General features: G+C 42.0%; 184 protein-coding genes, 1 pseudogene and 1 riboswitch (2 of these 186 only partly in view). Of the genes and pseudogenes, 153 read left to right on the forward strand and 32 right to left on the reverse strand.

Going from position 1 to position 230,686, the window contains the following annotated elements; genetic code table 11:
• The 14 genes from purF to IEW05_RS00595 all read left to right on the forward strand — a co-directional run.
• A protein-coding gene (gene purF, locus IEW05_RS00530; RefSeq protein ID WP_188534787.1) for an amidophosphoribosyltransferase crosses the window boundary here: on the forward strand, positions 1–909 show its 3' portion. Its footprint begins 567 nt before the window's first position; the window shows 909 of its 1,476 coding nt (coding positions 568–1,476); its start codon lies beyond the left edge, outside the window; the stop codon is at positions 907–909.
• 62 nt (positions 910–971) lie between these two features.
• Positions 972–2,015, forward strand: coding sequence for a phosphoribosylformylglycinamidine cyclo-ligase (purM, locus tag IEW05_RS00535; RefSeq protein ID WP_188534789.1), 1,044 nt, complete (start codon positions 972–974; stop codon positions 2,013–2,015).
• Entirely contained in the window at positions 2,015–2,632 is a 618-nt protein-coding gene (purN, locus tag IEW05_RS00540) for a phosphoribosylglycinamide formyltransferase (protein ID WP_188534791.1), read from the forward strand. The genes purM and purN overlap by 1 nt, the downstream gene beginning before the upstream one ends.
• A 190-nt stretch (positions 2,633–2,822) precedes the next feature.
• Positions 2,823–4,370 carry a bifunctional phosphoribosylaminoimidazolecarboxamide formyltransferase/IMP cyclohydrolase gene (purH, locus tag IEW05_RS00545; protein WP_188534793.1) on the forward strand — a complete coding sequence of 516 codons (1,548 nt, stop codon included), beginning with the start codon at positions 2,823–2,825 and terminating at the stop codon, positions 4,368–4,370.
• A gap of 130 nt (positions 4,371–4,500) precedes the next feature.
• Positions 4,501–5,772, forward strand: a complete 1,272-nt coding sequence (gene purD, locus IEW05_RS00550; RefSeq protein ID WP_188534795.1) for a phosphoribosylamine--glycine ligase — start codon at positions 4,501–4,503, stop codon at positions 5,770–5,772.
• A gap of 330 nt (positions 5,773–6,102) precedes the next feature.
• Positions 6,103–6,324 (forward strand): transposase, encoded by a 222-nt coding sequence (locus IEW05_RS00555; RefSeq protein ID WP_188534797.1) that lies wholly within the window; start codon positions 6,103–6,105, stop codon positions 6,322–6,324.
• A gap of 196 nt (positions 6,325–6,520) precedes the next feature.
• Positions 6,521–7,456 (forward strand): VOC family protein, encoded by a 936-nt coding sequence (locus IEW05_RS00560; protein ID WP_188534799.1) that lies wholly within the window; start codon positions 6,521–6,523, stop codon positions 7,454–7,456.
• Positions 7,457–7,507: 51 nt separating this feature from the next.
• Positions 7,508–8,770, forward strand: a complete 1,263-nt coding sequence (gene ilvA / locus IEW05_RS00565; RefSeq protein ID WP_188534801.1) for a threonine ammonia-lyase IlvA — start codon at positions 7,508–7,510, stop codon at positions 8,768–8,770.
• A 460-nt stretch (positions 8,771–9,230) separates the two neighbouring features.
• On the forward strand, positions 9,231–10,181 hold the full coding sequence (locus IEW05_RS00570; protein ID WP_188534803.1) for an ABC transporter ATP-binding protein: 951 nt from the start codon (positions 9,231–9,233) through the stop codon (positions 10,179–10,181).
• Positions 10,174–10,938: an ABC transporter permease gene (locus IEW05_RS00575; RefSeq protein WP_188534805.1), complete on the forward strand. Its 765-nt coding sequence runs from the start codon at positions 10,174–10,176 to the stop codon at positions 10,936–10,938. Before IEW05_RS00570 ends, IEW05_RS00575 begins: the two co-directional genes overlap by 8 nt.
• A 48-nt stretch (positions 10,939–10,986) precedes the next feature.
• The gene (locus tag IEW05_RS00580; RefSeq protein ID WP_188534807.1) at positions 10,987–11,361 is read left to right on the forward strand and encodes a GntR family transcriptional regulator; all 375 of its coding nucleotides are present in this window, start codon (positions 10,987–10,989) and stop codon (positions 11,359–11,361) included.
• A gap of 38 nt (positions 11,362–11,399) precedes the next feature.
• The gene (locus IEW05_RS00585) at positions 11,400–12,101 is read left to right on the forward strand and encodes an ABC transporter ATP-binding protein (protein WP_188534809.1); all 702 of its coding nucleotides are present in this window, start codon (positions 11,400–11,402) and stop codon (positions 12,099–12,101) included.
• Positions 12,098–12,868 carry a hypothetical protein gene (locus IEW05_RS00590; protein WP_188534812.1) on the forward strand — a complete coding sequence of 257 codons (771 nt, stop codon included), beginning with the start codon at positions 12,098–12,100 and terminating at the stop codon, positions 12,866–12,868. Before IEW05_RS00585 ends, IEW05_RS00590 begins: the two co-directional genes overlap by 4 nt.
• A 68-nt stretch (positions 12,869–12,936) precedes the next feature.
• A complete protein-coding gene (locus IEW05_RS00595; RefSeq protein ID WP_188540621.1) occupies positions 12,937–14,346 on the forward strand; it encodes an erythromycin esterase family protein in 1,410 nt (469 codons plus the stop codon).
• A gap of 52 nt (positions 14,347–14,398) precedes the next feature.
• Here the strand turns inward: IEW05_RS00595 and IEW05_RS00600 are convergent, their stop codons facing one another.
• Positions 14,399–15,085 (reverse strand): DUF1129 family protein, encoded by a 687-nt coding sequence (locus IEW05_RS00600; RefSeq protein WP_188534814.1) that lies wholly within the window; start codon positions 15,083–15,085, stop codon positions 14,399–14,401.
• A gap of 219 nt (positions 15,086–15,304) precedes the next feature.
• On the opposite strand from IEW05_RS00600, the gene IEW05_RS00605 reads away from it, so the two are divergent.
• The 7 genes from IEW05_RS00605 to corA all read left to right on the forward strand — a co-directional run bounded on the left by IEW05_RS00605 (position 15,305) and on the right by corA (position 21,843).
• Positions 15,305–15,520: a hypothetical protein gene (locus IEW05_RS00605; protein ID WP_188534816.1), complete on the forward strand. Its 216-nt coding sequence runs from the start codon at positions 15,305–15,307 to the stop codon at positions 15,518–15,520.
• A gap of 132 nt (positions 15,521–15,652) precedes the next feature.
• A complete protein-coding gene (locus tag IEW05_RS00610) occupies positions 15,653–16,483 on the forward strand; it encodes an alpha/beta hydrolase (protein WP_188534818.1) in 831 nt (276 codons plus the stop codon).
• A gap of 411 nt (positions 16,484–16,894) precedes the next feature.
• Positions 16,895–17,695 (forward strand): DODA-type extradiol aromatic ring-opening family dioxygenase, encoded by an 801-nt coding sequence (locus IEW05_RS00615; protein ID WP_188534820.1) that lies wholly within the window; start codon positions 16,895–16,897, stop codon positions 17,693–17,695.
• Positions 17,696–17,814: 119 nt separating this feature from the next.
• On the forward strand, positions 17,815–18,879 hold the full coding sequence (locus tag IEW05_RS00620; protein ID WP_229753206.1) for a DUF3048 domain-containing protein: 1,065 nt from the start codon (positions 17,815–17,817) through the stop codon (positions 18,877–18,879).
• Between the two features lie 212 nt (positions 18,880–19,091).
• Positions 19,092–19,706, forward strand: coding sequence for a DUF47 domain-containing protein (locus IEW05_RS00625; protein ID WP_188534822.1), 615 nt, complete (start codon positions 19,092–19,094; stop codon positions 19,704–19,706).
• 88 nt (positions 19,707–19,794) lie between these two features.
• Positions 19,795–20,784 (forward strand): inorganic phosphate transporter, encoded by a 990-nt coding sequence (locus IEW05_RS00630; protein WP_188534824.1) that lies wholly within the window; start codon positions 19,795–19,797, stop codon positions 20,782–20,784.
• Between the two features lie 90 nt (positions 20,785–20,874).
• Positions 20,875–21,843 (forward strand): magnesium/cobalt transporter CorA, encoded by a 969-nt coding sequence (corA, locus tag IEW05_RS00635; protein WP_188534826.1) that lies wholly within the window; start codon positions 20,875–20,877, stop codon positions 21,841–21,843.
• Positions 21,844–21,882: 39 nt separating this feature from the next.
• On the opposite strand, the gene IEW05_RS00640 is transcribed toward corA, so the two are convergent.
• Entirely contained in the window at positions 21,883–22,392 is a 510-nt protein-coding gene (locus tag IEW05_RS00640; RefSeq protein ID WP_188534828.1) for a hypothetical protein, read from the reverse strand.
• A gap of 215 nt (positions 22,393–22,607) precedes the next feature.
• Here IEW05_RS00640 and IEW05_RS00645 point away from each other — a divergent pair, with 215 nt between their 5' ends.
• The 4 genes from IEW05_RS00645 to rlmD all read left to right on the forward strand — a co-directional run bounded on the left by IEW05_RS00645 (position 22,608) and on the right by rlmD (position 26,482).
• Positions 22,608–22,898: a YerC/YecD family TrpR-related protein gene (locus IEW05_RS00645; RefSeq protein WP_127192975.1), complete on the forward strand. Its 291-nt coding sequence runs from the start codon at positions 22,608–22,610 to the stop codon at positions 22,896–22,898.
• Positions 22,899–22,964: 66 nt separating this feature from the next.
• Entirely contained in the window at positions 22,965–23,747 is a 783-nt protein-coding gene (locus IEW05_RS00650) for a sirohydrochlorin chelatase (RefSeq protein WP_188540625.1), read from the forward strand.
• A gap of 22 nt (positions 23,748–23,769) precedes the next feature.
• Positions 23,770–24,651, forward strand: a complete 882-nt coding sequence (locus IEW05_RS00655; RefSeq protein ID WP_188534830.1) for a diacylglycerol kinase — start codon at positions 23,770–23,772, stop codon at positions 24,649–24,651.
• Between the two features lie 292 nt (positions 24,652–24,943).
• A complete protein-coding gene (rlmD, locus tag IEW05_RS00660; RefSeq protein WP_188534832.1) occupies positions 24,944–26,482 on the forward strand; it encodes a 23S rRNA (uracil(1939)-C(5))-methyltransferase RlmD in 1,539 nt (512 codons plus the stop codon).
• A gap of 291 nt (positions 26,483–26,773) precedes the next feature.
• Here rlmD and IEW05_RS26035 read toward each other — a convergent pair.
• Both IEW05_RS26035 and IEW05_RS26040 read right to left on the reverse strand, forming a co-directional pair.
• A pseudogene (locus tag IEW05_RS26035) lies at positions 26,774–26,839 on the reverse strand (hypothetical protein); the annotation flags it as partial.
• Between the two features lie 33 nt (positions 26,840–26,872).
• Positions 26,873–27,160 carry a hypothetical protein gene (locus tag IEW05_RS26040; protein WP_188534836.1) on the reverse strand — a complete coding sequence of 96 codons (288 nt, stop codon included), beginning with the start codon at positions 27,158–27,160 and terminating at the stop codon, positions 26,873–26,875.
• Positions 27,161–28,123: 963 nt separating this feature from the next.
• On the opposite strand from IEW05_RS26040, the gene IEW05_RS00675 reads away from it, so the two are divergent.
• From IEW05_RS00675 to IEW05_RS00705, 8 genes are all read left to right on the forward strand, one after another.
• Positions 28,124–29,281, forward strand: coding sequence for an SIR2 family protein (locus IEW05_RS00675; RefSeq protein ID WP_188534838.1), 1,158 nt, complete (start codon positions 28,124–28,126; stop codon positions 29,279–29,281).
• Positions 29,265–31,067, forward strand: coding sequence for an ATP-binding protein (locus IEW05_RS00680; RefSeq protein ID WP_188534840.1), 1,803 nt, complete (start codon positions 29,265–29,267; stop codon positions 31,065–31,067). The genes IEW05_RS00675 and IEW05_RS00680 overlap by 17 nt, the downstream gene beginning before the upstream one ends.
• 209 nt (positions 31,068–31,276) lie before the next feature.
• Entirely contained in the window at positions 31,277–32,605 is a 1,329-nt protein-coding gene (locus IEW05_RS00685) for an SMEK domain-containing protein (RefSeq protein WP_188534842.1), read from the forward strand.
• Positions 32,595–33,350: a hypothetical protein gene (locus tag IEW05_RS00690; RefSeq protein WP_188534844.1), complete on the forward strand. Its 756-nt coding sequence runs from the start codon at positions 32,595–32,597 to the stop codon at positions 33,348–33,350. The genes IEW05_RS00685 and IEW05_RS00690 overlap by 11 nt, the downstream gene beginning before the upstream one ends.
• A gap of 183 nt (positions 33,351–33,533) precedes the next feature.
• Positions 33,534–33,689: a hypothetical protein gene (locus tag IEW05_RS25545; RefSeq protein ID WP_194434077.1), complete on the forward strand. Its 156-nt coding sequence runs from the start codon at positions 33,534–33,536 to the stop codon at positions 33,687–33,689.
• A 168-nt stretch (positions 33,690–33,857) separates the two neighbouring features.
• Positions 33,858–34,847 carry a tRNA dihydrouridine synthase gene (locus IEW05_RS00695; protein WP_188534846.1) on the forward strand — a complete coding sequence of 330 codons (990 nt, stop codon included), beginning with the start codon at positions 33,858–33,860 and terminating at the stop codon, positions 34,845–34,847.
• 223 nt (positions 34,848–35,070) lie between these two features.
• Positions 35,071–36,357 (forward strand): glycoside hydrolase family 18 protein, encoded by a 1,287-nt coding sequence (locus tag IEW05_RS00700; protein WP_188534848.1) that lies wholly within the window; start codon positions 35,071–35,073, stop codon positions 36,355–36,357.
• A gap of 291 nt (positions 36,358–36,648) precedes the next feature.
• A complete protein-coding gene (locus IEW05_RS00705; RefSeq protein WP_188534851.1) occupies positions 36,649–37,809 on the forward strand; it encodes a cobalamin-independent methionine synthase II family protein in 1,161 nt (386 codons plus the stop codon).
• Positions 37,810–37,901: 92 nt separating this feature from the next.
• On the opposite strand, the gene IEW05_RS00710 is transcribed toward IEW05_RS00705, so the two are convergent.
• The gene (locus tag IEW05_RS00710; RefSeq protein WP_188540627.1) at positions 37,902–39,083 is read right to left on the reverse strand and encodes a YhgE/Pip domain-containing protein; all 1,182 of its coding nucleotides are present in this window, start codon (positions 39,081–39,083) and stop codon (positions 37,902–37,904) included.
• A 79-nt stretch (positions 39,084–39,162) separates the two neighbouring features.
• Positions 39,163–39,801 carry a TetR/AcrR family transcriptional regulator gene (locus IEW05_RS00715; RefSeq protein WP_188534853.1) on the reverse strand — a complete coding sequence of 213 codons (639 nt, stop codon included), beginning with the start codon at positions 39,799–39,801 and terminating at the stop codon, positions 39,163–39,165.
• A 452-nt stretch (positions 39,802–40,253) separates the two neighbouring features.
• Between IEW05_RS00715 and IEW05_RS00720 the strand changes: the two genes are divergently transcribed.
• From IEW05_RS00720 to IEW05_RS00745, 6 genes are all read left to right on the forward strand, one after another.
• Entirely contained in the window at positions 40,254–41,300 is a 1,047-nt protein-coding gene (locus IEW05_RS00720) for a LacI family DNA-binding transcriptional regulator (RefSeq protein ID WP_188534855.1), read from the forward strand.
• A 2-nt stretch (positions 41,301–41,302) separates the two neighbouring features.
• Positions 41,303–42,727 carry an extracellular solute-binding protein gene (locus IEW05_RS00725; protein WP_188540629.1) on the forward strand — a complete coding sequence of 475 codons (1,425 nt, stop codon included), beginning with the start codon at positions 41,303–41,305 and terminating at the stop codon, positions 42,725–42,727.
• Positions 42,728–42,821: 94 nt separating this feature from the next.
• Positions 42,822–43,697, forward strand: a complete 876-nt coding sequence (locus tag IEW05_RS00730; protein ID WP_188534857.1) for an ABC transporter permease subunit — start codon at positions 42,822–42,824, stop codon at positions 43,695–43,697.
• Positions 43,698–43,724: 27 nt separating this feature from the next.
• Complete coding sequence (locus IEW05_RS00735) at positions 43,725–44,573, forward strand: carbohydrate ABC transporter permease (protein WP_188540631.1); 849 nt, start codon at positions 43,725–43,727, stop codon at positions 44,571–44,573.
• Positions 44,574–44,589: 16 nt separating this feature from the next.
• Entirely contained in the window at positions 44,590–45,879 is a 1,290-nt protein-coding gene (locus tag IEW05_RS00740) for a CehA/McbA family metallohydrolase (RefSeq protein WP_188534859.1), read from the forward strand.
• Positions 45,876–47,102, forward strand: coding sequence for an MFS transporter (locus IEW05_RS00745; protein ID WP_188534861.1), 1,227 nt, complete (start codon positions 45,876–45,878; stop codon positions 47,100–47,102). The genes IEW05_RS00740 and IEW05_RS00745 overlap by 4 nt, the downstream gene beginning before the upstream one ends.
• 59 nt (positions 47,103–47,161) lie before the next feature.
• Here IEW05_RS00745 and IEW05_RS00750 read toward each other — a convergent pair whose 3' ends face one another.
• A complete protein-coding gene (locus IEW05_RS00750; RefSeq protein WP_188534863.1) occupies positions 47,162–48,691 on the reverse strand; it encodes a flavocytochrome c in 1,530 nt (509 codons plus the stop codon).
• A 406-nt stretch (positions 48,692–49,097) separates the two neighbouring features.
• On the opposite strand from IEW05_RS00750, the gene IEW05_RS00755 reads away from it, so the two are divergent.
• From IEW05_RS00755 to IEW05_RS00785, 7 genes are all read left to right on the forward strand, one after another.
• The gene (locus IEW05_RS00755) at positions 49,098–49,679 is read left to right on the forward strand and encodes a TetR/AcrR family transcriptional regulator (RefSeq protein ID WP_188534865.1); all 582 of its coding nucleotides are present in this window, start codon (positions 49,098–49,100) and stop codon (positions 49,677–49,679) included.
• A gap of 39 nt (positions 49,680–49,718) precedes the next feature.
• On the forward strand, positions 49,719–51,029 hold the full coding sequence (locus IEW05_RS00760) for a cytosine permease (RefSeq protein WP_188534867.1): 1,311 nt from the start codon (positions 49,719–49,721) through the stop codon (positions 51,027–51,029).
• Positions 51,030–51,033: 4 nt separating this feature from the next.
• Positions 51,034–52,146, forward strand: a complete 1,113-nt coding sequence (locus IEW05_RS00765) for an S-methyl thiohydantoin desulfurase family protein (RefSeq protein WP_188534869.1) — start codon at positions 51,034–51,036, stop codon at positions 52,144–52,146.
• Positions 52,146–53,726 (forward strand): ROK family protein, encoded by a 1,581-nt coding sequence (locus IEW05_RS00770; protein ID WP_229753207.1) that lies wholly within the window; start codon positions 52,146–52,148, stop codon positions 53,724–53,726. The genes IEW05_RS00765 and IEW05_RS00770 overlap by 1 nt, the downstream gene beginning before the upstream one ends.
• A 286-nt stretch (positions 53,727–54,012) precedes the next feature.
• On the forward strand, positions 54,013–55,869 hold the full coding sequence (locus IEW05_RS00775; protein ID WP_188534871.1) for an S-layer homology domain-containing protein: 1,857 nt from the start codon (positions 54,013–54,015) through the stop codon (positions 55,867–55,869).
• Positions 55,870–56,046: 177 nt separating this feature from the next.
• Positions 56,047–59,007, forward strand: a complete 2,961-nt coding sequence (locus tag IEW05_RS00780; protein WP_188534874.1) for an InlB B-repeat-containing protein — start codon at positions 56,047–56,049, stop codon at positions 59,005–59,007.
• A gap of 94 nt (positions 59,008–59,101) precedes the next feature.
• Entirely contained in the window at positions 59,102–60,268 is a 1,167-nt protein-coding gene (locus IEW05_RS00785; RefSeq protein ID WP_188534876.1) for a DUF4317 domain-containing protein, read from the forward strand.
• Between the two features lie 108 nt (positions 60,269–60,376).
• Here the strand turns inward: IEW05_RS00785 and IEW05_RS00790 are convergent, their stop codons facing one another.
• On the reverse strand, positions 60,377–60,931 hold the full coding sequence (locus IEW05_RS00790) for an NAD(P)H-dependent oxidoreductase (protein ID WP_188534878.1): 555 nt from the start codon (positions 60,929–60,931) through the stop codon (positions 60,377–60,379).
• Positions 60,932–61,153: 222 nt separating this feature from the next.
• Here IEW05_RS00790 and IEW05_RS00795 point away from each other — a divergent pair, with 222 nt between their 5' ends.
• The 3 genes from IEW05_RS00795 to IEW05_RS00805 all read left to right on the forward strand — a co-directional run bounded on the left by IEW05_RS00795 (position 61,154) and on the right by IEW05_RS00805 (position 62,910).
• On the forward strand, positions 61,154–61,519 hold the full coding sequence (locus IEW05_RS00795; protein ID WP_188534880.1) for a winged helix-turn-helix transcriptional regulator: 366 nt from the start codon (positions 61,154–61,156) through the stop codon (positions 61,517–61,519).
• Positions 61,501–62,070, forward strand: coding sequence for an SF0329 family protein (locus tag IEW05_RS00800; protein ID WP_188534882.1), 570 nt, complete (start codon positions 61,501–61,503; stop codon positions 62,068–62,070). The genes IEW05_RS00795 and IEW05_RS00800 overlap by 19 nt, the downstream gene beginning before the upstream one ends.
• Positions 62,071–62,187: 117 nt before the next feature.
• A complete protein-coding gene (locus tag IEW05_RS00805; protein WP_188534884.1) occupies positions 62,188–62,910 on the forward strand; it encodes an MBL fold metallo-hydrolase in 723 nt (240 codons plus the stop codon).
• 128 nt (positions 62,911–63,038) lie between these two features.
• On the opposite strand, the gene IEW05_RS00810 is transcribed toward IEW05_RS00805, so the two are convergent.
• A complete protein-coding gene (locus IEW05_RS00810; RefSeq protein WP_188534887.1) occupies positions 63,039–64,391 on the reverse strand; it encodes a uracil-xanthine permease family protein in 1,353 nt (450 codons plus the stop codon).
• A 374-nt stretch (positions 64,392–64,765) separates the two neighbouring features.
• Between IEW05_RS00810 and IEW05_RS00815 the strand changes: the two genes are divergently transcribed.
• The 8 genes from IEW05_RS00815 to IEW05_RS00850 all read left to right on the forward strand — a co-directional run bounded on the left by IEW05_RS00815 (position 64,766) and on the right by IEW05_RS00850 (position 75,826).
• Positions 64,766–66,451 (forward strand): hypothetical protein, encoded by a 1,686-nt coding sequence (locus IEW05_RS00815; RefSeq protein WP_188534890.1) that lies wholly within the window; start codon positions 64,766–64,768, stop codon positions 66,449–66,451.
• A 194-nt stretch (positions 66,452–66,645) separates the two neighbouring features.
• A complete protein-coding gene (locus IEW05_RS00820) occupies positions 66,646–67,476 on the forward strand; it encodes an alpha/beta fold hydrolase (RefSeq protein WP_188534892.1) in 831 nt (276 codons plus the stop codon).
• A gap of 136 nt (positions 67,477–67,612) precedes the next feature.
• Positions 67,613–69,229 (forward strand): response regulator, encoded by a 1,617-nt coding sequence (locus IEW05_RS00825; RefSeq protein ID WP_188534894.1) that lies wholly within the window; start codon positions 67,613–67,615, stop codon positions 69,227–69,229.
• A gap of 71 nt (positions 69,230–69,300) precedes the next feature.
• Positions 69,301–70,995 carry a cache domain-containing sensor histidine kinase gene (locus IEW05_RS00830; protein ID WP_229753208.1) on the forward strand — a complete coding sequence of 565 codons (1,695 nt, stop codon included), beginning with the start codon at positions 69,301–69,303 and terminating at the stop codon, positions 70,993–70,995.
• A 19-nt stretch (positions 70,996–71,014) separates the two neighbouring features.
• On the forward strand, positions 71,015–71,998 hold the full coding sequence (locus IEW05_RS00835) for a substrate-binding domain-containing protein (protein ID WP_229753209.1): 984 nt from the start codon (positions 71,015–71,017) through the stop codon (positions 71,996–71,998).
• A gap of 228 nt (positions 71,999–72,226) precedes the next feature.
• The gene (locus IEW05_RS00840) at positions 72,227–73,735 is read left to right on the forward strand and encodes a sugar ABC transporter ATP-binding protein (protein ID WP_188534898.1); all 1,509 of its coding nucleotides are present in this window, start codon (positions 72,227–72,229) and stop codon (positions 73,733–73,735) included.
• A gap of 26 nt (positions 73,736–73,761) precedes the next feature.
• A complete protein-coding gene (locus tag IEW05_RS00845) occupies positions 73,762–74,757 on the forward strand; it encodes an ABC transporter permease (protein ID WP_188534900.1) in 996 nt (331 codons plus the stop codon).
• Between the two features lie 67 nt (positions 74,758–74,824).
• Positions 74,825–75,826 carry an ABC transporter substrate-binding protein gene (locus IEW05_RS00850; protein WP_188534902.1) on the forward strand — a complete coding sequence of 334 codons (1,002 nt, stop codon included), beginning with the start codon at positions 74,825–74,827 and terminating at the stop codon, positions 75,824–75,826.
• A gap of 154 nt (positions 75,827–75,980) precedes the next feature.
• On the opposite strand, the gene IEW05_RS00855 is transcribed toward IEW05_RS00850, so the two are convergent.
• The 3 genes from IEW05_RS00855 to IEW05_RS00865 form a co-directional block, all read right to left on the reverse strand.
• Positions 75,981–77,387: a tetratricopeptide repeat-containing diguanylate cyclase gene (locus IEW05_RS00855; RefSeq protein ID WP_188534904.1), complete on the reverse strand. Its 1,407-nt coding sequence runs from the start codon at positions 77,385–77,387 to the stop codon at positions 75,981–75,983.
• Positions 77,388–77,590: 203 nt separating this feature from the next.
• Positions 77,591–79,372 carry an ABC transporter ATP-binding protein gene (locus tag IEW05_RS00860; protein ID WP_188534906.1) on the reverse strand — a complete coding sequence of 594 codons (1,782 nt, stop codon included), beginning with the start codon at positions 79,370–79,372 and terminating at the stop codon, positions 77,591–77,593.
• Positions 79,359–81,134, reverse strand: a complete 1,776-nt coding sequence (locus tag IEW05_RS00865; RefSeq protein WP_188534908.1) for an ABC transporter ATP-binding protein — start codon at positions 81,132–81,134, stop codon at positions 79,359–79,361. The genes IEW05_RS00860 and IEW05_RS00865 overlap by 14 nt, the downstream gene beginning before the upstream one ends.
• A gap of 284 nt (positions 81,135–81,418) precedes the next feature.
• Between IEW05_RS00865 and IEW05_RS00870 the strand changes: the two genes are divergently transcribed.
• From IEW05_RS00870 to IEW05_RS00890, 5 genes are all read left to right on the forward strand, one after another.
• Positions 81,419–82,381 (forward strand): M23 family metallopeptidase, encoded by a 963-nt coding sequence (locus IEW05_RS00870; protein ID WP_188534910.1) that lies wholly within the window; start codon positions 81,419–81,421, stop codon positions 82,379–82,381.
• A 35-nt stretch (positions 82,382–82,416) separates the two neighbouring features.
• Complete coding sequence (locus IEW05_RS00875) at positions 82,417–82,776, forward strand: iron chaperone (RefSeq protein WP_188534911.1); 360 nt, start codon at positions 82,417–82,419, stop codon at positions 82,774–82,776.
• Between the two features lie 222 nt (positions 82,777–82,998).
• On the forward strand, positions 82,999–84,210 hold the full coding sequence (locus tag IEW05_RS00880) for a GGDEF domain-containing protein (protein ID WP_229753210.1): 1,212 nt from the start codon (positions 82,999–83,001) through the stop codon (positions 84,208–84,210).
• A gap of 178 nt (positions 84,211–84,388) precedes the next feature.
• Positions 84,389–84,982: a TetR/AcrR family transcriptional regulator gene (locus tag IEW05_RS00885; protein ID WP_188534913.1), complete on the forward strand. Its 594-nt coding sequence runs from the start codon at positions 84,389–84,391 to the stop codon at positions 84,980–84,982.
• An 8-nt stretch (positions 84,983–84,990) separates the two neighbouring features.
• Positions 84,991–86,064 carry an alpha/beta fold hydrolase gene (locus tag IEW05_RS00890; protein ID WP_188534915.1) on the forward strand — a complete coding sequence of 358 codons (1,074 nt, stop codon included), beginning with the start codon at positions 84,991–84,993 and terminating at the stop codon, positions 86,062–86,064.
• Here IEW05_RS00890 and IEW05_RS00895 read toward each other — a convergent pair.
• Entirely contained in the window at positions 86,048–87,274 is a 1,227-nt protein-coding gene (locus IEW05_RS00895) for an MFS transporter (RefSeq protein ID WP_188534917.1), read from the reverse strand. The two genes, IEW05_RS00890 and IEW05_RS00895, sit on opposite strands and share 17 nt — an antisense overlap.
• A 147-nt stretch (positions 87,275–87,421) precedes the next feature.
• On the opposite strand from IEW05_RS00895, the gene IEW05_RS00900 reads away from it, so the two are divergent.
• The 3 genes from IEW05_RS00900 (at position 87,422) to IEW05_RS00910 (ending at position 91,646) form a co-directional block, all read left to right on the forward strand.
• Entirely contained in the window at positions 87,422–88,174 is a 753-nt protein-coding gene (locus tag IEW05_RS00900; protein WP_188534919.1) for a MerR family transcriptional regulator, read from the forward strand.
• A 76-nt stretch (positions 88,175–88,250) separates the two neighbouring features.
• Complete coding sequence (locus tag IEW05_RS00905; RefSeq protein WP_188540640.1) at positions 88,251–88,904, forward strand: M48 family metallopeptidase; 654 nt, start codon at positions 88,251–88,253, stop codon at positions 88,902–88,904.
• 159 nt (positions 88,905–89,063) lie between these two features.
• Positions 89,064–91,646, forward strand: a complete 2,583-nt coding sequence (locus tag IEW05_RS00910; RefSeq protein WP_188534921.1) for a M28 family peptidase — start codon at positions 89,064–89,066, stop codon at positions 91,644–91,646.
• A 52-nt stretch (positions 91,647–91,698) separates the two neighbouring features.
• On the opposite strand, the gene IEW05_RS00915 is transcribed toward IEW05_RS00910, so the two are convergent.
• Positions 91,699–93,048, reverse strand: a complete 1,350-nt coding sequence (locus IEW05_RS00915) for an aminotransferase-like domain-containing protein (RefSeq protein ID WP_188534923.1) — start codon at positions 93,046–93,048, stop codon at positions 91,699–91,701.
• A gap of 141 nt (positions 93,049–93,189) precedes the next feature.
• On the opposite strand from IEW05_RS00915, the gene IEW05_RS00920 reads away from it, so the two are divergent.
• The 3 genes from IEW05_RS00920 to IEW05_RS00930 all read left to right on the forward strand — a co-directional run bounded on the left by IEW05_RS00920 (position 93,190) and on the right by IEW05_RS00930 (position 95,592).
• Entirely contained in the window at positions 93,190–94,122 is a 933-nt protein-coding gene (locus IEW05_RS00920) for a DMT family transporter (RefSeq protein ID WP_188534925.1), read from the forward strand.
• On the forward strand, positions 94,119–94,970 hold the full coding sequence (locus IEW05_RS00925; protein WP_188534927.1) for an NAD-dependent epimerase/dehydratase family protein: 852 nt from the start codon (positions 94,119–94,121) through the stop codon (positions 94,968–94,970). Before IEW05_RS00920 ends, IEW05_RS00925 begins: the two co-directional genes overlap by 4 nt.
• A gap of 97 nt (positions 94,971–95,067) precedes the next feature.
• Positions 95,068–95,592 carry a hypothetical protein gene (locus IEW05_RS00930; RefSeq protein ID WP_188534929.1) on the forward strand — a complete coding sequence of 175 codons (525 nt, stop codon included), beginning with the start codon at positions 95,068–95,070 and terminating at the stop codon, positions 95,590–95,592.
• Positions 95,593–95,711: 119 nt separating this feature from the next.
• Here IEW05_RS00930 and IEW05_RS00935 read toward each other — a convergent pair whose 3' ends face one another.
• Positions 95,712–97,061: an extracellular solute-binding protein gene (locus IEW05_RS00935; protein ID WP_188534931.1), complete on the reverse strand. Its 1,350-nt coding sequence runs from the start codon at positions 97,059–97,061 to the stop codon at positions 95,712–95,714.
• A 350-nt stretch (positions 97,062–97,411) separates the two neighbouring features.
• Between IEW05_RS00935 and IEW05_RS00940 the strand changes: the two genes are divergently transcribed.
• From IEW05_RS00940 to IEW05_RS00950, 3 genes are read left to right on the forward strand one after another with little or no spacing between them, the layout of a single operon-like run.
• Positions 97,412–99,064: an S-layer homology domain-containing protein gene (locus IEW05_RS00940; RefSeq protein ID WP_188534933.1), complete on the forward strand. Its 1,653-nt coding sequence runs from the start codon at positions 97,412–97,414 to the stop codon at positions 99,062–99,064.
• 15 nt (positions 99,065–99,079) lie between these two features.
• Positions 99,080–100,513: a dockerin type I domain-containing protein gene (locus tag IEW05_RS00945; RefSeq protein WP_188534935.1), complete on the forward strand. Its 1,434-nt coding sequence runs from the start codon at positions 99,080–99,082 to the stop codon at positions 100,511–100,513.
• Positions 100,514–100,533: 20 nt separating this feature from the next.
• On the forward strand, positions 100,534–103,737 hold the full coding sequence (locus tag IEW05_RS00950) for a cohesin domain-containing protein (RefSeq protein WP_188534936.1): 3,204 nt from the start codon (positions 100,534–100,536) through the stop codon (positions 103,735–103,737).
• A 75-nt stretch (positions 103,738–103,812) separates the two neighbouring features.
• Here IEW05_RS00950 and IEW05_RS00955 read toward each other — a convergent pair whose 3' ends face one another.
• A complete protein-coding gene (locus IEW05_RS00955; RefSeq protein WP_188534938.1) occupies positions 103,813–104,220 on the reverse strand; it encodes a MerR family transcriptional regulator in 408 nt (135 codons plus the stop codon).
• 119 nt (positions 104,221–104,339) lie between these two features.
• On the opposite strand from IEW05_RS00955, the gene IEW05_RS00960 reads away from it, so the two are divergent.
• From IEW05_RS00960 to IEW05_RS00995, 8 genes are all read left to right on the forward strand, one after another.
• Complete coding sequence (locus tag IEW05_RS00960; RefSeq protein WP_188534941.1) at positions 104,340–105,191, forward strand: aldo/keto reductase; 852 nt, start codon at positions 104,340–104,342, stop codon at positions 105,189–105,191.
• Between the two features lie 64 nt (positions 105,192–105,255).
• A complete protein-coding gene (locus tag IEW05_RS00965; RefSeq protein ID WP_188534943.1) occupies positions 105,256–106,173 on the forward strand; it encodes an aldo/keto reductase in 918 nt (305 codons plus the stop codon).
• A gap of 256 nt (positions 106,174–106,429) precedes the next feature.
• A complete protein-coding gene (locus tag IEW05_RS00970; RefSeq protein ID WP_188534945.1) occupies positions 106,430–108,193 on the forward strand; it encodes a cache domain-containing sensor histidine kinase in 1,764 nt (587 codons plus the stop codon).
• Positions 108,186–109,781 carry a response regulator transcription factor gene (locus tag IEW05_RS00975; protein ID WP_188534947.1) on the forward strand — a complete coding sequence of 532 codons (1,596 nt, stop codon included), beginning with the start codon at positions 108,186–108,188 and terminating at the stop codon, positions 109,779–109,781. Before IEW05_RS00970 ends, IEW05_RS00975 begins: the two co-directional genes overlap by 8 nt.
• A 201-nt stretch (positions 109,782–109,982) precedes the next feature.
• Positions 109,983–111,359, forward strand: a complete 1,377-nt coding sequence (locus IEW05_RS00980) for an ABC transporter substrate-binding protein (protein ID WP_188534949.1) — start codon at positions 109,983–109,985, stop codon at positions 111,357–111,359.
• A gap of 32 nt (positions 111,360–111,391) precedes the next feature.
• Complete coding sequence (locus tag IEW05_RS00985; protein WP_188534951.1) at positions 111,392–112,321, forward strand: carbohydrate ABC transporter permease; 930 nt, start codon at positions 111,392–111,394, stop codon at positions 112,319–112,321.
• Positions 112,321–113,160 (forward strand): carbohydrate ABC transporter permease, encoded by an 840-nt coding sequence (locus tag IEW05_RS00990; RefSeq protein ID WP_194434078.1) that lies wholly within the window; start codon positions 112,321–112,323, stop codon positions 113,158–113,160. The genes IEW05_RS00985 and IEW05_RS00990 overlap by 1 nt, the downstream gene beginning before the upstream one ends.
• 80 nt (positions 113,161–113,240) lie before the next feature.
• Positions 113,241–113,588, forward strand: coding sequence for a hypothetical protein (locus IEW05_RS00995; RefSeq protein ID WP_188534955.1), 348 nt, complete (start codon positions 113,241–113,243; stop codon positions 113,586–113,588).
• A gap of 77 nt (positions 113,589–113,665) precedes the next feature.
• On the opposite strand, the gene IEW05_RS01000 is transcribed toward IEW05_RS00995, so the two are convergent.
• The gene (locus IEW05_RS01000; RefSeq protein WP_188534957.1) at positions 113,666–114,574 is read right to left on the reverse strand and encodes an EamA family transporter; all 909 of its coding nucleotides are present in this window, start codon (positions 114,572–114,574) and stop codon (positions 113,666–113,668) included.
• A gap of 180 nt (positions 114,575–114,754) precedes the next feature.
• Here IEW05_RS01000 and IEW05_RS01005 point away from each other — a divergent pair, with 180 nt between their 5' ends.
• Together IEW05_RS01005 and IEW05_RS01010 are read left to right on the forward strand one after the other, a co-directional pair.
• Positions 114,755–116,251 (forward strand): alpha/beta hydrolase, encoded by a 1,497-nt coding sequence (locus tag IEW05_RS01005; protein ID WP_188534959.1) that lies wholly within the window; start codon positions 114,755–114,757, stop codon positions 116,249–116,251.
• A gap of 129 nt (positions 116,252–116,380) precedes the next feature.
• Positions 116,381–117,754, forward strand: a complete 1,374-nt coding sequence (locus tag IEW05_RS01010) for an MATE family efflux transporter (protein WP_188534962.1) — start codon at positions 116,381–116,383, stop codon at positions 117,752–117,754.
• 100 nt (positions 117,755–117,854) lie between these two features.
• On the opposite strand, the gene IEW05_RS01015 is transcribed toward IEW05_RS01010, so the two are convergent.
• From IEW05_RS01015 to IEW05_RS01025, 3 genes are all read right to left on the reverse strand, one after another.
• Positions 117,855–118,820, reverse strand: coding sequence for a LacI family DNA-binding transcriptional regulator (locus IEW05_RS01015; protein WP_188534964.1), 966 nt, complete (start codon positions 118,818–118,820; stop codon positions 117,855–117,857).
• A gap of 96 nt (positions 118,821–118,916) precedes the next feature.
• Positions 118,917–122,261 carry a GH36-type glycosyl hydrolase domain-containing protein gene (locus tag IEW05_RS01020; protein WP_188534966.1) on the reverse strand — a complete coding sequence of 1,115 codons (3,345 nt, stop codon included), beginning with the start codon at positions 122,259–122,261 and terminating at the stop codon, positions 118,917–118,919.
• 18 nt (positions 122,262–122,279) lie between these two features.
• On the reverse strand, positions 122,280–124,445 hold the full coding sequence (locus tag IEW05_RS01025; RefSeq protein WP_188534968.1) for a glycoside hydrolase family 3 N-terminal domain-containing protein: 2,166 nt from the start codon (positions 124,443–124,445) through the stop codon (positions 122,280–122,282).
• A gap of 440 nt (positions 124,446–124,885) precedes the next feature.
• On the opposite strand from IEW05_RS01025, the gene IEW05_RS01030 reads away from it, so the two are divergent.
• The 3 genes from IEW05_RS01030 to IEW05_RS01040 all read left to right on the forward strand — a co-directional run bounded on the left by IEW05_RS01030 (position 124,886) and on the right by IEW05_RS01040 (position 127,978).
• The gene (locus tag IEW05_RS01030; protein ID WP_229753211.1) at positions 124,886–126,154 is read left to right on the forward strand and encodes a sugar ABC transporter substrate-binding protein; all 1,269 of its coding nucleotides are present in this window, start codon (positions 124,886–124,888) and stop codon (positions 126,152–126,154) included.
• A 90-nt stretch (positions 126,155–126,244) separates the two neighbouring features.
• A complete protein-coding gene (locus IEW05_RS01035; RefSeq protein WP_188534970.1) occupies positions 126,245–127,132 on the forward strand; it encodes a carbohydrate ABC transporter permease in 888 nt (295 codons plus the stop codon).
• 18 nt (positions 127,133–127,150) lie between these two features.
• On the forward strand, positions 127,151–127,978 hold the full coding sequence (locus IEW05_RS01040) for a carbohydrate ABC transporter permease (RefSeq protein WP_188534972.1): 828 nt from the start codon (positions 127,151–127,153) through the stop codon (positions 127,976–127,978).
• A gap of 236 nt (positions 127,979–128,214) precedes the next feature.
• On the opposite strand, the gene IEW05_RS01045 is transcribed toward IEW05_RS01040, so the two are convergent.
• The gene (locus IEW05_RS01045; protein WP_188540644.1) at positions 128,215–129,105 is read right to left on the reverse strand and encodes a LysR family transcriptional regulator; all 891 of its coding nucleotides are present in this window, start codon (positions 129,103–129,105) and stop codon (positions 128,215–128,217) included.
• Positions 129,106–129,294: 189 nt separating this feature from the next.
• Between IEW05_RS01045 and IEW05_RS01050 the strand changes: the two genes are divergently transcribed.
• The 7 genes from IEW05_RS01050 (at position 129,295) to IEW05_RS01080 (ending at position 139,478) form a co-directional block, all read left to right on the forward strand.
• A complete protein-coding gene (locus IEW05_RS01050; protein WP_188534973.1) occupies positions 129,295–130,272 on the forward strand; it encodes an ABC transporter ATP-binding protein in 978 nt (325 codons plus the stop codon).
• Between the two features lie 16 nt (positions 130,273–130,288).
• The gene (locus tag IEW05_RS01055; RefSeq protein ID WP_188534976.1) at positions 130,289–131,362 is read left to right on the forward strand and encodes an ABC transporter substrate-binding protein; all 1,074 of its coding nucleotides are present in this window, start codon (positions 130,289–130,291) and stop codon (positions 131,360–131,362) included.
• 2 nt (positions 131,363–131,364) lie between these two features.
• Positions 131,365–133,041, forward strand: coding sequence for an ABC transporter permease (locus tag IEW05_RS01060; protein ID WP_188534978.1), 1,677 nt, complete (start codon positions 131,365–131,367; stop codon positions 133,039–133,041).
• A complete protein-coding gene (locus tag IEW05_RS01065) occupies positions 133,041–134,315 on the forward strand; it encodes an MBL fold metallo-hydrolase (RefSeq protein WP_188534979.1) in 1,275 nt (424 codons plus the stop codon). Before IEW05_RS01060 ends, IEW05_RS01065 begins: the two co-directional genes overlap by 1 nt.
• 94 nt (positions 134,316–134,409) lie before the next feature.
• Positions 134,410–134,550, forward strand: a complete 141-nt coding sequence (locus IEW05_RS01070) for an S-layer homology domain-containing protein (RefSeq protein WP_194434079.1) — start codon at positions 134,410–134,412, stop codon at positions 134,548–134,550.
• 344 nt (positions 134,551–134,894) lie between these two features.
• A complete protein-coding gene (locus IEW05_RS01075) occupies positions 134,895–138,872 on the forward strand; it encodes a glycosyl hydrolase family 18 protein (protein ID WP_373285767.1) in 3,978 nt (1,325 codons plus the stop codon).
• A gap of 129 nt (positions 138,873–139,001) precedes the next feature.
• Positions 139,002–139,478 (forward strand): GNAT family N-acetyltransferase, encoded by a 477-nt coding sequence (locus IEW05_RS01080; RefSeq protein ID WP_188534985.1) that lies wholly within the window; start codon positions 139,002–139,004, stop codon positions 139,476–139,478.
• An 85-nt stretch (positions 139,479–139,563) separates the two neighbouring features.
• Here IEW05_RS01080 and IEW05_RS01085 read toward each other — a convergent pair whose 3' ends face one another.
• Entirely contained in the window at positions 139,564–140,532 is a 969-nt protein-coding gene (locus IEW05_RS01085) for a metallophosphoesterase family protein (protein WP_188534987.1), read from the reverse strand.
• Complete coding sequence (locus IEW05_RS01090) at positions 140,525–141,385, reverse strand: alkaline phosphatase family protein (protein WP_188534989.1); 861 nt, start codon at positions 141,383–141,385, stop codon at positions 140,525–140,527. The genes IEW05_RS01085 and IEW05_RS01090 overlap by 8 nt, the downstream gene beginning before the upstream one ends.
• Before the next feature lie 253 nt (positions 141,386–141,638).
• Between IEW05_RS01090 and IEW05_RS01095 the strand changes: the two genes are divergently transcribed.
• From IEW05_RS01095 to IEW05_RS01125, 7 genes are all read left to right on the forward strand, one after another.
• Entirely contained in the window at positions 141,639–142,616 is a 978-nt protein-coding gene (locus IEW05_RS01095) for an ABC transporter permease (RefSeq protein ID WP_373285768.1), read from the forward strand.
• A gap of 20 nt (positions 142,617–142,636) precedes the next feature.
• Complete coding sequence (locus IEW05_RS01100; RefSeq protein ID WP_188534991.1) at positions 142,637–143,527, forward strand: carbohydrate ABC transporter permease; 891 nt, start codon at positions 142,637–142,639, stop codon at positions 143,525–143,527.
• A 65-nt stretch (positions 143,528–143,592) separates the two neighbouring features.
• Complete coding sequence (locus IEW05_RS01105; RefSeq protein WP_229753212.1) at positions 143,593–145,101, forward strand: ABC transporter substrate-binding protein; 1,509 nt, start codon at positions 143,593–143,595, stop codon at positions 145,099–145,101.
• Between the two features lie 119 nt (positions 145,102–145,220).
• Entirely contained in the window at positions 145,221–146,966 is a 1,746-nt protein-coding gene (locus tag IEW05_RS01110; RefSeq protein ID WP_188534995.1) for a sensor histidine kinase, read from the forward strand.
• Positions 146,967–147,048: 82 nt separating this feature from the next.
• Positions 147,049–148,653, forward strand: a complete 1,605-nt coding sequence (locus IEW05_RS01115; protein ID WP_229753213.1) for a response regulator transcription factor — start codon at positions 147,049–147,051, stop codon at positions 148,651–148,653.
• Between the two features lie 53 nt (positions 148,654–148,706).
• Positions 148,707–149,954 (forward strand): alpha-L-fucosidase, encoded by a 1,248-nt coding sequence (locus IEW05_RS01120; protein ID WP_188534997.1) that lies wholly within the window; start codon positions 148,707–148,709, stop codon positions 149,952–149,954.
• Between the two features lie 45 nt (positions 149,955–149,999).
• Positions 150,000–151,775 carry a glycoside hydrolase family 35 protein gene (locus IEW05_RS01125; protein ID WP_188534999.1) on the forward strand — a complete coding sequence of 592 codons (1,776 nt, stop codon included), beginning with the start codon at positions 150,000–150,002 and terminating at the stop codon, positions 151,773–151,775.
• A gap of 85 nt (positions 151,776–151,860) precedes the next feature.
• Here IEW05_RS01125 and IEW05_RS01130 read toward each other — a convergent pair whose 3' ends face one another.
• Complete coding sequence (locus tag IEW05_RS01130) at positions 151,861–152,796, reverse strand: ArsR/SmtB family transcription factor (RefSeq protein WP_188535000.1); 936 nt, start codon at positions 152,794–152,796, stop codon at positions 151,861–151,863.
• Positions 152,797–152,940: 144 nt separating this feature from the next.
• Here IEW05_RS01130 and IEW05_RS01135 point away from each other — a divergent pair, with 144 nt between their 5' ends.
• From IEW05_RS01135 to IEW05_RS01195, 13 genes are all read left to right on the forward strand, one after another.
• Positions 152,941–155,694 carry a glycoside hydrolase family 2 protein gene (locus IEW05_RS01135; protein WP_188535001.1) on the forward strand — a complete coding sequence of 918 codons (2,754 nt, stop codon included), beginning with the start codon at positions 152,941–152,943 and terminating at the stop codon, positions 155,692–155,694.
• Between the two features lie 152 nt (positions 155,695–155,846).
• The gene (locus tag IEW05_RS01140) at positions 155,847–156,812 is read left to right on the forward strand and encodes a glycoside hydrolase family 43 protein (RefSeq protein ID WP_188535002.1); all 966 of its coding nucleotides are present in this window, start codon (positions 155,847–155,849) and stop codon (positions 156,810–156,812) included.
• A gap of 460 nt (positions 156,813–157,272) precedes the next feature.
• Positions 157,273–159,012, forward strand: a complete 1,740-nt coding sequence (locus tag IEW05_RS01145; protein WP_188535003.1) for an extracellular solute-binding protein — start codon at positions 157,273–157,275, stop codon at positions 159,010–159,012.
• A 122-nt stretch (positions 159,013–159,134) separates the two neighbouring features.
• Positions 159,135–160,106 carry an ABC transporter permease gene (locus IEW05_RS01150; RefSeq protein WP_188535004.1) on the forward strand — a complete coding sequence of 324 codons (972 nt, stop codon included), beginning with the start codon at positions 159,135–159,137 and terminating at the stop codon, positions 160,104–160,106.
• A gap of 14 nt (positions 160,107–160,120) precedes the next feature.
• Complete coding sequence (locus IEW05_RS01155; protein WP_373285769.1) at positions 160,121–161,053, forward strand: carbohydrate ABC transporter permease; 933 nt, start codon at positions 160,121–160,123, stop codon at positions 161,051–161,053.
• A gap of 26 nt (positions 161,054–161,079) precedes the next feature.
• Entirely contained in the window at positions 161,080–162,828 is a 1,749-nt protein-coding gene (locus tag IEW05_RS01160) for a glycoside hydrolase family 2 protein (protein WP_188535006.1), read from the forward strand.
• 134 nt (positions 162,829–162,962) lie between these two features.
• Complete coding sequence (locus tag IEW05_RS01165) at positions 162,963–164,363, forward strand: family 43 glycosylhydrolase (RefSeq protein ID WP_188535007.1); 1,401 nt, start codon at positions 162,963–162,965, stop codon at positions 164,361–164,363.
• A 103-nt stretch (positions 164,364–164,466) separates the two neighbouring features.
• The gene (locus IEW05_RS01170) at positions 164,467–165,405 is read left to right on the forward strand and encodes an ArsR/SmtB family transcription factor (protein ID WP_188535008.1); all 939 of its coding nucleotides are present in this window, start codon (positions 164,467–164,469) and stop codon (positions 165,403–165,405) included.
• Positions 165,406–165,646: 241 nt separating this feature from the next.
• Positions 165,647–167,407: a glycoside hydrolase family 2 protein gene (locus tag IEW05_RS01175; RefSeq protein WP_188535010.1), complete on the forward strand. Its 1,761-nt coding sequence runs from the start codon at positions 165,647–165,649 to the stop codon at positions 167,405–167,407.
• An 80-nt stretch (positions 167,408–167,487) separates the two neighbouring features.
• Positions 167,488–168,345, forward strand: coding sequence for an MBL fold metallo-hydrolase (locus tag IEW05_RS01180; RefSeq protein ID WP_188535012.1), 858 nt, complete (start codon positions 167,488–167,490; stop codon positions 168,343–168,345).
• 18 nt (positions 168,346–168,363) lie between these two features.
• A complete protein-coding gene (locus IEW05_RS01185) occupies positions 168,364–170,232 on the forward strand; it encodes a beta-L-arabinofuranosidase domain-containing protein (RefSeq protein ID WP_188535014.1) in 1,869 nt (622 codons plus the stop codon).
• 47 nt (positions 170,233–170,279) lie between these two features.
• Entirely contained in the window at positions 170,280–171,275 is a 996-nt protein-coding gene (locus IEW05_RS01190; RefSeq protein ID WP_188535017.1) for an aldose 1-epimerase, read from the forward strand.
• A 161-nt stretch (positions 171,276–171,436) separates the two neighbouring features.
• The gene (locus tag IEW05_RS01195) at positions 171,437–174,082 is read left to right on the forward strand and encodes a cation-translocating P-type ATPase (protein WP_188535019.1); all 2,646 of its coding nucleotides are present in this window, start codon (positions 171,437–171,439) and stop codon (positions 174,080–174,082) included.
• Positions 174,083–174,131: 49 nt separating this feature from the next.
• On the opposite strand, the gene IEW05_RS01200 is transcribed toward IEW05_RS01195, so the two are convergent.
• On the reverse strand, positions 174,132–174,674 hold the full coding sequence (locus IEW05_RS01200; protein WP_188535020.1) for a PadR family transcriptional regulator: 543 nt from the start codon (positions 174,672–174,674) through the stop codon (positions 174,132–174,134).
• A gap of 154 nt (positions 174,675–174,828) precedes the next feature.
• On the opposite strand from IEW05_RS01200, the gene IEW05_RS01205 reads away from it, so the two are divergent.
• On the forward strand, positions 174,829–176,280 hold the full coding sequence (locus tag IEW05_RS01205; RefSeq protein ID WP_188535022.1) for a DHA2 family efflux MFS transporter permease subunit: 1,452 nt from the start codon (positions 174,829–174,831) through the stop codon (positions 176,278–176,280).
• Between the two features lie 189 nt (positions 176,281–176,469).
• Positions 176,470–177,399 (forward strand): EamA family transporter, encoded by a 930-nt coding sequence (locus IEW05_RS01210; protein ID WP_188535025.1) that lies wholly within the window; start codon positions 176,470–176,472, stop codon positions 177,397–177,399.
• Positions 177,400–177,407: 8 nt separating this feature from the next.
• On the opposite strand, the gene IEW05_RS01215 is transcribed toward IEW05_RS01210, so the two are convergent.
• Together IEW05_RS01215 and IEW05_RS01220 are read right to left on the reverse strand one after the other, a co-directional pair.
• The gene (locus tag IEW05_RS01215; RefSeq protein WP_188535026.1) at positions 177,408–179,015 is read right to left on the reverse strand and encodes a response regulator transcription factor; all 1,608 of its coding nucleotides are present in this window, start codon (positions 179,013–179,015) and stop codon (positions 177,408–177,410) included.
• Positions 179,016–179,044: 29 nt separating this feature from the next.
• Positions 179,045–180,808, reverse strand: coding sequence for a sensor histidine kinase (locus IEW05_RS01220; protein WP_188535028.1), 1,764 nt, complete (start codon positions 180,806–180,808; stop codon positions 179,045–179,047).
• Positions 180,809–181,137: 329 nt separating this feature from the next.
• On the opposite strand from IEW05_RS01220, the gene IEW05_RS01225 reads away from it, so the two are divergent.
• The 6 genes from IEW05_RS01225 (at position 181,138) to IEW05_RS01250 (ending at position 189,798) form a co-directional block, all read left to right on the forward strand.
• Complete coding sequence (locus tag IEW05_RS01225) at positions 181,138–182,595, forward strand: carbohydrate ABC transporter substrate-binding protein (RefSeq protein ID WP_188535030.1); 1,458 nt, start codon at positions 181,138–181,140, stop codon at positions 182,593–182,595.
• 97 nt (positions 182,596–182,692) lie between these two features.
• On the forward strand, positions 182,693–183,628 hold the full coding sequence (locus IEW05_RS01230) for a carbohydrate ABC transporter permease (RefSeq protein ID WP_229753214.1): 936 nt from the start codon (positions 182,693–182,695) through the stop codon (positions 183,626–183,628).
• A 9-nt stretch (positions 183,629–183,637) separates the two neighbouring features.
• On the forward strand, positions 183,638–184,492 hold the full coding sequence (locus tag IEW05_RS01235) for a carbohydrate ABC transporter permease (protein WP_229753215.1): 855 nt from the start codon (positions 183,638–183,640) through the stop codon (positions 184,490–184,492).
• 132 nt (positions 184,493–184,624) lie between these two features.
• Positions 184,625–187,144 (forward strand): glycosyl hydrolase family 95 catalytic domain-containing protein, encoded by a 2,520-nt coding sequence (locus IEW05_RS01240; RefSeq protein WP_188535032.1) that lies wholly within the window; start codon positions 184,625–184,627, stop codon positions 187,142–187,144.
• A gap of 32 nt (positions 187,145–187,176) precedes the next feature.
• The gene (locus IEW05_RS01245) at positions 187,177–189,570 is read left to right on the forward strand and encodes a glycoside hydrolase family 95 protein (RefSeq protein WP_188535034.1); all 2,394 of its coding nucleotides are present in this window, start codon (positions 187,177–187,179) and stop codon (positions 189,568–189,570) included.
• 90 nt (positions 189,571–189,660) lie between these two features.
• Positions 189,661–189,798 (forward strand): hypothetical protein, encoded by a 138-nt coding sequence (locus IEW05_RS01250; RefSeq protein ID WP_188535036.1) that lies wholly within the window; start codon positions 189,661–189,663, stop codon positions 189,796–189,798.
• Positions 189,799–189,863: 65 nt separating this feature from the next.
• On the opposite strand, the gene IEW05_RS01255 is transcribed toward IEW05_RS01250, so the two are convergent.
• Complete coding sequence (locus tag IEW05_RS01255) at positions 189,864–191,459, reverse strand: acetate--CoA ligase (RefSeq protein ID WP_188540656.1); 1,596 nt, start codon at positions 191,457–191,459, stop codon at positions 189,864–189,866.
• A gap of 193 nt (positions 191,460–191,652) precedes the next feature.
• Positions 191,653–191,756, forward strand: a riboswitch (TPP riboswitch).
• A 147-nt stretch (positions 191,757–191,903) separates the two neighbouring features.
• Between IEW05_RS01255 and tenA the strand changes: the two genes are divergently transcribed.
• From tenA to thiE, 4 genes are all read left to right on the forward strand, one after another.
• On the forward strand, positions 191,904–192,590 hold the full coding sequence (gene tenA, locus IEW05_RS01260; protein WP_188535038.1) for a thiaminase II: 687 nt from the start codon (positions 191,904–191,906) through the stop codon (positions 192,588–192,590).
• A 352-nt stretch (positions 192,591–192,942) separates the two neighbouring features.
• On the forward strand, positions 192,943–193,812 hold the full coding sequence (gene thiM / locus IEW05_RS01265; protein ID WP_188535040.1) for a hydroxyethylthiazole kinase: 870 nt from the start codon (positions 192,943–192,945) through the stop codon (positions 193,810–193,812).
• Complete coding sequence (gene thiD / locus IEW05_RS01270; protein ID WP_188535042.1) at positions 193,809–194,621, forward strand: bifunctional hydroxymethylpyrimidine kinase/phosphomethylpyrimidine kinase; 813 nt, start codon at positions 193,809–193,811, stop codon at positions 194,619–194,621. Before thiM ends, thiD begins: the two co-directional genes overlap by 4 nt.
• Complete coding sequence (gene thiE / locus IEW05_RS01275; RefSeq protein ID WP_188535044.1) at positions 194,618–195,289, forward strand: thiamine phosphate synthase; 672 nt, start codon at positions 194,618–194,620, stop codon at positions 195,287–195,289. The genes thiD and thiE overlap by 4 nt, the downstream gene beginning before the upstream one ends.
• A 158-nt stretch (positions 195,290–195,447) precedes the next feature.
• On the opposite strand, the gene IEW05_RS26045 is transcribed toward thiE, so the two are convergent.
• On the reverse strand, positions 195,448–195,870 hold the full coding sequence (locus tag IEW05_RS26045; RefSeq protein ID WP_188535046.1) for a prepilin peptidase: 423 nt from the start codon (positions 195,868–195,870) through the stop codon (positions 195,448–195,450).
• 240 nt (positions 195,871–196,110) lie between these two features.
• Between IEW05_RS26045 and IEW05_RS01285 the strand changes: the two genes are divergently transcribed.
• The 27 genes from IEW05_RS01285 (at position 196,111) to IEW05_RS01415 (ending at position 226,533) form a co-directional block, all read left to right on the forward strand.
• Positions 196,111–198,450, forward strand: coding sequence for a nucleotidyltransferase domain-containing protein (locus IEW05_RS01285; RefSeq protein WP_229753216.1), 2,340 nt, complete (start codon positions 196,111–196,113; stop codon positions 198,448–198,450).
• A gap of 15 nt (positions 198,451–198,465) precedes the next feature.
• Positions 198,466–198,843, forward strand: coding sequence for a 1,4-dihydroxy-6-naphthoate synthase (locus tag IEW05_RS01290; protein ID WP_188535048.1), 378 nt, complete (start codon positions 198,466–198,468; stop codon positions 198,841–198,843).
• A gap of 402 nt (positions 198,844–199,245) precedes the next feature.
• Positions 199,246–200,619 (forward strand): CpaE/TadZ family protein, encoded by a 1,374-nt coding sequence (locus IEW05_RS01295; protein ID WP_188535050.1) that lies wholly within the window; start codon positions 199,246–199,248, stop codon positions 200,617–200,619.
• A complete protein-coding gene (locus IEW05_RS01300; RefSeq protein ID WP_188535052.1) occupies positions 200,620–201,498 on the forward strand; it encodes a flagellar biosynthesis protein FlgA in 879 nt (292 codons plus the stop codon). It begins immediately after the preceding gene.
• Positions 201,477–202,304 (forward strand): CpaE/TadZ family protein, encoded by an 828-nt coding sequence (locus tag IEW05_RS01305; RefSeq protein ID WP_188535054.1) that lies wholly within the window; start codon positions 201,477–201,479, stop codon positions 202,302–202,304. The genes IEW05_RS01300 and IEW05_RS01305 overlap by 22 nt, the downstream gene beginning before the upstream one ends.
• A 15-nt stretch (positions 202,305–202,319) precedes the next feature.
• The gene (locus IEW05_RS01310) at positions 202,320–203,792 is read left to right on the forward strand and encodes an ATPase, T2SS/T4P/T4SS family (protein ID WP_188535056.1); all 1,473 of its coding nucleotides are present in this window, start codon (positions 202,320–202,322) and stop codon (positions 203,790–203,792) included.
• A complete protein-coding gene (locus IEW05_RS01315; protein ID WP_188535057.1) occupies positions 203,770–204,753 on the forward strand; it encodes a hypothetical protein in 984 nt (327 codons plus the stop codon). The genes IEW05_RS01310 and IEW05_RS01315 overlap by 23 nt, the downstream gene beginning before the upstream one ends.
• On the forward strand, positions 204,750–205,631 hold the full coding sequence (locus IEW05_RS01320) for a hypothetical protein (protein WP_188535060.1): 882 nt from the start codon (positions 204,750–204,752) through the stop codon (positions 205,629–205,631). The genes IEW05_RS01315 and IEW05_RS01320 overlap by 4 nt, the downstream gene beginning before the upstream one ends.
• Before the next feature lie 23 nt (positions 205,632–205,654).
• Complete coding sequence (locus tag IEW05_RS01325) at positions 205,655–205,864, forward strand: hypothetical protein (RefSeq protein WP_188535062.1); 210 nt, start codon at positions 205,655–205,657, stop codon at positions 205,862–205,864.
• Between the two features lie 11 nt (positions 205,865–205,875).
• Entirely contained in the window at positions 205,876–206,376 is a 501-nt protein-coding gene (locus tag IEW05_RS01330; protein WP_188535064.1) for a hypothetical protein, read from the forward strand.
• Between the two features lie 15 nt (positions 206,377–206,391).
• Positions 206,392–206,886, forward strand: coding sequence for a hypothetical protein (locus IEW05_RS01335; protein ID WP_188535065.1), 495 nt, complete (start codon positions 206,392–206,394; stop codon positions 206,884–206,886).
• A gap of 18 nt (positions 206,887–206,904) precedes the next feature.
• A complete protein-coding gene (locus IEW05_RS01340; RefSeq protein ID WP_188535067.1) occupies positions 206,905–207,135 on the forward strand; it encodes an EsaB/YukD family protein in 231 nt (76 codons plus the stop codon).
• Positions 207,136–207,149: 14 nt separating this feature from the next.
• On the forward strand, positions 207,150–207,971 hold the full coding sequence (locus IEW05_RS01345; protein WP_188535069.1) for a DUF5050 domain-containing protein: 822 nt from the start codon (positions 207,150–207,152) through the stop codon (positions 207,969–207,971).
• A gap of 13 nt (positions 207,972–207,984) precedes the next feature.
• Positions 207,985–211,863: a type VII secretion protein EssC gene (essC, locus tag IEW05_RS01350; protein ID WP_188535071.1), complete on the forward strand. Its 3,879-nt coding sequence runs from the start codon at positions 207,985–207,987 to the stop codon at positions 211,861–211,863.
• A 42-nt stretch (positions 211,864–211,905) separates the two neighbouring features.
• The gene (locus tag IEW05_RS01355; protein ID WP_268238743.1) at positions 211,906–212,220 is read left to right on the forward strand and encodes a WXG100 family type VII secretion target; all 315 of its coding nucleotides are present in this window, start codon (positions 211,906–211,908) and stop codon (positions 212,218–212,220) included.
• A gap of 47 nt (positions 212,221–212,267) precedes the next feature.
• Entirely contained in the window at positions 212,268–212,564 is a 297-nt protein-coding gene (locus IEW05_RS01360; RefSeq protein ID WP_188535076.1) for a WXG100 family type VII secretion target, read from the forward strand.
• Positions 212,565–212,734: 170 nt separating this feature from the next.
• Positions 212,735–213,643 (forward strand): copper amine oxidase N-terminal domain-containing protein, encoded by a 909-nt coding sequence (locus IEW05_RS01365; RefSeq protein ID WP_188535078.1) that lies wholly within the window; start codon positions 212,735–212,737, stop codon positions 213,641–213,643.
• Between the two features lie 58 nt (positions 213,644–213,701).
• Entirely contained in the window at positions 213,702–216,437 is a 2,736-nt protein-coding gene (locus IEW05_RS01370) for a hypothetical protein (protein WP_194434081.1), read from the forward strand.
• Between the two features lie 80 nt (positions 216,438–216,517).
• Positions 216,518–219,058, forward strand: coding sequence for a VgrG-related protein (locus IEW05_RS01375; protein WP_188535082.1), 2,541 nt, complete (start codon positions 216,518–216,520; stop codon positions 219,056–219,058).
• Positions 219,036–220,112, forward strand: a complete 1,077-nt coding sequence (locus IEW05_RS01380) for a hypothetical protein (protein ID WP_188535084.1) — start codon at positions 219,036–219,038, stop codon at positions 220,110–220,112. The genes IEW05_RS01375 and IEW05_RS01380 overlap by 23 nt, the downstream gene beginning before the upstream one ends.
• A gap of 171 nt (positions 220,113–220,283) precedes the next feature.
• A complete protein-coding gene (locus IEW05_RS01385; RefSeq protein WP_188535086.1) occupies positions 220,284–220,835 on the forward strand; it encodes a TcaA NTF2-like domain-containing protein in 552 nt (183 codons plus the stop codon).
• A 213-nt stretch (positions 220,836–221,048) separates the two neighbouring features.
• Complete coding sequence (locus IEW05_RS01390; protein ID WP_373285813.1) at positions 221,049–221,378, forward strand: WXG100 family type VII secretion target; 330 nt, start codon at positions 221,049–221,051, stop codon at positions 221,376–221,378.
• A 63-nt stretch (positions 221,379–221,441) separates the two neighbouring features.
• Positions 221,442–222,605 (forward strand): hypothetical protein, encoded by a 1,164-nt coding sequence (locus IEW05_RS01395; protein WP_188535088.1) that lies wholly within the window; start codon positions 221,442–221,444, stop codon positions 222,603–222,605.
• Between the two features lie 113 nt (positions 222,606–222,718).
• Positions 222,719–223,363 (forward strand): hypothetical protein, encoded by a 645-nt coding sequence (locus tag IEW05_RS01400; RefSeq protein ID WP_188535090.1) that lies wholly within the window; start codon positions 222,719–222,721, stop codon positions 223,361–223,363.
• A 15-nt stretch (positions 223,364–223,378) separates the two neighbouring features.
• A complete protein-coding gene (locus IEW05_RS01405; RefSeq protein WP_188535092.1) occupies positions 223,379–223,810 on the forward strand; it encodes a hypothetical protein in 432 nt (143 codons plus the stop codon).
• 193 nt (positions 223,811–224,003) lie between these two features.
• Positions 224,004–224,672: a hypothetical protein gene (locus tag IEW05_RS01410; RefSeq protein WP_188535095.1), complete on the forward strand. Its 669-nt coding sequence runs from the start codon at positions 224,004–224,006 to the stop codon at positions 224,670–224,672.
• Positions 224,665–226,533 (forward strand): Mbeg1-like protein, encoded by a 1,869-nt coding sequence (locus IEW05_RS01415; protein ID WP_188535097.1) that lies wholly within the window; start codon positions 224,665–224,667, stop codon positions 226,531–226,533. Before IEW05_RS01410 ends, IEW05_RS01415 begins: the two co-directional genes overlap by 8 nt.
• Before the next feature lie 111 nt (positions 226,534–226,644).
• Here the strand turns inward: IEW05_RS01415 and IEW05_RS01420 are convergent, their stop codons facing one another.
• Together IEW05_RS01420 and IEW05_RS01425 are read right to left on the reverse strand one after the other, a co-directional pair.
• Complete coding sequence (locus IEW05_RS01420) at positions 226,645–227,472, reverse strand: methyl-accepting chemotaxis protein (RefSeq protein ID WP_188535098.1); 828 nt, start codon at positions 227,470–227,472, stop codon at positions 226,645–226,647.
• A gap of 384 nt (positions 227,473–227,856) precedes the next feature.
• On the reverse strand, positions 227,857–228,072 hold the full coding sequence (locus IEW05_RS01425) for a hypothetical protein (protein ID WP_188535100.1): 216 nt from the start codon (positions 228,070–228,072) through the stop codon (positions 227,857–227,859).
• Between the two features lie 181 nt (positions 228,073–228,253).
• Between IEW05_RS01425 and IEW05_RS01430 the strand changes: the two genes are divergently transcribed.
• Positions 228,254–228,595: a sigma-70 RNA polymerase sigma factor region 4 domain-containing protein gene (locus IEW05_RS01430; RefSeq protein WP_188535102.1), complete on the forward strand. Its 342-nt coding sequence runs from the start codon at positions 228,254–228,256 to the stop codon at positions 228,593–228,595.
• Positions 228,547–228,765, forward strand: a complete 219-nt coding sequence (locus IEW05_RS01435) for a hypothetical protein (protein ID WP_188535104.1) — start codon at positions 228,547–228,549, stop codon at positions 228,763–228,765. The genes IEW05_RS01430 and IEW05_RS01435 overlap by 49 nt, the downstream gene beginning before the upstream one ends.
• Before the next feature lie 39 nt (positions 228,766–228,804).
• Here IEW05_RS01435 and IEW05_RS01440 read toward each other — a convergent pair whose 3' ends face one another.
• Positions 228,805–229,950 carry a phosphodiester glycosidase family protein gene (locus IEW05_RS01440; protein WP_188535106.1) on the reverse strand — a complete coding sequence of 382 codons (1,146 nt, stop codon included), beginning with the start codon at positions 229,948–229,950 and terminating at the stop codon, positions 228,805–228,807.
• Positions 229,951–230,346: 396 nt separating this feature from the next.
• Between IEW05_RS01440 and IEW05_RS01445 the strand changes: the two genes are divergently transcribed.
• A protein-coding gene (locus tag IEW05_RS01445) for a GNAT family N-acetyltransferase (RefSeq protein WP_188535108.1) crosses the window boundary here: on the forward strand, positions 230,347–230,686 show its 5' portion. It continues 221 nt past the right edge of the window; only the first 340 of its 561 coding nucleotides appear in the window; it begins with the start codon at positions 230,347–230,349; its stop codon lies beyond the right edge, outside the window.

Genomic DNA, 230,686 nt, shown 5'->3' on the forward strand with positions numbered 1-230,686 from the left:
CTGTTGCTCACGAATGATAAATTGATCGTTGCTAGTGATCCCCATGGTCTGCGTCCATTAACAATGGGACGTCTCGGGGATGCATATTTGTTCTCCTCAGAGACATGCGCATTTGAGGTTGTTGGTGCGGAGATGATCCGTGATATTCAGCCAGGTGAAATGCTAGTATTGGATCAAAATGGCTTACGTGAAGAACGTTTTGCTGAACCTCAGCGCAAGGCATTATGTGCAATGGAGTATATTTACTTCTCTCGTCCGGATAGTGACTTGAATGGTTCTAATCTTCATTCCTCCCGCAAACGGATGGGGAAGATTATGGCTCAAGAATCGTTTGTGGATGCTGATGTAGTAACCGGGGTGCCGGATTCCAGTATTTCTGCGGCAATTGGTTACGCTGAGCAGACAGGCATTCCTTATGAGCTGGGTCTAATAAAGAATAAATACACGGGCCGTACTTTCATTCAACCGAGTCAAGAGTTGCGCGAGCAAGGTGTGAAAATGAAGCTAAGCGCGGTTCGCCGTGTGGTCGAAGGAAAGCGTGTTGTCATGATCGACGATTCCATCGTCCGGGGGACGACTTCTCGCCGTATCGTCAATTTATTGCGTGAGGTTGGTGCGACAGAAGTACACGTGCGGATCACTTCACCACCATTTAAGAACCCTTGCTTCTACGGGATTGATACACCTGACAGGGGAGAGTTGATCGCTTCTTATAAGACGATTGAAGAAATATGCCTAGAGATCAATGCAGACTCCTTGCAATTCTTAAGTCCTGAAGGCTTGATTCAAGCCGTTGGCGGCGATAGTAGAAGTGAGTATAAGGGTGGACTGTGTATGGCTTGTTTCGATAATGACTATCCTACACGGACTGATTTTGATGGAGAAGAGAAATTCGGCTGTAACTGTTAGTCAGCTTGGTAGTTCATTAGTTCATGGGATGAAGAAATTAACCTTAAGGAGAGTGTCCTTACGTGTCTGAAGCATATAAAAATGCCGGGGTGGATATTGCGGCGGGTAATGAAGCGGTAGAACGGATGAAAAGTCACGTGAAGCGGACGTTACGTCCAGAAGTGATGACCGATTTAGGCGGCTTCGGCGCTTTGTTCGGATTGAATAAGGATAAATATGAGGAGCCTGTGCTTGTATCGGGAACCGATGGTGTAGGTACGAAGCTTAAAATTGCATTCGCAATGGATAAACATGATACCATCGGTATCGATGCTGTGGCCATGTGCGTGAATGACATTGTTGTACAGGGAGCCGAGCCACTCTTTTTCCTCGATTATCTAGCTTGCGACAAAGTGGTACCTGCCAAGATTGAAGCGATCGTATCCGGTATTGCGGATGGTTGTTCCGAGTCGGGTTGTGCTCTGATCGGCGGAGAGACGGCTGAAATGCCGGGAATGTATGCCGAGGGTGAATACGATATCGCAGGATTTACCGTAGGTGTCGTAGATAAGAGTAAAATCGTGAATGGTAGCACCATCGCTGCTGGAGATACGGTAATCGGACTTGCTGCAAGCGGCGTTCATAGTAACGGCTTCTCGCTTGTACGTAAGACTCTATTAGAGCAGGCTGGTTATGATTTGCATGATAAGTTGCCTGAGTTGGGTGGCGAGGTACTGGGTGAAGTACTGTTAACACCAACTAAATTGTATGTGAAGCCAGTATTGGCCCTACTAGAGAAGGTAAAAGTAAAAGGTATGGCGCATATTACTGGTGGTGGTTTTATCGAAAATATTCCGCGTGCTCTGCCGGAAGGCGTAAATGTGGAGATTGAATATGGCTCATGGCCAATTCTACCGATATTCTCGCTATTGCAGGAGAAGGGTAACGTTAGCAATCGTGATATGTTCACCACATTTAATATGGGGATTGGAATGGTCATTGTTGTTGCTGAAGCTGAAGCCGAATCTGCGTTAAATGCACTGCAAGCTGCCGGTGAAAACCCTTATGTTATTGGCCGGGTTACCGAAGGGGTTCGTGAAGTAACCTTTACGGGGGTTGAAGTGTAATGACGTCTCCATACCGGATTGCTGTTTTTGCTTCCGGCCAGGGAAGTAATTTTCAGAGTCTTGTGGATTCTGCTCATAACGGCAGGTTAGGGGCGGAAATCGCCCTGCTTGTCTGCAACAAACCGCAGGCCCCTGTGGTGGAACGTGCACGTAAAGCGGGGATTGATTGCTTTCTGTTTGAACCGAAAGCCTACGCTTCTAGGGGAGACTACGAAAGGGAGATTGCGGCGGAACTTGCCGAAAGAGGAATTGATCTGATTGTACTTGCTGGGTATATGCTGCTGCTTACACCCGTGCTAGTAGATCTGTATGCAGGTCGAATGATCAACATTCACCCTTCATTGTTGCCGTCTTTTCCAGGGATCAACGCAATAGGTCAGGCTTTAAATTATGGCGTCAAAGTAACGGGAGTAACGGTTCATTTGGTCGATGGTGGGATGGATAGCGGTGCTGTAATCGCTCAGCAAGTTGTTCACATCGACGATGATGACAATATTCACTCTCTTGAAGACAAAATTCATAGAGCAGAGCAAGAGTTATACCCTAGGGTTGTGTCATGGTTCGCCAATGGCTGTGTTCATGTAGAAGGTCGAAGAATTACAGTAAAGCACGACTAGAGTGTACGGCTGTTGTACTCTTTGCTAATTTGCTTACGTATACAGTGTCGAGTGATGATTGCGAAAGTAGTATTATTCGGAAAATACAGGACGTGCTTTCGATATTTCCCGAGAAATATCGGGGGATTGATGTAACTTGTCGCTATGTATTGTAATGACCATTTGCCATAAATAAAGGAGGAACCAATTCGTGAGTATCAAAAGAGCGCTAGTAAGTGTATCAGATAAAACAGGTATCGTGGATTTTTGCCGTGAGCTGTCGCAATTGGGTGTAGAAATCATTTCGACAGGAGGAACGAAAAATCTCTTGGCGAAGGAAGGGGTACCGGTAATCGGTATTTCGGACGTAACAGGATTTCCAGAAATCCTGGATGGTCGTGTTAAGACGCTTCATCCGGCTGTGCATAGTGGATTGTTAGCGGTACGTGACAGTGCGGAGCACCAGGCGCAAATGAAGGAGCTTGGTCTTGATTATATCGATCTCGTCGTTGTTAATCTGTATCCATTCCAAGAGACGATTGCGAAGCCTGATGTAGCTTATGAGGATGCTATCGAGAACATTGATATCGGTGGACCAACGATGCTACGTTCCGCTGCGAAGAATCATGCCTTTGTCAGTGTCGTTGTAGATTCTGACGATTATAGCACCGTTATCGAAGAAATCCGCGGTGCGGGTGATACGACCCTTGAGACGCGTAAACGGCTTGCGGCCAAAGTTTTCCGCCATACGGCGGCTTACGATGCTTTGATCTCTGATTATTTAAGCAATGTGAACGGCGACCCACTTCCTGAGCGCTTCACCGTTACTTACGAGAAACTACAAGATCTTCGTTATGGTGAGAATCCACATCAAAAGGCGGCCTTCTATCGCAAACCGCTTGCGGGTGCAGATACCATAACAACAGCAGAACAATTGCACGGTAAAGAGTTGTCCTATAACAACATTAATGATGCTAATGCGGCGCTGCAAATTGTTAAGGAATTTGAAGAGCCGGCCGTAGTAGCAGTGAAACATATGAATCCTTGCGGTGTGGGTGTAGGCAAGAGCATTTATGAAGCCTATGAAAAAGCATACCAAGCTGATCCCGTCTCCATTTTCGGTGGCATCATTGCGGCTAACCGCATCATTGACGAAGATACAGCGAATCAGCTGAAGGATATTTTCCTTGAGATCATTCTTGCGCCAGGCTTTACACAGGAAGCACTGGATATCCTAACGAAAAAGAAAAATATCCGTTTGCTCAAACTTGGCGGTTTGGAGCTTGGTGGCGATCGCAAGAGTCAATATGTTGTTACTTCGATCGACGGTGGTATGGTCATTCAAGAGAGTGATACGCATTCGGTTACAGAATCCGATCTGAAGGTTGTGACTGACCGCAAACCAACAGAGGAAGAACTGAAGCAATTACTCTTTGGTTGGAAAGTTGTTAAGCATGTGAAGTCTAATGCGATTGTATTGGCTAAAGATGATATGACAATCGGTGTAGGCGCGGGTCAAATGAACCGAGTTGGATCGGCTAAAATTGCGATCGAACAAGCTGGCGACAAGGTACAAGGAAGTGCACTCGCCTCGGATGCGTACTTCCCGATGGGAGATACAGTAGAAGTAGCAGCAAAAGCTGGCGTAACAGCCATTATCCAACCAGGGGGATCGATTAGAGATGAAGAATCGATTCAAATGGCGAATAAGTATGGCATTGCGATGGTATTTACAGGCATAAGACATTTCAAACACTAAGTTAAAACCGGCTAATAGGGCGGCAGGACCGTTAATAAGTAAGGTGAAAGGGACACGGCTTCGATTGTGTCTCATTCATCAATCTTGCGAAGGTCCTGCCGTTTCTTGCTGGGAAGCCAAGGGGGAGACTATGGATATTTTAGTAATCGGTGGCGGAGGCCGCGAGCATGCGATTTGCTGGGCATTAGCCAAGAGCCCACAAGCTGGAGTCATATATTGTGCGCCAGGTAATGCCGGAATTGGTCAGATTGCAGAGATTGTTCCAATTCAGGTGAATGAATTCGACCGTTTGACAGCTTTTGCGCAGGAGAAGCAAGTGGGACTTGTTGTTGTTGGTCCTGACGATCCATTGGTAGATGGCATCGTAGATGCTTTTGAAGCGAAGAATATTCCGGTTTTTGGACCGCGTAAGAATGCGGCGTATATCGAAGGTAGCAAGACATTTATGAAGGATTTACTGAAGAAATATGATATTCCGACAGCAGCTTACGAGAAGTTTGATAATTATGAAGCGGCGCTGAAATATTTACAAAGTCAATCTCTGCCGATTGTTATTAAAGCAGATGGATTGGCTGCTGGTAAGGGTGTTACGGTAGCATTTAGCTCGGATCAAGCTGAAACTGCCCTGAAAGATATCATGATCAATAAGGTGTTTGGTGAATCAGGCACTCAAGTGGTTATTGAGGAATTCCTAGCTGGTCAAGAAATGTCCATTCTCGCATTTGTGGATGGAGAGACGGTTCGACCCATGGCAGCTGCTCAGGATCACAAACAAGTGTATGACAATGATCAAGGTCCGAATACGGGTGGCATGGGGACTTATTCTCCGCTTCCTCACATTGCGGATAGCATTATAGAAGAAGCCATTGAGACGATTATCAAGCCAACAGCCAAAGCTATGGTCGCAGAAGGGCGTCATTTCCGCGGTATTCTGTTTGCAGGACTGATGATTTCTCCGGATGGGAAGCCGAAGACGATTGAATTTAATGCCCGTTTTGGTGACCCTGAGACTCAAGTGGTTCTACCACGTTTAAAGAGTGACTTGCTGGAGATTTTCTTGGCTGCTGTTAACGGTACGTTGGATCAGGTTGAAATTGAGTGGAGTGACGAAGCCGCTGTATGCGTGGTGCTCGCTTCGGGTGGATATCCTGCATCCTATCCAAAAGGATTGCCGATTTCAGGACTGAATGAGGCCAAGGCAAAAGATGCACTAGTCTTCCACGCCGGTACAGCTAAAAATGTCGATGGTGAATGGATCACGAATGGTGGTCGTGTCCTTGGTATTGTGGGATTAGGACAAGATATTGGTGCTGCGCGTGCTAATGCTTATGCAATAGCAGAGGGCATCACATTCGATGGCAAGCACAATCGTAGAGATATTGCCGCTAAAGCGTTAATCTAACCATCGTTTGTCAAGATGACTTGATGGTACCACGTCCTTCATCTAACAGGAAAATCTCCAGTTAATTTATCGAATTTCATCACTATTGCCTCTAGAGGATAGAATTATAGGGAGAATTTCCAGTTAAGTTTCCCTTGGTGCTATACAAGGTGCAATTAACAGGAGGATTTCCCATTATGTGATCCTTAACATTGAGCTAGTTATACGACGTTACACTCAGTGAAGAAACTGGAAGTAGAACGAATTGTCTTCCCAAGGATAACAGAGGTTCTTTTGACGTATGTTAAGGGAGTGTTCTCACCATTTTCTGAATTTGGGAGGTATTATGTGATGAGTAAAAAAGATAAGGAAATGTCTCCAATCTCCCGTGAAATAGTGGATGTCGAGGGTATATATACCGATGAAGCAGGTCACGAGGAACATTTACACAGGGGAGAGGAGTTCCCTGCTGATATGATGCTCGGAACAACGGAATGGGAACTGACGGAGCTGGTGTACGATAATCATCATCAAGGCAACACCGACAAACGGCTTGTTTCCAAGGAAGACTAGAATATTCAGGGCGTCTGCCACGTCAAGGTTGTATAACTTTGATGGGGGGACGCCCTGAATTGTTTTCACATGGAATATAACTTTATTCGCTTAATTTATACGTTAATATCCATTATAATAGGGAGTACAGTGTTATTTTTGGTTTAGATTAAGTAGTGTTTATAATTACGAATATCAATTTTCAGGGGGAAAAGACGTGCCAGTATCAGCGGGGATTCACCATATTACCGCATTTGTCAACGACTTACAGTCGACTGTCGATTTTTATGCGGGTGTTCTCGGACTAAGGCTCGTTAAGCAGAGTGTTAATTTCGATGCTCCGGACGTACATCATTTGTATTTCGGTAACGAGTCGGGAAGTCCAGGCACGATTATCAGCTTTTTCCCACAGGAAGATGCTAGGCAAGGGATGCTTGGTGGTGGACAGGTTGGTATTACGGTATATGCTGTCCCTAAGGGTAGCCTGCTATTTTGGCGAAAAAGACTTACATATTTCCAAATCGAAGTGATGGAAACGACTCGTTTTGATGAGAAGTATATTACGTTTACCGACAATTCTGGACTAATTATTGAATTAGTAGAGCGGGAGCAAGGACCTAATAGCTGGTGGTCATTTAGTTCAGTTCCCGTTGAGTTCGCCATTAAGGGGTTTGCAGGGGCACTTCTTTTTAGTGCTAATAGTAAAAGTACGGAGCGGGTGCTTGTAGATTTACTTGGACTTAGCAGGGTAGCTGAAGAGGAAGGATTGGTTCGCTTTCGTTCCGGCGGTGAGCTTGGTAATGTGATTGATTTGAATGTGGAGAACATCCCGGTTGGCGAGGGTGGTGCGGGAACAGTACATCATATGGCATGGCGTGCAAGCGATCAAGGTGAATTGGAAGAATGGAGTTCACGTATCGAGAGAAGCAATATGCAATCTGGTAGAATTGTAGACCGTCAATATTTCAAGGCTGTGTATTTCCGTGAGCCTGGGGGTATTCTTTTTCAGATAGCAACAGACCTTCCGGGTTTTGAGTGCGACCAGAGAATAGAAGATTTGGGTGGAAGACTTGATCTGCCGGAATTTCTAGAATCGCAGCGTGCTACCATTGAGAAACGGTTGAAGCCTTTTGTAGTGAGGGCACTGGATTAGGACAGTACATGAAGTGAAAATGACGAAGCCATGGAATCGAGGAGAATGAGAATGGGCGAGGAAGAACGACAAACGGTGGGAATGGAAGATATCGTAAGAGCGCATCACGTGCTTAAAGAGGTTGTAAAACGCACCCCACTGCAATTGGATGCAACGTTATCAGCGAGATATGATTGTAAAGTGTATCTAAAGCGTGAAGACCTACAGATTGTACGTTCCTTTAAAATTAGAGGAGCCTATAATATGATTCGTAATCTATGTCCAGAAGATATGGAGAAGGGAATCGTGTGTGCAAGTGCGGGCAATCACGCACAAGGCGTGGCTTATTCTTGCAATGCACTTGGCATTCAAGGGCAAATCTACATGCCGAGCACGACGCCGAATCAAAAGGTTAAGCAAGTGAAACGTTTTGGTGGTTCGCATGTGGATATCATTCTAACTGGCGACACTTATGATGATGCTTATGCAGAAGCTATGAAGGCATGCAGTGAAGGTGGAAAGACCTTTATTCATCCATTTGACGATGCCAAAATCGTAGCCGGAAACGGAACGATCGGGATGGAGATTATGGAGAGTCTTGATGCACCTGCTGATTATATATTTGTTACGATTGGTGGCGGTGGACTAGTATCTGGTGTCGGCACCTATATCAAGACCGTGAGTCCAACCACGAAGGTAATTGGGGTGGAGCCTTCCGGAGCGGCATCGATGACAGAAGCCATGAAGCAAGGACAAGTAGTCCCACTCGAGGCGATAGATAAGTTTGTTGACGGTGCGGCCGTGAAACGGGTTGGTCAGCTAAACTACGAGATTTGTGCCAAGGTACTGGATGATATTATTCAAGTGCCGGAAGGTAAAGCTTGTACGACCATTCTTGAGCTATATAACGATAGTGCTATCGTGGTTGAACCAGCTGGAGCTTTGCCTGTGTCTGCACTAGATATGTACCGGGATCAAATCCGTGGAAAAACGGTTGTATGCGTAATAAGTGGCGGGAATAATGATATCGATCGGATGCAGGAGATGAAGGAGCGTTCGCTCATCTATGAAGGATTGAAGCATTATTTTGTTGTTAACTTCCCGCAACGTAGTGGCGCTCTTCGTGAATTTCTGGAGCAAGTACTTGGTCCAAACGATGACATTGCACGGTTCGAGTATACGAAGAAACACAATAAGGAGAACGGGCCAGCGTTAGTTGGCATCGAGCTGAGTGACAAAGATGATTATAAGAGCTTAATCAAAAGAATGGATAAAAGTGGTATCGAATATACAGAGCTGAATCGTGATCTAAATTTATTTAATTTATTGATCTGAGTGTAGAAGAATTCAAATACAAAGTTTGGCAATATATTAAGGTGCTCCTCAGTTACTGAGAGAGCATCTTTTTGTTATGCTCAGTGCTGTCTTTTCGCTCACCTAATTTACGTAATAAGTGTACAAAGTACAATTATTTGAGTTCTATTTGGGGCTATGGCCCATTTAGTTGCACAATCTTCACTTAAATTCCACAATGTTGATCCAAATTGCCTCAAATTAGAAATTTAGGTGTACATTATGCAGCTATTTTATCTGAATGATCAATGTACCACAAAATAAGTGTACTTTCTGCAACTACGCGATAGGAGGGGCTTCCCTTTCACTTCACTCTCCCTTCACATATGCTGTAAAAACCAACTTAGGTACCCTAAAAGTATTATTTTCCAAAAAAACCTTTACAATATTATATTACTAGTGTACTATTCAACTATAACACTAATACAAAAGAGGTGGCATTATGAACGGACCTAACCAAGAAACTCATCCGGTTGTTCTTTCTGTAAATAAAGTAACGAAGAAAATTGGACAGAAGAAGATCGTTGATAGCCTATCGTTTGATATACGAAAAGGGGAAGTCGTTGGTTTGCTTGGCCCGAATGGTGCAGGTAAAACAACTACGATTCGTATGATCGTTGGCCTGATCGGTATGACAGAAGGAGACGTACTTGTTAGAGGGAAAAGTATTCGAAATGATTTTGCCGGTGCAATCGCTCATATTGGCGGAATTATTGAGAATCCAGAGTTCTATCCTTATATGTCTGGATATGACAATCTGAAGCAATATCAACGAATGACGAAGGGGATAACGGAAGAACGGATCAAGACGGTGACGAAATTGGTCGGTTTGCAAGATGCGATGAATAAGAAAGTAAAGGCCTATTCGCTTGGTATGCGTCAACGTCTTGGTATCGCACAAGCGCTACTGCATGAGCCATCGATCTTGATTCTGGATGAACCCACGAACGGGTTAGATCCTGCGGGTATCCGTGAAATGCGCGATTACTTGAAGCAAATCGCCAGTGAAGAGGGAATTTCCATTCTAGTCTCCAGCCATCTCTTGTCGGAAATAGAGCAGATGTGTAGCCGAGTTGTCGTCATACAGGAAGGTAAGTTGGTTACGGTTAGATCACTAGGTATGACTCCTAATGTGGAAGAAAAGGTGAACATCACGTTCCGCGTAGATGACGCTCAGCAGGCGAAAGAAAGGCTGGAACGTATGGAAGAGATTACGATACTTGATTGTGCTCCTGAATTGAAGCAAGTTAGTGTGTCTGTTCGTGATAGCTATATTCCGCGTGTTGTGAGCGCGTTAGGTGCTGAAGGGATTGCGATTTACCGGATTCAAGAGAATCGTGAGTCGCTGGAAGATGAGTTCTTGAAATGGACGGGAGGAAACCGCATTGCGTAGTTTCGGAAATTTAGTTATTAACGAATGGTTGAAGTTGTCCAAGAAGCGGAGTTTCTTTATCCCCTATGCGGTCTTGATCGCTTTTATCGCATTGTTCGGCTATCTGGCTACAGCATTTGAGTCGTCAGGGGGATTTGTATCTACTGTAGAGTTCGTACAAAGTGTTATGTCCAAGAGTGGTATGGGACAGTTTATCGTCTTTCTTGGCATTATATGCACAGCAGGGATCGTCACCAAAGAATATAGTCTTGGAACGATCAAGCTGCTACTGATTCGATCCCAGAGCAGAAATAGGATTCTTGCCTCAAAGTATGTAACGGCAGTGTTGTATACTGTATCTCTCTTTCTTTGTTCAGCAATTGTTGCTTTCATTACCGGAGGAATTGCCTTTGGCTTCAATGGATCATCTGAAATGGGCTGGAATGATGTTTTTATGACAGTTCTCTATACTCTAGTCTACACACTCGTGTATGTAACGATTACATTTATGGTTGGTGTATTGACAAAATCGACAGGGGCGACGATTGGGATCGGCATGTTCCTAGTATTGCTAGAGGGTCTGGTTACGATGTTGCTGTCTAAGTATGCAATAGTTAAATATTTGATTTTTACAAATGCCGACTTGTCGGTATATAGCCAAGGTGGTGCACCTTTTAAAGGCATGACGCTAAATTTCTCGCTTATTGTGGTTGCTGTGTATATGGTATTATTTCTTGGAACTAGCTTTGTTACGTTTAAAAAACGGGATGTCGCATAGAGCCATGCTCTGAGTCAGGCATCACGGCGGAAAGGAGCATATCACATTGTGAGTATGGAATTCGATAATAACTTACCGATTTATTTGCAGATTATGAATAGAATCAAGAGAGAGATTGTTACCGGTAAATTAAAGGCTGGAGATAAAATCCCCTCCGTTCGTGAGCTCGCAGTAGAATTGCAAATTAATCCAAACACGATTCAACGAACGTTTCAGGAATTGGAACGAGAGGATGTCGTGGAGACGAGACGCGGATTAGGAAGATATGTGACAAGTGAGGAATCGAAAATTATGACCATAAAAAAAGAAATGGCAGGAGATCTACTGGAAAGCTTTATTCATGGCATGCAGGAACTCGGTTTTTCCAATAAGGACATTGCGGCCATTGTTGTTGAAGCAGTAGAAGAAGAGAGCAAAGACTGATCATTGCTTCGCCACACAAAATGATAAGGAGAATGGAAATGGAACAAAGCTTATTGCAGTTTCAAGGAATTTCTAAATCCTATAGCTCCAAAAAGGCGCTGCGCGACGTTACTTTTGGTATTGGGGCAGGTAAAATCGTTGGATTACTCGGAACGAATGGAAGCGGAAAAACAACGTTAATGAAAATTGCTGCCGGTTTGAATCATCCTTCAGAAGGCAGCGTTACTGTGGCAGGTTTACCCGTAGGACTTAACACAAAGTCCATTGTATCCTTCATGCCGGATCGTCCGCTTACAGAATCATGGATGAAAGTGAAGGATGCGATCGGTTTCTATCAAGACTTTTACCAAGATTTTGATGGGAACAAAGCGAAGCGTATGCTTGATTTCATGAATTTAAGTATCAATGATCGGATTAGTTCATTATCCAAAGGGATGAATGAGCGGTTACAGCTTACACTTGCTCTTTCTCGTAACGCCAAGCTGTATTTGCTCGATGAGCCAATAGGTGGTGTTGATCCTGTAGCGCGGACAAAAATTCTCGATGCCATCGTAGAGTTTTATAGCGAAGATAGCAGTCTGGTAATCTCTACCCATCTTGTACGTGATATTGAACGGATCTTTGATGAAGTTATCTTTATTCAGAATGGTGAAATTGTTTTGCAGGATGAAGTTGAGAATATTCGTATCAAGCACGGCAAGAGTGTAGATGACATGTTCAAAGAGGTGTTTGCAGAATGATGAAGCTGCTGAAATATGACTTAAAACGTAATGCCGCTACTTTCCTCAGTGTGGGTACCATATTAATCCTACTTCAATTGATTGTGTCGATTGTCGGCAATGTCAGAGGGTGGGGTCAAGTTGCTATACTAGTCTTATCTTTAGTATTGTATTCCTTCGCGGCAACACTTAGCGTCATTCTAGTCACAATAACATATAGGCATAATATTAAAGCTTATAGCCGGAGACTATTGCCGAAACGGCCCATTGATACAGTCTTGTCGGTTCTGGTTCTAGGGTGGATCACAGGCATTGTACTTCTTGCGATTGCGTTACTGCATGGAGTTATTTATAACTCATTCGTAGGCATTGTGAGTGCTGATGAGATTGCTAATATATTTAATTCATTCTCGGATATCTTAACCGTGCTGTTTCAATTGTTCTGGACTTATACCTTCCTCTTCGTAACGATTATATTATCGAGTACGATTAGTGCATCAATAAAAGGAAAGCTTGGGCGATGGATCGGGATTATTAGTTTCTTTGCCGTTCAAAGCGGCCTTGCCTGGGTAGAGATGAAATTACTGAATGTTTCCGAAAATGGAATGGGCTTGGTTATATCGCGAGGAACGGAAGTTAAGATATCGAATGTAGCTGATGGTGGTCAGCTTACGTTTGATCGCAGTCTACTTTCAATTGAATGGAGCTCCGTTGCAATCGAGTTGGTTTTTATCGCGCTTATCTTATATGCAACAGTACTTTTGTTGAATCGTGCAGAACAGGTATGAGTACAAACTCATTATTAATTAGTGCAGCGATTTAAGTAAAATAAGGAGTTAATATGATTATAAAAAATATGAAAATCTATAAGCGGATAAGCATGTTGATGATGACTGTGATTACAAGTTTCTCGTTGTTGCTTGCACCAGCTCATTCATTTGCTGCTGTGGATCAGAACCAGACAAATTGGCTTAAAAATAATGCTCATGAGATCAAATCATTGGAGTCGGATGATTATACGGACCTAGCCTTTCTGAAGACATTGCTCAAAGACAAGACGGTTGTAAGTCTTGGGGAAAACTTTCATCGAGTAGCGGAATACAGTGAGATCAAGACACGCTTAATTAAATATTTACATGAAGAGCTTGGATTTGACGTTATTGCCTTTGAATCCGGGATGGGCGATGCTGCCGCTGTTTATGAGAATAGGGACTCGCTTAGTCCTGAGGCTATGATGACCTCATCGATCTTTCCAATCTGGCATTCACAGGAAACTCTGGAGTTATTCGATTATATCAAGCAACAGGGGAAAGGCGATAATCCGCTGTATCTAGCGGGATATGATATGCAGTTTACAAGTTCCTATTTGACCCAGTTTATTGCTGGAGGGATCGCACAACTGGATCTAGATCGAGGAAAAGATTTTGTTCAGTTCGAGCTGCAGGCAATTACGGATTTCTACGAAGTTTATAACAAATATGGGATGGACAGTAAGGAACCAGCTTTCAAAACGGAAATGCAAAAGGTAATCGACACGTATGAGCCTCAATATCAAGAAGTGATCAAGTTTATTGAGGAGCATAGAGCAGAGCTAACAGAAAAGTTGGCAGCGTTCTATCCTGATCAACCGCATCTATGTGATATCTACCTGAAGTCATTACATGATCATATTGAATTTTTGAAAAGCGGACTTGATGACGTGACGAATGCATACTCCTCGCGCGACCAACTGATGGCGGATAATCTAGATTGGGTGATGAAGACTCTATATCCGGGGAAAAAAGTCATTTTGTGGGCTCATAATGATCATCTTGCCAAAAATACTTCAAATATTCGGGTCAAGGAAGATGGCAAATGGATATATAGCTTCACCAGCATGGGGGAATTGCTTCATCAGAAGCTGCAAGACAAAATGTACGTGATCGGACTATTCATGAATCAAGGTGAATCTGTTACGATCTCTTCTTACAAACCTTTTACTATCGAATCAGCAACAAAGGGAAGTCTAGAGTACCAAGTCATGCAAAGTGGGTATACAAACACTTTTATCGATTTTACGAAACAGAAGGTGAAAGATAACAATAATGCCTGGATGTTCCGACATATTTACGCTTCTGAAGATGGATTGACGGCGGAGCAGATCAGACCGAATGTAATGAGATTTATTCCGCAGCAGCAATTTGACGGTGTAATTGTTATCGACAAGGTAAAGGCACCTACGCCAATAGATTATTCCAAGATCACATTTGGAAATGAGAAGGAATAATTAAAGAGAGCCTATACGACATGATTCCGTGTCGTATAGGCTCTTTGCTAATTTATTTGCCCCGGCGTCCAAAGATAAATATATGTCCGACAACACCAACAAGAAATAGGATGAGGCTGCCCCAAGGGGAAATGGTGAAGGTAGGCATGAGTTGTCCAAGCATCATGAAAACGGCTATGAGAACAACAGCTACACCGATATAGATGCCTAAGGCTTTGAGATCAAACTTACGAGGAACTTCATTTGATTCTTCTTCCTTAGGACCTGGTCCAAGGAAACGGGTAACCGCCTCGATTAATACAATCGATAAGACAGCTATGAGGAGGAGGGTTGAAGCGTTAATTTCTGTATATTCTAGCTCGCCCTCAAACCATTTACCCATAAATCCCGTGATCATATAAATAAAGAATAACCAGGTCAGAGCGACCCAAGGTATCATCGTATAATATTTGATTTTGTCTTTCAGAGTTCTGGGCTTACGCATCAATACATCTTCAATAAGATCTTTACAATATGCCACGGCATCTTCACCAAATAACTCTTGAGCTTGAATCGCCTTTTTTTGATTTTTAATGATTTTCTTGGCTAAATCGGTCAGGATTTCCTCACGTTTCGCTCGAGATAATGTAGTGGAGTCAGGCGAGATATAATTCAACATTTCCTCGAAATAGACCTGATTGGCTGGATTCATTTGTTGTGATAATTTCTGAAGTTGGTTATCCATATCATGGTTACTCAAGAACTTTTCTCCTTCTGGACTGATAGATGACATGAACTCATCTCTAATTCCCTTTAGTGTAAATGAATCATCGATTTTCTCGAGTAAGTATACTGCAAGATTCGATACTTGTGCAAGAATCCATGGGTGGAGCCACTGGAATCACTGTGGAATAAAAAAAGCCGATAACTCTAAGACTAAACACGGTATTTATATCCTAATGAGTGGAGGTTAAACAGCGTGAAGAACAATGAATCGGAGCTTACCCGGCGATATTTGCTGAATAGTCACTCTAGAGGCAGCCTTGAGGAAGTAGTGTCGGAGGTCGATTCTTTGGAGTTTGGAGATGAAGAAGAGCTTCTATCGGGTGCAGAACCATGGAGTAATCAACAATTTATGCAGGAATGGGATGGGAGAGATACGACACAATCTTTTTTTCTCAAGTCCTATGAATAAAATATGAAGTCATCCGAATGAACCGATTGACACTCCCCCACGGCGATGTTAAGATAAGTTATAATTCATATTAAACTTATCGGATTAATTAATATATAGTCCTGCATCGCGGGATCGGGGAGGTATAGTGAGATGGAACGACAAATTACCATTCATCACGAAGAGCAACAAATTGCCGCAAGTATCCATTATCCAGCACAATGTGCCAAGAAGGAAGGCCGCTGTAAGGACCGGGCACCGCTTGTGGTTATATGTCATGGATTTGTAGGAAACCGGATTGGTGTAGATCGTCTCTTCGTGAAGACAGCGCGTGAGCTTGCCGCTGAAGGAAATATCGTCGTTCGGTTTGATTATATCGGCTGCGGTGAGAGTAGCGGTGATTACGGACGGGAAGATGTTGATTCTTTGATTGCTCAGACACGAGCGGTTCTGGATTACGGGTTGAGTATAGGTGACATCGATCCTACGAAAGTTACTCTACTCGGACATAGCCTGGGCGGTGCGATTGCTATCCTAACGGCAGTACGGGATCGCCGGGTTAAAAATTTAGTGCTCTGGTCATCGGTAGGATATCCGTTTAGCGATATCGTTAAGATTACTGGGCGTAAAGTGTATGATGCTTCCGTTAAGAATGGCAGTGCTGATTATCTCGGATATGGCTTCTCCCCAGCATTTTTTGAATCTCTAGGTACTTATCAACCCTTCCAAGAGGCGATTAAATTCTCTGGGGATGTACTGATCGTACACGGTACTTCGGATGACGATATCCCTGTGGATTATGCCTTCTTGTATCAGAAAGTATTTTGGACACGCCCAGAAGGCCGGTGTGATAAAGAAATTATTTTCCAAGGTAATCATACCTACTCTTCAGGCGAGCACCAGGATCAATTGTTGCAGAAGACGAAAAATTGGCTTGGAGGATTGGAAGCGACCCAGAATGATTGGCTGAATTGGATGATTTAATATAAATTTTACAAAAGTCATACACATCACTCAAAGTCACAACTGGTAAATCACTCCCTACAGCGATACAATATATGTATAGTGTGAGTTCAAAAAGTCAGATATTCAGCACCAGAGTCTATGCTTTCGAAGTTGCGTTTTATCAAAACGCTCCCAGAAGGTTGAACGAAGCTAGGGACCGAGGAGCGGAGCTGCACGTTTTCGAAGAAAACGACTTCGGAAGCAATCGCTAGGCAAAACCTACGTGAGTACCTTAAATGTTTCCAAAGGAAACATACTTCGTAAGCATATGCTTGGTCCGGCTGAATCAAGATTCGATGTCGAATCCGCTTCCTGGTATGTTTTTTGATCAATAGGTGGCTTTTTGAACAACTTCTATATAATCAATTTGGCGTAGGGAGGTTTACTCAGATGACTCAACCTGCACTGTTTATTGCACATGGATCTCCGACACTCGCGATCGAAGACAATGCGTACACTAAATTTCTGAAGCAATTAGGACAAGAGATACTGAGGAAGCCACGAGCGATTGTGATCTTCTCCGCACACTGGGATTCGCCAGATCAATACGTGACGGAGGATACTCATCATCAGACATTACATGATTTCTACGGATTTCCCGATGAAATGTATAATATTAACTATCCTGTACCAGGTGATCCCGAACTGAGCAGAGAGATTGGCTCTATCTTTAAGAATAATAATTTGCCATTCCTGATGTCTTCAGGAAGAGGACTTGATCATGGGGCATGGGTTGTCCTAAGAGCGATGTTCCCTAACGGAGATGTTCCGGTAGTGGCACTATCTGTTGATTCCAGACGATCCCCTGAAGAACAATATGCCATTGGAAGAATGATATCTGGGCTAAGAGAGCAAAATGTGCTCGTGATTGGCAGCGGCGGATTGGTTCACAATTTGCGTCTTCTAGGTGATAACAAGTCCATTCCGGCGGATTGGGCTGTGGAATTCGACGATTGGGTTGGAGAACAGCTCGTGAATTGGGATTTGCGTTCGTTATTACAATATGAGAAGAAAGCCCCACACGTAAGGGATGCTGTTCCAGCCTATGCTAAGGAGCATATCGTCCCACTTCTATATGCGATGGGAGCAGGAGATAATGACCGCATTGCCCGCAAGCTGTTTCAAGAATACCAATATGGTAGCCTAAGCTTAAATTGCTGGATGTTCGGCGGACAAGATATCAAGATTTGAGTAGAAAATGAAGACATTTGTAAACAATATGAACATTCCACAACATCCTTGTCTTTCCGAGAGGATGTTATTTGTCGTATACTGTAAGAAAAATGTGGAATTACGGAGGAATAATAATATTGAAATTATCTAATCAAGTAGTTCTCCTGCTCCTGTTTCTTTGTCTCCTTATTATCCCCGCATGTGGTTCACCTAAGGAAGCTCCATCTCCCAATGCTGAAGAAGGTCCAACGGTTACGGAAGAACAAGTGGAGGAAATCATTCCAACACCATCTATTCCAGCCTATACAGCTCCTCTGACCGGTCTTCCTTTGGAAGAACCGGTTGTACGTCGTCCGTTGGCCGTCATGATTAACAATGCTCCGGCTGCTCGTCCACAATCGGGCTTAAACGGGGCGGATATCGTCTATGAAGTGCTGGCGGAGGGAGGAGTCACCCGTCTGGTAGCGATTTTCCAAACAGGAGAAGAAGTCGCACGAATTGGCCCTATCCGTAGTATTCGACCTTATATGATCGATTTAGGGGAGAGTTATCATGGTGTTCTCGTACATGCTGGTGCAAGTAATGATGCTTATGCGATTCTGCAACGTCAACATAAAGAAGATCTCGACGAGATAACGAATGCGGGAGCTTACTTCTGGCGGGACAAGTCTCGAAAGGCGCCGCATAATTTATACTCTAATCTGGAGAAACTGATGGAAGGCGCAACTAAAAGGAAATATGCAATCGAAGATACAGAAGTTCCTAGTTACACTTTCCGTAATGAGGATGACCCGGGAGAGGGAAATCCCGTCAGTAAGGTGGAAATTAAGTTTCTATTAAATAATTATCAAGTCGCCTTTGAATATGATCCTGAGACTAAGCTTTATAATCGATTAGTAAATGGTGAGCTATATAAGGATCGGGACTCGGATGAGGTAATAACCGCAACAAATGTAGTGGTTATGGGTGCAGATCACCAAGTGCTGGATGATGTAGGAAGGCTGAGCGTTAATCTGGAGTTAGGTGGAGAAGCATTGCTATTCCAACGGGGTAAGGTGATCGAAGGACGATGGATCCGCAACTCGAACGACGTTATTCGATTTGTAAAAGATAATGTCGAGGTTCCTTTTTATCCTGGAACGACATATTTCAACATCGTACCGAATAGTCCCGAATTTAGCAGCCATGTCGTCATGCAATAGATCGAATAAGTAGGAAATTATTCAATTTATGGTACAAGTTATGCATATAGAGGGTTCTGAATTCCAAATCCTAGGTGGAAAAAGAAAATTTCTCGTGACATGTTTGTAACAGCGTTTCCTAGCGTTAATTAGATGTGTTAAGATAATCAAGGTTATGTTAACGCGATGTTAACGCAATGTAAATAAACATACTTATGGATAGGAGATTTCAGATGCGAGTGAAAAAAAAGGACATCTTTTTTCAAACGTTGGAGAATATGGCGGATACGATCGTTGAATCGGCTGATTATTTCGCCCAGCAGGTAATGGAGTTCAAAGATGTGGGTCAGTTTGTTAAGAAAATGAAGGAATTTGAGTCGAAATGTGATGGATACACCCACACGATTATTGTCGAATTAAACAAAACGTTTATTACGCCAATTGAACGTGAAGACATCATGGATCTAACGACAACTTTGGATGATGTTATTGATGGACTAGAGGCAACGACGGCACGTTTCTTCATGTATCATCTCGATCAGCCGGACGAGTATATTGTTAAATTTGCTGAAATCTTACGCATCTCTGCTTATGAAATTCAAAAAGCGATTCATTTGTTATCCCAGAAGAAGTTACTTGCGATCCGTGAACATACAATTCGTCTGAATGATCTAGAGAACCAAGGCGATGATTTGCTCAGAATTTGTATTAATGAATTGTTTGCAAAAGTAACCGATCCGATTATGTTGATTAAGAAAAAAGAAATTTACGAACGTCTTGAAACGACAACGGATGCCTGCGAGCATGTTGCTAATATGCTGGAATCCATAATCATGCGTAATTCGTAATAATTATTTCGCGTTATAATCGATATTCGGGAGGATGGAATTGCGCGGATACATATAAAGAGAGAGATTCATCTGTGCAAAAAATGATATGGACACTAGTATGCTAATTATATTAATTGTTATTGTGTTGGCGCTCGCTTTTGATTTCATCAATGGGTTTCACGATACGGCTAATGCCATCGCAACAGCTGTATCTACGAGGGCTTTGAAACCTCGTACGGCAATTATGATGGCTGCATTTATGAACTTTCTTGGAGCGATCATGTTCACGGGTGTTGCAAAGACCATCGGTGGGAGTGTCGCGGACCCCGCCACGCTCGATAATGGGCTCGAGATTCTTGTTGCGACATTGCTTGCGGCAATTATTTGGAATTTGATCACATGGTGGTTTGGAATTCCATCGTCTTCGTCCCATGCTTTGATTGGTGCTTTGGCAGGAGCGGTATTAGTCGGTGCTGGTTCGGAAAAGTTAAATTGGAGTGGGTTCACGACAATTATTGAAGCTTTACTCCTCTCCCCGTTACTTGCTTTTGCAATAGGTTATATTGTTATGACCATATTGAAGTATGTTTTTGCTAAACGTAGTCCACATAACGTGAATAAAGGCTTTCGGAGTATGCAGATTATAACGGCTGCAATCCAGTCCTTTACTCATGGTACAAACGATGCGCAGAAAGCGATGGGGATTATCACCTTCGCTTTGGTGACGGCAAAATATCAGGACCATATGGAAGTTCCACTTTGGGTTAAATTAGCGGCTGCAACAGCTATGGCATTGGGTACTTCTATCGGTGGTTGGAAGATCATCAAAACGATGGGAACGAAGATATTCAAGATCGAGCCAATTAATGGATTTGCGGCGGATATTACCTCTGCTTCCATCATTTTTGGAGCGACACTGATCCACTTGCCAGTTAGTACAACTCACGCAATTACTTCCGCTATTCTCGGCGTAGGATCAGCGAAGCGTTTCTCGGCAGTAAAGTGGTCGCTTGCGGGAAGAATTGTGATCTCTTGGGTAATTACGATTCCAATTGCGGGTTTGCTTGCCGGAGGCATATACAAACTGTTATTCTAAGCAGTGTTTCGAAAGCCAATCATTTGGAGATTGGCTTTTTTTGGTGGGTCTAGATATAATTTTTGCAGGATGAGTGGAGAGGTGAGGCAAGTGATTCGGATATTGGGGATTACGCATGATCACAAGGTAGAGTCTAACATTTCGCTTGAACAACTAAACAATATGTCGACGTCGCAATACTTATGGAGCTGGATTGATTTCGACGAACCGACGAAAGAGGAAGCGGAAGAGCTGGGCAACTATTTCCACTTCCACCCGCTCGCTATCGAGGATTGCCTTATGGTTCTTCAAAGACCTAAAGTCGATTATTACGAAGACTACGAATTTCTAGTTCTGCACGCCATTGACCCAGATACTCTCTCTACAGTGGAGGTCAATCTGTTTATTGGGAGTACCTACCTTGTTTCCTTTCATCATCGCTCATTAACAGAACTAGATGAAGCATGGGAAGCCATAGTGAAACGTCCCCATGACAAGAAGAGTTGGCTTAAGGGTCCTTTTGCTGCCGCATATATGGTGATCGATAAATTAGTTGATCAGTATTTTCCTTGCGTATATGCGATCGAGGACGAACTGGATGAGCTCGAGAAAAGAGGAGCAAGGGAATCTGTTGAACTATTGATGAATCAGGTGTTTGATCTGCGGGGGCGGTTGCTCAAATTAAGGAGAACCATCGTACCAATGCGGGATATGATGTATCGTATTCTAAATTCCCAGCATATCCAGGGAGAGAAGGAGCATCGTGTTCATTTCTCTGATATTTATGATCATTTGCTTAAGTTGTCCGAGATGATTGAAAGTGATCGTGAAATGACCGCAGATCTACGAGACTCTTATATATCTCTTAACTCTAATCGGATGAACGGTATTATGAAGACGTTAACGGTTATTACAACGGTATTTATGCCACTTACGTTGATTGCAGGTATCTATGGTATGAACTTTATCAATATGCCAGAGTTGGATTGGAAATATGGGTATTTTATCGTACTTATTGTGATGTTAGGACTGAGCATTTGGATGATCCTCTGGTTCAAAAAGCGTGGCTGGTTTAAATAATGAGGTTCCTGTTTGTTTATGTAGGAAGGAGCCCCCGTGTTAACGGCGGCTCTTCCCGGATTTAGAGCGGCTCTTTGAAGAAGTGGAGCGACGCTGGCTATTACTTCGTTTGGTTCCTTTTTTTCGGCGTCGGCGGGGTTTGAATTCATCAAGTCCTCCCGATCTACCTTTCGATGCCGCGCCTTTACCTCCAGGGAGAAGACCTGCGACCAGTTTGGCCATTGGTGCGAATTGTTGAAAGGTTTGCATCATCTTCTGTACTTTTCCCATGGTCGCAAGAATACCTTCGATACCACCAAATCGATCCACGATTCCTTTGATATCGCCAAGATTTGGTATGGAGAAACCTCCGCCCGCTTTTGCAGCTCCACTTGCAGCTGATGTAAAGGAGTCATTTACCCCACTAGAGGGTGCGGAATAAGGCATGATTGCCGATGATTCTGCAGTTAGCGGTAGCTCTGTTTCATACGGATTGATTCCCGGGTAATATTGCGAATATGGATATGAAGGAGGCGTCGCACTCCGCCGTGGAGCATTATAATGAGGCATAGTATCACTTTCCTTTTCCTATTTTATAGGCGTTTATTACTATACTGTATGTGCCCGGAGCTTAGTGCGTATGGACGAATGTCCCGACTTTTATGGGCGAATGCGGATTTTAACGTTCTTTCTGTAATGCGTGAAATCGTTAATGCTTGAAAAGGGGGACGTTGCTCGGGTACAATGAATGTGTGTTTATAGTAATAGTAGGGGATGATTATTCAGTGCAACTCAAGAAGTTAAATGATAAAAGTATCGATCAATTATTTGAAGCCATTCTTACGCTGAAAGATATCGAGGAATGTTATGTCTTCTTCGATGATTTATGTACGGTAAATGAAATCCAATCCCTCTCTCAGCGTTTAGAAGTAGCGCGTATGCTTGGTAAGGGAAATACGTACAACCAGATTGAAGCTGAGACAGGAGCTAGTACGGCAACAATCTCACGTGTGAAACGTTGTCTTAATTATGGCAACGATGGCTATAAAATGGCGCTGGATCGTTTGGATCGCTAAGTAGTGAATCCGTGGACTAAGAAGGCGCCGTTAGAAGTACTAACGGATCGGAATTCGCGGGCAACGTTGGAGAAGCTTCCTCAGCTAGGGGTACTTGTGATTAGTCATGGATCTCCAGATAAGGAATGGGTAGCATCAGTAGACTCTGCCGTGTTGGAAGCTGCGGCAGAGTTGCCAGCGGGGCTGCTGATGGAGACATCTTTTCTTGAAATAGTGGAAGGGCGTCTTATTCAGGATGGTATTGATCGACTGGAATCACAGGGAGTGACAGACCTTATTGTTATTCCTTTGTTTGTGTCTTCCGGGAGCACGCATGTTGATGAGATAGCTTATGCGTTCGGTGTGAAGAACACGCCGGAGAAGGAGACTGATCTTGAACGTTTCCGTCTTTGTGCCCGCGTGTTATTTGGCGATCCTATTGACGATGATCCGGTAATTGCTGAGATGATCTGGGATAAAATAAAGACGTTGTCAGCTGATCCAGCACATGAGGTGCTGCTTCTGGTGGGTCATGGTAGCAAACATGATGGCTTCCTCCAGCGTTGGGAGCGGGGAATCTCCTCATTGTCCAAACGCGTTCAAGAGGTAAGTGGGATTGCTTATTCCGATTATGCATTACTTAATCCAGACAATGTGCGGCGTAAAGTGATATACTGGCAAGAGAGGCGCGGTTGCGATGTTATGATTGCACCGTTATTTCTAAGTGCGGGTTATTTTACGAAGTCGGCGATTCCTTCGCGACTTAGCGGCTTGCGATATCGTTATTCGGGAGAAGCATTGCTACCACATCATTTGTTATCCCGCTGGATATCTCGGCAAATATTAAATATAATGAGATTGAAATTATGATAAAACGGGTGGCGTTCATGGAATGAAAAAAGCTAGGTTGATCTATAACCCAACCTCTGGGCGAGAGGAGATGCGGCGGTTACTTCCGCACGTACTGGAACGACTTGATCGTGCTGGTATCGAGACGTCTTGTCATGCAACACAAGGTGAAGGTGACGCAACGCTTGAGGCGGCTGACGCTGTCGACCGGGGCTATGATATTATTATCGCTGCTGGTGGGGATGGCACGCTAAACGAAGTTGTTAACGGGATGGCAGGGAAGAATAATTTACCGCCACTTGGTGTGTTTCCTTTGGGAACAACGAATGACTTCGCTAGAGCCATGGGCATTCCGAAGCGTTGGGAGGACTATTGCGATTTAGTTATTGAGAATAAGACGAGACCCATTGATATCGGTAAGGCGAATGATCGTCATTTTATCAATATCGCAGGTGGCGGTTCTTTGACGCAATTAACTTATGAAGTGCCTAGTCGTCTAAAGACACTGATTGGCCAGCTTGCTTATTACATGAAGGGCATCGAGAAAATGGCGAGTCTGTCACCAACAAATTTGACGATTCGCGCTGAAGGATACGACGTACTGGAAGGCGAGTTTATGCTCTTCCTTATTGCGAATAGTAATTCGGTTGGCGGCTTTGAGAAGCTGGCTCCAGATGCACGGATCGATGATGGACTGCTTGATGTTATCGCAGTTAAGAAATGCAACCTGGCAGAGTTTATTCGACTTGTATCGATGGCACTACGCGGTGACCACTTCAATGATCCACATGTTGTTTATCTCAAGACGAGACGAATGGAAGTAACTTCGCCAGACCATGTGTTACTCAATCTTGATGGCGAATTGGGCGGCGAGCTGCCGGGGGTCTTTGAGATTTTACCACGACATTTGCAAATTTTTGCTTAAGTGAGATGTGGTTCCAATCAGTGACCTAAGTGCAAAAACTACAGTTAATTCGGGTATGTTTTGAAATTAAAAATTGTGTTGGGCTGATTAAGTGTATGGTTTGCAGTTACAATATTGGTCAGTGAGTATTTACGGATAATAGATGTAGAAAATGCAGTTAAAGTAATGACAATTCTGGTCAGAATTTAGAATCCCCTGCCCGTATCGGCGGGGGATTTGTGCGGATATAAGCGGACAAGTAGCGTATGATACGTAAAATAATAACTTTCAGGAAAGAAGTGGAGCAATCGTCATGAATAGACACCGGAATGCACGGACAGGAAGCGGAAAAGACCTCAGTAGCGCAGGACAGCAAGGGCGCGGGGGTAAAGGAAGCGGGAGAGCAGGGAGAGGCGTGAACACTCCTGCCGAAACGCAGATTGCCGGCTTACCGGTAGCGAAGAATGATGAAGCTGTCATCGACATCATCGGTATGAATCATGACGGTGAAGGTGTGGGCAGAGTAGAGGGCTACACGTTATTTGTTCAGGGAGGAGCTTTGCCGGGGGAGCAAGTCCGGGTAAAAGTGCTAAAAACGAAGAAACAGTTCGGTTATGCTAAATTGCTGGAGGTTATTGAAACTAGTCCAGACCGTGTGGCCGCACCTTGCTTGATCTATGATAAGTGCGGTGGCTGCCAGCTTCAGCACTTGAGTTACGAAGGTCAGTTAGCTTGGAAACGGCAGCATGTTGTGGATGCGCTAGAGCGGATCGGTAAGCTGAGTGTAGCTGGTGACGAGAATTCTTCTGACAGTGGGATCACCGTTCTGCCCACACTTGGTATGGAAGAGCCTTGGCGCTATCGGAATAAGGCACAGGTGCCTATTGGCGTTACCGAAGGTGGTTTGGTCGGAGGGTTTTATGCCCGTGGTAGTCATCGCATCATAGATATGGAGACTTGTCTCATTCAGCACGAGAGCAACGACGATGTAGTTGTTAAGGTTAAAGAGATCGGCCGCCGCTTCGGCATTACTGCATACGATGAAGAGACAGGACACGGCCTATTGCGTCACGTCGTCGTCAAGGTCGGCTTCCGCACAGGTGAGATGATGCTGGTCCTTGTCACCAATGGCAACAAAATTCCACGTGAAGACGAGTGGATCAACGCGATCCGGGAGGAGATCCCTGCGGTTGTGAGTATCTGCCAGAACGTGAATACACGGCAAACTAACGTTATTTTTGGGGATGTTACCCGCGTTCTTTGGGGAAAAGAAGTGATCTATGACTACATCGGTGATGTTAAGTTTGCCATTTCGGCTCGTTCGTTCTATCAAGTGAATCCGGTTCAGACTGAAGTACTTTATGGAAAAACTGTAGAATATGCAGGGCTAACGGGAGCGGAGACCGTGATCGACGCTTACTGCGGCATTGGTACAATCTCTTTATTCTTAGGGCAACATGCTAAGCGTGTATATGGTGTGGAGATCGTCAAAGAAGCCATCGAAGATGCTCGCGCGAATGCGGAGCTCAATAATATGCAGCATGTCACCTTTGAAGTGGGCGCTTCCGAAGACGTCATCCCTCGCTGGAAAGAGCAAGGGATCGAGGCCGATGTCATCGTCGTCGATCCACCTCGCAAAGGCTGCGACCCGCGACTCTTAGAGACGATTCTGGAGATGAAGCCAGAGCGGGTTGTGTATGTGTCATGCAACCCGGCGACATTGGCTAGAGATTTGCGAGTGTTGGAGGATGGTGGGTACAGAACGGTTGAAGTGCAGCCGGTGGATATGTTTCCGCATACGGTGCATGTGGAGTCGGTGGCTTTGTTGGTGAGGGATGAAACAGTTAAGTGAAACCTTTCGTTTTGTTGGTTTTTGGGTATGATACAGGTTAAGGATGTTTGTGATACAAGGGGCAAAATTGATGATTGATGTAAAATTGATGTAAAAGTCAATCATAAATCAACCTAAATGAACCGAAGACGCCGGGTAAAAGCCTAGGCGTCTTCGTTATTGTTAGTGTGCTGTTTTAGATGTGAAGAATAATTCGAACTTATCCGCGGCTGCTTGGTCGGCCGTCCGAAGAGCATGGCCGTAAATCTTCATTATTATTGTAATGCTCTCGTGCCCAAGCCGTTTAGAGATGATCTTGGCAGGACGCCTTGGAATCAGAATTGTAGCCGACGTATGCCGAAGATCATGGGATCTGATGTACCGGAAATCATTCTTAACGAACAATCGGAACTATTGATAGGGCCGATCATGACGGAATGGTTGTCCACGGGGATGTGAAAACATAAAAAAACAATTGAAGCCGCACCATTCATCCCCGATGTCATTTCGTTCTTGAATTCTGTATTCGTAATATTCTGTTAGCTCTTTAAGCATCGAGCTTGGTAATGCAACGTTACGAGTAGATTTTTTTGTTTTAGGCTGTTTCACGATGATTTCACCCTTCAGAGCATGAATCATGCTCTGTGAAACATCTAATACCCCCGTGTCAAAATTAAGATTGCTTCCATTCAAGTACAAGTAACTCACTCCGTCGTAACCCGGTTGTAAGAGCTAAAGTAATCATTATCCTCCAGTGGTAAAGTTCACGTTGCAGAGCTCGAAGCATTTGTTCTACTTTTGCTTTATCATACGGGATAATTCCTTTGAATCCACTCTTCTTTTTTGCACACCACTGACCGATTACGCTTCTCCATTCAATTGCACGTTTTAGAATGTTTTAAGAAACGGTTAGAGTAATTTTGATCGTTCCAGAGACTAATCCACCATTTTTTTATCTCCACGGCTGCTCTTCTTTTTAAGTTTTTCGGAAAAGTTTTTGTTATCCCCCAATTGCATGTGCTGGAAAACAGGAGGCTATTCTACTACTTCATGAAACTATATCTGAGATAGTGACCAAGCTATATGACAACGATACATCAATTACCATTAGCATCTGTTTAAATTTAAATCAAATCCCATCTAGGATAAGAACAGGAGTTTTTAGTGCGGGCAGCTGTAATCCACTTTTTATGGTTGCAGTCTAGTCTCGATAAGAAGGAGGCACCAGCAAAATCAAGCTTTAAGATAGAATTCCCTACTTGTCGAGAAAAGTAAATTCAATGTTCAAGCATCAGGTTCATGGAACGCCGGGATACCCGACATCTGTTCATTATCGTCAAGAAACCCTTGGAGGTATCTGATTATCTTGGCGTTAAACAGATCTGTATTTATATAATCATGCGGAAAGTCCCTTTGTAAGAATACGAAGAAGGTTATTTATTACAGAGAATCAATTAATTCAAGATTCATGCTAACACTCCAAAAAAACATTAGTAAATCCATTACTCGTTTTTAGTTAAATTATGAGTGAGAGATATCTACTTGGGTTCTAATTAAATGGGCACTTCAGAAGAGGTAAAGACTTCCAAATACCATTGTGATATTATTAGGTAAATTGGCCTATTCTTATGCTGAGTTTATTAGTGAGAGGTGTTACCATATATGGAAAGCGAAAGTGTTATTGAAAACAAGATGTATTACATAAGACATGGGGAAGACATATTTTTTAATAAATCTTTTAAGGACCAAAAAAAGTTTATCTTTTCACTATTAAATCTACAGTTTAATAGTGAGAATCTTCATATTTTAATTGGGTCGGGATGTTCTCTACCAGCAATTCCTTTAATGGGTCAAACATTCTATAAAGTTAAAGAGTTAGCTGAAGTAAGAGAGGCACTGGGAAAGTTCGGTGGGGATAGTCAGGATATCGAAGGTTATTTAAATTGGCTTAGAACTGCAATGATTTTCCATGATCCGGATACTTCTGAATTCAGAAAGTTTGAGCAAGCATATAACTCTACAAAAATTGAATTGCTTAAGTCAATTAATTTGAACTATCACAATGACTTTGATGATCAAAATAGTGATGATAGAAAAACAAAGGTATCCCTTGAGAACTACCTTAAGTTTTACAGCGGAATATTTGCTCAAAGAGAATTTAAAAAACTATCGCCTATCAACGTATTTACAACAAATTATGATTTATTTAATGAGGTAGCAATGGAGTTACTAGGGATTCACTACACGAATGGTTTCCGTGGTTCTATTAATAGAACCTTTGAACCTTCTGAATTTCGATTAAGGTTAGTGGATGATGAAAATAGGTACAAGGATAAGTGGAATGCTTTGAGACGTTACGTAAAATTGTATAAAATTCATGGATCGATTGATTGGAAGTTTAATCATAAATTAAAAGAAATCGTACAAAGCAATGTCAATTTAGATGAACACGTGGATGTGATGATCTATCCGACCGTGAACAAACATTATGAAACCCAACAAACACCGTACTCTGAACTTTTCAGAGAATTTACAATTAACTTACAAAAAAAGAATTCGACATTGATTGTCTTAGGATATGGTTTTCCAGATGATCATATTAATCAATTAATATCACAGTCATTAAATAATGAAGATTTTACATTAATTGTTTTTGGTAATAAGAATGAGACAAATGCTGCTAAGTTTATCGAAAAACACCGAGAAAAACATAATCTTCACTTTATAGGTGGCAACAATGGTGGCGATGCAAACGGACATCATTTCAGTAAAGTGATAGAGTATCTTGGAAGTGGAGAAATAAATGAAAATGCAGAATAGTATTGGTGTTGTAAATAAGGTGTTTGCCAATAGAATAGTAATAGAAGTACCTGATACTACTAAGATAAATAACAACTTTCTTGGAGATATCTATATTTGTGATGGCATAAATACTATAGTAACCATACATAAGTCAAAAGAATATAAATTTATTTATCAATTATCAAGTTTATATGAGATGGAAAAACCTTTTGATAATAATGATGAAATATCAAAGTTCTCTGGTAAAGCATTCTTCGAAGCCGTTCCTCTAGGTGAAATTTACGAAGGAAAGTTTGAGTTTGGCTTGTCTATGTTCCCTATGATTGGAAGTGATGTTTTTCTAACTATCAATCATGATATTAACTTAATATTTCAACCTGAAAATTCAGATTTTTGTATTTCATTAGGGTATTTAGCAACTCAAAATAGTTTCAGTCCAAGGATTTCTATTGATAAATTTCTAACACACCATACGAGTATTTTAGGAAATACAGGTTCAGGAAAATCAACAACTGTAAGAAAGTTACTAAATGAAGTAAATTATGCGGCTACCCAAGTTGGAGTGAATATAAATAATGCTAATTTTGTAGTGTTTGATGTTCATGGTGAATACGGAAATATATCTAATTCAGTTTCAAATAAGGTAGATGTTATAGAGGAGTTATCAATTCCTCTGGATACTTTAACTGTTGATGACTGGGTGAATTTAGTACAGCCATCCTCAGCAGTACAATATCCAATTTTATTAAATGGTCTACGGTGGACAAATTTAATAGAAAACACAGCTGATTTACACAGTTGGATAAAAGTTTATTGTGCATTAGAATTATACGATAATATCCAGACGGAGCCTGTTTCAAAACGAACAAAAATAATGGGTTTACTAAGAGATATTAATAATACCAATATATCAACAGTTCTTGCACACTATAATCCTCAATACGCTAATTTTCAAGGAAGCCATGAAAACGCCTTTAAAGAAACTTTGAAAGAATATATTAAAGAGAAATCGTCTTTTGAATATGAAGACTGTAAGGAACAGATCAGCTTACTATTAGAATCTGCTGAATACTCTATTACTAAGTTAAAAAACTTAGAAATAGGTATGGACATGACATTTTTGGTCGAAGAAAGTAAAGGCAACTCCCAAGTTCGTTCATATTGCTCTACATTAATGACCCGTATTTCGAACTTAATAGCAACATATTCTAAATCAATATTTGATGATGATAGTACTAAAATCTCAAACTTTTGCAATATGATTGATTTCAATAAAGGATTTACTATCCTTAATTTTTCAAGTATGGATGATTCTGATTTGTTGTTTTTTTCGGGATATTTGTTAAGATTCGTTTTTAAGAAGCAAAAAGAAAAACGCACGGCCGATGGTGAAAAGAAGTTATTTCATTTTATATTTGACGAAGCTCATAAGTACATCTCTGAAAAAGATGAGGAGAATATTAAATCAACAAAGATATTTGAGCAGATCGCAAAGGAAGGGCGGAAGTTCGGGGTTTTCATGATACTAGCCAGCCAAAGGCCAGGAGAAATATCTAAAACAGTATTATCACAGTGCAACAACTTCATTTTACATAGAATACGAAACAATGTCGATCTTGACCAAATGAGGAAGAGCATACCTTATCTAAATGATTCACAATTAACCAGAATATCGTTTTTGAGGACAGGATCAGCTTTATTAGTTGGCGAGGCTTTTTCAATACCAATGGAGATTATTATTGATGGAAAAGAGTATGGGGAAGTAACTAAGTCATATTTACCGTCAGAAATTTGGAGCCAATAATACTGACTTTTTGTATGGTCACAGTGCAAAGGTTAGTTAGGTTCAGCGAGTAAGAATTTGAAAGGTATGTTTAATCTCAGAACGATCTTATATATAGATATGATCAGGTAAAAGTAATTTAAGCCTGAATGTTAAGGAAGTCAGAATCAATATGTTAGTATTTAGTTATGTATCATAGGCATTATTTGGCCGAGAGGTGAATACCGATAATGAACAGGCAGAGATATTATAATGAGATTTCTGAAAGGTTAGAAATATTATCTAATAGAATTAAAACTAACGGCAAATTAAATGTTTTAGACTTAAATATCCATGCTGAAACATTTTATAGGGACTTGTTAAACTGTGTGTATGGATATCAGTTGGAGTCAGCTAACATATCAAATGCAAATATGGCAGCAATCGACTTAGTCGATTCTGTAAATAAACAAGTCATCCAAGTATCTTCAACGGCTACTAAGCAAAAGATAGAGAGCACCTTGGCTAAAGATATAATCTCAGATTACGCTGTGAAAAACTATAAAATTAAGTTTCTATTCATTGCAGATGAAGCACAGAAGCTGCGAAGTGATAAATATTCCAATCCACATAAGATTTCTTTTGCACCACAGGAAGATATTTTAGATAAGGTTAAATTGCTAACCTCGATCTCACAATTAAGTTTTGACTCGTTCAGTATTGTACACAAGTTGTTTACTATGGAATTTGGAGGAGTTCAAAATGCAAGGGAGAGTAGCACCAGCCACTATAGTGCAAAGATTATAAGCAAAATTAATACAATCAATATTTTGACATTGAAAAATTTGTTTTTAAACATATGGCTGAAAGACCTTGATGGTAATTTTTTAACGGGGAACTTTTCAACTGATACTGTATTAAGATTAAAAAGCCTATTTGACTTAATAAACCAGAAGGAATTAAACAAAATATCAGGTGTCAACAGTGAAAATTCAATTGAGGCCTTATTTAATGCTGTATCAGCCCTTGCACCAGATTTATCAATTGACCTAAATACTTTCTACCACAAGACCATGTTACCGACTATAGCATGTGTGAATGGTTTTTTAGAAAAGAACGAGTCCTATTATATGTCTATTGGTGCACTGGGACTGTTTAATGACAACTCTGAAGAAAGTATAGTTGATTGTATCATGAACAACTCACTTCATTTTTTTTCGAATATACTTAGTATACTTGAGAGTCTATGGAAGGATAGGGATTATTCAAAGATAGAGAACGAAGTAAGTAATGAGATGCATAGCTATTTATTAAAACGTATTAAACGTTTAATTGATGACGACAAGCGGGAATATATAAAAGTAATATTCGATAGAAAGTCTATTGTTGATGTTGAATTGGCGGAAATGTTTTCTTGTGAATTAATTGGATTAAGGAAAAAACTTTATGAATGTACTAAAGATATTTTATCTTATGATTATTATGATAATTTTTCCACCCAGTTAAATATTAGTTCAGTATATTCCAAAACGTTTGAACTGTATTATTCTGATATTTTTGGGAGGCAACATGAAAGTTAAATTCGTGAAGGTGTGGGATGACACAAGGTTTGGGTATGTGAAACATATTGTTTTGCAAGTTGAAGAATCAGATACTTTTCTTACAGATGCAAACTTTAATCCTGGATATAAAATTATCATTTCTGCTGTTTATCATCATGTAGGGGCAGCTGGTGGACACAACTTTAATCCATACCACGGTAATCGAGTTACGGATTTAAGTAGCAAGATTGATTTCACTGAATCAGATGTTCTTGGGTTTTATCTCAATAAAGTGAAAGATATTCATGAGATGCCTGAGGAGCTTTACACCGATTCTTTTTGGAATGTTGTTAGAACTGATAGTTATGGTGAAATACATCGGGTGTTCGATGATGATTGGAACTCATATTATAAAGTCCTACATACGAACAAATTTAGTTTTGAAGAGTTAAGAGCGAAACTCTCCTCAATAAATACGAAAAGTAACTTGTTTGAAGAATCTGGGATAGATATCGAGTCATTTTTTGATAAACAGCAAGAATGGATGAACCGGCTAGATAAAACATCAGGCAGAACGAATAATAAAAAAAACATTAATTATGCTATTATTGATAAGCAAAGTTTAGAAATTTGTAGTGATACTTGGTCTACCTCTTCCCAAAGGACTATTGCTGATTATTTATGGTGCCCTTGCGATGAACTTCCCGAATTTTTATGGGAACAAGTGCAAAATAAAAATGAAATGAGTTTGAATAGAATATTCAGATTGAATGAAGATATTTGAGGTGTTTCTGTTGAAGTTGGGCTTTCCTTTATGGGAATGTAGATTGGTACTTTCGTGGTCACACGTCTGAATCAATGGATACTGTTAGCAAACTGTGCAATCTAACGGCACATTATATTATGGATAATCATCGTGTCAAAGATTATGGTTGATGTAAAATTGATGTAAAACATCAGCATAAACGTGTGGTCATCAACCATTCAGAACGGAAGGAGAATACCAAAAAGCCCGTCAAATCAAGGTTTCTTCGGATTGCAACAGATCACATCCCAAGATAATATGTTCCCGCATACGGTGCATGTGGAGAGTGTAGCGGTGTTAGTACAAATGGACAAGTAAAATAGAGTTCTATTGAAGAAAATAGTAAGGAGGGGCTCCCCCTTTTTTTGAATAAATTGGGTGTACATGCTACTCTCGGGGTTATGATATATTGTAAGGGCATAAACAGGTTAGTTTTACCACTACGGGATAAGAATTTGTCCTAATATTCATAGAGAGGTTTTTGATATGATTCATAATTTTTGGCGTGATTTACCACGACCTTTTTTTATACTGGCGCCCATGGAAGATGTGACGGATGTTGTTTTTCGCCATGTCGTAAGTGAAGCAGGCAGACCGGATGTGTTTTTTACGGAGTTTGCGAATTCAGAGAGTTATTGTCACCCGGAGGGGCACCATAGTGTGCGCGGGCGTTTAACTTTTACAGAGGATGAACAGCCCATTGTAGCTCATATCTGGGGAGATAAGCCGGAATACTTTCGTCAAATGAGCATCGGTATGACAAAGGAAGGATTCAAAGGCATCGATATTAATATGGGTTGTCCTGTAGCGAACGTAGCAGAGAATGGGAAGGGGAGCGGCCTCATCTGCCGTCCAGACATTGCAGCGGATATCATCCAAGCCGCAAAGGCCGGGGGCCTGCCCGTCAGTGTAAAAACAAGGTTAGGTTTTAGTGCCGTAGACGAATGGCGCGACTGGTTAACTCATATTTTGAAACAAGACATTGCTAATCTGTCCATTCATTTGCGGACTAGAGAGGAAATGAGCAAAGTAGATGCTCACTGGGAACTGATTCCGGAGATTAAGAAGCTTCGCGATGAGATCGCTCCAGATACACTTCTGACCATTAACGGGGATATCCCTGACCGTCAGACTGGCCTCAAGCTCGCTGAGCAATACGGTGTGGATGGTATTATGATTGGGCGTGGTATCTTTCATAATCCATTTGCATTTGAGAAGGAACCGAGGGACCACAGTAGTGAAGAATTACTTGATTTGCTACGGCTGCATCTGGATCTCCATGATAAATATTCGATACCTGAACCACGTTCGTTCAGCCCTCTTCCCAGGTTCTTTAAAATATATGTCCGTGGATTTCGAGGGGCAAGTGAATTAAGAAATAACTTAATGAACACAAAGTCAACAAGTGAAGTACGTACGCTGCTGGATGAATTTGGGAACAGGGAGCTTAGTGGGGCGGAGGAGCATGGGGATTAAGCTGCCGAGTTTGGAGAAACACCGGAAAATTGCGGTAAAGACAAAGGGGCACCCGACAAATCGGGGCCCCTTTTTTGTTTTAAGACGTTAGCTACGTTTAGACTAATCCTAATCATTTATGCATATTTCTTGACGTCACCTTATACAAAAATAATGAAATGGAATTCTAATGCATAGCATACAATTGGATCATATACTAAATAACTATCCTAGGAGGAACGTTATGAAGAAAAGATTATTAAAAACGTTGTTGACATCTATGTTAGCGCTTTCATTATCTATAGTAGGCTTATCTGGAGTACAAGCGAAAGAAGTTACTAAGCCTAAAGCGTATAGAAATGTTGGTTATGTGTTTCAGAGAGGAAGTGATATTTCAAAGCTTGACGTAACAAAAATTACCCACTTAAATTACTCTTTTGGACTTATTTATAATGAGGAATACAAGGCTGTTAAAAATCCTGAGACAGGTGAAGTGTTTGGACCAGAAACTAATCCAGATGTAGCGACACCGCAGTATTTTAGACCAGAACAACTTCATACTATTTATTTACCAACTAAGGTTGCATCAGATTTATCTAGATTGGACGAATTAAAGACAAAAAATCCAGACTTAAAGGTGCTTTTATCTATAGGTGGTTATGATGCTAGAGGTTTTTCAGATGCAGCAGCAACGGAAGAAGCAAGAAAGATCTTTGCTAAATCAACTAAAGATGTAATTGCAATGTATGGTTTAGATGGAATAGATTTAGACTGGGAGTACCCTGTAAATGGGGCATGGGGATCTATTAAGGCAAGAAAAGAAGATAAGCATAACTTTACGTTATTGTTACAGGAAGTAAGAAAGGCTATAGGTAAGGATAAGCTTCTGACGATTGCCGGCTCAGCAAATACATTGTTTACAGGAACAGAAGCTAGTGGAAAAGATGGTACATGGACAGAGTTTGATAAAATTATACCTATTCTAGACTTTATCAATATTATGACGTATGACTTCCAGTATGATTCGAATTATTTTGGATCAGCTCTTTACCCATCAAAGAAATGGCCAGCAAAAGATGCTATTGAAGGTTATTGGGTAGATAAGGCTGTACAGAACTATATCAAAAATGGTTGCCCACCAGAAAAAATTAATTTAGGATTAGCATTTGCAGCACCAACCCCACAGGTTGTTAGAATGAATGAGCATTATCCTATTATTAAAGAAAGATTACAAAAAGCTGGTTTCTTGGATTCACAAGATCCTGGATTAAAACGTGTAAAAGATTTATTAGAAAATAAAAATGGCTTCACTAAAGAATGGGATGAAGATGCTAAAGTAATGTATATAGCAACTGTATATGATAACAAAAAGCAATTTGTTATGAGCTATATTGAGCCAAAAGGATTAACAGAGAAAATGAACTATGTCAAAAAACTAGGCTTAGGAGGCGCAATGTTCTGGGAGTTTGGCAGTGACTATGATAACTCCATTGTTACCCAAATTGCGGATGAGTTATCTATTAATAAATAGTAAGTGATTATTTTTGAATAAGCATAATAGAGGAGGGGCTGTCCCAAATGTCAGTAAATGACTTCGGGATGCCCCTTCTTCATATAAAAAAGAAAAAGCTGTTTTTAATAAGGGGGTAGAAAGGATGGAAAATAAGGAAATTGAATTTAGGATGGAAGCAAAAGGATTACATCGCTATAGCTTTTAGCTATAACCAGATATTGCTTTTAAGTGTTACGTAGACCGTATTCCTCCGTGCTAGAATCAAAGCATTACAAAAAGACGTTTTGCTAAATTGAGGAGGATTTTATCATGTGCAATAGATTTCAAATCGTAGGTAGTCTGTTACGTCCGTCGAATTTATTAGAATATAAACAACAAATTGAACACCGTGATGATATCAATTATCCCTTTTACGAAGATTTTCAAGGATATGAACAATCTGAAGCTGATGCGATTCAGGCAGTAGTCGACAAAGAAATTAAAAATGGTTTATCCATTCTTACGGATGGAGAATATTCCAAATCGATGTGGCATCTGGACTTTGTTTGGGGCTTCCAAGGGATTAGCCGCTATATAGCGGATCATGGATATTTTTTCAGAGATACAGATGGAACTTCAAAATATGAGACTCGAAAAGATATCGGTTTGCGTATTACAGGCGAATTGAGTGGGGAAAATCATCATTTTATTCATGTATATAAAAAACTTCAAGCCCTTGCTGGCGACCGTGAAACAAAGCTGTGCGTACCTTCTCCATCCCATATTTTTGGTGAGTTATCATGGTCAGATAACATTGGTGGCAAAGATGCAGTTTATAAGGATAGACATGAGCTTAAAAACGGTCTTGTTAAGGCTTATAAAGAATTTGTAGAGGAATTTGCTACTGCTGGAGGGACAATCCTTCAATTCGACGATTGCTTATGGGAGCTATTTGCAGATGATAACCCCAACTCTCCATATACTGGTGAGAGTATCAATCAAGAGGAAGTACAGGCTCTAGCTACAGAATTTATTGACATTAACAATACAATAATTGATTTTGGTCATAGCTTAGGTTTGAGAATGTGGACTCATAACTGTCGTGGTAACTATGATTCCCGTAATATGGGTGGTGGCTCATATGCCAAGATTGCTAATCTGTTCTTGAAGCAGCTTAAATATGATCGCTTTTTCCTTGAATGGGATGATGAACGTGCAGGCTCACTTGAGGCACTTGCGGTATTCAAAGATAGACCTGAAACGGAAATTGTACTTGGATTGTTGTCTTCTAAAACCAATACGCTTGACGATGAGGCTCGTGTAGTTAGCATGCTTGATGAAGCATCAAAAATTATTGACAAGGATCGATTATTGCTTTCTCATCAATGCGGTTTTGCATCTTGTGATGGCGGCAATGAATTATCTGAAGATGAACAGTGGGCGAAAATTAACCAAGGACAACGTATTGCCCAGCAGTATTGGGGTAAGTAATATTTAACTAATACCTATCATACGGAATTTCGGATCTAATATATGTATAAAAAAAGCATGCGAATCACAAGTTGACTCGCATGCTTTTGATTTTAAGCTTCAATTCTTACCGCTACTTTATCTCGCTGAGGTTTTAAGACAGAAGCAAGGATAACAACGGCGCTGACTAAGCCAATCCAAGTGAGAGTTGCGACTGAACTCCAGTTTAATCCTTTTCCGAAGAAGAAAAGTTCTCGAAGTCCGCTCACCATAAATCGCATTGGCAACCAGTCATAAACCCAGTTTTGGTAAAACGGAGACATCATTTCAGGTGCGAGAGCCAGTAATGGTGCACCAAAGAACAGAAGTAAACCGAATACCGGAAGTGCTAGGAATCCAACCCAGGAAACAACTGCATAGATCATTAAGAAAAAGCTAAAGAACGTGATGCTTAAGAAAATCGCTGTTTCAGCAAATTGCGGGATATGCAATCCTACCATGTATTCCGCGAGCCAAGTTAATCCAAATCCAATGACTAATGAAACAACAACTCCCATACCTATCTGGGACAACTTCGAAGTGACTTTTTCCATTCGAGAATAATATGTCAGGTTTTTGGTTGCGTTATAGAAGAGCAATGCACATACAACACAAGCCATCCAAAGAGGTTGGAATAAGGTAACAGGTGAATTACCGTTTGCGCTATTCGTACCAATTTCATTGACATTCGTTACTTTCTTGATAATCGGAGTCGCTATACTTTCGGCCTGATCTACTGTCAGTGTTACTCCTTGTTTTTTGAATCCTTCAAGAAGTTGCGTACGAATATTGTTGCTCATGTTATCGATCAATCCATTGAGGACTTGCCCTGCCATGGTAGAAGCCGAAGCATTCATACCTTGATTAATGTAAATTTGAACTTCCGGCGAAGTAGGCGACGGGCTGCTTAATGAAGCTTGCTTTTCACTAAAATCTTGTGGAATTACAATTGCCGCATAATATTTCTGGTCATTTAATCCTTTTTCCACTTCACCAGCACTTTCTACCTCCACCCATTTAACAATAGAATCCTCACCAGTTGTTGAAGATGACGATTTTTGCATCGTGTCAACAATCGTTTGACCCATATTCATTTTTGGTTGATTGGGGATTTCAACTCCTAAGTCTTCATTAACAACGGCGATAGGTAAGTTTTTTGGCTTAATTTGAACAGATGGAAAAAGCGCTAGGCAGAAAATGAATACAACTAAGAGTGAAATAATTGGCGTTAACAAAAATAATTTGTTATTAAATATATTCATTAATGTTTGACTCCTTTTTATTTGTAGAGTGGCCATTATTTATATCCCGCATCAGCTTAAATCACTTTCATGATTACTTTTTAATACCATTCATAATGAAACGGACTACATCAGCGATCTCATTATCACTAACGGATTCCGTATTCAACAACACAAAGCGCGAAGCAAAGAATCCGCCAACGAACGTAATGAGCATCTTGAAAATCTGATCGCTAGGGATATCAATAAGCTCACCACGCTCTTTATAAAATTCGATTATTTTCAGCAGGCGAGATGGAACAACTTCTGAAAAATAAGGTATTAGTTCATTTTTCAGTTCATCTTTATAAAAAACTTCTTTGATGAAAACCTGGAAAATTTCCTTATTCTCTGTAATGAATTCAGAACGGTTTTTGAGAAAAGCTAATAAAAAACCTTCAAAATCACCTGAAACACTCATAATTTCATTAAGTTTCTCATCCGCGATAGCAGGGAAAATTTCTTTGAAATAGGGAATAATCAAGGACAGTAACAACTTGTCTTTTGTCCCATATTGTTTGAAGATGCTCGCCTCTGACACTTCTGCTGATTTGGCAATCTCAGCTGTAGAAGTGTTAGAATAGCCTTTTTCAGCAAATAATCTAATTGCTTCCTCGATAATCCGCTTCTGTTTCTCGGTTTGCTTTTCGGGATTTGGCAAATGTAATTCATGAAATAAATTGCTTTTTGACAAGGTATTCACTCCTAAATTTAAGTGAGTAAGTAATTACTTACTGGATATTTATAACATCTGGAATTGATTTCGTCAACAATAAAGTCTTGGTTTGCATTAACAAATAAATTTCTACTAAAGTCGTGCGATGAATCGCCTACACCTAAAGCCCCTGTAATTACAATATTCTCTCCAATTGAATTTCGACTCCCCTCAGGGTGATCTCCTATCCTCTATAAAATCAAAAGGTATAAAGATTACAGAGAAATTACATTTTTCCATTATTCGTCTTACAAAACCGGTTTAATATGAAACCCATAGGAATAATCCTTTATAAAAGAGAGGTGTGGGGGGAGGGAAGTAGAGAAATAGGGAATAAAACTAGCCCATTTATTAAACCGGTTTAATGGTATGAGAGATTAGGGAATGAATAGATTTCTGCATGAGCAGAAGATAAGAGAGGATTTCTTCTTATGGCTACCATCGATGATGTTGCAAGAGCGTCGGGTGTCTCGAAAGGCACCGTCTCAAGCGTGTTCAGCAAAAAAAGGCCAATTAGCAAAGAGGTGTCAGAACGTGTACTGGCTGCGGCCAAAGAGCTAAACTATAAACCCAATTACCTGGCTCGAAGTTTGACCAACAAGTCGACTCGCATTATCGGGCTCAATATTCAAGGAGAGAAATTCAAGTTCAGCCAGTTCCATTTATCTCTTCTTAACGGAGTTCTCAGCGTTTGTTATGAACATGGGTATAGGCTGCTCGTTAATACGTTATCGCAATCTTATCTTAACCAAGTGGAGCACATGGTTACTGACCCCATCGACGGAGAAATCTTGCTAGATCCAGAGAGCGATGACCAGCGAATCGAAGAACGATTAGCTGATGGATTACCGGTTGTCATAATCGGTAGACCATCCCCAGAATACGAGAACCGCATCTCTTACGTGGACAATGATAACGTGGGTATGACGGAGCAAATTACCCGATACTTGCTAGATCTCGGTCATCGGAATTTCTTATTCCTTAATGCACCGAAGCACAGGACGGTTGCAGTTGACCGGGCGCGCGGGTTCCTAAATGCCGTGCAGGAAGCAGAGTTGCCTCAGTTGTCGCATCTTATCGTATTCAAACCAGACATGGACAATTCCTCGTTGGATTTTGGGTATGAGACTACACTTCAAGCGCTTCGAGACAATCATGAGATCACAGCAATCATCGCAGATACAGACACAATGGCGCTTGGCGCTTACAAAGCAGCGGAAGCACTAGGAATTGAGATCCCCAATCAACTGTCAGTTTTTGCGTTCAGTGATGACTCGGTATTCTCACCAGAGTTCGGACCTCCGCTTACTGGCGTTCGCCTTCATGCTGAACGTTTAGGCCGGGAAGCTGCGTCCATGTTAATTGATCAAATGACCCAAGACGTTAAGAGTGTCAAAAGAACAATCGTACCGACCGAAATGGTTATCCGTAGCTCATGTGCAGAACATAATACTATCCTTGGAGGGATTAGTTCGTGAATATGAAGAAAAACGCAGTTATAGCTATGATATTAGCCGGAACGACCCTATTATCAGCTTGTGGCACGAATAACAGTGGTGTTGCGAATTCTTCACCATACGCGTCTGGAACCGGATCGCCAGCGGCAAGCGCTGATGGTGGGAAACTCGAGATTCTGACGGGGAATGTCGGTGGCAAGACACCCGAAGGCAATGCCGAATTTGAGAAAGAACTCAGCGAGAAATTGGGTCTAGACGTCACGCTGGACAAGCCAGCAAGCGACTATGACCAGAAGGTATTAACCTCGCTTAGTTCAGGAGCCAAGTACGACTTGATTGAAATTAGCGACTTGGCCAAGCTGGATGTTTTCATCAATCAGGGTGTTGTGACAGACCTATCGGATTTTGTTCAAAACTCCACGGTACTATCGGACCCTTCAGTTATCCCAACTGAAGAATGGGAGCAAGTTAAAGGACCAGATGGGAAAATTTATGGTGTTTTCTCCAAGTTCCAAGGGGCGACGATGCCTATTATACGCAAAGACTGGCTAGAAAAGCTGAATCTGGAGGAGCCAAAGACGCTTGATGAGCTATACACTGTCTTGAAGGCGTTCAAGGAAGACGATCCGGATGGGGATGGAAAAGCGAATACTTACGGATTGAGCACTTCGGGACTATATGATATCCAAGGTATTATGAGCGCGGCTGGACTGAAGAGTAGGTACGTCATGCAGGAAGGCAAGCGGACGATTCCTTATGCTACAGATGCTGCAATTCCGATGTATGAATGGTTTGCCAAGCTTGTAAAGGAAGGAATTATGGACCCTAACTTCATTACGAATGACACGGCCAAGATGCGTAATTTGTTTCTTACCGATCGCGTTGGCATGATTACATACTGGGACGCATGGGTTGGGATGTTCAACAATCTTAAGAAAACAGAAGATCCGAACACGACCTTCCAAGCGGAGGGAATATTAAGTATTCCAGCTGCGGATGGCACGATCCTGATGCGCCGCGGAGATCCAGATTTCTGGATTATTCCGGCGAATGCACCTCATCCAGAGGCCGCTAAAAAGTTCCTTGAGTTCTGGAATACGCAAGAAGGGATTACGTTAGGGAGCCTCGGGGTCGAAGATTTTGACTACACCTTAGATAACGGCGCATATACACTTACAGAAATCGGAGAAACCGCAAACATGGATCATGGTGTTCCTTATTGGTACAACTCGACGGTTAAATCGCCATTTCCTGCACTACCGGGCGTTGAAGATGCAATGGCATTGTCCAAACAATATGCAACATTGGAGCTTTCCTTATCTACTTGGCCGGATGCTGAGAAAATCGTGAATAATTACGCACTTAAGGCTATGTCAGGTCAGATGGCAGCGAAGGATGCAGTCGCCCAAATGCAAAAAGAATTGAAAGGCGCAAACTTAATCGACTAATAATCCGGTAATCGCCGATCAGGCAGGCGAGGAAGTTGTTCCAGCTTCCTCGTCCATAACCGGAGTTCATTGTTGAGGAGGAAGCGAAGAGAAAATGAGAATAATCAAGAAAAACGCCATGTTCTACATGATGATGATTCCAATCGTCGTATATTTCGCGATGTTCGCTTATTATCCGCTTGTGAAAGGGATACAGACTAGCTTTCAGGACTACAAACTTATGGGTGAGCGGCCTTATATCGGCTTAGACAATTATGATCTGGTTATCCATGATCCGAGTTTCTGGGATGCGTTATGGAATACGCTGTATATTGGCGGGGGGATTCTCATCATTGGTTTTATCGCCCCGTTGCTCATTGCCCTCTCTTTGAACGAAGTTATGAAGAGTTGGTTCAAGAAAACCGCACAGATGTTGCTGTACGTTCCGCATTTGTTATCTTGGGTTGTCATCGGAGGGATTTTCATTTTTCTCCTATCCCCGGATACTGGGCTAGTTAATATGCTGCTGGTGAATATATTCGGTATGAATCCGATCAATTTCATGGCGGATGAGTCCTGGGCAAGAAGCATTATGATTGGATCGGCTGTATGGAAGGACATGGGTTACAACTGTATTTTGTTCTTGGCCGGCATTGCGGCGATCAGCCCATCGTTATACGAAGCCGCGCGAATGGATGGGGCGACCCGGTGGCAGCAGGTTCGTTACGTAACACTGCCGCAGTTGATGAGCACGATGAAAGTTATTTTCCTGCTCAATACACTGGGACTTCTCCGAATTTTTGACCAGATATTTGTCATGCGCAATCCGGCGATCACTTCCAAGGTCGACGTACTTATGATGTATACGTTCCAAAAAGGAATTATGGAAATTCGTTTTGGACCTGCGGCCGCTGCTAGCTTCTTCGTTGTATTATTCACTTTACTACTCACGGTTATGGTTAGAAAAATAACTCGTTTTGACGAGGTGTAACGAATGGGAATTGAACGATTTGAGAGAATGGGTTGGAAGAATAAGCTATTTGATTGTTTGAACGTGATGTTCCTGTTGCTGCTAATGCTGACGATGATTGTCCCTTTTATTAATGTAGTTGCGCTCGCCTTCTCGTCAGGAATGGCGTCCATGCAGCCCGATATTATCCTTTTTCCAAAAGATTTTAGCGTGGAAGGTTTTACGATAGTATGGCAAAGTTTAGACCTTTGGCGGCCATTCATGAACAGCGTAATCGTCACCATCGCGGGTACGTTCCTTCATGTCTTATTAAGCAGCCTAGCGGGGTACGTGCTTATTCAGCCGTATTTGCCAGGCAAGAAGCTCATGGTCTCTTTTATCTTGCTGACGATGATGATTCCGCAAGATGCGATCATGATCCCGCTTTACTTAGTAAATAAAGATTTGCATCTCATTAATACGCTGAGTTCCCTTGTGTTATCCGGCATGGTCTCCGGTTTCTCGATCTTGCTTATGCGCAATTATTTCATGGCTGTCCCTTACGAGATGTCCGAGTCCGCGCAGATTGATGGCGCAGGAATGTTTCGCATCTTCGCGACGATGTACATTCGTCTAGCGAAGTCTGGACTTGCTACGATTACTTTATTCGAATTTGTAAGTCGTTGGAACATGTTATCGGCTCCGGTACTGTACATTAATGATAGTTCCAAAATCACATTACAGGTCGCACTTAAATCAATGATCACGGAAGCAAGTGCCACTTCGAGCAATTTTCTGGTCACTACGAACGTTCGAATGGCTGGAATTCTGATTTCGATTATCCCGTTGATAGCGATATATCCTTTCGTTCAGAAGTATTTCATGAAGGGACTTATGCTTGGTGCTAACAAAGAATAGAGAGGGCGAAGACATCATGGAGATTATCTCAAAGCTGTCCTTAAATAGATGGATTGCTAATGAAGAAGAAAAGACTTACATCGAAGTTCCATTCGCGGTTGAAGGTCAGATCGAACGAATAGAGGTGGAATATACATACGAACGTTCGGATGGTACAGCCGTAATCGATATTGGTCTACGCTCGCCGGAACGAATCGTAGGCTGGAGCGGGGGGGCCAGAAATTCATTCTTCGTTGGACTGGACAAGGCGACACCAGGCTACCTGGCCGGTTTCATTCCGGCAGGGGAATGGTATGTCCTGTTAGGTGCATATCGTGTGCCGGAGGGTGGATGCAGGGTGCAAATCAACTTGAAGCTTGTTCATAATCATCCGCGATGGATGAAGGGCGATTTGCATATGCACGGTGTTCACAGCGACGGTTCCTATTCGATCGCGGATGCGATTCAGTCTGGTAAGGACAGAGGGCTTGAATTTATGGCCTTTACTGATCACAATAATGCCTCACAGAACTTGTCTACATTAGCAGCCGACGATCAACTTGTGCTCATCCCCGGGGTAGAACTGACGAGTTACAAGGGACATGCTAATTTATTAGGGCAACTGGATGCGCTGGACGACTTCCGGGTTTTGACACCTGAACATGCAACGACCACTTTACAACGAGCGGTGGATAAGGGGGCATTGGTCTCGTTAAATCATCCATTCGACCCAGATTGTCCTTGGGAGCTAGGCTTTGATGTTCCATACGATGCGATTGAAGTGTGGAATGGGCCGTGGCGTCCGCTAAATGAGGCCGCTGTCCGTTGGTGGCAAGAGCAGTTGGTATCTGGACGCAAGCTTGTGGCGATCGGAGGGAGCGACACGCACAGACCTGATCCTTATGTTGCACACGGAACACCTACGACTTATGTTCGTGCTAAAGCGGAATCGAAGGAGGAGATCCTGCGAGCGATCAGGCAAGGGCGAGTTGTACTTTCGTTCAATACAGACGAGACATTCATCGATCTGTCCATCGGGAAGGCTGGCGTTGGAGATACGGCAATCGTGGACAAAGAGAAGGAATATGAACTAGTAGTGAAAATTAACGGTGCTGCAGGAGATAAAGTGCAATTATGGTCCGATCGCGGTTTGGAGCAGGAATGGATCGTAGCAAACGAAGGAATATATTCTTTCCCTGTTGAGGTGGATCGTTTGTTCTACCGCATGGAGTCAAGCCGTCACCTGACGGATTTGGACTTAACAATTACTTCTTGCCTAACTAATCCGATCTATATCCAGAGATTGACGGTGGGGGCATCAGTTTGAATTTGCATGAAATCACGGATACCAGCGTAAGTGCTCGTACACAATTGACTAAGCCGGCAAAGACGTTATTATCTGTGAACGGGTTAAACGGATTAGGATTGAATCTGTCAAGTTTATTCATTAATGTGTATTGGTACAAGTTGACGCAAGACATGTCGATCACACTGCTCTTCACCTTGGTCTCATACGTGGCATGGTTACCAGCCTTCGCACTTGCAGGGTGGTTCAGTAAGCGGTTCTCTCGTAAGAGTGCAATCGTAATCGGGACGATAACACAGCTTGCGTTCTATGGGGTGGTCCTCTTGTACGGCGAGCAGTCGGCTCATTGGATACCAGAGCTTGGCTTGCTATACGGTGTCGGGGCGGGATTTTATTGGCTCGGAATCAACGTATTGACGGTCAAATTAACCTCTCCGTCGAACCGGGATTGGTTTAACGGGGCGAATGGGATGATCGGTTCTATCACAGGTATGCTGGGACCTTTACTAGCGGGTTGGACAGTTTCTACTACACCTGATCGAATTGGTTATCCGCTCGTATTTGGTGCGGCATTCCTATGTTTTCTGTTATCCATGTTGGCCTCTTTTCAGCTCCCTGATGAAACTTCGCGGAAACCGTTCCAAGTGCGTAGCATGCTCGGGATACTAAGACACGCTGAATGGCGACGTCTGACATTTTCATTCGTAGCGTTGGCATTCCGCGAAGGCGTACTATCCGCTGCCATCGGCCTATGGGTTTTTGTATCGACGCAAAGCGAAGGGACAACAGGACAATTCGCTTTTCTGACTACCATGTTGTCTGTTGTCAGCTTTTATGTGGTAGGGCGATTTGCCCAAAAGTACCACTATCGAGGATTGCTCGCCGTGGGCACGACCTTGTTCAGCCTGTCCATGGTTGGTATTTCTATTCATATGAATCAGAGTACATTGCTCCTGTATGGGATTATGGATGCGATTAGCAGGCCGATCTTCGACACACCTTTCAATACACTAGCGTACAACTATGTTAACCAATTTGACCTGGGCGGAAAAATCAGCACGGAGCTGGTCGTATGGCGAGAATTTGCCCTCAGTGTAGGCCGTATTTCAAGTGTCGGGATGCTTGTCATGTTGTATAAATGGACAGACCCCGAATTGACTTTAGTATTGTTCTTGGGGATGATTTTCCTTGTCGGGTTGCTACCTCTCTTACTTGTTTGGAAAGTCGCATCCGCTAAGAGTTAATAAGATAAAAAGGCTGACCCAGCAGGATCACATGCATCCTCTTGAGTCAGCCTGATTTATTATTGTGCTTTTACATATTCAGCAGCTTTAACGCCAGCTTGATAGCCGAAGACAATGATATCTCCAACAGAGTTGCCGCCGATACGGTTAGAACCGTGCAAGCCGCCTATCACTTCACCTGCCGCAAACAGTCCCGGAATGGGTTGACCATCTGTAGTTAGCACTTCAGTGTTTGTATTGATCTTTACGCCACCCATCGTGTAGTGAATTCCTGGAGCGATCTTGATGGCATAGAATGGTCCGGTGGACAAGTCGTTGTCCATCCCCGTTGTTCTGCCGAATTCCGCATCTTCTTTATTCTTCACTGCTTCATTCCATGTATCGAGTGTTGCTTGCAGTTGATCTGCAGGAACATTAATTTCTTTCGCTAACGCTTCGATCGAATCCCCTTGAATCACAAAGCCCATTTCCTCATATTGCTGGATTGCTTTTACACGAGATTTTACGCCGGAATCAAAGACGATATATGCTGATTTTTCTGGTAGTTTATTGATTGCAGCTGTTACATTATCACGAGTATCCAATTCATTCGTGAAACGTTTGCCTTCGCTGGAAACGAGAATACCGCCTTCACCGCGAACCGCTTCACCGATGAGATAGGATTGTTCTTGCTGTACAGTTGGATGCACTTGGATCTGATCCATATCGACTGTTGTACCGCCAAGTGCTTCAATCATCTTAATACCGTCACCTGTGCTACCTTCTTGGTTCGTGGTTACTAATCCTTTCAAGTCAGGTCTAACTTCAGCAATGAGCTCCATGTTTGCGCCATATCCGCCAGTTGCGACGATAACAGCACTTGCTTCAATTGTTTTCTCCTCTTCTCCGTTGAGTAGAACTTTAACGCCGGTTACCTTACCGTCTTTTTCAGTAATTTCCTTTACGTCAGCATTAACGAAAAGTGGAATATCTTGTTCTTGAACATTTCTCACCAAGCCATTGACAAGGAATTGTCCAACTGCGGAACCATCCTCAGGACGGTGTGTACGCTTTACACTCATACCGCCTGTAATTGTAAGATTGTTCAGAGAAATTCCTTTGGAATCTAACCAATCAATTGCGCTGGCAGAATGGTCTACGAAATAACGAAGCAAATCGGTATCGTTGGTATTTTTACCACCTTTTAAAGTCTCTTTATAGAATAGATCATTGCTATCCTCGATATTTTGCTCTTGTTGAAATTTTGTTTCAGAAGCATTCATACCGGAAGAAGATTTATTGGTATTTCCGCCGGCAGCCGCCATTTTTTCGAATATAACAGGGTTCATGCCGTTTTCTTTTGCTTCCAGTGCAGCAGTCATGCCCGCACCGCCTGCACCAATGATGATGACATCATATTTATCCTTCAGTTGATCGATCGGAGTATAACTCGCTTGCGAAGCTCCTGACACAGCTTCCGTTTCATTCGTTTCAGTTTGTGTTGCATTGTCTTGAGTCGTGTTTTGGCTCTGGTTATCACTGCCGCATCCAGACATCAGGAGCACGAAAGAGAGAACCAAAATCAAGGTTGTTGTTAATTTCTTCTGCATATTTAATCCCTCAATCTTTCTTTTTTTTTTTTGAATACTTAGAGGCTAGTGAAGGAAGATATTTCCTTACACGTTCGCTTCTTAGCTCTTTTAGCGGTCTTTATTTTAATATAAGATCATACTTTTGATAGTGAAAATAATCACAAACCAATGAATAACTTTCTGGAAAAAGTTTATTTCATGCGTATGTTCGGAAAAGTTCTAACTGAATAGGATACATATCTTGCAAATTCTGGAGGTAGCTTTATCCATTAATTTGCGCATGCCAAGATCTTGTTCAATACAATCGCTGCAATAGATGCAACTAGAATTGAATTATTATTCAGATTAACTATTGAATGTTTATGCATCTAGATGTATAATTTCACTTAATTAACGTTAATTAAATTTGGGGTGGGAAGTATCATTGACTAAAAATAAGTTGAAAAATGTGGCGATGAAGCTGTTCGGTGAGAAGGGTTATGAAGGTACGGCCCTTTCTGAAATTGCCAAGGAAGTTGGCGTGAAGACCCCGGCGATCTATGCCTTTTTTGAAAATAAAGAGGATTTGTTCATGGCGGTCTTTCGAGAGGCGATGGAGTCCTACAATTCGTATGTGCAGCAGTTGTCAGATGAACAGAAGGTGCTGAGTGTGAAGGATAGTCTTCATGGAATTCTATTAAGACAATATGAATTCTATCAGCAGAATCCAGAAGCGAGCTTGCTTGTGCTAAGGTATGTGGTGTTCCCACCAGTGTTCCTGAAGGAGACGATTGAGGATGCGTTCCATCATTCAGATGAGCAGCTAACAAAAGTCATCGAACAATTTATCTTAAGAGGGTTAGAAGAGGGAGTTATTCGGAATCAATCTGTGGAGCTTCTCACAGACGCCTTTCTCAACTTGATGGACGGATTAAGCATGCAGTATTTCTATTATACTTCGAAGGGAATTTATGAGCGTAAACTGAACCATGCATTTGAAATGTATTGGAGAGGTGCGTGCTCTTAGAGATAGAGGACAAGATTGGACAACAAGGGGATGCAGAAAATGGAAGAAGTAGTTCAAGTAAAGAACGATAATACGAGTTCAGGAGATTATGAAAGAGAGCCCGTTCCAGATCATATGCGGAAGAAATGGCTGTCCATGGCACTCGTTTGGATCGCCATTGGGATCGATTTATCAGCGATGTTCTTGGGAGCTCAACTTGGTAATGGAATGAATCTTACGGAATCGCTCACAGCGACGATTATCGGGTCGTTGATTCTAGGCGTGATCGGAGCATTATGTGCTTATGTAGGCGCGAAAACGGGATTATCGACGTCGATGATCACGCGCTTTCTATTCGGTAACAAGGGAGCACTGATCGTATCGGTAGTGCTAGGTATTTTTTCACTGGGTTGGTTCGGGGTACAGGTCGGTTTCTTTGCTTCGAATATGCAGACCGCTTTTCATCAAATTTGGGATATTGATTTGTCTTTAGGCGTGTTTTCCTTTATCGGTGGATTGCTGATGATGTCGACGGCCATTTGGGGATATCGCTCTATTGAACGTTTGAGTGTCTGGTCCGTACCGTTACTGATTATTTTCATCGGTATTGCTATATTTACAGCTTTCCATACGAAAGGGACTTCGGCTGTTTGGGAACCGATTAGTGGTTCACCGATTCCAATGGGAACAGCGATCTCGCTTGTCATTGGTATCTTTATTGTGGGTACGGTACTTTCACCTGACATCGCTCGTTGGGCACGTACACCGAAGCATGCCGTAACGGCAGCTTTTATTGGCTTCGCTGTTGGTAACAGCTTCATGACGATCATCGCGATCTTCTTATCTCGAGTGATGGACACAGATGACCTAACGAATATTTTCATCGCGCTCGGGCTTGGGCTTCCTGCGATTATTGTCTTAACGCTGGCACAATGGACGACAAATACGAGTAACTTGTACTCTGCTTCGTTAGGGTTCTCTGTCGTGTTTAAAAAAGTACCGAAAAAGCTGATTACAGTTATTGCGGGTATTATTGCTACGTTACTTGCCGTATTCGGCATCTATGATAAGTTTTTGTCTTTCCTAAATATCATTACGGTGTTTGTCTCTCCAATCGGGGGGATCTACACAGCAGAATATTTGCTCGTCGATCGCAAGAAATTCACCTTTGAAGGTATCGATCGCAATAAAAATTGGATCGCTCGTTCCTTGGTCGTGTGGGTTGCAGCTACGTTGTTCGCGTTTATGACAACTGCAGCGCCAGACGGTTTCGGATGGTTCCAAGTGACGAGTGTTCCCGCTTTAGATGCGTTTATGTTTGCCTTTATCGTGCAATGGATCGTTGGCAGAATCATGACCAAGAAAGGATAACATCATGACAACCTACAGAATAACAGAGTTAAATGAACAAGTAGTGAAGTACATTGCTGTCGGTGCGGCAGTGCTTGGAACAGGCGGAGGTGGTGACCCGCATATCGGTAAGTTGATGGCGCAGGAAGCCATTCGTAAACATGGTCCTGTTCGCGTAATTAGTCCGGAGGAGCTGGAGGACGACGCTTTGGTTATTCCTCTCTCCATGATCGGTGCACCAACGGTGATGAATGAGAAGATTCCATCGGTTGAGCAAATGACGAAGCCCTTGGATTTAATCGAAAAGGAGCTTGGACGCAAGGTGACCGCTATTATGCCGATTGAGGTTGGTGGTGGTAACTCACTTGTTCCTGTTATTGCGGCGGCGGAACGGGGCATCCCTATCTTAGATGCGGATGCGATGGGACGGGCTTTTCCGGAATCTCAAATGGTAACGTTTCACTTGGACGGCATTGATTGCAGCCCGATTACGATGGCCGATGAACGTGGTAATGCTGTACTTATGCATGCGATCGACGGTGTGTGGGAGGAACGGATGGCGCGCGCAGTTACGATTCAGATGGGTGGATCGGCTTCGATTTGCGATTATCCGGTGTCAGGGGCACAGGTCAAGGAAAGTGCGATTCCTAACACGCTCACGCTTGCGTATGAAATCGGTAAAACCTTATACGAATCGAAGGAGCTGAAGCAAAATCCAATCGAGGCGATGCTGAAACAACTGAATGGATATGCATTGTTCCATGGTAAAGCTGTAGATATTCGCCGCCGTACAGAAGGCGGATTTACACGTGGTGAAGCGATATTCGAAGGTACGGATGCTCAAAAGGGACGCACGATGCGGTTATTCTTCCAGAATGAATTCCTGCTCGCAACTGAAGATGGACAGTCACTTGCTGTGACACCTGACCTGATCTCATTGCTCGACCAAGATACAGGCATGCCGATTACGACGGAAAATTTGAAATACGGTGCCCGTGTTACCGCAGTTGGTTTTCCTTGTGATCCGAGATGGCGTACAGTGAAGGGGCTTGAGACGGTAGGCCCGCAATATTTTGGCTATGATGCACCATATGTTCCGATTGAGAAGTTGGCAGCTGAGAGAGGGGGAGCACAATAATGGTGGATACGAATGTTAACAACATGGAAGAAATCTATCGCATTGGGATTGATGTCGGCGGAACGAATACGGATGCTGCATTACTCGATTCTAAGTTAAATACGATTCATACTGTAAAAGTACACACAACGCATGATGTAAATGAGGGTATTAGCGAATCGATTCGTCGTCTGCTCTCCGAGAGCAGTGTGAATCCTGCACAGATTCGTTATGCCATGCTTGGGACGACGCATTGTACGAATGCCATTGTAGAGCGTAAACACTTGGGTAAAGTTGGCTTGATTCGTATCGGGGCGCCGGCGACAACCGCGGTTCCACCTTTGGCGGATTGGGACGATACACTGAAGGCCATTGTTGGTTCCCATGCCTATATTGTTCGCGGTGGTTATGAATTTGACGGCCGAACGATTGTTGACCTAGACGAAGCGGAAATGATCGAATGCTTTACGAAGATGAAGGGTAACGTTGAAGCCGTTGCGATCTGCGGCGTATTCTCTCCAGTGAACACATCGCAGGAGAAACGCGCTGAAGAGCTTGCCAAGCAAGTGCTTGGTGCGGATATGCCTGTAACGTTGTCGCATGAGATTGGAAGTATTGGACTGCTGGAGCGTGAGAATGCTTCGATGTTGAATGGTGCGTTACTTAACGTCATCGCAGGTGTAGTAAAAGGTTTCGAAGAAGCGCTTCAAGGCTTTGGAATAAGTGCAAGTGTCTATATCTGTCAGAACGATGGAACGCTGATGTACAGTGAATATGCGCTTCGTTATCCTATTCTGACGATTGCTTGCGGACCAACGAACTCCATTCGTGGTGCAGCGCACTTATCAGGTCTTGATGATGCGCTCGTTGTTGATATTGGCGGTACGACGACAGATATCGGTGTTCTCTCGCAAGGCTTCCCTCGTCAATCATCTGCTGCCGTGGAGATTGGTGGGATTCGGACCAACTTCCGTATGCCAGATATTTTATCGATCGGCATTGGCGGTGGGACGATCGTTCGATCGGATGTAGCGCAGGACCAGGTAACAGTTGGTCCTGACAGCGTAGGGTATGAGCTGTTGAAGCGCGGTCGTATCTTTGGCGGCGATACACTCACGGCAACGGATGTGGCTGTTAAGCTTGGACGATATGAGTGGAATGATGCGAAGATGGAAGGGCTTGATGAATCGATCTGCCGTAGAGCAGATGAGATCATTACGCGGGATATTGAGGATGCAATTGATCGTATGAAGACAAGCGCGGATGCGGTTGACGTCATTTTGGTTGGGGGCGGAAGTATCCTTGTCGCTGATAACCTTGAAGGTGTAGCACGGATCGTCAGACCGGATCACTACGATGCGGCGAATGCGATTGGTGCAGCGTTAGGTGAGGTTAGCGGAGAGACAGAGCGGATCTATTCGTTAGATGAAATGACATACGATCAAGCGAAAGAAGATGCTCGTAACCATGCGATAGAACAAGCCGTTCTTGCTGGTGCAGATCGTGATACTGTACAGATCGTATTATCTGAGGACATTCCAATTGCATATTTGCCGGGTAATGCTTTACTGGTAAAGGTGAAAGCGGCTGGACGATTATAAGTTGAATATGGATCTGCTGGAATCTTAATAAATTGAACGAAACTCGATTATTGCGGGTTTCGTTTTTTTGTTTGCCCAAAAACAACAACTTTAGTTGCTTGAAAGGAAAAAGATAGGAGTGGTATGTTTGCATTATTATTCAATTCTGGATGAGTAGCAGTGACAATATAAATGGATTCATTGGAGGTGACTACAACAGAGAATATACTTCTATTTGATCTAAAGGGCATGATTTTCAATATGCAATGAAACTATGAAACTACGAAACAAAACAGGAGAGTGTAAAATGATTAGTTCAAGATCAGCTTTATCGCTTAGAAATCGGCTCCGAAGATTTATCGTGTTAATGACAGTAATGGCCGTACTATTCTCTCTTATACCTCCGACTGCCCAAGCAGTAGCTAATACAGAGCTAGAAAACATTTCATTAAATAGACAATATATCGAGGACTTTGATTCTACGCAATTAAATTTTACTTATAACGTTCCGAATGAGACGAACTATATAAAGATTAAACCCGTTATCGTTAATCCATACGCTACTGTGAAGGTAAACGAGCAGAATCTATATGTGTACTATAGCCCGGGCCAAGAATATATTCCACCATTTATAGGGATACCAGCAACACCAGATATACCAGCAACTCCAGAACATCCAGCAATTCCGCCAAACCCAGGACAACCATTTTTGCCAAGATATCTTGATGTGGAGGAATCCAACGACATAAACCTAGTAGTTGGAGCAAACAAGATTAACATCGTTATAACTGCTGAGGATGGTACAGCAAGTAATTACGTTTTAACCGTGATTAGAGCAGGTTTGAAGAATGCAGATTTAAGTAACTTAACTACTTCTGTGGGCACTCTTGATCCAGTGTTCAAAGCGGATACTTTCGATTATTCTATGACTGTTGCTAACAATGTTAATAGTATTCTTGTTACTCCCACTGCGAGTGATAGTAATGCAACGGTCTATGTAGACAACGTTGTTGTAACTAGGGGTGATGCAGCTAAACCATCTGCTCTTGTAGTTGGTAACAATGCCATCGATATTAAGGTAGTCGCTGAGGATGGAACAACAACTAAACATTACTCCATTCATGCTACACGTCTGGCATTACCTGCAGACATAACGAATTTGGTAGAGAATCATACAACAACAACTGCTAGTTTTACGTTTACATTACCGACTGAACCCGACTTCGCAGCAGTTAACGTATACATAAATGGAAATTTGGTCGCTTCTGTAACTTCAGGAGCATATAACGTACAAGGACTTAAGCCCAGTACGTCATACACCTTCGTATTCAAGGCAATCAATAAAGCTGATATTGAAAGTGTTGGCATAACAAGCACAATCATAACCTCAAGTGTACCACCAGTGACACCACCGGTAACGCCGCCAGTAACACCAACAGTGACACCATCACCAGTGGTTACTCCTTCTCCGAGCGGTAATTCGACTGCAGTTACACAGCCTACCCCAACGACAAAGCCGACACTGACACCCAATATTACTCCTAAGTCGTTCTACAACGGGACAGTAGACATCGAATTAATCAATTCTTACTTAGACAAGTCAAAAGCTATAACTTCTGCAACCTTCAAGGATATACCTGAGAATACTGGAGCAGCTAAAGCAATTCAGTTGGCGGCTAGACTTGGGATCATTAACGGGTATGCAGACGGTTCATTTCATGCGAACGATACGATATCTAGAGCAGAATTTGTAACTATATTAGTAAAAGCACTGGGTCTAACGCCCACAGCTCATTCAAACTTTAACGATACCAAAGATCACTGGGCGGCCGATGCAAGTGCTGCATTGAAAGCCAATGGTATCATTAACGGTTACTCAGATGGCTCATTTAAACCTAATCAAACCATTTCAAGAGCAGAGATCGTGGCTATGCTGTCAAAAGTAATCAACACAACATCTACGTCTAATTCGACGAAGTTCAATGATATTTCCGGCAGTTGGGCAGAAGATGCGATTAATGGATTATCGGGTATCGGTATCGTTAAGGGCGCGGCGGATGGTACGTTTAACCCGAATGCAAAGGCAACAAGATCAGAAGCATTACTTATGATCTTACGTATGCTAAACGTGAGTCTTGGAGGTTCATTAGACATCGAGTCATAGCTAGAAACATCAAAGCCAGGATCTCCAAAAGTGATGAGAATTTTGTGAGAGGAAAGCTTAAGCTTTTCTCTTTTTCATTGGGGAGATGGAGTGGAGGTACCTTCAATTATGACTGTGGTAGTGTAAATGAGTAACCGCTTGATGATAATTACATAATAATGGAAGGAAGTGTGCGTGGTGAGGAAGAGAATTGTCTCGACTACAAGTTTGCTAGCTGTAATAGTTTGTATGGCATTCATCGTATTTTTTATTAATCAAAGTGTAGCTTCGGCCAATATTACTACAGGTTTTTATGCAATAGAGGATACAACAATCTATGAGGCTATTTATGCAACAGAGGATACAACAATCGTTTATGAGGGTATTAATGCTGATAAGATTTATGAGGTCGGAAACCTCGGGTATCTTGATGTAGGCTATAAGGGAACATTAGGTGTGCCTTTAGAGGTTCAAGTATTACTTAAATTTAATTTGCCACCAACTCCTGAAGGATACGAGTTTGAAACTGCAAATCTTTATCTCCCTGTAACAGGCGGTACTTTTCAAGGGATAACTGATTTCTCATTGAAAGTTTCTACAAGCACAAATCATAGCTGGATACAGGATAGCGCAATAACGTCGCCACCAGCTCCAACTTCAGGGTCTACACAAACAAGATTATTAGCTAATAGTGTCGCCCAACTTAAACCTACACTAGCTCCTTTTGGTTTTACTAGCTATATATCAGGAGAATTCACGAAAGCTGATCCTAGAGCAACCTTTATCCTTTCAGGAATGACAGCTCAGGAAGCAGCTCAAGCAGGAATACCATATTCTGATCATTATATACAGATGACTGAAAATCATATGTATGACGGCAGTCTGGGTCCGTATTTAATTATTACGTATTCTGAAATTGCTAACATTGAAATAACGGGTGTTACAGATGGAGGTCTATACAACACGAATGTAACGCCGCAATTTAATGTTGGTACAGCAACTTTGAATGGAAATCCATTTACAAGTGGAACACGAGTAACTGCTGAAGGCTCATACACGCTAAGAGTTACAGCAGGCAGCAAAACAGAGACGATCCAATTCCGAATAGATAAGACGCCTCCGACAGGAACGGTAATTGTAAATCTAGGCAACCAATATACGAATAATACAGCTGTATCTGTTTCAATAACGCCAGCTGTTGGTGTAAATGATCTTACACATATCCAATATTCGGTTAATGGAAATCCATTTACACAGATGCCTTATGTACCAAGCTTTATGCTAGCTGTAGGAGCTACTAACGGAGATAAAGTATTGTTCTTTAAGCTTGTTGATGGTGCTGGGAATGAATCACCGGAGTATCAAAGAATCATAACGCTGGATACGGTAGCGCCAACAGGATCTGTTGTTATTAATAATGGGAACGCGTATACAACGAATCGTGATGTAACGCTTAATCTATCCTTAGATAGTGGCGTGACAGATGTGGTAGGGGTACAATTTTCAAGTGACGATCGTACTTGGACGGCTGTAGAAGCTTTTAGTTCAACTAAAAGTTATACGTTATCAGTAGGAGATGGTAACAAGACGGTCTATGTGAGATTTATCGACCATGTGGACAATATTGGATCAGCTCAAGATAGTATTATTCTAGATATGACAGCTCCGATCGTCACAGGTGTTGCAGATGGAGAGAGCTATAATTCCTCACGAACAATTACTTTTGATGAAGGTACCGCAACATTGAACGGCAAATCCTTTATAAATGGCTCGCCTGTGGACGATGAAGGGTCCTATATACTTGTTGTTACGGATGCCGCAGGTAACTCGACTACAATTACATTCAGCATCTTTAAATATAGAGTAAATTACGACGGAAATGGAGCTACTGGAGGAATCGTACCCATAGATAGTCAAACCTATGAGACTGGTGATGGTGTAACCGTAGCTAATAATACTGGAAATCTAGTGAGAACTGGGTATACATTTAAGGGTTGGAATACCGAAGCAGATGGAAATGGGACAAGCTATGCAGCGAATGAGGCATTCAATATAAGCGCAGCCAATGTCACTTTGTATGCAATGTGGGATGCTAATCATTATACAGTGACTTTTGAATCAAATGGAGGAAGTGTCGTAGCGACTCAGAATAAATCATTCAACGAAACGGCAACTGAGCCGAGTGCACCAACGAAATCAGGTTATACATTTGGTGGTTGGTATAAAGAGTTAACACTAACAAACCAATGGATCTTCACAAAAGATCTGGTCACAGCGAACACGACATTGTATGCGAAGTGGATTGGTAATAGTTCCTCTGGGAGTAGTGGTAGTGGAGGAGGAGGCTATATTCCAACAACACCACAGAATTCAACGGTATATTTTGAAACTAATGGCGGGTACGTTATAGTCAATCTATCTGTAGAGAATAATTCAAGGCTAGCAGAGCTACCAACACCTACCAAGGAAGGATTTACATTTGAAGGCTGGTATAAAGATGTTGCGTTGACAAAGAAGTGGGATCTTCTAACGGATCGTGTGACAAAAAATATAAAGTTGTATGCGAAATGGATTGTAAACACTTCCCCAGATCTGAAGCCGGGTCAAGAGTCAACCCCAGACGGAACAGAGCTTCCAGTTGTAAGTTTCGATGACATTTCGGGACATTGGGCAAAAGGAATGATTGAGGAATTATCTAGTCGAGGGATTATTACGGGGTATCCAGACGGATCTTTTCATCCAAATCAATCCATCCAGCGCCAACATATGGCCTTGATATTCATGCGTGCTTTCGAGTTAGAGCCTACACGTGAAGCGGTAATTTTTTCTGATGTATCGTCAAGCCATCCGTACTATGAAGCCATTACGTCACTGCAACAAGCAGGAATTGTAGATGGAGCAAATGGTAGATTTAATTCAAATGAACCTGTGACACGTGCACAAATGGCAAAAACTGTAGCACATGCCCTTAAGATAAAGCCAGGTGGAACAAGTACCTTCCAAGACGTACCAATGGCGCATTGGAGTTATAATTATATCGCTGCACTGGCAGATCTAGAGATTGTATTAGGTGATAAAGGTAAATTTAAGCCAAATGAGCCTGTGACACGTGCAGAGTTTGTCGCCATGATGTACCGAGCATTGAACCTGACAAAGTAAAAGAGAAGTAGTATAAAAGCCCTTCTAGCGAAGGGCTTTTATATCGTTTATACTGAGTAGGCCAAATAACTTCGTAGGAGTTGTCTAACGGATCATGATAAAGAAAGAACTCGCGCATATACGGAAGCAATTTAAGCTGGATCACGATTTGCTGAATATTTCCGACATTCTCAACGTGTATATTATGAAGGAAAGCAACGAGATTTATCATTGGGAGCGTCAGCTGTTTGACCTGGTGGACAGAGAGAAGCAGGAGCTGTATATGGGCAATTTCAAAAAATTGCTCACCGGTGAACTTGATCAAAAATTGTTCGAATTGAAGTTTCTGGAGGAAGCGGAGGATCCATCGCAGGTATTGCTTCACCAAGCTCTGGTGACAGGTGATCCTGATGAATGGCAGGACCTGATGTTGCTATTGGTGGAGAAAATGATGGTGGATACCAAGTATGAACGGGATACTGTGGTCACGTTCGTTCGTGGACAATATTTCCGACCGACTAAAGCTAGGAACGATGAAGCCGAAGAGAGCGAGAAGGACGAAATGTTCGCGCATCCATTCATTCTGTGTAGCGTGAATTCCACGGAGAAGCCACGGAATTCTCTCTTGTTCGATTATGTGGAGAGGGAATTTAAGTACAATGTCATTGTAGATCCGATTATCAAGTTGAGTTCGCCAGAACAAGGCTTCTTTTACCCGAGTGTGACAGACAACTATTCCGATGTGAATCGCATTCTATATTGTACGGGGAAAGCAAATGAACCGAATCAACATTTCGTTGAGCAGGTCTTGAATGCAGAGAGATCCATGACAGCACGGGAAGAGAGAGCTGTGTTTGAAGAGATCGTGAAGGAAGTGGCGGGCGAACAGCTGGGTGCAACCACGCTCGCACAGGTGTACGAGGAAATCCAGCAGGTCATTGAATCCAACGAAGATGCGGAAGAACCTCCAAAGCTGGATTATAGAGATGTGGAACGCGTGCTGACCGTAAGTGGTGTAGAGGACGTGACGACGGAAAAAGTTGAACGGGCATTCCAAATGATCGTCGACGATAAGAACTATGAAATGAAGGCGAGCAGCGTCATGCCAAAATTCACTTCAAAATCAATTAAGATCGATACAAAGGTAGCCACGATTTCGGTCAGCCCACAGGATTTAAAGTATGTGAAGCAGGTGAATTACCAAGGAAGACGATGCATCCTGATTGAAGTTGACGAAGATGCCGTGATTGAAGGGTTTACGCTTAGTACAGAGACGTTATAGTTTTGGTTGACCGCGTTGGACGTTGAGCTTTGTTGATAGAAACATTATGGGCTATTCCGAAAGTTTTGGTAAAACTTAGGATAGCCCATTTCGTATTTATATTAAGTGCTATGAATAGGAAGAACTTAGTTGTTGTTGGTGCTTAAAGATATAGCTGATATATTCTTTTGCGCTATTATTAATTTCTTCATCGCTGGCTTGAAATGAAGCTCCGAAGACAGCAAAGTAAGGTAGTGCTTCTGCACCTACATGTTTTGCACTCGCCTTAAATGGCGTAATTACTTCGTCTATGGTAAAAGAAACAGAGCCCTCTGGCTGATAATTTTCTCTTTTATCGCCGATGGATAGGGCAAGCCCTAGCTTTTTCCCGTTAAGCTTGTCACCGTTTGATCCATAAGCCCATCCGTAAGCTAACACATCGTCAAACCATTTTTTCAATAGCGGCGGATAACTGTACCAATACAACGGGAATTGAAAGATCACATGGTCATAGGCTTCCATTAGATTTTGCTCCCTAGGAACATCAATATGCCAGTCAGGATACTCTTTATAAATCTCATGAATGGTAATATCGTTTGGATATAACAGCAGTTCTTCTTTCCATCGCTGGTTGACTCTCGAATTTTCAAGATTGGGATGCGCCAAAATCACCAGTGTTTTCATGATGAATCTCCATTCTCAGGCCTAGATTAAGCGTATTTCTTCAGAATGCTTTGCCTTATTTTTATGAATATTATTATTATCTTGCAGGTTGTAAAAAAAGAAAATACACACAATAAAGTAAGATGGTTACTTCGAAGTGTGTACTGGACTCAGAAAAAAATATATGCAAGAATGAAGTTTTGAGTAAGCTTAAATTGATCAGCATGAACGAGGTGTTATTCTATGAAACAATATAATCTAGGGATAGAGGCAACACTAGAAATCATCGGCGGAAAGTGGAAATCTCTGATCATCTGCTTATTGATGTCCGGTACCAAAAGAACAAGCGAATTACAGCGCAATATTCAGGGCATATCACAAAAGGTTCTGATCCAGCAGCTACGTGAACTTGAGCGTGATGGGCTTGTCAAAAGATTCGTTTACCAGCAGATGCCGCCAAAAGTCGAATATAGCCTCACGGAATATGGCGTTACAGCCAATAAGATCGTGGACGTTATGTGTTCTTGGGGGAAAGAAAATATTAAAATAAGACAAGAACGAGGGGAAGAGATCGTCTTGTTGGAGGATACATGTCCTGGAGCAAATTAAAGCAACAACTGGAGAGTTTTCTCTGTCCTGCGTTATACGGTAGGGTTGAATATCGCGCAAGCAGTTACCGTTATTTACCTGATAAATCAGGGAGCTGCTATATTTCGGTAGATAAAAAGAACATACTCAATATGAATGATAGAACTAGCTCAATTAGATGGTATCAGACGGAGCAGGAGATTAAGAATGATTCAGATCTCCAAATTCCAATCAGCCATGAAGACATTGAAGCGGTTAGAACAGATAGTAAGGGGATCATCCCGGAGGATCGTCTAATCGTAATTGCAAGAAGCAGAAAAACATCAGTAGTGGCAAAGGAGCTTTTGTCAGCACAGACGTCATTAAGTAAATCAAATTTTATCGTTGTAGCCAATAAGTTTTTATCTATTTCTATAGAGGAAAGCATAGAGAGCGATGATATCTTATTGAATATTCTTGCTTTAGTGGACAGACGGGTTGGGAAAAAGCGAATTTTAAACATGAGCGAGAAGATGAAGTTAAAGCATCCTATTGTCCAATATTTTTATGAATTAAGGCGCAGTACATTATGAATATAACTAAACTCTCTCTTGCTTAATGGGACCTGCTTCATCCATTATAAATAAGTAATCATCTCCCCCATAGAGCGCATCTTTAGCTTGTATCCATAAAGGAGAGGAGCCAATAGGATGGAACTGAAAAAAATAAATGACTCTATTTATTATTTAGAACATGTTAGAGAAACAGACAGACCTGTTTTGGGATATGTTCTAGGTGAGAACTTTTCAATTATGATTGATTGTGGCAATTCAAAAGCGCATTTTGATACATTTATAAAGTGCTTGGATGATCATGATCTACCACGTCCCAAATATGCTTTGATCACGCATTGGCACTGGGACCATACCTTTGGTATGCATGCATTTGCTGGAGACACGATAGTATCTTCATTAACGAATGACAAGCTACAGCAATTGAAAAGCTGGAGCTGGGATGAAGAATCTGTGCTTAAGCGTATAGAGACAAAAGAAGAAATAGAATTTGCCTATCAATGTATGAAGGAAGAATATGATAGCTTTGAGGAAATTTCGGTTACTACTGGAACTATTATCTTTGAAAATACCTTAACGTTGGACTTAGGGTGGACTACTTGCCAAATGATGAAGGTTGGTGGGCCGCATGAGGAAGATTCTTGCATTGTCTATGTGCAAGAAGCGGGCATTCTATTTGCAGGTGATGCACACAGTGGTGATTACTATCATGGAGAAGGTAAGATGGATCCCATAAAAATGAAAGAATATATTGCCTTCCTAGAAGGCACTTCATTTACTACGTATATTCCTGGGCATGGTGCTCCAATGAGCAAGGAGCAGGTAATTCAGTTGCTGAGTAAATTTTGTGCCGAGGAGTAAGTGTAGTCTTATCAGAAGAAATGTCCATGAATCAGAAACACGAGTGAACTTAGATGCATCATGCTTAATAACATGGAAGACCCCAAAGGATATAATCATATCCTTTGGGGTCTGTTTGATTTTACAACTTATTTTGCACTTGGCAATAATTTATACAATAAGATTGCAGCCAACGAAGCAGCTAGAATTGGCGAACCTAATAAATATTGGACGAAAGTTGGCAATGAATATAAGAAATCTTTAGGAATGAGCACTAACGCCAACGTTAAAATCATCGGTATCGCAATAATATACATTTCTTTTTCGCCTATTTGTTCTTTCTTCATCACCTGGATACCGTTAATCGAGATGATCCCGCAGACGATGGCGAATACACCACCGATGACTGCTGTTGGAATCGAAGATATTAAAGCGGCTAATTTACCCGAACAACCGAAGAGGACAAACCATCCTCCTACAGCAAGAAAGACTCGGCGACTCGCAACACCTGTGATGGATATAATACCTGCATTTGTGGAATAGCCTGTAACCGGAGTTGAACCGAGTAGAGCAGCAATAAGGCAGCTTATCCCTTCTCCAATAACGCCCTGATTAAGATTTTTATCCGTTAGCGGTTTTTCGATTACGTTGCTGATAGCAAACCATGTCCCGGTTGTTTCAGCTAACAATACGAGATAAATAATGACCATGGTGATAATAGCAGAAAAGTCGAAAGAAAAACCAAAATCTTTAAAAGGAATCCGCGGCATACTGAACCACTTCGCATTTTGAACAGCCGAAAAATCTAAGACGCCCATAATATTAGCAGAAATACATCCAACAATTAATGCAATCATTACGGATGTGATTCGGAAGATAGATCCTTTTGTACGGAACAAAGAACCCAGGATGACGAACAGAATAAGTACAGCACCCGAAATAAGAGCTAATAACACGTTTTGATTGATCGTTGCATCAGCAGCACCATAAATATTGTCTCTTATAGCAACAGGTAATAAGGAAAGACCCACAATGAATATAATCGTACCGCCTACAATAGGTGGGATAAAGCTTTTAACTATTTTATTGAAAACACCCGTATAGCCCAGAATAATGACTAGGATCGCACCGATTAAGCTGGCACCTAATACGGAGCTCCATCCTAATTCCCCGCCGCCACTAGCAGCATAGATTGTAATGATCGCACCAAGTGGAACATAGGAAGGACCTTGGGCCATGGGCAGTTTCATGCAGAAATAAGTTTGTACAATCGTGGCAAGCCCAGCCGCAATAAAAGTAGATTGAATCAAAGCACTAGATTCATTGGATCCTAATCCGATTAACATCGCAATTAGGAAAGGAACGACATAAACGTCCATGGCTAATACATGTTGTAAACCTAGGATCGTGGATTTGCCGAATGAAATTTTTTCGTCGGGTAAGACAGTTAATTGCTGTGGCTTCACTTGAGTGTTATCTTGCTTGTCTGCTTGTGTTTTCACTTAGATGCACACCTCGTATTTTTTGTTTTTTCAATATCCTAAATGGAATGAACGTTTGCATCGTTTTTATCCAATGATCCTGTACATACCAGGTACCCCGTCGCTTTTATTGCAGCGATTCGAGATAAACGCATATGTTCATTAGATAAAATCGATTTAATGTTCGCTTTTTAAAGTAACGTCTGTTATTATAATCCGCAAAAAATGATATGTCTATAGCAAAAGACGAATGTTGTCGAATTTCGCTATCGCTGTTCGAAGGATTTTGAGCCATTAAAATTAAGGAAGCAAGTTAAATTACCGATAAATATAAGGAGAAATAGATGAAACGGAAGAGTTTTTTCGTTACTAACACTAGATGGGGGCAACGATGAATGAAAAAGATGTTTAGTTTACTACTTATTTTATTACTGATTACACCGGTATTAGGCTCTACAACCTATGCGAGTAATACTGTGAATGCTAAGGTGACAGAGAGTAGTACATATTTTAATGGAGAACAGAGAAGTCTTAATGGATTCAATATTTCGAACAACAATTATTTTAGGTTGCGTGATTTAGCGGAGTATTTCTCAGGAACTTCGAGTCAGTTCGACATATCTTGGAATAAAGAAAACAATGCTATAGAGATCCTAACAGGGCAAGCATATACTCCTGAAGAAACAGATGGCACCAACTATTATAGTCGCAATAGAAACTATTCAGCCAAGCTCTCAACCTCAAAAGTTCTAGTGAATGGGCAGGTGCAGCTGATTACGGCATACAATATTGATGGAAACAATTATTTTCAATTAAGAGATTTGGCGGTTAAGATCCCCTTTGATATCGATTATGATAATGAGTCCAATCGAATATCACTGTTCTCCAAAACCCCAGATCATGCTTACCGTGTTAAGACGGCTTTTGAAGCCAAGAATAACGCAGAATCTCCTTATTTTCCTAGATGGAAAAGTACGGTTGCCTCATATCTTGTGAATAATAATGATGGGACTGTAAATGTTGTTGAGGCGAATGAGGGTGTTACGATTGAAACATATAATGAAAAGTATGAACTAAGTGGAAACAAGGGCATACCCTATGAACTTCCTCTGTTTGGCGGTTTCTACAGCGGTGAGAAGTATAACTATATTGCTTTTGGACAAGACAACCGTGAAGAGAATGATAGCAAAGAAGTAATTCGCATCGTCCGGTATGATAAAAGTTTTAATAGAATCGATAGTGTCTCCATAAAGGGTGGGGAGAGTTATACAGTAGAGCCTTTTGATGCAGGCGCAGGTAGGATGGCTGAAGCTGGGGATACGCTTGTATTTCACACTTCACGTACAAGATATACGACGGAGGATAATTTAAATCATCAATCTCAGCTCACAATTATCGTAAATACCAAAAGCATGACCGTATCCAATGATATGGGAAGGTTCCAAGAAAATCATGTCAGTCATTCCTTTGATCAGTATGTATTGTTTGATGGAATTACTCATGTTCTTGTTGATCATGGTGATGCCTATCCCCGTTCGATTGTGCTGAATAAAGGAAACGGAACCAGCTATAGCGAGGTAGACTTGTTTGATATCCCTGGTAAAATCGGAGCGAACACCACGGGAGTTTCTATAGGCGGGTTTGAAATGTCTGCAGCCAACTATATTGTCGCAATGAATACCATTGACCATTCGCTTGTCAAAGAGTATACGTCTTATGAGATGGTTGGTTTGGAGAAAGATCAAAGGGATATCATTCTTAGTGTTTTGCCAAAGACAAGCACTACAGCAAATCATATCACCTTGGCTAAATATGTAGGCACGAACCTGATCGCTTCCATCCCTAAATTGGTAAAAATATCGGACAACAAGATGATGGTGCTGTGGCAGGAATTTGATAAAGACGATCATCCTGGTGACCTGAAATATGTTCTGATTGATGGGAATGGGAAGGCCATCGGCGACATTCAGACCAAGGATTTTGTATTATCTGAATGCAATCCCATCATTAGCGGCGACAAAATTGTCTGGTATACCAATAGCAATGGATATCGTTTGTTTTATTCAATACCGTTAAATTGATTCACAATTCCAATAAACTAGAGGGTTATATTCCCGCTAGTTTATTTTTTTTCAAAATGATAATCATAGAATCTTGCAATTCCCATATTTAAACAATTATATTAGTGTGTTAACATAGCATCACAAGAACGTACATTCGTAAGTTTAACGCTGTTTTGAAATTGTTGGAATTTATAATATCAGGAGGGAATTTTATGAATAAAGAGATTAAAAATACGCTTAAATTGTTAGATACTGATTTGTATTATGAGATCTATGGAGAAGGGATCCCCATCTTAATGATTCATGGATGGGGAGTCAATCATCATATCATGTCCGGTTGTATGGAACCGATTTTTAAAGACGTTATGCAAAATTTCAAGCGAATTTATATTGATCTACCAGGAATGGGTCAATCCAAGCCCGGTAATTCAGTAAAAAGATCGGATGATATACTGGATGTCATCTTAGCTTTTATTGATAAGGTTATACCAGATCAACAATTTTTACTGGTTGGTGAGTCTTATGGAGGATATCTAGCAAGAGCTTTAATCAAAGAAAGAAGTCCACAAATACTTGGCTTATTATTAATATGTCCACTTATATATCCAGGTCATAGGCAGGGGCAAGTCGAACCTCTTACAGTCATGGAGAAAGATGAATTATTCCTTGAAAGTTTAAATGAGCATGAACGATCGAGCTTTGAGTATTTGTCTGTTGTTCTTAATGAAAAGACCTGGGAAAGGTTTAAAGTGGATATTTATGATGAGTTATCTAATAAAGATGATTATTTTTTAGACAATGTATTAGAAGGTGCCTTCTCATATGACATCGATAAATTAGACACACCATTTGAACAACCCAGTCTAATCTTGGTGGGCAGACAAGATACAGAAGTTGGTTATAAAGATCAGTTTGCTTTATTAGAGAACTATCCTAGAGCATCCTTCGTGGTACTAGATAAGGCTGGTCATAATCTACAAATTGAGCAAGGGGATTTGTTTAATCAGTTGGTTATTGAATGGCTAGATCGGATGATGGGGTGAGTTCATCTACCCATTTATTGCAGTAAAGATAAGGAAGGTTATGTAAGATTGACAGCGTTTTCATATATTTGATAAATTATTGGAAGGTGATCAATGTCATATATTTCAAAATCCTAGGCAACAAGGTGGGGATCTCATGTACAAACTGTTAATTGTCGACGACGAAGCATTGGTTCGAGAGGCGATACAGGATCAGATGGACTGGGAAAAGCTTGGATTTGAATGCATCGGTGGTTGTGAGGATGGTATAGAAGCGCTTGATTTTATAAACCACCATACGCCCGATGTTGTGTTGACCGATATCGGCATGCCGTTCATGAATGGCATCGAATTGACGAGTGAACTCTCCACACGTTATCCGCAGATAAAGGTGATCATTCTTACGGGGTACGATGATTTCGATTTTGCACAGCAGGCTTTAAAATTGCAAGCCGTCGACTATATTTTAAAACCGATTACGGCAGCGGAACTTGAAACAGTTATACGTAAATTGCGTCATGAGATGGACCTCGAACAAAGCCAGATACAAGACTATGAGCATTTGAAGCGTCAATTGATGGAGAGTTTGCCTCTACTGAAAGAACGTTTTCTAGAACGATTGGCGACTTCCCCAATGACTGGAAAACAGATGAGAGAAGGCTTCAGCTATTTTCATATTGAATGGAACGGATCGTTTGTGATTGAACTGGCTATAGATGTGGACGAGTTTGAATTAAGCTTGCCTTCAACCCTGTATGATGAGGAGCTTATTCGTTTTGCCATATACAACATCGCCCAGGAGGTGATTGCTAACCGTTCGGGGATACTTATTTTCAGGGATCGAGAAAATCGTGTACTTATATTAATATCTGGCGATCATGCGGAAGAATTGTACGATCAATCCACCCAGGTTGCCGATGAAATTCATAGCGCAATTACAAATTATTTACCTGTGAAGCTCTCGATAGGCATCGGGCATGTCTGCAATCTAGCTGACAAAGTGCCGCGTTTTCATCACTCCGCTTTATCAGCTCTCGATTATCGCTTTGTGATCGGTACCAATCGAATTATTTATATCTCGGATATGGAGCAACGGAAGCGCGCGGAATTGATATCAATCGTTGATTGGGAAAATGAGTTAATAACCAAATTGAAAACGGGAACTACTGAAGAGATGGATGAGTGGATCGAGCAACTATTCATTACGTTCCGGGAGCATGTATATCCGCTGGATATTTGTCAGATGTATCTCCAAAGAATCTTATTGACGATTATGCATACACTTTATGCGATGGGCATTGACAATACGCAAGTATTCGGTGATACCCAAACTCCGATTCATGAAATTACTCGGTTTGCCGTGTTGGATGAAGTTGAACTGAGGATGAAGGATCTTTGCGCGAAAGTGGTAGCAATCATCAAAAATATGCGGGAGCGTCAAAGCATGGCTTTGGTCGCGAAAGCGATAGAATATGTGAAGCAGGAGTATATGGATCCGAATTTATCGCTAAAGTCGGTATGCCATCACGTATCCATGAGCTCAAGTTACTTTAGCAGTCTATTCAAGCAAACCAATGGCACAACATTCATAGAGTTCGTAACCCATCTGCGCATGGAAAAAGCGAAAGAATTATTGAATGTATCTTCCATGAAGAGTTACGAGATTGCGTATGCGGTTGGGTACAACGATCCACATTATTTCAGCGGTGCGTTTAAGAAACACACGGGAGAAACGCCAACGGATTATCGCCAAAAAATGACAAGGAAAGTGTGATACGGGTGAGGAGTTATTCGCGATTACCTAGTATTCAGACACATATGGTGCTAGCCTCAATTTCTCTCATCATGATGACAATCATCATTATGAGTGTTACTTTTTATTATTTGGCTAAGGATGCAGTTAAGTCCACGGCGCAGACTTACACGACGGAACTTGTGAAGCAGGTAAATAATAATATTAAATCCTACATAAACGGGATGAAGTACATGTCCAATGTTGTTGCCGGCAACTATGCTGTCCAAGCTTATTTGTCTTCAAATCGATTTAATAGCTTAAAAGAAGAGAAGGACTATAAGGAAACAATCTCAGACATGCTCGGAGCCATGCTTGCATCCCGAACGGATATTAGATCCGCCAACATATTCGGGTATGGAGGACAGTTCGTGTCCGGCCGCAAAGAACTAGAGTTAAATCCTTACGTTGATATTACAAGTATGGATTGGTATACCAATGCGCAGAAGTCTAGTGGGCGTAGCGTAATTTCTTCCTCCCACGTGCAACCTATTTTTAAAGATCAGTATCCTTGGGTTGTCTCACTAAGCCGGGAACTGGTTAGTAAGGACGGAACGAAAAAGCTGGGGATATTTTTAGTAGATTTAAATTTTAGCGTCATGAATGACATGTTTAAGGATATTCGTCTCGGGCAAAGGGGTTATTTATTCATCATTGATTCCGAAGGCAGAATCGTCTATCACCCCCAGCAGCAATTGGTTTATAGCAATTTAAAATCCGAGATGATCGATAAGGTGCTTGAGGTCAAGAACGGAACATTCATAAGCGATCAAGGCAGTGATCGACGAATGTATACGGTCCAAGAATCCGAATTTGGGTGGAAAATTGTCGGAGTCTCTTACGTGGATGAGTTGGTTGATAATCAGAGTGAAGTATTACTATCTATCGTTTTATTGGGGGCCGTCTGCATTATCATCGCTATTTTTATTTCTCTATTCTTATCGAAGCGTGTAAGCCAACCTATCAAACGATTACAGGGGTATATGAAGGAAGTGGAGAAGGGTAACTTCGACATCCATGTGCCGGTTCCACAGACCGTTGAGCTCTACATGCTTGCAAGAGCATTCAATATGATGGTCGGGAAAATTAAAGAGTTAATGACTCAAACGGTCTTGGATCAAGAACTGAAGCGTAAAAGTGAGATCTCCGCCCTGCAGGCCCAAATCAACCCTCATTTTCTGTATAACACGCTAGATTCCATTGTGTGGATGGCTGAGAGCAACAAATCGCGGGAAGTTGTGTTGATGACCTCGGCGCTTGCCAAGCTGTTTCGTTCATCGATCAGTAAGGGCGAAGAGTTGGTTGCAATTCGTACTGAAATCGAACATATTACGAATTATTTGATGATTCAAAAGATGCGATATAAAAATAAACTGGATTATCAGATCGAAATATCTGAGTTGGTACTGGAATATCGAATGATCAAACTCATCTTGCAGCCCCTTGTAGAGAATGCAATCTATCATGGGGTTAAGATGAAGCAGGGGCCTGGTCTTATCCGAATATCCTCGGAAGAGAAGGATAAGGACATTATTCTGATTGTAGAAGATAACGGCAATGGTATGGATGAGGGGAAGTTGAAATCACTGCTCAATCCAACTGCCGTAACAGAGGGTGGAAGAGGAGTCGGAGTAAGAAATGTTCAGGAACGGATTAAGTTATATTACGGATCGCAATATGGATTGACCTACCATAGTATTCTAGGCGTGGGGACAACCGTATATATTCGTATACCCAAATCACGCTAGGTTAGGGAGGGCGAGAGACATGCAGGTAATCCGCAAGTGGCTAACCATAGTTGGTGTACTCCTTCTCATCGCGGTGGTTGTGTTTGCCTATGGGTATAATGAATTATCTATGAAAAAAAAGACAGATGTTATCGTAATTCTTAAAACGATTGATCCATCAGTTGAGTTCTGGCAGGTGTTAATCGATGGCGTGCATGAGGCCGCACAGGAGTTCAATGCGAACGTTCAAATATGGGGGACGGAGAAGGAAACGGACGTCGATGAACAAATTTCGCTTGTGGAAAATGCGATAGAGAAACGACCGGACGTGATTGTGTTGGCAGCAACCGATTACCAAAGGCTCGTCCCCATTTCCGAGAAAATAAAGAAGAGTGGCATCAAGCTCGTTATTGTCGACTCCGGAATTAAATCTGACGCTGCCGATAGCGTCGTGGCCACAGACAATGTCAACGCAGGTAGAGAAGCGGGCGAAGCAATGAAAGATTTAATTAAAGGTACGGCTCAAATAGCAATTATTAGCTATGTCAAAGACGCCGCTTCTCACATTGACAGGGAAAAAGGTATCCGAGAAGTGATAGAGAATTACCCCGAGATTGAAGTGCTTGGGACATATAATAGCGAAGGATCGGAGCAAAATGCCTATCTATTGGCTAAGGAAATATTACAAGTACATCCGGATACGTTAGGGATTATCGGCCTGAATGAGCCGACTACTGTCGGTGCGGGAAGAGCGATTCAGGAGCTAGAATTAAAGGGGAAGGTGCAGCTGATTGGGTTCGATAGTTCTTTCAATGAGATCAAGCTTCTGGATGAAGGTATAATGAAAGCTACCGTGATCCAGAAACCCTTTCAGATGGGTTATCTCAGTATCAAGACAGCCGTGGAAGTTGTCAAAGGCAAGCGTGTTTCCAAGCTGATCGATACGGGCTCACTGCTCATAACGAAAGAAAATATGTACGTAGAAGAGAATCAGAAGCTACTGTTTCCCTTTGTTGAAAATTAACTGACGAAATAGGGTTATAGTGTATGTGACGCTTCTCGATATGCTTCGTGATCAATAGATGGCTTTTTGAACAACCTCTTATACGACGAGGTCCATGCATTTGCGCATGGGCCTTTTCGACGTTCCAAAAATATTCGACTCTTACAAGAAGAAATCACATGTAAGTGCTGGATCAAACCCAGTATATTTACGGTACTAACATGAACAAGAAGATGGGAGATAAGGTCGATGGATGAATTTCTTGTGAAAATGGACGGGATTGAAAAAAGTTTTGCAGGTGTTCAGGTCTTAAAAGATTGCATGTTTGGGTTACGTGCGGGGGAAGTGCACGCTCTTGTTGGGGAGAACGGTGCGGGGAAATCGACCATGATGAAAGTATTAACGGGTGTATATCAGAAGGACGAAGGACGCATTCTCTATCAGGGTAAGGAAGTCCGCATTCCTGATACAAGATCTGCTCAAAAACAAGGCATTAGCATGATTCATCAGGAGATGAATCTGGCTCCCGATCTAACGGTCGCGCAAAACATCTTTATCGGCAAAGAACCCCGGAAAGGCATAAAGCTATTTCTTGATGATAAGGAGATGAATAGACAAACCTCTGTTTTGCTGAAGCAAATGAATCTAGATATTGATCCAACTACGCTCGTCTCGAAGCTTACGGTAGCCAAGCAACAAATGGTCGAGATCATCAAAGCGATATCCTACGATTCTCAGGTGCTGATCATGGACGAACCGACGGCAGCCCTCAGCGATGCGGAAATCGAGGAATTGTTCAAGATCATCATTCAATTACGGGAAAAAGGTGTAGGCATCGTATACATCTCTCACCGCATGTCAGAGTTGAAACGAATAACCGACCGTATAACGGTCATGCGTGATGGAAGCTACATCGATACGGTCTTGACGGCCGATTCGAGCATTGAACAGATTATTTCAATGATGGTAGGTCGGGAGCTGTATCAGTCTGATAAGACGAACCGGATAAAGGACGAAACGAGCAAAATCGTACTCGAGGTCCGCAACTTAAACCGCAGAAACGTTCTTCATGACGTGAGCTTCTCACTTCGAGAAGGAGAAATCATCGGGTTTGCTGGATTGGTCGGTGCAGGAAGAACGGAGGTCGCACGAGCTATTTTTGGGGCAGATCCCATAGATTCAGGTGAGATCTATGTTCATGGTCGCAAAGTACGGATTGAGGGCCCACATCAGGCCGTAAAGCATGGCATCGGGTATTTGACCGAAGACCGAAAGCACTTTGGCTGCTTACTCGAGATGGATGTTTCCACGAACGTAACGCTGGCAACTACCCGTCGATTCACAAGTGCCGGTTTTTGGATGAACGGAAAACGTATGAATGACGTGTCGAACCAAATCGTTGAGGAGTTGAAGGTGAAGACGGTAGGCATCAAACAGAACCTGAAATATCTATCCGGCGGTAACCAGCAGAAGGTGATTATTGGGAAGTGGTTAACACGGGACTGTGACATTCTGATATTTGATGAGCCAACTCGTGGAATCGATATTGGTGCCAAGAGTGAGATTTACAAGCTTCTTGAGAACTTGGCCGCCTCAGGTAAATCGATCATCATGATTAGCTCGGAATTGCCGGAAATTCTAAGGCTTAGTCATCGCATTATCGTGATGTGTGAAGGAAGAATCACGGGGGAACTGATGAATGATCTGCATGCAACCCAGGAACAGATCATGACACATGCGACGGATCGAATAGGGTAGAAGTAGACAGAGAAAGGAAGAGAAGAATGAAGGAAGCGACAGTAACTAATCGGAAACCGCAGTTTGCGATCAAGTCAGGATTACAGCAGCTATTAATCTTCGGAAGTTTGATATTGTTGGTTATCTTTTTTTCATTAGCTTCGGGGAATTTCTTTCACTTTTCCAATATCATTGGAATATTGCTCTCGACCGCGGTTACTGGTGTTCTGGCCTTGGGATCGACATTTGTTATCATAACGGGCGGGATCGATCTATCGGTTGGAACAGTGATGACGTTATCTGCGGTTATGACGGGGATGTTTATTACGGTATGGGGATTGCCGGTTCCGATTGGTATTATTGGTGGATTGCTGACCGGGGCATTATGCGGATTTTTGTCCGGATTTACGATTGCGCGATTGGGAATTCCCCCGTTTATCGCGACACTTGCGATGATGATGATTGCGAAAGGGTTAGCATTAGTCATCTCGGGAGCCAAGCCGATTTATTTCACTGACAATCAAGTGTTTATGAATATTTCTTTAGGGTCTGTGTTGGGAGCTTTAATTCCGGGATTTGATATTCCAAACGCTGTCCTAATTTTCTTCATACTAGCCATTCTAGGTAGCGTATTATTGTCCCGAACAATTGTCGGCCGCTATAACTTTGCAATCGGCAGTAATGAAGAGGCAACTAGACTCTCAGGTATTAACGTTCGTAATTGGAAAATCGTCATTTATACGATTACGGGTCTATTTACGGGGATTGCCGGTATTCTAATGGCTTCCCGTCTGAATACGGCACACCCTTCACTCGGTGCGGGATATGAAATGGAAGCTATTGCGGCCGTTATTATCGGCGGTACCTCGCTAAGTGGCGGCAAGGGAACGATCTTGGGGACGGTGATTGGTGCTCTGATTATGAGCGTACTGACGAATGGGTTACGTATCATGTCTGTTCCGCAGGAATGGCAGACGGTCGTTGTCGGATTTGTTATCTTGCTAGCTGTTTATGCGGATATCTTGCGTCGGCGCAAGGCTTAACAACGGTATAGACTCCTCAGGGGAATATATACAAGCAACTAAAATTTATCCAGAAGGGGATTAGAACATGAGAAAAATATGGATTATGGGGATATTAGCACTCGTATTGGTTATCAGTGCATGTGGCACGAGCAAGTCGGGTGGAGGTAACGCCTCTTCAACGGTTGTTCCAAAATCTGAAGGAAACGCGGCAAAGGAGAAAATGTATATTCCTATTATCTCCAAAGGGTTCCAACATCAATTCTGGCAAGCGGTTAAGCTTGGTGCAGAGAAGGCTGCAGCCGAATTGAACGTCGATATTACTTTCGAAGGCCCTGAGTCTGAAGCCCAAGTGGATAAACAGCTCGAAATGCTACAAGTTGCACTGGACAAAAAGCCTAGTGCCCTCGGGTTTGCAGCACTCGATAGTCAAGCGTCGATCCCGCTGCTCAAGAAGGCTAAGGATGCGGGTATTCCTGTCATCGCGTTCGACTCTGGTGTAGATAGTGATATTCCGCTCAGTACTGTAGCAACGGATAATACGTATGCAGCTGGTGTCGCTGCTGACAAAATGGCTGAACTGATCGGGGGGGAAGGCGAAATTGCAATAATAGCTCATGACCAAACGAGCCGCACGGGCATCGATCGTCGTGACGGTTTCAAAAACCGTATTGAGGAGAAATACCCCAATGTCAAAATCGTCGATATTCAATATGGAGACGGGGACCATCTGAAATCGACCGATGTAGCTAAAGCAATTATGCAAGCGCACCCAAACCTTAAGGGCCTGTTCGGCACGAATGAGGGCTCCGCGATTGGCATCATTAATGCGGTAACGGAAGCCAAAGTGGTTGGCAAAGTTACAGTTATCGGCTACGATTCCGGTAAGGCACAAATCGACGCGATTAAGAATGGTACGATGGCTGGCGCTATCTCCCAAAATCCAGTAGGCATCGGCTATGAAACGGTTAAAGCGGCAGTAGCTGCAACTAAAGGGGAAACGATTAAGTCAACAATCGATAGCGGCTTCGTATGGTATGACAAAACGAACATCGACAATGAAGATGTTAAAGCCGTTCTTTACGAATAAACCTTCGTCATCATCATTGGACGTAAATACAAAAGCCGCCGTCCCCGATATGGGAACGGCGGCTTTTGTGCGCTTGGTAGTACGAGTTCGTGAGGGCATGTTGGGAACGTCCAATACCACCATTAATCTCGGAAATTAAGAGGACTGCCAAGCTCTAACTCCCGCAACTAATCTGATTCTTTCCAAGTAATTTTGCTTTATAAAGTTCTACATCAGCCTTTTGAAATAAGTCTGTAAAGGTGACTACAGATCCACCTGAGTTATCCGAAACTCCAATACTGGCTGTTATAGAAATGGAGAGACCGTTCTTCATCATTTCAATGGATTTAAAGGATTCTTCTATTTGTTCGGCTTTAATTTTTCCATCTGAAAGCGATATGTTTTTCAAAATAATAATAAATTCATCTCCACCATAGCGACCGACTAAATCATGTTCTCCGAATTTTTTAGAAAAAGATTTACTCACGTGTTGGATGACTTCATCACCAAATAGGTGACCATAGGTATCATTAATAGATTTGAAATTATCGATATCAAAAGCAATACATACTATATTGTCGTTTGTTATAGATGCTTGTTCTAACCATTGATTTGCTGTGTACTCAATATATTTCCGATTAAATAGACCTGTCAGATAGTCGGTATTAGCCTTTTTCTCAATGTCCGTTATGCTGTGCTTTATATTTAGTCTTAGAGCAACAAGCTCAAGCTCTCTATTACTAATTTGGTTCAGAATTGCTATGTATTCTTTTTGAACTAAATATCCAAGCTGGACATCATTCATGAGGTCACATAATTTGCATCTTTCGGCTTGAATTGCTTTTAACAAATAGACGTCATTGTAGCTCTCCACAAGATTTTTAGCCACTGTATAAGATTCGAATGCTTCTCTATATAAGGTTTGTTTGGAGTACCAATTTCCTTGTAGATCATAGCAATTGGATTTTTCTCTTATAAATGAATCTAGAATAGGATCGTTAATCATTTCATCAATCAGTGACTTGGAAGCTTCGAAATTCTCAAGCCCGATATATGCTTTAGCCATGTTTAATTTCACTCTTAGTTCTAAGATTGGACTTGCAGGTTCCAGTAATTTAGCGGTATCAAGTCCTTCTTTAGCCATTTTTAAAGCGTCCTCATAGTTTTCTTCTGCACAGTATATATGACTGTAATTGCTATATCCATTACTGATAATGATATATTTATTCAGTTTTTTTCCTAAAGCAATACTTACTTCGAGTGTCGCCTTGGCCTTGTTGAAATCTTTATTAAATTCATAAAGTAAAAACAAAATATTGTTTAAATTCAACTTATCTAATTCGTCACCGTATATACTACAAAGTTCAATATAAGTACCAATATTGTTGAAGGCCTCTTCAATATCGCCAATACAATAATAAGAAGCAATTTTATGAAGATGTGCAACTAATACGGATTTATGATCATTTGCTGCCATGCCCCATTCAAGAAGATGTTGACAAGCCTCGATGGTCTCCTTGTATTTCCCTTCAGATCTAAGCAATGTTACTTTTTCCTGTAAAAGCATCAAATCTTCTGTCATAGTGCCACTCCTAGTCCTAGTAAATAAAGAAGACATCATTTGATGAGGTGTAATTTTATCATTATAATATTAAAGTTTACCTTTTACACTATAAACCTGATTTACCTGTGTTTCTTATATTAGGGTTTACTCTGGGTAAATAAAAGCACTGTCTCAAAGGACAGTGCTTTTATAATATTTATTAGTCAGTTGTACTAAATAACTTAAGCTTCTATCTCCATCTTCTGTGCCGAATATAACCGGTAGTATAGGCCTTGTAGAGCCATTAGCTCGTCGTGCGAGCCGCACTCCGCAATACCTTTATCGGAGACATACATGATGCGGTCACAGTTTTTGACGGTAGATAACCGGTGCGCAATAATGAAAGAGGTCCGTCCCTTAAGCAGTTCGTTCAGGCCCTGCTGAAGCAGTCGCTCGGTCTTGGCGTCAATCGACGAGGTAGCTTCGTCAAGGATAAGAACTCGTGGGTCGGCCAAGAGTGTCCGTGCGAACGAGATCAGCTGACGTTGTCCTTGTGACAGCTTCGAACCACGCTCGTTGACCTCCGTCAGGTAGCCTTGTTCGAATTCACGGATGAAATCGTCGGCACATACGGTCTTCGCCGCAGCGATGATTTCTTCTTCTGTCGCATCAAGACGGCCGTAACGAATATTTTCAAGAATCGTGCCTGAGAAAATAAAGCTATCCTGGAGCATAATACCCATTTGGCTACGTAGTGATTTCAGCGTCACCTGTGAGATGTCATGTCCATCAATGGAGATTGTACCATCCGTAATGTTGTAGAAGCGCGAGATCAGGTTAACAATGGTTGTTTTACCTGCACCCGTCGGTCCCACAAGGGCGATGCTTTCTCCCTCCTTAATATCGAAGGTAAGATTCTCGAGAATGTTGTTACCTGGGTCATAGGCAAAGGTAACCTTGTCGAAGGACACATTACCACGGATAGGCGGTAGTTGCTTCGCATTCGGTACATCGCTGACGGTTACAGGTTCATCGAGTGTTTCGAAGATACGCTCGAGATATGCTACGGCGTTAATGAAGCTATTGTATAGATTCGATAGGTTCAGAATCGGCTGCCAGAATCGGGCAGCATAGGCTCCCATTGCGAGAATGACACCAAAGGTTACATCCTTCGGGTTAAGGGCAAGCAGCCCTACCAGATAAATTGATGTTGAGACAATGGTAGCCAAGTTATCAACGCTAAACGGGATTAAGGCGTTATACCGTAAGGCGCGCATCCATTCTGTCCGGTAATTGTTAGATAGGCGAGTAAAGATGCCCTCATTACGTTGTTCCCGGGAGAAGATTTGCGTCACACGGATGCCGCTAATACTTTCTTGCAAATAAGCGTTCATATTGGAACTCTTATTGGAGACTGCCTGCCATGCCCGGCGCTGCTTGGTCTTGATCATCAACATGATGGCGAGGAAGACCGGTAGTCCTGCCAGAATAACGAGCGAGAGCCGAACATCTACGGCAAACATAAATGCAGCAATAAAGATCAAATTCACGATTTCAAGAATGAAGTTAATAATACCGTTGGATAACACATCCGATACCGAGTTGACATAGTTGACGACCCGGATGAGAATTTTACCTTGTGGACGGTCATCATAATATTTGAACGGGAGCTCTTGTAAATGCTTGAACAGATCCGTTCGGATCTCAAAAATAATGTCTTGCCCGACACTCGTCATGATACGCGAACGGATCGTTGCTAAATAGACACTGACTACAATTGTCACCAACATAAGCGCTGACCATCCCACCAGTGGGAGGACCGCCTTTGTTGGGATCGTCACGTCGACAACGTGCTGCATGATGAGTGGAGCCGACAGCGCAATAGCTGCTGACAATGCACTCAACACAAATGCAACAATCATGGGTTTTTTCTGACTCTTGATGTAGACTAACGCTCGCCGAAAGTGCCTGATATCAAATGGCGACTCCAGATCTTCATCGATGTCGAATTTATTCCTTGCCATGATCGGTCACCTGCCTTCCAATACCCTCATTCTGTAGCTTAAATACTTCGTAGTAGTAACCCCGTTTAGCTAGCAACTCAGCATGGGTTCCTTCTTCAATGAGGCGGCCGTCTTCTAGGATGAGGATACGGTCAGCCTCCGCAGTAGTGGATACACGCTGAGCAATAATGAGCTTCGTGCAAGGATAATCTAGCTCGCGTAGACTTTTCTGAATATGCTCTTCGGTTTCCAGATCGACGGCAGAGGTCGTGTCGTCCAGAATCAGGATCGGACAATGAACTGCCAAGGCACGAGCAAGCGCAATACGTTGTTTTTGTCCACCGGATAGGCCGACACCGCGTTCCCCTACAATCGTGTCATATCCTTCAGGCATTTTCATGATAAAGTCATGTGCGGCGGCTTGCCGAGCATATTCTTTCGTTTCTTCTTCAGGAAGCTCAGGGTTGCCAAAGGCGATGTTTCCATCAATGGTATCTGAGAAGAGCAGAACATCTTGAGTTGCAATGCCAATGTTACCACGGAGCTCGTCGAGCTCTAGGTTACGTACGTCGGTGCCATCGACCAACACTCGCCCTTGCGACACATCATAGAATCGTGGGATCAGGTTGACAAGCGTTGTTTTGCCCGCACCTGTCGAACCCATAATGGCGACGGTTTCACCAGGTTCCACTTTAAAACTGACATCATGCAGAACCGTCACTCCATCGTATTTGAAGCTGATATGGTCAAACTCTATCCGGCCTTCATACCGGCGTTTGTCCACGGGATTATGCTCGTTGACGATACTTGGACGTGCGTAATAAACTTCAACGATCTTTGTTAAGCTGGCAAAAAACCGCTGAATATCGTTGATAATAATACCGATGTTACGCATTGGGTTGGAAATGGCCCAGATCAACGAAGAGAAGGCAGCGTACTCACCAAAGGTGATCCGGCCGTTCATGACAAACAGACCGCCTACCAGCATTAGGATCACATTGAAGGCTTGCGCGAAGGTTTCCAGGTAAGGAAAATAATCGAGCCATACGAGTGCGGCTGTCTTATTTGCCTTAGAAAAGCTAATATTCTTCTCAGTGAACTTCTCGACCTCGTATTCCTCGCGTGCAAAAGCCTTAACAACCCGGTTACCCGCGATGTTCTCCTGCGTTGTCGTGTTAAGCTGTGACAACCGCTCACGAAGATCGGTATACATAGGACGAACTTTTTTGGCAAAGATATAAGCCACAATAAAAATGGGTGGTGACAAAATCAGCAACCATAACGTCAACACAGCATCGATAGTGAAAAAGTAGATAACTGCGGCAATGAAGATCGCGAGCGATTCGATAATCGTCTTGATAATCCATGCCATGGAGTGCCGCACCATATCCAGATCGCCTGTCATCTTGGTCATGAGGTCCCCGGTGCGGTTATGGTCGTAATAATGCATATCTTGACCTTGAATCTTGTTGTACAGAAAAATGCGGACGCGATAGAGCGTATTCTGGGAAGAACGCTCGTACTGCATCGTTGTTACATAGGCAAGCCCCGTACGTAGTAGGGAAAAGCCGATCATGGCCAAGCAGAGCGTAATTAGCAATCCCCGCTCCTGTGTTAAATTTTGAACCGCGTTGTCGTTGGCTATGAACGTATCAACAATGCGTTGACCTATGTACGGATTAACAATCATGAGCGCGGAGCCCACCACGGAGAGGCAAAGCGCTAGAATATACCGCGTCCTATCTCCCAATAGGTTCTGCCATAGCCATTTTAGTTCGAACATCTGATCACCTGATTTCTGTTTGTTATTACACTCTTGTTGAAAAAAATTTGCTCCCCATTCAACAAATTAAAGTGATTATACCACTTATATGAGCAATGTGAACCCATGTCGTTCCTATTTTTTATAACAAAAAGTTATCGGGACTATAATAGAAAATTCTGCATATCAGAGACTCTAATAATAGAGCCTTTACCAAAGAACTTCTCCTATCATAATTCCAAGATTTATGTCATAGTGTAGAGTATAAAAAAGATAAATTTTGAAATAAATGGAGTGATCAATTCATGTATTTAAGTAGGGCTCAGGCATTTATGACGACAATTGTATTATTTATAATCCTACCTATTTTAATTTTGCTCGGGTTATATTTAGGTGGAAAGAATACTATAATTGATAATCTGATTTATGTTTTTTTTGCAGCCAACTTTATCTTTATCTTATTTAGAGCAGCGTATTGGGAGTTTACAAACTACTATTTGAGATATGCGTATGTTTTGATTTTTTTAGTCATAGCGATTAGAAATCTTTTTTTTATAGACAGAAGCTTGCAAAGTATGTCTGACTGGAATGTGGGAATTGACGTAGTGGTTTTAATTGTTTCCTTCATTTTATTGTATTTGAATATAGCAATTATCCGAGCTTCCAAGAAACCATCGAAACATATTAATCTATCTTTTCCATTTAAAAATGGTAGGTACATTGTTACTGACGGCGGTGATGGGAATATAAGTTCATTACTTAATTATCATTCAAAAGCACAAGTACATAAGAGTGGTAAATCCAATACATCGATGAGGTTTGCAACGGACATCGCTAAGATGAATAAAATAGGATGCACTGTAACTAGTGTTCTTACTAAAGAAAATAAAGATTATGAAATATTTCATGAAGAGGTATATAGTCCGTGTGAAGCTAATGTAATTAACGTCGTTGATGAAATAGAAGATAATATTCCTTTTAGTAGGAAGTATCCTTATAATGTAGGAAATTGTGTGACATTAAAATTAGATCATTATTATATCGTTATGGGGCATTTAGCTAAGGGGACTATAGCTGTCAAACCAGGGGATCGAGTCAAACCGGGGCAACTATTAGGGATCATTGGGAATGCCGGATTAACACCCAGACCTCATTTGCATATGCAGGTTTCAGAATGTGAAGATGGCCAGTACTGGCAAGGAGAGAGCATTCCGATTGTCTTCAATAATTCATATTATCCCGTCAAAAATAAAGTTATTAAAGTTTGATACGAAAAAAGGCTTAGAAAGGTTGGTATGAGTCAATGGATGAATATATATCACAATTTCCTCCTGAGGTTCAGGCAATACTTGAGCAGTTAAGAAAAGTTATTAAAGAATCGGCACCAGAGGCAGAGGAAAAGATGAGTTATCAAATGCCCACTTTTGCATGGCATGGAAATTTGGTGCATTTTGCTGCGTATAAGAATCATATAGGATTTTATCCGACGCCCAGTGGTATTGATGCTTTTCAAGAGGAACTATCGGGTTATAAAGGAGCAAAAGGGTCAGTACAGTTTTCTATAGGAGAGCCACTACCTTATGAATTAATAAGTAAAATCGTTAAATTCAGAGTTGCCGAGAATATGAAACGAGCTGAAGAGAAAAAGAAAAAGAAGAAATAAATTGAGGTAAGATGTAGAGTTATATGAGTAACCGTCAATATGTCTTGTTGCAGCAGAAAAACAGATAGTCCTCATCCAAGATGGGGACTATTTCTGTTGATTTGTTATGTAAGTTTTTTGTGTGAGCCTCAACATGAAGTATAAGCTAGTGACTTATCATAACCGATAATATTATTGGAGATGACAAACGCACGAAGGGAATTACATAACTTGAAGACTATAATGAAGACTGTTTTATTACTCTTATTACCCTTTGTTTTAATAGCTCTGGCCTATATATTATTTACTAAGACAAGCACGATGTCCAAGCCGCAATTAGATATTATAGAACTTTCTCCTTATGCCATATTCCTCGTAGGAGCTGTGATCTCTTGGAAATTTAATCGTAGCCGGGAGTTTTTCATTCTTATTATTCTTACATTATGTTTAGCTTCCATTTCATATTTGCCGGAGTCCGTAGGGAAGACAGTACAAATTGCTGATATCTATTCGATCATTTGTTTAGTGATACCTATAAACATTGCGATATTTTCCTTTTTTAAAGAACGGGGGTTCTTAAGTTTATGGGGAATTATTCGAATAGGTTTTATACTTTCTCAAGTACTACTAGCCTATTGGATAACGGGTTCTGGACAAAGAAAATGTCTTGATTTGGTGAATAAAGACCTATTACCTGTGAATCTTCATTCATTAACTCCTATATCTCAAGCATCCATCCTGGCTTTCTTGGCAGCACTAGTCATACTTATCATTAGGCAGTTTTCAAATAGATCCTCGCAGGATATTTCCTTTATAGGTGTACTCTTTGCACTGTTTTATGTGCTACATAGTCATAATAGCCCTGTGCTATATGCGATATTCTTCGGGGTTTCTGGCATTATTCTGATGACTTCAATTATTCAGGATTCGTATTCCATGGCATTTTCGGATGAACTTACAGGTCTGCCATCTAGGCGGGCGCTCAAGCAAGATATGATGAAATTGGGCATGAATTATGTGATTGCGATGCTGGACATTGATCATTTCAAGAAATTTAATGATACTCATGGCCATGATACGGGGGATGAGGTCCTAAAGCTGGTTGCTTCCACTATAAAAGATGTTACGGGTGGCGGGAAATCCTTCCGTTATGGTGGAGAGGAATTCACGATCCTATTCCCAGGCAAAAGTATAAATGAAGCACTTCCCCATCTGGAAGAACTAAGAGAAAAAATATCGAAAAGGGCCTTCACATTACGTGGGAAGGGTCGATCTAAAAAGAACTCAAAGAGTAGATCCAAACGCTCAAAATCTTCAAAACAACTTTACATAACCGTAAGTATCGGAGTCTCCCAAAAAAGTGAAAAGTATAAGACTCCAGACACCGTGATGAAGTCGGCGGATACTGCCCTCTATCGTGCGAAGAAAAAAGGTAGAAATTGTGTGAGTAAATAAATTCGAATGAAGAACCAAGTGAGATACCAGGCGAGTTATTCCTGATCTCACTTGGTTTTTCTTTTGTGTGATTACGCATGGGTGCTAAATCACCATTGACATATTGGATAAATAAACCTATTATTTTTTATAATGACCAATTTATTTATTTTCAGTCAATATAAAAGGGGGAGATATGATGCCTAAAGTTGTAAGTGAATATGAGAAAGAAATGATAAGAGAGGCCATGTATATAAATGGAGTCGAGCTAATTAAGCAAAAGGGTGTTAAACGAGTTACTGTGGAAGATATCACGAGTGCTACCAATATAGCGAAGGGATCCTTTTATGCTTATTACAATTCAAAAGAGGAACTGCTCTATGCCGTTATCAAAAAGAGTGAGAAAAAAACGTTTGATAGGGTAATAGCCGTTCAGCTTGATAAGGGAAATGCCAAAGAAGGACTCGTAAGGGCGCTAAAGGAAATTTACTTGGCACCGGACAGTCTCGCATTGTACGTGAAACCATCCGATATGGAATATTTGTTTCATAAGCTCCCAAGTGCTGTTGAGGAGTGGGAACAAGCGAAAGCAAATGATTATTTTAACCAGACACTAGCCGCCTTTTGGATCCGTGAATCTCACTGTGATTTCAAAGTGCTTGCTTATTTGATGGATAGTTTGCAGTTTATTGCCTCGCAGGATAGCTCCTATGGTGGAGAAAGCAAAGAACAAGCACTAAATATTATGGTCGATTCAATTGCTGATTATATGTCACAAGGGATAGAGGACTGAGGAGTTATATGAAAATTTTATGGAGTGTTATGGCGGTGTTCGTACTTATCGTGGTTTGTTTTTTTTCCACACTGTACATTCTGAAGAAGAAACGCGCGAAAGAAATAAAAATTACATCAGCCAATGGAGTGGACTATGGAGAATTTGTAGCCATTGGGGGGATTCAGCAATATCTACATCATCGTGGGGAGGATGTTCAAAACCCAGTGCTGTTGTTCTTGCATGGTGGCCCGGGTTCTCCTATGCTACCGTTTGCTCAGGAATTTCAGGTGCCGTGGGAGAATAAAGTAACTGTTGTACACTGGGAGCAGAGAAACTGCGGGAAAACCTATTATAAAAATGATCCAAAACAAGTCACCCCAACAACAACGATTGATCAAGTAATACAAGATACATATGAGGTAGTGGAGCACTTAAAAGCCAAATACGGTAAAGACAAAATTATCATTATGGGACACTCCTGGGGTTCTGTACTGGGAAGCCTGTTCACTCTGAAATACCCACATATGGTGTTAGGGTACATTGGAGTTGGACAGGTCGTTAATATGTTCAGAAATGAGAATGTTAGTTTTGAAAGAGCTCTAGAGTACATAAAAGAATTAGGAAACCAAAAGGATTATCAGGCGCTTACTGCATTAGGTCCATATCCGGGTACCATATATAATGATGAAATGAAAAATAAGATGGCAAAGTTTCGCAAGTTGCAAGTGAAATATAAGCTAGCTGCTGGTCCTACAGCAGAGCTGGTGTGGAACGTATTTTGCTCCCCATTTTATACGTTAAGAGATACAAGGTACTTACTAAGCGCGGGTGTAGTTGAAACAGGTCAGGCTGCGATTAACAACTATCTCATTCAAACTTTTGACTTAGCGGCAATCGGTAGACAATATGAAACACCTGTATTTTATATTCATGGTGAGGATGACTGGCAGACACCTTATCCGCTTGCTCAAGATTATTTTTCTACGATCGAAGCACCAATCAAGCAATTTTATTCTATTCCAAATGCAGGTCATGTCACTATGCTTGACCAAAAGGAAAAGTTCAATGAAGCCCTTTTTGAAATCATAGATATGATTTAGATGGGTTAGCCCTTTTACGAACCGGAAAGATGATAAAAATTCCTGCAAGAAAACAAAGTCCTGCCATTTCATATACAGTGGTTAATGAGAGCATATTTTTCAATACACCCGAAAAACTCATCATGATCAGCATGGCTCCGGTCATAAGAGGTGTACGGATTCCTGTGACCCTGCCAATATAATCTTGTTTGGTATGTTGCATGACTAAGGCGTTATTACCGATAAAAATTGCGGGCTGCAGCAGAGCAATAAGGAATTGCGCGATCATTGTGATCCATAGCTCGGTAGACAGTCCTATTAAGAAGAGGCCGGCTCCATTGACGAGTAATCCTAACAAGAGAAATCGTTGCGGTGCTATTTTTGCAGCCAGAGTAAATGTGAGAATCCCGCCAATAATTTCACCCAAGCCATAAGGAATCGTGATCCATTGTAAATACTCTACAGGCAGGTTTAGCTGCTCTGTAATGATAAAAATGCCTAAAGGTGAAATTAACCCTACACCTAATCCTACGAGCATGAAGCATACGCTTAGCCATAATATCACTTTTTTGGAGATGACATAACGAATACCGTCTATCATTTCATTAAACAGTGAGGGTGTTTGAACGTTCAAATTGTGCTGTTGAGCGTTTGGATCGGCGGGAATGAAAAACATGGCGACAGCCGATAGCAGAAAAGATACACTTGTGAACAGCATCGAGAGCTCAATGCCTAATTGTTGATATGCCAACGTACCCAAAACCGGTCCTGTGATCATAAAGACGGAGAATAAGGTTTGTAAGAGAGACATGCAGGATGGAGCGTCTTCATCACGTACATGCTTCTTAAATAATTTCATTCCGGAAGGTTGTGCAAATTGCGATAAGATCGAAGAGCATAAGGTTGCAAAAAAAACGGCCTCCCATGACCCCGTATTAAGCACTAGGAAGACGACGAATACCGATAATGCACTTAGACTCTCGCACCAGATCATCGTTCTTTTGGGTCGCCATCGATCTGCGAAGACCCCGCCGATGAAAGAAAAGATAAAAATAGGTGCATATTCGGCGACCGAAATCATGGAAACAGCAAAAGCGTCTCCTCTTGTCTTTTCCATCACATATAACAGAACGGCGAAATTTCGAATCCATATCCCCAATTGAGACCATAAATTAGAAATAATAATGATTCGTACATAACTGTTTCTGAGCATCTGAATTGAAGTTGACATGTTTGACCTCTCCTTCGTATTTATTTCGGACCCATCATAAGTCCTCCTCCAAGGTGAGAGTCAAAACAATTATTTTTGAGTCTAAATGTTGACTCTCCTCTTAGCGGAGCCTTTATATTGATGAGTAAAGGAAAGGAATGATGCTACATGCTATATACGGTAAAGGAAGTGTCCACTTTATCCAATGTAACGATCAAAACGCTTCATCATTATCACAAAATAGGTCTCCTCTTACCGAGCGAAATTAGTGAGGCGGGATACAGGTTATATGGGACAAAAGAATTGGAACGCTTGCAACAGATTTTATTGTATAGAGAATTGGATTTCTCCTTGGAGCAGATAAAACAACTACTAGAAGGAGCGCCCGAGCGATTAGCGATCCTTTCGCAGCAAGAAGAACTTCTGATTATTCGCAAACAAAGATTGGAAACGATTATTCAAACACTAGGGAAATCTATTGCTTGTACTGAGAAGGGTGAAACAATGGATAACAAGGATATGTTCAAAGGATTTGAATCCGACAAAGATTGGAACGAAGCGCTGAAGGGGCAAAATCAATATTTGAAAGAAACCTATGATATTAACTCTTTTGAGGTTCAACAAGCAGATGTGCAGGACATCAATGAACAAGCAGCAGAAGCCGTTGCCTTCATGAATGAAATGGCAAACTCTTTACGAGCAGGATTGAGGCACGACAACGAGAAAATCGTAAACTTGATTCGTGATCATCTTATCTTTTTAAACGAGCACGGACATTCGATATCCGCTGTGGATTTTGCGGCGCAAAATAAATTTTTCCTAAGTGACGACTTCCATCTCAGTATGCTTGAAGGTCAGCAGACCGGATTGGCTTATTACCTATCCGCAGCTGCGGAAGCATTCGCAATAGAAAATAAATAATGAATTCATTGTAGTGCTCATGTGAAATCATGATAAAATGGGGTCTCGAGAAACTTTGCGAGAGACGATGGTGTATATGCATATTGAATTTGAAAATCAAAGAATAGAATTTAATGTCCAATATGGGAAGCGCAAGAAGATCTCCTTGCATATCGATGGCTTTGGTATCATCACTGTTAAAGTTCCAAAGGGCACAAGTGAAGAGATGATTAACAATGCTGTAGAGCGACATGGAAAATTGATCTTAGAGAAGCTGCAAATGATTGCGAAGGCAAGAGAAATTCCTCAGCCAAGAGAGTATCAAGACGAGGGGAAATTCCTGTATCTTGGGAAGGAGTATTCCCTGCATGAGTTAATAGAACTTGGGGATTTGAATGAAGAAGAACTGAAAATAAAACTCAAGAAATTTTATTTCTCAAGCTGCAAGAAGGTCATAGGCGAACGAATTACTCAGTATCAAACAGCGCTTAGAGTAAAGCCCAAATCTTTTGATATCGTAGAGTCCAGAACCAAGTGGGGAAGTTGTAGCTCGGATAAAAAACTAACCTTTAATTATCGTTTAGCTATGGCTCCCATTGAAGTTATTGATTATGTAATCATTCATGAACTTTGTCATTTGCATCATATGAATCATGATCGATCATTTTGGAGACTAGTCGGTAGTATGATGCCGGATTATAAAGAGAAAGAAGCATATTTAGCAAGGTATGGGCGTGCTATGACGTTTTAAAACAAGTGGACATTTGAATGAGAGGGCGAACCTCTCTTTTTTTATGCGAATATAACCGGATGTCGAATAAAGGTATTTTCTGCGTATATATGGAATTAACCTATCGGGACGAATCTTCGCCCTAAACTAACATGGGATGGGAATATTGGAGGGATTATTTTGACAAAAGGAAATAGGAGGAGCAGTCTCCTTCTGGCGGGTAAGTTGTTTATATTAATGAGTTTAATTGTGAGCATCACGCTGCCAAATTATGCTCACGCTGCCGAGGGCTCGGCGGGAAAAGGTTTCGAGATATATTCGGTTATAAAAGAACTTTCAGATGCAAAATACAAAGGAAGAGTGCCAGGGACTCTCCAATATAAGCAAGCCGCCAACTACATAAAAGAAGAGTTTAATAAACTAGGTATCGCTCCATTGGGTAAGGAGCATGTAATGAGCTATACAACGAGTCTTGGCACATTCAAAGAGAAACCCAATATGACATTAGATGGAAAACCACTTTCGATAATGGAAGACTTTAAACCGCATGGACAAAGTGGCTCAGGTACCATTAAAGGTAATTCGGTGATCTTCGTAGGCAAAGGTTACCCCGAGGATCTTTCATCCATCAATGTGACGAAACAGATCGTCTTAATGGATTCAGATATAAAGCCAGACAAGGCACTAGGTGTAGCTGATCGTATCGCATTGTTGAAGCAAAAGGGGGCAAAAGCAGTACTGTTATTGCCAACCGCTTTTTATCCTATTCAATCATATGAACGACCACTAAACGGCTCAGATACTGGCATTGTTTCTATCTATGTTCGGAAAGATTTGTTCGGCACGGCGAATTTGAATACCGGAGACAAATTATCGAAACAGGTAGATATTCAGGTTGCAATCGATCGAAAACCAACGGTAGACTCACAAAATGTTATAGCTATGATTCCAGGCAAAGATACCCACCGGACTCTGATCATAAGCGCTACATTAGATGGGTTAGGTTATATTCCCAATGGAGCAACCTTTGGCGCAGCCAGCATGAACGCTAGTGGTGTAGCAGCGGTATTATCATTGGCACAATATTATAAAGAGCATCAACCGGCAACGAACATTGTGTTTGCTGTTATTGGCAGCGAAACAACGAATCGTGACGGGATCAAAGCATTTATGAAGAACTATGAATCTACCTCGGCTACAAAAATCATTGGTTTCTTCAATCTATACGATCTAGGTGGAATGAAGCAGAATCAGAAGTTATATGCAACTGCAACTGACAAAAGTCCCATTGAAACATACCTGAAACAAAATGTGGATGTGGCTTACACGGAGAATGGGATCAGTGAATTATATAATTTTAACAATCCAATCTTTGAATCGAAAGCTATTCCGAATGCATTCTTTAGAGGTGCTGATTCCATCGACACATTAAAGGACACAGCTGAAGCAATTAACGTACCAGTTCTGAAGAAGCATATGAATACGATTCAAATTATCGCCGATCAGTTCATGAATGACCCTCAGTATGCTATTTATATGAAACCATCAACGGTCCAACCAGATGATCAAGGCATGGTATTTGTACCTGAAGTTGGTCATAAAATGAAGTTCTTCTCAACAAAGTATTTCGATATTTATTATGAAACGGATCGTTGGACAAAGCCGGAAGAGCTTGCAAAGAAAATAGACCGAGTTTACGAGAACATTGCTTGGTGGAATTATTTCCCCCAAGATAACGGGCGCATCAAAGTCTATTATACAAACAGTTACGAGGATAACTGGGCTACAGCACATCGATCACCGGAGCCTCAGAATAAGACGTCAGGGGCGCTTCAAAGCCCAGATAATCATAGCATTAGTGTTGTTTATCTACCGGGTATGATGCAGAATATGGTCGACTCACTTGGCACGATTTATCATGAACTTAATCATAATTTGGCGACTTATAAACTGATGGACCTGGGGTATGGCAACTGGTTTAAAACGGAGGTTCAAGAAATCCAAGGTCATGCTAATAATTACGAATCTAAAGAAATGGGATATAAAGTTCTTCGATCTTCTCTTGAAGGACTTCTCCAGAAGCCACTTTCCGAGATGAGCTGGGATCATTATGTTTCGAAGCTTGAACCAGGAAAGGAATTAGATACAACATACAACCAAACGGCAAGTCTTATTTTCTATATCTACAACATGTATAACGAGGAGAAGGGTCGGGAGTTTGCATATCGCATGTATACGGAGCACGATAAACCACTTAAAGATATCGTTCAAGAGACACTTGGTGTGGATTTCGGCAAATTTTTAGAAGGTTGGTATGACTGGTTCCATGGAAAAGAGGTTAAAGTTCCTTCATTTAAGATGAGTCCTTACGATTTGCCGATCAATCAGAAGTCTGCAGGAGACATAGGGGGGACTGAATCAAGTAACCAATTAACGACGGTCAAAGGTGGACTTGCTACTACCAATATGACAAGTCAGGACTTACTTGTTACCTCCATCTCAGCTACAAAAAATGGGACGAATGCGATCTTCTCTATCTCATATACAAGTAAAAAGAAACGTTCCTTTCTATTATTTGATCCACCCAATGGCTCAAACCTGAATGTAAGAGATGTGATCAAAGCAGGGACATCCACATTAAAAGTAACAGTCCCAATCAATGATCTGAAGAAAGTTAACAATCTCACGATGAATATCTTCGATAATAACGAGAATAACTTTATCGATATTAACATGGATGAGTTAGCAAAGATTATAAAATAGAGGTCTGAAATAAAGAAAGAGAGAGGGCGATCCTCTCTTTTTTTGGTTAAGATCAACTCAGGCGGCGCATTTTGTTGATTTCTGTGAAAAGTGTGCTAATTCCTTCCTCAATTTGATCCATGGCCACTTTTGTAATACTTAGCTTCAACATAGATTGTTGTTTCTCAAATGAAGGGAGATAAGAGGGCTCTATCTCTTTTAAAATAATCCTCTGTTTGCTTAATCTTTTTAGCAAAGTAGGTACGTGCAATGTTTCCGGTAATAGAAGATGTGTATGCACCCCTGAGCGAATCCGGGCATGGTGAATATCCTCTGTATCATTGAACGTATCCAATGCGTGGTTCAATTTTAGCATTCGGTTGTGATAGGTTGTCTTTATTTTTTGCTTACGGCGTTCGAACATTCCATTTTGAATGTAGATTTCTAGTGCAGCTTGCGAGAGCATGGAGCTATCAATATCGGACAAGCGTTTATGCACACTGAACGTCTCACGTAGAGCTGGAGGGAGGACCGCAACACCTACTCTGAGCCCAGGGAATAAGATTTTGGAATAGCTTTTAAGATATATGACATGGGATGAATCATAGGCATAGATCGGATCAGATTTGGTGTCGGTCTCCATGTCAGATAAATAATCATCCTCTACGATGTACACGTCATAGCGCTTGGCTAACTCGCCAATCGCTTTTTTTGTTTTCTCCGAATAAGACGTTCCGAGTGGATTGTGGAACCGGGGAATCGTATAGAACATTTTGATATCACCTGTGCGGAAGAGTTGTTCTAGCTCATTTAGATCTATTCCACTTTCTGACCGTGTAATGCCTTTAACCGGGATATTGTAGCATTCCATTAGCTGGATCATCAGATGATAGCTTGGTTGCTCTAGTAGTACGGTCTGTTTACCGCTCGGGAATGGCATCGTAGTTAGAATTGCGAGTGCTTGCTGCACACCCGAAGTAATCATAATGTGCTCAGGCGACGTGAACACTTGATGGTTAGCAAGATGCTTACATAGGACGTTAAGCAGCGATGGCAGACCTTGCGGCGTTCCGTAAGTAAATAAATGACTTCTGTACATATCGATGGCTTTGTTGAGACAATGCTGAAAATCTAAATAAGGGAATAATTCAGGATCGGGAGCTGCGGACGAAAAATCGATGACGGAGTGTCCTGCAGTTTGCTCGGAATCAACTTTTTTCAGTACGACATAATATCCACTTTGCGGGATGGAATAGACGAGATGCCGTTTCTCTAGCTCGGAATAGGCACGAATGATCGTACTTTTGCTACAGGAATACCGCTCAGACAATTGGCGAATAGACGGAAGCTTCTGGCCTCCGCGGAAGACACCGTCCTCAATTTGCCGCTCAATTTCGTTCATTACTTTCGTATATTCCTTCATATGACTTCACTCCTGACCATCAAATTGTACCGGTACAGTTTGTTTATGTTTAGATTGTAAGGTTATTCCGAAAGCCGTATGCTGAACTCAACAAGCTGGCCAGCTTTTATTCTTAAGGTTCAGAAAGGTGGGAATTAGAGAATGACGGGACAAAGAAAGGTCTATCTATTGGCTTTATTATACGCACTTATTATCGGTTTTTCCTTTTTATTTACGAAGATAGCTCTGAAATTCGCCGATCCCATCGATACCGTTGCTTTTCGGTTTACGATTTCCTTTGTAGCTTTAGGTATTCCTATACTAGCAGGATGGATCAAATTAGACATGAAGGGTCGCAATTGGCTTCGCTTGTTGCCACTCGGACTGGTATATCCTACAGCGTTCTTCGGGGTTCAAGCTTTTGGTCTTACACATGCAACTTCCTCAATTGGAGGGATTATATCTGCTTCATCACCGATCTTTACGCTGATTCTTGCCACAGTCTTTCTGAAAGAGAGAACGAATGGGGTACAGAAACTATCTGTGCTATGTTCGGTAGGTGGGGTGATTTACATTATTGTGATGGGCGGGGCTTCAGCGCAGGGGACAAGTGTGTTAGGAATATTTCTACTACTCTTGTCAGCATTGTTACTATCCATATATGGGGTTGTTGCTAGGTCCCTAAGAGATGGATTTACCGCAATTCAAATGAGTTATGTGATGATGCTGTTCGGATGTGTCAGCTTTAATGCAATATCGATTACTAAACATGCGATATCTGGGACGATGTACCAATTCATTGAACCTTTAAGCCATCCGCAGTTTATCATTTCCATTGCGTATATCGGTATCTTATCATCGTTAGTTTCTTCATTATTATCCAATTACGTGTTGTCTAAGCTTGAGGCCACCAGTATGAGCATGTTTGTGAATCTGGGTAACCTCATTTCCATATTAGCAGGAGTTATCTTTATGAACGAGCAGCTTGGGTATTATCATATCATCGGTGCAGCATTCATTATTGCCGGTGTATTTGGAGTTAATTATCGGGAACGTAACAAATCTGAGATTAAAATGGGGGTCAAAGCTGGATGAGGATCGTAGTAGCAGGAGCAAGTGGCATCGTAGGAAGACTACTTGTGCCCATGTTAGTCCAAGCAGGGCATGAGGTTACGGGATTGATCCGAAATCCGGATTATATTCCGGCGATTAAGAATATGAGAGGTCTCCCCGTAACGGTAGATGTATTTGACCGAGAAGCAGTGTTTGAAATCATAAAGGAAGCTCAGCCAGAAATCATTATTCATCAACTGACGGCCCTAAGTGCTCGTAACTTTGTAGACAATGCCAATATTCGGAAGGAAGGAACGCGTAATCTCGTAGATGCAGCCTTAGCTGCTGGTGTCCGCAAGATGATTGCGCAGAGTATCTCTTGGGCTTATGCTCCTGGGGAAGGATTGGCTAAGGAAGATGAGCCTCTTGATATCGGAGCTCCTTTACCAAGATTAACAACGATCGAAGGAATCCAATCTTTAGAGAGCACGGTTGCGGAAATACCAGAGCATGTTATTTTACGCTACGGCAAATTTTATGGATCTGGTACCTGGTACGCATCAGATGGTTATATTGCTGAGCAAGTACGACGAAGTGAACTGGTCGCGACAGATGGAATAAGTTCCTTCGTTCATGTGAACGATGCAGCTAGTGGAGCGCATCTTGCGCTTCATTGGCCAACGGGCATATACAACATTGTGGACAATGAACCCGCACCAGAAAGGGAGTGGTTACCCATTTATGCTAACTTCTTAGGCGCAGCAGTTCCCACTTATCAGAGTGGAAGTAGTAGAGGTGAACGGGGGGCTTCAAATAGCAAAGCATTAGCATGTGGTTGGGAACCTCAATATGCTTCTTGGCGTGAAGGATTCAGGAGGGAATTGACATAAAATAAGAAGGAAGTTACCGACCAAAAATTGGCATCTAGTAATGAATAAGCTATACTTTTTATAGAAGGTAGGAGCATAGATAAAGGAGAGAAACAAAATGAAAAATCTTGTACTATCATCTTTATTCGTTGTATTCATTATTCTGTTGTCTGGATGTAATACTAAAATGTCGGAACCTCCTCAAATTAAAATTACTACTGGTGATACGTCAATAGAGTATGTGGTTGGACTAAACCAATGGAACGGTACTATGTACGATAGAGAAGGTACATTCCATAGTATTATGAAGAACACATCCGTATCCGATCTTCCTTATATTCGCTTAAATGAAGAATTCCATATCCAATTTAAAGGCACTGCTCCAGACGCTATAAAATTGCTAGACTATGTGCTAGATTCAAACGGAAATGCAAAATATACCGATAAAGAGATCCAGACCATCCCGTTTCAATTGAACAATAAAAAGGGTTCTTTTGTTCTAGGTACAAATTTCGCTACAGGCTTGAGCTCTAACAGTTCAGATTACGAACCTGGCGCTTCGATTAGAGGTTTTCAATTGGTATGTACCTGGGGAGATAATGAGAGTGAATATGCATTTATTATTAGAAGCGATGCTATGTAGGGTTCTTCTTTACGTATAAGTTATAAAGTTTCCAAACAAAAGACACCGCTATGAGCTCTCTGGACAAATAGAGTCCTTTTGGTTCATAGCGGTGTCTTTGTTATATGGTTGTAACGAGATCAAGAAAACACATCTAAACCTTCCATCTTGGATAGGTATAGTTTAATTCGCTGGCGGATGTCTCCAAGTTCCGAGTACGTTACGTTAAGTGCTGTATGGTAACCGAAGCTTGGGAAGGTCTCCCGGTATACGAAATAGCGTGAAGGCTGCTTAATGTCTCCTTGTCCATCCCATTCGGCTGCACTCTTAAGACTAGGGATGCTTAGTGTATTTTGTCTAATTTTGAGCTGGGTCTCGTGAGACATCAAGTAATTAATAAAGGTTTGCGCTGCCTGCTTATTCTTGGAATGCTTATTGACGGCAAGTCCGATCACGATAAGCAAGGTTTTTGGGGTACCAAGATAAGGCAATGGGGAAATGTCATAGGCAAAATCAACGTCCTTAATCATATTCAGGCAAAAGTAAGATGTCAAGATCATGGAGACCTTCTGTTGACAAAATAACATCTCTGCATCGTCATCATTTTCCGATATGAACGGTGGAAAGACTTGCTCCAGCAAATCCATTAATACTTGAAGGCTCTCTTGAAGTGCGGATTCATCAAGTTCCAGTTGCTTGGTAGTATCGCTCCCTCGATTAAAGCGGACGTTATTCTGCAATAAGAAAATTGGCCAACGGTTATCGGAAAGAAAATGGAAGAAGAATCCGTAATGATCACTCCCATTCGAAAGCTGTTTCGCTACTTTTTTAATCGTATCCCACGTCCAACTGCTGTCAGGCTCTGGAACATGATTTGCAGCAAAATGCTGCTTATTGTAACAAAGAATGACGGGTGAGAACAAGAAGGGCTGAACGTATAGTATGCCATCGCGCATAAAAGGTTCAGTTAAAATCGGATAGATTCCCTCTTCCTGTTGCAACGGTTCAAGCAGGTCAGGCGGACCATCAGGGTTAATGAATAGCTCAAAGTTTTGATTATTAATGGACATTACATCTATATCTTCTGACTCCATGTAGTCTCTCATTGTTGGGTGTATATGGTTAAGGGGCATCGGGACCATATTGATTCGGATAAGTGGATGCTGCTTATGAAACTCATCAATCAAGGATTTAAGATCAGCTTCATCTAATAGAGATTGATAATATCCGAATTTAATCGTTACTCCCATAGGCGACTTTAGAATACGGTTGCCAATCCGCGGTATTTTTTCAATGAATCCCTCGGAGACAAGAAGATCTAGTCCTTTTCGGACGGAGTTTTTGCTTAATTCAAATCGCTCGGCTATATCAAATTCGGAGGGTAAGTAGCTCCCTTCCTCCCAAATTCCTGTAATGATTTCGTTTCTTAATGTGATCATCATTTCCTCATAGCGTTTTCTAAATGTAGAACGTCGCGGTCTATCTGTCATCTCCAAACACCTCTAATCCAATAAATGCCTTATTATCCAACAATCTATTATAGCATCAAAATATTCAATTCACATAGGACATAAAGTGTTGCTTTTATTTGTAAGGGCTTTCAAATATCGATTGACATCATTTTATATGCTGATTATAATCTACTATGAACCAGATAAGCAATATAACGCTGGTTGCGTTCGAGGGAAACAGGGGGTTTTTCTGTGAATATGCTATAAAAAAGGAGGTTTTGTTGGAATTTATAGCTTTTTGGAGTATTTTGTATGTTCATATCTGGTTCATAACTGTTATTCTTCAACATGAGAATTCAATGTTTGATTCGAAGAAAGGAGATGTAAGGATGAAAAAAATGATGTTCGCCCTATGCCTGATCCTATTGAGTTCATCGTTATTTACTTTCGGAAGTACGAACGTTAAGGCAGCTACGGGTTCTCAGATTACATTAAGCAGTAATTCTAATAGTGTTCGTGTTGGAGATACGGTGAAGGTGCAAGTCAATGGGGAACAGTTCACTGATCTATTCGGAGCTGAAGTGACATTAACGTACGAACCCCAAGCCTTGCAGGTGTTAGAGGTCAAAGAAGGTGACGCGTATGATGATTTTGGTGCATATGTAAATCATGTTGATATGGGCGAGCTTTACATTCCTCTAGTAAGAAAGCAATTGCTGGTCAATCAGCAATCCACTGTTCGCTTGGTAGAAATAACGTTTAGAGCACTTAAAGAAAAAGATACAGTAGTAGAAGTGACTCGTGTTAAAGCTGTAAGTAGTGAAAGGTTGACGAATACACAAGGATACAAAGATTTGAAAGTGCTTACATCCGATTTAGGTGCAGGGTTAACGATTAAAATTGCGAAGCAGATCGACAAGGCTCCAGATAGCGGTTCTGGCTCAGGACAGACCGGATCCAATATAGCTCCAAGTCCAAGCAAGAATATGAAACAAGAAACCGACGCTCTTTTACAGGAAAAAGATCCTTTACGTGCTGCTGGTAAGTTACAGTCCCTACTTAATGGGTTAAATTCAGAGCCAAACTCTGCGGATAAGGATGTATTGTTGAAAACCGCAGGGACAATCCTTGATGGAATTTCTCAGGTACCCGTCACCAAGGAGGGTTCAGGTACGAATGAAACCTATGTAATTACATCTGACGATGTGAATACACGAAATGCACTTATACAAGGCATTAAAGAATCACTGTCTAAATTGAATATGAAACTTCCAGAAATCGAGCAGACCAATCTACGAGCATTTATGGGATATTCGCTGGATGGACGTGATGTAAATAAGCTAGGCGTATATCGTCTTAACGAAGATACGGGCGCATGGGAGTATATATGGGGCGCCATTCATCAAGCACAAACCAATGAATTTACCATCGGAGTTCAGCAGGCAGGAACTTATCGCGTGATGGAATTCATTAAGAAATATGAGGATACGACGGAAATCTATGCGGAAGCTCGTTATGCGACTGAGGTGTTGACGGCGAAGCATATTTTGAATGGAACCTCGGAGTCAATATTCTCGCCTAGTAAACAAGTAACCCGTGCCGAATTCGCTTCCATGATTGTGAGAGCGCTTTTACAGGATCAGGTTGTCACTTCGAGCGGTGGGGGAGCCACGTATTCTGACGTACGAACGAATGAATGGTATTACGGATACGTTGAAACGTTACAGCAACTTCAAATTATCAATGGCTTTGGTGACGGTACATTCAGACCTAATGATCCTGTGACTCGCGAGCAAATGGTGGTTATTGTGATGAAAGCATTGGAAAGTCTAGGGTTGGCTCCTGCTGACAATATGCAGACTACCGGCGAGCAATTTGAAGATGATCAGGCCATTAGCGGATGGGCGAAGGAATCCGTCATTAGCGCAAGAGGTATGAATATCGTGTCGGGAACGGGTCAAAACCAGTTTGTACCGAAACAGTCGTCTAACCGAGCAGATACGGCAGTGTTTATTTGGAAAATGCTTCAGTATGCGAAATAAGGAGGAGAAATACTTATGCTAAACTCCAAATTAAAGAAGACTTGGAGAGTTGGAGGGATCGCAGCATTAGCGTTATTGATGGTACTGCAAACACTGGTGTTCGTTCCTGGTCCAGTCCAAGCTTCTACGACTAACATAGAAGACATGGTTGTTGATGAACAGATAGGAGACTCGGCTACCATTCCGAATGAAGAACCAAATACCAATCCGGATGACGAATCGGTTGACGATCCAAATGAAGAGTCTGCTGTTGAAGAACCGACTTTGGAGGAAGAGGAGACAGACCAGCTTGAGGGTGCTACGGATCCGGAGGTCACGGTTACTCAAACGGTCTATCGTAATGAACCACTCTTTAATCATGACTTTGAGATGGGAGCGGGCAGTACGGTTCCAGGGTGGAGTATGTTTTTTACTGCAAATGACAGCACTTCATATGAAGTAACCCAGGATGTACGTTATTATGGCAACTCCAGTCTTAAGCTGGTGGATAAGTCCAATACATTACCAATCTATTTGCAAAGTGATCAACGTACAGTAACGCCAGGCTATGAGTATAATGGCTCGGCGATGATGTATATTGCCCCGAATGCTGGGAACGCAGCAGGAGCGAGCTTGGTGCTTCGTTTCTATGATGAGACAGGTAAACAGGTAAATACAGATAAGGATGGAGCCAATATCGTTCATTTAAGAACCGTTGGGTCCTGGACACGAGTAACTGTCACGGGTACTGCTCCAGCTAATGCAGTATACGCAAGAATGGCGGCATCCATCTCTAACTATTTTACGGCTGAATCAGGCGCATTCTATGATGACTTTACTTTGACTTCACCTCAAGAGGGTGCAGCACCAGGCACACTGCATCTACAAATGCCTTCGGGTATTCTAGCAAACCAACAGTTAGAAGCAAAAGTCTTACTGAGCCGTGGGATGAATGTTCAGGCGGTTCAAGGTAGCTTGGCTTATGACCCATCGGTTCTAGAGGTTATCAATGCAGTTGTAGCAGATGAGTTCAATACAGGTGGAGCTGCAACACTGGATATGAGCAATGATGCAGGCGTTCTTAAATTTGAGGTATCCAAACCAGAGGGTTCTGTTGTTAATGATGATAAGCAAGTATTGAATGTTACATTTAGGGTATTAAGTGAAGCGCCGCAAGTGGATGTTACACTGCTAGAAAGCTCTGGCGTACAGGATGTAGATGCAGTTGAGAACAATAAGATGTATATCGGTGCAGCAGATGAGAGATCAAGCACTTATATTCGTAGAGCATCTCTTGATGTAAATGGTGATGGTAAGGTCGATCTTTTTGATGTAATGGTTGTAGCGAAGCTAGTGGATCGCATGGTGACCAATGATAACTGGATGTATGATTTAAATAATGACGGCAGAATTGATCAAGCGGATGTCGTAGCACTGACCGATGCGATCCTGTCGAAATTGCTGAATTAGAACGAAGGAGGGTACGCTCTATGATACTACGCGGTATGAGAAATCGTTCGCTGACTTTATTACTTATCTTCTCGCTGGGGCTGAGCTTGCTATTGCCGGTAGGGGCGCAGGCAGCTTCGGAGCAAGCTAGTCCATTGTCCAAAACAAAGTATGGTACACCTGTTGACCTTGGATATCCGATTCGTTCGACATCGATCAATGATGGAGTGATGGGCACTGAAGATGGAAGGGATGTTCTCTACACGACAGCATCGACAACTCCGTCAGTGTTTAATGTTATTGACGTGAAGAATAATGAGCTAATTCGATATTTCGAGCTTAAGGGTGTAGCTCAATCGTGGAGACATATCATTGCACCGGATGGAACTGTCTATATTGGTGCAATTACATCATCGAATACAGGAGAGCTGTGGAGCTACTCACCTGTTACCAAAACGGTCCAGAAGTTGAAGGGGATTGGAAGTGAAAAGTCGGTATGGTCCATGACGACCGATCCAGCGGGGAACGTGTATATTGGTACCTATGACAATGGTAAGTTGTATAGATATAATCCGAAGACAACAGAATTAAAGGATTATGGAACCGTGCTAGCTGGTCGCAATTATATTCGCTCGATGGCATATGACGATGGATATATCTATGCTGGGATGGGACTTCCGTTCGATGTTGTTAAGGTAAACGTAGAAACTGGTGTTAAGGAAGTCATTTCTGCTGAGGTACCAGGAATTCTAGGTGTCGCTCATGAAAAGATGGAGTTTGCCTATGATATGGCTGTAGTGGATAAGTATCTATTCGTCAAAGCAAGCGGGGAAGTAGGCTTGACGATGGTGATTTACAATCTAGATGAACAGAAGTGGGAACACAAATATATAGGTGTTGACCCCGTGAGCCAAAGGGGAGTGATGAGCTACAACCAGATCCCTGTTGCAGATGGCAAGGCGTATATTCCTGCTCACGGAGGAATTGTGGAAGTTGATTTAACAACTCTAGATACGAGAAATACAGGGATTAGCTTTGGAACATCGCTACGGGGAGCAGCTTGGGTTGATATGGGGATTCCTGAATTAACTCCAGATCGTACGATCGTAACGATTCAAGCTAACGGTAAATTATCAGCCCTTGATGTGAAGAATGGTATACGTAAGGATTTGCCTGGCGTTGTTGCTAAAGGCGGACCGATTCCTATTCACAATATGGAGCGTGGGACGGATGGACGTCTCTATATGACGGCTTATCCAGGTGGAGTTGGTGGCGTATTTGACCCAACAACGAATGAGTCAACTAACTTCTTGATCGGGCAAGCGGAAGGTATCGTATCTGTTGGTAATAAGGTTTATTACGGAGTGTATCCAGGCGGTCACATCTATGAGGTAGACATTACCGGCGGGAAATTGACTGAACCTAAGGAGATATTCCAAATCGGATCAGGTCAAGACAGACCTTATAAGATGGAATATGCCGACGGTAAGTTGATTATTGGTACAATCCCGGACTATGGTGAACTAGGCGGGGCACTGACGATCTATGATTTGGCTACTGGAGATAAGCAGGTTTATCGCGATATTATTAAAGATCATAGTATCGTTGGCCTTGCTTATAAGGATGGCAAGATTTATGGTTCAACAACTAAATATGGCGGTTCAAACACAACGCCACCAACGAATAACCCAGAGGTTTTTGTATGGGATATAGCGCAGAAAAAAATGACGATGCATACTCAGCTAACAGCACTGACAGGGCTTGGTACACATCGTATGATTAGTGGCTTAACATTTGGTGAAGACGGTTTGCTATATGGTGGTGTCGACGGAATTCTCTTCGCTTTGAGCCCAGATGATCTCTCTATCGTTAAGCAGAAAAATATCTATTCTGATGTAAAAGATTACGGGATGTGGCGTCCTTATTACTCCCGTTGGGGTGAGGACGGTCTCCTCTATATCGGACTTGCGAATCGGATGACGGTTGTGGATACAGCAACGATGGAGCATCGTTCGCTTACGCCAAGCAATTTTGAAATGAAGTTCATGACACTTGCAAAGGACGCTGAAGGGCATGAACAAATTTACTATACAGATGACACAAAATTGATGATGATTCCTATATCCGAATCTACTAGCACCAAGACGTCAGTGAGAAATGGATGCTTTGAAGAGCCGCTAAATGCGGATGGATCTATTCCAGGCTGGAGCAATGCTTACACGACTACAGTGACTGAGTTTAGTCTTTCGAGTGAGCAAAGTTACTGCGGAGAACCGGGTCAGAGCCTAAAGGTCATCGACACAGCACAAGGCAGCCCGGGAACCGGTAGCTATCTAAGTGATCCTATTCCGGTTGTTCGTAGTGGCGAATATACAGCATCTGCGAAGCTCTATATTGAGCAAGGACTTATAGAAGGAACAAGAACAGATGATTCAGGCATTATATTATATTTCTATGATAAATCCGGTACTCGGATCAGCACGGCAGCGGGTACGGTGATCAAAGGTATGCCGCAAAAAGAATGGGTTGATATCTCAGCAACTGGAGTTGCTCCTGAGCAAGCAGCATTTGCGCGGATTGCCATGTATTCATCAGCTTGGAATATGATGATTGGATACTATGATCATGTAACCTTTGAGGGACAATCACCAGGTACTCTGCAATTGAAAGGCGCTGGTGAAATATCTGCTCGGGATTCATTTGACGTAACATTACAGGCTAAAGACGTTACTGATCTGTATGCTGTGCAAGCGTCGCTGGAATTTGATCCGGCTCTGTTTGAAATAGTTGACGTTCAGATGGCTAATGGATTCGGTTCTCGATCTACTGCTTATTTAGGCTGGAAACAAGATAGCGTGAATGGCAGAATCAACATCATCGCAACTCAACTTGGCGATCAAGCGCTGGGTGGCAGTATGGACATAGCGACTATCACCCTTAAGTCGAAGCAGGCTGCAGAACAGGCAAATATAGTACTTTCTAAGCAGTCATTATTTGCTGACAAGAATGCCGACGTAACCAAGCTGTCTTATATGCTGTCTGAAGATGTAATTCTTGATGTTCAGTACTCTTTCGATGTTGAAGATTTCAACAAAGACCATCAGGTGAACGTTCAAGATATCACGCTTATAGGGAAGCAATTAGGGAAGGCGTTAGACGAAAGTAATATGATGATGGATCTGAATGGTGATGGGGTCATTGATATTAGTGATATTTCACTGGTTGTATTGAAAACATTGGAATAGATGTAAGCGAAAAATAAATTGAAAATTAAAAAAAGGCGGTGCAGGCGCTGGTCCTGTACCGCCTTCTTTGATTATTTAGTGTACTTTTTCCGGGCATGCCGATTCTAGATTGTGGGAAGTATACTCTTCGTATTGTGCAGAGAAATGTTCAATCTTATGAGTAACTTTCTGTAAGTGTTTTTGCATTTCTGTAATTTGTATTTCAACGTTTTTTTTATGCTCTATCAGCAGAGTACACCGTTGTTTTAGTGTTTCATCGCCTTGCGTGCTAAGCTCCACAAAATCTTTAATCTGCTTGATAGACATTCCGGTGTTCTTGAGACAGCAAATTAACCCGATCCACTCCAAATCGTCTTCAGAGTAACGGCGGATGCCACTTTTACTCCGGGTTACACAAGGTAACAGTCCCTCTTTTTCATAGTAGCGTAATACATGCGCCTTTAAATTTGTTTTTTCTGATATTTGTTTAATAGAGTAATCCATAATAATTACACCTCTAAACTTTTATTTTTATTATTGACTTCATGTTAACGTTAAGGTTTAAAATTTGATTATACTTTGTAATAGTATGTTCTATCAAGATTTCTAAGGAGGAGACGCTAATGAATTCATTAAAAGATTGCTATCAATTAACTAATGGAGTTCAAATACCCTGTATAGGTTTTGGCACTTGGCAGACACCGAATGGAGAAACCGCTGTGACTGCTGTGCAAGAAGCGATTAGGTTGGGGTATCGCCACATAGATACGGCATCGGGTTATGGCAATGAGGAAAGTGTTGGTATTGCGGTGAAACAAAGCGGCATCCCACGGGAAGAGCTCTTCATCACCAGTAAGCTACATAATCCTGATCATGGTTACGAGAACACAATGAAGGCATTTGAACAAACGCTGAAGAATCTGGATATGGACTACCTTGATCTCTATTTGATTCATTGGCCAAATCCGATTAAATATCGAGACTCTTGGCAGGAAGCAAATGCGGGTTCATGGAAAGCATTTGAAGAATTATATGCCGCTGGACGTATTCGTTCCATTGGGATCAGTAATTTTCATCCTCGTCATATCGATGAGCTTATGAAAACGGCAACGATTACACCTATGGTCAATCAGATCCGGCTTTGTCCAGGTGATACTCAGGATGAGGTGGTAGACTACTGTAAAGCTCGGAATATTGTATTGGAGGCATACAGTCCGCTGGGAACGGGGTCGGTCTTTGATGTACAGGAAATGCAGGATATCGCACAGAAGTATGGCAAAACTATAGCACAGATCTGTATTCGCTGGAGCTTGCAAATGGGCTTCTTACCGTTGCCTAAATCTGTGACGGAGTCCCGGATCAAAGAAAATGCCGAAGTGTTCGATTTCGAGCTTTCTGCACAGGATGTTCAGATTATTGCAGATCTGAAGGGTTGCTGTGGGTACTCTCTGAATCCTGATTTGGCTACATTCTAAGCAAGGATCGATCGTTTAATTAAAGGCTTGCCTACACAAATGATAAAAAGGAGAAATGGTAATCATGAGAACAATTGAATTGGGAACATCAAATCTGCAAGTACCTGTCATTGCAGTTGGATGCATGCGGATCAACAACTTAAGTAAAACCGATGCGGAGCGTTTTGTTCAGACTGCGCTAGATGAAGGCGCTAATTTCTTTGATCATGCGGATATTTATGGCGCAGGTGAGTGTGAACAAATATTTGCGGAAGCGGTTCACATGAATGCTTCTGTGCGGGAAAAGATGATTTTGCAATCCAAATGCGGGATTAGAAGAGGAATGTTCGACTTTTCCAAGGAGCACATCTTAGAATCCGTGGATGGCATTTTGGATCGCCTGAACACAGATTATTTGGATGTACTGCTATTGCACCGCCCGGATGCATTGGTTGAGCCCGATGAGGTAGCCGAAGCATTCGACAGACTTCATAGCAGTGGAAAAGTCCGCCATTTCGGCGTTTCGAATCAGAATCCTATGCAGATCCAATTGCTGAAAAAATCGGTGAAGCAGCCACTCGTGGCAAATCAATTGCAGCTTAGCATCACCAATACCACCATGATTGACGCAGGCATCCATGTGAATATGCTCGATGACGCGGCTGTTAATCGTGATGGCAGCATTTTAGATTTCTGCCGTTTGAACGATATCACAATACAGCCTTGGTCTCCTTTCCAGTATGGATTTTTTGAAGGAGTATTCCTGGACAATGACAAATTCCCGGAACTGAATGCAAAAATTAATGAGATTGCTGGTAAATATGGAGTGACTAATACTACGATTGCGATTGCGTGGATTCTCCGTCATCCGGCACAAATGCAACCTGTAACTGGAACAACGAATGTGGATCGTCTGAAGGATTGCATCAAGGCATCGGAAATCCGCCTGACCCGTGAGGAATGGTACGAGATTTATCGTGCGGCAGGGAATATATTGCCTTAAGGAAATACGGAATATATATTTGTAACAAAACAGGTCTTTATGGTCCTAATAATAAGGATATCCTCTACCGAATGAATTCTGTAGGGGATATCCTTATTTCCTGTTGGGAGGTATAGAGTAATTACCATATACTATGACATATCTGGTGGGTTGTAAGTGAGAAACGAGAGTTTAACTTTGACTTCATCTATGATACCTTGTGAATATTGTATTTAATGTTAACCAGAATTGTGATGTCTTAGTTTTGGAGGGGAAGATGGCTAGGTACTTTAGAAACAGCATCAAAACGAAGATTATGATTTCTTTTTTAATCGTGATTATTTTACCAACGGCATGTATCAGTATCAGTTCTTATTCTATATCCAAAGCATTATTGACCGAAAGAGTAAGTGAATCTTTTATGGATAACTTGTCGTATTTGGGACAATCCTTGGAGTTCGATATTCGGGAATGGGAAAGGGTCATGGATCTACTGCAGGTAAATCATACGATTGAATCTATTTTTATTGAAAAATATGAAAACGATGTAAATTACTTTTTTGACGTAAAAAAGGCAAGTCAAGTATTTGACGACTGGGCCTATGCTTCAAACATGTATACATATATATCATCTTTGGTTGTGATCGGTGATAACGGGAAGATATTGCGATATGGGGAAGATGTAGGGCGCTTGGATGTTGAAGAATTGATGCAACAAGACTGGACTCAAAAGCTAGACCAATCAAAAGGTGATCTTGTATGGCTAGGAGTACATGAGAATTATGCTAATTTTCATTATCGCAATCCATATGTTGTCTCACTGACTAAGCAATTGGATTATAAGAAAAGTAAGGCTGTGGTTTTTTTGAGTTTTAAAGCACAGTTTTTCTTTGATAAGTTAAATACCAAACATGATCCGAATAACGATATGTTCTTACTGGATTCAGAGCATCGCATTGTTTATAACCGGGACCCGAATAAAATTAATCAATTATATGAAAATCAACTAGATTTTCAGGACAAAGGTTATTCAACGATTACCGATCAAAACGGCGTGAAGCGTCTTATTGCGAAGGTGCCGATTGCGAATACGGGGTGGAATGTCGTGGAGACCATTCCGCTGAAGGATTTGACACAAGGAAGCTCCAGGATTTTTGAGGTGACTACCCTTGTATTTATTTTATCGTTTCTAGTGTCAGGGTTAATATGGTTCATCATAACATCCCGGATTGTGAATCCGATTCAAAGTCTGGCAAGTACGATGAATCGAGTTCGTGGGAATGAAAGCAGTGTCATGACTGAGATTGATAGTAGGGATGAGATCGGACAATTAAATAAAAGCTTTAACTATATGATGAAGCGTATAGATCGATTGCACCAAGATAATTTGCGTGAGCAGGCAGATAAGAATGACGCGGAATATCGTGCATTACAAGCCCAAATTAACCCACACTTTTTGTATAACACGTTGAACTCCATTCGTTGGATGGCTATGATTCAGAAGGCCGACAATATACGCGAGATTGTTGAGGTGCTGGGTCGATTATTAAGAAATACAATCAAAATGCAGGATAAAATTATTCCAATTTCAGTAGAACTAGAACTAATTAAGGATTATATTCAAATCCAGAAAATACGGTATAACGATAAATTTGAGGTTGAATATAGGTTTGAAGAAAACATCACGGAGTATCGAACTTTAAAGTTTGTTTTGCAACCGATCATAGAGAACGCGATTTTTCATGGCATCGAGCCCAAGGAGGGGCGTGGAACGATACAGATCCGAATCTATCAAGAATCAGCAGCTTTAATTCTGGAAGTTTATGATAATGGTGTGGGTATGCTGCCGGAGATCGTAGAGAATCTGCTATCTGCTAAGGATGATAGAGGAAGTATTGGAATACGTAATGTTCATGAACGAATACAACGAACATTCGGTGAGCCCTATGGTGTTGTTATAGAGAGTGAATGTGGAGTGTATACGAAGGTCCAAATAAAGCAACCGATAATAGAACTACCCCTGGAGGAAAGACATGATTAAAGTTCTAATTGTTGATGATGAGATGATATCCAGAATTGGTATTAAGTCTTTAATACCATGGAAGGAGCAAGGGTTTACAGTAGTCGGTGAAGCAGAGAATGGAAAAAAAGCGCTAGAGCTCATATTGGAGCTGCGACCGGATATTGTCATCACAGATATTAAAATGCCAGTCATGAGTGGTTTGAATTTAATTAAGAAAACCCAAGCTGAATTAGTTCAAGGGCAACCGGCTTTTATCGTCTTAAGTTCCTATGATGATTTTGATTATGTAAAAGAAGCACTTGTTCTGGGGGCTAAAGACTATTTTCTCAAGTTAGAGTTAACGCCGGAGAAGCTTCTGGAAACATTAAATCGAGTTAGTCAATTAGTGAGTATCGAGCGGGAGCAGCAAAATAACAATAAAAAACCATATGTTGAACAATTATCAGCTAATGATTATGAAATTATCAAAAGTAATTTTCTGCAAGAAATCATTCATGGAAGAAGCAATAGAGAAGAGGATATTGATAACAAGCTAATTGCCCTTGAGATGAGGCTTCCTAAGGAACGGATCCAGTGCGGCGTAATTTTGCTTCATGGGATGGATGTTTATCAGAAATATAACGATCATGATATTCATCTTTTTCAATTTGCTGTTGAAAATATTGTATCTGAGATTGTGTCAGACTATCATTTTGCCCATGCTGTATTTACTCAGGCTAAAGAGATTACGGTTATATTTGCCCATGCCGAGATGGATCAAATGGATAAGAACATGCTTGAACTCATGAACGCTATTATGAAAGCGCTACAAGTATATTTAAATATTAGGGGACTCATGGGGATATCCAAAATAAGAGAAGGATACCTTTCTATTAAAACCAGCTATAGTGAAGCGTTGGAAGATGCTAATCATGTCATAGTCCAAAAAGGAATTCGTAATTATGAACTAGGAAGCGAAGAGCCTGTATCAGATATGAGTGATTATATTAAACAATTTGAATTGACTTTACATGTCTCTGAGATGGATAAGATGAGTGAATGTCTTGTACATCTTGTTGAAAAGATTAAGCATACATCAGATATCTCTAAAAATGTATTGAAAAGCCTATGTTCCACGCTCCTACTGTCCGTTCATACCTATCTGAACGAATATGCAAGTTCTATAAAGCTAGAAGAGGCTTGGGGTTCAGATCCTTATAGATCGCTAGAGCATCTAAATACGAACTATGATTTTATCACCTGGATTGAGCATCTGGAGAAAACGATGGTTGCCATATTTAACTCATTGGGTGAATCAAGGAAATTAATACATCAAGCCAAACAATATATCCATAAACATTACGTAAGCAATGTGTCTCTGGAAGCTATTGCGGATGAGTTAAATATATCGCCGAATTATCTTAGTTATTTGTTTCGTAAAGAGACAAAGGAAAGTGTTGTCGAGTATTTAACAAAGTATCGTATTAATAAAGCGAAAGATTTGCTCAGAACAACCCACTATAAGATTTATGAAGTTGGACAAATGGTTGGCTATGACAGCGAGCAATATTTCAGCAGAGTATTTAAGAAGATCGTAGGCATGCCTCCGCTAAAATTCAAACAATAAAATAAGGGAACATAATAGAATAGGTTAATTTATCGGAGGATTAGATAAGAAGAAATTAGTTCGTTTACTTTAAAGATATCCGGGGGCTTGAAATTGAATTGGATAAGATAGAGTTCCGAAGTATCGTGCATTAACTTCAAAGAATCTATTCCCTATACTTAAATTGTATCAAGCTAACTAAGCAATGGAGGGGTATAGAAAATGAGACAAAGACTTAAATTTGCTACACTAGCGCTTGTCGTGCTTATGTTGACAAGTTTATTGGCAGCGTGCGGATCTAATTCCGGGGATTCGTCAGCCGAGCCATCCAATGAGGGGAAGACAACATCCTCGGATTCAGCTACAACGGGTGCGGTGACCCTGAAAATTTATTCGGATGGGAATCGTGCACAGGATACGAACTTTTTAGATCTCATAGATGCGTTTAAAAAAGATACGGGCATTAATGTGGAATTGAATATTATTCCAGGGGACGGCGTTGAAATCTACAAAAAAATCGATATCGAGTTGGGAACACAGGATAGCTCTACTGATCTAATTCTACTTACTAACCCTATTTTCTTAGATAAATATACGAAAAGTAATTCGTTACTACCTCTTAATGATCTGATCAAAGAGCAAAACTATGATGCCGAGGGCAAGTTCGGGAAATATTTAAGTGAATATAACGGAAATATTTATAGTCTCCCAGCAGGAGCTGGAAACTGGGCTGTCTATTACAATAAGAAAGTGTTCGACGATGCGAATGTACCATATCCTTCGGGAGCCTGGACCTGGGATCAATATATTGAAACCGCTAAGAAGCTAACGGATAAGTCCAAAGGGATATATGGATCTTATACGCTAGATTACGATAACTATATGTATTTTACTGCTCGTCAAAAAGATGTTCCGGGTTATAAAGAAGATGGAACTTCGAATTATGACGATCCAGCATTTAAGGAAGCACTCCAATTCTTCGGTGACCTTGGGAATGTACATAAAGTTCAACCGAGCTGGATGGAATTTAAGACAAAAAAATTAGCATGGGATGGCTTCATGTCAGGGAAGTACGGAATGCATGTCATTGGCAGTTGGTACACCAATATGTTCTTAGATAAAGAATCCTATCCACGCGATTGGGAATTTGGAATTACGGAATTACCAACACCTGCTGACGGTAGTGGTAACAATAATATTGGAGTTGTTAATGGTATAGGTGCCAACGTAAATACGAAACATCCGAAAGAAGCTTTCGAGTTTATTAAATATTTTGCGGAGAATAACTATAAATTTGTGGGTGACTTGCCAGCTCGAGTTGACCTAACAGAAGATGATGTTCAAGGGTTGTTCAAAGACATATCGGATCGACTTGCAGGTGAAGTAACGGTAGATCAACTGAGTAAAGCTTTATACAATAATGGTCTTGGATTTGCAGATGAAAAAATAGTCGGTCCGGCTGCTTCGGAATATAGCAATATTATTTTGCAAGAAAGTGAATTGTATTTAATCGGTCAGAAATCACTTGAGGATACAGTCAAAATAATTAAAGAACGTGTTGATCAAGCTATTGCAGCGGAGAAAGCAAATCAACCTTAAGCGTATCATAATTATTATGGGGAGGGCTGCCTTTGGTAGCCCACCTATTATTTAGCGAGGTGAATTATTTGAAATCGATAAGACTGATGATGAAATCAGGAGAAGCAAGGGCGGGAATACTGTTCATTCTTCCGTTTTTTATAGGGTTTCTCATATTTAATATACTTCCAATCATCTATGCGTTATTTATTAGTTTTGTAGATTATAACACCTTAAAACCAAGCTTTAACTTTATTGGCTTTGATAATTTCGTACGAGTCTTTCATGATCAGATTGCCTTAAATGCCTACTTAAAAAGCCTGATATATACCTTGCTATATGTTCCTGGAGTTATTATTGTATCCTTTCTGGTATCGGTTGTCCTGAACCGAAAATTCCATTGGAGACCGGTGAGTAGAACCATGATTTTAATTCCGTACGTAGCGAACGTTGTTGCGATTGCTATGGTATGGTCGATTATTTTGGATCCCTATGATGGTCCAATCAATGCCCTTCTTCACCTGATCGGTATTAGTAATCCGCCGATGTGGCTCGGGGGTGTCGGTAGCTCCCTTCCGACGATTGCACTCATCAACGTTTGGCAGAGTATCGCCTTCCAGACCATCGTATTCTTAGCTGCATTACAAGGTGTACCTAAAGAATTGTATGAAGCATCTGAACTAGATGGCGCAGGAAAATGGCGTCAGATGATAAATATCACGATTCCACTTGTATCCCCAACGACCTTTTTCCTTGTGATCACAAGTATTATTGGTTCATTCCAGAACTATGCTTCAGTGCGAGCTTTAACGAATGGGGGACCTGGTGTTTCTTCTCGGGTGATCTCACTCAACATTTACGAGGAAGCATTTACTTATAATCGGTATAGCTACGCCGCAGCACAAGCGATTCTTTTGTTTGTCATTATCTTGATTGTAACCATCATCCAGTGGAAGGGGCAGAAAAAGTGGGTACATTATTGATGAGTAAGAAGTCTAAGGCTACAATCAATTACTCCAAGCTTGTAGTTTCCATTTTTATTTTCCTGATCGGTTTGATGATGATTGTCCCTTTCCTGTTTATGATCTCAGCGGCACTTAAACCTAACGCACTTGTTTTTTCAGAGCCACTAAAATTTCTACCTGAGACAATTTATTGGGATAATTTCAAGGAGATCTTCCACCACAAATATTTTTTTAAATGGTACGGAAACTCCGTATATATTGTTGTTCTAACGATGATTACACGATTCATTGTTGTTACGATGGCTGCATACGCCTTTGCAAGATTGAGATTTCCCTTTAAAGAGGGCATTTTCTTTCTCTTTATTTCAACGATGATGATTCCGCCTGATACAACAGTTATTGCGAGATATATGCTATATAAATATTTGCTGATTTATAACACGGAATGGTCCTTGATCCTCCCAGCAACCTTTGATGTATTCTTTATCTTTTTGCTGCGACAGTTCTTTATGGGCTTACCTAATGAAATTTCAGAGTCGGCAGTGGTTGATGGCTGCTCTCAGTTTAGAATATATTATCGAATCATATTACCTCTTGCCGTTCCTGCCCTTGTAACCATGCTGTTATTCACTTTCATTTGGACATGGAACGATTTCGTAAATCCATTTATTTTTATCTCGAATATTAATAAACAAATGGTTACCGTTGGTTTGGAATATTTTCAACAAGAAGCAGGTACGGATTATGCATTACAGATGGCAGGAGCATGCATTATCGTTATTGTCCCAATCATCCTGTTCACCCTGTCGCAAAAGTATTTTGTCCAAGGTATTGCTAGTACAGGGGTCAAAGGTTAGTCTACTCAGTCCGTACAAACGATCTTGTCCTAAATTAGCTTCTTCAGCATAGATATGTTGTATAGAGGAGCGTGAATATAGTGGACAAGAAAGTAAAGCGATACTATCAACTGAAGCTAAGTCAGAAGGAAATAGAGCATGAACTGAGTGAATTGCGCAGTGAGATTTTGAACCATTGTGCAGAGGAGGACGTATCGGAGCTTGACGTAGGAAGTTACAGGGTGAAACTTGTGTTCCAAGAGCGTAAAGAATACGACGATGCCAAGCTCTATGAAGCGCTGCCTGACCTTGAAGTGTGGCGAATGCTCTCCAAGCCTGATCCCTCCAAGATCACGAGCCTGATTAAATTGAACGTGATCTCAGAAGATAGCATTCGTGATACATTTTCGATTAAGTATGTAACCTTGCTGCAAGTGGATAAGGAGTAAATAAGTAGATACTGTATTTAGAAAAATAAAGCCTCACCGTGTGACGAAATAATACGTCAGCACGGTGAGGCTTTATTTTATAGTTCATCAGCAATACCTAATAATGCAATCCCAATAATTACGATAACAACAACCGCATACTGCATCTTGCTCAGTCTTTCTTTGAGGAATATACGAGATAATATCACAGAAAAAATGCTGTACGATGCGATGAGTGGGGCTGCGATAATGGCGTTACTAGACATAGCGAACACATAGAAGAATTGTCCCGTTGTTTCTAAGACGGCGGCGCAGCCTTTGTCCCGTTCTTTAAATATGTTGAATTGTTGTTTCTTAATGAACTTAAGGTATGTAAATGATAATGCGGCACAAATGAAAAAGGTGAATTCATACGCGAGTAGAGCAGCATCCTCACTGATCAGGCTGAGCTCATCCAAATAGATTCCATCGGCGAAGGTCCCGAGCCCATCGATTAAACAGTATAGAAGAGGAAAGATAATAGCCATGAAGCCGATTTGATACTTTTTATCGATCTGTGTGGAGCTTGCGCGAAGAGCTTTATGTTCGGCACTCTTTTCCAAAATAGCAATGCCAATAACCCCTAAGGTGATAATCGCTATTCCTAAGATTTCGACATATCCTATCTCGTGGGTGAAGAAAATGAACAATAATATCGCCGTTATAGCTCCAGAAGAATTTTGCACGGGAGATGCAATCGAAAGTTCAATATATCTCAGTCCAATATATCCTATTGCCATCGATAAAATGTAGAGTGCAGAGACAGGTAAGTATCGGATCATATCCGTGGGATCAAAATGTAATCCCTTGATTAGCATATAAGCCGTGGCGTGGATCCCCATAACTAAACCTACCATAATGACGATTTTGATATGACTGAATCGGTCATTGCTATCCGAGCCCTTTTTGTAGAATAGATCAGCGCCGCCCCAAGCGAGTGCTGTTAATATAGCAAATAAAAACCACATGCTCAATTTCCCCTCGTTGTAGATTAGATAATAGTCCACAGTGAATGGTATCTTAATTCGTAACAGGTGGCGATTAAAAATGTCATGATTTTAAACGAAATTTAAACTCAATTATATGCCACCTTAAACTTACTCAAATATTATATACAATATGAAATGTTGAAAAGGATGGAGTGCGATATGAGATTACTGGAGTCGATATTGATTATATTCTCGATACTCCTGCTGATTCATTTATTTAGCCAAAGGCTGACTAAATTAACAGGGGCTGTCGTGAGTGCTGCAAGTGGCGTTATCCTGTTTATGCAATTGATGATGGAAGGATACCGATGGCAGATGTTGTTTGTGTACTGTATCACTGTCATTAGTATTAATCTCATTATGCGAAGACGCAGGAAAATAACGGTTCAGCCAAAATCCAGAAGGAAAAGGATTCAGGGAACTATTTGCTATTCATTAATGGCAGGATTAATTTTTATTTCGATGCTCCTTGCTGTTTATTTGCCAGTATTCAATTTGCCTATTCCAGATGGTCCAAGCAAGGTTGGAACACAAACTCTTTATTACAAGGATGAAAGCAGAGATGAGATTTTTACCGATGATCTAGCGGATAAGAGGGAGTTAATGATGCAAGTTTGGTATCCTGCTCAAAAAACCGAGGAAAACGACAAAAGCGCGCTTTTTCCAGAGGACAAAAAGGTATTTAAAAAGTTAATTGCAGCATACTCAGAATCATTACATTTGCCAGCATTTGTTCTTGATTATTGGAGATATATAAAGAGCAACGCTTATGAGGATGCTGAAATACAAGCCTCGGTAACACCATATCCGATCATCCTGTTAAACCATGGCATGGGAACAAGCAGATTATTACATGCTTCTCAGGCTGAGAGCTTGGCAAGCCATGGCTACGTTGTAGTAGCCATAGATCATACTTATAATTCAGCAGCTACCGTTTTTCCAGATGGGCACGTTACTAGGTTTAATACGGATTTAATGGATACAGATCAAAATACAAGCAACAACGTACAACTGGATACATGGATACAGGACGTTGAATTCGTCTTGAAACAAATACGGCAGTTAAATACAGGTCTTCCTACAAGCCGCTTTACCGGGAAGTTAGATATGAACAATATAGGAATTATGGGTCATTCTTTTGGAGGGGCAACGGCATTTAAAGCGTATTACACCATTCCCGAATTAAAAGCTGGAATTAACATGGATGGCTCATTGTTTAACTTAGATACTTCGCATGAGATTACCAAACCATTTATGTTCATCGAATCTGGCGAATATTATATGGCGAAGGAGAATGGCGATAAGAAACTTTCGGAACAAGAACTGCAGAAGATGAACTTAACTAGGGATGAATATAATAGAATTATCGATAATGTGCATAAGGAAAACAGGATTATGGATCAGGTCGCTCAGCATGGGGGGACGATGATTTATGTAAAAGGGACGGCCCATTATAATTTCACGGACTTTCAGTTCTACTCTAGATTACTGAAGCTGATGGGTATGACGGGAGAGATTGATGGAAGTAGAGGAGCCTATATTGCCAATCAATACATTCTGGACTTTTTTGATAAGCATTTAAAGGGTACCCATGGGCAACTATTGAACGGACCTAGTCCAGATTTCCCGGAGGTCGAATTTCCTAAGTTTCACTAAAAATTTACACTTAACTGCATATTCTAATGAGGAGTGGTATAATAATGCGGTGGTTCGGTGATGTAGAATCGTCCCGCGACAGAATACAACCAAAGAAGTGATGATGCAGTGAACCTAATAAGGCCAGCTATGAAGCAAAAATCGATTTTTATGTTAAATAAGTATTTTACAGGGAACTCGATAGATTACAAACAAATTATTGCCATTATTATTCCGATATTTGTGGACCAAGCGTTTATAATTTTGATGAGTCTACTGAATACTGCAATGATTAGCTCCTCAGGGGTTGCTGCCGTCAGTGCGGTAAGTATGGTAGATTCATTGAATATTTTCTTGATTAATGTGTTTGTCGCAGTGGCGACAGGCGGTACAGTTATTGTGGCGCAATACAAAGGTAGTGGGAATCAAGAGATGGTATCCAAAGCTGCTGCACAAGCAATATCCGCAGTTACGATATTATCTGTAATGATCAGTACATTCGTTATTATATTCCATAACCCTACTTTAAATGTACTGTTTGGTAATGCTGAAGCTGAAATCTTTCAGAATGCCAAAATTTTTCTTATCGGTAGTTGTATCTCATATCCATTCATTGCTATATTTCAAGCTGTAAGTGGTGTGCTCAGAGGTGTTGCCGAGACAAAAGCATGCCTGGGTTTATCGTTAATCATGAATCTAACGTATTTATGTTTAAATGTCGTGTTAATCACGATTTTTGATATGGGTGTTATTGGATTAGTTATTTCTATGATCCTAGCAAGAGTACTAGGAATGGCTGCTTCGTTAATATACTTATTGAAATATAACCAAACGCTACGGTTTAAAATAAAAAATGCACTGAAGCTTAATTTTTCAATCCTAAAGAAAATTATGTTTATCGGGATACCTTTTGCTGCTGAACAAATGTTCTTTAATGGGGGGAAATTGTTAACCCAGACCTTTATCGTGCAATTAGGGACAACGGCGATCACGGTCAATGCGATTAGTGGCTCAATATCGCTGCTATTTCAAATCGGTGGAAGTGCACTAAGCATCGCCGTAGTAACCGTTGTTGGGCAGTGTATCGGACGCAGAGAGATGCAAGATGCAAGGAAGTTTATTAAATCCTTTATTGGTCTTTCTACGGTGTTCTTCTTGGTTGTGACGGCAATCATTATGCCGCTATTCCCGCTGATTGTGAAGTTGTTCTCGCCACCTGAGGAAATGGTTCCCACCATATTCTCGCTCATGGTGCTAATTGCGATAGCCCAGCCTATCCTGTGGTCAATAAGCTTTATTATGCCATCGGCATTACGTGCAGCAGGCGATTCGAAATTCACATCGGTCTCTTCGTTGCTAACCATGTGGATGTTCCGGGTAATATTAGGTTATTTATTAGGTATTACATTCCATCTCGGTATTATGGGGGTATGGGTGGCCATGGTTTCCGAATGGGCCATTCGTGGATTTTTATTCACGATGCGGTTTAGGGGAGAAAAGTGGTATAGTCACAAACTTGTATAGAGTAACAAATGATAGCCAATTATTAAAAGAGCTGATGTCGGCATTCGACCGACATCAGCTCTTTTTTCTAACTACATATATATTTTTTAAATTTAAAGATCTATTTTTGATGAACAGAATCACCTTTGATTAACGTAACGTAGATTCGTTCCGTATCTAATTCTTCGGAAGCGATAAGTTTTAATAGTTGTTCTGAAGCGACTGCACCCCATTTATGCTTGGAATAATCTATGGTGGCTATTCGAGGTTGTGTATAATGCGTTAGCTCCATGTTATCGAATCCAATGAGGTGAATATGTTCGCCGATACGGAATTCACTTTGTTGCACAGCACTATATACACCAAGGGCCATTTCATCATTAAGACAGAAGACAGCAACCGGTTCGGTATAGTCTTCCATAATTTTCTGAGCTGCTTGTTCACCAGATGATTTACGGAAATCCCCTTGAATGATAGTGCATTCAATCGGTTGATTTCTATCCATCGTTTGCTTCACGGCTTGAAGTCGTTGAATCGAATCAAATGAATCAGGAGGTCCTGAAACAATATATATTTTACGATGTCCTTGTTCAATTAAGTATTCAACGGCAAGTCCGGCTCCTGCTTTATTATCGAGTAGTACTTGGTTAATGTTAGGGTGCTTTAATTCTCGGTCAAGCACAACCAGTTTATGACCTCGATCTGCAAGGAGCAGCAATTCCTCACTAGTGAAAAATGCATCTAAAACGATAGCGCCATCGATAATTTTCTCAGGTAACAAACGATGGGACTGTCTTCCGCTACAGACGATTAAATCATAGTCATGTTTGTTTAGAACTTCTTTCATTCCTTGTAATAATTCACCATAAAAGGCGCCTTTAAAGTCTGTTAAGAATGCACCGATAATTTTGGTTTCACGTCTTTTTAAATTTCGAGCCGCTGCATTAGGAATGTAATTTAATTCTTTTGCTATAGCTAATATTCTTGATGCGGTTTCCGCGTTGACTTTGGTATTTCCGTTTAGTGCATAAGAAACGGTCGAGATCGAAACCCCGGCTTTTTTAGCGACATCTTTTATACTGACCACGACATTTGCTCCTAACGTTCACTCCGTCATTATAATGAATAATTAGTTCTATTATATCAAAGATGAAGGCGACCCTAAAGGATCGCCAACAAGATTTTACATATAGATGTTGATTTCATTCATAGTATCGTTCATTAATTCATCTAATTGTTGCTTACTGATACGCATGCCGCCTTTACGATAACGGTTTGCTGTTTCGGTTGTAATAGCATCTTTTCCATTTATGGTTATACGGCTAATCGCTTGGCCGGTAATATGGTAGATAAAGCGAGACTTCGTTCCACGAATTGTAAAGTCAAATTGCATACCATCGCATGTTGTTGGTAGGACAGGATCCAGAATAAGATCGCCAGCTTCATGACGAATACCCAAGGTGTTTGAGATCAATTGATTCATGTAGATCCCAGGGCCACTGGAATAAATTCTCCAACCGCCTTTAACAGCGACATCTCCCGTACGTAATTCGTTGAACCGATCTTGTGCTTCGTAACGATCATTAAATTTCCCGTCGGAACTACTGAAGTAAGCATTGCTTTGACGCAATTCAGCATTCGGCACGACGTCACGGATACCTACTGGGTTAATCATGGCAAGGCCTTTCCAAGTTTCATCGGCTTTTCCGAGCTTAGCCATTGCTTCTACAAAGCGAATGTGAGCATGGACGTATTGCAGACCGACCTCACGACCAAAGTTGGCTGCTTGTTCAGCTCGCTTGAAGTTTGTGTTTACACCACCAACATATTGAGCTGGACGATTCATTAAGCGCACGCCATCTGGACAATACAGTTCTTTCTTAATAAGGTCATAGTGAGCTGCTGCTTGCTCTTCAGTTAGTAATTCACCAATCATACTGCGAGTCATCGGGAGAAGACGATATTGAATACCTGTCTTCGTATCGGTTGGGTGCAGCATCAATTCAGCTTGACCTGGCTCTTCCATGAATACAAAGCCTGGAATCACATCGGTTTGCAGCATATATCGATTGAAGTCAGCTTTGATAGCAGTAGCATGTTGTCTTAATTCAGTCGCCATCTCTTCATCTATTTGGGAGAGAGCTGTAGATAGTTGGTTGAACACTTGGTATGTCAGTGCAACCGTCCAACTGCTGACCATATACTGTTTCAACTGTGCGTTCGCAGGTTGAAGTGTATCATCCCAATCGCCATCGCCATAAGAAGATAAGTGTGTATCATGCAAGTAATGATTTTTAATATATTCGATTTCTTTTTTTGCATGATCATAGATCGTTGCTTTCTTCTCTGTTAGCTCGCCTGTATGACGGATAGAATAGGGTACTTCTTCTTGAAGGATGCTGTAATCCTTGGTGATGTTTAGATAGTCGCCCAAAATTTTGAGAGGCCATACAATAATATCGCCATGGCTTTCTTCTTGTTGAATTTGATAGTACTGATCGAACATGAACCATTGCGGCCAGTTGCCTTCATCTTCATATTGATGAGTAAATACTATTTTGATGATGTCACGAACTTCATCATATTTTTGAGTTGCCATGAAATATTCGATGGGGCCTTGGCATACATCACGAGTGCCCCATGCAGCACCGCCGTATTGTTCTAATCCGTGTGGAACAGAATAGTGTACTAACATATTGTGTGTGTACCACCATGCCAGGGCGTTTACCTTTTGAATCTCATCGGTAAGACCTTCGGGATGATTCAGGTTAAATCCGTTCATGACGTTCTCAAAAAATGCACGATAGTTAGCGATTTCGTTCTCGACATCTGGAGCTTTAAATGGCAAATCCTGACCCTCAACTAATCCTTGTACCGTCATATTCCATTCGCTTGTAGTAGATAATTCTAGGACTACGAGAGAAGCTGATCCAGCATCAGCATGTTTAGCCATCGCCGTTTCATCTTGTGTTGTCATATCCGCACCTGTAAATTTCATACGATAGCATAGGTTTGGAAGTGCTTTTGCACTATCGGATGCTGTATCCGCACGGAATGTAAGCATAGAATCAGACTGTTCCATGTGATAAGGGACAACATGTTCATTATTGTTCATCGATACTTGATTAGTTACGAGATAACGATAAGCTTTACTGTTTGCAGAACGAACTTGTAAGTGCAATTCCGGTGTGTTTACCGTTGTAAAATTCGTAATGATGATCATATCATCTGCCATTTTGTAATACCAGCGAGCATAGTTAAAGCCCATTTCGAACATCGAAGGCATAGTAAGCAAGTGATACGTACCCTGGATTTCGATATAAATTCGTTGACCGGATGTTTTCATTACGTTCAGAGCGTTACGAGCGTTCGTTAACATTTTATTGAATGATGTATTACCAACAAGCAATTGGGAGTTGAATATACCATACATATAAGAAGTTGTTGTTAAGACTTGATCGTTCAAACGGGCGTTATCCCCAGTCATTAGAATATGACCGTGTGGACGCTCAACAAGTAATTCCTTGGCCTTCAACACGATATGCTCGTGCGTATCGGTAAAGAAAGATAACAACTCTTCTCCTTGCCACTCTTCTTGATGCCGGTTGGGGAAGAGACTCTTTAGTTCTTCAAATGTCATCGATTCGGTTGTTAGAGGAGATCCGATAGGCGACGCAATGCTTACTTTACTTACAGATGTGCTTGTTGTAGCTTGAAGTTCGGATACATACGCCCGTGCTTCAACAATCTCCTTGTTGAATTCAAGGGATGTAATGGCTGCCTTATGATCTGCTCTAAATAGACCGTAGAATACAAAATTTGCAGATCCATTCACCGTTACGCGCTCTGATTGCAATGCTGTATAAGCAAATTCATATTGATACACTTCATTATTTAATTGTGCTTGTTGAAGTGCAGCAGCCTGATTTGTTGCCTTATATGATAAACCGAAAAATTGGAATCCATCGGTGGAGAATCCGACTGACTTCGTCAATGAACCTTGTTGGATGTAAGGGAATGTACCCGCTTGCGGTAAGTTCTGACGCGAGCAAACGACGTAACCTTTCTCTTCATCTTCAAACATAGTATGGTCAATATATTGGGATAGGTAAGCTTCGTTCGAACGTACAGCCCCTTGATCCGCTAGACCGATATCTTGTCCGTAAATGACATCAACAACCTCGCCTTGCCCTTCAATCTGAACATCCCAGAACCAAATATTCATAGGTGTTAAAGTAAACGTTACAAGGTATTGAAGGGATTCGAAAGTGCCGCTAAATATTACTTGTGTATCTGTATAGTTCACGTTGCTTGCGGAATGAACGCCAAGGAGTGGTACGCTTTTTATACCGGATTCATTGTGTACACGAAGATATAGATTATTTAGAGATCCATCTAGTGGATTGGCTATCCATTGATTGATCATAATGTTATTCATTCGTATTTCACGAATATCTCCACTATTCATGAAGTTGAAGGCTATATGATTTGATTTTATTTGAAAATCTGAAGGGTTAGTCAATGTCATTTTTTTCACTCGCTTTCCTTACTTTGTTAAAGTAAATTTTAGTTCGGTAACGTCTCGACTATTGCCACCGATAAAGGCGAAGAAGTCACCGGAATCGCTCTTGAATTCTAGGTTTGAATGATGATAGCGAAGCTGTTCTTCAGCTAATGTAAATGTAACCTCTTGACTTTCTCCCGGCTCTAGTATTATTCTTCTGAATGCTTTTAATTCTTTGACTGGACGTACCACTTCTCCTGATAGGTCACGGACATACAATTGAACAAGCTCTTCACCCTTTCGGTTCCCCGTGTTGGTAACACGTACCTTAATGGTCAAAGGTTGTTCCTCCGTCATCGTTGTAGAAGAAAGAGTCGCCTCGTTATATTCAAAGGTTGTATAACTAAGACCGTATCCGAAAGGGTATAACGGTTCATTAGGCATGTCTAAATATTGCGATACATAACGCACTTGTGCATCAGGTGCACCTTGCGGACGGCCTGTGTTGAAATGATTGTAGTAGACGGGCACTTGACCCACTGAATATGGGAAGGACATGGATAATCGAGCTGTTGGACTCTGTTTGCCATATAATAAATCAGCAATCGCTGCTCCACCTTCGGTTCCTGGATACCAAGCCTCAAGTAGGGCGTCCACTTGGTCGTATACCCCGTGTAAATCTAGGGGGCGACCGTTAAAGAGAACTGCAACCATCGGTTTATTCAACGATTTTAACGCGGTGATCAGTTCTCGTTGTACCTGAGGTAGAGTAATATCTCCACGGCTACCAGCCTCGCCACTCATTTCGGAATGTTCACCTAAAGCGAGTACAATGACATCGGCATGCTCAGCCACTGCTAATGCTTCTGCAAGCTGGGCTTCCGTCATCGTCTCGATATCGCAACCTTGCGCGGTGTCTATTTGTGCAGAACCTACAAGATCGACCATACCGCTATACAACTGAACGGCTTCATCTTTAGATCCCATCCAAGACCATGGACCGAGAATATCTCCGTTTTGAGCGAACGGACCAATTAAAGCGATTTTTTGCTCTTCTTGTAAAGGTAGAACGTTGTCATTCTTCAATAACACAGAAGATTTAATCGCTGCATCTCGGGCAATTTGACGATGTGCTTCTGATAATATGAGTTTTTCTTCAAGCTCGATATTTGCACCACGATACGGGTTATCGAATAAGCCTAATTTGTGCTTTAGTTTCAAAATACGTAGGACGGCTTCATCAATGAGCGATTCATTAACTTTGCCGTTTTCGATCCAAGCTTTTAGATGATGTTCATAGCAAAGTGTCATCATTTCAATATCAACACCAGCTTCGATCGCTTTGTAAGCTGCTTCTGCTTCATTCGCAGCAATGCCATGAGGAATCATCTCTTTAACTGCGCCCCAATCGGAGATCAAGACACCGTCAAAGCCCAATTCGTCTCTAAGAAGGTCTCTCATTAAGCGGCGATTACCAGTAGCTGGAATACCATCCACCGTATTAAATGCCGTCATCACCATTTCGCTGCCTTCATCTAATGCAGCGCGGTAGGCAGGGAGATAATATTCACGCATTTGGCGTTCGGACATATCCACAGTATTGTAGTCACGACCACCTTCCGCTGCGCCGTAAGCGGCAAAGTGTTTCACACATGCTGCAACACGAGATCTATCTTGAGTTAAATTCGTTCCCTGTGAACCCCTTACGAAGGCTCGTGCAAATTCACTATTTAGGAAAGGATCTTCTCCTGTAGACTCCATGACTCTTCCCCAACGCGGATCACGTACGAGATCCACCATAGGTGCGAACGTAACGTGTACACCAGCGGCTGAAGCTTCTGCGGCGGCTATGGCCGAGGTGCGTTCTGCTATATCCATATCCCAAGAGCAGCCGATCGCAAGTGGGATAGGGAAGATGGTTTTATACCCATGAACAATATCTGCCATAAATAACAGTGGGATGCCTAGACGATTCTTTTTTAAATGAGCTTCTTGTACTTGAATGACTTCTTTAGCTCCTGTCAAACCTAATACTGAGCCCGTATTTCGAACCAATTCCTCGGAAACTCCCATAGCTTCCATAGGCCCTGTAATTTCACCTTGGCTCTCTGAGCCTTCAAAGAATGGCCCCGCTAGCTGAAGTAGCTGACTGATTTTTTCTTCTATAGTCATTTGTCTTATTAATGAACTCAATTGTTGGTCCGTCATATATAGGTCCTCCATTTTACAATCGATTCGAAACGTTTCGATATTCTCACAAAAATCATTATAAACTCCTTTGATAGGGGCGTCAACCTAAATAAAGATATATTTCAGGGGAAGTGAAACGTTTAAAAATTACCAATATAATTACTTGAATACGATTTCAACATGTTATATAATGACTTTCGAAACGTTTAAATTACTATATTATTGTTTCTATCATAGAATAATGTTGTGTGTTGAAACGTTTCTCTAGGTGGTTTACTTCCCTAGATGGTGTGCATTTAGTAACGAATTTATAAGGGTCTCTGTACTAAATGATTGGGAGGTGTAAGTCGAGACTATACTCAGTCAATATATTGTTGAACTGTTGATGCAATATTATTAAACATAATGTACACAATATTTATAACATTTATCATCATGATTAGAGAGGAAGTTAAAAAATGAAGTTGAAAATGCGTAAAACAACAGCAACCGTATTAGCATCTACTTTACTAGTTATGGGTATCCTTTCAGGTTGTGGAGCAAAATCAGCAGACACAGGTAACTCAAATGATAAAGTAACAACAATTAGTGTGTGGGGAATGGGAGAGGAAGCAAAGTCAATCCCGAAAATTGCTGAGCTATTCGAAGCAGAAAATCCAAACATTAAAGTTGAGGTACAAGCTTTACCATGGGATACAGCACACGACAAGTTGCTAACAGCTGTTGCATCGAAAAAAGGGCCAGACGTTGTGCAAATGGGAACAACTTGGATTCCTGAATTTGCGAACGCAAAAGCGCTAAAGGATTTAACTCCATATTTAGATAAATATCCTGGATTGAAACAAGAAAATTTCTACCCTGGATCGGTTGAAACTGGAACATATGAAGATGCTTATGTAGGTGTACCTTGGTACATTGATACACGCGTTCTTTACTATCGTACAGATTTACTAAAAGAAGTTGGTTATGATCAAGCACCAAAAACTTGGGAAGAAATGCAAGATGTATCAAAGAAACTTGCTGATCGTGGACAAGGGAAATACGGCTTCTCCCTTGACGTTAAAGAACAATCTCTTGCCTTTATGTTAGCTCGTCAAAACGGTTCTAAACTGTTTGATGCAGAAGGCAAGCCATTATTTAACCAACCGGAATTTGTAGGTGCTGTGAAATACATGAACAGCTACTTTGAGAACGGTTCTGCTCCAATGGATCTAGGTATTGACGCGATTCAGGGTTTCCGTGGAGAGGGTGTGGCGCCGATGTTCATCAGTGGGCCATGGATGGTTCAATTGATTCAAGATCAAGCGCCTGAACTTGAAGGTAAATGGGCAACAGCGGTATTACCTGCGGGTAAAGAAAACAACTTCTCATCTCTTGGTGGAGCGAATATGTCTGTATTCGAATACACCAAAAATGAAGAAGCATCACTGAAATTCGTTGAATTCATGGCGAAACCTGAAACACAACTGAAATGGATGGAATTAACGAATTCCTTACCTTCTTCGAAAGAAGCTTGGGAAAACCCGATTCTTCAAGAAGATGCGAACTACAAAGTATTTGGTGAACAATTAGAAACAGCGATTCCAATGCCTTCTACAAAAGAATTTGAAGAAATTGCTCAGAGCTTTTTGAGCAGCTTTGAAAAGGTGTACCGTACAAAAGGTGCTGACATTCAAAAAGAAATGGACGATTTCAACAAGAAAGCTGAATCGATTATTAATAAGTAATAACTATGTACAAGAGGCTAACTGGCTCCAATAGCTGGTTAGCTCTCCTTGTCTGTCTATAGGAACCTGAGTAAAGGAAGTGACTAAGGTATGAAAAGTTTCACCTCGAGAAAAGCGCCATATCTCTTCATTGCACCGGCGATCATTTTACTCACTTTGTTTTCGTTATTGCCTATACTCGTGGCCTTGTTCATTAGTTTTACTGATATGGACTTGGCGGGGTTAGCAGACTATTCAAATTTGAGTTTTATTGGCTTTAAAAATTATATCGAGGTGCTTGCGGATCCGGTATTTTTAAAAGCCATTTTTAATACGTTGTTTTACGTTATTGTTGGCGTACCACTCGTTATTGTCACATCACTTGGTGTAGCTTTATTGATTAACTTAGGTGTTTCAAAAGTTTTCAAGGTGTTCCGTGTTGTCTATTATTTACCATCTGTTACTAATGTTGTAGCAGTAGCGGTAGTCTGGACTTACTTGTACAACCCGGCATTTGGTCTGTTCAATTACATTCTAGAATCCATGAACTTATCTGCAATTCCGTGGTTAACGGAGCCTACAGTAGCCAAAGTATCATTGATTCTCATGGCGCTCTGGAGAGCCGTAGGGTTAAATATGATCATTTTCATTGCTGCACTACAAGGTATTCCAAGGTCATACTATGAAGCTGCGCAATTGGATGGAGCCAATACGTGGCAACAGGTTACGAAAATTACAGTTCCGATGTTGCGCTTCGCGATTTTCTTCGTATCGATTACGACGATGATCGGATGGCTGCAGTTCTTCGAAGAACCATTCATTATGACCAAGGGTGGACCGCTTGACGGTACGATGTCAGCAGCATTGTTTATTTATAAAAATGGTTTCCAATTGAGCAACTTTGGATATGCTGCGGCTGGATCATTTATATTATTTATTGCTGTTATTGCGGTAACGTTGGTTCAGTACAGAATGCAATCTAAAGAATCAGATTATTAAAAGAATGGGGGTGAACCGATGAAAGGAAATAAAAAGGATAAATTATTTCAATGGACTGCGGGGATTGTATTAACAATTGGAGGTATTTTGTTTGTACTTCCTTTCTTTTGGATGATCTTATCGTCCTTTAAGATGGAAAGTGAAGTTATTCAGATCCCTCCAACATTGTGGCCGAAAGAATTTACTATGGAGAACTATAAAAATCTATTTGAAAATATGAACTTTGGTGTGTATTTGAAAAATACATTGATAATTGTTCTTTTCTCATTCTTTGGCATGTTCTTAAATGCGATGGCCGGCTTTGGCTTTGCCAAGTATAACTTTAAAGGGAAAGAAAGTACGTTCCTTTTAGTGTTGGCAACGATGATGATCCCAAGTCAAGTAACGATGATCCCGGTTTATCTAATCTTAAATAAAATGAATTTGACGGACACCATGTTGGGGATCGTATTGCCTGGTCTCGTGGGTGCGTTCGGAATTTTCTTGTTCCGTCAATTTATGACGACTATTCCAGATGAAATTCTGGAAGCAACAAGACTTGATGGAGCTAGTGAGTTTAGGATTTTCTTGCAGATTATTCTTCCGGTGTCGAAGCCGATTCTTGCTGTACAAGGTATTCTTGCCTTTATCGGTGGATGGAACAGCTTCCTATGGCCGTTAATCATGGCGAACAATGAACGATTATATACCTTGTCCGTCGGGCTCTCATTACTGAAAAGCCAGTACGGTGGAAATTTTGCCTTGCAAATGGCGGGTGCAACCTTCATGGTGATGCCTGTTATTATCATCTTTATTATTTTCCAAAAAAATATTATTGAGAATTACACGACTTCCGGTTCGAAATAAGACTCAGTGTAAAAAAACAAAAACAGTTAGTTTAGATACCTCAGCTCGTATTACCAGAGCTGAGGTATCTTCGTTATGCAGCTCGTCGGTATTCGTTAGGTGACAAGTCATCCAAACATTCTATGTTTGTAGACAAAATATAAGATCCACCAAGCTCATGCATGGTGGATCTTTTTTTGTCCATCTCTGAAATGGGCTTGAATCATATAATTAGGAGACGTACTTCCTGTTTTACTCTAGTCAAGCACCGACAAATAGCTGCTAAATTGATTTATCAACGCGGAGCGGTGGCGTTCCTTATTCGTCACGGCATAGACATAACGTTCTATTAGATTACCGGGGATTGGGCGCATCTGAAGGAGTCCACGATCGACCTCACTCTGGACGGCCATCCGAGAAACGAAGGATACATGTGCTCCAAGTATAACCGCTTGTTTAATAGCTTCAAGCGAATCCAATTCCATATAGTAGGGCAGTCGCCGATCATGATTTTCCAACCATTTATCCGTCATTCTTCGCGTGCTGGATTCTTTGCCATGCAGAACAAAGGATGAAGAGGCAATTAGATCAGGCGTTAAGTTCTCGAGGGTAGCTAAGGGATGGGTTGGTGAATGAATGAGCACTAATTCGTCTTCGCATAGGGCATCGGCTACCAATGTAGAAGTGGTAAAAGGTTCAGCGGAGATAATGCCAATATCAATTTCATGGTGCTCCAGCATGTCTTTTACGATGGGGGCCGTCTTGACGAAGAGAGAAAGTTGGATCCCAGGGTGCTCCTTAACAAACCGATGCAAGACAGCGGGAAGAACATAAGTAGCGGGAACATAACTTGCTCCGATTCGGATGCTTCCCCTCCGGAGCGTGTCGAATTCCATGACGACACGTTCAGCTTCCGCCGCGAGCGCATTGATTTTGACGGCATAATGGAGCAGGGCGTAGCCGGCGTCGGTTAGTATGATTTTCCCCATTCGTGCTTCGAACAGCTTAACGCCGAAGTCCCGTTCCAGATTTTTCATATGAAAGGTAACGGTCGGCTGCTTTAACTCAAGGATGTCTGCAACGGTTGTAATCTTGTTGTGTTTTTCGAGCAACTCCACAATACGTAGCTTTAATAGATTTAAGTTCATCATATTTATATCTCTCTTTCGTAGGTTCTTATCTATAGATTTAATCTATGAATGTTAACAGTATTCATTGAAATAATTAATTTTGCCTTTACATTCGCTTAACACGGGTATCGTATTTCACACGTAGACTGGTACTTGTAGGTCAATGATCAATTACACAAAGCCAAAGCATACGAGGAAGGTAATGATATGGATTTGAACATACGCGGGCTCGGTAAAGCCTTTGGAGGAACCGTTGCCTTGCACCCGACGGATTTGACTGTACGCCAAGGAAGCTTTACGACCCTGTTAGGTCCTTCGGGCTGCGGAAAGACGACAATTCTGCGTATGATTGCAGGATTAGAAACGCCGGATCGAGGTTCGATCTCCATTGGTGACGAGGTGATTTTTGCAGACTCTAGCAAAAGAGCAGTGCCGACACATCAACGTGGGTTCGGGATGGTATTTCAGGATTTTGCCTTGTGGCCGCATATGACGGTATTCGAAAATGTTGCTTTTGGGCTTCGAGCAGGCAAGCGAACTACCAAAATCCGTGAAACCGTGCTGGAAGCACTCGCAAAGGTTAAGCTGACAGGGATGGCAGAGAGATTTCCACATCAACTGTCGGGGGGGCAACAACAACGGGTCGCTTTTGCACGCGCCGTAGCAATTACTCCACGCCTTGTATTATTCGATGAACCGCTAAGCGCATTAGATGCCGTACTACGCGAGGATATGCGTCTTGAAATGATGTCTTTAGTTCGTGACCTGGGGCTTACCGCTCTCTATGTCACCCATGACCAAGTTGAGGCAATGTCGATGTCTGATGAAGTTGTGGTGATGAATAGTGGTCGTATCTTGCAATCAGGAACACCGGAAGAGGTATATGGCAAACCTTCAGATGCCTTTGTTGCTCGTTTTATCGGCAAATCAAATTGGCTTGTGCCAAACCAGACGATGTTTCGTCCAGAGCACCTGATGTGGGAGCCGATGGGAGAAGATGGTCATTCTTTTCAAGTAGAGATTACGCACGTTAGCTATGTTGGAGACCGTTATGAAGTTAGGGTCAAAGCGGAAGGGCAAGAAGAGCAATGGACTGCGTATCACCACACGCGATTAGCAGTTGGTACGAAGACAGAGGTTTATTTACCACATCATCGCCTTCATCACATAGATAAATCTAAATAAAGGGAGAGATTAAATCATGGTTAATTTAAATACGATTAAAAATGGATGGACAAAGGGAACGGCGCTGACGCTGACCTTAGCACTTGGCTTGACGTTGACAGCTTGTGGGAGTAATTCAAATTCTACCGCTAAAGAGGCTTCTGCTTCTACGAACAACAGTGTGCCTAGCACACAAGTAGCCGATCAAAAGCTCGTCCTTTATAGCGCGGGACCTGAAGGTCTGGCGAATAAGATCATTGAAGGCTTTGAAGCCCAAACAGGCATAAAAGTTGAAATGTTCCAAGGCACCACGGGTAAAATTCTAGCTCGTATGGAGGCAGAGAAATCTAATCCGGTTGTTGATGTTGTGATTCTGGCATCGCTACCTTCTGCTCAAGGATTAAAGAGTGATGGGCTAACGCTGCCGTATCCAGATGCTAAAAATGCAGACAAGCTTAACCCAGAATGGTCTGATTCAGAAGGGAACTATTTCAGCACGAGTGCTTCTGCTCTCGGTATCGCTTATAACACAAAGCTTGTATCAACTCCACCGACATCTTGGGAAGACTTAACTAAGCCAGAATACAAGGGACAAATTAATATTCCTGATCCGACGTTGTCAGGTTCTGCGCTTGATTTCATCACAGGTTATCTCAGCGATAAGGGAGAGAGTGGTTGGTCTTTGTTCGAAGAGTTTAGTAAGAATGATGTTGCAGTTGCTGGAGCCAATCAAGAAGCTCTAGATCCAGTTATTACAGGTGCAAAAAGCATGGTAGCCGCTGCAGTTGACTATATGACTTACAAGGCGAAAGCCAAGGGTGAGCCAGTAGACATCGTGTATCCGAAGGAAGGCACCGTAATTAGTCCACGTCCTGCGGCAATTATGAAATCAACCCAGCATGAAGAAAATGCTAAGGCATTTATTGACTATCTTCTATCGGATGAAGCACAAAAGCTAGTATCTGATGCTGCACTTCTTCCGGGCCGTACGGACATCAAAGCTGAGAATCGCGCGAACCTGGATGAAATTCCGCTTCTCAAAGCTGATTGGTCATGGATGAATGAACATGGAACAGAAGTGACGGATAAGTTCACGAAACTATTTAAATAAACATGAGAAACTCTTCATCTTTGCGACACATTCGAGTATGGTCGATTGTCCTAGCATTACTTGTATTGACAATAATGATTGTAGTCCCTTTGATTGAAATATTTATTCAAAGTGTATATCGGGATGGTGAGCTGCAACTAGCAGCTCCATTCCGAACTTTGGCCGATGCCGAGCTCTTCAAAGTTCTATTGGGCTCGATCTGGCTAGGAATCTGCGTTATAGCGGGTACTACAGTTCTCGCACTACCACTGGCTTGGGTCATGGTGAATACTAGGCTTGCTAGGTGGCGTTGGCTGGATATCGTGTTTTTGATCCCATTTATGACACCGCCTTATATTGGCTCTATGGGCTGGATTCTCTTTATGCAAAAGAATGGGTATCTAGAGCAGCTCGTGCCTGGACTCGGGTCCATAACTCCTGCTTTCTTCACTTTCGGTGGCATGGTCATGATTATGAGTCTACATTTGTTCCCTTTCCTATATTTACTGCTGCGTGGCGCGCTTGAGCGGATTGGGGGTAGTCTTGAGGAAGCTGGAGCTGTATTAGGAGCACCGTTCATGTATCGTTTTCGGCGGATCATTGCACCGTTGCTGCTATCTGCGTACGGTATGGGCGCTATGCTCATCTTTGTCAAAACGATTGCTGAATTTGGAACGCCTGTCACTTTCGGGAAACGTATTGGATATGAAGTCATGACCTCGGAGATTCACAAATATATATCGAGTTGGCCGATCGATTTTGGTAAGGCGACTTCGTTAGCCTCCGTACTGCTCACCGCATGTTTGTTGATTTGGTATGCGCAGTCGGTTCTGAGTCGGCGCTTCACTTATAGCTTGGTGGGTGGTAAGGGAATTCGTCGTTCTTCCTTGCATTCGCAAGGGAGATGGACTTGGATCTATGTTATTTTTGTAGCTCTGTTGTTACTTCTGTCCATTGGCGTACCTTATTTCTCAATTATCGCGGCTTCAACCATGAAGCTGCGCGGAGTAGGGCTTGCTTGGAACAACTTTACGCTGGATTATTACAAGGAATTGCTGACCTGGGGCTCTACAAGCATGAGAGCGTTGATGAATAGTGTACTCCTCTCACTTGCAGCATCAACTATTGCCGTAATTCTTGGCACATGGTTTGCCATTGTCATAGGAAGATCACGTACCCGTATTGAGCGCACGACGGACTTGTTCAGTTTATTACCGAATACCGTCCCAGGTATTGTTATGGTCGTAGGTTTGATTCTGCTGTGGAATTCACCTTGGATGCCGATTCCGCTGTACAACACGTACGGTATGGTTATTTTAACGTATGTCATTTTGTTTCTTCCTTATACGGTGCAATATGTAAAAAGCGCCTATGGACAAATTGATCCCTCATTGTTTCAAGCTGGACAAGTATTTGGCGGGAAGCCGCAATACGTGTTCCGCCGTGTGTTGCTACCATTAATCGTTCCCGGTATGTTGGCAGGTTGGATGATGACGTTCACCATCGCTTCGCGGGAACTAGTGGGTTCGTTGTTGATTCTACCACCGTCCGTTCAAACTTCAGCAACCTATATCTTTGCTCAGTTTGAACAAGGACAAGTATCTTTGGGCATGGCGATGGCTGTCGTGTCCGTTGGGCTCACCACCGTGATGCTTGTAATTATTGAGAGCCTGGGCTCCAAAAGAAAGTGGAATGCTTGATGATTAAATTAAAAATTTGGGGCGGAGCGGGCGAACATGGCCGCTCCTGTTATTTCTTCGCCGGAGAACAAAACCGGATTATGTTCGACTGTGGTGTTAAAAAAGAGGGAGAAGGCATCTACCCACTTATGATTGCTGAGGAAATTCCCCAGTTAAACGCAATTTTCCTATCGCATGCACACGAGGATCACTCCATAGGACTACCATTATTATATAAGCATGGATATAAGGGAGACATTTGGACAACGAGGGCCACTGCGGATCAACTAGAGCGCTATTTTGACAGTTGGCGTAAATATGTGAGCAGACGTGGAGGGGAGCTTCCTTACGAAGAGAAGCACATCAAAGCGATGACTTACCGTTATCTGGAGGATTATGCACCGCCCGGAGAATGGTTCGAGCCTAGTAATGGTCTGAAATTGAAATGGGGTCGAAGTGGGCATTTGGTAGGTTCGGTGTGGTTTATGCTAGAGATGGAGGGGCGTAAGTTGTTCTTCTCCGGAGATTACAGCCGTGAATCGCAGTTGCTGGACGCGGATACCCCTACCAATTCCATAACTGATCTTTCTATAGTAGATAATGCATATGGGATGGAAAATGAATCGCAGATAATAAAGCTGGAGCAGCTTAGACAAACGGCTGAACGCGTGCTTGAAGCAGGGGGACAATTGTTACTGCCAGTTCCTGCACTTGGCCGAGGCCAGGAATTACTCATTTGGGCAGCAGAACAATTTCCCGAGTATGACCTAATTGTAGAAAAAGGGATTTGGCAGGGCCTTGAAACTATGGGAAATCGGCCTGAATGGCTTCGTAGTGGGGCTCTGGAACGGATCGAAGCAATGTTAAATAGCAACAAAGTGATTATTCCGCTGGACGATCAGGATCGTTCATCTCTATTGGAGCGGGATATACCTTGTATTATTTTTACCGGGGATGGGATGATGGAATCTCCGCAGGCACGTTGGTATTATGAGCAATTATCGCAAGGGGCGAACCATAGCGTTATTTTGACAGGTCATACGCCGCGAGGCTCGTTTGCGAGACAATTATTAAATGAAGGAACAATGACATCCGGATGTAGGGTGCAGCACATATGCTACAAGGTTCATCAAGGACTACCTGATGTGAGCCAGATGTTGAACGAAGTACCGAGCAGGCAGGCTGTTCTGGTTCACGCCCCCAAAGAAGAAACGGATCTAGTTGTGTCGAGATTGCTGGATGAAGGGTATCATGGGTTGTATTCATTGGAACCAGGTGGAGAACTAAATATTTGATAGATACATTGTAATAAATTCTAGACCCGCACATAAATGCGGGTTTTTTCCTGTTATATGGGTAAATATGAAAACTGTAAATTTGTTAAAAGATTTGATCAATGGCATCAGTGACAATAAATTTTCACCAGGTAGAAATATTACTAGAAGTGAATTTGTTAAAATCCTGGCCGGTATTGCGGGTGCGGATGTCTCGCTGTTCACGGGCAATCCATTTGCTGATGTAAGTTCTTAAACGGTTAGCCTAATAAATAAAACTGTGACCCACAAGATGGATGCTTTGCAAAAAGTGGCCTCTTGTGGGTCATTTGTGTTTAATAGTAACGATTAAACAAGGATGGAAGAATAGAATTTTATCCTATAAAAGAGATGATAGTCCCCCTTGATTTTGTGCTTGTCCACAATTCATGCTTGTTACATCTAAATTTAATTAACAGAAACAGTATTTTCGTAAAGGGGGTAGAGATTTGGAATGCGGAAATAAACGATCTTAGGAGTGTGATGCTGAACGGTTCTCTCTACATGCAACGTTGAAACCGCTTACATTCACTGAGTTTCAAAATTTACTTTTTAAGGGGGATGCAAGTGTTAATAATTGCTCAGAAGAGGTATCTCAAATTAATGACCTTGTTTATGGCATTTATCTTAGCAATTGGAACATTCATTCAGGCACCTATAACATATGCTGAAGAAGTAGACCCGCTTGCTCCACAAAATTTAAGAGTAGTAGAAGGCTCTATCACGGCTACGAGCGCAACGATTGCATGGGACCTTCATGAGGATCCTACTAAAATTGATATTGATGTTTGGAAAGCCGATAATAACGAATATTATACTTGGGGCAATAATGGTAGCCGAACACTAGAAGGATTACTACCCGAAACCACATATAAACTATACATTACTTGGTATGAGCGCCCAACGCCTAGCGTAATTAAGAGTAACGTTATTGAGTTTACGACACTTGCAGGAGATTCCACGCCAGAACCTTCAACGGAGATTGGCCCAAGAGACTTAAAGGTTGTGGATGTAACACACAATACCGTATCCCTAGAATGGAAGCCTATACCTGGAATAACCGCTTATTGGATTTGGGATCAAAATCAAAATGACAAGTACATTACTTGGGCAAACGATGGAGCGAAGGTAGTTGGTGGTTTAGAACCGGAGACGACCTATGCTTTCTATGTTGGCCAGGATGGAATACAAGCTGCTAATCTCACCCCGGAACAAAAGAGTAACGTAGTCACATTTACGACTTTGCCGGATACGAGCGAATACCCAGATCCACCACTAGCAGCACCAAGTTATTTGAAAGTAACTGGCGCTAGTGATGATTCTGTAACCTTAAGCTGGGGAGCAAGTCCTGGGGCAACGGGTTATGATCTCTATGTGAATGGAGATTGGAAAGGCGGCACATGGGATAATTCTGCAACGACAATTACGTATAAACCAACGGGAGGGATGGTGCCTGGTCAAACATATAATTTCGAAGTTGGCGCGCAAAATCCACCAAATCCTGTTTCTGCAAATAGCAATAAAGTGACGATCACTTGGGGAGAGTTAGTAGCTCCAGCGAACCTACAGGTTGTTACAGCAACAAGAACATCAGCTTCATTAGGATGGGCACCAACCCCTGGTGCCACAAGCTATGATGTATATCAGGATGGCACTTTCATCGGTTCGAGTGAATCCAATCGTTATGTAGCTACTGCTCTTACTGAAGCACAATCTTATTCCTATACCATCGTGGCGAAGAACAACCTTTGGGAATCACCAGAAAGTAACGAAGTAACGGTTGTACCGGGTAGTAATTATAATATTGTTACGTATTATACATCTTGGTCAGTGAGTGAAGAGGGTAGAAATTATCAACCTACCGATATCGACGTTTCCCAAATCACTCATATCAATTATGCCTTCTCTGATTTATGTTGGAAGGGATTCGGAACAGGTGCTGTAGCGTGCCAGAACGAGAATATTCCACTACAGAAAGACTACGTGTTTGATGGTGAAATGGTCATTGGTGATCCTGAAGTAGATTTGAATAATTTCAACACCTTTGCAACCATAAAAGAGCAAAACCCTCATTTGAAGTTAATGGTCTCTGTAGGGGGTTGGTCTTGGTCTAAAAACTTCTCGAATATGGCTGCGACAGAAGAGACTCGTCGTGCTTTCGCTAACTCTGTTGTGAAATTCCTTCGTACTTATCAATTGGATGGACTTGATATTGACTGGGAATATCCTATTGAGGGTGGAGAGGATACCAATTCCAGAAGACCAGAGGATAAGGAAAACTTTACATTGTTAGTTAAAGTAGTTCGTGAAGCTTTGGATGCAGCGGGTTCAGAGGATGGCAAGTATTATCTTCAGACGATTGCTGCTGCACAGGGAGATAATTTCGTTATTAATGCGGATCTTGCCCGTTCCGTCAACTATCTCGATTTCGTCAATATTATGGCCTATGATTACAGTGGTAAATGGGACACATTGGCCCATCACAATGCGCCATTATATTTCGATAAGAACCATCCTAAAGCAGGGACCTATGCACCTAGAAATAATGTGCAAGGTGCAATTTTAGGACATTTAAATGGAGGAGTCCCCAATTATAAATTAGTCGTAGGGGTTCCGTTCTACGGAAATGGTTGGACCGGTTGTTCCGAGAATGGAGAATATCAGATTTGTGCTGGAGCGACTCCATTTGGAACATGGGAAGGCGGACAATTTGATTTTACAGATGTAGAAAACAACTATGTGGATACAAATGGTTTTGTCCGTTATTGGAATGAAGCTTCTAAAGTGCCCTATGTATACAATAGTGAAACGAAAACTTTTATTAGCTATAACGACAAAGAATCCATCATGTACACCACATCCTTACTGAAATCATTGAATATTGCGGGTGTGATGAGCTGGGAAATCAGTGGAGACCGCAATAGAACGTTAACTACAGAGTTGGTTCAAGATCTTCCGATTGATGGATCTGTGAACACTTCAGCATTAGCAGCTCCTCAAAATCTTCAAACCATGTCCAAAGGTAAGAATGAAATTAAAGTGAAATGGGATGCCACGGAAGAAGCCACGGGATACGAAGTTTTCGTGAATAAAGTATGGGTAGGAAATACAATAGAAACGCAATATACATTAAGCTCCCTTACAGCAGGCACCAATTATAAGATCCATGTTATTGCCGTCGTCAAAGAGGATGATCATGTTCAAAAAGTATCAATTAATAGCAATGAGCTTAGTGTGACCACACAATCAGAAGTTGTTACACCACCGATAACACCGTCAAATCCAGACGGGGGATCAACTCCTTCAGGCGGAGGAGGAGGAACTGGATCGACGCCATCATCAACAGTCCCTAAATTACCAGGTCAACTTGACATTCAGATTACTAAAAATGGTGATAAGGGCAATGTAAAAATTCCAACAGCTGCGGCATTAACTGCTATTAATCAGTCTACTGGGGCTACATTCCGAGTCGTGGTTAGTGACAAAGATCTGAAGCAGATCGAGATTATTGTACCTAAAGAGGTTATTGCTGCTATTGCATCAAAAGGGGAGCAGACGCAACTCATCATCATCATGAATGATACCCAGTATATTATCCCTATTCATCCGATCGATGTCGCTACTGATATTAAAATTACGATCAAATCTCCTGAACAAGGCAATAATGATCAAATGATGAAGCGGATATTGAGTAAGGGGATGAAGAACCTTGTTAGCCCGCTTGAATTTAAGATCGAACAGCTAAATTCCGATCAGACATCCGTTGAAATTACGAACTTTGGTAATTCTCTTCTGAGTCGTAAATTTACGTTTAACGCTAAGGATATTGACCTGAATCGAGTTACAGGAGTTATCTATATCCCAAGTACCGATGAAATTCGCTCGGTGCCAACCTTATTTACGGTGAACCCAGATGGTACCGTAACAGCCGAATTGAAGAGAGCCGGAAATAGTATTTACACCGTTGTTGAAACCAGCTATAAATTCCTAGACATTACAAAAGGCTGGGCACAGAAGGATATTGAACTGGCAACTGCGAAACTGATTGTTTCTGGGGAGAGTACCGATCATTTTGGAGTCGATACTAGTCTTACGCGTGCTGAAGTGGCTTCAATGATGGTTAGAGCATTAGGTATTGTACCTGATGGGACGGAAGTAACCTTTAAAGACGTTGATCAGCAATCGAAGTATGCGAGCGATATTTCCGCTGCGAAGAGATCCGGAATAATCAAAGGTAAGACAGCAGATACATTTGGTCCAAATGATCCAGTGACACGTCAAGAATTGGCAGTCATGCTTGATAACGTAATGAAATATACTGGCAAGAAGCATGATACAGTAGATCCTGCTGTACTAAATCAGTTCGTTGATCAAGCGGCTATTTCTTCCTATGCGAGAGCCTCACTAGCCCTGATGGTAGAACAGAAAGTGATCCAAGGAGTTTCGCTAACCAAACTAGATCCCCTGTCGAATGTCACAAGAGCTCAAGGCACAGTTATGGTCATGAGAGTTATTCGTGCATTAGGATTATCGGATTAATATCGAAAGGCACGGAATTCGTATTCCGTGCCTTTTTTTACTATTTGATTTTACGACACCATAGATTGACGGAAGGAAATGAATAAGCTAGTGTTAGGAACAGCTAGAAACCGCAAAAGGAGATTGAAAATGCCTACGATTACTGCAAGACCATTTGATCAAGAAATGCAATCCATATTAAGCGAAATTAAGACGAGCTACCATGCCTGGGAATTAAGTAAGAAGGATCTATCGGAGCTACCTAAAGATATATATGTTATTGAAGATGGTCAAGAATTGGCCGGATACGGTGTGATTTGGGAATACAGTAGTGGGAACCAGTTAGTTCAGAAGGCGGAACAAGATTATTTCAATGATGATGACAAATACATGGAGAAAGACTTCTATATTGATATTAAGAATAAAACAGATATCATCTTTATCGAAGCATTAGATGTGTTGAAAGAATTTGAAGGCAAAGGTTATGCAGCATATTTTATCAACTGGTTAAAAGAGAAACACCCAAACCAAAAGATGTATGTGTACGCGTTAGAAAAATCACGCAACTTTTGGTATAAACAGGATTTTGAGACTGTAGGAACTACGGTATGGATGTCATATAATTAATAGAATTCTACTTAGATAAAATCGGGCATCCCCTTAGTCACTTCTGTGACCCTGGGGATGCCCGATTGTATTGTTATCATAGGAGTTAACGAAGTCCCATCGCACCGATCTTCGGAGTTCGACCCTCTGGCTCATGCCGATTCTGCTCGGACTGAATCGTTCCATCCTCTAGATGCAGCCAAGTGTCGAAGCTTCGTTGTCCTTCATGCATGACAACGACTCTGGCACCTGGAGCAAAGGGCTTATCCAAGTAAGCATTACGCGTCGTACGGCCAAAGCATAGGCGAATGCCATGCCAATTCCCCCAGTAGTCGTGGCCATGATCATGGCCAACAAATGTCCCCATCACATCTCCCATTTCGATCATTGCTGCGAATAGGCCAGAGTTCACCCAGGGAGCACAGCAGAATTCAGCGTTACGCTCCCCGTAGCAGACGCTAAAGTCCCACACATCGTTATATTCAGGTAATGGAATATGGAAAAAGGCTAAGGAAGGTAATGGCGTACCGCCGTTGCTGTTGGTTAGCTGATAGGATTCACGTGCATACCAATCAATCTGATCACGGCGGACCCAATCATAGAAGCCCATCCGGCTATACTCTAGCGGCGAGTAACTGCCAGAATCCAGGAAATAGAGAGCACTCGCATTTTCCCCGTCTGTCCCCTTCACTGTTAGCACATAGTTGCCTGATCCATGAACCCCAGGGGGATCGGGCTTGGCATAATTATGACTGTAAGTCAGTTGCATTGCATGCAACTGCTCACGCGTAATTATTCCTTCAGAATCATGGTTACCAAATACAGCCGCCCATGGTGTATTCAAGGATTCCGGCACAGAGCAGGCCCGCCGGAATGCGGCGGCTGGGTCTGGTGTGCTGGCGGAGGCGATGATATCCCCCGTGAAGACGACCAGATCGGGTTGCTCTGTTTGTATAATGCGGAGCATCATGGATTCCATCTGTTGTTCTTCCATGTCATATGTTGCAAATTCCGGATCGGTAAATTGCACGATCTTGAAGGTCCCATCTTCCCGGAATCGCAGGGTCTTAGCCATGATGTTTCTCCTCGGGGATGCACCCGTCGCTCAGTAGTCCCTCCGGTAATTTAGCATCCCATTGCTGCGGCACCGATAGACCTAATGCTAGAGCAGTAACCTCGGCCGTATCCGTAATGGATACAGGACCTGACAGACGACCAATCTTGACGCCTGGTCCAATGCAGCCCCAGAAGACATTGCGGTCCATCGGATGGTCGCTACCATGATTGTGCTTCTCTGCCCCACCTCCGCCATGATCTGTGAGTAGGATGATCAGGCTGTCTTCTACAAGATTGAGCTGCTCTAACCGCTCTAGTATCGTGCCAATTCGCTCGTCGCAAGTACCAATCATTTTCAGGTATTCCGGTGAATCTGCGCCATATCCGTGTCTATGTCCAGAGCCATCCGGCTCATCCAGTTGCAGGAACAGTAGCCGTACGTCGGGATTCTCTTCTACGTATTCTAATAGAGCAGGAACAAGCTCCGCATCGGGGAGGGAAACCTTATTTACTCCAAGGTTATCTTCAATAATACCGGAATTAATAGGACTCCAACCGGTAAAAGAAGCAAGCTTGGCCTCCGGTTGTTGTTCTCTAACTAGCCGAAAGAGGGAAGGAAAGGGAGAATCGGTCGGAAAGGACTCATTTGCCACCTTGTCATTGGTCAAGCCATGTTTGTCAGGACTTACTCCGTGTAAGATGGAACCCCAGCATTCCGCACTGATTGTCGGTAATTCCGCCTGCGCTTCATAGGTGAAAGCACCCCGCGTAAGCCAAGCATCTAAAGTAGGGGTATTCGCTTGTTGTACGAAATTCCCCGCTCCATCCATGCCAAGAATAAACACTCGCTGTACCGCTTTTGCTTGTTTCATCTTGTATCACTCCTCGTAAGAAATCTCTAGTAGAAGGTGAGTTTTTCCAAAAAAATAGGAACCTCACCTTGTGTACACGCCTTTAGCATACGAGCAGCTAATGGAACCGTCAATATGAGAATCGTATTGTGCAAAAATTGTGCACGAAGTAGTCACAATCGTTATAAGGATAAGTCATCATCCTAGTAGTTCGTGAAATTGAAGTCCATCTATAATAAGTGACAGAAGGAAATAACTAGAGAGGATGAGCTGTATGACAGAACTTGCATCATCCGATGCAATCACCGTGACACCCACAGTCGCACCTAGCCGAATGCGCATATTTCGCAGGAAATTAAAGAAATACAGGGCGTTGCTTCTTATGATGATTCCCGGACTAATTTACTTGATTGTAAATAATTACATTCCCATGTATGGAGTCATCTTGGCTTTTAAGGAACTGAACTATGTTGATGGAATATTTGGGAGTCCATGGGCCGGTCTGTACAACTTCAAGTTTCTGTTCAACTCGCCGGACGCTTATCTGATTACACGAAATACAGTCTTATATAACGGAGCTTTCATTATCGTAAATACATCTATAGCATTGCTCGTGGCACTATTGGTTAACGAGATCAAGGATAAAGTCGTCACTCGTTTTTACCAGAGTACGTTTCTGCTTCCCCATATTATCTCCATGGTTGTTGTAGCTTACCTAGTATATAGCTTTCTGAATGCAGAAAGTGGATTTATCAATCGGACGCTTGCGAATTGGTTCGGCTTCGATTCGATCTCTTGGTACAATGAGGCGAATTATTGGCCATATATTTTGGTCATCGTGAATATGTGGAAAAGCGTAGGATACTTGGCTATTATCTATTTCGCAGCGATTATTGGCATCGATAAGGAGTACTACGAGGCGGCAACCATAGATGGTGCCAGCAAGTGGAAGCAGATGACCCGTATTACACTTCCGCTTATTGCACCGATGATTATCGTCATGACTCTGCTCTCGATCAGTACCATTATGCGTTCAGACTTCGGTTTATTCTATCAGGTGCCGATGAACTCTGGTCCACTGATGCCGACTACAAATACGATCGATACGTTTGTCTACCGTGCAATGATTGTACGTGGAGACATTGGAATGTCAACGGCCGCTGGTGTCTACCAATCCGTCGTGTGCTTCTTCCTGATCCTGGGGGCGAACTTCGCTGTCCGTCGAATCAGTAAGGACAATGCCTTATTCTAACGAGAGGAGGCATCCCAACGATGCCGATTGCAGCACGTATTCGTAAGCCTTTAATTCACTTGTTCTTCTTGCTGTTTAGCATTGCATCGCTGATGCCATTCGTTCTGGTATTCATGGTCTCCATTACAGATGAGAGCTCTATTCTCAAGAATGGCTACAGTTTTTTTCCAAGTAAATTCAACTTTGCCTCTTATCAGTTTTTGTTTAATGATTTTGGGCAGATTGCGAGGTCATATGGCGTAACCATCCTCGTAACTCTGATAGGAACAGTTATTAGTTTATTTATTACAGCGCTCTTCGCCTATCCGTTGTCACGTAAGGACTTGCCACTGCGCCGTACGATGTCGTTCATTCTGTTCTTTACGATGTTATTCAGCGGGGGGATGGTCCCTTGGTATATCACATATGTAACGATGTTAGGTCTAAAAAATTCATTGTTCGGCATGATTATTCCGAATCTATTGATGAGTGCGTTTAACGTTTTGCTAATGCGAAGTTTTTTTGCTAATACGATTCCAGAATCCATCGTCGAATCGGGAACCATTGATGGAGCAAGCGAACTGACCATCTTTCTAAAACTTGTGGTGCCACTATCCGCACCCATTATGGCGACGATTGCGCTATTTAATCTACTAGCCTTTTGGAATGACTGGTATAACTGCATGCTGTTTATCGATAAACCTGAGTTGATTAATATCCAGTATCTCATGACGAAGACATTAAACAACGTACAGTTTCTAGTAATGAAAGCGGATACTTCCAGCCAGGCTGGTGAACTACTCGCTAAGATGCCAACCGAAGGGGTTCGTATGGCGCTGGCCATCATCGGTATTGCCCCACTCCTGATTGCTTATCCGTTCTTTCAAAAGTATTACATTAGCGGCATTACTAGCGGGGCAGTTAAAGGTTAATCCTGCACTGCTGGAGTTTTAATAGAAATAAAGAGAAGAAGGGAATGGTCCAGTTGAAGAAAAAAATGTACACGTTGTTAGCTTTACTTATGGTAGCTGTGTTAGTGCTACCTGCATGTGGTTCAAGCAAAAGTAATGATTCAAACAAGACGGCCGGAGAGAACTCCTCTACATCGGCAAATCAAGAAGAGGGGGCAACGGATCTCAAGCCATACAAGCTTACACTTGTCTATCCTGGTGATGCACAGAAAGATCTAGCTCTTGTGCAGGAAGAGATGAGTAAGTATTTGACGGAAAAAATTAATGCCACGATCGAATTGAAGCCGATTGATTGGGGATCTTGGACTGATAAGACCAATTTGATGAAAATTTCTGGGGAATCTTTTGATTTAATGTTTACTGCAGGATGGTTCGGTTATGGTCTTGATGTATCCAAAGGACAATTTCTAGACCTAACGGATCTCTTAAAGAACCAAGGCAAAGATATCCCGACTGTCCTTGGTGATGACTTTATCAAAGGTTCTCAAATCAATGGCAAATCCTATGGCGTGCCAACAAAGAAGGAATTTGCCCAAGGCTTTGGTTTCGTGCTAAATAAGGCATTAGTCGATAAATATCACTTCAATACTGAAGGAGTAAAAACTCTAGAGGAAATGGAAGAGATGTTCAAGACAATCAAGGAAAACGAGCCGGATATCGTACCTGTTGTTAGTAATAAATTTGCAAATACTTGGGGCGCTGCTAATTACGATAACTCCATAATTTCGCGTGACAGTAAAGAGCTCAAAGTTATTGATACATTAGAAGATCCAAAATTTGTTGATTTCCTTAAACGTATGAGACAATGGAACTTAAATGGTTGGTTTGATAAAGATGTTGTAACTTCGGATACAAGTGGTCAAGCGGATAATATGCTTAAATCAGGAAAAGCCTTTGCTTTGGCCCAATCGTTGAAGCCTGGTAAAGACAAAGAAATGTCTGTGACAATGGGAATTCCGTTAGTCCAAGTCGAGACAGCTTTACCTTACACCACGACAGGCGAAGCCAACGGAGCTATGCTTGCTATCTCCCGTACTTCAAAGGATCCTGAAAGAGCCATGATGTTCTTGAATATGCTCTATACGGATGCCAAGCTGCTCAATATGCTAGATTGGGGAGTCGAGGGTAAGCACTACGTCAAGATATCTGACAATATGATTGATTATCCTGAAGGTGTAACGGCGGATACACAAGGGTATGCAAGCCCAGGTGGATGGATGTTCGGTAATCAGTTTATCTCTTACCTGTGGGCTAACGAAGATCCTGACAAATGGGAACAATTTGAGAAGTTTAATGCTAGCGCTGAACGTTCTATTGCTCTTGGCTTTACCTTTGACGAGACTCCGGTTAAAGCAGAGTTGGCGGCCGTGGGTAACGTAGATAAAGAGTTCCAAATGGTTCTGAATGCTGGTGCCATCGATGATGTAGAAGGAACGATAGCTAAATACAAAGCTAAACGTGATGCTGCAGGTTTCCAGAAGATTCAGGAAGAACGGCAACGGCAGTTAGATGAATGGGCTAAAACGAGCAAATAATAGGGAGTATATAGGAGTTGGAAGAGAGATCTCCAACTCCTTCTTCCTTTTCCTGCATGTTGAGATATAATGACTTGTATACGTACACCAACATGAAGAAATAGGCAGGGAGAACTACAATGAACCCTAAGGGATCTCTTCGTTTCAAGCTAACCATCGGCTTTATCATGATCACTTTACCTCTAGTAATCCTACTGGTGTATAGCAATTTTACGGCCTCCAATTCGGTACGTGAGCAGGCTGCAGAATCTAACACAAATATGATAACGCTTTATTCCAACCAAATCGAAACTACTCTTGGAATTGAAGCTAATTTTCTATATGACTTAACATCGCATGATGCAGATATTCTGTCATTAAATAAAATGGTCTATAACTCTGCGGATTACACATTGACCAGAATGCGAATCTTGAATAGTCTAAGCCGATATAATCGGTTTGATAGTAGTGTCGATATTCAATTTGCTTACTCAACCGCCAATCGGGATCTGATTCATACATCGATCAAATCCGATTCTTACGAGGAGACGACGGTCATTAAACGGTGTATTCAGGATATGCTTGATATGGTGCAGCCGGAAAGCCCTTTATTTAGGGGGTGGAAGACGGTTAGATGCGGTGATATCTACGGCCTTACTCGCATTGTTGACTCACAGTATGGAGTGTACTTAGGTGCTTGGGTCCAGCTGGACCATTTAATGATTCCACTCGAGCTGATCCAGCTTGGAGGAGAGGGTTTCTCCGCCCTAGCAAACCCTGACGGAAGACTGATTGCCGGTAGCTTCGATATTGGCGGCTTTAATGATCCACCTCTAATTAATTCAGATGCAAGATACCAGAGACTTGAAGGGAAGAATGGCACTTATGTTGCCGTTAGCAATCCCATCACCTCGACGGATGTCACGTTGATTGCCTTCATTCCTGAAGAAGGGATGCTAGATAATATTTATCGGTTCCGCGAGGTTATCGTATGGATTCCGCTATTTGCTTTTGTGTTGCTCTTAATGTATTTGATTTATCTCAACAGTATCATTCTCAGACCGATGAACGCTTTGCTCAAAGGAATGCGTACGCTCAAACGAGGCGATTGGGCCATCAGATTGAATAACTCACCTTCCAGGGAGTTTCATGCGGTTACAGAAACGTTCAATGATATGGCACATCAAATTCAAGAGTTGAAAATTAATGTATATGAAGAACAAATTCGGACGCATAAAGCGGAGCTGAAGCATTTGCAATTGCAAATTAATCCGCACTTTTTGTTAAACAGCATCAATGTGATCTATAATCTTGCCCAGCTCAAAAATTTTTCAGTGATTCAGGCCATGTGTCTAAATCTAGTGAAATATTTTCGGTTCACGACCAAAACGAGCCAGCCTTTCGTCAGGCTCTCCGAAGAAATGGAGCATATGGACAGCTACTTGTGCATTCAGCAACTCCGCTTTCCCGGTAGGATTACCTTTCGGATTGCGATAGATGAGGATGCCAAGCTGGTTCCGATTCCTCCACTGATTGTGCAGCCTTTTATTGAGAATGCCATCAAGTACGGGTTTGACTTTATGGAGGAACCTTTTCATATTGAGATTCAGGCCATGCTGGATGTTAATCCAAGCTTCTGCTGCATTCGAATTGCTGACAATGGCTGTGGATTCACGCAAGAAATGCTAGAATCCCTGCAAAGTGGTCGCTATTTCCAACGAACGGATGACCAACATCTGGGCATTTGGAACAGTTATCATCGTTTGCAACTCCTATACGGGAATGCCGCTCGCCTGAATTTCGATAATTGTGTGGAATCCGGCGCTTTGATAGAGTTGAGGGTTCCGGTAGAGTTTGCCGGACAGTCAGATAAACCGATGTATTAAAACCATAAACGCTTTCTGCAATTGGAAACAGATAAAGTAAACGACCAGAGAATTATACAATTACAGCAGGAGGGTGAAAGAATTGCAGATTTTGATTGTCGATGATGAGATGTACTCCGTCTTGGGGATTAAAGATGCAATTAATTGGGAGGAACTTGGGGTCTCTGCGGTCTACGATGCTTATAACATGAGGGAAGCGATCAAGATCTTTAAGGAACAAGAAATTCAGGTCATGATTAGCGACATCGAGATGCCAAAAGGCACAGGAATCGAATTGCTAGAATGGGTAAATGAGTTCTCACCGCATACGGAGACGATTTTTCTGACTGCCCATGATGACTTTCGATTCATGCAGCGGGCTGTTCAGCTTAGTAGTTTTGACTACATGATGAAGCCGGTGGAGTACGAAGCCTTGGAGGAAGTCATCCGCAAGGCGATCCGCACAGTGGAGAAGAAGAACGCTGAGCTGGCTCAAAGTGAACAATATAAACCATATTACGAGTTATGGAACAAGAAGAAGCCGCTGCTTAGCGAGCGTTTCTGGTATGATCTGCTCTCGGAACGGATCGTGGCCTCCGTGAACGACAATTGTAGTTTGCCGGCTGAATATGGCATTACCCTCCTGCCTAACGATAGATTGCTCCCCGTCATGGTGAGTGTGGAGAATTGGAAGCGAGAGCTCAATACGAGGGACGAAGAAGTGATGGAATATGCCATCCGTCAATCCTCCTCTGAATTATTGATTGGCAGCTATAGGGGAGAGGTTATTCAGTCCAAACAAGGGGTCACGATGGCTATCCTGTACTTTTCACCTGAGGAGGAGTCTGTGCTGCTGAACAGTATTGGCCAGAAATGTACCGAGTATATTGATGCTTGCAGTCAATATTTGAACTGCACGGTATCTTGTTATATTGGTGAGCCGGTTCAACTGCATGAGCTGACGGGAATGTACAAAAAGCTGTTGTCTATGGAATACAACAATCTCAGTGTATCCAATCAGCTCAACTGGCTATGCAAGCGAAGTCCAGAGCCTGTCCCGGATCCCAGCCTACCTGATTTTACGATCTGGGCGCTGTTACTTGAGAACGGTAAGGAGGAAGAGCTGATTCAGCAGTTCCGGAACAGTCTTCAGGAGCTATCTTCCGAACGGCGTTTTGGAGCCAATGTTCTACAGGCCTATTACCAGGGATTCCTGCAAATGATTCACTATTTACTACAGAAAAAAGGTCTTTCTTCCCATCAGTTAATCCATGATGTCAGCAGTCCTCAAGTAAAAGCGCCTCCACGGACATTGGAGCAGATGGAAACATGGGGAACTTGGTTAATCCATAGGGTGCATTGCTGTCTCTATCAGGAGGTGTCAGTTATTCCGCGGCTTCGTGCCTATATTACTGATCATCTCAGTGATAACATCACCCGGGAAATGCTTGCCGAATATGTTCATCTGAACCCAGCCTACCTCTCACGTCTGTTTAAGAAAGAGGTGGGGATGAGTATTACGGATTACTTACTTAACGAGAGGATGCAGATTGCCAAAGAGCTCATTGTCCACTCAACGATCCCGATTTCCGAGATCGCGCAAACGATAGGGTACAGCAATTTCTCCTATTTTTCTAAAATGTTCAAGAAGGTTTATCATGCAAATCCTCAGCAGTTTAGGAAGCTGTCAGGTTGCTCGGGGAGCTAGATTACCCTATCACTTACCATACAAATAAACAGATAGAAAGTGAGTGGTTTACAATGAATAAATCTATTTTGGCTAAACCAACGGAACAACAATTACGATGGCACGACATGGAACTCGGTATGTTTTGTCATTTTGGGATGAATACATTTTGTAATCAAGAGTGGGGGATCGGTAACGACTCACCGGAGATATTTAATCCAACTGAGCTCGATGCGCGGCAATGGGTACGTACCGCTAAACGGGCGGGATTTAAATATTTCATTCTGACGGCCAAACATCATGATGGATTCTGTCTGTGGCCAACGAAAACGACGGATTATTCGGTGAAATCAAGTCCTTGGAAGAACGGCCAAGGTGATGTTGTGCGTGAGGTTGCCGACGCATGCCGCGAGGAAGGGATCGCCCTTGGATTATATCTGTCACCATGGGACAGACACGAACCATGTTATGCTGACAAGGAAGCTTACGATGACTTCTACGCCGAACAGCTGACAGAACTGCTTACGCAATACGGACCGCTAATCGAGGTATGGTTCGATGGAGCTGGTTCCGAAGGACGCGAGTACGACTGGCCTCGTATTATGGGACTTGTTAAGCAACATCAACCTGACGCAATGGTGTTCAACATGGGGCAGCCGACCATTCGCTGGGTAGGCAATGAAGATGGTGTAGCTCCTTATCCTTGCTGGAACACTTCTTCGGAGGCTCGTGCGAGCATGTTTACGAGCGATATGTTGACCTGGTTACCCGAGACATCGAACTGGGTACCGGCTGAATGTGACGTGCCGATTCGCACTCACCATTGGTTTTGGCATCCGAATGATGAGGACAGCTTGCGTTCGCTAGACAACCTGTTAGACATTTATTATCGTTCGGTGGGACATGGCACAGTGCTGCTATTGAACATATCACCGGATGATCGTGGATTGTTCCCGGACATCGATGTGGAGCGGGTCATAGAGTTTGGGGATGAAATTTCTCGTCGCTTTGATCATCCGATCGCGCAAACTTCGGGCGATGGAACAGAATTGACTTTGTCTTTGCCCTACGAATTTCTTGTTGACCATGCCATCGTGATGGAGCAAATCTCCCAGGGTGAACGGGTTCACGAATACGTTCTGGAGGCAGCGCAGGACGGAGTTTGGATTGAGCTTGTACACGGTACGGCGATTGGACATAAGAAAATCGATGCTTTCCCTGCGATACGTACACAGCAATTACGACTCACTGTAACGAAGTACGTAGATCTGCCGCTTATCCGCTTCTTTGCGGTATATTGTACAGAGATTGATTCGAGATAAGAAGGGGTAGGCGGGCGAGATTTTATACGGGGAGGTAACTTCTATATGAACAAATTATCAATTCATGGGCCACAATTTATGTTAGGCGAACGTCCGATTCAGATTATTTCTGGAGCTATTCATTATTTCCGCGTTGTGCCGGAGTATTGGGTTGACCGCCTGATGAAATTGAAGGCTTGTGGGTTTAATACAGTTGAAACTTATGTACCATGGAATTTTCATGAACCAGATGAAGGAAGATTTGTATTTGAAGGTATGGCAGATTTAGAGCGGTTTATAAAGCTTGCAGGCGAGCTTGGTCTTTATGTTATTGTTCGGCCGAGTCCCTACATTTGCGCGGAATGGGAGTTCGGTGGACTCCCAGCCTGGTTGCTCGCTGATCCAGGAATGCGTCTTCGTTGCTATCACTTGCCTTATTTAGCAAAGGTCGATGCCTACTACGATGAGTTAATTCCACGTCTGATACCACTGCTGTCGACGAATGGTGGACCTATCATTTGCATGCAAGTTGAGAACGAATATGGTAGCTACGGTAATGATCAGGTATATTTGCAATATTTGCAGGAAGCATTAGTCAAGCGCGGTGTAGATGTACTGTTGTTTACCTCAGATGGGCCAGCTGATTTTATGCTTCAAGGTGGGATGGTACCGGGAGTATGGGCATCTGCTAATTTTGGATCGCAACCTGACGAGGCTTTCAAGATGATGCTCGAATATCAACCAGATCAGCCACTCATGTGCATGGAATATTGGAATGGCTGGTTTGATCATTGGGGCAAGGAGCATCACACCAGATCGGCAGAAGATGTGGCGAATGTATTAGATGAGATGATGTCTATTGGTGCATCGGTCAACTTCTACATGTTTCATGGAGGAACGAACTTTGGTTTCTATAATGGAGCTAACCATGGAACTAATCCTGAGGACAAATATGAGCCGACGATTACAAGCTATGATTATGATGTTCTTGTCAGTGAATGTGGAGATATCACGGAGAAATTTCATGCTGTACGACAAGTGATTTCCAAATACGTGGAGCTGGGACCACTTGAACTGCCTGAACCGATTGCCAAGCGAAGTTATGGTGTCGTTCAAATGAAGGAACAAGCCAAGCTATTGTCTTCCCTTGACTGTCTATCCTTACCAGTTCAGAGTACATGTCCCGAACCGATGGAGCGGCTTGGTCAAAATGCTGGATTTATCCTGTATTCGACGCGATTGACCGGACCTAGGTCGGAAAGTAGACTGCATCTTCAAGAGGTACGAGACCGTGCTATGATTTTTGTTGATGGTTTGTATAAAGGAACAATTGAACGTTGGAACCCGGATCATGAGATTACATTTGCCGTTCCTCCAGAAGGTGTTACGGTCAGCATCTTAGTGGAAAATATGGGGCGAGTAAATTACGGTTCTTTAATAAAGGATCCGAAAGGAATAACAGAAGGTGTTCGATTTGGTCCACAGTATTTATATCATTGGACGATTCATTCGCTTCCATTAGATGACTTATCTAACCTCTCATTCGAACCGAGTGTTCAAACACTACATAATGAACCGAGCTTCTACAGAGGTGAATTTATCGTGGATGAACCTGCAGATACTTTCTTGAATACAACAGGATGGACGAAAGGGGTAGCCTATATCAATGGCTTCAACCTGGGGCGTTACTGGGATATCGGGCCACAAGGAACGTTGTATATCCCTGGACCACTACTACGTAAGGGAAAGAATGAGCTGATTATGTTTGAATTACATGGTTGCGCAGCTCCTGAGATTATTTTGCAGGATTATCCTGTGCTGAACAAATTGGATGATAAATAAGTATACTGATTAAAAGCTCTCTACAAGCATTTTGATGCTTGTAGAGAGCTTTTTTTGCTTGATCAATCAAAGAAAGGGCTTGTGGTCATTCATGCTCAGAGCGACGTATGAACGATAGCACGATATCCTGGGGATGGTCACCGAAGTTACTACCGAAAAGATTGAGTCCATGCTTGTTAACAGCATCTTCCCGGACTTCGAAACGAATGCTAATCGGCTTGTTAAAGGATAGATTGAGCATGTCAATAGTTGTTGGAGCAGAAGGAACGCCGTTTATCTGACTGCCCTTACCTGAAATGCTCCATTCTGTCAGCATGCCGAATTCTGTGCCACTCTTCCACCGTTCTGGAGTTAATTTCCCTTTACGGTCACCGAAATCAGAGGGACAAGTATAAGTGCCGACGAGCTGGTCGTTGATGGTTAGGGTAATATCACTTGCCCAATCTTCTCGGAACGCAGGCGCTTCTGAGCATACTTCTGCCGAAATACGAATCTCATCCAACATGACGCCTGGTGGTAGAGGATTGGCAAAATAGTATTCGACATAACCAGATTCTGCGAACCATAGTAGCGATGCGTCAATTCGATCCGGCATATAGAATACCCGCGGGTCATCTTGGGAGCCAATCACATTCCCATCTTTTCCTGCCATACCGCAGGATGGTTGTACTGAACAGTGGGAGTACATTCCGATGGGCATATGTATTTCTTCTGTTGGATGCAGGCCTTCTCCTGGTTTGGCAGGCAGATCGAGTTGGATAGCCCGGCAAGTGACTGAGCATATCTTCTCACGGTTGGCACCTTGCGTGGAAACAATCAGATTTACCTGCTCCAACGTTTGTACATTAATAGAAATTGTAGGTTGGGCCATACCAAGAGCCTCAGCCAACTGGCTGACACTCATTGGCCTGTCGCCAAGAGCCTCAAGTATTCGAACGCGAACATCTCCTGACAACGCTTTAGCTACATCCAAGATACGCGATGCAGGGTAACGAATCGTTTCTTGTATTATCTCGCTCATAAATTTTTTCCTTTTCGTAAAGATAGATTGAGAATATTGTACAATGAAGATTGAGTATTGTAAAACTATAATTAACATTGCGAAAAACATATACTGGTGCTAAAATGAGCTCAACTTCACATTTTGAAAGGTTGTGTTTACTTAATGACGACTTCTGTAATGAATTTGGAATGTCATAATGTCCCTCGTTCTGAACATCCACATCCGCATTGGCAGCGCTTGGATTGGATGAACTTGAATGGCCAATGGTCATTTAGTTTTGACCCGGGCGATGAAGGCATCAGCAGTCAATGGCAAAGCAATTATGAAATCGCTTACGATTCTTTGATTACTGTACCTTTCTCCTGGGTAAGTCCCTTGTCCGGTATAGGCAGTGATTCTAAAGGGATAGGCTGGTACCGACGTACTCTGACATGGAAGCCTTCCGTGAAAGACTCACGATTGTTTCTGCGCTTTGGAGCTGTGGATTATATATGCGATGTGTGGATCAATGGTGTTCATGTCGGTTCTCATCAAGGTGGTTACGGTTCGTTCGAGTTCGAAGTTACCGAGACTTGGCAAGTTGAACGCGAGAATACGATTGTCGTAAGAGTAGAAGATTTCGATCATGATTATCAGGCACGTGGTAAGCAGGGGTACGGAGAAATTCGCGGTATATGGCAGCCGGTTTGGTTAGAGTCCCGTCCACAAACGTATGTGAAGGATGCTAAATTTGTGACCTCCATTGACGGGAAGGTGGAAGTGACGGCAAGAATCATAGCGTATGAAGCTGGAACAGCAGAATTAACGCTGCAATTTGCAGAGGGTTCCATCCTACACAGCGCGGATCTAGATCTCGTAGCAGGAGAAAATGAAATCAAGAGCTCTTTTAAAGTGAATAATCCACAGTTGTGGAGTCCAGAAACGCCTTATCTGTACGAAGGTGAATTGCAGTTAACGGGATCTTGTGGCAGAGATGTAGTTAGCACTTATTTCGGAATTCGTGAGATTCAAACGGTTCGTTTCGACGACCGCGGATATCGCTGGATTACGCTGAATGGCAAGCCGATTTATTTGAACGGTACCCTTGACCAGTCCTACCACAAGACAGGATATTTCACTTATCCGTCGGATGAAGAAATGCGAGATGAAATATACCTCATGAAACGTTTGGGGCTGAACTTTGTTCGGATTCATATCAAGCCGGAGGAGCCACGTAAGCTGTATTGGGCAGATAAGCTTGGCATTCTCGTTATGGAAGATATGCCTTGCTTCTGGGGTAACCCCGATGAAAAAGCGCGTACATCCTATGAAAGTGAAGCGCTTGAGATCATTGAGCGGGACTATAACCATCCATCTATTTTCTCATGGGTGATGTTCAATGAGACATGGGGACTGAAGACAGACGCTAAAGAAGCAGGGGTGACGGCTGACATATCTCAACAGAGCAGTTATCTGCCAGAGACGCAGGAATGGGTCCGAGAGAAATATCGCTGGGCTAAGCAAATGGATCCAACCCGGATTATCGAGGATAACTCGCCGTGCAACTATGATCATGTTGAATCTGATATCAATACATGGCATTTCTATCTTAATGGTTATGACCAGCTTCGAAACCATCTACATGAGGTTGTGGATAAAACATTCCCGGGTTCGGACTTTAACTGTATCGGAGGTAATGTTCAATCTGATGCTCCGCTGATGAACAGCGAGTGCGGTAACGTCTGGGGTATTGAAGGTGGAGCAGGCGACAGTGATTTGGCGTGGCATTATCGATATATGATGAATGAGTTCAGGAAGCATGATAAGCTGTGTGGTTTTGTGTTCACCGAGTTACGTGATGTGACGAATGAATTTAACGGTTATTACCGTCTTGATGGAGTGGGCAAAGACTTTGGATACGACGCCTTTGTACCCGGCATGACGATTGCCGATCTGCATTCCCCGGATTTTATCGTGCTCGATGCACCTCCTTGTCAGACATTATTTTATGGTGAAAAGACCATTGTTCCGTTGCTACGCTCTAGTTTTTCGGATCAATATCATGGGCAGCAACTGCAGGTGAAGTGGGAACTGTGGTATGACGATTTGGGTGTTCGTACGGTAGAGGCATGCGGTAATATGCAGGTTGATTGGGATGGCTACGGAGTTAGCTCGCTCTCTTCATTATCACTTACTATGCCAGCTCGAGAAGCAGTAGCAGTATTAGCGGTTTCCCTAGTGAATGATGCAAACCACACGATTATGCGGAATTTCATTACGTACGATGTAAGAAGCGGCAAAGCTGATGGAGTGATCGGCCCTCAGTCCGGTTGTATTCAGATTCCAGTGAGCTCCTACACAGAACAAACATTCAAGCAGCAATGGGAGTCTATTCAAGGTGCCAAGGTGAGCGGAGGCGGAGAGGGCCACTTTATTTATGAGGTAACCTTGCCGGATCCAGCAGAACAAACCTTGATCCGAGATATCGAAATCATCTTTGAAGCAAGTTCCAAGCGGTTACTAGCCCGGAATATCGAAGGGGGCAAAGTGAACGATATGGGAATTGGTGCGATGCATGGTGCGGATGCGATGGTGGAATACAATCCGAATACTTATTACATGACCGATGAGGAAGTACATCCATCCCGACTGAACCTCCTAATCGACGGCAAGGCGATCGGTTCGTTCGATCTTCCTGATGATCCGGCGGACGCCAGAGGTGTATTATCTTGGCACTATCAACCGGTCCAGAATAAATTGGATGAAGCAGGTTCCTATGGTTATCTCTGCAAGATGAGGATTCCGGTACAGTTGACTGCGGAACTCAATTTCAGCCGTACTTTTCGTTTGGAATTGCAAGCGGAGGTAGGAGGCGTCGCCTTGTACGGTCGGAATGCTGGACGATATCCGTTTGATTTGCTGATCCGGTATAGCTAAAGCGTTGACAATAACTTTAGGAGGTCTTATTGTTTTGAACAAAATAAAATAATTGTAATAAAGTAAAATGTTCAATTACTAGAGGGTAAGCCCTTTTCGTCCGTTAAAAGGGATAACATCCAAAAAGAACCACAAAACGAAGGAGGATACATATGGAACAGCAATCATTCAGTAATCTCATTCTAGAGAATGGAGCCGATCCTTGGATTATTCAACATAAGGATGGCAGTTATTATATGTCAGTTACGTTGGGAGATCGTATTGCACTTTGGCATAGTAGGACTTTGATCGGATTGGCTGAGGTTAAACCGAAGACGATATGGATCCCGGAATCTTCCGGGCCATATTCGTATAATCTATGGGCGCCGGAGCTCCATTATATTAATGATAGTTGGTATATCTACTATACTGCGAATGATGGTGGCGGGGATGATACAAGGAGAGTATGCGTACTTCAGCTCTCGGGGAATGATCCGATGAACGATGAATGGTTATTTAAGGGAGTCGTCAACACGGATTTTCCGGGGTTGGATGGAACTGTATTCCAACATCAAGGAGAGCTGTATTTTTTCTATTCAGGTTACGGATACTTCCCAGATTATGGCTCAGCAATATATGCAGCTCGTATGTCTAATCCCTGGACATTGACAGGACCTAATGTGCTAATTACATCACCTACAGAACCCTGGGAGAAGAGGGGCGGGATGGCGATTAATGAAGGACCGGTATTTTTGCACCGTAACGGATGGGTATTTCTCGTATTCTCGGCTAGTGCGACCTGGTCTGATGATTACTGTCTGGGAATGACGATGATTGCAGAGGATGGAGATCTTATGGATCCAGAGGCTTGGATCAAGCATGATGGCCCAGTCTTCGTTAAGAATCCAGAATTGGGTGTATTCGCCCCGGGACATAACAGTTTTACGATTTCGATAGACGGCTCGGAGGATTGGATTGTTTACCATGCGTATTCATACTCCGAGACTGAGCAACAACGTTCGGAAGGAATGCCACGCAGTACGCGGATCCAAAGGTTCGGATGGACAGAAGATGGGATGCCGGATTTTAGCGTTCCACTGGCAACAGATAAGAGCGTTTCCTTGCTTTCAGGAGAATAAAATGAGGATAGCAGTCTGTTCAAGCGGAGGTTTGACGAGATTTTAGGTTGAAAACAACTTTTTGTTACAAATATTTTGCATTTAATTACTTTCATTAGTCTGGTAGGTTGTAGCATCCAAAATCAGCTTCATACAGAGGAGTTAATGTGTAGCTTTGGCTATATGAAGGGGATTGTAATGTGTGTGCCGTGAGAATAAGGTTGTATAAAGACAAAGGTTACTTAAAAAATATTATCATATTTACAGAATGAAAGCGTTGACACAATAAAACTATGCGCTTATAATTTATCAATAGATACAAAATAATTGTATTAAAACATAATATTAATTTGTATCTGGATAACTACAGACTGAGGGGTTAAAATCCAATGAAAGGAGAAGCTTGACAGATTAGGACGACAGAGATTGTAGTCAATTCTTACTTGGATTGTTTGAGAGATTTATTTAAAGGGAGGATAATATGAATAAATTTTCAAAACGTATTCTAAATCTATTATTTGTCTCGATATTGGTGATATCAACAGTAACTGCATGTGGTAGTTCAAATAACGCTTCTAAGGATAACTCCTCTAATGAATCAAATGTTTCCGCAAATGATAACAAAGACAAATCTTATACAGATATTAGTGCCACTATCCGTGGGAATAACGCTCCAACGCAAGAGCAAATCGACGAGGTAAATAATACTTTGAATGATACATATTTGGGAGATATTTTTGATGAAGTCATTCCAAATGATTATTCTGCCTACCCCTTAAAAGAAAAGGTAACATTAGATGTCTGGATGCCGGCAAACGTCAACATACCAGATATGAATAATCATGCTGTGCAAAAACAAGTGGAAAAATTGACTGGAATTAAAGTTAATTTTATTACACCGCCAATTGGACAGGAAGCAGATGCCTTTACCTTGATGATCTCCTCCGGAGAATTACCTGATATCATTATTGATCCAGGACGGTATCCGGGAGGTTTCGAAGCTGGTGTGAATGATGGTGCTTATATCGATCTTACAGATCTAATGGAGAAAAATGCTCCTAACTATACAGCTTGGCGTAATTCTGATGAAACGAGAAGAAAAACTACGATTACAGATGATGGTAAGCTGTTGGGCTTCTACGGCATAGCGCCATATTCGGAATGGACTTGGTTCGGAATGCTGATCAAACAGGAAGCATTGGACAAAACAGGTATGGAAGTTCCTAATACGATTGACGAGTGGCATGCCTTTTTAACAAAAGCCAAGGAAGTTGGGTATAGTGAACCGTTGAACTATGGATCCAACTATGGTCAAATCTTTACCGGCATCATTAATGGTGCTTATGGTGTATGGGATTGGACGTTCCTCGATGAGAACGGAAAAGTTGGTTGGGGTCCTGCACAACCAAAAGCTAAAGAATATTTGGCTTTGATGCAACAATGGAATAAAGAAGGATTGCTTAATCGCGACTGGGCTACAGCCGACTTTAACCAAAGAATGGCTAGTGCGATCTCCGATAAGACAGCTGTAATGATGGATTCTCCGGATACGATGTGGAGCTATTGGAAGGAGCAAAACAACATGGACTTTGTTGGAGCGCTAAATCCAGTGCTGAATGCAGGAGATAAATCTGCAACGACCTATAAGAATTTTAAAAGAACAGGGAATTCGGCAGCGATAACGACTCAAAGCAAAAATGTAGAGGCCGCTATGGCATGGTTGGATTTCGCCTATACTAAAAAAGGCTGGGAAATCTATAACTACGGGGAGTTCGGAACGGTACATTTGATTGATGAAAATGGTAAACCTTACTACCCTAGTGACAGCTATATGTACAAGGACCCTGAAGGTCAGCCAGTAGCGGTTACTATTGATAAATATCGCAGACATGTTTGGGCAAATATTCGTGATGAGCATAACTCCAATCCGCTAATTGTTTCAGAAGGAAGTTATTCCGGAGATATCAGAGAGTATTGGACAGAGAACATGGATACAAGTGTAGCAATACCACCGATTACATTTACAAAAGAAGAGGCTTCACGCGAGGCGGAGCTCGGAAATCAGTTGTCTACACTAAGAGGGGAATATTTTGCGAAAATTATCAAAGGTGAGTTATCGGTAGATGCCTATGATAAATTCTTGAAAGAAGCGAAGAGTATGGGGATGGATGAGTTCCTAAGTATTCATCAAGCAGCATTGGATCGATATAACAGCAGATAGATTCCATATAACCTGAATTGTGTCAAAGATTATGACGAGGGTGAACCAGTAGGTCGAAGCTTTCTGGCCCCTCGTTATCATTTGAAGGTAATTCGGGATACGAAAAAGTAGGTGAATGGTTCATGGAGATAATCCGAAAGAATAGGAAGGTTGACAGCATCGTTAAAACCGGAAAGCCTAAAAACACCAAATCTATACTTAAAAAAGACTTTAAGAAGAACTGGTTTGCCTATTTGCTTGCAATTCCGGTAGTTGCTTGGTTTCTAATTTTTTGTTATGGCCCGATGTGGGGCGTTTTGATTGCCTTTAAGGATTACAAACCATTACTCGGATTTGCCCAAAGTGACTGGGTGGGATTTAAGCATTTTGTTGACTTTTTTCAGGGGCCCTATTTTTGGCGGGTTGTAAAAAATACGCTCCTTCTTAACGTTTGGGGTATCGTTTTTGGATTTACCGCTCCCATTATATTGGCGTTGATGCTAAATGAAGTTCGTGACGGAAAGTTCAAAAAATCAATTCAGACTATAACCTATATGCCTCACTTCATTTCATTGGTAGTTGTCGCAGGTATTATTCATATATTTACAGCGGATGAAGGGGTAGTTACTCAAATCCTTCAATTGATTACAGGTAAAGATTACACCTCGCTCCTTGGGTATTCTTCTTTCTTTAGGCCAATCTATACTTTTTCCGGCATATGGCAGAGTGTAGGGTGGAGCAGTATTATATATCTTGCTGCAATGAGTTCCATTGATCCTGCACTGTATGAAGCGGCTGAGATCGATGGTATTGGAAGGGTAAAAAAGATGTGGTATATTACGTTGCCGCAAATCGCCCCTACTATCGTTATTCTATTTATCTTTGCTATTGGCGGATTAATGGCATCCGGACATGAGAAAATTATTTTGCTCTATAATCCTCTGACATATGATACAGCCGATGTTATTGCTTCTTATGTTTATCGAAGAGGTTTGAGAGAAGCTAGCTTGAGTTTCTCTACTGCAGTTGGATTATTCAGCGCCGTGATTAACTTTGCGCTTCTATGGATAACGAATAAAATAGCCAAACGCACTTCAGAAGTTAGCCTTTGGTAGAAAGAAGGATGGCTATGTCACAGCAAACACGATTTAAAAGAAGTAGATTGAAGCCTGCATCTTTCGGAGATCGAGTATTCGATGTCATGAACTATACGTTGTTAATAGTATTAACGCTGTGCTGTTTATACCCTTTGCTACATATTTTATTTGCTTCGGTTAGTAATCCTACTGCGTTAATGGCTCATAAAGGTGCATTACTGAAGCCGCTGGGATTTACCCTCGATGGGTACAAGTTGGTTTTTAAAGACAACAGTCTCTTAATTGGGTATAGAAACACCATTATATATGTAGGATTAGGCACGTTAGTGAATATGATCATGACCATTATGGGTGCCTTCGTATTGTCGAGAAGAGATTTATATTTCAAAAATTTTATTATGATTATGATCACGATCACCATGTTTTTTGGTGGAGGATTGATTCCTTGGTTCTTATTGATGAAGGATATTGGTATGTACAATAATCTATGGTCCATGATTCTGCCAACGGCACTGAGTACGTGGAACATCATTATATTAAGAACTAGTTTCCAAGCACTTCCGCTTGAATTAGAAGAAGCTGCTACGATTGATGGCGCAAGCCAGGCTAATATTCTGGTAAGAGTAATCATCCCGCTTTCCAAAGCCACCTTAGCGGTAATCTTTTTATACTATCTGGTTGGTAACTGGAATTCATGGTTTAATGCGATGGTGCTGTTGAAGGATCGGAACCTATTCCCATTACAGTTATTAATGAAGGAAATATTAGTAGCCAATGATTCGACTGCTACAACAATAGGTAGTGCGGGCGGTGTTGTGATTAATAGTGCTCAGAGCGCCACTGCATTCCGAGAACTCGTTAAATATTGCGCTATCGTTGTTTCGACGGTACCTATTTTATGCGTATATCCTTTCCTACAGAAATACTTTGTTAAAGGTGCGTTTGTTGGTTCTATTAAAGGCTAAACAACAAGTTATAAAGGAGTTTTATAATGAATATTTATTCTTCTATTCCTCGTCCTGAGTATCCACGTCCGCAGTGGGTGCGACCTGACTGGATCAATTTAAACGGGCAATGGGGATTTGAAATCGATCATGGCAAAAGTGGAAAAGAACGCGGTTACTATGAATCTGGGCGCGATTTATCCGGGACGATAACGGTTCCCTACTGTCCAGAGAGCAAACTATCAGGTGTTGAATATAAAGACTTTATGGCAGCGGTATGGTACAAACGAGAATTCTCTGTACCGGAGACTTGGACCGGTGGAAGAATTTTGCTGCATTTTGGTGCGGTTGATTATGAAACTGAGGTATGGGTTAACGGAGTATCTGTAGGAACACATCGTGGGGGATATTCTTCTTTTAGCTTTGATATTACTGCAGCTATTGTGCCAGGAGTGAATATCATTACCGTTTATGCTGAAGACGATGTTCGATCAGGGCGTCAACCGCGCGGTAAACAAAGTGAAAGATTCCGTTCACATGGCTGTGATTACACCAGAACGACAGGAATTTGGCAGACGGTTTGGCTTGAACAAGTGCCTGAGGCATTTCTATCTAACATGAAGTTAGTACCCGACCCAGATAACGCTTGCGTGCACATGGAGCTACAAATTGGAGGCGATGCAGCTGGGGCAACGCTTTCCGCTACTGCTTCTTATGAAGGAAAGTCTGTCGGGGAAGTTAGTATTGTGGTGTCCGGTTCATCTGCAAAAGTAACACTACCATTAGCTGAAGTTCATTTGTGGGAAGTTGGGAACGCGAGACTATATGACCTCCAGTTATCATTGGATAAGCAAGGTCAGGTTAGTGATTCCGTCAATTCTTACTTTGGACTAAGAACCGTAAGACTCGACGGAATGGCATTCCGGATCAATGGGAAATCCGTATTCCAGCGCCTTGTGCTAGATCAAGGATTTTATCCTGAGGGTATCTATACCGCTCCGAGCGATGAAGATCTCCGACAAGATATAGAAATTTCGATGGATCTTGGTTTTAACGGAGCTAGATTACATGAAAAAATATTTGAGCCTCGCTATTTATACTGGGCGGATAAGCTGGGTTACCTGGTTTGGGGAGAGCACGCCAACTGGGGATTGGATATATGTACAGCAGAAGGTCTGTCTCAGTTTTTACCGGAATGGATAGAAGGGATGGAACGAGATTTCAATCACCCAGCCCTTATTGGTTGGTGTCCTTTTAACGAGACATGGGACCGGGACGGCGCCAAACAGAATAACGATGTGCTGCGTATTACTTACGAGGTAACGAAACGGCTGGATCCTACCCGTCCTGTTATCGATACGAGTGGTAACTTTCATGTCGTGACCGACATTTTTGATCTTCATGACTATGACCAAAATCCGGCGACGTTCAAAGAAAGATATGAGCCGATGAAAAACGGTGGTGAGGTTTTCGTTACTTTCCCTGATCGCCAAAAATATGAAGGACAACCGTATTTCATTAGTGAATACGGCGGCATTTGGTGGAACCCGGATCAGAAGGATGAGCAATCTTGGGGTTATGGAGACAGACCTACGTCCGAAGAAGCATTTATTGAACGTTATGAGGGATTAACGAATGTATTGCTGGATCATCCGATGATGTTTGGATTTTGCTATACCCAGCTATACGATGTGGAGCAGGAAGTAAATGGTCTATACACCTATGACAGAAAGCCGAAATTTAATCCTGATACGATCCGCAGAATCAACTCACGTAAGGCTGCGATTGAGGATTAGAGCCTTCAGATTAGCTTCATATTCTGGAACCGGTTAGAGGGTTCTTACTAAAAAGCCCCATTGGGGCTTTTTCTTGTCCGAAAGCTTGTTGGTGAATAATAACTTGAGTTCATTGGGAAGGAATGAGGTTGGTTATGAAGAGACTGAATGTTAGAAAGGCAATACTACCTGCAATATGTTTGTTCCTTATCTCGCCTATTGGATGTGCGAAGAATGAGGCTGCCAGTCAGGAGGATTTTTATAATGTAATCATGCAGGATGGGGCAGACCCTTGGGTCTATAAGCACACGGACGGAATCTATTATTTTACCAAAACGACCGGTGGTGACGTTACCATCTGGAAATCAGCGCAGTTAACAACGATTGACGCAGCTCCTAGAAAGGTAATTACTACAGGTGGTCATAATATATGGGCTCCTGAACTCCACTATATAAATGGAGCCTGGTACATCTATTATGCCATGGACGATGGGGATAACGTTAATCATCGGATGTATGTGATGGAGAATACCTCGGCAGATCCTACACAGGGTGTATGGAAGCAAAAGGGACAGATCACCGACTCTACAAACAAATGGGCTATTGATGGTACTGTTCTGCAAGTACAGGATCAGCTGTATTTTATTTGGTCCGGTTGGGAGGGAGATGTCGATGTGCAGCAGAATCTGTATATCGCCCATATGAGCGATCCTTGGACGATTGATTCAGAGCGCGTTGAGATTTCAAGACCAACCCATAGCTGGGAGGTGAACCATTCTCCCTATATCAATGAAGGACCTCAGGTTATCGTTCGAAACGGAGTAATTAATCTCGTCTACTCGGCAAGTGGAAGTTGGACTAATGACTATTGTCTTGGGTTGATAACGGCCGATGTCTCAAGTGATTTGATGGACCCTGCCTCATGGAGTAAAAGGGACCAACCTATTTTTAGCTCTGAGAATGGGTTATATGGACCGGGGCACCATTCATTTACTACATCTGTGGATGGCACAGAGGACTGGATCTTTTATCATGTTGCCAAATTCAACAATTCTGGGTGGAACCGTGAAGTTCGTGCCCAAAAATTTACTTGGAATGCTGATGATACTCCCAATCTCGGAGTTCCTGCTAATCCGAACCTTCCTATTTCTTTGCCTTCTGGTGAAACCGCTCATATTCGCTATGAAGGTGAGAACGGGACATTTGGTGGAGGTGCTGGCGTAATACCAAGTTCCACAGGCTCAGGAGGATCTAAAGTGGGTCAGTTTGACATGCCGGATAGCTATGGAGAGTATTCAGTTAAAGTGGCATCTGCAGGTGAATATATTCTATTGGTAAGAGCAGCGAATGGTACTGAGGGAGGAGAGGGGGCTTATCTCCAGTTAAGTATAAATACAGGTACTCCTAGTAGACTCTATATAACTAATAAAGGCTGGGAAAACTGGGGGCTATCCACAGCCAGAATTCAACTTGAGGCAGGTATGAATAAAATTAGATTTACGAAGGATGTAGGGGATGTAGAGTTGGATTTCTTCGATATTAAGCAGGTTAATTAGGTCCTAAACATGATATAATTAATATTGTTGCTTTATTTCAACTTTATGTAGTACTCTCTTTAGAGATAGATCATTTTCTTGGAATACTAATATGGAGGTTCATATGCTGGAAGTTGGTATACACGAGTCCGATAGGTTGGTTCAGGTCGCTCATGCCCTTTCTACACGCTCCCGGGTTGACATACTTCGCCTTCTTAACACACGCAGTATGAATATTATTGAACTTGCCGAGTCTCTTCAGCTTCCGGTATCGACTGTTGCTAACAATGTGAAGATTCTCGAGGCTGCCAAGCTGATTAATACAGAACTACTTCCAGCGGTACGAGGTGCCATGAAGGTATGTAGCAGAAATTATGACGATATTCTAATCTCGCTAAATACAAGCATCCGGACATCCAAGGATGGCATGAAATTTTATGAGCTTGAGATGCCTATTGGATATTATAGTGATTGCGAGGTTCATCCGACCTGCGGAATGGCTTCTCACGAAGGAATGTTGGTTAGAGAAGATGAACCGGCAAGCTTTTATCATCCGAAGCATGTTGCAGCGCAGATTCTTTGGTTCCGTAAGGGATATGTGGAGTATTTGCTCCCGCTTGAGATTCCGCAGAATGCGAGCATCCAGTCGATCGAGCTATCCATGGAAATGTGCTCGGAAGCGCCGAATTATGACAACGATTGGCCTTCTGATATTTCTGTGTGGGTGAATGGGGTAGAGATCGGAATGTGGACCAGTCCTGGAGATTTTGGAGACCGGCGTGGCACATTGAATCCTGTTTGGTGGGAAGATTGGACGACACAATATGGATTACTAAAAACATGGCGGATTGATCATGAACGGACAACCTTGGATATGCAAAAAGTATCTGACGTTTCATTAAAAGACCTTGATATCGACCAGCGCCCGAGCCTACGGGTCCGTATTGGGGTCAAGCCTGATGCGGTACATAAGGGTGGCGTTAATCTTTTTGGAAAACAGTTTGGAGATCATGAACAGGATCTGGTCATGCAAGTCGCTTATGTTCTAGATGAGACTGAATAAGAAATTAAGAAACCATCATTCCTTACGGAACTGATGGTTTCTTTGTGTTATGTACGGCATCCGCCATTAATTACAAAAATATTGTATATAAATGATTTATATTAATATAATACACATAAATGGTTTGAAAACGTTGACAAAAGGGCATTAAAACGCTATATTAGGTTTAAAAGATACCAAATATATGTAACAAAACAAATTTGTCTCGCAACTAGATGGGGAGGAAGTAGGAGTAATGGTAATGATTGATCAACAAATACGCAATGAATACCCTCGTCCGCAATTTGTCCGTCAGGCGTGGATGAGTCTAAATGGAGAATGGGAGTTCGATTATGACGATAATGGAATCGGAGAGCGGGAAGCTTGGTACGAAGCTCATGATTTTAGTAAAAAGATTATAGTCCCCTTTTGCTATCAAAGCCGATTGAGCGGAATAGGCGATACGGGGTTTCATGATACAGTTTGGTACCGGAAGGTAGTTTCCTTACCTGAAGGATATGAGAAAGAAAGACTGCTCCTTCATTTTGGCGCCGTTGATTACGAGGCAAAGGTATGGGTGAATGGTAAGCTTGCAGTGCAGCATGAGGGTGGGCATACGCCGTTTCATGCCGATATTACGGATATTCTCGTTGAAGGCGACAATATCATTGTAGTGAAAGCGACCGATTACAGTCGGGATGTAACCCTACCACGAGGCAAGCAGTTTTGGGAGGAGAAATCAGCTAGTATATTTTATACGCGAACCACGGGGATTTGGCAGAGCGTGTGGCTGGAACCGGTCGCGGAAACTTATATCGGGCGGATGAAGGTGACACCGGATATAGATAAGAATGATATCAGTCTGGACATTTTCCTCTCAGGGTATCGCCCTGGTGCCATCGTTAGTCTAAAGGCTGCAGTGACTTTTAATGGAGAATTTATTACGGAGGACTTATTCTCGTTGCGAAACGAATCGACGAGTCGGCATATCCACCTGGAGGATTTCAATGACCATGGACTAGGACGCTGGTGGACCCCAGAGAAACCGAATTTATACGATTTGGAATTGACACTCATCGTAGACGGTACGGTAGTAGACACAGTGCAAAGTTATTTCGGTATGCGAAAAATATCCATTGAGGACGGGAAGCTACTACTGAATAATCGCTCCTATTATATGAAAATGGTGCTAGACCAGGGCTATTTTCCGGATGGTATACTGACTGCCCCAAGTGATGATGACCTACGTAGGGACGTTGAGCTAACGAAAGAAATGGGGTTCAATGGTGCGCGCAAGCATCAGAAGATTGAAGATCCGCGCTATTTGTATTGGGCTGACAAGTTGGGTCTGCTGGTGTGGGGGGAAATGGCAAACGCTTATCAATTTTCTCAATCCTATGTGGCTCGCCTGACGCGGGAGTGGATTGAGGCGGTGGAGCGAGATTATAATCACCCCTGCATCGTAGCTTGGGTACCGCTCAATGAAAGTTGGGGTGTTCCCAATATTCTGGTCGATAAGCAGCAGCAGCAGCACGCTTTGTCGGTCTACCATATGACGAAATCGCTAGATTCTACGCGGCCAGTTATATCCAATGACGGTTGGGAGCTCGTTAGCACGGATCTCGTTACTATTCATGATTATGAGTGGCGGAAGGAAGTATTGGCGGAACGCTATAAGGATAAAGAAACGGCACTGGCCGCTCAACCAGGCAACCGATGGATCCTAGTTCCCGGCTTCCCATATGCCGATCAACCGATTCTGGTTACAGAATTTGGAGGTATCTCTTTCCAACTGAATGAATGGGAAGGTTGGGGGTATTCTGGGGCTACGAATGAAGAGGATTTTAAGGAGCGTTTGAATAATGTTGTAGAACCTTTACTTCGTTCTCCAATAATTCAAGGATTCTGTTATACACAATTTACGGATGTGGAGCAGGAAATTAACGGATTGTTGACTTACGATCGCAAACCTAAGCTTCCATTAGAGACTATTCGCTCCATTATTGAAGGAATTCGAAATTAATTTAAAGACGGCAGATTGCGTTATTTAACGGTTCTGCCGTTTTTGCTTAACAATATTAGGTTCGAAGGGATCTGGTGAATATGAATAGACATGACAGAAAAGGGACTGCTCTGATCCGTGAAGTGAACCAAACCGAGGTTCCTTACGGAACTTTGGCTATTTGGTTTATTGGGCAAGAGAGCGTCATTATTAAAGGCGATGGAGTAACGATCTATATCGATCCTTATGTATCGGATGTTTTGGACAACAACGGGCCGGCACGCTCTTATCCAGCGCCAATAGTTCCACAGGATATTACAGGAGCAACGCTCTGTCTGATTACACATGAGCACGAAGATCACATGGACGCCGGAACCTTACCGATTTTCCATAAGCAGAATAGCAAGGCGCCAATCATGGCACCGGCCTGCTGTAGGGAGCCTTTAATCCGGATGGGAGTTGGAGATCACCAAATTATGGTGGCGGATGACCGTAGGACAACAGAACTGTTCTCGAAGTTGAACATATCAGTTATTCCTGCCGCTCATGAGCAATTGGAGCAAGATGCGGATGGAAAATACCGATGTGTTGGCTATGTTCTGGAGCTGAACGGCGTGACGCTGTACCATGCAGGGGATACAGTAATCTACCCCGATCTCGTGGAACGTCTCAGCAAGATCAAGCCGGATGTGGCGATGCTTCCTATCAACGGTCGCGATTATTTCCGCCAAGAGCGCGGCATTGTCGGTAATATGAATTATCGGGAAGCCGCTGAACTGGCTGTTAGAATCGGCGCGGAAACCGTGATTCCGTTGCATTATGATGTGTTTTCCGGCAATGCAGAAAAACCGGGCTATTTCGTGGATTATCTGTACGAACACTTCCCTGAACAGAAATGTCATGTGATGGCTCGCGGAGAGCGGTATGTGTACGTTTCTAGCCTGGCATTCCTGCAATGAGATAAGGAGTGAGCAAAAATGAAGTTACATAATGCAGCATTTGAAAACCTTCCATTAGGTGCGATTAAGCCGGCAGGATGGCTAAAGAACCAACTACGAATTCAGGCGGATGGTTTTACCGGTCATCTGGAGGAACATTGGGGGGATGTAGGGCCGGACAATGGATGGATTGGTGGCAAGGGAGAGAGCTGGGAAAGAGGTACATATTATTTGGACGGCTTACTGCCACTTGCTTATTTACTTGAAGATGAAGTGCTGATTGCCAAAGCAAACCGCTGGGTTGAGTGGTCACTCGCCAGCCAGAAAGAGGACGGGTCATTTGGACCGGAACGAATCGAAACTGTAAACCATGATGTAGAGAAAGATCAGGACTGGTGGCATTACATGATCATGCTAAAGGTGATGATGCAGTATGAAGAAGCTACGAGTGATGATCGAGTAATTCCATTTCTAACGAAATTTTTCAGATATGTTCATTCGACAATAGCGTCTCAACCTTTACGTGGCTGGGCCAAGACACGAGGCGCTGAAATGTTGCTCTGCCTTGTATGGCTCTACAAACGTACAGAGGACTCCTTCCTACTACAGCTTGCGAGCATCGTGGCGGAGCAGACAACAGATTGGAGTGATATTTTTCATGACTTCCCATTCTGGCGGAAGGTGGAGCAGTGGGATTGGACGACTCATGTTGTAAATGTGGCGATGGGGATTAAGACGCCAGGGGTACTGTATGAATTGAAAGGTGACCCGAAAGAGCGGGAAGCCGTGCATCGTGGAATCGATTCACTAATGACATACCATGGTCAGGCGCATGGGATGTTCTCAGGGGACGAGTGGTTGTCAGGTACTCATCCTAGTCAAGGGGTTGAGTTGTGCGCAGTTGTTGAATATATGTTTTCTATGGAACAGCTTACTCGTATTTTTGGGGAGGGTCGTTTCGGTGACATTCTTGAAAAGGTAGCTTTTAATGCATTGCCAGCGGGCATTTCTCCTGATTGGACCTCGCATCAGTACGATCAGCAGGTGAATCAGATTGTATGTAACGTCGCTCCACGTTCATGGAGCAATGGACCCGATGCGAATCTGTTCGGTCTGGAGCCTAACTTCGGTTGTTGTACTTCAAATATGCATCAAGGCTGGCCAAAGCTAGCTTCTCATCTGTGGATGAAAGATCAGAATGGGGGGCTAGTAGCGGTATCCTATGCTCCATGTACCGTAAAAACGGAGATAGGTACAGGGACCTTGGCAACGCTGGAAGTGAGTGGCGAGTATCCTTTCCGCGATAAAATCAATATCTCGCTAGCATTAGATCGTACCGATTCTTTCTCCATATCCTTACGCGTACCTGCTTGGTGTAAGGAACCAAAAGTGATTATCAATGGGGAAGAGGTAGCACTTAGAGTAAATTCCGGTTACGCCAAGGTACAACGGGAGTGGCATAACGAGGACCAGATTGAGCTGCATTTACCGATGGAAGTGGAGATGGAATCACGCAATATGTACGCAGTCAGTGTATCTCGGGGACCTCTTGTATATGTATTGCCTATTCAAGAGAATTGGCAAATGATTCAGGAGCGTGAGATGTTCCATGATTGGGAAGTATACCCGGGATCTCCTTGGAAATATGGTCTACTTGCAACCGGTGATTTTGAAGTTGCCGAATCGGAAGTTCCCTACCAGCCTTTTCTTGCTGCCCATGCTCCTGTTCAACTTAAAGCGAAAGGCCAGCTGGTACGAGACTGGAGAATGGAAGGAAACAATGCCGGTACACCACCGCTGTATCCCAACACGGAGGGCCAAGCGGTGAAGGAACTGCTGCTTGTTCCTTATGGCAGTGCAAGACTTAGAATCGGTGAGTTCCCGTTGATCGGACAACCTAAAGCGTAAAGCGTTCAGAGAGCCAATCAAACAACAAGGATGAGAGGAAGATATCAGTGATTTCACTACAAGCATATGAAGGTGAGTTTCAAGGTGAAAAGGCAATTTGGTTGAAGGCAGGGTGCTATGAAGCAGCTCTTTTACCCGAAATCGGTGGAAATTTGATTGCATTTCGTGATGTTGAAATAGGTTTGAAGTTTTTGCATGAACCTGATTTAGATGAAATGCAGTCCTTCAAAGAGAGACCTATGATTCATGGGATTCCTGTGTTGTTCCCTCCTAACCGGTATGAGGATGGCCGATTCCCTTGGGATGGTAAGGTTCATCAATTCCCCGTGAATGAAAGTGCTACAGGTAATCACTTACACGGTTTTCTTTATAATACCCCATGGGAAATAGATGAATACGGACAGACTAATATGGAAAGTTATGTATCTGTGTCGGTTAAGGTAGACGAGCATCATGATGCATTTCAATATTTTCCTTACCATTGTACGATTAGGCTTCGCTACAGCTTGGGAGAGAACGGGCTTTCCCAGCGTGTTACGATCCTTAACGAGGGTGAAGAGAAAATGCCTTGCCTACTAGCATTCCATACTTCGGTCAATGCGCCTTTTGCGGCAGGAAGTTCGGCACAGGACTACAGGCTGAAATTGACAATCGGTGAGCGCTGGGAGTTGAATGAACGGATGTTGCCGACAGGTCGTTTTCAAGCTCTAACACCGGAGGAAGCTCTTATGTCAGGCGAGGGGGTCTATCCTTTCTTCGAAAGTATGGACAATCATTATACGGCTTCATCACAGAACGGCCGGAATCGTATGGAACTGACTGATTTGAAGCGTCAGATCACGTTTGTTTACGATGTAGGAACGACTTATAAGCAATGGATGATCTGGAACAATGAAGCCAGGGAAGGATTCTTCTGCCCTGAACCGCAAATCAATCTTGTAAATGCCCCTCTTGTTAACTTGCCTGCTGATGACATTGGCTTATTCAGCCTGGATCCAGGAGAAATTTGGGAGGAAAGCAGTAGATGGTACGTCCGTGAATAAGCGTTTAATTACAATCCTGGTACCTCATTGGTATCAGGATTTGTTGTTAGAGGAGACGTACTGCTAATAAAACTCTGTTTGAAATAGTATAAGAAAGTATAAATAGTGTAAGGAGAGCAGAAAATAAAAATCTGTAAATTCATGAATAAGAGGTGCTTAGGATGTGGTTTGCAAAATCTCAAGAGGAAGTACTGCAAGAGCTTCAAGTGAATGCGGCAACGGGGCTGACAACGGAGGAAGCCAAATCCAGACTTGAACGATACGGTCCTAACAAGTTGGAGGGAAAACCAAAGAAAAGCATGATCATCCTTTTCTTCGAGCAATTGAAGGATATGTTGATTTATGTGCTGCTTGGTGCTGCGGTTGTCACACTTCTGATTGGAGAATATGTAGACGCATTGATCATCCTTGCCGTTGTGATTTTAAATGCGGTGATCGGAGTTATTCAAGAGAACAAAGCCGAGAAAGCGATAGAAGCATTACAGCAAATGACCACCCCAAAGGCACTAGTCAGACGTGATGGAGAAGTGAAGGAGATAGCGTCTGAGGACATTGTACCTGGTGATATCATTATTTTGGATGCAGGCCGATTTATATCTGCCGATTTACGACTGATTGAAAGTGCGAACCTGCAAATTGAGGAATCTGCCTTAACCGGAGAATCCGTACCGACAGACAAAGAGGCGAATGCGATTCACTCCGACCCCAAAACACCAATAGGCGACAAGTCTAATATGGCGTTTATGTCCACTCTTGTTACTTATGGTAGGGGGGAAGGAATAGCCGTAGCAACAGCGATGGATACAGAAATGGGCAAGATCGCCAAGATTCTTGGCGATGATGATAAAGAATTGACTCCACTTCAGAAAAAATTGGAGGAACTCGGCAAAGTTCTCGGTTATATTGCGATTGGAATCTGTGTGGTTATGTTTGTCATCGCTTTATTCCAGAAGAGAGATCTATTCGAAATGTTCTTAACTTCGATCAGCTTAGCGGTTGCAGCTATTCCAGAAGGTCTTCCAGCGATCGTGGCTATCGTATTAGCATTGGGTGTTACCAGAATGTCACGGATCAATGCCATTGTGAAGAAGCTTCCGGCTGTCGAGACGTTAGGTTCGGTAAATATCATTTGCTCAGACAAAACAGGTACGCTTACTCAAAATAAAATGTCTGTCGTAAAGCATTATGTATCCTCGACTCAAAATAAGGATGAACCTCCTGTTGAGCTGATTAAGTCGCTTGTCTTATGTTCCGATGCAACCTTCGAAGAAGGTAAAGCTACAGGTGACCCTACGGAAATCGCTTTGATCGTATTCGGAAATGAGCATAACTTAGTTAAAAGATCTCTGGATGCCGAGTATAAAAGGCTGTCAGAAAAGCCTTTTGATTCCGATCGTAAGTTGATGTCTACATTGAACGTAACCAGAAAGGGATATCGGGTACATACCAAAGGGGCTATCGATCAGCTATTGCAGATATCCACTTCTGCAGTTGTTGATGGTGAGGTTGTGCCTCTGACTGAAGAGCTGAAGCTTCAATATCTTAAGGCTGCCGAAGCGATGTCAGATGAAGCCCTAAGAGTTCTTGCCGCAGCGTATAAGGATACCGATCAGATCATTGAACCTGATGAGATGGAGCAGGGCCTGACGATCCTTGGATTTGTAGGGATGATCGATCCACCAAGACTTGAGGTGAAGGATTCAATTAGCGAAGCGAAGATGGCTGGTATTACCCCGGTCATGATCACTGGTGACCACAAGAACACGGCGGTTGCGATTGCGAAAGAATTGGGCATTGCGAGTTCCATTGAGCAAAGCATGACAGGTGCTGAAATTGATGAACTGTCAGACGAGGCATTCTCGCAAAAAATTAATACGTATCGAGTGTTCGCCCGCGTCTCGCCTGAGCATAAGGTGAAGATTATTAGAGCATTCAAAGCGAAGGGGAACATCGTCTCGATGACAGGGGACGGAGTAAATGACGCACCTTCTTTGAAATATGCCGATATCGGGGTAGCCATGGGAATTACCGGGACCGATGTCTCCAAGGGTGCTAGCGACATGATCCTAACAGATGACAACTTCACGACGATTGTTCATGCGATTAGAGAGGGTCGAAATATTTATTTAAATATTCGGAAGACGGTTATTTTCCTATTATCGTGTAACCTGGGGGAAGTCCTGGCTGTACTCGCTTCGATCTTGTTCTTCTGGCCCGTTCCGTTATTGCCAACTCAGATTTTGTGGGTGAACCTGGTGACAGATACGCTACCGGCAATTGCACTGGGTGTTGATCCAGGTGATAAAGATGTGATGAAGAGAAAACCAAGAGACCCGAGTGAAAGCTTCTTTGCAAAAGGTGCGGGTCTAAGAGCGATCATAGGTGGAGTCCTGATTGGAAGCATTACGTTATTTGCTTTTTATCTAGGATTACATGAATTCGGGTATAGCCTGAACTCCAGTAATATCTCTGAGGATGCAATGACGAATGCAAGAACGATGTCCTTTGTGGTATTGGCATCTTCACAGCTGTTTTATTCGTTATCCATGCGGAGTGCTACGAAGTTTATTTTTCAAGTTGGATTGTTTACTAACAAGTATTTGTTAGGTGCAGTCATCGTTGGGTTGGTTCTGCAATTCGGGGTAATCTCAATACCGGTTCTAGCCAATGCTTTTAAGGTTCAATTCTTATCCTTAGCTGATTGGGGATGGGTAATTGCATTAGGACTGGTTCCCCTGATTGTGAACGAGATCATTAAGTTGTTCTTGTGGGGTGGTAGACATGGTGAGGAGAATGTAGAGCAGTAAATACGAAGAAGAGCGCAGAGCCCACAGGGGTTCTGCGCTCTTTTTACATCTAGATTTCAAGCTCTTCAAGTGCATATTTACAAAATTGAAGAGATGATTCCATGTCCATGATTCTTTTGCGTATAAGCATATATCGCCCGAAAGTCGTGGCCTTTGGCTCATGGGATTCGCCTCGCTCCTCACGAAGGGTTTCATTGCCTCCCAGCATTTCATTGTAGCGATCAAGCTCACTTTGGCAAAATTCCATACGCTGATATAGCAGTTCCTTTGCTTTCTGCGGTTCAGAGAGCCATAGACTATATAGCTTGAAATGGAGCTCGTCTCGTAGAACCGGATGCTCAGCAGGCATTTCCACCCACTGCCGTAATTGGGCGAGTCCTGCTTCGGTAATGGTATATTCCTTCTTATCCGGTTTATCGGTTTGCTCAATGAGCTTATATGAAATGTAGCCTTGTTGCTCCATGCTCGCAAGGAGCGGATAGATTTGACTGTGCCCAGCTTGCCAGAGTGGTTTGATTTTTTGCGTCAAATCATAACCGGACAGCGGAGCAAAACTTAATAAAGAAAGAAGACCATAAGAGAGTGTATTCATTCGTACGACGACCTCCCATTCATATAAATACGCTTACATCAACGTTTTTTGATGCTATGTCATAATTGACATAGTAATCGTATGGGTATAACATTATTTATGATCTAATTATATGTAAAAGTAGACATATATGCAATGGAGGGAGGAACCGTTGATGGAAGGAAAACAAATAAGCAAGAATCATTTTTGGCCTATCATGACTGCCATATTCTTCGGGACCTTTGTCTCTGTCTTAAGTACGACGACGATTAACATTGCTGTTCCTATGTTAATGGACCATTTCCATACGAGCCTGAACACGATGCAGTGGATGATTACCGGCTTTATGTTAGCTACGGGCGTTACAGCACCACTTACAGGTTATCTTGGAGGAAGATTTAGTTATAAGAGGTTGTATTTATGCGCCTTAATTGGCTTTACGATATTCTCCTTATTATGTGCTGTAGCTTGGGGGCCAACATCGCTAATTATCTTTCGGATGCTCCAAGGCGCCTGCAGTGGTCTGATCATGGCTTGTACCATGACCATTATATTTCAAGTTATGCCTATTGAACGTAGGGCGTTTGCGGTGAGTCTGTGGTCGCTGTCAGCCATGGTGGCTCCAGCAATTGGGCCGACATTTAGCGGCTGGTTACTGCAGTATGCTAGCTGGCATTGGTTATTCCTCATTAATATTCCAGTAGGATTGATTGCGATTATTCTAACTCAAACGTTGATTCCTTATTATCGGATTAATGTCCCTAAGTCATTCGATGTCCCTGGAGTCATTACCGTTGTTCTGGGTAGTCTCTCTTTATTAACAGCTTTTAGCCAAGGCAGTAGCTGGGGCTGGGGTTCCTGGAGAACACTATCTTTGATTGTTGTAGGCATCATCTTGTTGATATTATTTGTATGGCGGGAGCTAACGACGGAAGTACCGTTGCTCAATTTACGTGTATTTAGCAATCGACGGTTTACCATCATGGTGAGTATTTATAGCATTGTTACGGTAGCAATGTATACAGGGACGTATTTGGCTCCGTTGTTCCTACAAACGGTGCAAGGAGAAACACCACTTACAACGGGATTGATTCTGTTGCCCTCGTCAATCGTACTAGCGTTGCTTAGTCCGATCGTCGGCAAGCTATACCCTAAGTTTGGTCCTGTGAAGTTGATCTCCTTCGGTATTCTATTTATCTTCATTGGATTATTCCTGATGAGTTGGCTTGGCGTGAATGTCTCGAATAACTTCATCATGTGGGCGATGATATTGCGTAACTTCGGACTCGGCTTCGCCAATGTCCCAAGTAGTACGGCATCGATGGAGGAAATTCCAGTTGAATGGTCCGGTCATGCAACCTCGATTAACAACTGGGTTCGTAATGTATTAAGCTCATTTGCAATTGCCGTATTCACCTCACTATTGTCGAGCAGATCTCTATTCCACTCCAAGGAACTGATCAGTTCAAGTGTAGGAGACACAGGCTCGATCCGATTGCTCTCATTCACGATGGGGGTGGATGATGTGTTTGTTCTAGGATCCATTATTGTATTATGTGCACTGCCGTTAATGTTATTATTGCGGCGCAGCAAAGAGAGTATTTCAGCAGTTGAAGGTGCGGTATAAATGTGTCCCTTTTTTCGATTCTAGGGTATAATGTAATTTCATTGAGCCATCTGAAGATGGCTTTAAATACATAAGCATTTCTAAAAAAGTGGAGTTGACACTTAAGTGTCAGCTCTTTTACGTTTACCGGATTGGGTAGTAAGAAAAAGGCAAGTATAGAGAGATTTATAGATGGGGAGGAAAATAAAAATGTGGTTTGTCTTTGCCGCCGCTGCGGCAACGTGTTTTGGGTTGCGGGGAATTTTATATCAGTGGACATCCCAGCGTCCAATTGAACGAAGTCTGCTGTTATTTGGCGTGTATTTGTCAGGGACCTTGATTGCTCTAGGAATAAACGTGTTTACAGGTCAACCATGGAGTAGAGGAGTAGTGATCGGCCTGCTGATGGGTTTGTTTTCGTTCATCGCTAATGCTTCCATGTATAAGGGGTATGCTGTTGGGAAAGCTTCGTTGATCGCATTGTTCACGGGGCTGCCACCAGTCATAGTGGTCATCGCGGCTTATCTGTTATGGGGGGAAACGTTAAATATCTGGCAGTTATTATCCTTTGTTGTGGTGATTCTCGGCTTGCTGTTGATAAAGTATTCGCAGGATTTTAAGATAGGGCAGTTAAAAGGACTTCAATGGGGTCTGCTGACCATGCTGTTTTTTGGCATGACCGATCTGTCCTCCAAGCAGGCTACACTGCTTGGAGCGTCCACACTTCCGTTGCTTGCTGTCATGTATGGAACTGGGGCGACATTATTTGGAACGCAATGGGCCATCAATCGGTTTAAAGCTTCGAGGCATGCTGTGCGCATAGCGGCCGCGGAAGTTGAAGGTTCGGCAACATATACAGAAACTGCCCCGGAAACGGTGGCAACTCCCAACCAATGGAGTAATGGCAAAACTCTTGGCTGGGGAATGTTTGTCGGGATTTCGAATGTTGCGGGCATGATATTCCTTATCCCAGCTTTCCGAGAAGGGGTTACGGGCATTGTATCGGCGATTAGTGCCATGAATGTTGTCTTTGTGTTACTCTATGCCCGCTTTTATCTCAAGGAAATCATGTCTCGTCGGGAAATAAGTGGCTTAACACTTGCATTGGCCGGAATTGTGCTTCTTCGTTTGCTGGCATAGGACTCACCTTATTCAACAGGTTGAACCTTGGAGCGCACATGCTCCTTGTATTCACTTGGGTTGACCCCAAAGTGTTTCTTGAACAACCTGGTGAAATAAAACTGATCGTGTATACCGATCTGTGCGGCAATTTCCTTTACATAGGTATTGTCCTCCAAGATTAACTCGGCGGCCTTCTCCATTTTTACTGTATTAATATAGTGGATGATGCTTTGGCCGACTTCTTCCTTAAAGATTCTAGATAGATAGTTCTCGCTTAAATTGACGTGATTGGCGATCATCGCAAGCGTCATTTTATGCTGATAATGAGAGTTGATATAGTCGATGGCATGTTTAATATCCCTATTTTGCGTCGATACAATCGGTTGCTTCTTATGCGAGAACGATTGAAACACAAGCATCATAATGGATAATAGCTCCCCAATTTGTTTACACGCCTCGATGTCCTCTATATACGCTTTTAAGAGTTTTGGATCTCCGGTGATCATATTTGGATCGCATAGTGGGATATAGTGGATGCAATTAATAATAAATTTCTTAACTTCATAAGGATTAATTTGTTTGGATTTACAAGTCTCAAGTAACTGTTCGATGATTTGATGGGCTGCTTCAATACCTGAGCGTTTCCAGTTCTGTATTAATTGAACTGAGAAGTCGTGAACGTCAACGAAATCCAAGGTATCAATAAAGCGGATATCATCAGGATGAATGATCGTCTTGTTCTTGTAAAATTGGATCTGCATCGCGTCTTTACATTTCCAGAATGCCCGTTTTGCCTCCCCGTACCCCGTAACTTTATCGGAGTATATAATAGTGGGGGTGATGGAGATATACATTTCGATTAAATGGATGATCCGTTTAATGAAATCCATGATCACAATTTGATGATATTGCAATGTATCGCAAGAGATTAAGAGCAGCAACCCTTTGGATTCTAGTTGAATAATCTCCAGATCATCAATCGCTTTTAAGATGTCCAAAATGATATTTTCGATAAAGGATGCAGATATTTGATTTCGTTGTTGGTTACTTTGCACCTTACTATGCTCAAACGTTATATAAAATAAATAGCAACTGGTTTCGGAAAAATGGAGCGTGATCGAATCTTGCTGTTCCAGCTGTTTCAGATCGTAATCCGGATCATGAAAGTAATCTTTCAAAATAGCATTTTTCACGCTCTTTAGATTATTCTTCATCTGCTGAGTTTGAGTTTCCTGTAGCTGTTGAGACTGCTGCTCTTCCTCTATAAGCTTGACTGATTTCTCTAATTGTCGAATCAAATCATCCGTCTTCATACTGATCTTCAACATGTAATCAACGGCTCCAAGCACGAGCGCTTCACGAACTAACTCATATTCCCCATGGTTACTGGCAACTAGAATTTTGCCAGTATAACCTCTGTTGTTCAGCTCTTTGATCAGTTGTAAGCCATCCATATTGGGCATTTTCAGATCTGTGATAATGATATGAGGATTAAACTTGTCGACAAAGGCTAAGGCTTCAACACCATCAGACGCGGTTGCGCAAATGGAGAAGCCTAGTTCCTCCCACGAAATCATCGTTCGAAGAGCAACCTTAACAATCGGTTCATCATCTACCAGTAATACATTATACATAGGACGGTGCCACCTCTCATGTTGATATGTTACCTTGGTATAGTTAGCTTGCAGCTTGTCCCTTGGCCAATGGTACTTGTGATAAATAATCCATAGCTATCACCATATTGAAGCTTAATACGCTCAGCAACATTTGTAATTCCGATACCAGATAGTTTATCAGCGTTGCCTTGCTTTGTTGTATCAAAACCTTTTCCGTTATCCATGATTTCGATCGCAATGTTGTGTTCATCCTCCAAATAAATCCTGATCTGAATGAGCACTTTTCCGCCAATGTCTGTAACTCCATGAATTATCGCATTCTCTGCGATCGGCTGTAAGATGAGTTTGGGAATCATGCTGTGTAACAACGATTTATCGAGATCATATTCAATATCGAAATTATCGGCATAGCGAATTTTTTGAATCGCAAAGTAATTATCTAAATTCTGTAGCTCTTGCTCAATCGTAATTTGCTCGTCTTGATTGATGATGGTGCTGCGTAGTAGTTCGGCAAGTGAGGATATACCATCACTAAGGACAGGAACTTGGTTGATGATTGCGAGCCATCGTAAAGAATTTAGTGTATTGAATAGAAAATGAGGGTTGATCTGCGATTGCAGCATTTGCAATTCGAGAGAACGCCTTCTTTTTTGATGACTCTTCTGATCCTTCATAAGCTGCTCAATTTTGGCGACCATGCTATTAATTTTATTGGCTAGAACAGCCATTTCGTCCTTACTGTAATCTTCTATGCGATTAGACAAATCACCATAGGAAATTTGGTTGCAGAACGCGATAATTTGTCTAATCGGTTTGAGGATACTTGCATATAACACCAGAATAATTAGAATACAAAGGACTATTATGATGCTAATTACAATCAGTAGACTTGTTGTTATTTTACTTGTCTCTGAATTGATATAAGAAAAAGGAACGGTTGATACGAGATACCAGCCCAATTGACTATTATTTATATATGAGACTTGCTGCATATGCCCATTTACAGTGCCTGTAAAGGAATGATTCTTCAAACGTTCTTGTTTCTTAATTTGATTAAAAAGTTCATCTTTATAGTAGGAATCTCCAAGCAAAGTCTCCTTATTACTAGAAGACATGATTTTACCTTCTTTATCCATAATCATAATATTCGAGCCTGTTCCCAGATCGACACTAGAAAGAATAACTTTGGAGAACAACTCTCCACCAATAAAAACAAAGACATAACCTAATTGGTTATCAATGTTATTCAAGTCATTAATTTTACGACCTAGAACAATTGTATTCGATGTCCGATAGCTTTTGACGTAATTAAGACTATCATAAGGGGTATTTAAATCCACTTGATGAATAATATCTTCATATTTGTCATCGGGAATGCCGTCGTATCCTAGTTCATAAATAGGTTCTCTCTTGGAATTAATGATTCGAACATTTTGCACATATGCAGGATAGATGTTTCTGTATATATTGTCCATGGTAATATTAATGGCGGCATTGCTAGGAGCAGTCTGGCCAGGGACTGCAGCCAAACGTTCCTGAATCGTACTATTCGTAGAGACAGATCCGGCGAGAAATTGATAGCTATTGAGTTCAGTTAACATATTTTTATTGAGCAGGGTTAAAGCTTGAAATGTTGATTTGCTTAATTTTTCATTGATTGATTTTGAATAGATCGAGTAAGAATAGAAGCCTATAAATAGGATCGGAATCACAGAGACAACCAAGAAAATGATGGTTAAACGGTTCTGGATTTTAAATTTTCGCATGATTTGTGGGAGACTTGGAAAACGCTTGCATTTTTTACGCTGCATATGATGACCTCCGATTTCTCTCTTATTACAAGTTAACATAAAACAGAGGAGAGATCATTGATGAGCAGACTAAAAGCAAGAATAGTCCATGTAAACGTTAACATTATCCATTCCGTTTATGGGTCTAGGTGATTAACAAGTGACTTTTGGAGAGTCCAGGATGGATTAAATTAGCTGACACCATCGCAGGAGGATAAGATAATACATAGGTTGGTTTGTATTGTAAATGTAAATTCAAAGTAAAGGGCTCTATACTTAATTTATCAGATAAAGCGCTTTCCTAATCTGAAGGTAGATGAATTACTAGAGAATCTTAGGGAGGGTTATACATGAAAAAGAAAAGACTGATTAGTTCATTATTAGTAGTCTCGTTATTGAGTTTGGGATTGGTAGGATGCGGTAATAGCAATAATAATGCTGCAGCTACGACTGACACGAATTCTAAGAATACAACGAATGCGGCAAATGAAGCTACAGGAGATGGAACGAAGACTTTTGAGAACAAGGAGCTTAACATCGCAGTATTCCAAGGCGGTTTTGGACCGGATTATTGGAATGAGATCGTTAGTAAGTTTGAAAGCGCTTATCCAGGAGTTAAAGTCAACATGACGATTAATCCTAAGGTCGGCGATGTGATCAGACCGCAGATCGTTGCGGGAAATCCCCCTGATTTCTTATCCATTTCCGATACGGAGCAAAGTGGTATCGTATTATCTTTAATTAAGGAAAAAGGTCTACTTGATATTAGTGATGTATTCGAGAGTAAAGCACTCGATAAAGATCAAACGATCAAGGACATGATTCTTCCAGGGATGCTGGATAGTACACGCTTTCAGCCTTACCAAGATGGAAAGATCTATCTGGCACCGTTCAACGCAGGACCCATGGGCTTGATTTACAATAAAACATTGTTCGCTGAAAAAGGTTGGGAGGTTCCTGAAACTTGGGATGAGTTCTTTGCCCTTGGCGATGAGTTGAATAAAGAAGAGAACTACTTAGTTAACGCGGATGGAAGTAAGACGAAGAGAGCACTGTTCACTTACCAAGGTATCTATCCGGACTATTTGGAGGAAATTTTGTATCCAGCCATCGCTAGTGCAGGTGGTACAGAAACGCTAGACAAAATCTATAACTATGAAGAAGGTTCATTCAAGAACGATACAGTTAAAAAAGTATTGGATATCTTCTACAAAATTTCTAAAGACGGTTATCTAATGGATGGTACGGTTGCGCTGAACCATACACAATCACAAACCGATATGATGATGGGTAAATCATTGTTTATTGTTAACGGTAACTGGATGGAAAATGAAATGAAGGATTCTCCTAGAGAAGCTGGATTTGAATTTGGTATGACACCTGTGCCTGTATTCAATAAAGGCGATCAAAAATATGTACTGTCCAGCTATGAGCAATTCTCGATTCCTGCAAAAGCGAAAAACCCTGAGCTTGCTAAAGAATTCTTGAAATTCCTGTATACAGATGAGTCCGTCAAACTATTTGCTGAAAAAGCAAACGGTGCCTATGCGCTTAACGATGCGAAAGAATTGTCTAAACCATACCTAACTAAAGGTGTGTATGACATGTTTGACGCTTACAACGGTTCCGTATCCATTCTTCAAGGATGGCAGTCACTACCAAAGGGTTCCAAGGTTAGCGTTGTAACAGAAATGTTCAAGAATACAATTACTCCAGTCATGACAGGTCAAATGACAACAGATCAATGGATGGACAATGTAGAGAAGGCATTTGCACAGATCCGTGCTGAGAAAGCAGCAGCGAAATAATCTAGAATTCATTGTTGTGAAGTAACGAATACCTCAAAATACATCCTGTTAAGGCGTCTTAACAGGATGTATATCGCATGAAGAGGAGTGAGAGAAAATGTCTGATGTGCTGCTAACGAAAGTAGCTCCTACAAATAGAGAAATAAAGGGCACAAAATCTAAAAAGCCAAAATTATTTATCGCTTTATGCACCATTCCTACGCTTCTATTGACCATTATCTTCATGATTATCCCAACAATTAAGGCATTTATGATGTCATTTACAGATGCAACGGGGATGAGTGATGACAATAAGTTTATCTTTCTGGATAACTATAAATATATGTTTCATGATGAGATGTTCATCAAATCACTATTTAATACCTTCAAACTTATGCTCGTTGTACCGGTCATCACATTAGCCATTGGGTTAGTGCTAGCATTTCTATTAACTCAGACGAAGTTGAAAGAGAGAGGCTTTTACCGAACCGTATTCTTCTTTCCAAGTATTATCTCTTTGACAGTCGTAGGTATTATTTGGTCCTTTGTGTTCCATCCGAACATGGGGATCTTAAACAATATCCTTTCAAATATAGGCTTAGGAAATCTGACCAGACCATGGCTAGGAGATAGCAGTACTGCATTATGGTGTGTAGCTGTAACCCTGATCTGGCAAGCAGCTGGTTATTATATGGTTATGTATGTTGCGGCGATTGATGGTATATCTCCCGATGTGTTCGAATCAGCGACGATAGATGGAGCAGGACAGTTTAGGAAACTCATTAGTATTACAATTCCCCTGCTAAAAGATATTATTGGCATTACTTTTGTACTATCGCTAGCAGGAACGATCAATTTAAGTTTCATTATCGTAAGTGTTATGACAGGTGGGGGACCAGCAGGTGGAACCTCTGTGTTATTGCATTACATGTATACTCAGGCCTTCCAAAATTCAAACTTTGGTTACGCCATGGCGATCGCCATCTTTACACTGCTGATTTCCTTTGTTCTTTCTTTTCTATCTAGACTACTTACAAATAGAGCAGAAGGGTAGGGGACGACGGTGGATAGTAATCAAAAGAGCATTAGAAATCGAATCATTGCGAACTGGGCCACAAGAATATTTCTCATCTTTGCGACCATCGTCATGTTATATCCGTTCGTGTGGAATCTCTTGGCATCATTTAAGAGTAATACAGAATTTTTAACAGATCCATTTGCACTACCGACAGCGCTACATTTCGATAACTATGTACGAGCCTTTGTGAAATCCAAGATGGGCAATTATTTCATGAACTCTATCATCCTAGTGTTGTTCTCAACTGCATTGCTTATCGTTCTTGTCGTCCCTATTTCTTATGTGTTAACTAGATTTAAGTTCTTCGGTTCCAAGATGATTCTTAATTTGTACATGGCTTGTATCTTTATCCAAGCAACTTACATCATGGTTCCTTTATTCCTGCAAGTGAATTCATTCAACATGCTGGACAACCGAGGAATGTTAGGTGTCATCTATGCCGTTCTTCAATTCCCATTTGCTATCTTTGTATTAAGCGGATTTCTCAGATCCGTACCGAGAGACTATGAAGAAGCGGCGAAGATCGATGGTAGTGGCAACATGGGTGTGCTCGTTAGGATTATTGCTCCAATAGCCAAACCGGGGATTGTAACCGTAGGTATGTTGTCAGCAATGGGCTTCTGGAATGAATATCCGTTAGCGTTGGTATTGATTCAAAGTGAGGGCAAAAAGACATTACCAGTTGGACTTGCGAACTTGTTTGAAGTTCAACGTTATGCCACAGACTGGAGTGCGTTATTCGCAGCATTGATTCTGGTACTTATTCCAACGATCATATTGTTCGTCATTGGACAGAAGCAATTATTGCAAGGTATCAGTGCTGGCGGTATTAAGGGTTAATTCATCACCCTATAGAGGGATTTGTAAACAAAACAATATACGAATGTGGAATGGATTCCTTTTTGCGATAAAGAGGAATCCATTGTTACATCTATAGAATACAACTCAACGAGATATGGAGGCATGGCATGTATGTATAACTCTATCTATTTTGACGGAACAGCATTGCAGGTTGATCGGGAGCGATATTTGAGAAAGCATGATGTTATATATCAATCACCGACCTATAAAGGATACGAGGGACTTCCGATTGGGAACGGGGATATGGGAGGTATGTTATTTCATACGCCTAGTTCAATCGAATTTGTGTTAAATAAGACGGATGTGATCGATTTTGGCGAGAATGGGAATTTCAAAGCTTGGGCATGGGAGTCCGAAGAGAAGAATACAGCTCCCGTATCCTGTGGGAAAATTAGCATTACCGACGGGTTGCCGTCATTTGATTGGGTCTACCTGAAAGACTACGAGGCAAGATTGAATATCTCGGAAGGTGTCGCTACAATCGCTAGCCAGACCCCTTTTTCTAGCTATTCATATAAGACGTATGCTGCAGAGGAGCCTAGTGTCCTCGTAATGGAAGTAGAAGCTACTTCGCTCGAAGCGGTAGAAAGAAAGATTACGCTTGAAAAATGGGGGAGTCCGAACTTTTTTCACTATTATGAGCAAATCTCTACTACCTATGATAAGAACCTATTTAACACCCATACGGGTAAGAAGGATAACTGTGTATATATAGAGCAACAGCTGGAAGGCACGCATTATATCATGGCTGCTAAGGTGATCGGTGAAGAAGTAGAAATAAAACTGCCTAACTCCCATGGCTGCGAGATCATTCTCCCTAAGTCCAAGTCTCATAAGTTTACGCTACTAACAACGGTAATCGTAAGCCAAGAAGGGAAAGTGGATCTGCAAGAGGCGACTCAGCGTCTGGAGCAAATTGAGCAAGGATATAATCAGTTGTTTCTAGATCACAAGCAAAGATGGAATGAATTTTGGAGTAAGTCCTTTGTTCATCTGAGTGAAGATGATTATTTGGAGAATTTATACTACTTGAACTTATATCAGCTAAACAGCTGTAGTCGTGGTAAATACCCTATTACGTTTGCGGGGTTGTGGGGCTGGTTCAAGGATACCCGAAATTGGGGGCACTTCTATCACTGGAATCATCAACAGACCTATTGGGGTGTGCATGCCGCCAACCATAGCGAGCTAGCCGACAACTACTATCGATATCGAATGAATATGCTAGAGAATGCCAAAGCAGATGCCACGAATCTCTACCAGAGCAATGGCGCCTATTTCTCAGATATCTCTAATCTAAATGGATATAACGCGATTGAACCTGATACGATTCGTAACTTTACAGTAGGGCCGCAGATTGCACTCGATTTGTACAAGCATTATTTGTATACAGGGGATTTAGTCTTTCTTGAAGAACAAGCTTACCCTTTCATGCGTTCCTGTGCTGATTTATATTGCGATATGTTAGTAAAGGAAGAGGGCGTATATAGAATCAAGGGAGGTTCAACCTCTTATGAGAGCTACTGGAATTTGAAGGATACAACAACGGATCATGCTTTGATCACCGCACTCTTGAATGCATTGCTGGCTACTAAGGAACTGGTGGATTTAGAAGATGAACAGGCAGAGTTGTATAAGGATATCCTGCGTTGCTTGTATCCATTAAATACGGTGAGCGTGGAACATGACGCACAAACGATAGAAATATGGTCCGATGGTACCCAGTGGAATGACCAGAAGGTTGGTTATTGTGAGGGAGAATATCCAATGTCCCCTTTTCCAGGAAGTCAGCTTGCGATGGTCTACCCAGCTAGTGTTATCGGGTTGCATAATCAGGATAAGGCAGAGTTTGGACTTGCGAGAAATACAGCCAGAGTTATATTCGATCGAGAAGTATATCAATTAGGGAAGATGGGCTGCTCGGGTCACACGCCAGCGCCGGAGATTGCAGCAAGACTGGGTATGAGCGAGGATATGTTCCCGATTTTACACAAATTCATCACGACGTATCAGATGTTTCCTAACGGGTTCATGCATTTTGCAGATATTAGTCAGGATCAGCAATGGGCGAAGATATTCAACCCTCGTATATTACCACAGGAGGGGCAGACCCAATGGGAAGAAGTACATGATAAGTCTAAGGGCGAACGAACGCTCATTCCTTCGGAAACCTTCTTGCATTGTTATTTTGAATCGGCAGCAAATGTGATGGCGGGCATTCATGAAATGCTGTTACAGAGCTACCATGGATTCATCCATGTGTTTCCGGCTGTTCCTGAGCATTACAGTGCGGTATTTACCTTGCAAGCTGTAGGAAACTTTGAAGTTACAAGTGAGAAGAAAGGGCAAGATGTGCGTTATATCCACATTGTTAGCCATAATGGTGGTAAATGTAGAGTCAAGAATCCTTGGAATACGTCCCAAATCAGAGTTATTTCAGGTCATAAGCAGGTCGAGTTTTGCTTTGTTGGTGATCTCATTGAATTTGATACCTGTGAACAACAAGGGTATTCCATTGTCCGAAGAGAATATCCATTAGAGAATTATTACCAGGATAAATTAACCGCCAAACCCAATCAAAATGTGAAGACGTTCCAAACCTCAAGGCTCGGTAAGTCCAAAGTATACTAATCAACTTTTATAACGGTGGAGGTTTGGTTACAATGACGAGCAGTCAGAACAAGCTATACTATACGAAGCCTGCACAGCGATGGGCAGAGGCGCTACCGCTCGGTAACGGAAGAATGGGCGCAATGGTGTATGGTGGAGTGCAGCGCGAGCAAATTCAATTGAACGAGGATACGCTGTGGGCCGGTTATCCGCGGGCAGAGCATAATCCAGATGCCGCTACCCACTTAGGAGAAGCTCGGCGTTTGCTGGCGGAAGAACGATATATAGAAGCTCAGGAGCTAATTGAAGGTAAGATGCTTGGAACTTCGGGTAGCGGTGTTCAGCCATATCAACCTCTAGGCAACTTATATTTGGATTTCGAAGGGGAATTTGATGATCAAGGATATCGTCGCGAGTTAGACCTGAATACGGCGATAGCTACGACCCATATTGGAGAAGGTGCCACCAGTCAGAAGCGTTCTGTATTCATCTCGGCAGTGGATCAAGTCATGGTCGTACACCTTGAAAGTGTAGATCCAAAGGGGCTCCATTTAACGGTTACGATGGATTCCGAGCTACGTCATACATTGCAGGACACAGAAGATGGTGGCATGGTCATGGTGGGCCGCTGTCCGCAACAGGTGCAGAATCATAACAATGAACTGGAATCTATACTCGTATACGATGAAGAAGAGTCTGGGAAGGCCATGCGTTTTGCCGCGGCAATTCAGGTGTTACATGAAGGTGGCGAAGTGGATTCAGAGGCTACTGGACCAATAAAGGTAAAAGGCGCGAGAACGCTCACGTTGCTGTACACTTCTGCGACGAGCTTCGATGGCTTCGATCAAGTACCAGGCACAAGCGGTCGTGATCCTATAGCTATTTGTTCAAAGGTTCTAGAAGCGGCAAAGTGTAAGAGCTACGACACGCTGCTTGAATCTCACCTCAGCGATTATCAAGCTTTATTTCAGCGAGTGGAGCTGCAACTTTGTGAAATGCAACTAGACACTAAGTTAAACCTAATACCAACTGATGAACGGATTCAGGGCGTGATGAGTGGAGTAGAAGATCCCGGATTGATTGCGCTAGTATATCAATACGGACGTTACTTACTAATCTCGAGTTCACGCCCGGGCACACAAGCAGCGAACCTCCAGGGGATATGGAATGATATGATTCAACCGCCATGGAACTGTGATTACCATTTCAATATTAATCTGCAAATGAACTATTGGCTTGCCGAGACCAGTAATTTGTCCGAGTGCCATGAGCCCTTGTTCTCGTTGATTGAAGAACAATCGGTGACGGGTGAGGAGACGGCGCGGATTCAGTACGACTGCGGTGGTTGGACGGCACACACGATGTCGGATATTTGGCGGACAAATAATGTGGGCAGCCGTGGCGAGGCCGAATGGGCGTATTGGCCGATGGCAGGAGCATGGCTATGTCAGCATTTATGGGAGCATTATTTATTCACGCAAGATCGTGACTTTCTGGAGCAACGGGCTTGGCCGATTCTAAAAGGGGCAGCGCAGTTTGTGCTCGATTGGCTCATAGATGACGAACAGGGCCACTTGACCACGAGTCCATCTGTGTCACCGGAGAATAACTTTCTGTCACCAAATGAACAGGTCGCCGTATCCGTGTCTCAAGGCAGCTCGATGGATATATCGTTGTGTCGTGAGCTACTGACGACGATTGTTGAGGCGGGTGCAATACTGAATCTGGATGAGGATTTCGTCCAAAGATGTGAAGCTGCGCGAAGCCGATTGAGACCGCTGGAGATCGGTGCGAACGGGCAAGTCGTTGAGTGGAACCATGATTTCGCCGAGAATGATCCGTTGCATCGGCACGTTTCTCATTTGTATGGCATGTATCCAGGCCATGAATTCACGATGGAACGTACGCCTGAGTTCAGTCAGGCCGTCCGTCGCTCCTTAGAACTTCGGGGGAATGAAGGAACGGGCTGGAGTATGGGATGGAAGGTGGCACTTTGGGCCAGATTGCATGATGGAGATCAGGCATCACAAGTATTGCACAACTTCCTGAATCTCGTAGAAGAGGGCGGGTTTGATTACCATAAGGGCGGAATTTACCCGAATCTGTTCTGCGCGCATCCACCGTTTCAAATTGACGGTAACTTTGGCGCAACCGCGGGAATAACCGAGCTACTGTTGCAAAGCCATCAACAAGATATTCACCTCTTACCAGCGTTGCCTTCCAGTTGGAGCGAAGGTAATGTGAAAGGGCTTCGTGCGCGTGGCGGTTACACCGTTGATATAAGCTGGATGGCAGGAGATTTGACGGAAGCGAAGGTGTTGGCAGATCGTGATGGAACATGTACCGTTCGCTATCGTGATAAGATACTGACGGTTGAATGTATCTCGGGCGTTCCGGTGATCATTGATTATGATCATGGGCGTTTAGTTGTTAGATCAGCATTGTGAAAATAGAACGGCGAACGATCTCCTTGCGTTAGCGTAAGCAGCATCTTATTAATTAGTTTGGATCAGATTGGTATGGAGGATTTGGTTCATATGACCCCGTTGTCATGGGGGGTGTCAGAAGAGCTTGTAGCGGAAGTTACGAATAAGCAGCATACTGATAAGCAGCATACTGAGATCACCTTTGACTTTTCTATCCTGTGTGGACAGAAAAAAAGTAACCTGAAATAGAGAAAAACCGAAAGCTGGACACCATTCCTAGTGTCTAACTTTCGGTTTTTTGCAATATTCAAAGCTTACTCCTGTGCCGCTCTATTTTCCTGTTCACGCAGATCTATTCTCCGTATTTTACCGGAAGATGTCTTCGGAAGGTCTTGGATAAATTCGATTTTACGCGGATATTTGTAAGGGGCTGTCCACTCTTTGACATGCGACTGAAGCTCCTTAACAAGCTCTGGAGAAGCGGCTGAAGCATCCTTCAGCACGACAAATGCTTTTACGATATGACCACGGATTTCATCGGGGCTCGCAACTACAGCACATTCTTTAACTGATGCGTGCTTCATAAGCGCTTCCTCTACTTCAAAGGGTCCAATCGTGTAGCCTGAGCTGATGATAATATCGTCTCCCCGGCCCTCGAACCAGAAATAGCCGTCTTCATCTTTGCGGGCACGGTCGCCTGTTACAAAATAACTCCCGTGCGAGCAGTTGGCTTTACGCTCAGGGTCCTTGAAATAGGTCTTAAATAACGCCGGCATGTCCAAATGCACAGCAATATCTCCAACTACACCCGCGGGAAGCGGATTACCTTCCTCATCGATTACTTCTACAAGGCCGGGAGCAATCGATTTGCCCATGGAACCAGCTCGAATCGGGGTTTCCTTGAGGGTTCCGATGATTAGAGTACTTTCTGTTTGTCCGTAGCCGTCCCGAATGGTGATATCGAAATGGCGCTGGAAGGTGTCAATGACTTCCTGATTTAAAGGTTCTCCAGCGGATACCGCACAGCGCAGGTGAGACAAGTCATACTGATCTAATCCTTCAGTCTTAGCCATTAAGCGGTATTCCGTTGGGGTACAGCACAATACTTGGATACCTTGATCTTGAAGGAGTTGCAAATATCGATTCGGCGCAAATGATCCATTATATACGAAACCTGTAGCTCCGTTTCCAAGTACGGTCAAGAAGGGGCTCCAGATCCATTTTTGCCAACCTGGTGCAGCTGTTGCCCAGACAATATCGGATGCTTGAATATCCAGCCATAACGACGAAGTGATCCGTAGGTGAGCATAACCCCAGCCGTGACTGTGAACGACAGCCTTGGGATTGCCTGTAGTTCCGGAAGTATAGGCCAGAATGGCAATATCATCTCTGTGGCTTGCGACTGCTTCGAAAGTATCAGGCTGACCTACCATTAATGACTCCAAGTCAATCCAGCCAGATCCGACTTTTCCTTTATTTCCAGAAACGGAGAGACGGTAATTTAAAGCGGGTAACTCTTCGGTAATTTTATCAACTTCATGGGCAACCTCTGACCATGCGATAACAGCTTTGGCCTCAGAATGCTGAAGGCGGTAGGACAAATCCTTGGCCCGAAGCATTTCGGAAGAAGGAATAATGGCAAGCCCAAGCTTTAGACAAGCCATGTAGATGACATAAGCGATAATTCTGCGTGGAACCATAACGAGAACAGGATCACCTTGACGAAGGCCCAGACCAGCTAAACCTCTAGCGAGCCGATTAGCCTGCTTGCGCAGTTCTCCATAAGTAATCTCCTCGTAGTCACCGTCTTCACTTAACCATTTAAGTGCAATCTTATCGGAAGGATGTTTGTCCATTTCCGAAGTGAGATTGTAGTATTCTGGTGCGATCCATTGCTTATTGTCCAAAATGAGCATCTCCTATTTAAAAAATGATGGATATAGCTAATAAAGATAGTATAGCACGTTATCTTAGTATCAGGTACTAACGCTTGGGTGCATTTGAATATTGACTAGTATAACCTGACATAGATGACTAAATTGTTTGATGTCTAATATTTGACTTTTGTGGTAATGACAAGTACAGTAGTAGTGAATTAAATAGGAAGTCCACTAGGGGAGCCGTTAGCGGCTGAGACAAGAGCATTTCTTGGACCCTTTGAACCTGATCTAGTTCGTACTAGCGGAGGAAAGTGGAGTCGGATCCTACCATACTCTTTACGCAATTCTATTTGTGTAAGGTTTATTGATGAAGCCGCTCCATATCTGGAGCGGCTTTTTGTGTATGGTTTTCTTGAAGAGCTACGTTCCTAAGGACAGGACTTCCTAACCCTATAATCTCGGAGGTGGAGGAAGATGAGTTTCACGCAAGAGCTCCGTCAGCAGGCGGATGGTATTTTTCAAGCGATCTTTAAGCATCCCTTTGTGAGAGGTATCGCGAGTGGTGATTTGAAGAAGGAACAATTGATTCATTACATCAAACAGGATTTTGAGTATTTGAATGCGTACATGCGGATTTATGGTATCGCAATATCCAAATGTTCGAATCGTGAGGAGATTGCGGTGTTTAATGAGCAGATTTCTTTTATACTACATAGCGAAATTCACCCACACCAGAACTTCTGCGATGTGGCCGGAGTTAGCTATGAGCAATTGCAAGGATATCCTCTGGCTCCATCCGCACATCATTATATTCGTCATATGTTGACGATAGCGCATGAAGGCAGCTTAGGTGAAATTATGGCGGTATTACTGCCATGTCCGTGGACATATCAGGAGATTGGGCGGCAGTTACTAGAGGAAGTTAAGCCTACGGAATCGCATAAATTCTATGAGTGGATGCATTTTTATGGCGACTCTTCCGTACTTACGACGACAACTAAATTTTGCGAGAGTTTAGATGAATGGGCGGCGGGAACGACCGAATTAGAACGTCAGAAGATGAGAGAGCATTTCTTGTTAAGTTGTCAGTTAGAGTACATGTTCTGGGATATGGCTTATAAGCTGGAGGATTGGCCGGTTCGAATGACGGCGGAGGTATAAGGGAAATAGTGTGTGGAAAAATGCCGAAAACCCAACTTCTTTCCTTCTATTAACGGGAAATCCTCCAGTTAAATTAATCTGAGAGCCCATCTTTCCCTGATGAACTGGAATAACTCCTGTTAATTCAACCGATTTTCGATCATGCAGGGGTTATACCGCCAATTAGATGGAGAAATTCCAGTTAAGTTGTTCAATTAATTGGTATGCAGTCACATTAGATGGAGGAATTCCCGCTATTCACATACTTTCGCATTCATTCACACTCTAACTCACTCTATTAAGCACACCACGTTGGGAATTTATCGGTAGGTAAACCCATTAATATCTGAATAAGAAGAGAGGATGATGAATTATGTGTAATCTTGAAAACGAAATTTCTGCGATTCTTACGAAGGTTCAAAAAGTGAAACCATTGGTTCATAATATGACGAATGTAGTAGTTACTAACTTTACGGCTAACGGACTGTATGCGCTTGGAGCCTCACCGGTTATGGCCTATGCACCCGAAGAAGTTGGGGATATGGCAAAAATCGCGGGTGCATTGGTGCTTAATCTTGGTACCCTAAGCAGTGAACAGGTGGAGGCTATGATTATCGCCGGATTATCCGCAAATGCCCATGGCGTTCCGGTGTTGTTGGACCCCGTAGGGGCGGGAGCCACGAAGTTCCGCACAGAATCCGCACTACGAATTCTGCGTGAGGTGAAGGTCTCTATGCTCCGAGGTAATGCGGCGGAGATCGCGCATCTCGTAGGAGAAGCACGTGAGATCAAGGGAGTGGACGCAGGAGCCAGTGGTCCAGATGAGAATACGGAATTAGCAGTCCGGGCCGCACAAGAATTAAATACGGTGGTTGCTATCACAGGAGTAGAAGATGTTATTACCGATGGGATCACATGCCGGACCATTCGCGGTGGAGATGCGCTGCTGACACAGGTAACGGGAGCAGGCTGTTTATTGACGTCCGTGTTAGGTGCTTTTGCAGCGGTTGAGAAGGACCTCGTATTGGCTGGTACTGCGGGGCTTGCATTCTACGGTGCCGCCGCATCACGCGCCGCAGAACGAACAGCAACACTTGGACCGGGGAGCTTCCAGGTTGCTTTCCTGGATGAACTGGCCAAGCTGCATCCGCACTCGTTGAAGGGCCAAGTTGCGGTCTCTGAAGTTCCGGTAGCATTAATTTCAACATCAACATCTTCGTCAGCTGGAGATGCACTGAGATGAATGTACCTAAAGCGCTGACGATTGCTGGATCGGATTGTGGTGGCGGGGCCGGGATTCAAGCCGATCTCAAAACCTTTCAGGAGCTGGAGGTATATGGCATGTCGGCCATTACCGCCGTTACGGTGCAGAACACTTTAGGCGTTCAGGGCGTATATCCGCTGCCGCCGGAAGCTACTGCTGAGCAGATTGATGCGGTAGGCTCCGATATTGGTGTCGATGCTTTGAAGACGGGGATGCTGTTTAGTGCAGAGATTATTCAGGCTGTAGCTGAACGTATTCCAGCGTTTGGTTGGAAGAATGTCGTTGTTGATCCGGTGATGATCGCCAAAGGAGGATCACAGTTATTGCTTCCGGATGCAGTGCAGGCACTACAGCATTATTTGTTGCCGCTTGCTGCTGTGGTTACGCCGAATATACCAGAGGCTGAGACGTTATCTGGTATCGACATCCGAACGATGGAGGATCGCCATGAAGCCGCTAAGCGCATCTGCGCATATGGACCGAAGATGGTCGTCATCAAAGGTGGGCACGCCGAGAACCATGAGCAATCGGTCGATCTGCTCTTTGATGGAACGAATTTTACGGAGATGGCGGGTAAGCGTATAGACACCGTTCATACACATGGAACGGGTTGTACCTTCTCGGCGGCGATTACCGCAGGACTGGCGAAGGGGTTACCTGTAATCGAGGCGACCATGACCGCACGTGCTTTCATTCAAGCTGCGATTGAAGATAGCTTAGTACTGGGGCAAGGTCATGGCCCAACGAATCACTGGGCTTATCGTCGTAGAGGGGAGATCAGTCGATGAGTAGCAGATTCTCTGCCGAACAAATGCGTCAATATTTGAGGATGTACTTAGTTATTGGCAGTGTCAATTGCCGTGAAGAACCTGTACGCGTAGTGAAAGAGGCTTTGGCTGGAGGAGCTACATTGGTCCAGTTTCGTGAAAAGGGCCCCGGAGCCCTAACGGGTGCCCCTATGCTTGAGCTGGCCCTTCAAATACAAGTTGCCTGTCGCCTTGCTGGAGTGCCTTTTATCGTCAATGACGATATAGACCTCGCTCTAACGATCGGAGCAGATGGTGTCCATATCGGGCAAGACGATGCATTAGCCAGCGTAGTTCGTTACCAGATCGGAGACCGAATTCTAGGTGTATCTGCACACACCGTGGAAGAAGCCAAGATAGCGACTAGACAGGGTGCCGATTATCTTGGCATCGGCCCGATCTATCCAACGATCTCCAAGGATGATGCCCATGCCGTACAGGGTACCGGAATTATTCAGGAAATGCGAAAGCAGGGGATTGAGCTACCGATGGTTGGGATTGGTGGAATCACTCCAGAGCGTGTAAGTGATGTTATCACCACTGGTGCGGATGGAGTTGCTGTGATCTCAGCGATAACACAGGCCACAAATGTACGAAAAACTGTGGAGCTGATCAACAGGAAGGTAAACCAAGCGAGTATGGGGGTATGAATGTAACTATCACGTGTTTACATGCAGATAAATGAACGTAAGTGTTAGGACTAACGTCGTCCTCTATGAGATGGAGTAGTGAACATCTTAATGAGAAAATGGATTGGTGTACCCTAAATACAGCCGCCTGAAGAATCCCTCTTACATATAGGGATTTTTCAAGCGGCTATTACATAACATATCAATGTTGAAATGGATAAGAATGGGGCAAACGGAACAGAGGCTACCTTTGTCTGAAAGAATAGTCTTAGTACTAGGACATATAACAATACAATAATACAACTTAATAAAAGTACGTAGAGATTCATTAACCAACCTATCCATGCTCCGATTGCGGATAGAAGCTTAATATCGCCAGCCCCAATGGGATAGTTGAATTTGGACTTGGCTATGAGTAAAAGTATCGAAGGGATGAATATCCCAATCAGTGCTGTGTAGAAGGAATGATGTAATAAGTTATAGAGAATTCCTAATACTAGTATAATAACAACGATAACGTTGGGGATAGTTCTTTTCTGTATATCGCTCATACTAGATAGAAGCAAGAGAATACACAAGGCAATAGGTAAAAACAATATCATGAAGGGCACCACCAATTCTAAATAAAGGGTAATAAAAAGAGCTAATCTAAATTTATCACATTGTTGTATGAAATGGTGTGTTCTGGTAAAATATCAACAAAAGTATTCATTTTTGGAATAATATTATATAAATAGCATGAAAATCCCGTCATCACATCCAAGTCTAGTTCATCGAGTGAACAGCTAGACGAAGGAGTCAAGGCGGGATTTTTACGTTTGCATAGAGCAGGGAGGAATAGGATGCAGCAGCAGGTGGATCCAAGTCGTATCTTAGATTTGTCAGAAAGTATGAAGCGGTTGAATCGAGCGATCGAGGATAATGAACCTGGCTTATATAAAGAAGTGAGCAGTATTCTAAACGAAACGCGTTATTCCTATTCCGAATTCTCCAATGTGCAGTCTGTTATCCGGAATATGGATCAGTTGTTGGCTGAGATTCATGATTTATCTAGATCAATCAGTGATCAATTAGATCAGAAGACTACTACACTTAGACAAACTGCGGATACCTATGCCCAGGTTGAACAGCAAGTGAAGAATATTTTATCCAATCCAACTACGATCAGTTGGTCCATGAACGTTGGCTTATTATCAAAAAAGATGTTTTCTAGTGTGAGTTCTGCCGAAGAACTTCCGTATCAAGCATCCCCACCCTCATTTCTGGATATGATGAAAGGGCTTTTCTTACAAGCGAAAAAATGGTACTTAAAAGAAAGATTGAAGTCATTTCAGGGCGACCCGCAAATTGCCAATCTACTTCGGCAACTCAAAAATGGAACGGTACTTGAGCAGAACCGGGCCGTGGAACAGCTTGGACAAATTCTGTCCGCGATTCAAGGCATTGCACGCTGCCAAGTAGCTTATGATGTGTATGGGCAATACGGCAATGATCAATACATGGAAGTAGTACATCAAGAAGCTGAAGGTCTTCGGACGAAGTTAAGAGCACTTGGGATATCGGACGCGTTGGTTACCGCTAATCTTGCCGCTAATTACACTGGCTCTGCGCTTAACGCCTGCGCTTATGATCCACGGCTCCGTGATGGATCGGTGATGCCGACCGGGCTGTGGGGAAGCGAGGACGGGAAGCTGTCCGAGGATAAGCAGATAGGTATTATTCTGTTGACGGATCAGTACTTCAAAGCAAGCACGAAAGAACAACGCGAAGAGATTTTGCATATGGCTGGTGCAATTAGGGATGGTTCGCTTAGCTCTTACCCGCTGCTAGGTAACAAGTTGGGTGCAGAGAGTGTATCTAAACTCATCCAAAGCTTGGTGAACAGCAAGACGGCTTTTGTCGAGACGATTCAAAGCCTTGAACACGATTCCAAGTTCGCCGTATTTGCGAATGCTAATCTGTCTTATCATGAAGAAGCTGTCGACCAAGTAATGAAGGTCTTGACAGAAGATTTGGTCCAAGCGGAGAAGACGTATTGGAATAGCGGCATCTATACGGAAGAGAATTGGTGGCTGGATCCAGCCAAGTTGGCAGAAGCGCTGACAATGATCAATCGGGATGCCCGTAATGGAGGACTCTCACTTCCAGAAGTGAGCGGGAATAAGATGGCTGCACTCCAGTATTTGCTAAGGGTTCCAGTCACTAAAGAATGGGGAATGGACACACTTAATACGTTAGAAATTGCCATGACCCAGCAAGGAATAGAAGGAGATGCTCACACCCTTGGAGAAGAAAACTTAAAGGCAATAGTAGATCGATATATTGAGATTCAAACAGCGCCAAGCGTAAAATGGGGTCAAGTGGGCATAGGATTGTTACAGACAGTAGGAGGAGGATTCGAGGCTGCATTCGGTGTTGCTTTTGGGATTGCAACTGTCGAGACGTTAGCTGGCGGACTATTTGGAGCCTATGTAGCCACACATGGAGCTAGCAATGTTAGCGGCGGGATCTCAAGAATGTGGAACGGGCTTAATGGCTCCGATGCAGGGGACACAGCCAATTTCGAGAAGAATGCATTTGCCGCCATCGGTGGGGAAAGAGGCGAACTGGTCTATAACGGCATAGACATGGCTATGGCATTTGCTCAGCCAGTCGATATCGTGACCAAGATGATATATAAGAGCCCGACTGCTGCGCTGGATGCTTATCAGGCTGAAAAGATAGCAAGTTCGGTGTTTGCAAAGACAGAAGGTGCTGTTGTTGAGGGGACGGGACAAGGTCTCAAAGTACCGCAAGGACTTACACAGGCACAATTTGATAAAGCATCATCAATGATACGAGAGAAAGTAGGGCATATAAGTGACGATATAGTTGTTCAAGGCAGCCGGGCAAAAGGAACAGCAAAACCAACTTCTGATATTGATATAGCTATTAGGGTTCCAGCAGAGAAATTTGATGAATTAATACAAAGCTCTTTTAGTAAGGTTAAGCCGCCTAATCCAGGGTCTGCTAAGGAGAAAACAATGCTTCATGCTATTGAAACAGGAAAAATTCAATCAGGAGAAGCAAAACTGAGCAAGTTTAGAGAACAACTCCAACAAGAACTAGGTATGGATGTCGATATTTCAATTATTAAAATAGGTGGACCTTTTGACAATCCCCCATTTACACCACTCAAATGATCTGAGGTGATTTCATTGGAAGAAAAATTTGATTTATTTACTAAAATTTTTGTAGATAGCGATGTCGATAAAGAGATGTTACTAGATACAGTCTCAAACATTGTTATGGGTACTATTAGCGGTTCAAGTATATTGACGAAGCAAGCAGAAATATTTATTTTTAATAACGGTGATTTCGATGAAGACAAAAGAAATCAAGGGAATGATGGCTTTCTATATTACAAGTACTACCTTGAAATTGAACCAACAGAAGATGCGGATGACCGTAACTATGTATTAGAAATATCTAATTTGCTGACAAAGTTATGGAATGTTGATTTTAAAGCAATAGCATCGTGCGATTTTGAAGACTTGCTACCAAGAAAAGGCGGTTATAATTTTGATGAGCGTTAAAGATTAAAACTTGCGGGTTTACTGCCCCAATAGCAAGATCGTACAATACAACCAACAAACCAAACACTAAATAATTCAAACACTTGATAAACTTTCAAAGCTCTTTCCCACTTGAACGATGAGTAGGAATGAGCTTTTTTTGCTTGATTATGGTCGAATGCCACCATGATTGACCTTTTTTTATTATTTCTTATAAATAAAGATTTTGTTTACATAGATTACTTTTCAACTTAACTTTTACAGTATTTAACTTGGATATAATATAGTCATTTTATAATATATGTAAAATTTGGTTGCGTATAATTTATGCTTACATTATGATTAATTTGTGTGGATTTTTCATAAAAGGATTAATTTGTGGTATTTTGTTTGTTTTTAGTATAACAGATAGTGGGTGATTGAATGAGGTTACTTCTCGCTACAGGTGGAATTCACCAGATTATTATTGAATATAGCGTTAAGAAAGTTGACGTTGTGAATGATAAGCAGCTATCACTTGTAGAAATACCTGATTTTATTCATAGCTCCAATATTTCACTAGATGCAATTCTACTAACAGATGAGGCTCTCTCGCAGCAGGATGGCCAGAATAGGAAAGATATGATCTTTCTTCTGGAATGGCTTGCGAACAATCAACGTTCAAACGTCCAGGTACTTATCATTACTTCGGATATGTGGAGGTCGAAAGAGCTAGAGTCCTTAGGGAGTCAATATTCCAAATTCAAAGTACTTAGTTGCGACTATATCAGGGTGCCTATTGCCCTTTATAAGCAAGCTTTTGAGCTACTGCTAGACAGAAGTCAATTATCTGGACAATTCAGAGGTGAGCCAAGTGGTATATCCACTAGTGCCTCTATTCCTACTGTGGCAGAGAGGAAACCCTCATTTTTTGAGCGATTAAAACCCAAACCTAAGAACGAGAGTGTTAGAACGGCTACAGATCAGCTTACGAAAGACCTCGAGAAGGTCAGCCGTGGAATGAGTAGGGTTATAGCCGTAACAGGTCATAGGGGCAGTGGATTAACTAGTACTGTGGTTAATGTAGCGGCGGAGGCCAGTAAACGTGGGTTAAGTGTGATGATCATCGATATGGACATTGACTATAGAAGCACCAATATGTATTTTAATCATTTTCACGACCAGACCAAAAGGAATGAGGATATCAACGCCTCGCTCATACGTACCCTGGCAAGACCACAGGACTTTATGAGTACTGCATATAACCTTAAAGATAACTTTTGGATTACGGGTCTAGGATATGAATTCTCAGATCGGATGCGTCTGGATCAATTTTATAATAGCGGCAAGCTTGTGGGGCTGTTATCCATACTGAGAAATAAGTTTAATATCATTATTTTAGATATGCCTTTGGACTTATTAAAGCAGTTTAAAGAAACGATGATCCACATGGATGTCTTTGGTCTTTGCATACCCAATAATCTATATTCCATATTGAGTACTCTGAAAAATATAGAAGTCATTCTTGATAAGGAATCTATAGGCTATCTGAATGCCAAATCAAGAGTTGTTGTTACTAAATACAATGATCGTGCACGGTTTCAGGGTGATATTTTCTCGCCTGAGAGAGTAAGTGAGGTACTAAGTTCGGGATTGCTTGAGACATTTACATACGATATGAAAGTGGCGGGACATGTTCCATACAGTAATGAATTTGACGCCCAGATTGAGGCGGATGTAGCGCTTGTTAATACAAGCCGTGATTATGAACACACATACGGTAACATACTTCTACGGTTATTGGAGGGAGCAAGTTAAATGGATTTGAGCAGCTTGAAGAATGCCACTCCGAATCGGCACATGTTCAAGAAGGTAATGGCCATTATGTTCAGTGTTGTGGTCATCGCAGGTTCTTATATGATTATTACAAATGCAAGCAAGGATGCGAAGGATGTAGTCGAAGTCATTCGTGTGAAATCGGATGAGGGGATTCAGGCATTCGTTCAGCTTACGAACAGTAATATTGAGAAATATAGTATTATCAAAGCGGAATATACCGAAGATATGATTTTAGCAAAAGACATGGACTCCGTTATGGACAAACTTACCCAATATTACATCAGAAAAAATAGTGTTCTCTATAAAGATCAGCTCATTGATGAGAAACCCAAGAAGAATGAATGGTTGTATAAGGTTGACGAAGCGAATGAAGTACTGACACTTCCTTATAATTATTTGGAGGTTGGCGGTGACATTCTGATGCCTGGTGACCGTGTTCGGATTCGGGTTAGTTATGAGGAAGAGGAGGATACATCTTCGGCTAATCCTAATGGGGGCTATTCATCATCGAAGACCAAATCGAAGAAAACAGAAGTGTTATTCGATAGTATTGTGATTAAGGATATGCTCAATTCCAATAGTCACTCCATATACGAGGTGTACAAAGAGGTACAGCGGCTTAATGAGGCAAAGAAACAGGAAGTTATGAAGAGTAAAGAATTCATATCGAATATTCAACCAAGAGCATTGCTACTAGAAGGAACGAAAGAACAAATAAATACATACGCGAGATATAAAGGTTTAGACGGCAAATCATTTCTCATTACCATATTAAGCAGAGAAAACAGTGATATTATTTTAGATCAGCTGCCAACGTTGGAGAATGAGGTGGAATCGTGGATCGAAAAGAAGAAGTAGGAATCGATCAGATTTTTCAAAAAATATCATCTAAAGATCTCATCGGTGCAGAACTTCAAGATAGTGAGCTCATATATAGCGTGATTGGATTCATCCCCTCCTGTGATTTTGTAGATAATGCGATGATCATAAGTAATCTTGCGTACTTACTATCGCAGAAGGGACTTAATACCTGCGTTGTTGATTTAAAAGTATTTTATCCGAATTTGTATCAATTCCTCGATGTTGAGCCAACTAAGAAAGCTACTGGTCTTATAAAAGTACTGAAGAGTGACAAGGTAGATTTTAGGGAAGAGCTGCAGAAGACGAAATACGAGCGTCTGTACCTGTTATCTCCTAGTCCGCAGGATTTAATTGAGGAATACTTCGATTTTGAATTTGAACATATAGAGCGAGTCATCTCAACGCTTAAGCACATGTTTGATATTGTACTGATTGATATTCCCAATAATCCACCGTTGGAGTTCTGTCTAGCAGCAATGAAATATTGTCACATTGGGTATTTCATGGCGACGGAACGAATGGAAGCAGTCAACAATATGGTGAAATTGCTGGATTATGCTAGTTCGGTTGGAATCAGTACGGCAAAATTCATGAGTGTCATTCTCATGAACCTACAGAGCATTGAATTCGACTATAAGGTTCTACAAGAAACCGGCTTCCAAATCTCGGCGGCATTTCCACTTGTCAAAGACGCGACCGCACGTGCCCACAAAGGAAAACTGTATGTGAAAGACAACCCGCTCCTAAATAAACATTTTAGAAAAGAGATGCACAAGCTAGCGGATCATCTCACTAAATTATAAAGGGGGATTGGGCTAATGCTGACACGCGGTAAAATAAGTGATATGCAGCAAAAGGTACTCCATCAGATTCACAAGAAAGAAAACATGGATGATCTAAAAAGTAAATATACAACGATAAGCTTCGAAGAAGTGTTGGAATTATGCCAGAAATATATTACCAAAATAACAACACATGCGTTTAGACGAGAGAATGATCCCGCTAGAAAACGTGAAATGACAAAAGCTTATATTAATGAATTTGTTGATTCCCAGAAGCCATCCGTTGATGGTTATCCCGATCTTCGCCTATTGAAGAGTGCGCTCACAGATGAGATTACGCATTATGGGCCCATAACAAAGGCGATGGAGGATCCGACAATCGATGAGATCAGAGCGAATGGGCCGGAGCAGATCTTCGTCGAAAGTGGAGGCAGAACACTTAAATGGGATCAGCATTTTACGGATCGCGAGCATATGGAGCGTATTATTTCCAAGCTTATCGGTGTGTCCAAGGTAAGGTTAACACCGAAGATTCCTATGGTGAATGCCAGAACAATTGAGGGATTTCGTGTGAATGCGACTCATGCAGAGATTTCACCGTATGATGTGCCCGCTTTTGTTATAAGAAAATTTAGTAAGAAAAAAATATCCCCTAAGATGCTTATTGAAAATGAGTCATTTACGGCAAATATGTATAAGCTCTTATCCCTCATACCTAGGTCCGACTTGTCTTGGATAACTGTAGGACCTACAGGAAGTGGAAAAACTACGCTAAATGAAATTCTCGTCAAAGAAATTAATCCTCTTTCTAGAATTATTACGATTGAAAATCCTTCCGAAATGCGACTCCTACAACGAGAAGATAACAACGAGCATGGTCGAATAATTAATGATGTCCTGCAATATGAATCTGTGTCCGAAGAGGATGATTCCAGCCCAGCCACGATGGAGAATCTGCTTATTAATGCAATGAGACAATCCCCTCACTGGATTGGTCCCGGGGAGCTTCGGACACCTGGTGAATTTGCAACAGCTTTACGCGCGGCACAGACGGGGCATTACTTCTTCTCCACGCTTCATGCCGAGGGAGATAAGGAAGCGATCTATCGTTTCCTAACGGCTTATCTCATGGTGTCGAACGAGCCGGCTGAGCTCGCGCTTCGAAATATTTGTAGTGCGGTGAAGTTTGTTATTTTTCAGGAAAAGCTAGCAGATGGTACGAGAAAGGTAACATCAATCTCTGAGATATTAGGAACAAATGGTTTAGAGCCATTGATTAATCAAATATATACCTTTGAATGTGAGGATGTACTGGAAGATCCGGATAACAGCAATAAAGTAGTTAAGATTGTCGGCAGACACAAGCGAGTAGGGAAGCTTTCCGAGCAAATCCAGCAGTCTATGCTAAAGTCTGGTATTAAGAAAAGTAGATTTGAATTCTTTACTACAGATCCAACAGAGGATGAAAAAGAGGTGTATGAATTCGATGAATACAGATTTATTCATTAGTCTACTTCTCGGCGTCGTGGGCTTCATACTCTTTAATACGATATTTGAAGTCAAGTTCTTTCAGGGCACGGTGACATTTTTTCTAGAAATGGTTGACACGCTGGCTGAATATTTAGGCAAATATAATACGAAACGTTATGTAGATCGGGTTAAGAGAGAACGAATCACGAAGAAGAAGGAAAATATTTATGCTAAATATAATCGGATGGTAGAAGGACTCATACTTGATTTTAATATGCCATTTACGTTGGAGAGTTTTACATCTTTATTGTGTATCTGCTTCGTAGCTATCGTCCTTGTGATTGTGCTCTTCATGAAGAGTATTACGCTATCCGTTGTCATCACTATATCGGTATTTATCGGGTTACTTACCTTCTTCGTCATGCAGTCTAGGTCGATCAAGGCGGAGAAGCTGGAGAACATCATGGATGCAGAGGATATTATTTGTCCGTTAGCTCGTGAGGGCGTACTTGTCGCCATTAAGAAGGTCATGGAGAGCGATGAATATATTCATGCTAATATACGTCCTTATTTTCAGCAATTTATTGATAACTGTGAGAGTAATGGCTACTCCTTCAAACAAGCTATCACGTTATTAAATCGTCAGCTTGGTCCTAAGTTTGATAATTTCACGAAGAAAGCCATCGTCTTCGAATATAACGAGCGAAGGGGGATGGCGGATATCTTCTTGGATATCGTTGACGAGAATGCGGTGCTTCGTGAAATTAACGGGAAGAAGGATCGGATTTTTCGGAAGATGAACCGAGATTTCATGCTAAAGACTTGTATTATCATTTTATTTTTCTTATATGCTCTAACCGTTCACGATTTCCGAGAATTCATGTTATATACGACTTTCGGCAAGATGATTAATACAATGATGATCACTGTCATCTGCCTAAGTTTTGCAAGGACCCAAGTACTACAAGGAAATCTAGGTGTGGGGGAGGGAGTGAAATGATTGCTCTATCCAAGCTTAGCACGATGCTTGCCATTATCTATTTGGTAAAAGTATTTCTCTATCCTTACTTTAAGGCGGTTAGTAGAAGTCAGAAGAAACGCGCACGTGTGTACATGAAGCAGCGAAAAAATGAATTAGCCAAACAAAAGTTTAATAAGCTAAAAAGAGATTTTGCCATGAGATACGTTACTCATTTCATAAGTGGGGCGGAGAAAAGGAGGCTTAAGAAAATTATTGATCGGCTGGATCTTACGATCAAGCCTGAGGAAATCCGAACGGATCAGCTCATGTACTCTATAGTTGCGGTTGTGATCACGCTAATTATGATCAAGGCAAATATAATCCTGGGCTGTGGCTCTGCGATATTTATTATTCTAGGCTGGCTATATCCGGTAAACGAGCTTGAGAAGAAAATCGATAAGAAGAATAAAAACATCTCGCATGATTTTCCGTCCTTTTACAGCATGGTGTACTACCAATATGCCAAATCAGTCAATATCCACTTAGCGGACGTGATTAAGGATTACATTCCTAATGCGAATCCTGATATTGCCGAGGAACTTGGCGTCATGCTCGATAATATCGACTATGGAGAAGAATTTGCTTTGAAGCAATTGAAGAAGCGAGTCCCGATGCATTATATTATCAAGTTTTGCGACATTATGGAGACCAGACTCAAAGGATATGACAACGTATCGCAAATGTCCTATCTCAAGAGCGAGATTGATAGTTTTCGAATTAGGACATTAGAAGATGAGTTGGAGAGTAGGCAACGAAGCAATTCAAGGATACAACTCATGTTAGTTGTTGTGCTATTTATTTATATCGTTATTTATTATTTGTTTACGATATTGGAAGCTATAAAGCTGTTCCAATAATAAAAACTAAGGAGGAAATAAGTATGAATAAACAAAAGGTAAAAGCTTTTATTAAGGATGAATCTGGAGATTTTAGTGTTAAGGGAATTGCGGTAACAATTGCAGTCATTTTAATTATAGGCTTTGCGGTTACTGTAATAACAGGTGGAGAATTTATAAAAACCGCAGTTGAGGCTGTATGGAACATGCTACTTGGAGGTTTACAAAATATGTTTGGCACAAGCACACCGTGAGGTGATTAATCTTGCAGGGGATAGCAAAAGCAATTCTGATCACCATAATTACCTCCATATGTATCCTCCTCTTTGTAAATTTGGCGTTCTTCTTTCCGTGGTATTTGACGCTAGTGACAGAGACCTACAGCGTGTCACAAATGGTCGCTAGTGACAATTACTTAACGAAAGACAACTATGAGACATCGATGGAAAGATTAGAAGAACGCCCTATTTTCAAAGATAAGAAGGACGAAATTGAATTGACGGTAATACATGATGATCCAGATGATCCACGGAAAACTAGCGCAGTTGAAGAGGATAACACTATAGATTATGAAGATGAATCTATACCTGACTCGGCTAAGCCATACTGGCAAAGGGGTAAACAGTTAAGAATAACAATTAACGCGGTATACCCTCTAACTGTGACGCTTTGGGGGAAAAAGTATGAGCGTGAAGTACCGGTATCTTTCTCCATGATAACTACAGGGCTAAAACATTATAAGGATCTACCCTATGACAAATATTAATAGGAAGGAATGGCAATGAGAAATATTGCAATTGGGATATTCTTGGTCGTTCTCCTTAGTATTCTCGTTGAGCCCTTGGTTGAACTTGCAGTTGTATTCAAGGAGAAACTACAAGTCAGTACTGCCCTTGCGAATGCATGCCGAGTGTCCAATGACAGAAGCCTGGAGTATGCGAGAATGACCAACCTCAGTGCGGAAATCGACGAAGACAAGTACAGAGAGTATTTTGAAACAGCTTTCGCGGATGCCATGAATGTGTCTCATCAATCTACTACCGGAAATACGATGACCTTTAGTTCACTTGATGGCAAGTATAACGACTTTATTGTTACGTTGGACTTCACTCCAATATTAAATGATGATGATCAGTATGTTACGGAAGTGAAGGCGAAAGCAGAATCGAAATACAAATTCAAAACGAAGTACATGAAATTAGCTGAAGCAGCTTACGAAGATGTGGATTTTCAAATTGTTTCTGATAAAGAATTCAAGATGTCTGTGAAGAATTGATGAGAGGATGCATCAGTTATGGACTATATATTGGTCTCTTTTCATTCTGGTAGTAATGACAACATAGATTTGAAAGTGCCTGTCTTCGTTACAATCGAAGAACTGCTCGCCATGCTCTCGGAAGCACTGAATCTAACGGTAAGCCATAGCAGTAAACTTCAAGCAGAGCCTTTAGGGAGAATACTGGATAACAGCCGAACTTTGGAACAAGAAGGCGTGTCACAAGGTGCGCTGTTGACCCTTGTCTGAGAAGGAGCGATCGTATGATAGGCAATATTCAAAACGGAGGATTGGTCCTAAAGACCGGAGAAGGGCTGTTACTAAGCGATATTAAGAACTATACAGGTTCATACTTGCTTCGTGCTGATGAATCAGATGTAACCGTGAGGCGAACAACCGGTATCTTGTGGTTCATGAATCATGTAGATGAATATGTGTATTACAGTGATCAAAAGCGGGGGCATGCAATTTTTAGAGTACAGTCGGATTTTCGCAGTGAAGAATTATTAATCGACAAGCCGTGCTATAAGCTATTGATCAATGAGGACTGGATGTATTACATCCATGAAAATGACCATAAACTTTACCGCAGTACCACGATAAAAGGTAATCATGAAACAAGACTCATAGATGAGCATGTGGATAGCTTCCTTATGCAAGATGGTCTTATGATTTATGCCACACCACAGGGGATTAAAACCTGCAAGGAAGACGGTACTTCAAGAGAAGTTATACATAATGCTGTAAGTTCCACGCTAATAAGAGTCGGTGATAAACTCGCTTTTGCAGATCGAAGAAATAATGGTGCCGTATCGATTCTTGATTTGAAGGATGGAGCTGTAGAAGTATTGGATAACATGGAAGCATCCAGCATGAATACAGATGGTACCTACCTATATTGTGCGAATAAATGTCATGCGAGCACGATCTACAGAATCGATCCGCAAAGTGGCCGAAGTATTCGGATATGTGGAGAAAGTGCCGATTACGTGCACGTCATCGAGGACCAGATCTACTATTGTAACAATCGGGAATGGTATAAACTCGCCCTCACTGGGGGAGAAACGATGAGAATCGATCTGTGAGGTGGATAGAGTAATGAACAATGAATTTAGCCGTCAACCACGGTTTCTTCCTGATATGCCAAAAGGAGAAATTGAGGTTCCAAATCCACCAGCTTATAATGAAAAACCGGAAATATCATGGCTGTCGTTATTGCTAGCACCTACGGTGATGCTACTTATAACACTTTTGATCGCCATGACGATGAAGTCTATATTTATGCTTATTTCAATCGCCACAACCATAATGACGATCATCGTTTCACTGACGAACGCAACAGGTCAAATCAGAAAATATAAGAAGCGCAAGAAGGAACGTGAGGAGAAATATCTCCAATTCATTACGGACACACGCAGTGAGCTTACGATTGCAAGAGAGAAGCAAATTAAGGCGATGAACGAGATGAATCCTGAGCCAATGGAGTGTATTGAGCGAATAGTTCGTACAGATAACAAGCTCTGGGAGAAGACACCTTCTCATAATGATTTTCTTTCTTTGAGAATTGGCGTAGGTAGTGCTCCAGCAGAGCTACGAATTAATTATACGAAGCAGGCGGTTATACTCGAAACTGATCCATTGTTGATGGAACCTCAGAGATTGGCACTGGAATTTGCGAAGATTCCTCAGGTTCCGATCACAATCAATCTGATGGCTGTTGAAATATGTGGGTTCGCGGGAGAAAAGGAAAAGACAGCGGAGCTTATCAAGTTAATGTTGCTTCAAGTCATTACTCATCATGGCTATGACGACGTTAGAGTGGTTGTGCTGGCATCTGATGACGGAATAGAGAAATGGGATTGGGTGAAATATGTACCTCATTTGTGGGACGAAGGATTCAACGTACGTTTTCTATTATGCGGTAAAGCTATGGCCCATCAGATATTAACAGAGGTACATTCCGTTCTTAAAGAGCGTGAGATGAAATCGGAAGGCAGAAGCTTTTTGCCTCACTATGTCTTCATCGTAGAAGATCCTCTCTTGCTCGAGAATGAACAAATAAGCAAATATTTGTATAATGCCAACGCAAAGCTGGGTGTATCATCCGTATTTATCGCTCAAAACACGGCATACTTGCCTATGAACTGCAATACAGTCATCAATCTACAAGGCAAGAGCGGCGAGATGGTTGATAGGCTGACAGGCGAGAAAATTCTTTTCACACCGGATACTATACATTTTAAAGACCTTGATATAGCAGTTCGAAAGCTTGCCCCACTGCGAATTAAAAATTCGAGTGCAAACTTTACATTGACATCATCTATTACTCTAATGGAAATGCTTCAGATTCAGAGAGTAACAGAAGTAGATATCTTAACTCTTTGGATGAGAAATAAAACCTATATGGGCATGAGCGTACCCATCGGAGCCAAAGCAGGCGGCGAGCCATTCTTCTTAGATATGCACGAAACAGGATTTGGTCCGCACGGATTGGTAGCGGGGACGACTGGATCAGGCAAAAGTGAGCTGTTGCAAAGCATCATCGTATCCCAAGCGATTCATTATCATCCGCATGATATCGTGTTCGTGCTTATTGATTATAAGGGCGGAGGCATGGCGGATGTATTTAAAGGCATGCCGCATCTCGTGGGTACCATTACGAATCTTGACGGCAATCAGACGACGAGAGCATTACTCTCTATTAAGAGTGAATTACAGAGAAGACAGCGTGTTTTCTCAGAATACGGTGTCAATAACATCGATAAGTACCAGAAGCTATATTACAACAGTAAAAAGGTACAAAACGAAATGCCTGCGATTCCTCACCTCATTATGATCGCGGATGAGTTTGCAGAGTTGAAGCAGGACCAGCCGGACTTTATGAAGGAACTCGTCAGTGCAGCACGGGTAGGACGAAGCCTTGGTGTTCATTTAATTCTTGCGACTCAGAAGCCAGCAGGTGTTGTCGACGATCAAATATGGAGTAACTCTAAATTCAAGATTTGTCTCAAGGTTCAAGATGAAAGAGACAGTCAGGATGTGATCAAGCGCCCAGATGCGGCAATGATTAAAGAGCCTGGCCGCGCATACATCCAAGTAGGTAATGATGAAATATTCGAATTATTCCAGTCAACTTATTCAGGCGCTGATTATGATCCAGAAGGCGAAAAGGACAAGAGCGAAAACAAAGCAAAACGAATCTATAAGGTTTCATTGAATGGCAGATGCGAGCAAATCTATCCATTATCAGAAGAGAAAATTGCGAAAAATGAATTACCTTCTCAGCTGGGAGCAATGGTTGAGTATATTACAAAGACGGCATCCTATTCAGGAATTGAACCGTTGAAGGGCCCTTGGCTGCCTCCGCTTCCTGAAATTGTATATTTAGATAATATTTTAGAGAATAGATTAGAAGAAGGTAATTGGCAGACAAGGGAGCATATATTAAGGGTTCCTGTTGGAAGACTGGATGATCCACGGGGACAAAGCCAGAATGTGCTGGAGATCGATTTTGCTAATGAAGGTAATTTGTTCGTATATGGTACATCAGGAACAGGCAAAACTGTATTTCTCAAAACTCTTTGTATGTCCATGGCTCAATTATACTCACCTGAAGCAGTGAATATATATATTATGGATTTCTCCGGAAATACGCTGCGAGTATTCGAGAAGCTTCCTCATGTGGGTGGAGTCATGACCTTAGAGGAGAAGGGCAAAATAGATCAGTTTGTCATGTTCCTGTTTAGAGAAATGGAGCAGAGGAAGGTTTTGTTTGAAGAAAGCAGAAGCGAAGGGTTTAACTCCTATAGAAACTCTGGAAAAGTATTACCAGCCATCATATTAATTATTGATAATTACTTTGCCTTATCAGAATCCTATGATGATCTCGATGCACAAATCATGTTATTAGCGCGAGAAGGGACGAAGTACGGGATTTATTTGGTTGCTACTGCGACCAATGCCACCTTTGTTAGATATAAGCTTGCTGTGAATTTTAAGTTGGCAATAGCCTTTCAAATGACGGAAAAAGGCGATTATGCAGATATTGTTGGCAGAACGGAAGGGCTAGAGCCGATGAAGGTTGCAGGCAGGGGACTTGTTAGAGGTCAACCTCCATTGGAATTTCAAACCTCACTGCCTGAATTTGAAGGCATTAGCACAGAACAGCTGCTAGAGATGTTTGCAAGTATGGATTCAACTAAGGCGAGGGAAATTCCAGTTATGCCTTCGAATATTGACATCCAAGAGATCAATAATGAACCTGGAAGACTTGCAATCGGTCTTGGAAACCATGATCTTCAGTCTGTGTATATTGATCTTTATGCAACGCCAGTCCTTATGGTGGCAGGCGAATCGATGTCAGGTAAAAGCACACTTATGATGTCATGGATTAGCATGCTTGAGGATGCCGCTGTGTATGCCCTGGATTCAAGTGGTATGGGACTATTTCAGTTGATGGGCATGTCTCATGTTACTGACCTGTCAGAAGTGGAAGATGCGTTTATCGATGAGATCACGGAGTTGATAGATGGGCGTAGAAGGCAACTAGTAGAATGCAGACGAGAGAATGGAAATATGAAGGAGCTCATTTCAGCCTGGAAGCAATTCATCATCGTAATCGATAAGCTTAGTGAATTTACGAACAGTGACAAATACACGTTAAAAGAGTTGATTGAACGAATCGTTAAGCAGGAACGTGGAATGAAGGTTGCAGTCATTGTAGCGGATACGATATCTGAGTTTTCTAGTAACTGGGATAGCCTGGGCAAAGCGATCAAGGAAGAACAGACAGGTTTGCTGATCGGGAGCATTAAGGAGCAAGGGTTATTTTCGGCAAAATTGCCTTATGGAACTGCGGAGAAGGAAATGGAGCTTGGGGACGGTTATTTAATTGTTAAGAATAAGTTCACAGGTCTAAGATGTGCTACCCACCTTACTAAGGATGAACGAACGAAGGTAGCATTAATGCATAGTTGAAATGAATAATTTGCTGAAAGGAGAATTGGTATGCCTACACCCATGGAAATAAAAAGTATGGCAAGGAAAGTTTCAGAGATGAAAGTGAGTTTCAGTACTGAAATTAGCCGCTGCCATGGCCAAGTAGACAACTCAAGTACATGGTGGCAAGGCGACGCAGGTAAAAGTTTTCGAAGTGGGTATGTGGGATTACGGACAGAAACTAAATCGTTAATTAATAAGATGGATAAACTTTATTCTCTTACACAAAGTTTATCTGATAAGGTCCAACAAGCAGATGACGTGAGAAAGGCAGAGGCTGCCGCAGCAGCAAGGGCAGCAGCAGAGCAACAAAGATTGTCGAATTCAATCAAATAATAGACATTCGATCAGAATGAGAGTCTATGAAAGGAGGTGAAACAATCATGGCTGATCAACAAAAATTTGATTTTAACCAAGCCGAGCAATTGAAAACGAAGCTGCAGTCTGAGATTAGTAAAATTGAAGCAGATCTTAAGCGGATGACAGCTCAAGTTGAAGGCGTTAAGTCTTGGTGGTCCGGCGGTTCGGAAGAGGCATTCATAGGTAATTTCACAACTACCAAAAATCAAGTAGTTTCGAGTTTGAACAAATGGATCGAAGACTACAAAATACTTATTGGGCAAATCGCTGATATTAAGAGAGATAGCGATGCTGATCTTGCGAGCAAGTTAAGAATCTAATGTAACAAGATTAGACGTGGTGACAGCCTGAAGTTGTCACCACGTACTATATTCGTCCCATAACAAACGAATCATTTGACATAAGAAAATTTGCTAACCCAATAACGGAGCAGCTTAATACATAAACAGAACAATACTTTTTTGAAAAATAACCAAGGAGATGACTAATAATGAAACGAAAGAAAACAGGAATTATTCTAATGGTTTTTATTTTAATTATGACCATTCTACCAACACTATCATCCGCGGCAGCTAAGCTATCACTTAGAGTGGAACTTAACGGAGAGAGAATTATTTTTCCAGATGCACAGCCCTATGTAGATAAGAATAATAGAGTACAAGTCCCGGTGAGATTTGTAAGTGAGGCGTTAGGAGCCAAGGTAGGCTGGACAAGTAAGACACAGACAGTAAGCATCCAACTGGAAGACACAAGTGTTAATCTTGTTATAGATAAAAAGACGTATACCGTAAATGGAACAAGCAAACAAATGGATACCGCAGCACTAAGAAAATCGAATAGAACCTTTGTACCGCTTCGGTTTGTAAGTGAAGCACTCGGAGCCAATGTGAAGTGGGATTCACAAAATTATACCGTTTCGATAACAACAGGGGATGGTGTTACAGCTTCGAACGGAGAATCAAATAATTCCAGTTCCAGTATTACCCCAGGAAGTCCGAATTTTGATTGGGATGCTTGGGAGGCATCAAGGTCAGTTGAAGGTAAGACTGAGAAGAAAACAACTGAGGGATTTAGCTATTATTCAGTATATAAGTCAGGATTAGGTGTAAGTGCTGGTAGTTATAAGAAGGGAGATGGGAATACAGTCACTCTACTTCACATCATTTTTCAAATGGGTGTAGTTGGTGGAGATAATCTCGATGCAAAGTTTAAGGACGCAGAAGAGGTTTTACGTCAAAAAGTTGATGGGAATGTTGTAGATTCTATAATTAAGTATGCAAAACAAAAGAAAGATCGCGAGGATGAACTGGCAGAAAAAGTTTTTAAAGATGATACATATGAAATAGTTGTGGTATCTGGATACATGTCAGGGATCAATATAGATATTTATTATAAGTAGGTGAAATATGAGAAGAAGGATAGCGTTATTTGTTATAGTTCTAATATTATGTAACCTAATGCCTCGAGCTACAGTGTATTCATTAACTGATAAAGAGAAGATTGATTTTAATGAACTTACACCTGAACGAGTACGGGAAATAGCAAATCAAGATATGAAGGAACTGTATGGTCTAGATAATTATTATCCTAGTTCAACAAAATATGGTCCATATAATGTAGGGCTTGTCCAACAACAAATAGATCAGGCTATTAAAGAACCAGATAAGTTTACAGGTTTTAGTATGGTGTATGGGAAAAGTCACGGCACTGAAATTACTTATAAAGGGAAACAAATTGCTAGATATTCAGGCTATAACAAATATGGAGACTCAGTATCTACAGATGGTTTTCCTTGGGATGCGGGGTGGAGCGGACGACAACTCCATAATTTATCAATGGTAAAACTTCCTTGGGATAATAAAAAGGTGATTAGTGGGCCATTTGACCTTTTTCCTGAAAATTTCATTAATCCAATCCCAGACAAATTAAAAGAATACCTACCAGGTGGTAATTTCGAACAATTAATCATACAGGCCCTTAACGATGAATATGCAGGAAAGTCCTACAATGAGGCAAACAATTTTATGTACAACGGAAAAAATTCAGAATATGAAGGTAGATCAGTATATACAAAAGATGCCGCTCCCCAGGGGGGATGGTCTCGGTACGTGCATATTATTCAACCGCCTACGTATCTGTCTCAAGGGTTTGGAAGAGTATACATGAGCTCCACTTACAAGGATATTCCAATTGCTCCATTTATCAAAAGCAAGGGTGCTGATATATCCGCAGAGTTCGAGGACCTTCCGACAGGTGCTGCGACTGGAGAAGAAACTACAGTATCGATCATCGTAAGGTCTAATTTTCCTAAAGACGAAGACACTAGTTACACTTTGTTGATTACTCGCAAAAGCGATGGCACAGCTTTGACTGCAACGAAGGATAATCTGGAATTTGGTGGTGCTATAGCCAGTACCGGAGATCATGGCAAAATTACCGCAAGAAATAAGTCTTTTAGGAGATTGTCGGCTACTTTTACGATGCCAGAGAGTGATGTAAGAATTCAATTTAAAATTAATGAGGATGGAAAAGCGCCCAAAGAGGATAATTTAGATAATAATGTGCTCGATTCGGATCCTATAGCGATTAAATTAGTGACACCAGAAACGTTACCTTACGATATGTTATCTAAAAAGTTCAAAGTAGTATTGCCTAGTAGTACGGTAACATTAAGTTTACCTAATCTGCCATCCGCGAGTTGGACAGGAAATGCAACAGGATCTTTGGGGGTATACAATCGAACTGAAGACTTACTTAGAGACTTCTTAGTTGCTAATAACCCGCCGATTAATGAGGCAAGTGAGACGATAACACGTACCCCAGAAGTTTATTTTACGATCAAAAGACCAGATTTCCGGGATGCCAGAACGAACGATGACCCATTGAATAGAAAATATGTTAATCTAACAGACCCAGGTACGCCATTAAAACGAACAGGAGAAATCTATTACAATGGATCAGTAAGTAGACCTTATCAATATGAATATTCGTGGGAGTCTTGTACTAAGAATGAAAAGGGAGAAGATGTATGTACGACTAAATATGAAACTAGGACAGGGGTTGTAACTAAGAATTTTGACCCGAATTCCGTATTTAATCCCTATGATATGTATGTGTACAATGGTCGAGTTGAAGTCCCCAAACGAACATATAAGAATGAAATTGAAGGCAATAACAACTACACGCTAGGGAAGAAACTGTTCTGGACAAATGAACCTTATTACTTTGACGTCATCCGATGGATGCATCATCAGGATGTAGAAGGAAATAAGTATGACTGGACGAAGGTCCCAGGGCAATATAAGCGAGAGTTTATCCAACAAGCAAGTGGAGATGTGAACTATATTGTTACAAGCTCCTTGGATGAGGAGTATAGCCAGTCAAGAGACGCAGCAGCCAACAAGACAAACAAAAAATCACTCTACGATAAGGCTGTATTTGCAACAGATAAGGAACTTCAAAAATACGATTATCCAGTAAAATCAGGCTACTATTTAAATCCAGTCGGCAGTTACAGTTTTACATTGGAGACCGTGGTATTCAAAGATAAGGTACCAGTAGGCGTAACGGCGGATCATAAAGATATAGTAGACTCCCTGATCGATTCCTTCCGCTATGAGACTGATTTAATGTATATCAACGATGCTAAAGAAGCGGTGAATATTCGTGACGTTGTATTGAATAAAAAAGGCGGAGGCTTTGAACGAAACACAGGCGTGTTGTCAGTTAAAGATAGTACAGGGGTTAACGGTGTTGAATTAATCAAAGTATGGGATCAGAAAGATGAACCGTCTCGATATACTAAATTAGTGGAAGAGATTAAGTCCACAGATAAACGTGGTGGAGATTCACATAAATTCTGGAAGATGATTCTAGAAGGATATAGTGAATCTTATACGGCAGGCAGTAACTCGAACTATGCCTATCGTGAATATGTGATGGCGGGTCAACATATGTACAAGATCACGGAAACGACTAATGTGACGATCCAAGTTAATCCACGTAAACAAATGCTCTACACTCATGCTAATATGCCTAATGGAAAGTACAACATCAGAGTATGGTTTGATGATACCAATCTGACTAAAGGGAATCATGCTTACAAAGTACTAGATACGCTCAAAGGTGTTAAGGACCTTGATTCTATAGAAATTACCGTTGTTGGATCGATGTTTGATGACTTGAATAACTAACAATTGAATTCATAAGATGCAGACGTGGTGATAACTAAAATTGTCACCACGTTTATTTTTTAAAGAAAGGAGCCGATCGATTGAAAATCGAAGTAGATCCTTCAAAATTAGAGGAACTATCTGCAGAACTTAAGTCATTGGCAAGAACCATTGAGAATGGTGAAAAGGCGATCTATCCAGTTCTAACTCGACTTATTGGGGATACACAAAGTGAATATCCAGAATCGTATGTTCAGAGTATGGTACGAGAAATGGAAGACTGCCTTAAGGAGATTCATTCGCTAGCGGAGTCCGTGAGCATCGGATTCGGCAAAAAAGCGAGTACTTTAAACGAGGCAGCAGAGTATTACCGAGGGGATGAGAATGAGGCAAAGAAACTGGCACAGGTAAAAGCACTCCCGTCCTCGTTTTATAATCAAGGAGTTTATCTTTATGGAGAAGAGTTGACTACCTATTTACAAGATAGATTATTTGAAGATCCTACTGTTCAGAAGCTGCATTTACAGGCGAAGGATGGCACGGAAGAAGAGCAACTAGAAGCCAAAGACAAATTGGATGCAATATTTAGGGCGAGGGATACGATTGCTCGTGCACAAGTTGCTTATTCCGTATATAAGGCATTTGGGAATGTCTATTTGATGGAAAATGCCCATAAAGAAGCAATAAAACAACGGGAGATATTAAAAGGATATGGTGTGAATGAGGACCTTTACGGGCAAAAGGTTAATTTAAGTCATTTATATTCAGGCACTACGATACAGGCGTGCTCTTACGACCCCTCTTTTCAGTTGACTAAAGACGGAAAATTCGTCCAGGTTCCTATGCCAGACGATAACCAATATCAATATTTATTGGGATTGGTCGTGAAAGGAGGGACACAAGGAGCCTGGGCACATAAACAACTAGAAGAAATACATAAACTGCTTAGCGAAATTGGCCGAGCACAAGTCGCATGGAGTGAATATAAGGCAAAAGGCATGCAGAAAGAAATGGACGGAGCGCATGCGTATGCGGAGAAAGTACGAGCTGAGCTGAAAAATAAATATTCTATGTCTCCTGAAATGGTAGATGACGTAGATTATAAACATCTATGGACGGGTACGGGGTTTGCGGGGAATCAGTTGAAGAAAGTGGATAAAAATGAAACGTCCTCTGGAATTAATATCGATAGTAAGAATAAAGATTTTCAACTGGGTTTATTGTCTAGAAAGTTTGAATCCAATGGAAAACCAGGAACCATTTCAGGAGGCGGGGGCGATAGCGGTGGAGCCTCCTATGGAGCTTATCAGTTTGCTAGTAAGTTTGATATCCCTCTTGCTTTTGTAAAATGGTTAAAGAATCAGAACGAAAATTATTTCAAGAGCCTGAGCAAAGCGTATGAACAAGATGGGGATAAATATGGGGCTAATTTTAATCAAGTGTGGAGTACCATTGCTAAAGATGATCCCGAAGGTTTCTTGAAATTACAACATGATTATGTCAAGACTACTTATTATGACGTTACCGTAAAGAAGTTAAAGGATTCAATTGGCTTTGATGTTAGTCTACATAGCGATACTTTGAAAGACGTGATCTGGTCGAGGTCTGTCCACCACGGAGCTGGGGGTGCAGCCAATATGATCCAAGAAGCGTTTAAAAGTTTAGATTATAAACATGCTACAGAAGAACAATTAATACGTGCGATTTACAAAGAAAGTGGAAAAGTAATAGATAGCGGAACGAAGAGTATTACGGAAAAGAACTTAAATAAACCATCAAATAATAGCAGCATAAAAGTTGCCAAAGAACATGGAATTTACGGTAAATATTTAAAATATTTCAGTAAAAATTCTACGGAAGTCCAAGTTAGCGTTTGGACAAGAATCAATATTAATGAATTGAATGATGCTTTGGCTTTATTAAAAAAAGAAGAGGAATCAAATACTAAAAAAAATCAGCAAACGCAGGTCCCTACGAATCCTAAATCAACAAATTTGGGATCCTATAAATCGGTGGCAAGCGTTGGTATTTCTAAATGGACAACGGTACCCAACCTAGAGTCGATGCCTATTTTTTCACAAGATAGATATTTAGATGGGACCAAGCCTAGTTGGTATGATGAAAAGCTTGGAAATAGCAAAGATACCAAAATATATGAAGCAGGTTGTACATTGACTGCAATAGCAATGGTTGAGTCATGGAAGAGAGGAGAAGTAATTAATCCATCCCAATTAAATAAAGAACTTAAAGATAAGAAAGTATTTTCCGGAGCTAGTCTAATGATGGAGTCGATTCCAAATATAGAATTTGATCGGCACATGGGGAATGAAGCATTGTTTAAGGAGACAACGAATTCATTTAAGAGTGTAGAAATATTATATAACTATGCTAAAAAGTCCATAGACAGCGGAAATCCCGTGCTTATTGACATTACTGAAACCAAATATCAACTGGATGCACCATCCAGGCATTGGGTACTAGCCGTGGGATACGATGAAGGCACTAAAGATATGTTAATTATCAATCCTGCAGGCGGTGAAGTCGTATCTTTAAAAAGCTTATTTGAGAATGGCTCCGCTAAAAGAAATAAATATAAAGGTTGGGTGGTGGCAGATTATAATGAACTTTACAACAAGAGGTAAAAAAAATCTACTGTTACTTATATTGACATTTACGCTAGTCTTAACAAGTTGCTCGGACAAAAAGGCAGATAACAATCACGATAATGTTACAAAAAATAATTATACAGAACCAATAAATAATTCGGAACCAGACGAACCTGAGCATGAAGAAAATAGCGAATTTGCAAATGTGGCTAAGGCATGCTTTAGAGCTCTTGATGCAGAAGTAGCCAAGGAGCCGGCCCCATATTTTCCTTATATCGCATTACAAGCATCTGATGTAGAGGGTTTAGCGAATGAAGTCAAAGCTCCTTATGAATACACTCTCTATCGATATTGGACAAAAGAACGATTGGATAAAGATTTTGATAAGCTAGCAGCGTTTAGAACCAACCCTATTTGGCTTTCAGACACAGCCGATCTTGCAGCGATTGTTCCTGTTTTTTCTGATGAAAGCAGGCGTCTCTTTTACAAAGAGTCAGGTCTTATCGATAATCGGGTGGAATTAACGATTTGGGATGAAGACAGTTATTATTCCACTAGAGACTCCTTTCTAGCAAGACTTAAATCAGAACCTGATGGAGGAGGTGGGGGACCAGCTCCTTCGGATACTATTGTCAACGCATGTAAGCCATTGGTTGAGTTGGTGGACTCTGATCCAACGAAGTTATATTTAACTCCTATTGAAAGTGAAGACGAAGCTGATATGGAGTGGTCAGAGAATATTTATCCATTCAGAAATTTAATAAGTTTATTCAGTGGTTATAAGGATGAATATCTGTATTTGCACGATGCTTATGTTCTCTCTTATCATACTAACCATTCGAAATTAATGAATCTTGCAGCGCATGTATACAGTAAGGAGGCTAGAGTAACTCGTGTATGGATGGAAGTTAATGGCGAGGAAATTGAATTAAGAAGGTCAGAGAATCCTGATGCTAACTCGATGAATACAGGAGAATGGACGCTATATGATGCAGATGTCACCTCAGATTTATTTAGTCAAAGTGAAGAATTAGCCCAGGTGTATGTCGAATTGGATAACGGAAGTATTAAGAAGCTAAATAATATGTGAACAATCAAACTTATTAGATTTGAGAAACGTTAAGTTTGCACTAGATTGGCTCGAAAAGGAGGGGAGATACAAATGAAGTGTACAACATATACCTTAGTATTGTTTATATTCGTCATATTATTGGTTTCTTGCGGACCTACTGAGAAAAAATCCGGGGAGGTAAATCAATCAATGAATTTACAGTATGGAGGCAATATGGAGACATCTGAACCTAACGTTCAAATAAACTCAAATAACTTGAACGAAAATGAAGTAAATTTAGACGAGGTAGGGCAGGAGGGGACGGAGAATGTAGATCCTAACCTAAGCGAAGATGAAAGTGATGTAGCTTTGGGAGCAACCCATGCCGATAGCTATGAGCCTGAGATGCTGCTCCGAGCCTATGAAGAAGCTATTGCAGATGCGATTAATAATAATGATTTTTCCAAAGTGGAAAAGTACTTGATCAAGGATAGTAAAATATATCAAGAGCAGAAGCTATATATTTCTAATCAGCATGCAGAAGGAGTAACGTATTCTCTGATCTCGTATGATATAGAAAATATCGAAGAGGATTCTTCTAATAGTGATGAGTATAAATTATATGTTAAAGAGACAATAGGTCTTAATGAATCGAATGAAAACAAAAATACGGAAACAACAGAGTATTGGATGTATACAATCATTTCAAATGAAACAGAACTTGGAATAAGTAATAAAGAGATTTGGGAACATCATAATTAGTAGAAGACTGAATAACCTCTCCATTACATCTATGCCTAATCTAGAGTTTGACAAACTAGTTTAGGTTGTAACGGAAGAGGTATTTTTTTTTTTTACAATAATCGGTTGTAATACTCTAATGTGGTAGAGATTAACGGGGAAATAGATTAAAATATTTGGTAAATAAAACAATATTTTAAGTGTATATATAAAATTAACAATGGAGGGATATTTCTGTATTCGACTAGTGAAATCAACAGCACGGCGAGAAGATTATATAATGAACAATCCGAATTAATAAAGACAGAGAATCGCGTTAAAGCTGAATTGAGTCAAGTCACGTCTTGGTGGAAAGGCAATGCAGCTAAGGCTTTTATTGATAATTATCATAATCAGACAAGTACAGAGATGAACCGATTGTATACAGAGATTCGTGATTTGAAATCGAGCTTGGAAGGGCTGACCAGAGAAGTACAGCTTGCAGATGAGCAAAGACGGTTGGAAGCGCAGCGGCAGGCTCTCCTCCTTCAACAACAACAGCAGCAGAATAAGGGGAAAAAGTAGGGTGAACATTTTAAACGGAAGAGAGGTTATGATCATTTAGTAAATATAAGGAGTGTTGCAGACGTGTTAACAGATAAGGAATTGTTGTTATTGTGTGAGTTGGCCAATGCAATAATCTCTTCGGAGATCAAGATCAGTGGCAAGACGATGTTTGAATGTCTAAGGGTGTTAAGTGACAACTCAAATGAGGATGAAATAGTTGAAGAGATCATTTCATGTCCAAGCCTGATGCATTTACATATACAAGATTTTTTGGTGCAAGACAGTATTAGTCTTATTTTGTTTACAGATGTGAACGGGAACAATTATGGCGTTGTTATCCATCAGAATAATGAATTGGATCATATACATATGCTTAATGAGTTGAATGAAGCTATACGAAGAATTGAACAAATCAGAGGTGCTGGAAAGTGTACACTAATCGGTTCAAAGTTAGGTGGATTACGAGCAGTAAGTATGGCGGAACAGCTTCAAGTTGAGGCTGTTGTATTTGGTGCGCCAAGTGAAGAGGTACTTCAGGGTAAGGCTAAGAATTTCGTTGCTGAGAATGATCCTGTTGGACCTTATGTAGAAAAGGTCATTTTTGTGAAGCAAAAATCAACCTGGGAAGATAATGAAGAAGCTTATTATAAATCCCTTGTATTTGATGAGCAAGGGCAAGCTGTGGTTACTGAGCAAAGCGACTATTCTAAATTTGTTAGTTGGTTCTATCATACGGCAAGTGTAATACATGAAGAGATATGGAAAATCTTTTTCAGAAAAACAGAGCAAGAGCAACAATTAATGATGGAGAAAGAGTTGTATTCTATATATTCAAGGGTCGATGAATTGAACTACGAAGGAATGAATTGTTCTATTGAACATGTAATAAAATACACCGAGAATGAACTCAATAAGAATAGAAATATGCTGAGAGTAGAGTTGAAAAAAATAAAAACAACAGATTTAGAGCAACAAATTGGTGAACTTGCAGATAAACTGGCAACTCAGGCGATTGACATAGTAAATACTACATATCGAAGCGTGGAAACGATTTTCATGGGGGTGAGCCTATTTAACATGGACCATTTGAGTCATCAAATCGATCCTCTCATGGAGAAATTCAACACCCTTTTAAATTTACTACTAAAGAAAGAACTGGAGCAACTAACAGATGCCTTGGAAGATGAGGTGCAGAGCTACCTTGATGAGATGCTTAAATTTCCTGATCTTGTTATTGATTTGTAAGTAAGGATAGCAATGAATACTTCAAGAAAGGTGGAAATTAATTGAAGGGGATAGCTAAGCGAGTCCTATTAGTTGGACTAATGATAATGATTTCATCAGGAGTTAGTGGTTGCATGAAGAAGAAGGCAGACCCGGAAGCGATTAAGAATGAAATGATGACCTATTTGGAAGCGAAGTATGGTGAGGAGTTTGTGCCCATGTCTTTGAGTTTGAGTAATTTTGCAAATAGTTATGACAGCTTGCGAGCATATCCGAAGAATGGGAATAAGGGGGATTCATTTGAAGTATGGGGAACGAGAATGGAAGATGGCTCATATAGCATGAGCGATGGATATTTTGGAATATATATAAAGCCGAAATATGAGGCAGTATTATCGGGGGTTGTAAGGGATATTTACAAGGAATTCAAATTGTTTACGGATTTTGGTGAGGGGATATTACCTGATCGGTTAAATAAGGATACTAAGATTGAGGAGATTTACAATAAGGATGAGCATTTTAGGTCAAATACAATTCTATTTGTGAAACAAGAGTCCGCAAAAGGTATTGATGATGAGGTAAGTTTACGCACGATAGCAGAAAAAATGCTTGAGAAAAAAATGGTTGGAGATATAGATTTATATGTTGTAATAGATGATAAATATGATTCTATTGGATTGGAAGCATTAAATGTAATACCTTCAAAGGAGAAAGATTACTTTTTACATGATCAAACGTCAATAACGGTTAGTATTGACCTGACAATCAAAAAATACTGAGAGGGGTAGGGACAGATGGCTGAATTAAGCGAAAGTCAATTATTATTATTAGACAATCTGATCTACCTCAAGGAAGTCGCCAATAAACGTAATAGTACTGTGAGTGCTGTTGTAAAAAAACTCTTAGATGAAAAGGACCTCGACAAAAGTATAAACAAAAAAAAGATAGGCACTGAAGACGAATATCCTTGCAAAATGTCTAGGGACGAATGGGTAGCTATCTTAGAAACTATAAAGAAGGATCCACAGTTAATGGATTTGACAATTAAAAATGGCCTAACTGGTGTCATGTATGATAAAAACGATCAGGTTATCATGGACAAAGATAGCAAGCAACCACTTGAGGTAGGGATGCGGGTAGCCACATTTGTTGATCCACAAGGTGAGGCAACAGTCGTGTTCCGAGGAACGGGTGGTACAACAAGAATATATCAGTTTGAGCCTTGAATATAAAATGTTATATCCAAGGTTGAGGTTGATATCGAAAAAGGAACTAGAACTTTTTCAATAGATGTGTGAGTCGTGTGGATTTGAAACTAACGAATACTTCAAGAAAGGTGGGAATTAATTGAGGGATATAGCAAAACGAGTTTTACTAATTGGACTAACGATAATGATTTCATTAGGAGTGAGTGCTTGCATGAAGAAGAAAGCAGATCCGGAAGCAATTAAGAATGAAATGATGACTTATCTGGAAGAGAAGTATGGCGAGGAGTTTGTACCCATGTCTTTGAGTCTGAGTAATTTTGCAGATAGCTATGATAGCTTGTGGGCTTATCCGAAGAATGGAACAAAAAGGGATTCATTTGAAGTATGGGGAACGAGAATGGAAGATGGCTCCTACAGCATGAGTGATGGATATTTTGGAATATATATAAAACCGAAATATGAGGAAGTATTGTCAGGGTTTGTGGGGGATGTGTACAAGGAATTTAAATTGTTTACGGATTTTGGTGAGGGGATATTACCTGATCGGTTAAATAAGGAAACTAAGATTGAGGAGATTTATAGTAAAGACGAGGTGTTTTCATCGGACACGGTTATTTTTGTGAAACAAGAATCCGTAGCAGGAGTCGATGTGGAAGCCAGTCTGCGAGAAATAGCTGAAAGAATGCGTAAAAACAAGATGGTAGTATTAGTACGACTGTATGTTGTGCATAATGAGAAATTTCAATCCATAGGGCCGGGAATGCAAAATTTAAGTGCCTTACGTGAGAGTGGATATTTCGTGGGTGATTATAAATCAGTTATGGTTACTTCTGATTTAAAAATTAGACAAAATGGAAAGGAGGTAAAGACAGATGGCTGAATTAAGCGAAAGTCAGTTGTTATTACTGGATAATCTAATCTATCTCAAAGATGTTGCTAATAAAAACGATATGAAAGTAAGAGAAATAGTAGAATCCCTTTTACATCAGGATGGTCTGGACAAAAGTCGAAACGAAAAAAAGATAGGCACTGAAGACGAATATCCCTGCAAAATGAAAAGAGAAGAATGGATAGCTATCTTACAAGCTATAGAAAAAGATTCACAGTTAATGGATTTGACAATAACTAATGGCCAAACTGGTGTAATGTATGATAAAAACGGTCAGGTAATTATTGACAAAGATAGCAAGCAACCACTTGAGGTAGGGATGCGGGTAGCCACATTTGTTGATCCACAAGGTGAGGCAACAGTCGTGTTCCGAGGAACGGGTGGTGATTACGAATGGTATGATAACGGGCAGGGGGGATACTTATCAGAAACAGATCAGCAACTCGCTGCACTTAAATATGTCGATGGTCTGGAATACGATAATATCACGGTTACAGGGCACTCCAAAGGAGGCAACAAGACGCAATTCGTAACAATACTATCGGATAAAGTTAAACGGGGGATATCTTTTGACGGGCAAGGTTTCTCTGAGGAATTTCTTGAGAAATACAAGGATCAAATCAAAGCGAATGCTCATAAGATTACTTCGATCTCAGCGAAGGATGACTTTGTGAATTGCCTATTAAATCCAATTGCAAATACGGATAAGATCAAGTACATCAATACGGATGAGCAGGAGAAGTTTATATATAATCACAAACCTAATATTATGTTGAATGAGAGTGGACAGCTCCGAGGCGTAGCTACACAAGGTGTGCTAGGCAAACTTATTAATGATTTTACGATTTATATTAATGCAAATATGATTGAGCCTCATCGAAGTTATGCGATTGATGGATTGTTAGCACTCATGGAGAATGGAGATGAAGGTTTTGAACCGACAAGCAAGTTCCAGACGATTACTGGGGGAATAGCCATAGCAGAGTATTTAGATGATTACGTTATTCAGAAAGCTGCAGATGGGACTGTAGACTTTGCTGAATTAATTGCAACAGGGTGGTTAGCTACTCGATTCCCTCAGTACTTCATGGATGACTTTCAGCATTCAATTGAGGCTAACGTGAGTAACTTTAATTTCATGGTGGAACTATTTCGGGTTACCAGAAATTTCATAGCACCTATATTGGATGCGCAAGTGCAAGCAATCAGAGAAACGTTCAGGGATCTAAGTGAAAAACTCGTTAATTTCGTCAAGAATGCTGTGAAGAGCGCCTGGAATAGTGTAGTAGATTGGTTCAAGAAGGCGGGTTCAGCCATCAAGAACACATGGAATACCGTTGTAGATAAAGCGAAAAAAGGTATAAGTAACCTTGTTAATAATGCGAAGGAAGAAATAACGAAGAAATATTTAATCTTTACAGCTAGCGTTTCTTTTATTACTGGATTACCGAAGGCAATAGTTGACCAGACTTCAAAGAAGAATAACGCCAAGGATAATTTTGTTAAAAATGTTAGTGGAGGATACGTGAAATACAACGCCACCAAGTTAGCGATGGACTTTACTAGGATGAGTGATTTGCAGGCCAAATTTAGAAATGCGGAACTTCAATTTGAGTCTACGGTCCGTCAAATCATTAGCGAAGTGACGAGTGTAACGTCTAGTGTGAGTCGATCCTATAGTGAGTCGAACGTGCAAAGGCAAATTCAGACCATACAGCGAGCTTGTGATAGGGTCACTAGGCAACAAGTCCGAGTAATGGATGAATTGAAAAGAAAGATACAGTCATTAACCTATGCCCAAGAACAATACATAAAGATCGAGGAGATTTCGAGTGGTGTTTGTAGGAGGTAAATGCAGTGTTAGAACCGGATATAAATTCCTTTAACACCAACAGCCTGCCAAAATTCTCTGAATTCTAGAGATTCGGCAGGCTATATTCAGTATTTTAGTCAACGATTAGTTCTATCTATGGTGAATCAAACCTTCGATAAAGGCTTTCATCTGCTGGTTGGATTCATTGAGCTGTTCGATAATGCTCATAAAGTCGGTAACTAAGACGGCCTGCTCTTGGGAAGATAGGACGATTTGTGAGAAGTCGGATTCCAGCTGCTGAATGGACTTCTGAACACTAGATAATGTTGTGGAGATATTGTTGGTTGCTTCCTTAGTGCTAACAGATAGCTTTCTTACCTCTTTGGCAACAACGCCAAATCCGGCTCCCGCTTCACCAACTCTAGCTGCTTCAATTGCAGCATTTAGTCCAAGCAGGTTCGTCTGATTAGAAATTTCTTGAATAAATCGAATTGTGCCATTGATCTCCGAGGAATTCTCAACTGCATACTTCGTATTCGTCATAATCTGTTCGCTGGTTGCAGACAGTTCCTCTGAATGCGCTGCCACCGTTTGAACCATATCCACTAGTCGTCCTGTAATACTGTTGAGTTTCTCCATGTTCGCTTCAAGGTGTTGCTGAGTTTCAGTAGACTGTGCCGTAGCAAAAGCCCCAATAATAACTCCATTCTCATCTTTAATTGGAATGGCGATAGCACTGATAGGAAATCCATAGATACTGGCTGGAAGTTGGGTAGAAGAGAACGTTCCATTTAGAGCGGTTCGAAGATTCTTATCATCTGCAGGGATGGGATCCCCAGGTCGAAGTCCAAAATCTATTTTTGCCGAAGGCTCATAGAATAGAAATTGCTCACGGTCCGTGACACCAATCATAATGTCTGCTCTAATCATCTGCTTAATATAAGGGACAGCTGCTATAAGGATATCTATATTATTCATGTTCTACCGCCTATCTCAAATTTTAAATTAATTAATTATACTTTGCGCAGGCAAGCTTTGACAATGTACGAATTTGGAAAATTGAAGTAATTTTGCGACTGATATATATTCTAGAAAATTATGAAAAATATAGAAAATATGTTGATAAATTTATTTCGAATGAATAAAATGAAGTAAGTAGCCGTTCACCAAATGGCCACATTTATAACACTCCCTCGGTGGGGCACCCTCCAAGTGTTATTGAAGACAAGTAACCCACTTAGCGATTGAGTTCTGATCCTTGGTGTAGGTTGCTTTTTTTGATTCAGTGGCAATGGTGTCATGAAGATAAGGGAGGGAGGGGGACAATCGGCACATCAGACACAATGATTAGATAGGCTACATTCATTTGGACTTCGGATTAGCGTGCTGCGCAACGTCCCTTACTTCATCGCCGATTTCTTCTAATATTCGAATCTCTTCCGTTAAGCTGTGTAAGGAAGATTCCATTTTATCGAGCTTAGCTCCCACAGTTTGCAGAACATATTTGATCAGGATAAAGCATAACGTGACGGGAAATCCCACATTCGTTACTAATGATACCATATCTGTGACCTGCATGATCGCTTCCTCCTTTCCCCTAAATTCCCTTCACACTATAGAGCAAATATTCATACGATTTTACAACCAATTATTTGAGAATAAATGTTATAATTACTAAAAATAAACAAATTATGGGTAGTAAACTATGATTGTAAATTTCCCTATATATAGAAGATGAAAAAGAAAGGGGGAGGTAGTGTTGAAGGATCAGCAGACCGTATTTGAGGAGTATAGACGAGAAGTGTACCGGATTGCTTGGCGGATTCAGTACAAGGCTAAAGTTGTAAGGAAGCGGGAATGTTCTTTTAACGGATTCGAACCGGCCACAACCAGTTTCACCTCAACTTCTGATAACAAAGTCGTCGTAAGACAGCTCATTAATGCTCTACCATCCGACACGGGAAAGACCGTCATCTTCAAGCTGTATATCCAAGATAAGACAGAAGGTGAAGTGGCTCGGGAGTTAAATATGAGTCAGCAAGGGGTGAGCAAATGGAAGCGAAAAATGATCCGGGAGTTATCTCGGATGATGAGTTCCTAAACTTACTTCATAAAGCTAAGGACAATGATGCAGAATCTACATTGAAGTTAATTGAGCTGTTCAAATCGGACATCCTGCGAACTAGCAAGTACATTTACATGCCGGAGGAAGACGCCGTTTCTAATATTATTGTAGAGTTTCTGGAAATGATTAAGGAGCGAAAAGATTAGAATAACCCTCTGAAGGTCAGAGGGCTTTTCTATGTGTAATTATTGATATTTGATCACAATGGCGTTACTGATCTTGCGTCCTGGTGTCGTAATGTATTTGCCATTATAGTAGAGTCCACTAGAGGCACCGCCATCAAGATTCATCGCCTGATAAGCACCTGCCTGTTTCATGATCTCCGCTAACTGCGGAATCGTTGCTCCACCCGTAGTAATCAGGATTAGCTTATGATCACGCGTAATACCAAGCGCACTTCGAGCCCCACCACCCGTTAATATTTTCGGGTCCTTAAAACCTTCCTTCACAACATCAATCGTCACTTTACCATTGGTTAGTAGACGAGGTCCAGCTTGAAGGCCACCCTCGATTGTGCCGAGTTTGAAGCGGTCCAGGAAATCCATGCCTGGGATCAGCTCGACCAGATGATTCTTGTCATAGGTGAAGACAGTACGGCGGTCGCCGCCACTTTGCTTCAGGATCTCATTTCCACTAATAATGTAGCCGTAAGGCGCTTTGTAATCTCCTGTTGTGTATGCATCAAAGAAAGTACCATTAATAGCAACAGCCGCGTTATTACGTTTGGCCAAGCTACTGAGTTCCTCCACTTTGCCTATGGTATTGCCCGCAAGTACAACATCCATATCAATCTTAGGGTGCAGCAACGAGATCGTCACCATTTGCACGGTAAAAGATTTTTTCCCCACCTTAAAGGTTTTCTTCTCGCTCACGATCGGCTTGCTGTTGTTAACATTTCCATTCTTATCTCGGGTAAGAAAAGGTAAGGAGGCGGCCGAAACATCGTCTTGATTAAGCTTGACGGAGGATAGCTCCTTATCCCAAGTTACCTGCATGTTCAACGCCTTACTAACGACTTGAAGTGGTACATACGTAACCCCATTATCATTAAAAGGTGCACCCGTTAATTGGACAGGTTCTTCATTTAATGTTCCCGTTGTTTTGCCAACGAATAAGGTGAGTTTAGTTTGTTCCTTGACGATATCAATGCGCTGATCTGCAGCGGTCCAGGTTACCGTCGTTCCGTTATAGCCATTTAGGAACCGAATAGGTACAAAAGACTCATTACTCTTTGCATCGACAATGACAAAATTCTTGGCAGGAGCTGCCCCAAACGCGGTAGGTACAAGACAAACAAAAGCTAAAACTACAAGCAAGATGACTTTTTTCATAGGACAGAATACCCCTCTTCTCTAATCTGGTTGTTCTATATAGTTATATCGGATGAATAGTTCCAATTATTAGGGGGATAAGAGACGTAGTTTGGGGTTATTTCCCTCATTATCTATTTTTTACTTAAAAAAAGGAAAGATCATAATAGGTGTCGAAGATAAACATAGAGTAATGCAAAAATAATAAAAGTTAGGAGTTTTGCACTAAAAAATTTCCGTACAATAGAACTTAGAACGTATATAAGTTTGTCGAAAAAACGGGCATTTTGTACTATTTTTTCTTTTGAAGTGCGTATTTAGTTCGTTTTTTCCGATAAGTTATATAGTAGTATGGTTTTTCTGAAAATCCATAGAGAGATAGGATAGGGCCATCTTGCCAAAAGGAGTGGAGAGACTATGTTTAAAAGAGTTGAGAATGAACTGGAGCTGGCGATGTTTAACGGCGTTTGGACCACCGTGTGGCTGGAAAAAGGTTTTGACCTGGAGTTTTCCGACCGGATTCTCGAAAGATACGTAGTCGTTACCAAAGAAGGGCATTACGTAGGAACGACGGAGATCAAGCCATTCAGCAGTGGCAGTCCCATTAACGAGACAGCGGCATTTGATCGGCATCCGGCCGTCATGCTGGCTGAAGGGGCAGTGGCGGAAATCGATAAGATGGCTGTGCTGCAAAGCTACCGCGGTCATTTCATATCGGAGCTACTATCCGCGCTGGTGGATTTCGGGGAAAAGAATC

This window comes from Paenibacillus segetis (genome assembly GCF_014639155.1).
Classification (GTDB): domain Bacteria; phylum Bacillota; class Bacilli; order Paenibacillales; family Paenibacillaceae; genus Fontibacillus; species Fontibacillus segetis.

What these genes read in the sequence shown, in the direction of transcription:
- IEW05_RS00955 (WP_188534938.1), bottom strand. Translation starts at nt 104,220, where the DNA reads ATGGATTACTCTATTAAACAAATATCAGAAAAAACAAATTTAAAGGCG.
- IEW05_RS00720 (WP_188534855.1), top strand. Translation starts at nt 40,254, where the DNA reads ATGGCTACCATCGATGATGTTGCAAGAGCGTCGGGTGTCTCGAAAGGC.
- IEW05_RS01215 (WP_188535026.1), bottom strand. Translation starts at nt 179,015, where the DNA reads ATGTATAATGTATTACTGGTAGATGATGAACCGATTGTTAAGGTTGCT.
- IEW05_RS00570 (WP_188534803.1), top strand. Translation starts at nt 9,231, where the DNA reads ATGAACGGACCTAACCAAGAAACTCATCCGGTTGTTCTTTCTGTAAAT.
- IEW05_RS01345 (WP_188535069.1), top strand. Translation starts at nt 207,150, where the DNA reads ATGATAGGCAATATTCAAAACGGAGGATTGGTCCTAAAGACCGGAGAA.
- IEW05_RS01220 (WP_188535028.1), bottom strand. Translation starts at nt 180,808, where the DNA reads ATGCAGCGTAAAAAATGCAAGCGTTTTCCAAGTCTCCCACAAATCATG.
- IEW05_RS00700 (WP_188534848.1), top strand. Translation starts at nt 35,071, where the DNA reads ATGAAGAAAAGATTATTAAAAACGTTGTTGACATCTATGTTAGCGCTT.
- IEW05_RS01380 (WP_188535084.1), top strand. Translation starts at nt 219,036, where the DNA reads ATGAACTTTACAACAAGAGGTAAAAAAAATCTACTGTTACTTATATTG.
- IEW05_RS00625 (WP_188534822.1), top strand. Translation starts at nt 19,092, where the DNA reads ATGCGAGTGAAAAAAAAGGACATCTTTTTTCAAACGTTGGAGAATATG.
- IEW05_RS00775 (WP_188534871.1), top strand. Translation starts at nt 54,013, where the DNA reads ATGATTAGTTCAAGATCAGCTTTATCGCTTAGAAATCGGCTCCGAAGA.
- IEW05_RS01065 (WP_188534979.1), top strand. Translation starts at nt 133,041, where the DNA reads ATGATTAAATTAAAAATTTGGGGCGGAGCGGGCGAACATGGCCGCTCC.
- IEW05_RS00805 (WP_188534884.1), top strand. Translation starts at nt 62,188, where the DNA reads ATGGAACTGAAAAAAATAAATGACTCTATTTATTATTTAGAACATGTT.
- IEW05_RS00705 (WP_188534851.1), top strand. Translation starts at nt 36,649, where the DNA reads ATGTGCAATAGATTTCAAATCGTAGGTAGTCTGTTACGTCCGTCGAAT.
- IEW05_RS01100 (WP_188534991.1), top strand. Translation starts at nt 142,637, where the DNA reads ATGCCGATTGCAGCACGTATTCGTAAGCCTTTAATTCACTTGTTCTTC.
- IEW05_RS01250 (WP_188535036.1), top strand. Translation starts at nt 189,661, where the DNA reads ATGACCCCGTTGTCATGGGGGGTGTCAGAAGAGCTTGTAGCGGAAGTT.
- IEW05_RS00825 (WP_188534894.1), top strand. Translation starts at nt 67,613, where the DNA reads ATGTACAAACTGTTAATTGTCGACGACGAAGCATTGGTTCGAGAGGCG.
- IEW05_RS00905 (WP_188540640.1), top strand. Translation starts at nt 88,251, where the DNA reads ATGCATATTGAATTTGAAAATCAAAGAATAGAATTTAATGTCCAATAT.
- IEW05_RS01000 (WP_188534957.1), bottom strand. Translation starts at nt 114,574, where the DNA reads ATGTGGTTTTTATTTGCTATATTAACAGCACTCGCTTGGGGCGGCGCT.
- IEW05_RS01020 (WP_188534966.1), bottom strand. Translation starts at nt 122,261, where the DNA reads ATGACATTGACTAACCCTTCAGATTTTCAAATAAAATCAAATCATATA.
- IEW05_RS00730 (WP_188534857.1), top strand. Translation starts at nt 42,822, where the DNA reads ATGAGAATAATCAAGAAAAACGCCATGTTCTACATGATGATGATTCCA.
- IEW05_RS01435 (WP_188535104.1), top strand. Translation starts at nt 228,547, where the DNA reads ATGGAAGCGAAAAATGATCCGGGAGTTATCTCGGATGATGAGTTCCTA.
- IEW05_RS01360 (WP_188535076.1), top strand. Translation starts at nt 212,268, where the DNA reads ATGGCTGATCAACAAAAATTTGATTTTAACCAAGCCGAGCAATTGAAA.
- IEW05_RS00935 (WP_188534931.1), bottom strand. Translation starts at nt 97,061, where the DNA reads ATGACAGATAGACCGCGACGTTCTACATTTAGAAAACGCTATGAGGAA.
- IEW05_RS01210 (WP_188535025.1), top strand. Translation starts at nt 176,470, where the DNA reads ATGTGGTTTGTCTTTGCCGCCGCTGCGGCAACGTGTTTTGGGTTGCGG.
- IEW05_RS00595 (WP_188540621.1), top strand. Translation starts at nt 12,937, where the DNA reads ATGAAAATCTATAAGCGGATAAGCATGTTGATGATGACTGTGATTACA.
- IEW05_RS00760 (WP_188534867.1), top strand. Translation starts at nt 49,719, where the DNA reads ATGGAAGAAGTAGTTCAAGTAAAGAACGATAATACGAGTTCAGGAGAT.
- IEW05_RS00640 (WP_188534828.1), bottom strand. Translation starts at nt 22,392, where the DNA reads ATGCCTCATTATAATGCTCCACGGCGGAGTGCGACGCCTCCTTCATAT.
- IEW05_RS01130 (WP_188535000.1), bottom strand. Translation starts at nt 152,796, where the DNA reads ATGAGCGAGATAATACAAGAAACGATTCGTTACCCTGCATCGCGTATC.
- IEW05_RS01310 (WP_188535056.1), top strand. Translation starts at nt 202,320, where the DNA reads ATGCTGACACGCGGTAAAATAAGTGATATGCAGCAAAAGGTACTCCAT.
- IEW05_RS00875 (WP_188534911.1), top strand. Translation starts at nt 82,417, where the DNA reads ATGGATGAATATATATCACAATTTCCTCCTGAGGTTCAGGCAATACTT.
- IEW05_RS00820 (WP_188534892.1), top strand. Translation starts at nt 66,646, where the DNA reads ATGAATAAAGAGATTAAAAATACGCTTAAATTGTTAGATACTGATTTG.
- IEW05_RS00915 (WP_188534923.1), bottom strand. Translation starts at nt 93,048, where the DNA reads ATGAAGGAATATACGAAAGTAATGAACGAAATTGAGCGGCAAATTGAG.
- IEW05_RS01225 (WP_188535030.1), top strand. Translation starts at nt 181,138, where the DNA reads ATGAAAAAGAAAAGACTGATTAGTTCATTATTAGTAGTCTCGTTATTG.
- IEW05_RS00790 (WP_188534878.1), bottom strand. Translation starts at nt 60,931, where the DNA reads ATGAAAACACTGGTGATTTTGGCGCATCCCAATCTTGAAAATTCGAGA.
- IEW05_RS00590 (WP_188534812.1), top strand. Translation starts at nt 12,098, where the DNA reads ATGATGAAGCTGCTGAAATATGACTTAAAACGTAATGCCGCTACTTTC.
- IEW05_RS01410 (WP_188535095.1), top strand. Translation starts at nt 224,004, where the DNA reads ATGAAGAAGAAAGCAGATCCGGAAGCAATTAAGAATGAAATGATGACT.
- IEW05_RS01240 (WP_188535032.1), top strand. Translation starts at nt 184,625, where the DNA reads ATGTATAACTCTATCTATTTTGACGGAACAGCATTGCAGGTTGATCGG.
- IEW05_RS00685 (WP_188534842.1), top strand. Translation starts at nt 31,277, where the DNA reads ATGAACAGGCAGAGATATTATAATGAGATTTCTGAAAGGTTAGAAATA.
- IEW05_RS01230 (WP_229753214.1), top strand. Translation starts at nt 182,693, where the DNA reads ATGTCTGATGTGCTGCTAACGAAAGTAGCTCCTACAAATAGAGAAATA.
- IEW05_RS01420 (WP_188535098.1), bottom strand. Translation starts at nt 227,472, where the DNA reads ATGAATAATATAGATATCCTTATAGCAGCTGTCCCTTATATTAAGCAG.
- IEW05_RS00980 (WP_188534949.1), top strand. Translation starts at nt 109,983, where the DNA reads ATGAGACAAAGACTTAAATTTGCTACACTAGCGCTTGTCGTGCTTATG.
- IEW05_RS00860 (WP_188534906.1), bottom strand. Translation starts at nt 79,372, where the DNA reads ATGGCAAGGAATAAATTCGACATCGATGAAGATCTGGAGTCGCCATTT.
- IEW05_RS00735 (WP_188540631.1), top strand. Translation starts at nt 43,725, where the DNA reads ATGGGTTGGAAGAATAAGCTATTTGATTGTTTGAACGTGATGTTCCTG.
- IEW05_RS01400 (WP_188535090.1), top strand. Translation starts at nt 222,719, where the DNA reads ATGAAGAAGAAGGCAGACCCGGAAGCGATTAAGAATGAAATGATGACC.
- IEW05_RS00725 (WP_188540629.1), top strand. Translation starts at nt 41,303, where the DNA reads ATGAAGAAAAACGCAGTTATAGCTATGATATTAGCCGGAACGACCCTA.
- IEW05_RS00945 (WP_188534935.1), top strand. Translation starts at nt 99,080, where the DNA reads ATGCTAAACTCCAAATTAAAGAAGACTTGGAGAGTTGGAGGGATCGCA.
- IEW05_RS01160 (WP_188535006.1), top strand. Translation starts at nt 161,080, where the DNA reads ATGAATATTTATTCTTCTATTCCTCGTCCTGAGTATCCACGTCCGCAG.
- IEW05_RS00585 (WP_188534809.1), top strand. Translation starts at nt 11,400, where the DNA reads ATGGAACAAAGCTTATTGCAGTTTCAAGGAATTTCTAAATCCTATAGC.
- IEW05_RS00930 (WP_188534929.1), top strand. Translation starts at nt 95,068, where the DNA reads ATGAAAAATCTTGTACTATCATCTTTATTCGTTGTATTCATTATTCTG.
- IEW05_RS01105 (WP_229753212.1), top strand. Translation starts at nt 143,593, where the DNA reads ATGTACACGTTGTTAGCTTTACTTATGGTAGCTGTGTTAGTGCTACCT.
- IEW05_RS00965 (WP_188534943.1), top strand. Translation starts at nt 105,256, where the DNA reads ATGAGAACAATTGAATTGGGAACATCAAATCTGCAAGTACCTGTCATT.
- IEW05_RS00865 (WP_188534908.1), bottom strand. Translation starts at nt 81,134, where the DNA reads ATGTTCGAACTAAAATGGCTATGGCAGAACCTATTGGGAGATAGGACG.
- IEW05_RS01080 (WP_188534985.1), top strand. Translation starts at nt 139,002, where the DNA reads ATGCCTACGATTACTGCAAGACCATTTGATCAAGAAATGCAATCCATA.
- IEW05_RS00675 (WP_188534838.1), top strand. Translation starts at nt 28,124, where the DNA reads ATGGAAAGCGAAAGTGTTATTGAAAACAAGATGTATTACATAAGACAT.
- IEW05_RS01170 (WP_188535008.1), top strand. Translation starts at nt 164,467, where the DNA reads ATGCTGGAAGTTGGTATACACGAGTCCGATAGGTTGGTTCAGGTCGCT.
- IEW05_RS00885 (WP_188534913.1), top strand. Translation starts at nt 84,389, where the DNA reads ATGCCTAAAGTTGTAAGTGAATATGAGAAAGAAATGATAAGAGAGGCC.
- IEW05_RS01025 (WP_188534968.1), bottom strand. Translation starts at nt 124,445, where the DNA reads ATGACGGACCAACAATTGAGTTCATTAATAAGACAAATGACTATAGAA.
- IEW05_RS01200 (WP_188535020.1), bottom strand. Translation starts at nt 174,674, where the DNA reads ATGAATACACTCTCTTATGGTCTTCTTTCTTTATTAAGTTTTGCTCCG.
- IEW05_RS00950 (WP_188534936.1), top strand. Translation starts at nt 100,534, where the DNA reads ATGATACTACGCGGTATGAGAAATCGTTCGCTGACTTTATTACTTATC.
- IEW05_RS01325 (WP_188535062.1), top strand. Translation starts at nt 205,655, where the DNA reads ATGAATAAACAAAAGGTAAAAGCTTTTATTAAGGATGAATCTGGAGAT.
- IEW05_RS00880 (WP_229753210.1), top strand. Translation starts at nt 82,999, where the DNA reads ATGAAGACTGTTTTATTACTCTTATTACCCTTTGTTTTAATAGCTCTG.
- IEW05_RS01125 (WP_188534999.1), top strand. Translation starts at nt 150,000, where the DNA reads ATGAACAAATTATCAATTCATGGGCCACAATTTATGTTAGGCGAACGT.
- IEW05_RS01140 (WP_188535002.1), top strand. Translation starts at nt 155,847, where the DNA reads ATGGAACAGCAATCATTCAGTAATCTCATTCTAGAGAATGGAGCCGAT.
- IEW05_RS01335 (WP_188535065.1), top strand. Translation starts at nt 206,392, where the DNA reads ATGAGAAATATTGCAATTGGGATATTCTTGGTCGTTCTCCTTAGTATT.
- IEW05_RS00800 (WP_188534882.1), top strand. Translation starts at nt 61,501, where the DNA reads ATGTCCTGGAGCAAATTAAAGCAACAACTGGAGAGTTTTCTCTGTCCT.
- IEW05_RS00855 (WP_188534904.1), bottom strand. Translation starts at nt 77,387, where the DNA reads ATGACAGAAGATTTGATGCTTTTACAGGAAAAAGTAACATTGCTTAGA.
- IEW05_RS00940 (WP_188534933.1), top strand. Translation starts at nt 97,412, where the DNA reads ATGAAAAAAATGATGTTCGCCCTATGCCTGATCCTATTGAGTTCATCG.
- IEW05_RS00990 (WP_194434078.1), top strand. Translation starts at nt 112,321, where the DNA reads ATGAGTAAGAAGTCTAAGGCTACAATCAATTACTCCAAGCTTGTAGTT.
- IEW05_RS00920 (WP_188534925.1), top strand. Translation starts at nt 93,190, where the DNA reads ATGACGGGACAAAGAAAGGTCTATCTATTGGCTTTATTATACGCACTT.
- IEW05_RS00655 (WP_188534830.1), top strand. Translation starts at nt 23,770, where the DNA reads ATGAAAAAAGCTAGGTTGATCTATAACCCAACCTCTGGGCGAGAGGAG.
- IEW05_RS00900 (WP_188534919.1), top strand. Translation starts at nt 87,422, where the DNA reads ATGCTATATACGGTAAAGGAAGTGTCCACTTTATCCAATGTAACGATC.
- IEW05_RS00845 (WP_188534900.1), top strand. Translation starts at nt 73,762, where the DNA reads ATGAAGGAAGCGACAGTAACTAATCGGAAACCGCAGTTTGCGATCAAG.
- IEW05_RS01440 (WP_188535106.1), bottom strand. Translation starts at nt 229,950, where the DNA reads ATGAAAAAAGTCATCTTGCTTGTAGTTTTAGCTTTTGTTTGTCTTGTA.
- purN (WP_188534791.1), top strand. Translation starts at nt 2,015, where the DNA reads ATGACGTCTCCATACCGGATTGCTGTTTTTGCTTCCGGCCAGGGAAGT.
- rlmD (WP_188534832.1), top strand. Translation starts at nt 24,944, where the DNA reads ATGAATAGACACCGGAATGCACGGACAGGAAGCGGAAAAGACCTCAGT.
- IEW05_RS01415 (WP_188535097.1), top strand. Translation starts at nt 224,665, where the DNA reads ATGGCTGAATTAAGCGAAAGTCAGTTGTTATTACTGGATAATCTAATC.
- IEW05_RS00795 (WP_188534880.1), top strand. Translation starts at nt 61,154, where the DNA reads ATGAAACAATATAATCTAGGGATAGAGGCAACACTAGAAATCATCGGC.
- IEW05_RS00830 (WP_229753208.1), top strand. Translation starts at nt 69,301, where the DNA reads ATGATGACAATCATCATTATGAGTGTTACTTTTTATTATTTGGCTAAG.
- IEW05_RS01340 (WP_188535067.1), top strand. Translation starts at nt 206,905, where the DNA reads ATGGACTATATATTGGTCTCTTTTCATTCTGGTAGTAATGACAACATA.
- IEW05_RS01145 (WP_188535003.1), top strand. Translation starts at nt 157,273, where the DNA reads ATGAATAAATTTTCAAAACGTATTCTAAATCTATTATTTGTCTCGATA.
- IEW05_RS00765 (WP_188534869.1), top strand. Translation starts at nt 51,034, where the DNA reads ATGACAACCTACAGAATAACAGAGTTAAATGAACAAGTAGTGAAGTAC.
- IEW05_RS01405 (WP_188535092.1), top strand. Translation starts at nt 223,379, where the DNA reads ATGGCTGAATTAAGCGAAAGTCAATTATTATTATTAGACAATCTGATC.
- ilvA (WP_188534801.1), top strand. Translation starts at nt 7,508, where the DNA reads ATGGGCGAGGAAGAACGACAAACGGTGGGAATGGAAGATATCGTAAGA.
- IEW05_RS01370 (WP_194434081.1), top strand. Translation starts at nt 213,702, where the DNA reads ATGCCTCGAGCTACAGTGTATTCATTAACTGATAAAGAGAAGATTGAT.
- thiE (WP_188535044.1), top strand. Translation starts at nt 194,618, where the DNA reads ATGAGTAGCAGATTCTCTGCCGAACAAATGCGTCAATATTTGAGGATG.
- IEW05_RS01035 (WP_188534970.1), top strand. Translation starts at nt 126,245, where the DNA reads ATGAAAAGTTTCACCTCGAGAAAAGCGCCATATCTCTTCATTGCACCG.
- purD (WP_188534795.1), top strand. Translation starts at nt 4,501, where the DNA reads ATGGATATTTTAGTAATCGGTGGCGGAGGCCGCGAGCATGCGATTTGC.
- IEW05_RS00680 (WP_188534840.1), top strand. Translation starts at nt 29,265, where the DNA reads ATGAAAATGCAGAATAGTATTGGTGTTGTAAATAAGGTGTTTGCCAAT.
- IEW05_RS00630 (WP_188534824.1), top strand. Translation starts at nt 19,795, where the DNA reads ATGGACACTAGTATGCTAATTATATTAATTGTTATTGTGTTGGCGCTC.
- IEW05_RS01355 (WP_268238743.1), top strand. Translation starts at nt 211,906, where the DNA reads ATGGAAATAAAAAGTATGGCAAGGAAAGTTTCAGAGATGAAAGTGAGT.
- essC (WP_188535071.1), top strand. Translation starts at nt 207,985, where the DNA reads ATGAACAATGAATTTAGCCGTCAACCACGGTTTCTTCCTGATATGCCA.
- IEW05_RS01095 (WP_373285768.1), top strand. Translation starts at nt 141,639, where the DNA reads ATGACAGAACTTGCATCATCCGATGCAATCACCGTGACACCCACAGTC.
- IEW05_RS01185 (WP_188535014.1), top strand. Translation starts at nt 168,364, where the DNA reads ATGAAGTTACATAATGCAGCATTTGAAAACCTTCCATTAGGTGCGATT.
- IEW05_RS01295 (WP_188535050.1), top strand. Translation starts at nt 199,246, where the DNA reads ATGAGGTTACTTCTCGCTACAGGTGGAATTCACCAGATTATTATTGAA.
- IEW05_RS00975 (WP_188534947.1), top strand. Translation starts at nt 108,186, where the DNA reads ATGATTAAAGTTCTAATTGTTGATGATGAGATGATATCCAGAATTGGT.
- IEW05_RS00895 (WP_188534917.1), bottom strand. Translation starts at nt 87,274, where the DNA reads ATGTCAACTTCAATTCAGATGCTCAGAAACAGTTATGTACGAATCATT.
- IEW05_RS01010 (WP_188534962.1), top strand. Translation starts at nt 116,381, where the DNA reads ATGAAGCAAAAATCGATTTTTATGTTAAATAAGTATTTTACAGGGAAC.
- IEW05_RS00840 (WP_188534898.1), top strand. Translation starts at nt 72,227, where the DNA reads ATGGATGAATTTCTTGTGAAAATGGACGGGATTGAAAAAAGTTTTGCA.
- IEW05_RS01365 (WP_188535078.1), top strand. Translation starts at nt 212,735, where the DNA reads ATGAAACGAAAGAAAACAGGAATTATTCTAATGGTTTTTATTTTAATT.
- IEW05_RS01180 (WP_188535012.1), top strand. Translation starts at nt 167,488, where the DNA reads ATGAATAGACATGACAGAAAAGGGACTGCTCTGATCCGTGAAGTGAAC.
- IEW05_RS01050 (WP_188534973.1), top strand. Translation starts at nt 129,295, where the DNA reads ATGGATTTGAACATACGCGGGCTCGGTAAAGCCTTTGGAGGAACCGTT.
- IEW05_RS01315 (WP_188535057.1), top strand. Translation starts at nt 203,770, where the DNA reads ATGAATACAGATTTATTCATTAGTCTACTTCTCGGCGTCGTGGGCTTC.
- IEW05_RS01120 (WP_188534997.1), top strand. Translation starts at nt 148,707, where the DNA reads ATGAATAAATCTATTTTGGCTAAACCAACGGAACAACAATTACGATGG.
- IEW05_RS00695 (WP_188534846.1), top strand. Translation starts at nt 33,858, where the DNA reads ATGATTCATAATTTTTGGCGTGATTTACCACGACCTTTTTTTATACTG.
- IEW05_RS01135 (WP_188535001.1), top strand. Translation starts at nt 152,941, where the DNA reads ATGACGACTTCTGTAATGAATTTGGAATGTCATAATGTCCCTCGTTCT.
- IEW05_RS01300 (WP_188535052.1), top strand. Translation starts at nt 200,620, where the DNA reads ATGGATTTGAGCAGCTTGAAGAATGCCACTCCGAATCGGCACATGTTC.
- IEW05_RS01425 (WP_188535100.1), bottom strand. Translation starts at nt 228,072, where the DNA reads ATGCAGGTCACAGATATGGTATCATTAGTAACGAATGTGGGATTTCCC.
- IEW05_RS00770 (WP_229753207.1), top strand. Translation starts at nt 52,146, where the DNA reads ATGGTGGATACGAATGTTAACAACATGGAAGAAATCTATCGCATTGGG.
- IEW05_RS01045 (WP_188540644.1), bottom strand. Translation starts at nt 129,105, where the DNA reads ATGAACTTAAATCTATTAAAGCTACGTATTGTGGAGTTGCTCGAAAAA.
- IEW05_RS01205 (WP_188535022.1), top strand. Translation starts at nt 174,829, where the DNA reads ATGGAAGGAAAACAAATAAGCAAGAATCATTTTTGGCCTATCATGACT.
- IEW05_RS01385 (WP_188535086.1), top strand. Translation starts at nt 220,284, where the DNA reads ATGAATTTACAGTATGGAGGCAATATGGAGACATCTGAACCTAACGTT.
- IEW05_RS00615 (WP_188534820.1), top strand. Translation starts at nt 16,895, where the DNA reads ATGACTCAACCTGCACTGTTTATTGCACATGGATCTCCGACACTCGCG.
- IEW05_RS01155 (WP_373285769.1), top strand. Translation starts at nt 160,121, where the DNA reads ATGTCACAGCAAACACGATTTAAAAGAAGTAGATTGAAGCCTGCATCT.
- IEW05_RS01085 (WP_188534987.1), bottom strand. Translation starts at nt 140,532, where the DNA reads ATGGCTAAGACCCTGCGATTCCGGGAAGATGGGACCTTCAAGATCGTG.
- IEW05_RS01165 (WP_188535007.1), top strand. Translation starts at nt 162,963, where the DNA reads ATGAAGAGACTGAATGTTAGAAAGGCAATACTACCTGCAATATGTTTG.
- IEW05_RS00610 (WP_188534818.1), top strand. Translation starts at nt 15,653, where the DNA reads ATGGAACGACAAATTACCATTCATCACGAAGAGCAACAAATTGCCGCA.
- IEW05_RS01075 (WP_373285767.1), top strand. Translation starts at nt 134,895, where the DNA reads ATGCAAGTGTTAATAATTGCTCAGAAGAGGTATCTCAAATTAATGACC.
- IEW05_RS01090 (WP_188534989.1), bottom strand. Translation starts at nt 141,385, where the DNA reads ATGAAACAAGCAAAAGCGGTACAGCGAGTGTTTATTCTTGGCATGGAT.
- IEW05_RS00740 (WP_188534859.1), top strand. Translation starts at nt 44,590, where the DNA reads ATGGAGATTATCTCAAAGCTGTCCTTAAATAGATGGATTGCTAATGAA.
- IEW05_RS01005 (WP_188534959.1), top strand. Translation starts at nt 114,755, where the DNA reads ATGAGATTACTGGAGTCGATATTGATTATATTCTCGATACTCCTGCTG.
- tenA (WP_188535038.1), top strand. Translation starts at nt 191,904, where the DNA reads ATGAGTTTCACGCAAGAGCTCCGTCAGCAGGCGGATGGTATTTTTCAA.
- thiD (WP_188535042.1), top strand. Translation starts at nt 193,809, where the DNA reads ATGAATGTACCTAAAGCGCTGACGATTGCTGGATCGGATTGTGGTGGC.
- IEW05_RS00750 (WP_188534863.1), bottom strand. Translation starts at nt 48,691, where the DNA reads ATGCAGAAGAAATTAACAACAACCTTGATTTTGGTTCTCTCTTTCGTG.
- IEW05_RS00690 (WP_188534844.1), top strand. Translation starts at nt 32,595, where the DNA reads ATGAAAGTTAAATTCGTGAAGGTGTGGGATGACACAAGGTTTGGGTAT.
- IEW05_RS01150 (WP_188535004.1), top strand. Translation starts at nt 159,135, where the DNA reads ATGGAGATAATCCGAAAGAATAGGAAGGTTGACAGCATCGTTAAAACC.
- IEW05_RS26045 (WP_188535046.1), bottom strand. Translation starts at nt 195,870, where the DNA reads ATGATATTGTTTTTACCTATTGCCTTGTGTATTCTCTTGCTTCTATCT.
- IEW05_RS01030 (WP_229753211.1), top strand. Translation starts at nt 124,886, where the DNA reads ATGAAGTTGAAAATGCGTAAAACAACAGCAACCGTATTAGCATCTACT.
- IEW05_RS00785 (WP_188534876.1), top strand. Translation starts at nt 59,102, where the DNA reads ATGATAAAGAAAGAACTCGCGCATATACGGAAGCAATTTAAGCTGGAT.
- IEW05_RS01245 (WP_188535034.1), top strand. Translation starts at nt 187,177, where the DNA reads ATGACGAGCAGTCAGAACAAGCTATACTATACGAAGCCTGCACAGCGA.
- IEW05_RS00555 (WP_188534797.1), top strand. Translation starts at nt 6,103, where the DNA reads ATGAGTAAAAAAGATAAGGAAATGTCTCCAATCTCCCGTGAAATAGTG.
- IEW05_RS01110 (WP_188534995.1), top strand. Translation starts at nt 145,221, where the DNA reads ATGAACCCTAAGGGATCTCTTCGTTTCAAGCTAACCATCGGCTTTATC.
- IEW05_RS01055 (WP_188534976.1), top strand. Translation starts at nt 130,289, where the DNA reads ATGGTTAATTTAAATACGATTAAAAATGGATGGACAAAGGGAACGGCG.
- IEW05_RS00815 (WP_188534890.1), top strand. Translation starts at nt 64,766, where the DNA reads ATGAAAAAGATGTTTAGTTTACTACTTATTTTATTACTGATTACACCG.
- IEW05_RS01040 (WP_188534972.1), top strand. Translation starts at nt 127,151, where the DNA reads ATGAAAGGAAATAAAAAGGATAAATTATTTCAATGGACTGCGGGGATT.
- IEW05_RS00870 (WP_188534910.1), top strand. Translation starts at nt 81,419, where the DNA reads ATGTATTTAAGTAGGGCTCAGGCATTTATGACGACAATTGTATTATTT.
- IEW05_RS00835 (WP_229753209.1), top strand. Translation starts at nt 71,015, where the DNA reads ATGCAGGTAATCCGCAAGTGGCTAACCATAGTTGGTGTACTCCTTCTC.
- IEW05_RS00890 (WP_188534915.1), top strand. Translation starts at nt 84,991, where the DNA reads ATGAAAATTTTATGGAGTGTTATGGCGGTGTTCGTACTTATCGTGGTT.
- IEW05_RS01175 (WP_188535010.1), top strand. Translation starts at nt 165,647, where the DNA reads ATGATTGATCAACAAATACGCAATGAATACCCTCGTCCGCAATTTGTC.
- thiM (WP_188535040.1), top strand. Translation starts at nt 192,943, where the DNA reads ATGTGTAATCTTGAAAACGAAATTTCTGCGATTCTTACGAAGGTTCAA.
- IEW05_RS00960 (WP_188534941.1), top strand. Translation starts at nt 104,340, where the DNA reads ATGAATTCATTAAAAGATTGCTATCAATTAACTAATGGAGTTCAAATA.
- IEW05_RS01060 (WP_188534978.1), top strand. Translation starts at nt 131,365, where the DNA reads ATGAGAAACTCTTCATCTTTGCGACACATTCGAGTATGGTCGATTGTC.
- IEW05_RS00925 (WP_188534927.1), top strand. Translation starts at nt 94,119, where the DNA reads ATGAGGATCGTAGTAGCAGGAGCAAGTGGCATCGTAGGAAGACTACTT.
- IEW05_RS00850 (WP_188534902.1), top strand. Translation starts at nt 74,825, where the DNA reads ATGAGAAAAATATGGATTATGGGGATATTAGCACTCGTATTGGTTATC.
- IEW05_RS01320 (WP_188535060.1), top strand. Translation starts at nt 204,750, where the DNA reads ATGATTGCTCTATCCAAGCTTAGCACGATGCTTGCCATTATCTATTTG.
- IEW05_RS00970 (WP_188534945.1), top strand. Translation starts at nt 106,430, where the DNA reads ATGGCTAGGTACTTTAGAAACAGCATCAAAACGAAGATTATGATTTCT.
- IEW05_RS01195 (WP_188535019.1), top strand. Translation starts at nt 171,437, where the DNA reads ATGTGGTTTGCAAAATCTCAAGAGGAAGTACTGCAAGAGCTTCAAGTG.
- IEW05_RS01285 (WP_229753216.1), top strand. Translation starts at nt 196,111, where the DNA reads ATGCAGCAGCAGGTGGATCCAAGTCGTATCTTAGATTTGTCAGAAAGT.